The organism is Glycomyces sp. NPDC021274 (assembly GCF_040641195.1).
Lineage (GTDB): Bacteria > Actinomycetota > Actinomycetes > Mycobacteriales > Micromonosporaceae > Glycomyces.
Map to the genome: position 1 here is coordinate 112,733 of NZ_JBFADC010000007.1, position 179,467 is coordinate 292,199.

Sequence of the window (179,467 nt, forward strand, 5' to 3'; positions counted from 1 at the left end):
CGTAGCAGCCGGGGAAGACGCTGGTGAACTGCACGACCCCGTCCGCGTCGGCGACCTGCACGCCGCGCAGGTAGTTCTCGTCCTCCAGGCCCTCCGAGTACATCGAGTACCCGCCCTCACGGGTGCAGTGCCAGAGGTAGACCGCCGCGCCCTCGAAGCGGGCGTTGCCGTTCGCCATGTCGTAGATCGTGAGCTCGATGTCCATCTGCACGCCCTCGGCCGTACCGTCGGCGGTGCCGATGCTGGTGCGGATGTCGCTGCGCACGACGCCGGTCTCCTCGAGCACGTCCGGGCCGTTCGAGCCGTCCCCCGGGTACGGGCCCGCGGTCTCCTCCGGGATCTCGGTGAGGTCCCCGGAGGCGGCCGAAGTCGAGCCGTCGGTCGCCGTCTCCCCGTTCCCGCAGGCCGCGAGCCCCGCCACCGCGGCGCCCGCCCCCGCGAAGAGCACCCCGCGCCGGCTCAGGAGCGTCCCGATGTCGAATTGCAGGCCCTGGTCGACCAGCTCCTCGTCCTGCTTCGCGTACGGACGGCCCTCATATGTAGGCGTCTCCTGCTTCGTCCTCACCATGTGCCCCTTTCCGGCAGTTCGTCCACCGAATACTGCTGATCGAACCACCGATCGCACTCGGAGCCGTGTCAAAGGAACCTCGGAGCAGCGGGCTATGCGGGCCGGGACGCCTTCAGGGAGTACATCAGCGGCAGCCGCGGCCGCCCTTCCGGCAGCCTGAAGTAGCCGTCGTCGCCTCGCACGAGCTGCGGGAACTGCTGGAACACCGTCACCTCGTGCTCGTGCAGGAACTCGAGCCGGAGCCCGGTCGCGCAGATTGCGGAGACGATGTCGCCGAGCGTGTGCATCCGTGCGTAGCTGAGGTTGTCGATGGTCTCCGCCTCGATCTCGACGTACGAGCCCGGTTCGTCCGTGACCAGCGGTTCGGAGCGGAAGTAGTCCTCCTTGGCCTCGGTGATGCTCTCCCAGCCGAAGACGTTCAGGAACGGGTGGAACTCGGCCAGGTACAGGAAGCCGCCCGGAGCGACCAGTGACGCGGCCGTCTCGGCCCACCGCTCGATGTCCGGCAGCCAGTACAGCGCCCCGATCCCGGTGTAGACGATGTCGTAATCCGTGTCCGGCACCGCCGCGGGAGCCTCGTACACGTCCGAGACCACGAAGGTCGCGCGGTCGTCGAACCCGATGTCGACCGCCAGACCTCGCGCGACCACGATCGCCGGCGCGGAGAAGTCAAGCCCCACCACGCTCGCGGCGCCGCGGCGCGCCCAGGAGAGCGTGTCCTGCCCCATGTGGCACTGCAGGTGCAGGAGGCGCTTGCCGGTCACGTCGCCGACCTCGGCCGCCTCGAAGTCGCGGATCTCGTCGCGCCCGGCGCGAAAGCCGTCCTGGTCGTACAGGGCGCTGGCGGCGTGCAGCGGGACGCGCTCGTCCCACATCGCCCGGTTGGCGGCGATCCATGCCGCGGCGTGATCGGCTGCGCTCGTCATGGGCATCACTGTGGCAGCGGTCCGGGTCCGTGGCAAGCGATTTGCCTATAAGTGCTTGCTGCGCGCGCCCGGGAAGTCGCAGACGAACGACCAGCCGAGGCGCTCGTACAGGGCCCGGCCGTCGTCGCTGCCTACAAGCAGCCCGAACCGCATGCCCTGCGCGTAGGCGCTGCCCGACAGCGCCCGCATCATGAGCGAGCCGAGGCCGCGGCGCTGGTGGGCGGGGGCGGTGACGACCTTGTCGAAGACACCGAACCCGCCGTCGCGGCCGAGGCGCGCCGAAGCGGCCAGGTCGCCGTTGCGGTGGAAGACGCGCGCGACGGTGAGCGGGCCCTCGGTCTCGAGCATGAGCCGGTAGTCCTCGGGGACCGTGTACGCGTCCTGTGCGAATACGGCGGTCATGAGGTGGCCGCGGTCGTCCATCGTCCAGGTCGAGGGCACCGCCGAGGCGAGCAGTGCGGAGGGGCCCGCGATCATGACCTGGTTGCCGGGCGCGTCGAGCCGCGCCGCGGTGGCGGCCAGCGACTCCGGGGTGTACGTGTGGAGGACTTCGCGGACCTCGGTGCTGGGCGGGCCGACCGCGACGCGGAAGCCGCCGTCGATCGGCTCGGGCCTGGCGGTGACCCGGGAGTGGGCGCGGCCGCGGCCCCAGGCCATGACGAGGTCGGGGAGGGTGTGGCCGGTGGGCGTGGTGGACATGGGGCTCCTTCGCTTCGGGGAGGACTGCGCGATTCTGTTGCAAGTATCTTGCAACAAGGGTCTGACGGTCCAGGAGCGCGGCGGCGGGATTTGTCGGTGGCGGCGCGTACGCTCGGGTCGGTTGCACGAAGGACGGGAGTCGACGGTGAGCAATGCAGGCGACGGCCTCACGCGGTGCCCCTGGGGCGTGTCCCCCGAGGTCTACCGGGACTACCACGACCAGGAGTGGGGCCGCCCGGTCCGCGGGGACGACGCCCTGTTCGAGCGGCTGAGCCTGGAGGCCTTCCAGTCCGGCCTGTCCTGGCTGGTGATCCTGCGCAAGCGCGAGGCCTTCCGGAAGGCGTTCGCGGGCTTCGCCATCGCGAAGGTCGCCGCGTTCACCGAGGACGACGCCGCGCGGCTCCTCGGCGACGAGGGCATTGTGCGCAACCGGATGAAGATCGACGCGACCATCGCGAACGCCAGGGCCGCCGCCGAGCTCGCCGGTACCGCGGAAGGCGGGCTGAGCGACCTCGTGTGGTCCTTCGCGCCCGAGCCCCGGGCGCGCCCGAAGCGGATCGCCGACGTGCCCGCCGTGACCGCCGAGTCGACCGCGCTCGCGAAGGCGCTCAAGAAGCGCGGCTTCAAGTTCGTCGGACCCACCACCGCCTACGCGATGATGCAGGCGGTCGGCATGGTCGACGACCACCTCGCCGACTGCCACGTGCCAGGCCGCTAGAGCCTGTCCTGCGCCTCGCCGCTGAGCGCGCCCGATATTGCCGCGGCATTGCCGTTGCGGTTGACGCCCGCGCAACGGGCGGTGCGGTGCACTTGCTGTGCCGGGCCGAATCCCTCCCCGGCCGCAGCGAAAGGACGGGTCCTGATGGACACCTTCAAGAAGACAGCAATGTGGACTGGCATCGTCGTCACCGGACTGTGCGGCATCGTGCTGCTCGGCGGCGGCAAGGTGACTGCAGGAACGCTCCTGGTCGCCACGGCGTTCATCCTGGCGCTGCCGGTCAAGCGGCACCGGCTCCCGCTCTGGGTGCGCATCGCACTCATCTGCGTCGTATTCGCCCTCGTGATATCGAACATCTCCACCACCGAGATTCCCGACCCTTCGCACGGCATGGTGATGGCCTGCGGCGATGAAGTCGCCGACACCTATTCGCCGACCGGCATCAAGTTCCTGGACCAGGTCTCGTACATCTTCGCCGGTTTCCTGGCCCAAGCCGCGCCCTCCTAAAGGGCCGTCCGGGCCTCAGCCGGCGGATGCGGTGGAGCCCCTGACGACGACGCGGCACTGCACGGTGTGGACGCCGCGGCCGTGCTCGGCGTCGATCGCCTCGAACAGCGCCCGCGCGGCGGCCCGGCCGAGCTCCTCGAGATTCATGTCCACACTGGTCAGCTGCGGGCGGGCGCCGGTGGCGAGCACGTCCCAGTTGTCGAAGCCCATGACCGCCACGTCCTCGGGGACGCGCCGACCGCGTTCGCGCAGCGTGTCGAGCACGCCGCGGGCGACCTGGTCCGAGCCGCACAGCACCGCGTCGACCTCCGGCTCCCGGTCGAGGAGCATCCCGGCCGCCGCGCGGCCCCAGCCCTCTTCCCAAGCGCCGTAGGCGACCTCGCCGACGAGGTCCAGGCCGGCCGCGTCGAGGGCCGCCTGCGCGCCCGCGGCGCGGTCGCGCGCGGCGCTGTACTGCCGGTCGCCGCTGATGTGCGCGATCCTGGTGCGGCCGCAGGCGATGAGGTGCTCGACCGCCATCCGGCCGGCGTTCACGTTGTCGGGCACGATCGAGAGGTCCTCGGGCGCTTCGGAAGGCGCGTAGGCGTACACGACCGGCACGTCCACGGCGTCCGCCAGCGGCGGGCGCGGATCGGTGGAGGAGCCCACCACGATGAGGCCGTCCACGCGGCGGCTCAGCAGGGCCTGCACGTGGTGGCGCTCGCGGATCGCGTCGCCGCGCGCGTCGCACAGGAACACCGAGACCTGCCCCGCGCCGAACGCGTCCTCCGCGCCCATGAGGATCGGGAGGCTGAAGCGGCCCACCAGGTCCGAGGTGAGGAGCCCGACGGTGCCGGTCCGCCCGGCGAGGAGCCCCCGCGCGAGTGAGTTGGGGGAGAAGGAGAGCTGCGCGGCTGCCTCCAGGACCCGCTCGCGGGTCTGGGGGTGCACGTGGTTGCGGCCGTTGAGCGCCTTGGAGGCCGTGGCCACCGAGACGCCCGCCAAGCGGGCCACATCGGACAGTGTGACGGCGCGCGTGCCGCGCGGCGCGGGGGTTCGGGCCACTCGTCCTCCTTCAGCCGGAGCCCGGGCCGGCGCCGCCCCGGCGGCGACCGGAGGTCCTCCGGGCTGGCTCGACTGTAGCCGACCGGCCGAAACTTTGCCGAACCGGCTTTCGGTCCACCCATCGGATTGAATTCATGGCGATCAATGCATTGACATCGCCGCGGCACGGCCAATAGCATCGGTGGCGACGCAGTGACCGAAAAGGTTTTCGGACCTTTCGGCCTCTCGGCACACCCCGCATCCTTCCCGGAGGCACGCAATGGTGCATCGCCCCACGTCCACCCGACTCCTCGCCACCGCCGCCTCCCTGGTCCTCGCGTCCGGCCTCGCGGTGGTCGCCGCCGGGCCCGCCGCGGCGCAGCAGACCATCGGGTACCCCGAGTTCACCGGTGGCGACGCCGTCCCGCCCGAACCGGTGCCCTACGACGTCAACGGCATGATGCCCGCCATGTTCGCGGCCGAAGCCGACGGCGCCGACTTCTGGATGGACCGCCTGCTCGCCCGCGAGGGCGCGGACCCCGCCGGCGACCAGTGGCTCATGACCCGCGGCCGGGCCCTCCTCATGCGCGTCCACGACCCCGACGTGATCGGCTTCGGCGGCCAGCTCGCCTACTACGACCCGTTCTTCGACCGCGCCTCGAACACCGACGGCTTCACGATCGACATCGGCGACGCCGCCTTCACCGAGATCCCCGAGCAGCGCCGCCAGACCCCCAGCCATTGGACCAGCGTCCACGAAGGCGGCGACCTCACCGCCGAAGTGCAGAAGTTCATCACGAACGAGAACGTCGCCGTCGCCAACGTCACGGTCCGCAACGACGGCGCCGCCTCCGCGGTGCCCATCCGCGTCGACTCCGACTTCGCCTGGCGCGCATCGGGAGACGAGCTCACCGGCGTCCTCGACGTGCAGAACTCCCGCGGCGAGCGCCTCACCACCGTCTTCCCGCGCCTCTCCGGCACCGGCCTCGCCCCCGAAGCGGGCGCGCTCACCGGTGAACTCGAACTCGCCCAAGGCGAATCGGCCACGTTCAAAGTCCAGCTCGGCATGGTCGCCACCGAACTGCCCGGCTCCACCACCGAGTACGAGGCCTACAAGGCCGCCTCCGCGGACGACGCCTTCGCCACCCACGTGCAGGCCTACAACCAGTGGTGGGCGGACAACCTCCCCTACTTCGACGTCCCCGACGAGGCCCACAAGAAGTTCATCTACTACCGCTGGTGGCTGATGCGCTACAACTACCTCGACGCGGACATCCCGGGCAACGACTTCCAGTTCCCCACCTCGATCGAGGGCGTCACCGGCTACAACAACGCCATCGCCCTCACCGTGCCGATGTTCATCGACGACCTGAAGTACCTGCGCGACCCCGCGTACTCCTACGGCCCCTGGGTCTCCACCGGCGAGTCCTCCGAGGGCGGCCGCTTCATGGACAACCCCGGCGACCCCGAGAACTGGTCGAACTCCTACACGCAGTACATCGCCGAGGCCGCCTGGCGCTCCTACCAGATCCACGGCGGCCCCGAAGCGGTCGTGGAGAACCTCGCCCGCTACGCCGAAGGCGACGTGAAGGGCCAGCTCGAGGCCTTCGACTCGAACGGCAACCACCTCATCGAGTACGACTGGGGCGCGATGACCGGCAACGACGCCGACGCCGTCTCCTTCCACTGGCGGGACGGCGACCTCGACCGGGCCGAATCCGCCTACCAGTACTCCGGCGCGATGGCCGCCGCCGAAGCATACGAGCTCATCGGCGACACCGCGAAGGCCGCCGAGATGCGCGACCTCGCCGAGCGCATCCAGGCCGCGCTCACCGACGTGCTCTGGAACCCCGACACGCAGCTCTTCGAGCACGTCCACGTCGAATCCGGCGACCACGTGCCGTGGAAGGAGATCAACAACTACTACCCGTTCTCCGTGGGCGCCGTCCCGAACGAGGCCCCGTACACCGACGCGCTGCGCCTCTTCGAGGACCCGGCCCAGTACCCGGTCTTCCCCTTCTACACCGCCAACCAGGCCGACAAGGCCGAGGCGGCCGAGCAGGGGAACCCCGGTTCGAACAACTTCTCGCAGATCAACTCGACCGTCCAGTTCCGCCTCTTCTCCGCGGCGATCCGCGACTACGACCAGGACTCGATCACGCCCGAGGACTACAAGCAGCTCCTCTACTGGAACGCCTGGTCCACCTACATCGGCGGCGACACCGCCTGGCCGGACGCGAACGAGTTCTGGGCCGACTGGAACCCCGCGAACGAGTCGATCGACTACCGCTCCTGGATCCACCACACCACCCTCGGCTCCAGCATCTGGACCTATGTGGAGGACGTGGCGGGCCTGCGCCCCCGCACCGACGACAACGTGGAACTCTCCCCGATCGACATCGGCTGGGACCACTTCACCGTGACCGACCTCCGCTACCGCGACGCGGACCTCAGCATCGTCTGGGACGAGCCGGGCGACGGGAAGGTCCACTACCCGGGCATTCCCGAGGGCTACTCCGTGTACATCGACGGCAAGCGCGCCTTCACCCTCGACAGCCTCGTCCCGGCCGTCTGGGACCCCGACACCGGCAAGGTGGCGCTTTCCGATGGCGGCAAGGTCCTCAAGAGCAAGAAGATGAAGGACCTCTCGGCCCCCGAGGAGGTCGAACTCGACGGCCGCGTGGTCGATGTATTCAACAAGGCCGGCGCCGACCTCGACGGCGACGCCGAGAACCTCGCCGAAGGCCGGAACGCGACCGCCTCGCACACCGCGGACGGCAGCAGCGTCGCAGGGGCCGTCGACGGCACCACGATCAACGCGCCGTACTGGTCCAGTGCCGGGTCCGGCAACGACACCGACTGGTACGAAGTGGACCTCGGCGGCACCGTGCACGTCGACGAAGTGCGGCTCTACTTCTACCGCGACCGCACGGTCGACGGCCTCGCCGAACCCGCGGTCTACCAGGTCCAGTACCACGACGGCACCGGCTGGGTGACGATCGAGGACCAGGCCAAGACCCCCGCGGTCCCGCAGGCCAACTACAACCTCGTGCAGTTCCCGCAGGTCGGCACCGACCGCATCCGCATCCTCATGGACCACCAGGACGGCCACGCCACCGGTCTCAAGGAAGTCCAGGTGGTGCACAGCGGCCATGCCGCGGAGCCGCCCGAGAACACCGCGCCCTACGCGCTCGCCAGGCAGGACCTCCAGTTCCGCCAGCCGATGCAGGCCCGCCTCACCGGCACCGTCAAGGACGACGGCCTCCCGCTCGACGGCGCGCTGACCTCCGCGTGGTCCATGGCGGACGGCCCCGGCGCGGTCGTCTTCGAGGACGCCGCCGCCTCGGCCACCATCGCCACGTTCACCGAACCCGGCACCTACACGCTCCAGCTCACCGCGAGCGACGGCACCGCCGAATCAACCTCCACAGTGGATATCATGGTCGCCGAACCCGACGACCGCACCAACGCGGCGCTCTTCGCCACGCCCAGCGCCTCCTACACCTCGCCCTGGGAGAACGTCACCGCCGTCAACGACGGGATCGACCCGCCGCGCTCCAACGACGGCGCCAACCCCCGCTGGGGCACCTGGCCCGAGGAAGGCGAGCAGTGGGTCCAGCTGGACTGGGACCGACCGGTCCGCGTCGACTCCAGCGACATGTACTTCCTCGACGACGGCGGCGGCGTCCGCACCCCGGCCTCCTGGAAGATCCAGTACCTCGATGGCGAGACCTGGACGGACGTCACCACGACCGACGCCTACGGCACCGCCGCCGACCAGTACAACCAGGTGGTCTTCGACCCCGTGACCACCACCGCGCTCAGGGCCGTCCTCCAGAGCGGCGCCGCCAGCGTCGGCGTCCTCGAATGGAAGGCCTTCGCCGAAGCGCCGCAACAGGTCCGCGCGGTGCATCAGCCCACGATCGTCGGCAACGTGCCCGACCTCCCGGCCACGGTCACCTGCGTGTACGCCGACGGCACCCGCCTCGAGCAGCCCGTCGTCTGGCAGCAGCTCACCTCCGAGGACGTCGACGAACCGGCCGCCCATGTCGAGGTCGGCGGCCTCGTCACCGGCCTCGCCCTCCCCGCGCACGCCACCGTCCACGTGCGGCTCCACGACCAGGTGGAGGTCACCGCCCTCGAAGCGGAGGCGGTCACCACCACCGCCGGCTCCCCGCCGCAGCTGCCGCCCACCGTCACCGCCGTCTACAACGACGGCTCCAAGGACAACGTCAGCACCGCCGTGACCTGGGAAGCCGTCGATCCGGCCGACTACGCCCAGCCCGGCACCTTCCACGTCCAAGGCACCATCGCCGGCACCTCCCTCGCCGCCGAAGCCCACGTCACTGTCAGTTGATCTCCCACCGGCACAAGGAGACTCCCATGCAGCCCAACGCACTCAGACGAATGTCCGCCGCCGCGCTCGCCGCGGCCCTGGCCTGGACCCTGCTCCAGATCGCGACCCCCGCGCAGGCGCAGCAGGCCGTGAACGTCGCCCGCTCGGCGACCCCCACGGCCTCCTACACCTCCTCGTGGGAATCCGTAGCCGCGATCAACGACGGGATCGAGCCGCCCGGCTCCAACGACACCCAGAACCCGCGCTGGGGCACCTGGCCCCAGACCGGATCGCAATGGGTGCAGCTGACCTGGTCGACCCCGGTCACCGTCGCCGCCTCGGACCTCTACTTCTTCGACGACTCCTTCAACTCCGGCCCCGGCGGCGTCCGCGTCCCGGCGAGCTGGCGCCTCGAATACCTCAGCAACGGCGCCTGGACGGCCGTGAGCGGCGCCAGCGCCTACGGCACCGCCGCGAACGCCTACAACCGCACGAACTTCAACGCCGTCACCACCACCGCGCTCCGCGCGGTCCTCCAGAGCGGGACCGCCTCCGTGGGCGTCCTCGAGTGGAAGGTCTGGGGCCAGGGCTCGGCGACGCAGGCGGGCAACCCGATCGTCCGGAACATCTACACCGCCGACCCGGCGACCCTGGTCGTCGGCGACACGATGTACCTCTACTCGGGCCGCGACGAGGCCGCCGCGAACCAGCAGGCCTTCGTGATGGACGAGTGGCACGTCTTCTCCTCCAAGGCGCCCGACAACGAGCCGGGGGCGTGGACGGCGCACGGCGCCCGGCTCTCCTTGTCCACCTTCGCCTGGGCGGGGGCGAACGCCTGGGCGTCCGAAGTGGTCCAAGGCCCTGACGGGCGCTACTACTGGTTCGTCTCCGTCGACGGGAACACCGACAGCGGCTGGATGAACATCGGCGTCGCGGTCGCGGACAGCCCGCTCGGCCCGTTCCGGGACGCCATCGGCGGCCCGCTGATCTCGGACGCGACCCCGAACTCCTCGGCGCTCAACATCGACCCGACGGTGTTCATCGACGACGACGGCCAGATCTACCTGTACTGGGGCTCGTACTGGCAGCCGCGCATGGCGAAGCTCAACCAGAACATGACCTCCCTCGCGGGGCCGGTCACGACCCCCCAGGGCCTCACCGAGTTCTGGGAGGCCCCGTGGATGTTCGAGCGCAACGGCACCTACTACATGGCCTACGCCTCCAACGGCGGCTCGGGCTGCGTGACCAGCTCCGCGTACGCCTGCATCCGCTACGCGACCGCCGCGGACCCGGCCGGGCCGTGGACGCACCGGGGCGTGGTCCTCGGCCAGGTCACCTCGACCACCAACCACCCGGCGATCGAGCAGTTCAACGGCCAGTGGTGGATGGTCTACCACACCGCGGACGCGCCCGGCGGCGGGAACTTCCGCAGGTCGGTCGCGATCGACCCGCTGTATTTCAACGCCGACGGGACGATCCAGCAGGTCGTCCAGACCAGGGGAGTTTGATGCGTCTGCACCGCCGCAACGCACTCCTCTCGGGCGCCTCGGCGCCAGCGGCTCCCGCCGGGCTCATCGCGAGCCCGGCGGGCGCCGCCCGCGCGGCCGGGAACCGCGAGCCGCACCACCTCCACCGGCGGCGGTGTCAGCCCTCGCCGGAACCCCTTTGATCCCTTACACAGAGGAGACCGGAAATGCGAATGGACAAGCGCCCCTCACGGGCCGTGCGCGCGGGGGCGGCGGTCGCCGCCGCGGCCCTGCTGGCCGCCGGGTGCGGCGACGGACGCCCGAACGGCGGGGGCGGCGGCGAGGTCGTCCTCGAAGGCGTCGACGACGGCACCACCCTCACCATGTGGACGCGCGCCGCCACCGAAGCCCAGTCCCAGGCCCTCGTGGACGCCTACAACGCGAGCCACGAGAACCAGATCGAGCTCACCGTGATCCCCACGGACGACTACCAGACCCGCGTCGGCACGGCTGCGGGCAACCAGGAGCTGCCCGACCTGTTCGCGCTCGACGTCGTGTTCGCCCCGAACTTCACCACCGCCGGGGCCTACCTCGACATCACCGACCGGATCGACTCGCTCGAGTTCAAGGACGCCCTCGCGCCCTCGCACCTCGACGTCGGCACTGTGGACGACCGCCGGTACCTGGTGCCGCACACGCTCGACCTCTCGGTCCTGTTCTACAACAAGGACCTCTACGCGCAGGCCGGGCTCGACCCCGAGCAGCCGCCGACCACTTTGGCGGAGTTCGCCGAGCACGCCCGCGCCGTGGACGCCCTCGGCGGGGACGTGAGCGGCACGTTCTTCGGCGGCAACTGCGGCGGCTGCTTCGTCTTCACCTGGTGGCCCACGCTCTGGGCCGAAGGCGTGGAGGTCATGAACGAGGAGGGCACCGCCTCGCTCCTGGACTCCCCTGAGGCGCAGGAGCTCTACGCGACCTACCGCGGCCTCGTCGAGGACGAGGTCGTCGCCCCCGGCCACGCCGAGGAGACCGGCGCGACCTGGGTCTCGCTCTTCCCCGAAGGGAACATCGGCGTCATGCCGATGCCCTCCACGATGCTCGGGCTCATGCCCGAGGACATGAACATCGGCGTCGCCCCCATCCCGGGCCTCACCGGCGGCCGGTCCACGTTCGTGGGCGGCGACTCGATCGGCATCAGCGCCAACTCCGAGCACCCGAACCAGGCGTGGGACTTCCTGCGCTGGAGCCTCGAGGAGGAGCAGCAGGTCGAACTCCTCGCCGCCAACGGGGACGTCATGGCCCGCACCGACCTCGGCGACAACGAGCACTACGCGGACAACCCGAACGCCGTCGTCATGAACGACCTCGTCCAGGTCGGGCGCACGCCCTACTCGCTCAACTTCGGCCAGACCTTCAACGACCCGCAGGGCCCCTGGCTGCCCCTGGTCCGCGAGGCGGTCTACGGCGAGGCGGGCGCGGACCTCGGCGCGCTCAACGACGACGTCACGGCTTCACTCTCCAGTTAGGCAGGGACAAGCGCATATGCGTCACTCGCGCAAGCTGGCCGGCGCCCTCTACGCCGCCCCCGTGGCGGTCTTCGTGCTGGTCTTCTTCGTCGCGCCGCTGCTGCTGGTCGGACGCATGTCCGCGTCCGACTGGCCGCTGCTGGCCGGCGACCTCGGCCTCAACCTGCCCGACAACTACGCCGGGATCGCCGACAACCCGCTGTTCTGGCCGGCGGTGGGCTTCACGCTCAAGTACACCGGGATCGTGGTCGTCCTCCTCATCGGACTCTCGCTGCTCCTGGCGCTCATCGTCGCCGACCGCCGCAAGGGCACCGGGTTCTTCCGCACCGCGTACTTCCTGCCGACCACGCTCGGGCTCGCGTCCGCCTCGCTGCTGTTCTTCGGGTTCTACAGCCCCGCGATCGGCCCGCTCGACCCGCTCCTGGAGGCGCTCGGGACGGAGCCGGTCTCCTGGCTCGGGACCCCCACGGCCGCCCTGTGGTCCACAGTGGTGCTCATCGTCTGGAAGTTCGCCGGGTTCTTCATGATCATCCTGCTCGTCGGCCTCCAGTCGATCCCGCCGGACGTCTACGAGGCCGCCCGCCTCGACGGCGCCAGCCGCTGGCAGTCCTTCCGGCACGTCACCGTCCCGCTCCTGCGGCCCGCGCTCGGACTCGTCCTCATCCTGTCCGTCACCGGCTCGCTCCTGGCGTTCGACCAGTTCTTCATCCTCACCAAGGGCGGGCCCGACAACAGCACGGTCACCGTGGTGCAGCTCATCTACCGGGAGGCCTTCCAGCGCTTCGACCTCGGCGCCGCCGCCGCGATCTCCGTGGTCGTGCTCGCCGCGCTCGTCGTGATCAACATCGGGCAGCTCCGCGCCCTCAGAAAGGACCACTAGTGGGCACCACTGAGCACAGCAAACCACTCTGGAGCACCTCGTACTACGTGCTCGCCGGGAGTCTGTCGGTCCTGTTCATGTTCCCGCTCATCTGGACCGGCTACGCCTCCGTCGCCCCCGCCGGGGCCACGAACCAGCAGGACGGCTACGGCTTCGGGAACTACGCGAGCCTCCTCGACTACGACGCCGGACTCGGCCGCTACCTGTGGAACAGCACGTACGTCTCGATCCTCACCGTCGCGTTCACCCTCGCGCTCTCCATCGCCGGCGGGTACGCGTTCGCGCGCTTCACCTTCCGCGGCCGCGACACCCTGTTCCTGCTCACCCTCGCGATCCTCATGGTCCCGTACTCGACCCTGCTCATCCCGCTGTACACGATGCTGGGCGACCTCGGCCTGCGCAACAGCCTCACCGGGCTCGCGCTGGTCCTCACCCTCTACCAGCTGCCGTTCGCGGTGTTCATGATGCGCATCTCGTTCGAGGCCGTGCCCAAGGAGATCGAGGAGTCCGCGATGTGCGACGGCGCCGGCACCTTCGGCGTCCTCACCCGGATCATGCTGTTCGCCGTGTGGCCCGGGCTCATCACGGTCGGGCTGTTCTCGTTCCTCGCCGCCTGGAACGACTTCATCGCCCCGCTCATTCTCGTCAGCGAGGCCGACAAGGCCGTGCTGCCGGTGGCCATCGCCAACCTGCGCCAGCAGTCGATGGGCGCCGTCGACTTCGGGGCCACGCAGGCCGGCGTGGTCGTCATGGCGCTGCCGTGCCTGGTGCTCTTCGCCCTGCTCCAGCGCCACTACGTCAGAGGATTCATGTCAGGAGCCATCAAGGGATGACCACACCCGTCGTACCGGGGCGCGGAACCCTGCGCCCGCTCGGCCTCAACGAAGTCCGCCTCACCGGCGGGCACTGGGGCGAACGCCAGGCCGTCAACGCCGCCAACACCATCGCGCACTGCCTGCACTGGCAGGAGCGGCAGGGCTGGATCGAGAACTTCAGGAGGGCCGCCACGGGCGCGCCGTTCGAGCGGGCCGGACGCGAGTTCTCCGACTCCGAGATCTACAAGCTCGCCGAGGCCATGGCCTGGGAGATCGGCCGCACCGGCGACCCCGGGCTCGAAGCCCGGTTCACCGAACTCACCGCCACGGTCGCGGCCGCCCAGGAGGAGGACGGCTACCTCAACACCATGTTCGGCCACCCCGGCCAGGCCCCGCGCTACTCCGCACTGGAATGGGGGCACGAGCTCTACTGCTACGGCCACCTCCTCCAAGCCGGAGTCGCGCGCCTGCGCTGCCACGGCGAGGACGAGTTCACGCAACTGTGCCGCCGGGCCGCCGACCACGTGTGCGAGGTGTTCGGGCCCGGCGGCATCGAGCGGGTCTGCGGGCACGCGGTGATCGAAGCGGGACTCGCCGAGTTCGCCCGCGCCACCGGCGAACCGCGGTACCTGGAGCAGGCGCGCCTGTTCGTGGAGCGCCGCGGCACGCACACCCTCGACGACGGCGGTTTCGGCCGCGCCTACTACCAGGACGACATGCCGGTGCGCGAGGCCGAGGTGCTGCGCGGCCACGCCGTCAGAGCGCTCTACCTCTCGGCCGGGGCGGTGGACGTCGCGGTCGACACCGGCGACGACGAGCTGCTGGAAGCCGTTCGGCGCCAATGGCGACGCACCGTGTCCCGCCGCACCCACCTCACCGGCGGCATGGGCTCGCGCTACATCGACGAGGCCTTCGGGCCGGACTTCGCGCTGCCACCCGACCGCGCCTACTCGGAGTCCTGCGCCGGAGTCGCGGCCGTGATGACCGCGTGGCGGCTGCTGCTCGCCACCGGCGACACGGGATACGGCGACTTCATCGAGCGGGTCGCGTGGAACGTCCTCTCCGGGGCCGCCGCGCCGGACGGGACGACGTTCTTCTACGCCAACCCGCTCCACGTGCGCACCGCCGACGAGGAACCGCCCCGCGACAGCGCCCTCCCGCACCAGTCGGTGAGCGGCCGGCGCGCGCCCTGGTACGACGTGTCGTGCTGCCCGCCGAACCTGGCCCGCACGTTCGCACAGTTCGCGGTCTATTTCGCGACCGCCGACGAGTCGGGGGTGCAGCTCCACCAGTACGCCCCGGCGTCGATCGACACGGTCGTCGCCGGCTCGCGGTTCGCGCTCACCGTCGCGACCGCCTACCCGGACGACGGCACTGTGGTGGTCCGGGTGGAGGCCAACCAGGGCGGTGAACGCACCGTCTCGCTCAGGGTGCCGGTGTGGGCCGAGGGCGCCCAGGTCACCGGGCCTGACGGCACGGTCCGCGCGGTCGAGGCCGGTGCCGCCGCCACCGTCACCGCGGCCTTCGAACCGGGCGACGAGATCCGCCTGCATCTTCCGGTGGCCGCGCGGTGGACGGTGCCGGACCCGCGCATCGACGCCGTGCGCGGCTGCGCCGCGGTCGAGCGCGGCCCGGTCGTGCTGTGCGCGGAGTCGTGGGACCTGCCCGGAGGCGCGGACGTGGCGGAACTCACGGTCGACGCCTCGGTGGCGCCGGTCGAGCGTGACGGCCGGGTCTACGTCGCCGCACAGGTGCACGACCGCGACGGCGACTGGCCCTACGGACCGGCCACACCGGACGAAGAGGGGAAGTCCGCCGAGGTCCCGCTGATCCCGTTCCACCGCAGGGCGACCAGGGGTCCGGCGTCCATGCGGGTGTGGCTGCCGATCGGCTGACCGGCACCGGCCGGTGCGACCCCCGCCCCGGGTCGCACCGGCCGTTGCGCGCGCACGCGCCGGAAACATCGGGCGAAACGTCGCACTGGGAGTCCAAGTGCCGCATGGTCTTGCACCTTTAGGATGAAATCCGTCGGGTGGGTCGAGCAAAGGCGGGAACTGCATAATGAGCGAGCTGCTGGAATTCCTGGGGACGGCGGAGCAGGCGGCCGAGACTGCGGTGGCGGCGATCCGGGAGGGCGTCGGGCGCGAGCGCTCCATCAGCGGCAAGGGCGACCGCGACTTCGCCACGGACCTCGATTACGCCGCCGAAGACGCGGTCCGCGCCTTCCTCGGGCAGGAGACGCCGGAGATCCCGCTGCTGGGGGAGGAGCGGGGCCGCTCCGGCGACAGGGAGTCGCACTACGAATGGGTGCTCGATCCGATCGACGGCACCATCAACTTCGCGCACGGCTCGCCGATGTACTGCGTCTCGCTCGCGTTGATGCGCAACGGGATGCCGGTGGTCGGCGTCGTCCACGCCCCGATGTCCGAAGAGCACTTCAGCGCCGCGCTCGGCCATGGTGCGGCCCTGAACAAGCAGGCGCTGCACTCGACCGGCCCGGCGGAACTCGCCGAGACCGTGGTCGCCATGGGGGACTTCTCGGTCGGCCCTGACGCCGACAAGCGCAACCTCCGCCGCCTCGCCACCCTCCAGCGGATCGTGCCGAAGGTGCAGCGCATCCGGATGCTCGGCACCGCCGCCCTCGACATGTGCTGGCTCGCGGCCGGCCGGGTCGACGCGGTCGTCCACGAGCGCATCAACCTGTGGGACGTGGCGGCCGGGACGGTGATCTGCCGCGAGGCGGGCCTGCTCGTCACCGACCTCGACGGCGTCGACTACGGCGACGGCGCCCTCTCGGTGCTCGCCGCCGGCCCCGCCATCCACCGCGCGCTCCTCGCCGAACTCGCCTGACCCTCGACACGCCGACGCTCGCCGTCTGAACTTCAGGCGGCGAGCGTCGTTTCGTTGTGCGACAGGCGCTTTCGACCAGCGGCTCTTACGTGGCGAGCGCCCGCTCGCCTGTGCCTCAAGCGGCGAGCACCCGCTCGCCTGTGCCTTAAGCGGCGAGCGCCTGCTCGTCGTAGGCCTTCCGGGCCTCGATGATGTCGGGCCGGTGGCGCTCGGCCCATTCGAGCAGGCCCGTCAGGTGCCCGTACAGCTCCCGCGCACTCGGGGTCGCGGTGTACTCGACCTTCGGCGGCACGGTCGCGTAGACCGTGCGCTCCAGCAGGCCGTCGCGTTCGAGGTTCCGCAGGGTCAGGGTGAGCATCCGGCGGCTGACGCCGGGGATCGAACGCTCGAGCTCGGTGTAGCGCACCGGCTTCCGGATGGCCGCGACCAGGATCGAGACCGACCACTTGCCCGCGACCCGGTCGATGATCTGGACGATCGGGCAGGCCTCGGCCTGCACGTCGGACTTCGGCAGCACGCAGTCGTCGTCGGTCATCGGTCCACTCCTCTGCAGCGGTGCCGTCCCGGAGACCCAGGGCACCTATGTCGCACGTCACCTCCAGGGAAAAGGCCGGCCGACCTGGACAGGAACATCCCTGTACCCCCTGGCACATGAAAGTGCCTTCTTACGGATCGCTCCATTGGAACACATGATTACCCCAGGAACAAAACGTTCCCCGAGCTGCGCTTTCGAGCCGCCCTTCCAACAGGAGAACCCGATGTCACCCATTGCAGCGCAGAGCCTTCGCACCCGTTGGCTCGCGGTGACCGCACTCGCGGCCGCCCAGGTCATGATCGTTCTCGACCAGAACATCGTCAGCATCGCCCTCCCGGCCATCCGCGAGGACCTCGCGTTCAGCCAGGCGAACCTCGTGTGGACCGTCAACGCCTACGTGATCCCGTTCGGCGGCCTGCTGCTCCTCGCCGGCAGGCTCGGCGACCTCGTCGGCCGCAAGCAGGTGTTCCTCGCCGGGCTGGCCCTCTTCACCCTCGCCTCCGTCGCCGCGGCGCTGGCCGACACGCAGGGCTTCCTCCTGGCCGCCCGCTTCGTGCAGGGCATCGGCGGCGCCATCACCGCCGCCGGGCTCCTGGGCATGATCGTGACGATCTTCCCCGAACCGCAGCACCAGGTGAAGGCCATCGGCGTGTACGGGTTCGCCTCCGCCGGCGGCGGTGCCGCGGGCAGTGTGGTGGGCGGCGTGCTCACCGAGACCCTCGGCTGGGAATCGGTCTTCTACGTGAACCTCCCGCTCGGCCTCATCGTGGCCGCGATGGCCTGGAAGCTCCTGCCCGCCGATCGCGGCGTCGGCCTGAAGGCGGGGGCGGACGTGATCGGCGCGGCCCTGGTGACCTCCGGTCTGATGCTCGCCGTCTACACGCTGATCGAGACCGAGCGGTACGGCTTCACCTCGGCCCGCACGCTGGGACTCGGCGCGCTCGCGATCGCCCTCCTCGCCGGGTTCGCCGTCCGCCAGGCGACGGCCGCGTCGCCGCTGATCCCGCCGCGCATCCTCCGCTCCCGCAACATCACCGGGGCGAACCTCGCCCAGGCGCTCATGGTGGGCTCGGCGTTCGGGTTCATGTTCTTCACCGTCCTCTACCTGCAGCAGGTCCTCGAGTTCGCGCCGCTGGAGGCGGGCCTGGCGTTCCTGCCCGCCCCGATCGTGATCGCGGTGGTCTCGATGGCGCTCGCCCCGCGGCTCCTGACCCGCTTCGGGGCCCGGCCGATGGTCCTGGCCGGGCTGGCGCTCATGGTCGTCGGCTTCGTCCTCTTCGCCCAGATGCGGGCCGACGGCAACTACCTCGCCGACGTCCTGCCCAGCATGATCACCGCGCCGCTCGGCTTCGGGCTGGCGATGCCCGCCCTGATGACCCTCGGCATGGCCGACTCCCGGCCCGAGGACGCCGGGGTCACCTCGGGCCTGTTCAACACCGCCCAGCAGGTCGGCGGCGCGGTGGGCCTCGCGGTCATCAGCACCGCGGTCTCGGCCCGCACCGGCACGCTGCTGGAGGGCGGCGCGGTGCAGGCCGAGGCCCTCACCGGCGGCTTCCGCCTCGGGTACGGCATCGCCGCCGGGCTCGCGGCGGCGGCCCTGCTCATCGCCGTGACGGTCATCAAGGCCCGCAAGGCCCAGGACAGTGCCGCCGAGCCGGTCCCGGTGGCCGTCGGCTAGGAACGCGAACGCCCGGGGCCGCCTCCTCGCGGGAGGCGGCCCCGGGCGTTCGTCCGTTCAGCCGGGGAACATGATGGCCCAGGGCGGGACGTGTTCGGTGAGCCAGACGCCGTTCTCGGACTTGTAGAACGTGTGGCCCTCGCCGGCCATCCGCTTGGCGTCGATCACCAGGATCACGGGCTTGCCGCGCCGCGACCCCACCTTGACCGCGGTCTCGCGGTCGGGGGAGAGGTGCACGTGGTGGCGGTCCATGGGCTTGATGCCCTCTTCGCGGATCGTCGCGACGAATCCGCCGGCGGTCCCGTGGTAGAGCACGGGCGGGGGCACGACCGGGGTGAGATCGAGGTCGACGTCCACGGTGTGGCCCTGGTTCGCCCGGATCTTCCCGTCCCGCAACGCGAACCGCTGCTTGTCGTTGCGGGCGACGACCTCTTCCAGCTCCTCGCGGGTGACGTGGAAGTTCCGGTCATCGAGGGCCTTGAGCAGCACGTCGACCTCGACCCAGCCGTGCTCGTCGAGCTCGATCCCGATCCGGTCCGGCTCGTGGCGCAGGTGTCGGGTCAGGTACTTGGAGACCTTCACCATTCGCCGTTCGTCCACTTCGCTCTCCGTTCTCGCCGAGGGGAACGCCAGGTTATCGCGGCGCCCTACAGCAGCGCCAGGGAAGACAGCAAGGCGAGCGCCGGGAACAGGCCCTGCTTCAGCGCCGCCGAGGCCATCGACCGGTCCCGCAGCACCAGCACGAGCGCCGCGCCGAGCATCGAGCCGCACGCGAAGACGATGAGCGTCATGCCCACGGCCGCCTCGGACCGGACCACCGCGACGCCGACGAGGGCCCCGATCGCGAGGAACAGGTTGTACCAGCCCTGGTTGAACGCCCATGACCGGACGGTCTCCAGGTTCGCCGCGGGTACCCGGAAGACGCCGGTGTGCACCTTCGGGTCGGCGAAGCGCAGGCACTCCATGACCCAGATGTAGACGTGTACGAGGCCGGCGAGCGCGGCGAGGATCTGGACTGCGATGAGCATGGACAGCATTCTCCACGACGCGGGGCCGCGATGTCGCCGGTAGGACCCGATCCGGGTTCAGGTCTCGTCGAGCACGGACAGGTCGGGCGGGACGAGGGTGCGCGTGCGCAGCAGTTCGGTGACGAGGTTGTGGTTGAGCATGTTGCCCACCGGCTCGCCGACCTCTTCGCGGGTCAGGCCGGGCACGCCGGCCGCCGACAGCCGCTTGCGCACGCCGGTGACGAGGTGCTCGGCCTTCTTCGGCCGCCAGCCGCCCTTGGGCCGCAGTTCCGCGAGCTCGGCGGCGACCTGCTTCCACGACACGGGCTGCGGGTAGGCGTCGTGCAGAAGGTACCGCTGGGCCAGGCACACGAGCGCGAGCCGTTCGTCCGCGTCGAGCTTCCAGGGCTTGTCCTTGAGCGTGGACGCCTCGGGCGCGGGCGTCGGGAGGCGCCCGTCGTCGCCCGCCACGTACAGCTCCACGAGGTGCCGCCGCCGCGCCGTGCCGCTGATGAACACCGGCGTGTACCCGATGCCGAGCGGGTACGCCTCGTCCTCGGGGAAGAGCATCCGCGCGCCCGGCAGCTGGAGCGGCAGGTGCCCGGTGTTGGCGAGCCACCAGTGGTCCCCGCGCCGGGCAAGGCGGCCGTGGCTGCGGCTGACGCGGCGGTCGTCCTCGCCGACGCACACGTGCACCTCGGGCCGGTTGCGTCCGAAGAGGACCACCCGCTCCTCCTTGGGCCGGAACCGGACCCCGCCGGAGACGGAGAGGGCGTAGATCGTGCCCGGCTCGGACTCGGGGACACCGAACGCGAGGCTCGCGTGGTTCGCCGCCAGCGGTTCGAGCCCCTCGACCTGGGGGATGTCGGTCATGTCGACCTCCTTTCCTGCGCCCAGCCTGGCACGTCGCCCCGGGACCCGTCCCGAGCCGTGCTGCCTGCAATGGACGCAGGTCCGATGCCCGAGCGCCGCAAGGCGTTCAGGCGTCAGGAAGCGCCTCGGCCGCGGAGCCGGCCATGGCGACGGCGAGGCCGCACAGCTCCTCCTGCGAGTCCTCGGCGGTGCCGAGCACCCAGATCCTGACGTTCTCGGCGGTGATGGTGCCGTCGCCTTCGGCGCTGTGGAACTGGCGGTAGATGACGCTCACCAGGCACGAGTCGTCTTCGCTCCAGTGGTCGCCCTCGTTGTACGCGGGCAGGCCGGCGAGTTCGAGGCGCTCGCCGTCGTCGGCCTCCGGGGGGTCGTCGCGGTCGAAGAGGATGCGCACCGTCGTCCTGCTGGTGGTGCTGACCCACTTGCAGGTCCAGCCGCCGAAGCCCTCGAGCGGGTCGTCGGCGGCGACGCCGGGGAAGTGTTCGAGCGCTTGGTCGTCCAGCAGCTCGCAGGCGTCCAGGTGGAACAGCGACTCCGGGTCCTCCTCGCGCTCGCGCCGGGGCAGCGGGCCCTCGGCGAGCACGGCGAGGGCCGCGTTCGCGGCGGTGTCGATGACGGAGCAGATGTCGGTGTCCTCGCCGGGGTCCTGCCTGGCGTACATCTCGACGAAGTGCTCGCCGTCGGGGAAGATCAGCGTGCGCGTGCACCGGTCGTGCGCGCCCTCGTCGCTGATGATGCCGAAGTCCCCGACCATCGCGACCTCGCCGTCCTGGTGGGGGTCGCCGTTCGTCTCGTAGATGTAGAGGTTGAGGTCCACGCCGCCGGTGTCGTTCTCGATGCGCAGGTCGCAGCTTTCGAAGGCGCCGTTGTCGGCGTCGATCTCGGTCGGCCCGTAGACGCCGAGCGCCGTCTCGTCCCAGAGCGAGCACGGGTCGGCGGTGGTCTGGTCGCCGACGAAGTCCCACGGGTCGAGTTCCGGCGGTTCGTCTTGGGCCGCTTCCGAACCGGTGTCGCGCATGCCGTTCCATACGGCCGCGGTGAGCACGATGAGCGCCGCGGCGGCGGCCCCGGCCCACACCCACGAGCGCCGCGGGCGCGCACCGGCACCGATCGCCGCCTCGCCGCCGAGCCTGCCGAGTTCGACGCGGGCCTCGGCGACCTTGATGCGCCGCTTGGGGTCGGTCTGGAGCAGCCGGTCGAGCAGCGGCGCGAGCGCCCCGGCCCGCTTCGGCTCGACGCGGTCGCCCTGCGCGGTCCGCCACAGCAGCGAGTGCGCGTTGCCCTCGCCGAACGGCGAGGTGCCCTCCACGAGGTGGAAGAGGGTGGCCCCCAGGGAGAAGACGTCGGCGGCGGGGGTGAACTTCCCGCCCCGCACCACCTCCGGCGCCACGTACCCGGGCGTGCCGGTGACCGTGCCGGTGCCGGTGAGGGTCGGCTCGGCGTGGACCTGCCGCGCGATGCCGAAGTCGGCGAGTTTCGCGTGCCCCTGGGCGGTGACCATGACGTTCGCGGGTTTGATGTCGCGGTGCAGGATGCCCTTGGCGTGCACCGCCTCCAGGCCTCCCGCGAGCTGCGCGCCGTACCGCGCGGCCTGCTCGGCGGGCACCGTCCCCGTGTCGGCGAGGGTCCGGCCGTCCACGTACTCCATGACGATCCACCAGTCGCCGTCCGCTTCGGCGGTGTCGTCGAAGACCACGTCGTAGACCGTGACGACGTTGGGGTGGTTCACGCTCGCGAGGACCTCGGCCTCGCGCCGGACCTTCGCCGCCGCGGCCGCGTCACCGCCGGTGAGGGCCCGCTTCAGCGCCACCGACCGCTCGCGGAGCCGCAGATCGGCCGCGCGCCAGACCTGCCCCTGGCTGCCCGCGCCGAGCCGCTCTTCCAACCTGTATCGATCGCCCACAACCTGCCCAGCGCGCAACCGTCTCTCCGCTCGCTTAAAACCCGAATCGCCCCCATGTGTCGCGCTCCACATTAACGCACCGAAGTGACATGAATCCGTCCTGGAAGCCGCGCTCCGGTATCGGTCCGCGCTGTGGCCGGAACCACGGCCCAAGTATTTGCACTCCGTGCTTCGTTGCACTTAGTGTAATCACTATGCCCGCGACACCCGCGCCCATCGACCGCCGCGCCGCCCTGAAAGCGAAGAGCCGCAAGGCGATCCTCGACGCCGCCGCAGCCCTGATGCGCGAGCGCCGCTCCACCGAGTTCTCCGTCGACGAGCTGGCCGCCGCCGCCGACGTCTCCCGCCGCACCGTCTTCAACCACTTCGACTCCCTCGAAGCCGCGGTCACCGCCGCCGCCGGAGGCCTGCTCGTCGACATCGTGGACGCCATGGAGGCCGAAGCCGCCAGCGCCTCCGGCGACGACGCGACCGTCCTCGGCGACCTCGCCGCCGCCGCCTCGGCCGAGCACCTCGTGCCCACCGTCGCCTACCTCATCGAAGTCCTCGGCGGCACCGTCGAGCAACCGTCCGAACGCGGGGCCGTGCTCATGCAGCGGGCCGTCGCCCTCTTCACCGAACGGATGTCGGCCGCGATCGCCCGGCGGCACCCCCGGGCCGACTCGCTCCAGGTCGCCCTCCTCGTCTCCGCCTTCAGCGGCGGCCTCCTCGGGCTCGTCGAGCACTGGACGGCCGCCACCGGCGGCGCCGACACCGCCGCCTCCCGCCGCATCTGGAACGACCTGCTCGAACATCTGGTCGCGGTCCTCCGCGAACCCGAATCCTGACCGATCCTCAGCAACGCGAAAGGCCGACATGGCTGAATTCCTGTACCGCGTGGGCCGCTGGTGCGCCCGCCGCGCCAAGACGGTCATCGCCGCCTGGGCCCTGCTCCTGGCAGCCGCCGCGGGCGCGTTCGTCCTCTTCGGGGGCACGCTCACCACCGCGTTCACCATCCCGGACACGCCCACCGATGCCGTGACCGAGCAGCTCCAGGACGCCATCCCCGCCGCCGCGGGCGGCACCGGCAGCATCGTCCTCGGCACCACCGACGGCGAGCCGTTCACCGCCGAGCAGCAGGCGCAGATCAGCGACCTCGTCGCCCGCGCCGCCGACCTCGACGGCATCGAGACCGCCGTCGACCCCTTCGCCACCGAGGCCGAACGCGCCGCCCAGGCGCAGCAGATCGCCGACGGGCGCACCCAGATCGAAACGAGCCGAGCCGAACTCACCGCCGCGCAGGCCCAGCTCGACCTGGCCCGCCAGCAGGCCGGCGACTCCGCCGAGCTCGACGCCCAGCAGGCCCAGCTCGACGCCGGCCTCGCCGAACTCGAGGCCCAGTCCGCCGCGCTCGAGCAGGGCGCGACCCTGCTCGACCTCGCCTCGGGCATCACCCTGGTCGCCGAAGACGGCAGCGCCGCCGTCGTCTCCATCGGCTTCACCGAACCGCAGATGGAGGTCGCCCCCGAGACCAAGGCCGCCGCCACCGACCTCTTCGACGACAACCCGATCGACGGCGTCGAGGCCGACTACTCCTCCGACATGCTCGAATCCGTGCCGAGCGTCTTCGGCGCCGGCGAGGTCGTCGGCCTCGTCGTCGCCGCCATCGCCCTCATCGTCATGCTCGGCACCCTCATCGGCGCGGCCCTGCCGCTGCTCACCGCCCTCGTCGGCGTCGGCGTCGGCGCCATGACCACGATGTCGCTCTCCGGCGTGATCGACATGGCCTCGGTGACCCCGGTCCTCGGCCTCATGCTCGGCCTCGCCGTCGGCATCGACTACGCGCTGTTCATCGTCAACCGCCACCGCCGCCAGCTCAAGGAGGGCTACGACCTCGACGAATCGATCGCCCTCGCCACCGGCACCTCCGGCAACGCCGTCGTCTTCGCCGGGGCCACCGTCCTCATCGCGCTGGCGGCACTGAACGTCACCGGCATCCCGTTCCTCGGCCTCATGGGCTCGGTCGGCGCGCTGTGCGTCGCCGTCGCGGTGCTCGTCGCCGTCACCTTCATCCCGGCCCTGCTCGCCTTGGCGGGCATGAGGATCCTGCGCCGCTCCGAGCGCGCCGCACTCGACGCCGAGCACCCGACGCCCGAGACCGCCGCGGAAGGGCCCGCGGTGAAGGCCATGCGCACCCCGAGCGCGCTCCTGCGCGTCCTCGTCGGCATCGGCGCGCTGCTGGTCGTCGCGATTCCCGCGATGGACATGCGCCTCAACCTGCCCGACGGCTCCTCGGAAGCGCACGACACCACCCAGTACCAGGCGTACGCCACGGTCGCCGAACGCTTCGGCGAGGGCCAGAACGGGCCGCTGCTCGTCGTCGCGACCCTTCCCGGCAGCCCTGACGAGGCCGCCGCGCAGACCGCGCAGGTCCACATTGCGCAGGCCGTCGCCGACCAGGACGGCGTCGTCGCCGTCGCGCCGATCGGCACCTCCGAGGACCGCACCGTCGTCGCCTTCCAGGTCCTGCCCGAATCGGGCCCGACCAGCGAGGACACCGAGGCGCTCGTGCACACCCTGCGCGGCCTCGACATCGACGGCGTCGACTCGATCGGCGTGGCGGGCAACGCGAGCGGCAACATCGACATCTCCGAGAAGCTCTCGGACGCGCTCCCGGTCTACCTCGGCGTCGTCGTCGGCCTCTCGCTGCTCATCCTCATCCTGGTGTTCCGCTCGATCTTCGTGCCCGTGGTCGCCACCCTCGGGTTCGTCCTCAGCTACTTCGCGGCCCTCGGCGGCGTGGTGGCGATCTACCAGTGGGGCTGGCTCGCCGACGTCTTCGGTGTCGACAGCCCCGGGCCGATCCTGAACTTCCTGCCGACGCTCCTCGTCGGCATCCTGTTCGGACTCGCCATGGACTACATGCTGTTCCTCGGCTCAGGGATGCGCGAGGCGTACGCCCACGGCGTGCCCGCGCGCCTCGCCGTCGTCCACGGCCTGCGCGCCGGGCGCTCGGTCGTGACCGCCGCCGCGATCATCATGATCGCCGTCTTCGGCGGGTTCGTGTTCGCGCACTCGGCGATGATCCGGCCCATCGGGTTCGCGCTCGCCTTCGGTGTGCTGGTCGACGCGTTCCTGGTGCGGATGCTCATCATCCCGGCGCTCATGCACCTCTTCGGCGACAAGGTCTGGTGGCTCCCGAAGTGGCTCGACCGCCTGCTGCCCGATGTGGACGTCGAGGGCGCGGCCCTCGAACGCCGCCACCCGCACACCGACCGGGAAACCGTCACGACTCCGTAAGCCGCGCGCCAGGGCCGGCCCCGGGAGCGACTGCGTTCCCAGGGCCGGCCTGCTTCGTGCCTCAGTCCTGTCCGAGGACCGCGGTCACCCGGATCTCGACGCGCATCTTCGGAGCGCCGAGCGCGGCCACCCCGAGCTGGGTCCAGATCGGCGCACGGTCGCCCATGCGCTTGCGGAACTGCTCGGCCATGACGCGGGTCGGCACCTCCCCGATCTGGTCCGGGGCCTGGGGGAGGTGGTAGGAGTTGACGTGCACGACGTCCCGCCAGGTGGCCCCGGCCGTATTGAGCGCCTTCTCGACGTTGTCGAACGCGCGCACGATCTCCTCCTCGAGGTCCTCCGGAAAAACGAGGTCGTCGTCCCATCCGCCCTGCCCCGAGATCTCGACGCGGTCGCCGATCCGCAGCGCCTGCCGGTAGTGCAGCATCGCCTGCAGCCGCTCGCCCGCGCCCGCCGTGACGAAGAATTCCGGCTTGCCCATGGTGATCTCCCCTCATTGACTTCAACCTTGAAGTAAACCTAGCAGGTTGACTTCAAGGTTGAAGTCCGCCCTCGTGGGTATATTGCTGCCATGACCGAACCCGCCGAGAAGCTGTGGCTCGACGCCGACGAGAAGGCGGCCTGGACCGGCGCCGCCTCACTCGCCTGGATCCTCCCGGGGCGGCTCGAGGCGCCGCTCCAGAAGGAGTTCGGCCTGACCCTCTTCGACTACCTGACCCTCAGCCACATCTCCGAGGCCCCCGGCCGCCGCCTGCGCATGAGCGAGCTCGCCTACCTCGCCAACGGCTCCCTCTCTCGCCTGTCCAACGTGGTCAAACGCTTCGAGCAGCGCGGCTGGGTCGAGCGCTCGCCCGACCCCGGCGACGGCCGCTACACGATCGCCGCGCTCACCGACGCGGGCTTCGCAGTCGTGGCCGCCGCGGCCCCCGTCCATGTCCGCGCGGTCCGGAAGTACGTCCTCGACCCCCTCGACGACGAGGACCGGCACGCCCTCGCGCGCATCGCCGCGAAGCTCGACATCCGCCCCGAAGACCTCGCCTGAGACAGCGCGAGAGCCGCCGACCGGCAATGCCGGTCGGCGGCTCTCGGGTGTCGCCGACTAGATGTTCTGGACGTTCTCGTAGACGCCGTCGCTGTTGTTGTCCTCGGCGGCCACGTCGTAGACGCCGTCCCCGTCCGTGTCGGACTGGACGGTGTTGACGAAGCCGTCGCCGTCGGTGTCCGTGCCGGTCGTGTCGAGGAAGTCGTCGCCGTCGGTGTCGACCAGGATCGTCTCGGCGTACCCGTCCGCGTCCGCGTCGGTGGTCACGGTGTCGACCCAGCCGTTGCCGTCCATGTCGGACTCGATGGTCTCCTCGAAGCCGTCGCCGTCGAGGTCGTAGGCGGTCGACTCGTTGATGCCGTCACCGTCGACATCGGTGTCCGCGATCGAGGTGTAGACGTCGTCCGAGGAGGTGTCGTCGGCGTACGCGTCCTCGGTGAACGAGTCGTCCGAGTAGCTCGTCGCATCCTCAGTGGAGTAATCGTCGACCGAGTCGGCTCCGTAACCGTCCGTGGTGTAGTCGTCTTCGACGGTGTCGAATTCGCTCATCGCTCTCCCTGCCTCGGGTGTGAGATGTGTGCAGTGCTTTCGAAGAGAACCATAGAACCTGCACGCAAGCCCCGTACTCCCCGGATCGTGCCACTACCGAGAGCCATTCGATCGCGACGGACTCCCACTCGCGCGAGGGCCGCCCGCGCGCCGGTGGCGGGAGCGGGCCATCCTGGAGCGGACCGCAACGACCAGCCCTGGAGCCGCGCATGGCCGCAACCGAGCAAGGCGAGCCCGTGAAGCCGCACCCCGCGGTGACCGCGCTGCTCCTCCTGCTCGTCACGGGTGTGCTGTCGCTGTTCCCGATCGCGCTGCACGCCAACGCGATGGAGATGATCGACGGCTACCGCGCCTCGCACGGCGAGGCCGGCGCCCCGGGCACCGCCACGGTCGACAGCGCGGTCGACGCCAAGGGCGGGCAGGTCTGCCGCGGCACGTTCACGCCCGACGACGGCGCGGCGACCGAGGTCCGCATCGAGGTCGACGGCCGCTGCGACGAAGGCCAGGAGGTCGAGGCGCGCCTCATGGAGGGCCGGGCCTCGATGTTCACCGGGTACGGCGAGCCCAGGGCCTGGGCGGCCGGGGCGGACGACTGGGCCGCGTACGTTCCACTGGTGATCCTCTTCGGCCTGCTCAGCCTGCCGCTGGTCCTGCTGGTGGTCATGGTCCTCGTCAGGCTCGCCCAGCTGGTCTTCCTGCCGCGGGAGGCGCCGAAGGTGTAACGGCCCCGATTCGGGCTTGACATTCGGCCGCGAGTCCCTAGGCTCTTTATCGATAAATCTTGTCGCCGACTGAAAGAAGTTCGCCTCGTGAGCCGGAAGATCATCCGACACGCGCCCATCGCCAAGGGCGTCCCCCACCTGCTGCACGGCGGGGACTACAACCCCGACCAGTGGCTCGCGTCCAAGGACACCACCTGGAAGGAGGACATGCGCCTCGCCCGGCTGGCCGGGGTGAACACGCTCTCGGTGGGCATCTTCGCCTGGGCCGCACTCGAACCCGAAGAAGGCCGCTACGAGTTCGGGTGGCTCGACGAGATCATGGACCTCATGGCAGAGAACGGCATCACCGCCGTGCTCGCCACCCCCTCCGGCGCGCGCCCCGGCTGGATGAGCCACCGCTACCCCGAGGTCCTGCGCGTGAACGGCGACCGCACCCGCAACCGCCACGGCGGGCGCCACAACCACTGCCTCACCTCCCCGGTGTACCGCGAGAAGACGCTCGCGATCAACACGGCCCTGGCCGAGCGCTACGGCGAGCACCCCGCGCTCGGCGTCTGGCACCTCTCGAACGAGTACGGCGGCGAATGCCACTGCGACCTGTGCCAGGAGCGGTTCCGCACGTACCTCCAGGCCAAGTACGCCTCGCTCGACGAGCTCAACCAGGCGTGGTGGACCGCGTTCTGGGCCAAGACCTACACCGACTGGTCCCACATCGAATCGCCCAGCACCCACTGGCGCGGCGAGCAGGACATCCACGGCCTGCACCTGGACTGGATGCGGTTCACCACCGAGCAGTTCGTCGACTTCTACCTCCACGAGGCCGCGCCGCTCAAGGCGCTCACCCCCGAGATCCCCTGCACGACCAACCTCATGGGCACCTACCCGGGCATCGACTACTACCGGCTCGCCCAGGTGCTCGACGTGGTCTCGTGGGACTCCTACCCGCAGTGGAGCGGCACCGACCGCGACGTGCGGACCGGTGTGGAGGCCGGGTTCCACCACGACCTCACGCGGAGCCTCAAAGGCAAGCCGTTCATGCTCATGGAGTCCTCCCCGTCGGCCACCAACTGGCGGCCCGTCGCCAAGCTCCACCGGCCCGGCGTCCACATGCTCCAGTCGATGCAGGCCGTCGCCCACGGCGCGGACACCGTGCAGTACTTCCAGTTCCGCAAGGGCCGCGGCGGCTCGGAGAAGTTCCACGGCGCGATCGTCGACCACGAGGGCACCGAGCGCACGCGCGTCTTCCGCGACGTCGCCGAGGTCGGCGAGCGCCTCGCCGGGCTCGACGCGGTCGTCGGCACCACCACGCCGGCCGACGTCGCCCTCGTCTACGACTGGCCGACCCGGTGGGCCATGGACGACATGAAGGGCATGCTGCAGGACAAGACCGGCTACGCCCGCACCGTGATCGACCACTACCAGGCCTTCTGGCAGCAGGGCGTGCCCGTGGACGTCATCGACGGCTCGCTCATCGCCGCGCCCGGCGAACTCGACCAGTACCGGGTGCTCGTCGCGCCGATGATGCACATGCTCCGCCCCGGCGTCGCCGAGGCGGTGGACGCCTTCGTCGCGCGAGGCGGCACCTTCGTCGCCACCTACGCCACCGGCTATGTGGACGAGAACGACCGCACGTTCCTGGGCGGGTTCCCCGGCCCGCTGCGGGGCACGCTCGGCGTCTGGGCCGAGGAGATCGACGCGCTCAACCCGGACGACCGGAACGCGATCGCCTGGAACGGCAAGGAGTACGAGGCCTTCGACCTGTGCGAGCTGATCCACGCCGAAGGGGCCGAGGTCCTGGGCGCGTACGGATCGGACTTCTACGCGGGCCGCCCGGCGCTCACCGTCAACCGCCGCGGCGAGGGCCGGGCGTACTTCATCGCCGCCCGCACCGGCGCGGACTTCCTCGACGACTTCTACCGCACGGTGATCGAGGAGACCGGCGTCGAGCGGGCGCTCGACGCGGAGCTCCCCCCGGGCGTGACCGCCCAGGTCCGCAGCGACGGCGAGACCGACCACGTGTTCGTGCTCAACTGCAACCCCCGCGCCGCCGTCGTCGACCTCGAAGACGGCCCGCTGGAGCTCGCCCCGCATGCGGTCGCGATCTTCGAGCGGCCCCGCAAGGGCGCCAACGCCTCCTAAGCTGCGAACCTGCGACAGAGCGGGGCCCGGGCTGATGCTCGGGCCCCGCTCGCCGTTGTCAGGTGCTAGACGCGGGTCCACTTCTGGTTGGCGCCGGTCCAGCAGGAGTAGAGCTGGACGGGGGCGCCGTTCGCGCTGCTGTAGACGTCGAGGCAGCGGCCGGTCCCGGTGTTGCGGACCGTGCCGTCCGACCCGAAGGTCCACTTCTGGCCGCTCGCGCCGGAGCAGGTGCCGAGCTGCGCCAGCGCCCCGTTCGCGCTCCCGGAGGGCTCCAGGCACTTGCCGAGGACGCGCAGCTCCTGCGCCGCCGTGTAGGTGAACTGCTGGTTCGCGCCGTCGTAGCAGGTGTAGAGCTGGACGCGGATGCCGTTGGCGGTGTTGCCGCCCGGCACGTCGATGCACTTGCCGGCCGATTCGGAGCGGAGCAGATCGGTGCCGCCACCGCCGCCGCCTCCTCCGCCATTGCCCGTGGGGGCGACGGCCTGGCCGGTGGACGGGGAGATCATCCCCGCGCACAGGCCTCGGGCCCGCAGGTTCGAGGCGATCTGCGGGATCGCGTTGACGGTGTTCTGGTAGGCGTCGTGCATGAGCATGACGCCGCCGTTCTGGAGGTTGTTCGCCGCCGACACGATCTGGGCCGTGCTGGCGCCGTTCCAGTCCTGTGAGTCGACGGACCACAGGACCTCGGTCAGGCCGTACTGGGCCTCGACGGACCGCAGGGTCGCGTTGGTCTCGCCGTAAGGCGGCCGGAACAGCACCGGGGTGCCGCCGCCGGCCTGCTGGATCGCCTGCTGGGTGCTGGAGATCTCCTGCGCCATCTGGGAAGCGGAGAGCTGCGTCATGTGCGGATGCGAATAGGAGTGGTTGCCCACCCACATGCCGGCGTTGACCTGGGCGGCGACCAGCGACGGGTTGCTCGCCGCGCGCTGGCCGGTGTTGAACATGGTGGCGCGCAGGCCGTTCGAGGTGAGCGCGTTGAGGAGGCTGCCGGTGGTGCCGGAGTTGGGGCCGTCGTCGAAGGTGAGCGCGACGTACCCGTTGCAGGTCTGGGCCTGCGCGGGGCTGGCGGTGAGGAGCACCGCGGCGGTCGCGGTGGCGAAGACGAGTGCGGACATGGTGGCGATGAGCGGTCGGATGCGGCGGCGGATGCCGTGCATGCTGCCCTCCTTGGGATGCGATGCGGCGCATCAGTCCGCGTCGACGGTTCCCGGGGTGAGGGCCGTGATCGTCATGAGGGGGACGATGGAGCGATGCAGTAGACATTGAAAATTATCAATGTATTTGGAGCCTCCGGACAAGGCGCCTGCGCCGGACGGCGGCCGCGCTGCGCCGAACGTGCTGCAAACGGTCGCCCTGCGGTCACTCCGCGATCGCCGCCGCCTTCCTGAGGAGGTAGCGCTGCTCCGGCGTGCTGGTGGCGAGCCGGGCCGCCTCACCGAAGGCGTTGCGGGCCTCCGCGAACCGGCCGGCCTGCTCGAGGAGGTGGGCCCTGATCGCGTGGAGGCGGTGGACCCGGACGAGGGCGGGTTCGCGCAGGAGCGGATCGAGCATCGCCAGGGCGGCGTCGGGGCCCTCGGACATCGCGACCGCCACCGCGCGATTCATGGTGACGACCGGACCGGGCGCGGCGGCCTCCAGCATCCGGTAGAGCTCGGCGATCTGGGGCCAGTCGGTGTCGGCGTAGGCCGCGGCCTCGCCGTGGACGGCGGCGATCGCCGCCTGGAGCTGGAAGGGCCCCACCGGACCCGACGGCAGGGCCGCCTCGACCAGCCGCACGCCCTCGGCGATGAGCGACCGGTCCCAGCGGGACCGGTCCTGGTCGGCGAGCGGGACCAGGTCGCCGCGCGCATCCGTGCGGGCCGCCCGGCGGGCCTCGGTCAGCAGCATGAGGGCGAGGAGCCCCGCGGTCTCGGAATCGCTGGGAAGGCGGCGGTGCAGCTCGCGGGCGAGGCGGATCGCCTCGGTGGTGAGGGAGACGTCGAGGAGGTCCGCGCCCCCGGTGGCGGCGTAACCCTCGTTGAAGATCAGGTACAGGGCCTGGCGGGCCGACTCGACCCGCGACGGGAGGTCGGCCCGGGTGACGTCGCCGAGCCGCGCGCCCGCCGCCGCGAGCCGGGCCTTGGCACGGCTGATGCGCTGGCCCGTCGTGGCGACGGGCACGAGGAACGCCGCGGCGATCTGCTCGGTGGTGAGGCCGCCGACGGCCCGGAGCGTCAGGGCCACTTGCGAAGCGGGCGTGAGGGACGGGTGGCAGCACAAGAGGAGCACCTGCAGCGAGTCGTCACCGCCGAGGACCGGCGCCTGCTCCGGGTCGAGCAGGCTCGCGGCGGTCTCGCGGTCGCTGCGGGCGCGGTCCGAGCGCAGGGCGTCGACCAGTCGGCGTGAGGCGGCGCGGATCAGCCAGCCGCGGGGATTGGCGGGCAGGCCCTCACTGGGCCAGTGGACCGCCGCGGAGAGCAGGGCCTCCTGGACGGCGTCCTCGCAGGCGTCGAAGTGGCCGTAGCGGCGCACCAGCGCCCCGAGGACGTGCGGCGACTCGCGCCGCCACACGTCCTCGAGCTCGCGGTCCATCAGTGCTCCTCGCCGCCGGGCCACATCGCCGGGCGCAGCTCGACGGTCTCGCCAGGGCCCGAGAAGGCGTGCGCGATCTCTTGGGCGCGTTCGGGTCCGGCGACGTCGATGAGGAAGAACCCCGCAAGGTGCTCCTTCGACTCGGAGTACGGGCCGTCCGTGGCGAGCGGCTCGCCGCCGCTCCACCGGTAGAGGGTCGAAGTGCTCGGGTCGGCGAGGGCCTCGCCGTGGACGAGTTCGCCGTTCTCGCTCATCTCGGTGAGCAGCCGCTCGAACTCCGCGTTCAGCCGCTCGCGCTGCTCGGCCGGAAGCGCTTGGTTCTCGGCGATGTACTCCCCGGTGGGGTGGCCCCACGGCTGCGGGTTGGAGTGGATGAGGATGACGTACTTCATGATGACCTCCTGGTCGCGGATCCGGCGCTTCCGAATCTTCGTCTGGGACGACGGGGCCGGCTCCCGGTTTTCGACATCCCGACCGGACTCGTTTCGATTGTTATACGGGGAACGCAGGGGAGTAGCGGGCAGGACGGTTCCAGGCGACTCCTGCCCGTGCCCGCCCGGTTCGATTCCGGGCCGCATCGAGCCTGCCGCTCCTGGGATAAGAGCGCTGGCGGGGCGGCCGGCTTGGCAGAATCGGGGGAGAGACGAGGAGGGCTGACGATGCACGTCAACGTGGACCGATCGAGCGTCGCCATGGGCGACGACACGTACCCGCACGCCGAGACGATCGACCTGCCGGAGTCGAGCACGATCGCCGAGGCGGTCGCCTACCTGCGGCAGAAGCGGTTCCTGGCCACCATCGCCGGCGGGCGCGCGACCTGGCTCCTCGAAGTGAACGGCAGCCCCGCGGCCGTGATCGCACAGCAGTGGGCGGAGCCGAAGTTCGTCACCGACCCCTCGGACACGCTGGGCTCCTTCGGCAGCGAAGTCTCGCTCATGTTCCGCTACCGCGCGCAGATCGAACCCGACGACCTCTACGACACCCTCGAAGAAGGAGAGCCCCCGCACACGGCGTGAATTCCCTGCAATCCACGGCCGTTTCCACGAACGGGCGTGGTCGAGGTGCCCCGGTCCGGGGCGTGGTGCCGGTGCAGTAACTTCGCGGTGTCCCACACGCCCCCACTCGAAGGACTGATCGTGCGCCCCGTTACTACCGCACTGACCGCCAGGAAGCTCCTCGCCGTCGCCGGGATCGGTCTCGTGGGGCTCACCGGCCTCACCGCAGTGGTTCCTCGATGACGTACCTGGCCATCGTGCGGCACGGTCAGACCGAGTGGAACCGCATCGGTGTCTTCACTGGTTGGGCCGATGAAGGACTCACCGAGCAGGGGCGGCTCGACGCCAAGGCCGCCGGGGTGGCCCTGGCCGATACCGGCGTGCAGTGGGACCACGTCTACGTGTCCACGCTGCGCCGGTCGTCGGAGACGGCGACCGTGGCTTTGACCGAATTGAGCCACCATCCCGCGACGCACACCGTCGACTGGCGCATCAACGAACGCCATGTCGGCAATCTGGAGGGCGCGCGGCGCGCAGATCTCGCTGCGACTCACGGTGCGGACCGAGTGGACCAGTGGCGTTGGGGCGATGAGCGTCCTCCGCTCATCGCAGTCGACGACCCCCGTCAGGCCGTGCATCGGTCACGCCACCCCGAGCTCGGCATGTCGGTGCCCCGCGGAGAGTCGCTCTCCGATGTCATGGCGCGAGTGCGCCCATGGCTCACCGAAGTGCAGGAAGCCGTCGCGGCCTCGGTCAACGTTGTGGCCTTCACCCACGGCACCACGTTTCGTGCCATCCGGGCGCTCATCGAAGGTGTCGCCCCGGCAGACGCGCACCAGATGCGACCGGCCAACGGAAGCCTCGAAATCTACCGACTTCAGCAACCGCCGACTCATCCCAGCGAAAGAAAACCGCCGCCGACCGGTGTTTTAGCTGGTCTGCGGCGGTCTTCTGGGGTTGTGCAAGGCACGGTTGGCCTCCCTGTCGGCTGCTGACGTCGAGTTCAATGTGGAACATGAATCGAACGCCCAGCACCGCTCCGATGTCCCGGTACCGTGCTCGCATCTCAACGTCGGCACCGCTTCGGATCATGGCTGCCTGGGTCCTGGCTTTCGCCGGGACCTCGCTTGCATCGAGGCTGCGGGGCGGGTCCCCTCACAGGCCGGTGGGCCGCAGCGTGAGGGTGAGGAGGTATTCACCTGACTCGGACTGGGAAGCCAAGAGGATCAATCCGACCGGTCCGAACGCCTCGTTCTCGTGCACGTACGTGGAATCGGTGATGTCGCTCGCGCGGTCGTCCAGCCACCCGCCCGCGGCCACAGGGTCGAAGCCTTCCACCGCCACGCTCGTGTAGCAGATCTCCACAGTCGCCAGGGCCTCCTCGATGGATTGCGCCGAGGCACTGCAGATGACCTCGGTCAGCTGCCCGTCGCCGTTCCACGAGGTCGAGACCGTGGCACCGTCCGGAGCGGTGCCGACCCACGCTGCTTCGTCCGCGGATCCGGCCAGTGCGGTAACGCCGTGAACCTCCATCAGCGCCGCCCATGCTTCGACCGTGATGTCGGCGAGCGGGGTCTCAGGGTTCGGCCCGTCGAGTGCCCACGGGTCGGCCTCGGCGGGTGTCAGCTCGGCGGTGGTCTCCGGGCCCTGGGCTCGGTCTTCGCCGGTGAAGGCGCAACCGGCGCAGGTGAACACGGTGATCGAAGCGGCGATCAGGAGGCGTTGCAAGCGGTCCGTCCAGCGGTCAGTGTGAGGGTAAGCGGGTTCGGGCATGTCCGGAGCCTAGTGGGCGCGTGCCCGGCTGTTTCTCCTGTGGACGGAGAACGATTGCCGTTCGGTGGCACCGTCGTACGTTCGGTGGATTGCCCAATGTGGTCGGACTGCTACACACTCTGGAGGTCATCGCATCGATGATGTTCGATCACGTAGATCCAAGGAGCACCATGCGAACGAACTTCCTGCGGCGGGCCCTCGTGGCCTTCGCCGCCGTCCTCGCCTTGACCGCCGGTGCGGTCATGACCTCCTCGCCGGCGCAGGCGGCCTGGGGCAGCCAGATCCCGGTCACCATCCAGGTCACCGGGAACGGGCATTCGCTCGGGTACGCCAACGGCTGGGTCCAGTTCGACACGGGCGGGACCACCTTCCAGTACTCGATCACCGTGTGCCGCCAGTCGAGCTACACCACGCCGACGCTGACCGTGGCCGTCAACAACCAGAGCAACAACCAGGTGGGCACGGTCGTCGCCACGCATTACATGAGCTCGTGGACCCCCGGAGGCACGGCCCCCTGCTACGGCGGCAGCCAGACCTTCACCGGCGTGCACTCCTACTCGCCCCTGTCGAACACCTACTTCCTCCTGGCGGGCAACACCTTCGTCAACGGGAACAACTTCACGGTCTTCACCCAGGACCGCCTGGTCTACAAGCAGTACACCTACTAGCGTCCGACCCGCTTCCCCACGCGCCTCGGTCCGTTGGGAGGGCGACCGGGACCCGAACCTCGGGATCCGCAGCCCTGACCAGGCGCGGCCCGCACCCTGCTCCAACGCGGCCAGCCGGTCCCCCCGGCCTATGCGGCGGCGAGTTTCGCGCTGAGCCTTTCCGCCTCGGAGTCGCCGAGCGCGCGGTATATCGCCTCGGCGTCGCGCCAGGCTTCGCAGGGGTCAACTGCTTGCCTCCCCCCGCAGAGTGGTCTTGGCGGCGCACACTGAAGCCCACGGGCGGCTCGGTTGCAGTGAGGTGTGCGGTGGGCGAGACGGATGCGGTGCAACGGGGTGGTGCGCCGGTCGCATTCACGGTTCTGCACGTCGAGGGGTTGGTCAAAAGTTCTCGGGACGAGGGGGCGCCCGATTTGAAGCCGGTCGGCACGCGGTCAGTAGTGACGTTGCGGCGTCCGTCGGACGAGGTGGAGTCGACTACGGTCGAGTTCGCTTGTCCCACTTGTGGACGCACGGTGGCGGCGCGAATGCGCAGCCGTGCGGAATGGTCGCGGTTGCGGCGCCGGCGGCTGACGCAGGGCCTGGTGGCCCTCTCGGCCGTCGTCTGGGGCATATGGCTGTTCATCGACACCGTGAACGCCGGACCCGAAGACGCGGAGATCCTGCTCTGCGCGGTCGTTGCGATGGGCTCGCCGCTTGCGGCCTTCTACGGCATCGTCTCGACCGTCTTGGCACTCGCGAGCAAAGGGATCGCCATCGAGGGCGAGGCAGACCCCCCGCTCCTCGCGGGCCCGATCGCCCCCGAAGACCAATTCCACGTCGACGGCGCCCGCCTCATAAAACACGCCGTGTGACTCCTCCAAGGCGAGTCCGAGACCCGGTCGAGGCGGCCCGCGTCTTCTCGTCGACCACCTCCGCACTCGCTCGCGGACACGAGCCGCTGCAACGGCGTCCTTCGAGTCGTACGCGGCCGAACTCTGGGCCTTCGCCGATCGCGTCGCATCGCCCGACCCGGCCTTTGCCGGGATCCGCATCCACCGTGCATCCACGGGAGGCCGCATATGGCCGCTTGCAGCCGCGCACAGCGGCACAACGGAAAACCGCCGCACCTCAGCGTATTCGCTGGTGAACGGCGGTTTTGTGCCCCTGAGCCGGGACTATGACCGGTAGCCCGGGTGGGATTCGAACCCACACTGTACGGGTTTTGAATCCGTCTTCTCTGCCAGTTGGAATACCGGGCCGGGGCGCCGGGCAGTGCCGGAGCCGGTGCAAATGATACCCGGTGCGGGGCGGGCGCCCGCGAACCGGTCCGGGCCGGCAGCGTTCCGGCTCAGGGCTCCAGGTCGGCTCCCGGCGCGGTTGCCCCGCTCACGTTTCGGTTCCAACGTCCGAAACGCTCGGCATAGGAACGTGCGGGCCTGAGGCGCGGCGGCTAAGCTAGCGTCCTGGTGTGCCTGAAACGACGCACGCCCCTACGTCCATTCGCGCACGAAAGGTACGGACCCGCATGACGAGCAAGGCCGCCGAGGAGCCGCGCAAGCGCGTGCTCATCGCCGAAGACGAGGGGCTCATCCGCCTCGACCTGGCCGAGATGCTCACCGAGGAAGGCTATGAGGTCGTAGCCGAGGCAGCCGACGGTGAAGCCGCCGTCCGCCTCGCCGAGGAGCACCAGCCCGACCTGGTCATCTGCGACATCCAGATGCCGATCATGGACGGCCTCCAAGCCGCGGAGAAGATCGTCTCCGCGCGCATCGCGCCGGTCGTGATCCTCACCGCCTTCTCCCAGCGCGACCTCATCAGCCGGGCCACCTCCGCCGGCGCCATGGCCTATCTCGTGAAGCCCTTCCAGAAGTCCGACCTGGTTCCGGCCATCGAGCTCTCCCTCACCCGCTTCGCCGAGATGACCGCCCTTGAGAAGGAGGTCGCGAACCTCACCGAGCGCCTCGAGGTCCGCAAGCTCGTCGACCGCGCGAAGGGTCTGCTCATGACCCAGTACGGCATGCCCGAGCCCGACGCTTTCCGCTGGATCCAGCGCGCCGCGATGGACCACCGCCTCTCGATGCGCGCCGTCGCCGAGCGCGTCATCGCCGAAGCCGAGCAGAAGGAAGCCCAGGAAGCCGAGTAGGCCTCCCGACACTCCACGGCCCGCGGACCCCACCGTCCGCGGGCCGTTTTCGCCTTCCCGGGCCACGCGGCCCCCGCTTGCCGCCGACTTGTCGGAGGCACTCGATAGGCTCGTGGGGTGACTTCTTCGCAATCGCGCCTGCTCCTGATCGACGGCCACTCGATGGCATACCGCGCGTTCTTCGCGCTCCCCGCCGAGAAGTTCGCCACCGACGACGGCCAGGTGACCAACGCCGTCTACGGTTTCGCGTCGATGCTGATCAACCTGCTCAAGGCCGAGGAGCCCACCCACATCGCGGTCGCCTTCGACCTCTCGCGCCACTCGTTCCGCACCGACGAGTACGCCGCCTACAAGGACGGGCGCGGCGAGACCCCCTCGGAGTTCAAGAGCCAGATCCCGATCATCCAGCAGCTCCTGGACGCCTTCGGCATCACCTGGCTCACCAAGACCAACTACGAGGCCGACGACATCATCGCGACCCTCGCCACCCGCGCCGGGGAGGCCGGGTTCGCCACGCTCATCTCCTCGGGCGACCGGGACGCGATCCAGCTGGTCGGCGCGGACACGACCCTGCTCTACCCGGTCAAGGGCGTCACCGATCTCGCCCGCTACACGCCCGAGGCCGTCGAGGCCAAGTACGGCGTCACCCCCGACCGCTACCGCGACCTCGCCGCCCTGGTGGGGGAGAAGTCCGACAACCTCCCCGGCATCCCCGGCGTCGGCCCCAAGACCGCCGCGAAGTGGATCGTCAAGTACGGCTCGCTCGACGGCCTGGTCGCCAAGGCCGACGAGATCACCGGCAAGGCCGGCGAGAACCTGCGCGCCCACCTCGACGACGTGCTGCGCAACCACCGCCTCAACGGCCTCGTGTGCGACCTCGAGCTCGAGTCGGGCCTCGACGACCTGAAATGGGCCGGCTGGTCGGTCACCGAGACCAACAGCCTGTTCGACGCCCTCCAGTTCCGCGCCCTCGGCGAGCGGCTCAACGCCAACCTCGCCTCGAAAGCCGTTGGGGCCGTTGCCGTTCCGGCCGCCGAGGTCGACCACACCGAGGCCGCCGCGCTGGTGCCCGGCGGACTCGCCGCCTGGCTCGGCGCCCGCGAGGGGAACGTCGCGATCGCCTTCACCGGGACCTTCGCCTCAGGTGCGGGCTCGTTCGACACGATCGCGCTGGCCGAAGGCGGCCAGGCGCTCTGGTTCGAGCCCTCGCAGCTCGACGCCGAAGACGAGACGACCTGGGCCGGCTGGCTCGCCGATCCCGCCAAGGGCAAGGTCGTGCACGACGCGAAGGCGTTCCTGTGGGGCGCCGACGCCGCGGGCTGGCCCGAGGTACACGGGATCAAGGCCGACACCGTGCTCGGCGCGTACCTGCTCAAGCCCGAGCAGCGCTCGTACGCGCTCGGCGACCTCGCCATGCAGTTCCTCGGCCGCGAGCTGGAGACCCCTGAGACGCCGACAGCCGACGGCGCGCTCGTGGGCCTCGACGCGGCCATGAACGACGATTCGGCGAAGCTCGAGGCCGACTGCGCCGCCGCCGCGGTCATCGCCGACCTCGCCGCCGAGCAGACCGCCCGGCTGGCCGACCGCCACCAGGCGCGGCTCGCCGAGGAGATGGAGTACCCGCTCGCGAGCGTCCTGGCGCGCATGGAGATCCTCGGGATCGCCGCGGACGAGGGCCACTTCGCCGACATCGAGGCCGGGTTCGCGATGCAGTCGAAGGAGGCCACCGACCGCGCCCACGAGATCGTGGGCCGCCCCTTCAACGTCGGCTCGCCCAAGCAGCTCCAGGAGATCCTCTTCGAGGAGCTGAAGATGCCGAAGACCAAGCGCACCAAGACCGGCTACACCACCAATGCCGAAGCGCTGCAGCAGCTCTACGTGAAGAACCAGCACCCGCTCCTGGAGCAGCTGCTGCGGTTCCGCGACGTCGAGAAGCTCAAGCAGATCGTCGCCACCCTGCGCGCGACCATCCAGACCGACGGGCGCATCCACACCACGTTCCACCAGACCGTGGCCGCGACCGGTCGACTCTCCTCGGCCGACCCGAACCTGCAGAACATCCCGGTCCGCTCCGAGGCCGGGCGCAACATCCGGGCCGGGTTCGTGGTCTCCGAAGGGTTCGAGTCGCTCATGACGATCGACTACAGCCAGATCGAGATGCGGATCATGGCGAGCCTCACCGGCGACGAGGGCCTGATCGACGCGTTCGTGTCGGGCGAGGACATCCACAGCGCCGTCGCCTCGAAGGTCTTCTCCGTCGCGCCCGAGGCCGTCACCGCCGAGCACCGCCGCAAGATCAAGGCCATGTCCTACGGGCTCGCCTACGGCCTGTCCACGTACGGCCTGAGCCAGCAGCTCGCGGTCTCCACCGAGGAGGCCCAGCAGCTCTCGAACGACTACTTCGCGCGCTTCGGGAAGGTCCGCGACTACCTGCACCGGGTGGTCGAGGAGGCCCGCAAGACCGGGTACACCGAGACGATCATGGGCCGGCGCCGCTACTTCCCGGACCTCACCTCGGACAACCGCCAGCGCCGCGAGATGGCCGAGCGGGCCGCGCTCAACGCCCCGATCCAGGGCAGCGCCGCCGACATCATGAAGACCGCGATGCTCGGGGTCGACCGCGAGCTGCGGGCCTCCGGGCTGGCCTCGCGGGTGCTGCTCCAGGTGCACGACGAGCTGGTGTGCGAGGTCGCGCCGGGCGAGGCGAAGGCCCTCGAAGCGCTCGTGAGCGAGCAGATGTCGAACGCGGCGGAGCTCGCGGTGCCGCTCACGGTGCAGGCCGGATTCGGCGAGTCGTGGGAAGCCGCTGCCCATTAGCGGGTCGAGGCGCCCGGTTGCCGGCCTTAGGTGTGCGTGGCTGTCGACACGAGCCCCCGGCCCGGACTGGCGCGGCGTTATCGCACACGGTAACCTGGGATGGCCTGGGCATGTCCGCGTCCTCAGAATGGAGTAGGACGCGTTGCCAGCGGCAAGGGCGGCCCGGGAACGAACTGCGAGCATTCGCGTCTAGCGAGGGCGCGGGCGCGAGCCCACGATTCTTACGTATCCGGAGCACCAGCCCACATGACGAGCAGCATCGAGGCCACCTCGAGCAACGCTGAGAACAGCACGGTCGAAGAAGTCTTTTCCGACGAGGAACTCCTCGCGGCGATCGACGCGACCATCAAATACTTCAATGACGGCGATATCGTCGAAGGTACCGTCGTCAAGGTCGACCGGGATGAAGTCCTGCTCGACATCGGCTACAAGACCGAGGGCGTCATCCCCTCGCGCGAGTTGTCGATCAAGCACGACGTGGACCCCGAAGACGTCGTCTCTGTGGGCGATCACGTTGAGGCCCTCGTCCTCCAGAAGGAGGACAAGGAAGGCCGTCTGATCCTCTCGAAGAAGCGCGCGCAGTACGAGCGTGCGTGGGGCACCATCGAGAAGATCAAGGAAGAGGACGGCGTCGTTCGCGGCTCGGTCATCGAAGTGGTCAAGGGCGGTCTCATCCTCGACATCGGCCTGCGCGGCTTCCTGCCCGCGTCCCTGGTCGAGATGCGTCGTGTGCGCGACCTGCAGCCGTACGTCGGCCGTGAGCTCGAAGCCAAGATCATCGAACTCGACAAGAACCGCAACAACGTGGTCCTGTCGCGTCGCGCCTGGCTCGAGCAGACCCAGTCCGAGGTCCGCACCGAGTTCCTGCACCAGCTTGCGAAGGGCCAGGTCCGCAAGGGCACGGTCTCCTCGATCGTCAACTTCGGCGCGTTCGTCGACCTCGGCGGGGTCGACGGCCTGGTGCACGTCTCCGAGCTGTCCTGGAAGCACATCGACCACCCGTCCGAGGTCGTCGAGGTCGGTCAGCCGGTCGAGGTCGAGGTCCTCGAGGTGGACCTGGACCGCGAGCGCGTCTCCCTGTCGCTGAAGGCGACCCAGGAAGACCCGTGGCGCCAGTTCGCCCGCACCCACGCGATCGGTCAGATCGTCCCGGGCAAGGTCACCAAGCTCGTCCCCTTCGGCGCGTTCGTCCGCGTCGAGGACGGCATCGAGGGCCTGGTGCACATCTCCGAGCTGGCCGAGCGCCACGTGGAGGTGCCCGAGCAGGTCGTCAAGGTCGGCTCCGACGCCATGGTCAAGGTCATCGACATCGACCTGGACCGCCGCCGGATCTCGCTCTCGCTCAAGCAGGCCAACGAGGCCTACGTCGAGAACGAGGAGCAGTTCGACCCGACGCTGTACGGCATGGCCGCGCAGTACGACGACCAGGGCAACTACATCTACCCGGACGGCTTCGACTCGGAGACCGGCGAGTGGATGGAGGGCTTCGACGAGGCCCGCGAGGAGTGGGAGCGGCAGTACGCCGAGGCCCGCACCCGCTGGGAGGAGCACGGCAAGCAGATCGCCGAGCGCGTCATCACCGAGGCTCCCGCCAAGCCCGCCGAGGGCGAAGCGGCCCCCAAGGGCGAGAAGAAGGGCGGCAAGGCTCCTGAGAAGAAGTCGGCCCCGGCCGAGCCTCAGGGCACCCTGGCCACCGACGAGGCGCTCGCGGCTCTGCGCGAGAAGCTCGCCGGCAACTAGGCTCACGACGCCCGCTTGCCAGTCGTAAGTTGGTGTTGTCGCTCGTTTAGCTGAAATACACACTGCCCGCCCCAGGCTGTTCGCCTGGGGCGGGTAGTGTTTTATTTGTGCTTAGAGTCGCATTGACAGGTGGCATCGGAGCCGGTAAGAGCACGGTCGCAGCGAAGCTGTCTGAGCTTGGGGCCCGCGTCGTCGACGCGGACGCCCTCTCCCGCGAGGTCGTCGCCCCGAACACCGAGGGGCTCGCCGCGGTGGTCTCCCGTTTCGGTCCCGAAGTGCTCGACGCCGACGGCGCGCTCGACCGCGCCGAACTCGCGAAGATCGTCTTCAGCAGCCCGCCCGCCCGGGCGGAGCTCGAGGCGATCGTGCACCCGCGCGTTCGGGCCCGTGCCCGTCAGCTCACCGATGCCATGCCCGCGGACGCCATCGTCGTCCAAGACATCCCGCTCCTGGCCGAAACAGGTCAGGCGCCCGGCTTCCACCTCAACATCGACGTGGAAGCGCCGCGAGAGCTCAGGCTCGAACGGCTCGCCGAGCGGGGCCTGCCCCGCGCCGACGCCCTCCGCCGCATCGACGCCCAGGCTTCCGACACCGAACGCCGCGAGGTCTGCGACGTCGTCATCCACAACCGGGACGGCCGCGAGGACCTGGAGCGCCGCGTCGCGATGCTCTGGGACGAGCGCATCGTCCCCTTCAACGAGAACCTCCGGGCCGGCCGTGCGGAGCCGCGCCCCGAGAAACTCCAGTTCGTCGAGTCCGACCCGGCCTGGCCGCGGCGGTTCGAGCACCTGGCCGCGCGGCTGCGCCGCGTCCTCGGCCCGAGCGCGGTCCGCATCGACCACGTGGGTTCGACGGCCGTCGCGGGCCTGCCCGCGAAGGACGTCATCGACATCCAGGTCACGGTGGTCGCGCTGCCGATCGTGGACGCCTTCGCCGATGCGCTCGGCGACGCCGGGTTCTACGGCGGGGTGATGCACGATTCGCCCAAACCGGAGTTCCCCGACCCGCTGGACTGGGAGAAGCGCCTCTACGGGTATGCGGATCCGGGCAACATCGCCCATGTCCACTTCCGGCCGATCGACAGCCCCGGCCAGCGGTTCGCGCTGCTGTTCCGCGACTGGATGCGCGCCGACGCGGCCGCCCGGACCGACTACGCCCAGGTGAAGGGCATGCTCGCCGCGAAGGTCGACTCGAGCACCGAGTACGCCGAGGCCAAGGAGCCCTGGTTCGACCGCGAGGGCTGGCCCCGCGCCAACCGCTGGGCCGCCGAGCGCGGCTGGCACGCCCCGGTCTGTTAGCGGAGGTGATGCGGAAAGGGCCCGGTCGAGCGACCGAGCCCTTTCAGCGTCTTCCGGGTCAGCCGATCTGCTCGGCCAGTTCCCAGGGGATCTCGACCATCGGGAAGTCCTCATCGGACAGTTCGGCGCTCGCGACGCCGTAGAACGACATCATCTCGACCTCGCGCAGCCACTCGCCTTCGAGGTGGTAGCGGAACGCCGACCGGCCCGCGGCCGCTTCGGCGTCGCCGGCCACAGGGAACTCGACGACATGCACCTGGGCGCCGTCGACCTCGTCGACCCGGAGCAGGAACGCCTTCTCCGCCATGGCGTCCGCGTCCTCGGCCTCCTCTGCGGCCATCTCCAGGAGCCGGAACACCAGCGATTCGACCGGACCGAAATGCTCGGCCGCGTCCTCGTCGGTGAGGGCGTGCGCCTCCCAGCCTTCCGCGGGCGGCGCCTCGGGCAGCTCCGGGCCCTCGGCGGGGGCGGTCGCATAGCCGCCGGGCCGGGCCAGGAAGAGCCGCTGGCCGCTCGCGTCCGTCAGATGCAGGTACGCGGTCATGGTGCGCCAGTCGATCGAGCCGCGGCCCGTGGTCACCTGGCCGTCGCCGGTCGGCACCGTCAGGTCCACCTCGGCGGTGTCCTCCCAGTTGCCCTGCCGCACCTCGGCGATCGTCGCCGCCAGGTCCTCGTCGACGGCTTCGGGCGTGATCGCCGGGCCGCCCAGCAGATCGATGGCCGCGAACCCGCTCGCGTCGAACTCGACGTCGTGCAGGAAGTCCACGGACGAGAGGTTCGCCTCGCCCGTGTTCACCTGGAAGCGGCGGAGGTTCCCGTCGGCGTCGAGCGAGTACAGGGCCTCCGGGCTCGCGCCCTGCTCGGGGGCCCCCTCGGCGGTCTCGACCATGATCGGCGCGCGGAACGAGTCGACCGGCTCGCCGTCGATGACCCCCTCCTCCCGCCACGTGGCCTGCTTCGCCAGCTCGGCGGGGTCGTCAGCCTCGACTGCGGTCAGCGTGAACAGCGACGACGCGAGGATGTCGACCGTGGTCTCCAGCGGCGTGCCCGCGCCGACCAGCATCTGCCGGGTCGTCCAGCCTTCCTCGGGGACGCGCAGTTCGCTGAAGGCCGCCTCGTCGTCCGCGCGGGTGGCGATGAGGCCCGGGATGGCCTGGACCAGCCGGTGGCCGCCCTCGGCGTCGGGAACGCGCGCGTACAGCATCGGGACCTGCCAGTCGAGGAACCCGTCCGCCGTGACCGTCTCGCCGTCGATCGGCACGCTGATGCGCACCGCGACCGGATCGGAGCCGTGGTTGCGTTCGCGCATCCCGGCCAGCAGCGCGGCCTCCTCCTCGCTCACCGGTCGCTCAGCGTTCGACGCGCCCGGACTGCACGAGACGGCGAACCAGCCGGCGACGGCGATCGCGACGATGATGGCCATGACCCACATCAGGGCCGATTTCCAGGGGACTGCGGTAGTGGAGCTCACGCAGGGACCAACGAGCCGGACCGGGAAAAGTCACGAGTAGGGTGCGGTCGCTGTCGTACCCCGGCGCTACGGTTGGTCCGTGGCATTCGATATTCCCCGCGCCGAAGGGCGCTTCGAGGTGGTAGCCGACTGGGAGCCGTCGGGAGACCAGCCGACCGCGATCGCCCAGCTGACCGAGCGCGTCGAACGGGGCGAGCGGGACGTGGTCCTGCTCGGCGCGACCGGCACCGGCAAGTCGGCCACGTCCGCGTGGCTCATCGAGAAGCTCCAGCGGCCCGCGCTGGTGATGGTCCACAACAAGACCCTCGCCGCGCAGCTGGCGAAGGAGCTGCGCGAGCTCCTGCCGAACAACGCCGTCGAGTACTACGTCTCGTACTACGACTACTACCAGCCCGAGGCGTACGTCGCGCAGTCCGACACCTACATCGAGAAGGACGCCTCGATCAACGAGGAGGTCGAGCGGCTGCGCCACCGCGCCACCTACTCGCTGCTGACCCGCCGCGACGTCGTCGTGGTGGCCACCGTCTCGGCGATCTACGGCCTCGCGACCCCCGCCGAGTACCTGGAGCAGGCCACCGAGGTCGCCGTGGGCCAGGAGTGGGACCGCGACAAGCTGCTGCGGCGTCTCGTGGACGTCCAGTACGGCCGCAACGACGTCGCCTTCACCCGCGGCACCTTCCGGGTGCGCGGCGACACGATCGAGATCATCCCGGCCTACGAGGAGCTGGCGATCCGGATCGAGATGTTCGGCGACGAGGTCGAACGGCTCTACTACCTGCACCCGATCACCGGCGACGTGATCCGCGAGGTCGACCGGGTGCTCATCTTCCCCGGCTCGCACTACGCCACGGGCAACGAGCGCATGGCCCGCGCGATCCGCGACATCGAGGTCGAGCTCGCCGACCGACTCGCCGAGCTGGAGGAGCAGGGCAAGCTCCTGGAGGCCCAGCGGCTGCGGATGCGCACCGTGTTCGACCTGGAGAACATGAAGCAGATCGGCACCTGCAACGGCATCGAGAACTACTCGCGGCACATCGACGGCCGCGCCCCGGGCACCCCGCCGCACACCCTGCTCGACTACTTCCCGTCCGACTTCATCACCATCGTCGACGAGTCGCACCAGACGATCCCCCAGATCGGCGCGATGCACGAGGGCGACGCCTCGCGCAAGCGCAACCTCGTGGACTTCGGCTTCCGGCTGCCCAGCGCGCTGGACAACCGGCCGCTGCGCTTCGACGAGTTCCGCGAGCGCGTGGGCCAGTCCGTGTACCTCTCGGCCACGCCGGGAAAGTGGGAGCTGGAGCAGACCAAGGGCCAGTTCGTTGAGCAGGTGATCCGCCCCACCGGCCTGGTCGACCCGCACGTGGAGGTGCGCCCCACCAAGGGGCAGATCGACGACCTCATGTACGAGATCAACGAGCGCGCCAAGAAGAACGAGCGCGTGCTCGTCACGACCCTCACCAAGAAGATGGCCGAGGACCTCACCGACTACTTCATGGACAACGGCATCCGGGTCCGCTACCTGCACTCCGAGGTCGAGACGCTCCGCCGGGTCGAGCTGCTGGGGGAGCTGCGGCGCGGCGACTACGACGTGCTCGTCGGCATCAACCTCCTCCGGGAGGGCCTCGACCTGCCCGAGGTCTCCCTGGTGGCGATCCTCGACGCGGACAAGGAGGGGTTCCTGCGCTCGGGGACCTCGCTGATCCAGACGATCGGCCGCGCGGCCCGCAACGTCTCGGGCACGGTGCTCATGTACGCCGACAAGCTCACCGACTCGATGAAGGCGGCGCTCGACGAGACCGACCGGCGCCGCGAGAAGCAGGTGGCCTACAACAAGGCGCACGGCGTCGACCCGCAGCCGCTGCGCAAGCGCATCGGCGACATCATGGAGGACCTGTACGAGTCGGCCGCCGAGACCGCGAAGCTGGTCGAGGAGGACCCGTGGGCGACCCTCCCGAAGGGCAAGCGGGAGCAGGGCGCCGGCAAGGTCCGCTCCGAGATCCTCAAGCAGCTCGACGAGCGCAACGAGCAGATGCTCGCGGCCGCAAGGGAACTCAGGTTCGAACTCGCCGCCGCCTACCGCGACGAGATCACCGATCTCAAACGCGAACTCCGCCAGATCGATGAGGCAGGGGCCTAGAACGAAGCGAGCGGACCGCGCCCTCGGGCGCGGTCCGCTCGCTGCAATTTGCCGTTGCTTTGCTGTCTAGTCGACGTCTTCGAAGTGCTCCACGAGCGGGGGCTGGGCGAAGTACGGGCCGATGGCCTCGCGCCACTTCAAATACCGGTCGGTCTCGCGGAAGCCCTGCTCGTGGGCTTCGACGGAGTCCCACTCGATGAGGAGCACGAAGCGGCTCGGCGACTCGATGCCCTGCGTCATGCGCATGGTGCGCAGGCCCGGGGAGACCTTCACGAGTTCGCGGGCGGAGCGGTACGCCTCCTTGAAGGCGTCCTCCTGCCCTGGGGTGACCTTGATTTCAGCGACTTCGAGAACCATGAGCGGAGCCTTCCACAGCTTCCGCCACAATGACACCACCCAGCGCACTGTCGAGAGTGAAGTCACATACCCGACTGATGACAAGTCGGCTTCCGGCAGGCAGAATAGTCCCGTCTGTTCAGAATCAGGTATGTGGGGAGTATCCCGCAGCGGTTCCCGCTGTTAGCGTCGTCGTCAATGCACGGGACCGCGATCGGTCCCCGGTGGCGCTGGTCCGCAAGGACCGGGAGAGACCATGTGACCCTCCAAAGGCATCAGGAAGGCAACACATTGGACCTCCCCGCGTGGGCATGGGCCCTCACGATGGTGGTGCTGGCCTCCGTGGTCGTGCTCGACCTCGCAATGGCCATCCGCAACCCCCACAAGCTCTCCACCAAAGAAGCGGCCTCCTGGGCCGGCGTTTACATCGGTGCCGCACTGCTCTTCGGCGTCATCATGCTGGTCACCCAGGGCGCGCAGTTCGGCGGCGAGTTCTACGCCGGCTACCTGACCGAGCTGGCGCTCTCGGTCGACAACCTCTTCGTCTTCCTGCTCATCATCCAGGGCTTCCGGGTCCCGGCGGTGCTCCAGTCGCGGGTGCTGCTCGTCGGCATCGTCCTCTCGATCGTCCTCCGCGGCGGCTTCATCGCGGTGGGCTCCGTGCTCATCGCGAAGTTCAGCTGGGTCTTCCTCATCTTCGGCGCGATCCTCATCTGGACCGCGATCGGGCAGCTCCGCGAGAACGCCCACGAAGGCGACGAGGAAGAGGAGCACTACGAGAAGTCGCGCTTCATGAAGTTCGCCGAGTCGAAGCTGCGCGTCAGCGCCGACTACCACGGCAGCAAGCTCTTCACCCGCATCGACGGCGTCAAGTTCGTGACGCCCTTGCTGCTGGCGATGATCGCGATCGGCTCGACGGACATCCTGTTCGCCCTCGACTCGATCCCGGCGATCTTCGGCCTCACCCAGGAGCCGTACCTGGTCTTCACCGCCACGATCTTCGCGCTGATGGGCCTGCGCCAGCTGTACTTCCTGCTGGCCGCGATGCTCAAGTCGCTGAAGTACCTGCACCTGGGCCTGGCCGCGATCCTCGGCTGGATCGGCGTCAAGCTCGTCATGAACGGCCTGGCCGAGAACCAGCTGCCGTTCATCAACGGCGGCCACCACATCGAGTGGATGCCGCACATCCCGACCGCGATCTCGCTCGGCATCATCGCCGGCGTGCTGGCCGCGGTCGTGCTGGCCAACTGGATCCTGCTGCGCCGCCAGGGCAAGACCTTCAAGGAGCTCTTCGCGGAGTCCGAGGCCGAAATGGAAGCCGCCGCTCCCGAAGCCGTGGCCGCCGCAGAGAAGTAGCGCTGCCGAGCAGTGAGCACAGCAAGCGGAACGGCCCGCCTCCCCGAAAGGGAAGGCGGGCCGTTCCGCTTGTGACGTTTCAGGCCTGCACGGGCAGGCGGCGGCAGGCGGTGATGCCCGCCAGCTCGGAGTCCTTGAGCGATTCGACGACGACCTTGCCGTAGACCGAGGACGAGAAGATGACCTCGGGCAGGTCCGACTGGCTGCGCTCGGCCATGATCGCCGGGGTCCTCGGGTCGCCGCCGTGCTCGATGAACACCAGGTCGCCGGGGTGGAGGTCCTCGAACTCGACCGCTTCGCCGGCCTCGATGAGCGCGTCGTTGAAGCGCGGCACGTCGATCCCGAGCTGGCGGTAGACGATCCACACCAGGCCGGGGGCGTCGATGCCGTAGGCGCTGACGCCGCCGTGGAGGTACGGGATCTCCAGGAGCTGCTGGGCGAGTTTCACCGCGTCGAGTCCGGCCGCGATGAGCGAGGTCGAGGGCGAATCCGCTTTCGACAGCGCCGCGACGGGCTCGTTGGCGAGGTCGCGCTGGGGGACCCAGCCGGGCTGCCGCGGCCCGGGCAGGCCCACGGGGACCCAGCCGCGGTAGGCGGCGCCGACGACCCGCAGGCGGGTGCCGAGGGTGACGCCCGGGATGGCGACGTCGCCGCCAGGTTCGTCCCGCACGGCGGTCGCGGTGGCGCTCACGAAGTGCTCGACGCCCTCGGTGTCGCCTTCGGCGGGGTGCACGAGCTGGTCGAGCGGGACCCAGCCGGTGGTGTCCTGCTGCAGGCAGGAGACTTCGGCCCAGCCGTCGGCGATCTGGCGGACCTCGACGCGGGTGCCGAGGAGGCACTGGGTGCGCACGCGCCCTTTGAGGCCGTTGGCGCGGATGTCGTTGGTGAGCCGGGCGACCCATTCGCGGATTGCGGACGGCACGCCGAGTGCGAGGCGGTCCTCCGGCCCTGGGGCCGAGGGCTGGGCCCAGAGGGTCGCGACTGCGACGGCGATCAACGCCGGTTGTCCAGGTGCGATCGGCACGGTTGGTTCTCTCCGGATGGCTCGAGCGGTTCGTCGTGTGAAACGCGAGCAGGGGGGACCTCCACCAGCCCGCCGCGTTCTTCGCAGCACCGACCACCCACTGTAGCAAGTGTATCCAGATGGCGACGCTGCGGTCTGAGTGTGATGCCCGATGCGTATTGCACGCAATGGGCGTGAACCATGCGAAACGTTCCCGGCTCTTCGCTGTGGCAAGATTTTTGCCATGACCGCAGTGCACGAAGCCCTCAGCCGCCTGTCCGCCGCCGCCGACGCGGGGGAGGCCCCCGCCGCCGCCGATCTCGAAGCGGTCCTGGCGAGCGCGGACGCCGAGCTCATGGACGTGGTCGCGGCGGCCGCGCGGCTTCGCTTCCGCCACTTCGGGAACACGGTCAAGCTCAACTACCTGGTGAACCTCAAGAGCGGGCTGTGCCCCGAGGACTGCAACTACTGCTCGCAGCGGCTCGGATCGAAGGCCGACGTCCTCAAGTACACGTGGCTGAGCCCCGAGCAGGCTGCCGAGCAGGCCGCGGCGGGCGTCGCGGGCGGGGCCTCGCGCGTGTGCCTGGTCGCGAGCGGGCGCGGTCCGACCGATATGGACGTCGAGCGCGTGGGCAAGACCATCGCCGCGGTGAAGAACGCCGCCCCGGGCGTCGAGGTGTGCGCGTGCCTGGGCCTGCTCAAGGACGGCCAGGCCGAGCGCCTCGCCGATCTCGGCGCGGACGCGTACAACCACAACCTCAACACCTCCGAGGACTCGTACGCCGAGATCTGCTCGACCCACACCTTCAACGACCGGGTGGACACGGTGAACGCCGCCCACGGCGCGGGCCTGTCCCCGTGCTCGGGCCTCATCGCGGGCATGGGCGAGTCGGACGCGGACCTCGTCTCGGTCGCCTTGGGGCTCAGGGGACTCGACGTGGACTCGATTCCGGTGAACTTCCTGCTGCCGTTCGACGGCACGCCGCTCGAGGACACGTGGGAGCTCGACCCGCGCCGGTGCCTGCGCATCCTCGCGATGGTCCGCCTGGCGAACCCGGCCGCTGAGGTGCGGCTCGCGGCGGGCAGGGAGGTCCACTTGCGGCAGATGCAGGGCGTGGCCCTCCAGGTCGTCAACTCGATCTTCCTGGGGGACTACCTCACCAGCGAGGGCCAGGCCGCGAAGGACGACCTCGCGCTCATCGCCGACGCGGGTCTCGTGCCGCTCGGCCTGGAGTCCGCCCCTGAGGCGGTCCGCGAGGCGGTCAAGCCCCGCAAGCGCGGCGCGGGCACCGACGTGGCCCCCAACGCCTGAACCGGGGACGGTGTCGGGCCCCGTCCGTACGATCGGGACGGGGCGCTGTGCATCACCGTCGGCGCCGGACAGGAGGCGTTGACATGATTCGATACCTGATCTCGTTCGACGACGGCGCGATGGACGCGCTCACCGAGGAGGAGCTGGCCGCGGCGAGCCGGGATTCGCACGCGGTGGTGGAGGCGGCGAAGAAAGCCGGCGTCTGGATCTTCGGCGCAGGGCTGGAACGCCGGCCTGCCGCCATCGTGGACACCGACGGCACGGTCAGCGAGGGGCCGTTCCCGGAGGCCAAGGCGGTCCTCGGCGGCTTCTCGGTCATCGAGGTGAAAGCGCACGAAGACGCCCTGTCGTGGGCCGCGAAGATCGCCGCCGCCTGCCGCTGCGCGCAGGAGGTCCGCGTCCTCTACTACGACCCGGAGTCCTGACGGACTCAGGTCAGGGGCGCGGTCGATTCGCGGACCACGAGCTCGGTGGCGAGTTCGAGGCGGGGCGAGTCGATCTCGTTGCCGGCCGCCATCTCCAGGACCGTGCGGGCGGCGAGCGCGCCCATCTCGGCGAGGGGCTGGCGCACGGTGGTGAGCGGCGGGCTGGTCCAGCGCGACTCGGGGAGGTCGTCGAAGCCGATGACGCTCACGTGCTCGGGGATGCGCAGGCCGGCCTGGCGGATCGCCTCGTAGGCGCCGAAGGCCATCTGGTCCGAGGAGGCGAAGATCGCGGTGGGCGGCTCGGGCAGGCGCAGGAGCGAGGACGCGGCGTCGAAGCCGGACTGGTGGTAGAAGTCGCCGTCGTAGATCAGGGTCGGGTCGTAGGTGAGGCCGGCCGCGTCGAGGGCGGCGCGGTAGCCGTCGAAGCGCGCCCGGGAGCAGAGCACCTGCTTGGGGCCGTGGATGAAGCCGATGCGGGTGTGGCCCAAGGAGATCAGGTGCTCGGTCGCGGCCAGGCCGCCGGCCCAGTTGGTGGCGCCGATCGCCGGGGCGTCCATCGTCGGGCCGCCGGAGGGGTCGAGCACGACCATCGGGACGCCGAGGTGCCGCAGCTGCTCCAGGATCGGGGACGCGAGCTGTGAGACCACGAGGATGACGCCGTCGGAGGCGCGGGTGCGGAGGTTGTCCAGCCACTGCTCGGTCGAGGCGCGGCGGCGGTGCACCGCCGAGACGACGGTGCCGACGCCCGCGGCGTGGGCCGCGTCCTCGACGCCGCGGATGATCTCCACGGCCCAGGGGCTGTCCAGTTCGTTGAAGACCAGGTCGACCAGGCGCGCGCGGCTGGGGGCGCGGGTGGAGCGGCGGCGCTGGTAGCCGCGCTCGTTCAGCAGTTCCTCGACGCGTTTGCGCGTCTCGGGGGCGACGTCCGAGCGGCCGTTGATGACGCGCGAGACCGTCGGCACGCTGACGCCGGCCTCGTCGGCGATCGCGCGGATCGTGATGCGCCCGTGTTCGTCTTCGCTCAAGGGTCCTCCTGGTCGTTCCTGCCCAACCGTAGTGCCGACATCTTATAGCGGTGCCCCTGGGCTCCCGGATTCCACCCGAAACTTTCGAGAACTTTGCTCGATAAAACGTCCTGGGCAAACGCATCCCACGCCGAAATCAAGCCTAGAAGTAGCCCGTCATCAATGTTATGGTGTGCAAACCTGTATCGAAAACGATCAGAAAAGTTTCAGAAACTATCGGCCCGGAACCAGCAGTTCCCATGCTCCGGGCCGCTTGAGTGGAGCAGCATGGACACCGACACCCCCGCGGACGCGGCCGAACGCGCCGCCGGTCTCGTCAAGCGGATGACGCTCGAAGAGAAATGCGCGCAGCTGTACAGCCTGTGGCGCGGCGTCGACGCGGACGCCGCCGACATGGCCCCGCACCAGAGCGAGCAGAGCAGCGGGGTCTCCGAGGACGAGGCCATCGCGCACGGGTTGGGCCAGCTGACCCGCCCCTTCGGCTCCGCCCCCGTGGCGGCCGCCGAAGGCGCGGCCAACCTCGCCGCCCTGCAGCGCCGCATCCAGGCCTCCAGCCGCTTCGGCATCGCCGCCCTGGCCCACGAGGAATGCCTCACCGGCTTCATGGCCCACGGCGCGACCATCTTCCCGACCGCCCTCGCCTGGGGCGCGACCTTCGACCCCGAGCTCATCGGCGCGATGGCCCAGCAGATCGGCGTCACCATGCGCAGCGTGGGCGTCCACCAGGGCCTCGCCCCGGTACTGGACGTCGTCGCCGACTCGCGCTGGGGCAGGACCGAGGAGACGATGGGCGAGGACCCGTACCTGACGGGCACGCTCGCCACCGCGTACGTCGCGGGCCTTCAGGACTCCGGGATCATCGCCACGCTGAAGCACTTCGCCGGCTACTCCGCCTCGCACGCGGCCCGCAACTTCGGTCCGGTCTACGTGGGCCCCCGGCAGTTCGCCGAGACCTATCTGACCCCGTTCGAGATGGCCGTGCGCATCGGCCGCGCCGGCTCCGTGATGCCCTCCTACGCCGCCAACGACGGCGTCGCCTCCCACGCCAACCCTGAACTGCTGCAGGGCGTCCTGCGCGACGAATGGGGCTTCGAGGGCACGGTGGTCTCCGACTACTTCGGCGTCAACTTCCTCAACTCCCTCCACAGCGTCGCCGCCGACCGCGCCGAAGCGGCCGTCCTCGGCCTCGCGGGCGGCGTGGACGTCGAACTGCCGAGCGTCGACTGCTACGGCGAGCCCCTGCAGTCCGCCGTCGCCGCCGGCCGCATCGACGAAGGCGTGATCGACCGCGCCGTGGAGCGCGTGCTCACCCAGAAGATCCGGCTCGGCCTGCTCGAGGAGCTCCCCGAGCCCGCCGCGGCGATCGACCTCGACCCGCCGCACGCCCGCGCGCTGGCCGCCGAGGTGGCCCGCAAGTCGATCGTGCTCCTCGCCAACGACGGCACGCTGCCGCTCGGGTCCGAGCCCGGGCGGATCGCGCTCGTCGGGCCCGTCGCGGACGACAAGGCCGTCATGCTCGGCTGCTATGCGTTCCCGAACCACCACGGCCGCAACGACGCCGCGTCCATCGACTCGGACGACCCGTACCCGCACGTGGACATGGGCGTCGCGATCGCGACGCTCGCCGAACGGCTTGCCGCGGACCTCCCGGCCGCGTTCATCGAGCACCTCGCGGCGGGTTCGGTCCTCGACGCCTCTGACGCCGAGATCGCCGCGGCGGCCAACGCCGCCGCCGCTGCCGACCTCGCGATCGTCGCCGTCGGCGACCGCTCCGGGCTCTTCGGCCGGGGCACCTCAGGGGAAGGCTGCGACGCCGCGACGCACGCGCTGCCGGGCCGCCAGGCGGAGCTGCTCGAAGCGGTGCTCGACTCCGGCACGCCCACGGTGGTCGTCGTCATCTCCGGCCGCCCGTACGCGCTCGGCACGGCCCCCGACCGGGCCGCCGCGATCGTGCAGGCGTTCCTGCCCGGCCAGGAGGGCGCCAGCGCCATCAGCGCAGTGCTCACCGGCGCGGCCGAGCCCGAGGGCCGCCTGCCCGCGGGCGTCCCGGCGCGCCCGGACTCCCCGCCCGCCACCTACCTCGCCCCGGAGCTGGCCCGGCGCTCCTCGGTCTCGTCGGTGGACCCGACGGCCCGCTACGTCTTCGGCCACGGCCTCTCGTACACCGAGTTCACCTGGGAGGAGGCGGCGCTCGTCTCCGGCGCCGAGGTCGCTCCGGACGGGACCGTCGAGCTCGCGGTGTGTGTGCGCAACTCCGGCGAGCGCCGCGGCACCGAGGTCGTGCAGCTCTACCTCCACGACCCGGTGGCCTCCGCGGTCCGGCCCGTGCAGCGCCTGGTCGGCTTCGCGCGGCTCGACCTGGATCCCGGAGAGGTCCGCGAGGCCCGCTTCGCCATGCCCGTCGACCTGGCCGCGTTCGTGGGCGTCGACGGCGAGTGGACCGTCGAGGCGGGGGCGCTCGAACTGCGCCTCGCGCGCTCGGCCGCGGACACCGTGGCCGCGCTGCGCGTCGAGGTGACCGGCACCCGCCGCCTGGAGCCGGGCACCCGGGCCTTGGCGACCCAAATCACTGCCGCAACCGTTGTCGGCTAGTATTCAACCAGACGCTGGAAAGCGTTTACAGACCCTGTGACGAAGGAGTCCACTGTGTCCTCCCCTTACCGCCTCGCCGTAGTCGGCACCGGCGGCATCGCCCACCTGCACGCCGAGCAGCTGCGCGATCACTGTCAAGGCCGGATCGAGCTGGTCGCGGCCGTCGACCCCGACACCGATCGCCTCAACGCGTTCAAGGAGAAGTTCGGGGTCGAGCGCGGGTACGCCTCCATCGAGGAGCTGCTCGCCGCCGAGCCCCTCGACCTGGTCGACCTCTGCACCCCGCCCGTGGCCCACGCGCCCGGGGCCATCGCCGCCCTCGAAGCCGGCGTCGGCGTGATCTGCGAGAAGCCTCCGGCACTGAGCCTCGCCGAGTTCGACCGGATCGCGGCCGCGGCGTCCGCCTCGAAGGGCGACTTCGCGCTCATCTCCCAGCACCGCTTCGGCTCCGCCGCCGAGCGCGTGCGCGACATGACCGCCTCGGGCGTCCTCGGCCGCCTCGCCGTCGCCAAATGCGACACCCTCTGGTACCGGCCCGAGGAGTACTTCGCGGTCGAATGGCGCGGACGCTGGGAGACCGAGGGCGGCGGTCCCACCATGGGCCACGGCATCCACCAGGTCGACACGCTGCTCTCCCTCGTCGGGCCCTGGTCCGAAGTGGTCGCCACCGCGCACCGCCACCGCCGCATCACCAACACCGAGGACGTCTCGCACGCGATCGTCACCCTCGAGTCCGGCGCGTCCGTGGTCATCACCAACTCGCTGCTCAGCCCGCGCGAGGTCTCGCAGATCCGGCTCGACTTCGACAACGCCACCGTCGAGCTCGACCACCTCTACGGCTACGGCGACGACAACTGGAGCATCCACCCGATCGAAGCGGCCGCAGAGGAAGTGAACCTCGCCTGGGCCGGCGAGCCCCGCGGCAAGTCCTCGGGCCACTACGCCCAGTTCCTGCGCATCGCCGACGCCCTCGACGGCAACGCCGCCCCGCCGGTCACCGTCGAGGACGCCCGCCGCACCCTCGAACTCCTCGCCGCGATCTTCGCCTCCGCCTTCACCGGCAAGCGCGTCCGCGCCGGCGAGATCGACCCGACCTCGCCGTTCTACCAGCGCATGGACGGCTCCGGCGCCCCCTGGCCCGACCGCAAATGACCGCCCTCGAATACAGAGCCGCCGAACCGAGCCACGACTGGAGAGCACACCGATGACGCTGCAACTCGACGACAACGGCACCGCCGTCTCGATCACCAAGGGCGACTTGACGATCCTGCGGTACGTCTACCGCCCCGACAACGCCCAGTTCGAATCCCCGCGGCCCTACTTCGAGCCGCTCTACGACCTCGCCGGCAACCAGGTGAGCCTCTACCGCCCGCACGACCACGTGTGGCACAAGGGCATCGCGCTCTCCCTGCCGAACGCGGGCCCGGAGAACTTCTGGGGCGGCGCGACCTTCCGCCGCGGCAAGGGCTACGTCGACGAGAAGAACGACGGCGCCATGGTCCACCAGGAGTTCACCGAGCTGACCTCGGACGAGAACGGCGTCAAAGCCGTCGAGCGCCTCGACTGGATCACCCAGGACGGCCGCCACTTCTTCTCCGAGACCCGCACCTTCGCCGTCACCGTCCTCTCCGACGACACCTGGGTGCTCTCGTTCACGACCGCGTTCACCAACGACACCGAGAACACGGTCGTCATGGGCAGCCCCACCACCGAAGGGCGCGACAACGCGGGCTACGGCGGCTTCTTCTGGCGCGGCCCGCGCTCCTTCACCGAAGGCACCGTCTACACCGCCGAAGGCGAAGGCGGCGACGAGAAGATGGGCGAACGCGGCGACTGGCTCGCCTACCGCGGCAAGCACGACTCGGTCGACGCCGTCTCGACGCTGGTCTTCACCGACCACCCCGAGAACCCGACCGCGCCCGTCAAGTGGTTCGTCCGCACGACCCCGTTCGCCGCGGTCTGCCCGGCGCCGTTCTTCGACACCGAGCTGCCGATGGAGCCCGGCGACACCGTGACACTGCGCCACGCCGTCGCCGTCTGCAACGGCGACACCGGGATCGAGGGCGCAGCCAAGACCGCCGCGCTCGCCGCCGCCGAACTCGAACGGCTGGGGTAGCGATGAGCGGCTTCCCGGGCGGCACGGCCGTCTCCCTCGTCAGCGTCTACGACTGGCCCGCGGCCGACGGCCAGGCGGGCGGCAGCCCGCACCTGCACACCGCCTCCACCGAGGGGTACGTCGTCGTCAGCGGCACCGGTGCGGTCGAGACCCTCTCGGGCAACGGCTACGAGCGGCACGAGCTCAAGCGCGGTACCGTCCTGTGGTTCACCCCCGGGACGGTCCACCGCGCGGTCAACGGCTCCGGGGACCTCCAGGTCGTCGTGGTCATGCAGAACGCCGGCATCCCCGAGGCCGGGGACGCCGTGTTCACCTTTCCCGAAGCGACCCTTGCCGACACGGAGGCGTACGTCGCCGCCGCGACGGCACCGGCCGCCCCGGGACTCACGGAGGCGGAACGCGGCGAAGCCACCCGGGCCCGCCGGGACCTCGCGATCGAGGGCTACCTCGCCCTGCGCGAACGCGTCGAGACCGAAGGCCCCGCGGCCATGAAGCCCTTGTGGGACAAGGCGGCCCAGCTCGTCTCGTCCCGGGCCGAGACCTGGCGGCGGATCTGGGCCGCCGGGCCCAAGGCCCAGGCCGACGCCACGGGCGCCCACCTGGACGCCCTCGCCAAGGCCGACGCGACCCACCTCTGCGACGCCCACGCCGCCAATGCCGGTGACGCCGCAGGCAAGTGGGGCATGTGCGGACGCCTGGAGACCTGGGACCTGCGCCCCTGAACGACCGGACGGAGGGGTCGAGTGCAGCGCACTCGATCCCTCCGCCGTCGTCTCGCGGTCCCCGTGACGCTTCCCGGGACGGCAACCGCCACGGGTCGAGCGGCGATTGCGGCGTTCACCTGCACGGTGCCGTAGCGTGGTATCGCTTCCTGCGAGGGGAAGCGATACGAGCGTGTGTGAGGTGCCCGCTACGATATGGCGCGGGACGAACGAGGAGCGCAGTTGGTCGAGCACAATCCAGCCGAGACCGGGATCATGATCGACGCCGCGACCACGGTCGATCGCGACGACGCCATCTGGATCGAGCCCGACGGCGACGGCTTCGACGTCTGGATCCACATCGCCCGGGTCGCCGACCACGTCATCACGGGCGGCCGCGCCGACACCGAGGCCCACCGCCGCGTCCACACCCGCTACCGGCCCGAGTACACCAAGCACATGCTCCCCGCACCCGTGGTCGAGGCCGCCTCCCTCGAACCCGGCCGCGAGAACGACACCTTCGCCGTCCACCTCAGACTCGACGCCGCCGGCCACGTGCTCACCGCCGAACTCGGCCCCGGCCGCCTCACCAAGGCCTGGATCATGACCCACGGCGAAGCCGCCGGCGCCGCAGGCGATCCCGCCCACCCGCTCCACGGCACGCTCGCGCTCGCCCTGCGCTTCGCCCAGACCATGCTCGCCGCCCGCCGCAACGCCGGCGCGCTCGCGTTCTACGACCTCCTCTCCGGCTTCGTCACCAACGAGGAGGGCCAGCTCGTCCGGCTCGACCAGTCGATGCGCAACTCCGGCTACATCATCGTGCAGGAGTTCATGATCGCCGCCAACGCGCAGATCGCCGCCTGGGCCGTGCGCGAGGACCTGCCGATCCTCTTCCGCAACCACCGCCTCGCCGCCGTCGCCGGCGACCCCGCCGAACTGCGCGCCGAACTCGACTCGATCGCCGCCTCCGGCGACGGCGCCGCCTTCGAGATGCTCCGCACCCGCATGCGCATGGTCGCCCGCGCCGCCACCTACGGCCCCACCGTGCACGGCCACCACGGCCTCCAACTGCCCGCGTACACGCACGCGACCAGCCCCATCCGCCGCTACCCCGACCTCGTCGTGCAGCGCATCCTCCTCGCCGCCGCCCTCGGCCGGCCGAGCCCTTACCCCATCGAGGAACTGAATGCCGTCGCCGCGCACGTGAACGAACGCGTCGAAGAAGAGCGCCGCGCCAAGGCCGAGTACTTCAAGCAGAAGGCCCACGAGCAGACCGCGAAGCACGCCGAAGCCGCCGACTTCACCGCCCTGCCCTACAAGCAGTACGCCCGCGTCCTCCAGTTCGCCGTCGAACGCGGCGAGACCCCCACCGGGCTCGCCGAGGACACCGCCCGCCGCCTCGACGCCCGCGAGCTCCAGCTCCGCGAGTTCGCCTCCGTCTACCTCTACGGCCGCGGCGAGTTCGAACCGCTGCGCGAGCGCATGAACCGGATGCTCGCCGACGAGCCGCAGCAGGCCCAGTCGATCGTCAACGTCTACCTCCAGGACCGCCTCGGCGGCCCCGTCAGCAACGAGACGAACGTGCTCTGGACCGTCGAGGACGCGCCCGGCTTCGAGGGCCCGCTGTTCGCCGCGCAGGTCTCCATCCGCTACGGCGACGAACAGGTCGACTCACCGAAGCGCTTGCAGCGCAACAAGAAGGAAGCCCGCAATCAAGCCGCCCTGGCGCTCGTGGCCGCGCTGGCGGGCCTGCCCGACCCGTCCTCCGACGCGGTGGCCAAACCGCGCGCGGAGGAGCCGAAGAAGCTCCTCGTGGACGCCGCGGTCAACCCGGCCGAAGCGGTCCAGATCTATGCCGCACGCGGCCTGATCAAACCGCTCACCTGGGCGTTCTCGGTCGACGGTCCCTCGCACGAGCGGACCTTCACGTGCCGGGCGGAGGGCCGGCTGCCGGGCTCCGGCGAGCAGGTCGCCGCCGAGGGCAAGGGCCCGACCAAGCAGGTCGCGAAGACCAACGCGGCCCTTGAGCTGCGCGTCCACATCGAGGTCGCCCTCGCGCTCGGCGATGCGGGGCGGCGCGCGGAGGCCTGACGGCCCGGGTCACGACCGGCCTCGGAGCGCGAAAAGCGTTACGCCCGCTAGGGCACAATGGGGGCGTGCATATTCTCGACGACTTCGCATGGCGCGGCCTCATCCAGGACTCCACCGGCACCGACGCTCTCCGCGAACACATCGACGCGGGCCCGGTGACCTTCTATGTGGGCTTCGACCCGACCGCGGTCAGCCTGCACGTCGGCCACCTCATGCAGGTCATCACCGCCAGCCGCCTGCAGCGGGCGGGCCTGCGGCCGCTGCTGCTCGTGGGCGGCGCGACGGGCCAGATCGGCGACCCGAAGGAGGCGGGGGAGCGCAGCATCAACCCGCCCGAGGTCGTGGCCGGCTGGGTCGAGAAGATCCGGGCGCAGCTCGCGCCGTTCGTCACCTACGACGGCGACAACGGCGCGGTCCCGGTCAACAACCTCGACTGGACCAGCGAGATGGGCGTCGTGGAGTTCCTGCGCGACGTCGGCAAGCACTTCCCGATCTCGAAGATGCTCGCCCGCGACGTGGTGAAGAGCCGCCTCGAGTCCGGCATCTCCTTCACCGAGTTCTCCTACCAGCTGCTGCAGTCGAACGACTTCTACGAGCTGCACCGCCGCCACGGCTGCACCCTCCAGTTCGGAGGGTCGGACCAGTGGGGCAACATCACCGCGGGCGTCGACTTCGTGCGCCGCAAGGCCTCCGAGCACGTGCACGCCTTCGTGACCCCGCTGGTCCTCAAGGCCGACGGCACGAAGTTCGGCAAGACCGACGGCGGCGCGGTCTGGCTCGACCCCGAGCTGACCAGCCCGTACGCGTTCTACCAGTTCTGGGTGAACGCGGCCGACGCCGACGTGGCGGGCTACCTCAAGTACTTCTCGTTCAAGTCCCACGAGGAGATCGAGGAGCTCGAGCGGGCGACCGCCGAGAAGCCCGCCGCGCGCCTCGCGCAGAAGGCGCTCGCGGAGGAGATGACCACGCTGCTGCACGGCGCCGAGGAGACCGCGCATGTGGTGGCCGCCTCGCAGGCGCTGTTCGGCCGCGGCGAGCTCGCCGAGCTGCCCGAGTCGACGCTGCGCGCCGCGCTCGTCGAGGCCGGCCTGGCCGAGTTCACCAAGCCCGGGGTGACCGTCGCGGAGGCGATGAAGGAATCCGGCGTGGTCGCGAGCCTGGGCGAGGCCCGGCGCGCCGCGAAGGAGGGCGGGGCGTACCTGAACAACGTCCGTGTGAGTGATCCTGCGGCCGTTATCGACCCTTCTGACCTGCTTCACGGACGGTACGGAGTGATCCGGCGCGGCAAGAAGACCGTCGCCGGGTTCGAGGTAGTCGGCTGAGGCATACACTTGGCTGGTTTTGTCGCGGTGAATAGAGGGGGAGAATCGAGTGGCTGAAGACGGCCGCGCCCGCAAGGGTGAAGATGACCGACGAGGCGGCTACGGCCGTCGCGAGGGCGGCGGCTACGGCGACCGTTCGGGCCGAAGCGGCGGGTACAACCGCCAGGACGGCCGAGGGGACAGCCGGGGCGGCTACGGCCGCAGTGAAGGCCGCGATGACCGCCCGCGGCGCTATGAGGACCGGGACGACCGCCCGCGCCGTGACGGCGACGGTGGCCGCAGTGGCGGCTACAACCGTGACGACCGGGGCGGCCCGCGCCGCTTCGAGGGCAACCGCGATGACCGGCCGCGCCGCGACGGCGACAGCCGAGGCGGCGGCTTCAACCGCGACAGCCGCAGCGGTGGCTACAACCGCGATGATCGCGGCCCGCGCCGTGACAGCGACGGCGGCCGCAGTGGCGGCTACAACCGCGACGACCGCGGTGGCCGCAGTGGCGGTTACAACCGTGATGACCGCCCGCGCCGCGACGGCGACAGCCGTGGTGGCGGCTTTAACCGCGACAGCCGCAGCGGTGGCTACAGCCGTGATGACCGCGGTGGCCGCAGTGGTGGGTACAACCGTGACGACCGGCCGCGCAGCGGCGGGTTCAACCGCGATGACCGCGGCCCGCGCCGCGACGGCGACGGTGGCCGCAGCGGTGGCTACAGCCGTGACGACCGCGGTGGCCGCAGTGGCGGGTACAACCGCGATGACCGACCGCGCCGCGATGGCGACAGCCGCGGCGGATACAACCGCGATGACCGCGGCCCGCGCCGTGACGGCGACGGTGGCCGCAGTGGCGGCTACAGCCGTGACGACCGCGGTGGCCGCAGTGGTGGCTACAACCGCGATGATCGTCCGCGCAGCGGCGGGTTCAACCGCGACGACCGGCCCCGCCGTGACGGCGACGACCGCCCCCGTCGTTTCGACCGCGACGACCGCGGCCCGCGCCGCTTCGAAGGCAACCGCGACGACCGCCCGCGTCGGGACGGCGACAACCGCAGTGGCGGCTTCAACCGCGATGACCGCGGTCCTCGTCGTTTCGAGGGCAGCCGGGACGACCGGCCCCGCCGCGACGACGACCGTCCGCGCCGCTTCGAGGACCGTGCCGACCGCGGCCCGGCCCGCGATGACGACCGCCCGCGCAAGTTCGAGAACCGCGAGGGCCAGGGCCCGCGCAGGTTCGAGGGTCGCGAGGACCGGCCGCGCCGCGACGGCGACGACCGTCCGCGCCGCTTCGACAGGGACGACCGCCCCCGCCGGGACGACGACCGCCCGCGCAAGTTCGAGAACCGCGAAGGCCAGGGCCCGCGCAAGTTCGACCGCGACGACCGTCCGCGCCGCGACGACCGGGGCGACGACCGCTTCGGCCGCGACGGCAAGGAGCGCCGCGGCAAGGACAACCTGCGTCCGCTCGAGGAGCGCGAGGCCGGGCACGAAGGCCCGATCCGCATGGGCGAGTCCGACGAGGCGCCCGACCTTCCCGAGGGCGTCGAGTACGGCTTCGACCAGCTCGACAAGGAGACCAAGGCCGGGCTGCGCAGCTTGAACAAGCAGCTCGCCGAGGCCGTCGGCAACCGGCTCCTCGCCGCTGCCGCCCTCCTCGCCGAGGACGACATCGAAGGCGCGCTCGAGCAGGCCCGCTACGCCCGCCGCAAGGCGTCCCGCGTGGCAGTGGTCCGCGAGGTCACCGGTGTGGCCGCGTACGGCGCCGAAGAGTGGCAGCTGGCCGTCAACGAGCTGCGCGCCGCGCAGCGCCTGGGCGGCACGCACGACCACGTCGCCCTGATCGCCGACTGCGAACGCGCCCTTGGCCACCCCGAGCGCGCGATCGACCTCTACCGCGAGTTCGGCAGCGACGAGAGCGTCGACCCCGAAGTGCGGGTCGAGCTGCTCATCGTCGCCTCCGGCGCCCGCCGCGACATGGGCATGGGCGAGGCCGCGACCGCGATGCTCAAGGTCGGCGGGCTCAACTCGCCGAAGACCGAGCCGTGGGTCGCCCGCCTCCGCTACGCCTACGCCGAGGGCCTGCTGGCCGACGGCCGCGAAGACGAAGCCCGCGAATGGCTCTCGAAGGCGGTCGCCGCCGACGAGACCGGTGAGACCGGCGCCGCCGAGCGCCTGCTCCAGCTCGAGGGCATCGTCGTCGAGGAGTACGACGAGGACGACGAGTTCGAAGACGACGAGGAACTCGACGACGAAGACGACCGCGACGAGGACGACGACCTCGATGACGACGAGGACGACGACGACCTCGACGACGAAGACGAGGACGACGACTACGACGACGATGAAGACGACGACGATGAAGACGACGACGAGGACGACTTCGACGACGAAGAAGAAGACGACTTCGAGGACGACGAGGAGTCCGAGGCCGACGTCAAGGACGACGTGAGGACTGAGACGACGCCCGCGCCGCCTTCGACCACTCCGTTCGCGACGCCGGCGTCCTCCAGCGCCGGGTCGACCCCTGACGCTGAGGAATCAGATGACCCGACTGAAAGGCGCGCCTAAGGCACTGGGCGGCGCTTACGACCAAGCGCTGCTCGACCTCGACGGTGTCGTCTACCTGCTCAGTCAGCCGATCCCGGAAGCGGCCGCGACCCTCGCGGCCCTTCCGGGGCTCGACTGCGACCCGGTGTTCGTCACCAACAACGCCTCCCGCAGCCCGGAAGTCGTCGCCGAAGCCTTGCGCGGCATGGACATCCCGGCCGAGGAGTCCCAGGTGCTCACCTCCGCCCAGGTGGTGGCCGAGATCCTGCGCGAGCGCCTCGGCGAAGGCGCCCTGATCCTCGTGACCGGCTCTGAAGCCCTGCGCAACGCCGTGGAGTCCCAGGGCCTGGTCACGACCACGGATCCGAAAGCGGCCCAAGGCATCGGCTACGGCATGATCCCGTCGCTCACGTGGCGGGACCTCGCCGACCTCACCATCGCCGCCCGCAACGGCGCGCTCTGGGTGTCGACGAACCTCGACGCCACCCTGCCCACACCGGACGGTCCGCTGCCCGGTACGGGCGCCCTGGCGGGCGCGATCGCCACGGCCCTGGGCCGCGGCCCCGACGTCGTCGCCGGAAAGCCCGAGCCGGGGATCTACCGGTCCGCGCTGGCGCGCAAGCCCGGTGCCCGCGCGGTCATGGTCGGCGACCGGCCGGATTCCGACATCGAGGGCGCCAACCGGGCGGGCATCGACTCGCTGCTGGTGTTCACCGGTGTCGCCACGCCGCGCCTGGCGCTGGCGCTGCCGCCCGAGCAGCGGCCGACCTACCTCGGCTGGAGCCTGGCGGCCCTGACCGAGCCGCACCCCGAGCCCGACTGGAACGACGCGGTCGACCGCATCGAGTGCGGCGGGTGGACGGCGACCTTGGAGGGCAAGGTGATCCGTCTCAGGGGCGAGGGCGCCGACCTCGACGCGTGGCGGGCGCTCTGCGAGTTGAGCTGGGCCGCAGCCGATATGGCCGGATACGACCCGAACGCGACGCCGGTCCCGGAGGGCGCGGCCGCGGAGAAGCTCCTGTCGGTCTAGCAAGTGGCAAGCATGAAGCCCGGACTGCCGCAGTCCGGGCTTCGTTTTCGCTAGTGGGGCGCTGTGCCGGTGGGGCGCTGTGCCGGTGGGGCGCAGCGCCTCAGGTCTCGGCGGGTGCTTAGTCGACCTTGAGGGCCTTGCGCAGCTTGGCGAGGTCCTTGACGGAGGCCTTGATCTTGATCTTGCCGGTCAGGAGGGCCTTGGCGGGCTTGAGCTCCTTCTTCGACAGGGCGATCAGGTCGTCAGAGCCGATCAGGATGCGCACCTCGGCGTCGGCGGCGTCGCCGTCGAGCAGGTCGGTCAGCTTGTTGCCGGAGAGCTTGGCGCTGAAGGTCTGGCCCAGGTCGGTGATCTCAACGGCCAGCGTGCGCTCGAAGCCCTCTTCGAGCTCGAGCTCGTCGGACTTCCTGGCGACCTTGCCCGCCATCTTCTCCAGCACATTGCGGCATTCGTCAACAGTGGCCATACGGTCCTCCCGGGTGAGTTCTTGAGCTCGAAGTGCTCGACTGCCGAGAGATTACAACGTGGGCCGAATGCCGTTGCGTCCGACCGGGACGCATTGGACCATCCGGACTCTGCTGTGCCGGCTTACGACTCGCAGACTCGGGCATGACCGCGCGGGGCGGGCCTCACGGCCCGCGCCCGCGCACCCTACGTGCAAGCGGCCCAAGGTGAACCGGAAGCGGTCGGCTACAGCACGCCGCGGAGCTTCATGAGGTCCATCATGTTCGCCTTGATCTTGACCTGGCCCCCGGTGAAGGCCTTCATGAAGTCGAGCTCGCCGGCGACGAGCTTGAGCAGGTTGTCCGAGGAGACGATCATGCGGATCTCCGCGTCGGGGTTGTCGCCGTCGGTGATGCCGGTCAGCTTGCCCTGGTCGAACTTGCCGTTGAACGACACCGAGAGGTCGGTGATGTCGGCGGCGAGCGAGCGCTGGAATCCCTGGAGCTTGCGCACCGACTTCGGGTTCGAAGAGAGGTTCTCAGCGAACTGCTCGAGTGCGGTCCGGCATTCGTCGATGGTGGCCATGGGCCCTCCTGTTTCGATCGGCGCGGGCGCGTCGGTGCGCCCCGTCAGAATGTTACCGGCCAGTACGACCGTGCGGGCACGGCCGTGGACCGGTAGCTTGGCAGTACCGTTGACGCCAGAGCCAGACTACGGCTCGTGAGCCTCACCGAGGCGGGGACGCCAACCCGCGGACTCGGCAGACCCTGAAGGGAGTGGGACCGCCATGACGGACTCCGCCCGCGCCTACTTCGACTCGTTCCTCGGCATGGCCGGCGAACCCGCCCGCCGCGCCCGCGTGTTCGCCGACAAGGTCCGCGAGGACCTGCGCTCGGGCTCCGAGCAGGTGCGCGAGCACGGCACGCGCACCGCCGCCGACGTCGGCCGCCTCATCCGCGCCGAGGTCGACGCGGGGCTCACCCGCCTCGGCGTCGCCACCCAGGCCGACCTCGACGACCTCAACCTGCGCCTCGAGCACTCCGAGGAGCAGATCCGCGACCTCCGCATCCGCCTCGCCGAAGCCGAGGCCCGCGCGACCGCCGCCGAGCGCGCCGCCGACCGCCCGGCCCCCGCCGAAGCCCCCTCGTCCCACGCCGCCGCGACCATGGAGCCGATCGACGACGACGACGAGGACGCATGACCGACACGCCGAGCCCGGGGGCCCTGGCCGACCGCCTGAAGCCCTCCGCCGACACCGACACGGACGACGTCGAGATGGAGGTCGAGGAGGCCCTCGGCCGCCTCGAGACCCTGCCGGACCTGCCCGTCACCGAGCACGTCCAGGTCTTCGAAGGTGTGCAGATGCGCCTCTCCGAGATCCTCAGCAACGTCGACGACGCCTAGCCTCCAGCCACTAGAAAGCACCGATCCCGCGCCATGCCGACGCGCTACCGACTCGACGCCGAACTCGTGCGCCGCAAGATCGCCCGCTCCCGCGAGCACGCCCGCGAACTCATCGCGGCCGGCCGCATCCACCTGCGCGGCATCCCCGCCACGAAGGCCGCCACGAGCGTCACCGGCGACGACTCCATCCGCCTCGTCGGCGACGTGGACGACTACGTCTCCCGCGGCGCCCACAAGCTCATCGGCGCCCTCGACGCGTTCGAGGCGGACCCGAAGGGCCTGCGCGTGCTCGACGCCGGCGCCTCCACCGGCGGCTTCACCGACGTCCTGCTGCGCCGCGGCGCAGCCGAGGTGCTGGCGGTCGACGTCGGCTACGGCCAGCTCGCCTGGAAGCTCCAGACCGATGAGCGCGTCGTCGTCCACGACCGCACGAACGTCCGCCACCTGACCCCCGAACTCCTCGGCGGGCAGGTCGACCTGACGGTGGGGGACCTGTCCTTCATCTCGCTCGAACTCGTGCTGCCCGCGCTCGCCGCGTGCACGAAACCGGACGGCATGATGCTGCCGATGGTCAAGCCGCAGTTCGAGGTCGGCAAGGGCCAGGTCGGCGCGGGCGGGGTCGTGGCCGACCCGGCGCAGCGCGCCGCCGCCGTCTGGGGCGTCATCGAGAAGGCCGGACAGCTCGGCTGGACCACCACCGCGGTGGCCGCGAGCCCGCTGCCCGGCCCGAAGGGGAACGTGGAGTTCTTCTGCCGCATGGTCACTGAAGGCGAGCCGATCGACCGCGCCGGCGTGGACGCGGCCTGCGGCGTTCCCGCCTAAGCGAAGTCGGCGGCGAGGATCGCCTCCAGGTTCCGCTCCGCCAGCGCCGTGATCGTCACCAGCGGGTTCACGCCGATCGACCCGGGGATGAGCGAGGAGTCGGTCGCGTACAGGCGCTCGTACCCGTTGAGACGCCCGTACTCGTCGGTGGCCTGGCCGAGGACGCACCCGCCCAGCGGGTGGTAGCAGAAGTCGTCCGCGAAGGCCCGGCCGTCGCCGAACAGGTCGTAGCGGTACGAGGTGCCGTGCTTGTGGTTGATGCGGTCGAACATCGACTTCGCGGCTGCGACGCCCGGCTGCGCCTGCTCGAGGCTCCAGTTGAGCACGACCCTGTCGGCGGCGGCGTCGTACGTGAAGTGGCCGCGCTCGGGGTTGTCGGTGATCGCGAGGTAGAGGCTGATCCAGGTCTCGATGCCGGCCGGGAGGGGCGCGAGCTCGGCGAACACGCGGGCCTCGGGGTTGTCCCAGTCGTCGATGCCCATGACCGGGATCGTGGACTGCTTGAGGCCCGTGCAGTTCCAGAGGTGGTTGGCGCGGGCGGTCATCACATTCCCGTTGGGACCCCAGCCGGCGCCGACGGCCTCGTCGAGGTCGGGGAGCGCACCGGTGTCGCGGGCGCGCAGGAGCAGTTCGGTGGTGCCGAGGCTGCCCGCGCCGAGGAACAGGTGGCGGCAGGTGAGCCGCTTGGCCTCGATGAGCTCGTTCGCGTCGTCGCGGTGCTCGACAGTGAGGGCGTAGTTCCCGTCGGCGTCGAGTTCGATGGCGGTCACCTGGTGCCGGGCGGCGATGGTGACGTTGCCGGTCGCCAGGGCGGAGGCGAGGTAGGTCTTGTCGAGGCTCATCTTGCCGTGGTTGTTGCCGTAGATGACCTCGCCGCCGAGGGCGGACTTCTCGGCGGTGCCGGCGGCCTCGCGCTCCATGTAGTCGAAGTCGTAGACGTCGGGGACGAAGACCGTGGTCAGCCCGGCCGCCTCGGCCTGGGCGGCGGCCACGCGGCTGAACCGGTAGTACTCGGTGGTCCGGTAGAACTCGGGGTCGATGGTGTTGACCTGCAGTTCGGCCTGCGCGAGCGGGAAGTAGCGGTCGTACATCGCGGTCGCGTCGACGCCGGGGAGGACCTCCTCGAAGTAGTCGCGGCGGGGGACGACGGCCATGCCGCCGTTGACGAGTGAGCCGCCGCCGACGCCGCGTCCGACGTAGACGGACATGTCCGCGTAGTTGACGCGGTCGAGCACGCCGGGGTAGGGGTCGATGTTCCGGTTGACGACGTCGAGCCACAGGAGGGTCGACAGGGGCGCCTCGGTGCGGCGCTTGAACCACATGCTGCGCTCGTCCGGGGCGGTCATGGTGCAGAAGACCTTGCCGTCCTCGCCCGGCTCGTTCCAGAGCCGGCCCATCTCCAGGACGGTGGTGGCGATGCCGGCCTCGCCCAGGCGCAGCGCCGAGACGGCCGCGCCGTAGCCGGAGCCGATGACGATGGCGGGGACGTGGGCGCCGTTCGCGGCGGCGGCCCTTGGCCCGACGGTGGCGAGCCCGGCCGCTGCTGCGGCCGTGAGTGCCGAGTAGCCGAGGAGTTGTCTGCGTGTGGCCATAGTGGCTCCCTTTGGTCCGGTGGGTGTGAGGACACATTGTGCCGCAATGGATCACACCGGGCCAGACCTCAGAGCGGCTTGCCGCCCAAGGGAAGCCGGGCGCTGGCCTTTCGTGCCGAACCGCTCTGTGCAAGCGCTATCCTGGGTATGCTCTCCGATACTCCCGGTGAACCCGCCTGGAGTACAGTTCGAGGCCCTGTAACCGTCTGAGTAGGAGCGCGAGTGGAGCCGCAGCAGAAGCCGAGTCGTGTCCTCGTGGTCACGCACCCGCTCCGCCAGGACGTGGCCGAGCTCGCGGGTAAGCTCGCCGCCGCCCTGGAGGCGGAAGGCGTCGCGGTGAAGATCTGCTCCGGCGCGACCCGCTCGCTCCTGCGCCCCGACGCGCTCGTGGTCGGCGACGACGTCACCGGCGAGAACGCCGACCTGGTGCTCGCCCTCGGCGGCGACGGCACCGTGCTGCGCGCCGCGAAGGTCGCGGCCGAGGCCGACGTGCCCCTGCTCGGCGTCAACTTCGGCAAGGTCGGCTTCCTCGCCGAGGCCGAGACCGGCGAACTCGAGACCGTCGTCTCCCGCCTGCTCGCCGGCGAGTACACCGTCGAGGAGCGCACCGCGCTGGCGGTCGAGGCCATGGGCACCGACGGCGAGCAGCACCACTCGTGGGCCTTCAACGACATCGCGGTGGAGAAGGCCGAGCCCGCGCGGATGCTCGAGCTGTACATCGAGATCGACGGCACCCGCATCTCCCGCTACGGCTCCGACGGCGTCGTGGTCGCCTCGCCGACCGGCTCGACCGCGCACGCGATGTCGGCCGGGGGCCCGGTGGTCTGGCCCGATGTGGACGCCCTCGTGGTGGTCCCCATGAACGCGCACGCCCTGTTCGCCAAGCCGATGGTGGTCCACTCCTCCTCGGTGATCCGCATCGGCGTGGAGTCGGTCGGCACCGAGGGCGCGCTCATCGCCGACGGCAAGGAGCTCACGCGGCTGACGTGCGGCTCCACCGTCACGATCCGCCGCTCGGCCCGCCCGGTGCGCCTGGTGCGCATGTCCGGGCAGCCCTTCGCCTCCCGACTGGTGTCGAAACTCTCTCTGCCCGTTGACGGTTGGCGTCACGGCCGCATCTGAGGCCGCTCGGCCGCCGATTGTCAGACGGACCGGCTAGGCTTCGAAGCGTGTTGGAGGAGCTTCGCATCCAGAACCTGGGCGTGATCGCTGACGCCACCTTGCCGCTCGATTCCGGCCTGACCTGCATCACCGGTGAAACCGGCGCCGGTAAGACCATGGTCGTCGCCGGTCTTGGTCTGCTGTTCGGCGGTCGTGCCTCCCGTGCCCCCCTCGGCGCGGACCGAGCCCTTGTGGAGGGTCGATTCGCCGTAGGCGAGAACGCCCTCGAGCTGCGGGAGCGCGCCATCGAAGCCGGGGCCGACCTCGAGGACGGCGAGCTGCTGCTGGCCCGCTCAGTGTCCTCTGAAGGCCGCTCGAAGGCCTGGGTCGGCGGCCGCTCCGCGCCCGTCGGCGTGCTGGCCGAACTGGGCGAGCTGGCGATCTCGGTGCACGGCCAGTCGGACCAGATGCGGCTGCTGCAGCCCGCGGAGCAGCGGGCCGCGCTCGACCGCTTCGCCGGGGCCGACCACGGCAAGGTCCTCGACGCCTACCGCGCCGTATTCCATGAACTCGGCTCCTGCGCCGCCGAGCTCTCGCGCCTGCGCACCAGCGCCCGCGAGATGGCCCGCGAGGCCGACATGCTGCGCCTCGGCCTCGACGAGATCTCCGCCGTCGATCCGCAGGAAGGCGAGGACGCCGAACTCGCCGAAGAGGCCCGCCGCCTCGAGAACGCCGAGGCCCTGCGCCTCGCCGCCGCCACCGCGCACGGTGCGATCAGCGGCGACCCGGCCACGGGCGAAGGCGGCGCGACCGACACCGTCGGCGCGGCCGCGCGGGCCCTGGAGCACGACGCCCACTCCGATCCCAAACTTGCCGAGTTCGCCGAGCGCCTCGCCGAGGCCGGCGCGCTCCTCGCCGAAGCCGCCGTGGACCTCTCCGCGTACCTCGACGACCTCTCGGCCGACCCGCAGCGCCTGGAGGAGATCTACCAGCGCCAGGCCGCCATGAAGACCCTCTACCGCAAGTACGCCGAGGACCTCCCCGGCGTGCTGGCCTGGGCCGAGAACGCCCGCAAGCGCCTCGCGGAGCTCGACGTCTCCGACGAGCGCGTGGCCGAGCTCGAATCCCAGCACGCGGAGCTCACCGCGCGGGCCGCCGAACTCGCCGGGCAGCTGCGCGCCTCCCGCCGCGCCGCGGCCGAGCGCTTCTCCGCGTCCGTCTCGGCCGAGCTCAAGGGACTCGCGATGCCGCACGCCGAAGTGACGGCCGCGGTCGAACCGCGCCCGGCCGGACGCGGCGGCGTCGACCTCGCCGTCACCGGCGGCGACGAGATGACCGTCTCCGGCGCCACCGAGGACGGCGCCGACGAGGTCGAACTCCTGCTGCGCCCGCACCCGGGCTCGCTCCCCGCCGCCCTCCACAAGGGCGCTTCAGGCGGCGAGCTCTCCCGCGTCATGCTCGCGATCGAAGTGGTCTTCGCCGAGATCGGCGGCCCGCCCGTCCTCGTGTTCGACGAGGTCGACGCCGGGGTCGGCGGCGGCGCGGCGATCGAGATCGGCCGCTGCCTCGCCAAGCTCGCCCGCCGCCACCAGGTGCTCGTCGTCACGCACCTGCCGCAGGTCGCGGCCTTCGCAGACCGCCACCTGGTGGTCTCCAAGGACACGTCAGGGGCCGTCACGGTCTCGGGCGTGCGCGTGGTCGACGACGCGGCGCGGGCGCGTGAGCTTGCTCGCATGCTCGCCGGGATGCCCGATTCGCACCTGGGCGTGGCCCACGCCGAGGAACTGCTGGCAGAAGCGGCGAAGATGAAGTCCTAGGGAAGCCCCATTCGCGGCGCCCGCCCCGGCGAGCCGTCGCAGCGGGGCGTGCGATCGGATGGCATGATGATGCACGATGCGTGTACCTAGCTTGCGTTTGCCCGGGCGGAACCCGGAGGGCGACCCCTCCGATGATCGGCTGGTCGGCACCGCCCGCCTCGACCGCCGTACGAAGCGGCTGTGCGGCCGGCTCGAACCCGGCGACATCGCCATCATCGACCACGTCGACCTCGACCGGGTCGCCGCCGACACTCTGGTCGGCACCGGCGTCCCGGTGGTCGTCAACGCCGCGAAGTCGATCTCCGGCCGCTACCCGAACCTCGGCCCCGAGGTGCTCGTCAAAGCCGGGATCGTCCTCATCGACGGCGTCGGCGACGAGATCTTCGACCGGGTCCGCGAGGGCCGGTCCGTCTCGGTCGACATCGAGGCCGGGCAGATCTTCTCCGGCGGCGACCTCATCGCCGAAGGCGCGGTCCAGACCGAAGCGTCCGTGAGCGCCGACATGGAGGCCGCCAAGGAAGGGCTCTCGATCCAGCTCGAGGCCTTCGCGGCAAACACCATGGAGTACCTCAAGCGCGAGCGGGACCTCCTGCTCGACGGCGTGGGCGTGCCCGACGTGAAGACCTCCTTCAACGGCCGCCACGCGCTCATCGTCATCCGCGGCTACAACTACAAAGAGGACATCGACGTCCTGCGCCCGTACATCCGCGAGTTCAAGCCCGTGCTCGTGGGCGTCGACGGCGGCGCCGACGCGCTCCTCGAAGCCGGCTACACGCCCGACATGATCGTCGGCGACATGGACTCGGTCTCCGACGACGCCCTGCGCTGCGGCGCCGAGATCGTCGTCCACGCCTACGCCGACGGGCGCGCCCCCGGCATGGAGCGGATGGACAAGCTCGGGGTTCCCGCGATCCCGTTCCCGGCCGCGGCCACCTCCGAGGACATCGCGATGCTCATGGCCGACGAGAAGGGCGCCGAGCTCATCTGCGCCGTCGGCACCCACGTCACCATGGTCGAATTCCTCGACAAGGGACGCGGCGGCATGGCCTCCACGTTCCTCACCCGACTGCGCGTGGGCGGCAAGCTCGTCGACGCCAAGGGCGTCTCGCGCCTCTACCGCCAGGACATGTCGATCTCCGCCCTGCTCCTGCTCATCGTCTCCGGGCTCGCCGCGATGGCCACCGCCGTGGCCATCTCCACCGTCGGGCGCTCCTTCGTCGACGTCATCGCCGACTGGTGGGACGGACTGCTCTTCCAAATCCAAAGGCTGTTCTCGTGATCAACTTCCGCTACCACCTGGTGAGCCTCACCGCGGTCTTCCTCGCCCTCACCGTGGGCCTCATCCTCGGCACGGCCGCCCTCAACGGCCCCGCCATCGAGGCCTTCGAGAGCAACATCCAGAGCCTGCGCGACAGCAACGCGCAGCTGCGGGACCAGGCCGAGCAGATGGCGGAAGACCTGGAGGACGAGCAGGCCTTCGCGAACGCGGTCGCGCCGTCCTACCTCGCCGGACAGCTCACCGCGAAGAACGTCCTCGTCGTCGCCCTGCCCGGCGTCGAAAGCGCAACGGTGGACAGCACCGTCGAGATGCTCGGCTACGCCGGCGCCACCGTCTCCGGCCGGATCTCGATCCTCGACGACTTCTTCGACCCGGCCAACACCGGCGAACTCGGCGACCTCGCCGAGACCACCACCCCCGACACCATGACCACCCCCGTCACCTACGACGGCGTGACCGCGATGAGCTACGTGCTCGCCGCCGTCACCACCGGCGAGGCCGCCGGAGCGACCGTCACGGTCACCCCCGCCGACATCACCACCGTCATCACCGGCCTGGGCGACCTGGAGATGCTCACCGTCGAGACCACGCCCACGGGCGTCGCCGACGGCGTCATCATCCTCGCCGGGTCCGGTTTCGTCGACGCCGACGCCGCCGAGCGCAACGCCGGCATGGTCGCCTTCGCCAACGAGTACGCCGCCGACGACCCCACGGTCTACGCGGCCACGACCGACACCGGCGACGGCAACCCCATCAAGATCCTTCTCGCTGAGAACGCCGACACCGTCGCCACCGTCGACAACGTCGCCATCACCCAGGGGCAGATCGCCGCGGTCGCCGGGCTCGCCGACTTCATCAACACCGGCACCGTCAACCACCTCGGCACCGGGGAGGGCGCTTCAGACCTGCTTCCCGGCGCGGCCTAGTATCGCGCCCATGAGCCAGCTAACGCGCACGGTAGGGCGGGCGTTCATCGGAGGCCTCGCCGCGGGCGGCACGATCGCCGCGATCAGCGCCGTACGACGCTCCAAGTGGGCGGCCGAACTGGAACGCGTCAACCACAAGGGCGACACCGTGTCCCTGGCAGAAGGCCCGGGGATCACCGTGGGCGCCACCGCAGGCGCGGTGCTCGGGGCGAACTCCCCGGCGTACGCCGCCGCCGCGGCCACCGCCGGGCTCACCGCCGGAGCGGTCGGCCTCTACGACGACATCGCCGACGCCAAAGGCGAGAAGGCCAAAGGCTTCAAAGGCCACGTCGGCGCGCTCCTCAAGGGCCGCTTGAGCGCCGGGTTCATCAAGATCCTCGGCATCTCCACCGCCGGCATCGCCTCCGCCGCCCTCATCGACCTGCAGAACGGCGAACTCACCGACGAGGACCGGCCCCTGCTGCGCCGCCTCTGGAACGTCGGCGTCGGCGGCGGCGTCATCGCCGGCGCCGCCAATGTGGTCAACCTCTTCGACCTCCGGCCCGGACGCGCCCTCAAGGTCGTCACCCTCATCTCCGCGCCCCTGTCGCGCCCGGCGGGCGAGAAGTCGCGCCGCCGCACCGCCGCGGGCGGCGCCAACACCGCGCTCGCGGTCTCCGCGGCCGCGGGGGCCGCGATGGCCGAAGACCTCGACGGCAAGACCATGCTCGGCGACGGCGGCGCCAACGCCCTCGGCGCGCTCCTGGGCCTCGCCTACATCGCACGCACCGGCATGATCGGCCGCCACGTCGCCCTCGCGGGCGTCGCCGCCCTCATCGCCGCCTCCGAAAAAGTGAGCTTCACGAAAGTGATCGCCGAGACGCCCGTGCTGCGGGAGTTGGACGAGCTGGGTCGGACGAAGTCTTGACCGAGACCCGACGCGAAGTCGGTCGTGCCGCCTCGGTCATCGGTGCGATCACCGTCGCCTCCCGCCTGGCCGGATTCGGCCGGACGATGGTGTTCACGTGGGCCATCGGCCTCGGAACCCTCGGCACCGCTTACCAGACCGCCAACTCCATCCCCAACATCATCTTCGAGCTCGTCGCCGGCGGCGCGCTCGCCGCCCTGGTGATCCCGCTCCTCGCCGCACCGCTCGCCAGGAACGACCCCAAGCAGGTCAGCCACATCGCCTCAGCGCTGATGACCTGGGCGCTGACCATCCTCATCCCCGCCGGTCTGCTCGTGGCGGCCTTCGCGCGCCCGATCATCGTCCTGCTCATGCCGTACAACGAAGCAGTCGACGACCCGATCGCCAGAGAAGCGACGATCGACGCCGCCACCGAGATGCTCGTCCTCTTCGCCCCCCAGATCCCGCTGTACGGCGTCGCGGTCGTCCTCACCGGCATCCTGCAGTCGCACCGCCGCTTCGCCTGGCCCGCCCTCGCACCGCTCCTCTCGAGCGTCGTGATGGCCGGGGTCTACGTCGTCTACGGCATCATCTCCGGCCGCCAGGCCAATGTCGAGAACCTGGGCCAGAACGGCATCGTGTTCCTCGCCCTGGGCACCACCTGCGGCGTGGCCGTCCTCGCCGGGTGCCTCATCTTTCCGCTGCGCGGCATCGGCCTGCGACTGCGCCCGGCATGGCGGCTCGACACCCACGTCGCCGCCGGCCTCAAGTCCCTCGCCATCGCCGGAGCCATCACCGTCGGCGCCCAGCAGCTGTGCCAGGCCCTGCTGCTGCGGCTCGCCAACGACGCCGGGACCGGGCCGGCCGCGATCTTCACCGTCTCGCAGACCTTCTTCCTCCTGCCCTGGGCCGTGCTCGCAGTCCCGCTCGCCACCGCCGCCTACCCCGTACTGGCCGAAGCGTTCTCACTCGGCGAGCACGACCGCTACCAGCGCCGACTCTCCCAGACCGGCCGCGCCGTGCTGCTCCTCTCCGGCCTCGGCGTCGCCGCGCTCGCGGGCCTGGCCGAACCCATCGGCACCGTCCTCTCCTCCGTCTCGGCCGACAGCGGACTGAGCACCCAGCCGCAGCTCCAGGCGACCCTCACCGGCCTCGCCTTCGGCCTCTTCGGCTACTCCGTCTTCGCGATCTACTCGCGCGGCCTCTACGCCATCGGCCGCAACAAGTACGCCGCCGGAGCGACCTCGGTCGGCTGGGCCGCAGGCGCAGTCGCCGCAGTCGTCCTCTCCCAGGCCATGCCCATCGCGGACCGCACCCTCGCGCTGGCCATCGCCTGGTCGATCGGCATGACCGTCATCGGCCTCGCCCTCACCGCCGCCATCGCCCGCCACACCGGCGCCGCGAGCCTCAGAGGCATCCCGCGGGCGGCGCTGGCCACGATCCTCTCCGCGGTCGCGGCCGTCCTCGCCGCGCGCGAGATCATCGCGTTGTGGGGCCACGCCGACACGTTCTATTCGGCCCTCTTGCAGGGCATCGTCGTCGGCGCGGCCACCGCCGTCGTCTACCTCGGACTCGCCGCGCTCATCGGCGGTTCCGGTGTGGTGCGCCCCGTCCTGCGACGCGCTGGCATAATCCGAGCGTCTGAAGAACCCGACGACAGCGCACTCGACGACAGCGCACCTGACGACCCAGTGCACGACGAGACCAGTGGAGCAGACAAGTGAGCCATCGCCGAATCGCCTTGGTGCTCGGCCCCTCGACAGGCGGCATCGGGACGCACGTCGCGTCGCTCGCGGCGGGCCTCGTCGCACGCGGCGACGCCGTCCTGGTCGTCGGCCCGCCCGAGACCGAGGAGCGGTTCGGCTTCCGCGCCAAGGGCGCCCGCTTCGCATCCGCGCCGATCACCGCCAAGCCCTCGCCCGAACTCCCGCTCGCCTGGTGGTCGGCCCGGAACGCCTTGCGCGGCATCACTGGTCGCGGCGTCGACCTCGTGCACGCCCACGGCCTCACCGCCGGGCTCACGGCGCTCGCGGCCCGGCCCACGGGCGCGGCCCTCGTCACCACGTGGCACAACCAGCTCATCACCACCGGGATCAAGCGGCGCGTCTCCGACCAGATCGAGAAGCGCCTCGCCCGCGGCGTCGACGTGGCCCTCGCGGCCTCCTCGGACCTCCACGAGCACCTTGTCGACCTCGGCGCGCGCGACGCCCGCCTCGCGCCCGTGGCCGCCCCGCCGCGCGTCGCCGTGAGCGCCGCCGGCGCGGTCCGCGCCGAGCTCGGGATCGGCGACCGCCCGCTGCTGCTCTCCGTCGGCCGCCTGCACCCGCAGAAGGACTACGACACGCTCATCAGTGCCGCGCAGCGCTGGACCGCGCTCGACCGGCAGCCGGTCGTCGTGATCGCCGGGGACGGCCCCGAGCGAGTGCGCCTGCAAGCGCTCATCGACGCCTCCGGGGCGGACGTGCGCCTGCTCGGCCACCGCACCGATGTCGCCGAGCTCCTCGCCGACGCCGACCTCGCCGTCATCTCCAGCCAGTGGGAGGCCCGCCAGCTCTTCGCGCAGGAGGTCATGCAGGCCGGCGTGCCGCTGCTGACCACCCGCACCGGCGGCATTCCCGAGCTCGTGGGCGACGCCGCCCTGTACTTCGAGGTCGGCGACGTGGACGGCCTCGACCGGACCGTGAGCGACCTGCTCGAGGACCCCGCCCGCCTCGCCGCCCTCGGGGAGAAGAGCCTCGCCCGCGCGGCCACCTGGCCCGACGAGGCCCAGATGCTCGACTCGCTCGACGCGCTGTACCTGGAACTGACGGGAAGATAGCGCCGCCGTGTCGCGAAAACTCGATGCCGGGCGCCTGACCCGCAAAGCCCGCAAGGCGGTCGCCCGCGGCATCACCGAGAACCTGGGCCCGATCGGGGCCTGGTTCGCCGTCGCGGTCCTCGCCTGCGTGGCGGTCTTCCAACTGCTCCCCGACGACGGCGAGGAGGCGCTGCCCACCACGGTCGACTCGGTGGTGCTCCTCGGCGTCAGCGGCCTCACCTGGACCGACATCGACTCCGAGACGACCCCGCACCTCGCCGAACTGGCGAAGGACGGCTCGCTCGCCGAGCTGAACACGAACTCGGGACGCAACTTCACCTGCGCCCTCGACGGCTGGCTCACCCTCTCGGCGGGCGCTCCCGCCGTGAGCGACGCGTACGGGCAGGGCGCGCATTGCGACCCGGTCTCCTCCGACCAGATCAGCACCGACGACGGCACGGCGACCGTGGGGGACATGACCGACCTGGTCACCCTCAACAGCGACCTCGACCAGGGCACCCAGCTCGGCACGCTCGCCGCCGGCACCACCTGCGCGACCGCGATCGGCCCCGGCGCGGCGTACGCGACGGCGAACTCGGTCGGGCGCGTCGGCGAGTACTGGCCCGGCCTCCCCAGCGGCGACGACCTCGCCGACGCGCTGGCCGAATGCCCGCTCACCGTGGTGGACGGCGGCATCCTGCCGGTCGAGACCGGCTCCCGGACCGCGGCGCTCGCGAACCTCGACGAGACCGTCGGCGAACTCCGGGCCGCCCGCGGCGAGGACTCGGCGCTCATCATCTCCGGCCTGAGCCAGGTGGCCGAGCCGGACCGGCTGCTCGCCACCGTCGCGAACTTCGGCACCGAGGACGGCCACAACCTCCTCGACCTGCCCGCCGAACGGCCCGGCTACCTCCGGCTCACCGACCTGACCGCGACCATCCTGACGCTCCTGGACTCGCCGCCGCCGGAAACCGTGACCGGCAAGGCCGCCGGCGCCGCCGCCGACTCGAAGACCTATGCGGACCGGCAGGCGGTGTTCGACGACACCGACGCGCGGCTCATGGCCGCCGCCGTCGCCGCCCCGGCCACCCAGTGGCTCCAAGTGCTCCTGTTCCTCGCCCTGACCTTCGTGGCCTGGCCGCTGCTGCAGCTGCTGCGCCGCGCAGGGCAGCCCGGCGTCAAGCCGCCGCCGCTGTGGCTCATGCGGCTCAACATCGTCTCGGCGCTGGTGTGCGCGCTGTTCGTGGCCGCCGCGATCCTCGCGGACTTCTTCGGCTGGTGGTCGGCCGCGCACCCCGGCGTCGTCGGGCCGCTCACCGCCCTCGGCATCGCCGTCGTGTGCGCGTGCCTCGCGATCGCCCTGCCGGGCCGCCACGGCCCCGCGAGCCTCATGATCTCGGTGTCCGCCTTCGGCATCCTCGTGACCGTCCTCGCGATGCTCCTGCGCACCGAGGACCCGCTCGGGACCCTCCTGGGCGACTACACGGTGGCCGACTCGGCCTCGAACGAGCTCGGACCGGTCGCCACGGGCATGTTCATCGCCTCGCTGTGGCTGCTCGCCGCCACCGTGTCGTGGCGGCTCCCGCGCCGCTTCCAGTCCCCGGCGATGGCCGGGATCGGCTGCGTCGGCGTCCTCATCGTCTCGGCCGGGGCGCTGGGCGACTCCGTCCCGGCGGCCGTCGCCATCATCGTCGGCACCTGCCTCGCGGCGGCGCTCGCCACCGGCGGCTGGGTCACCTTCCCGCGCTTCGTGTGGTCGGGCCTCGCCGGCGTCGCCGTGCTCGTGGGCCTCTCCTGGATCGACTACCAGCGTCCCGAGGCCGAGCGCGGCGAGCTCGGCTCGTTCCTCGGCGACATGATGGGCGACACCAACGGCGTCATCGCCTCCGGCATCGGCTCGAACATCGTGGCGGTCTTCACCTCGCCGCTGAGCGTGCTCACGGTCATGGCCGGGGCCTACTGCTGGCTGATCCTCCTGCGTCCGGGCGGCGGCCTGCGCCGCGCCTGGGGCCTGTACCCGCCGCTGCGCGCCGCGTTCTCCGCCGCCGTGGCCGGATCGGCCATGGCGGGCCTCCTCCTCGGCAAGGGCCTCATGAGCCTCGGCGCGGCCCTGGCCGTCATGGTTCCCTTGGCGGTCATCATGAGTCACCGCGTGCTGGCCCGCGCGCACGTCAAGGACGGCCAGTACTCGGACATGATCGTCGACGCACCGTCGTGGGTCGATGAGGAAAACGACGGTGAAAGTGTTAGTGTGGAATCCCGTGGATGATGCGATCCACCGGCTGCGTTCGACGAAGCTTGCGACTCGAACACTGGGCACAGCCTTAGCAGCTCGTTCGCCACGAACATCACGGGAGTCCGCCTTGGCCAGCGCCGCTAATGGTCAGATCCGTTCCACGAAGCACCTCTTCGTCACCGGTGGGGTCACCTCCGCACTCGGCAAGGGCATGACCGCCGCCAGTCTCGGCAACCTGCTGACCGCGCGCGGCCTCTACGTCGTGATGCAGAAGATCGACCCGTACCTCAACGTCGATCCCGGCACGATGAACCCGTACGAGCACGGCGAGGTCTTCGTCACCGACGACGGCGGTGAGACCGACCTCGACATCGGCAACTACGAGCGGTTCCTCGACCGGAACCTCTCCAAGCACGCCAACGTGACCACCGGCCAGGTGTACTCCGACGTCATCGCCAAGGAGCGCCGCGGTGACTACCTCGGCGCGACCGTGCAGGTCATCCCGCACATCACCAACGAGATCAAGTCCCGCCTGGCCGCGATGGCCGACCCGGACCCCGAGACCGGCCGCGTCCCCGACGTGGTGATCACCGAGGTCGGCGGCACCGTCGGCGACATCGAGTCGCTGCCGTTCCTCGAGGCGATCCGCCAGTACCGGCACGACATCGGCCGCGACAACTGCTTCTTCCTCCATGTCTCGCTCGTGCCGTACCTGGCCGCGTCCTCGGAGATGAAGACCAAGCCCACGCAGCACTCGGTGGCGCAGCTGCGCAGCATCGGCATCCAGCCCGACGCGATCGTGTGCCGCTCCGACCGGCCGCTGCCGGACGGCCTCAAGTCCAAGATCGCCGGGTTCTGCGACGTGGACGACGCGGCGGTGGTCTCCGCGCCCGACTCGAAGTCGATCTACGAGATCCCCAAGAAGCTCCACTCGGAGGGCCTGGACGCGTACGTGGTCCGCAAGCTCGACCTGCCGTTCCGCGACGTCGACTGGACCCGCTGGGACGACCTGCTCGACCGCGTCCACAATCCCGTTGCGACCGTCGAGGTCGCGATCGTCGGCAAGTACGTCGAACTGCCGGACGCGTACAAGTCCGTGGTCGAGGCCCTGAGCGCGGCCGGCTTCGCCAACCGCGCGAAGGTCAAGGTCCGCTGGGTCGTCTCCGATGAGTGCGCCACCGCCGAGGGGACCGCGAAGGCCCTCGCCGGGGTCGACGCCGTGGTGATCCCGGGCGGCTTCGGCGACCGGGGCGTGCCCGGCAAGCTGCAGGCGCTCACCTGGTCGCGCACGCGCCTCGTGCCGACCCTGGGCCTGTGTCTGGGCATGCAGTGCATGGCGATCGAGGGCCTGCGCGAGGTCGGCGGTCTCGTGGGCGCGAACTCCGAGGAGTTCGACCGCGAGGCCGAGCACCTGGTCATCTCCACGATGGCCGACCAGACCGACATCGTCGCCGGGCGCGGCGACATGGGCGGCACCATGCGCCTGGGCACGTACCCGGCGCAGCTCGCCGAGGGCTCCATCGCCGCCGAGGTCTACGGCGCCACCGAGGTCAACGAGCGCCACCGCCACCGCTACGAGGTCAACAACGCCTACCGCGACCAGCTGCTGAAGTCCGGCTTCGTGATCTCGGGCCTCTCGCCCGACGGCCGCCTCGTCGAGTTCATCGAGCTCGACCGGGACGTGCACCCGTACTACATCGCGACCCAGGCCCACCCGGAGCTGAAGTCGCGCCCGACCCGCCCGCACCCGCTCTTCGCGGGCCTGGTCGAGGCGGCCCTGAAGCGCCAGGCCGCCGAGCGCCTCGATCTCGAAGCGGCGTAAGCGAACACGACGAAGGGGCCGGGCTCAGATGAGCCCGGCCCCTTTTCGTCTGCGCCGGTTCAGTACTGCGGCGGCTGCGGCTGACCGTAGGGCTGCGGTGCCTGAGGCTGCTGGTACGCCTGCTGAGGCGGGCCGTACGCCTGCGGCGGCTGCCCGTGACCGGGCTGGCTGAATCCGGGCTGGCCGTACGGCTGCTGGCCGTACCCCGGCTGGCCGTAGGGCTGCTGGAAGGGCGGCTGGCCGTATCCCTGGTCCGGGCCGTGGGGGCTGGGCCCGAAGCGGTTGGGGCCGGGAGTGCTTTCGAGGCACATGAAGACCAGCAGGATGATGCCGCCGACCGATGGGATGAGGCCGAGGAGCATGAACCAGCCCGATTTGTTCTGGTCGTGCAAGCGCCGCGCGGTGACCGCGATCGTCGGCACCATCACCGCGAGAAGATAGAGGAGCGGGACGGCGAAGCCCAAAGCCGGGATCCCCGCCTCGGTCGAGGTCGCGCTCGGGGACGAGCTCGAGAACGCGATCGAGAGCAGGATCATGATGCCGGCCCCGACAACGCTGAGGGCCAGGTACGCGAGCAGGTTGAACAGCTGGAACATCCAGTATTCCCTGCGCCGCGCGCGGCCGTTGAAGTCCGCGTATCGCTTGAGGACGCCGATGTACCAACTCATTTGAGGGTTTCCTTTCCGTACCTCTGGGCGAAGCACGGTGACGGGTGGACACTACGATCGCTGAGCATATCGCGGCGGTATCCGGCAAATCAGGCAGCCGAATCGGGCAGCGGCACTGCGGTGTGCGCATCGATGGCGCCCACGGAGCCGCCGGCGGCCGCGCGGGATGCTCCCTTCGCGGCTGCCGACGGCACTCGTTCAGGCCTTGGACGGCTGGGTGCGCAGGGCCCGACCGACCGCGATGGTCGCGATGAGCACCAGTACCGCGGCGATGACCGCCACGGTCCGCAGTCCGTCGGTGAACGCGTTCCTGGCGGCCTCCATGAGCGCATCGCCCGTGGCGGTAGGCAGCGTCGCGGCCAGGTGCGCGGCCTCGCCGAGGGTCTCGGCCCGGACCGGTGCGTCCGCCATCTCGGTGCGGTAGATCCCCGTGGCGAGCGAGCCCAGGAGCGCGACGCCCATCGCGCCGCCGAGCTCGTACGCGGTCTCGGAGATCGCCGAGGCCGCGCCCGCCCGGTCGGCCGGGGCCGCGGCGAGGATCGCGTCGTTGGTCACCGTCTGCGCGAGGCCGGCCCCGATGCCGATGAAGATCGACGCCGCCACGACCACCAGCGCGCCCTCGTCGACGCGGACGAGCGACATCCCGGCGAACCCGGCGATCACGAAGGCCAGACCGCCGATGATGGTGCGCACCATCCCGATCCGCTCGGAGAGCCGCACGGCGAACAGGCCCGCGACCACGGAGATCGCCATCTCGGGCAGGAGCAGCAGCCCCGCCTCCATGGGGGAGAAGCCGAGCACGAGCTGCAGGTACTGCGTGAGCAGGAACAGCGACGAGATCATCGCGAACACGATCGTGAAGTTCGTGGCCAGCGAGGCGCTGAAGCGGCGCAGCCGGAACAGGCCCACGTCGATCAGCGGGTGCTCCAGGCGCAGCTGCCGCGCGATGAAGGCCGCGCCGAACGCGATGCCCGCCGTGAGGGACACGACGGCCGTCCACGACAGGCCGTGCTCGGCGATCGTCTTGACGCCGTACACGAACGGGAACATCGCCAGGAACGACAGGGCCACGCTCGGCAGGTCGATCCGGCCCGGGTTCGGGTCCTTCGACTCCGGCACCAGCAGCGGCGCGACGACCACGACCGCGAGCGACACCGGTGCGGCCATGAGGAACACCGAGCCCCACCAGAAGTGCTCCAGCAGCCAGCCGCCGATGATCGGCCCGGCGGCCGCGCCCGCGGAGAAGCCCGAGGCCCAGATCGCGATGGCGAACTTGCGCTGGCGGTCGTCGTGGAACAGGTTCCGCATGAGCGCCAGGGTGGTCGGCATGAGGGTCGCCCCGGCGAGGCCGAGCAGTGCCCGCGCGGCGATGAGCGTTTCGGCGGTCGGCGCGTAGGCGGCGAGGACGCTCGCGGCGGCGAACGCGGCCGAGCCGATGACGAGCAGTCTGCGGCGGCCCACGCGGTCGCCGAGAGTGCCCATGGTGACCAGGAGCCCGGCGAGCATGAAGCCGTAGACGTCGACTATCCACAGCAGCTGGGAGCTGGTGGGGGCGAGGTCCTCGGACAGGAACGGCACGGCGAAGCCGAGCACGGTCATGTCGATGGAGATGAGCAGGACGGGCAGCACCAGCACAGCGAGCGCCGATCCCTGCTTGGCGGTGATGCGGGCGCGGGGCTCCTGCGGTGCGCGAAGCGTAGCGGCCATGGGTTTCACTCTTTCTTGACGTGAGCCGAGGCAGGGCTCGCGAGGCGGCATCCCGGACACCGGGCGTGCCGGAGGCCGACACGCCCCTCGACTGTACCGTCCGGACGGTACAGTTGGCACCTGGAGGAAACATGAAAGAGCCGGAGATCACCACCCGGGACCGCATCCTCAACGCGCTCCAGCGCATCCTCGTGGACGAGGGCTCCTCGGGCGTGACCTTGGAGAAGGTCGCCGCCGAAGCCGGCGTCTCCAAGGGCGGGCTGCTGTACCACTTCAAGTCCAAGTCCGAGCTCTACGACGGCCTGGCCCGCCGCCACCGCGCGGTGGAGGAGGCCAACATCGCCCAGGCCCGCGAGCGCGGCGTCGTCGAGATGTTCCTGGAGGTCTCCTGGGTCGAGTCCGAGGAGTCGGCGGCCGGGCTCTGGGCGCTGCTCACGGCATTGCGCGGCACGGGCGAGCTCTCGGATGAGGCCCGGGCCGACGTGCTGTTCATCTTCAACGGCTGGCGCGACCTCATCCACGAGCAGGTCGCCGACCCCGTGACCGCCGAGATCGTGCGCCTGGTCGGCGACGGCCTGTTCCTGTCGGCCCTCGCCGGCGCCCCGCTGCCCGAGCGCGAAGTGGTCGAGCAGATCCTCCGGCGCCTCAGCGGCGAGGCCGCGGAGTCCTGATCCCGAAACCTGAGCCGACTAGTGTGGCCCTCGTGCATGAGTACCGAGTCCTCGACAGCGAAATCATCCACCGCGGCTGGGCCTTCGACCTGACCGCCGAGACCATCGCGATGCCCGGAGGCGGCACCGCCAAGCGCGAATACCTCCGCCATGTCGGCGCGGTCGTCACCGTCCCGCTCGACGAGCAGGGCCGGGTCGGCCTGATCCGCCAGTTCCGGGTCCCGGCGAAGGAACTCCTGTGGGAGCTCCCGGCGGGCCTGCGCGACGTCGAAGGGGAGGACCCGGCCCTGGCCGCCCGCCGCGAGCTCGCCGAGGAGGCCGACCTCCTCGCCGCCGACCTCGTGAAGCTCGGCGAGTTCTACTCCACCCCAGGGGTCTCGAGCGAGATGATCCACTACTTCCTCGCCACGGGCCTGACCCCCGTGCCCGAGGTGGACCTGCACGAGCGCACCGACGAGGAGACCCATATCGAGCTCCACTGGTGGGACCTCGACAAGGCCCTCGCCGCCGTCGCGGACGGGGAGATCCGCAACGGCGTCTGCGCGCTGGCCCTCACCCTTACGAAACTGCACCTGGACCGCAACTAGCCCTTAACAACGAAGGCGCACGCTCACATGGCCCGTCGCATCATGGTGCGGCGGGCCGCCTTACGATCACGGCGACGACGCCGTCCGAACCGCTGAACCCACAAGGAATGCGGGCTCCAGGACAACCGGCGTCCTAGACTGCCCGTGCGGGATGCCGACCGGCCCCGAACTGGCACAACGCTTCGGAAGGAACCCGCACGTGAAAGTCGCCGTCCCCCGCGAGATCAAGAACAACGAGTACCGCGTCGCCCTCACCCCCGCCGGTGTCCACGAGCTCGTCGCCGCCGGCCACGACGTCGCTATCGAGACCGGGGCCGGCCTCGGCTCCGCGATCACCGACGCCGACTACATGGAAGCCGGCGCCCGCATCTGCCCCGACGCCGACACCACTTGGGCCTCAGGCGATCTCGTCCTCAAAGTCAAGGAGCCGATCCACGCCGAGTTCCACCGGATGCGGCCCGGCCAGACCCTCTTCACCTACCTCCACCTCGCCGCGAGCGCCGAGTGCACCGACGCGCTGCTCGAGCACCACGTCACCGGCATCGCCTACGAGACCGTGCAGACCGCCGACGGCCGCCTGCCGCTCCTGGCGCCCATGAGCGAGGTCGCCGGGCGGCTCGCCGTCCAGGCCGGCGCCTACCACCTGCAGCGCCCCGAAGGCGGCCGCGGCACCCTCATGGGCGGCGTCCCCGGGACCGCCCCCGCGCGCGTGGTCATCATCGGCGCGGGCGTCTCCGGCATGAACGCCGCCGCCATCAGTGTCGGGATGCGCGCCGACGTCGAGCTCCTCGACCTCAACGTCGACAAGCTCCACACCGCCGACGACCTCTACCAGGGCCGCCTGCGCACCATCGTCTCCAACCGCTTCGAGGTCAAGCGCGCCTGCCGCGAGGCCGACCTCGTCATCGGCGCCGTCCTCGTCCCGGGAGCCAAGGCCCCCACCGTGGTCGACGACGAAGTGCTCGCCGAGATGAAGGACGGCGCGGTCCTCGTCGACATCGCGATCGACCAGGGCGGCTGCTTCGCGCACTCCAAGGCCACCACCCACGACGACCCCACGTTCACCCACGCGGGCAAGCTCTTCTACTGCGTCGCCAACATGCCCGGGGCCGTGCCGAACACGTCGACGTACGCGCTGACGAACGCCACCCTCCCGTACGTCATGAAGCTCGCCAACCTCGGCTGGGCCGCGGCGCTCAAATCCGACCCCGCCCTCGCGCGAGGCCTCAACACGTACGGCGGGCAGGTCGTCAACGAACCCGTCGCGATCACGCACCACCTGCCGCTCAAGTCGATCGCGCAGGTGCTCGCGGAGAACTGACGTCCCAACAGGATTCGGGCCGCGCTCCGCACAGCGGGCGAACTCACGCCGGGTGCCTCGGAGTCTCCCAAGCCGTCGACAGCCTCGATACACTGACGTACAGTCGCTAAGACAGGCAATGGTGAGACGCCCGGCACCCGGTGTCGACCTCGCACCCGGAGGCGCGAAGAAATGAGCAGTGTGGACAGCAACGACAAATGGGCGGCCCTGCGAGGCGCCGCGCAGATGCCTCCCGCTGACGGCACGGAGGATCTGACCTCGCCCGACCCCGAGTCGTACACCAACAAGCGTGAGATCCCCCAGCCCCAACCGCTGGAACGCCACGGCCCGGCCCGCGTCATCGCCATGGCCAACCAGAAGGGCGGGGTCGGCAAGACCACCACGACCATCAACCTCGGTGCGGCCCTTGCAGAGTACGGCCGCAAGGTCCTCATGGTCGACTTCGACCCGCAGGGCGCGCTCTCGGTCGGCTTCGGCACCAACCCCCACACGCTCGACCTCACCGTCTACAACCTCCTCATGCAGGACGACGTCGACATCGACGACGTCATGGTCAAGACGAACGTCGCCGGCCTGCGCCTCCTCCCGGCCAACATCGACCTCTCGGCCGCCGAGATCCAGCTCGTCAACGAAGTCGCCCGCGAGCAGACCCTCGCCCGCGTCCTGCGGCCGGTCATCCCCGACTTCGACTACATCCTCATCGACTGCCAGCCGTCCCTGGGGCTCTTGACGATCAACGCGCTCACCGCCGCGCACTCCGTGCTCGTCCCGCTCGAGTGCGAGTTCTTCTCGCTGCGCGGCGTCGCCCTCCTCCTCGACACCGTCGACAAGGTCCGCGAACGCCTCAACTACGACCTCGAACTCGACGGCATCCTCGCGACCATGTACGACTCGCGCACCACCCACTCGCGCCAAGTGCTCCAGCGCGTCGTGGAGGCCTTCGGCGACAAGGTGTTCTCCACCGTCATCACCCGCACCGTCCGCTTCCCCGAGACCACCGTCGCCGGCGAACCCATCACCACCTGGGCCCCCGCCTCCTCCGGCGCCCGCGCCTACCGCCAACTCGCCCGAGAGCTCATTGCCGCCACGGACAAATTATGGGGCCATCGCCCGCACTCAGGAACAATCTGAGCTGCGGCTCCCTCGTCGCAAGTACTGCTCCGCTGCGCTCCGCTTTCGTACCAGCTCCTCACGAGCCTTGTCAGATTGCCCCTGAGCACGACCGCTGACCCCAAATTCCTTTCCACATCGATGTATCGATCGTGGTGCCCCAAACGCCCGTCTAAGCTTGCCTGCGTGACCGACCAGCAGCCGCCCCAGCTCCCGACCCAGCGGGAGGGCGAACCGGAGGAGGCCGAGACCGGCTTCCACGTCCGGCTCGCCAATTTCGAGGGCCCGTTCGACCTGCTGCTCCAGCTCATCGGCAAACACAAGCTCGACGTCACCGAACTCGCCCTCCACCAGGTCGCCTCCGAGTTCATCACCTACGTCACCGGCCTCGACGACGCCTGGAACCTCGAAGAGACCTCCGAGTTCCTCCTCATCGCCGCCACCCTCCTCGACCTCAAGACCGCCCGCCTCCTGCCCGGCACCGTCGTCGACGACGAAGAGGACCTCGCGCTCCTCGAAGCCCGCGACCTCCTCTTCGCCCGGCTCCTGCAGTACAAGGCCTACAAGGAAGCCGCCGGCGCCCTCGCGATGTTCGTGGAGACCGCCGCGACCCGCATCCCCCGCAACGTCGGCCTCGAAGAGCGCTACAAGGGCCTGCTCCCCGAACTCGTCCTCGACCTCACCCCCGAGGAGTTCGCCGCCCTGGCAGCCAAAGCCATGCGGCCCAAAGCGATCCCCACCGTCGGCACCGGCCACATCCACATGCAGCGCGTCTCCGTGCGCGAGCATGCCGTCATCATCTCCCGCCGCCTCCAGCGCGTCCAGACCGCGACCTTCCGGGCCCTCACCTCCGACTGCGAATCCCATCTCGAAGTCGTCGCCCGCTTCCTCGCCCTCCTGGAGCTCTACCGGGAGGCCCTCGTCGGCTTCGAGCAGATGCAGGCACTCGGCGAACTCACCGTCCGCTGGCTCGGCGGGAACGTCACCGAGATCGACGTCGACGAATACGCGGGAGCACCCGCTGAACCGCAAGCACCACCGGGGGAGGAATCGAGCGAATGAGACCCGAGCACCTGGGGGAGTCCCTCGAACACGACCTGGCGACGTGGAAGATGCCCGGCGCGCGCCAGGAGGCCGCGCCGCTGCGCCCCGACACGCCCGCCGACGAGCCGCTGACCGAAGACGACGAGTACGCCGCCGCGCTGGCCGCCGCGCCCGCCCAGCCGGAACCGGACGAGGAACCCGAGGTCACGGACACCAGGCCCGTCCCCGACGACGTCGACCTCGGCGCCGTCCTGGAGGCGATCCTCATGATCGCCGAAGAACCGCTGAGCGAGGAGTTCCTCTCCTCGGTATTGGAGCGGCCACGTTCACAGGTGCGCGAGGAACTGGGCCGACTCAGCGCCGAATACACTGGTGACGGACGCGGATTCGATCTGCGTCGCCAAGCCGGCGGCTGGCGCTTCTACACCCGGGCGGACTACGCCCAGTACGTGGAGCGTTTCGTCACCGACGGCGCCTCCGCCCGCCTCACCAAGGCGGCGCTGGAGACGCTCGCCGTGGTGGCCTACAGGCAGCCGGTCACCCGCGGCCGCATCTCGGCCATCCGGGGCGTGAACTGCGACGGCGTCATGCGCACGCTCGTCGCGCGCGGCCTGGTCGAGGAGTGCGGGACCGACCCGGACTCGACGGCGACGCTCTACCGCACCACCACCCTGTTCTTGGAGAAGATCGGACTGGACACGGTCGCACAGCTCCCCGAGCTGGCCCCGTTCCTACCGGACGACGTGACGGATATCGAGGAAGATGAACAACGCTGACGAAGAGGGCATCCGCCTGCAGAAAGTCCTGTCGCAGGCCGGGATCGCCTCCCGCCGTGCCGCAGAGGACCTGATCACCCGCGGCAAGGTGAAGGTCAACGGCGAGCGCGCCCACCTGGGCCAGCGCGTGGACACGTCGAAGGACATCATCCACGTCTCCGGCAAGCGCGTCATGACCGACGTCGACAAGGTGTACTTCGCGATCAACAAGCCGCGCGGCATCGTCTCGACCATGGAGGACGACGAGGGCCGCCGCTGCCTCGCCGAGTTCGCCAAAGGCATCGACCAGCGCGTCTTCCACGTGGGCCGGCTCGACACCGACTCCGAGGGCCTCCTGCTGCTCACCAACGACGGGGAGCTCGCCAACCGCATCATGCACCCCTCGCACGGCCTGCCGAAGGTCTACCGGGCGCAGGTCGCGGGGATCATGGACCGGCCCACCTGGAACAAGCTGCTCAAAGGCGTCGAACTCGACGACGGCATCGCCAAGGCCGACAAGCTCAAGATCATCGACGAGCACGCCGGGCAGTCCTTGATCGAGATCACCATCCACGAGGGCCGCAAGCACATTGTGAGGCGGCTCATGGACGAGGTCGGCCACCACGTCTCGCGCCTCGTGCGCACCGAGATGGGCCCGGTCAAGCTGCGCAACCTCAAGCCGGGGACGCTGCGCAGGCTCACCCCGAACGAGGTGGGGGAGCTGTACCGCGAGGTCGGACTCTAGCTGGCTGTAGTGACGGAAGGGCATGGCCCGGTTAGGGTTCGGGCATGTCAACGATTCTGAACGTGATCTGGTTCGTGCTGGCCGGGCTCTGGCTCGCGATCGGCTACTTCTTCACGGGTCTGCTCTTCTGCATCTTCATCGTGACCATCCCGTTCGGCATCGCGAACATGCGCCTGGCCGGGTACGTGCTGTGGCCGTTCGGGCGCACGGTCGTCTACGACCGGGACGCCGGCTGCTTCTCGCTCCTGGGCAACGTCCTGTGGCTGATCCTGTTCGGCTGGGAACTCGCGCTGGCGCACCTCGTCACCGGGTTCCTCCAGGCGATCACGATCATCGGCATCCCGCTGGCGGTGGCGAACTGGAAGATGATCCCGATGGCGCTGTGGCCGATGGGCGCGCGGGTGGTCGAGCGGCGCTGACCGGGCGGGTCTGATAGTGAGGTCAATCCACACCTCACCAGGTAGAACCGGGCATGATGTAGGTTTGCTTGGTTTGCAGTTGAAGAACGGAGCGCGACAGTGCCTGAGCAGAAGAGCGGACCGGTCGTCGCTATCGACGGCCCGTCCGGGGCCGGGAAGTCGACCGTGGCCAAGACTTTGGCGACCGCGATCGACGCCGCGTACCTCGACACCGGCGCCATGTACCGCGCCGCGACACTGGCGGTCCTCAACGCCGGCGTCGACCCCTCGCAGACCGCGCAGGTCACCAAGACCGTGAAGCACGCGAAGCTCGAGTTCGGGACCACCCCAGAGGACCCGTTCACCCGCGTCGACGGCGAGGATGCCGACCTGGCGATCCGCAGCGACGACGTGACGAAGGCGGTCTCGGCGGTGGCCGGGAACAAGTCGGTGCGGAAGTTCCTCATCGACGAGCAGCGGCGGATCATCGCCGATGCCAAGGCGGGCATCGTGGTCGAAGGCCGCGACATCGTCTCGGTCGTCGCGCCCGACGCCGACGTGAAGGTCTACCTGACCGCCGACCCGGTCGAGCGCGCCAAGCGGCGCGCCGCCGAGAACGGCGCCGACGCGAACACCACCGCGAAGGACATCGAACGGCGGGACACCGCCGACTCGAAGACGACCCGACCCCTGGAGGCCCCGGAGGGGGCCGTGGTGATCGACTCCACGACGCTGCCGATCGTGGAGGTAGTGGCCAAGATTCTGGCCTTGCTGAGCAACAGGGAAATTGATGACTGACGAAGTGACCTGGACCGGCGACGACGGTTGGAGCGAGAGCGACGACGTCGACGAACGCGGTCCGGTCCCGACGGTGGCCGTGGTCGGCCGCCCCAACGTGGGCAAGTCGACACTGGTGAACCGCATCCTGGGCCGCCGCGCCGCGGTGGTGCAGGACGAGCCCGGCGTGACCCGCGACCGCGTGGCCTACGACGCCGAATGGGCCGGGCGCGAGTTCAGCCTGGTCGACACCGGCGGCTGGGACCCGGACGCCGAGGGCATGGCGAAGTCCATCGCCCTGCAGGCCGAGCTGGCGATGCGCACTGCGGACGTGATCGTGTTCGTGGTCGACTCGCGCGTGGGCCCCACGGACGCCGACGAGGCGGCCGTGCGCATCCTGCGCTCGACCCGCAAGCCGGTGATCCTGGTGGCCAACAAGGCCGACTCGGAACGCCAGGAGGCCGAGGTCCACGAGCTGTGGAGCCTGGGCCTGGGCGAGCCGTTCCCGATCTCGGCCCTGCACGGCCGCAACTCGGGCGACCTGCTCGACAAGATCATCTGGGCGTTCCCCGAGGAGCCCACGGGCCAGCTCAAGGAGCGCGGCCCCCGCAAGGTGGCCCTCGTCGGCCGCCCGAACGTCGGCAAGTCGAGCCTGCTCAACCGCATCGCGGGCGAAGAGCGCGCGGTCGTCGACAACGTCGCGGGCACCACGGTCGACCCCGTCGACTCCCTGGTGGAGATCGACGGCGAGGACTGGGTCCTGGTCGACACGGCGGGCCTGCGCAAGCGCGTCAAGTTCGCCTCCGGCACCGAGTACTACGCCTCCCTGCGCACTGAGGCCGCCGTCGAGGCCGCCGAGGTCGCCTTGGTCCTCCTGGACGCCTCCGAGCCCATCAGCGAGCAGGACCAGCGGGTCCTGACCCAGGTCACCGAGTCCGGGCGCGCGATGGTGCTGGCGTTCAACAAGTGGGACCTCGTGGACGAGGACCGGCGCTACTACCTCGAGAAGGAGATCGACCGCGAACTCGGCCAGGTCTCCTGGGCCCCGCGTGTCAACGTCTCGGCCACGACCGGCCGCGCCGTGGAGAAGATCGCCCGCGCCCTGCGTGAAGCCCTGGAAGGCTGGGGACAGCGCGTCAGCACCGGCGAGCTGAACAAGTGGATCAGCGACCTCCAGGCCGCCACCCCGCACCCGGTCCGCGCCAACAAGGCCCCGAAGGTCATCTACGCGACCCAGGCCGCCGCCGAACCGCCGCGCTTCCTCCTCTTCACGAACGCGCCGTTCGACAAGCAGTACCTGAAGTTCATCACCCGCAAGCTCCGCGAGGACTTCGGCTTCGTCGGAACGCCCATCGACCTGGTGGTCAAACCCCGCGAATCCCGCAAGAAGGACAAGCGCAAATAGCCATTCTCACACCGGGGACCTCGCCTCCGAGGCCCCCGGGACCATAGGCTAAAGTTGTGTCCGCCGCGGACAACGCGGCGGAAAACGGGCTGTGGCGCAGCTTGGTAGCGCACTTGACTGGGGGTCAAGGGGTCGCAGGTTCAAGTCCTGTCAGCCCGACGTTTTCGCAGGTCAGAGGCTTAGCCTCTGACCTGTTTTTCTTTCCCGGCGCATTTTGTCCGTTTCAAGCTCACTGGCAAGCGGCTCAAACCGAAGCCAATTTCTGCCTGGCATCGGTCTAAAACCGCAGGTCAAGTCCCAAATCGTCGATCAATCTGGGGCTTCGACCTGGCCCTGGATCCGCGCATGCAGGGGTCGAAGGCGCTCACGACGATGAATGAATCCGCAGGTAGACTGGGTCGTTCTCGCGGCTCCTTGACGCGGCTGATCGCCTGTCCATGGGTTTGTCCATGGTCATGATGGGAGTATGACTCACAAACGTTCCCAATCCTCACGTCCGCGGGGGAGTATCCGCTCTCGCGGGAACGCCTTCCAAGTCCGTGTCTACAACGGCGTCGATCTCGCGACTGGCAGGCAGCTCTACCTCACCGAGTCCTGTAAGGACCGCGATGAAGCCGAGGCCACTCGCGTGCGGCTGGTCGCACTGGCCGATGGCGGCAAGGCGGCAGCAGGCACGTGGAGCTTCGGCGACGCAGTCCGGCAATGGCTCCTCACCCGCGACGAGTACGTCGCAGCAGGAGAACTCGCAGCGGTAAGCCAGCGCCAATCCCGATACCTGGCCGAGACGCACGTCATTCCGGCACTGGGGGCGATCGCCCTCAGCTCGCTTGGACGCGACTTTGTACAGGCTGCAGAGGGCCTCTACCGCGACATCGGCAAGTGCCGTATCCGCTGCGGAGGCCGCATGCGCATGGAACATCATCCGCCGGGCAGGCGCAACGCTCGCCTGGTGCGCGATCTGACCGGTCATCGGTGCGGTCGGCGCTGCAAGTCCCATGTCTGCACGCGGGCGTCGGCGTCGATGCTGCGAAAGGTCCACAGTGTTATCACTGGTACGTGCGGCATGCTGTTCCGGTGGGGCTGGCTCGCCACTGATCCGTCCAAGCGCATCAGGGGACCGAAGGCGCCGCTGGTGACCCCGAAGGCGCCGACGACCGCTCAGGTGAACGCGCTGATCGAGGCCGCGTTCACCCAGAACGCGGACTGGGGAACGATCGTGCTGCTGTTGTCGGTCACCGGCGCCCGCCGATCCGAGATGACCCGGTACCAACTCAAGCACGTCGACTTCGATCGGAACTTGATCTTCCTCGACCGCACCAAGGTCAAGGGCACCGCTCGATGGCTTGCGCTCGATCCGGCGACCATGGCACTGTTGGAGGCGTTGCGCGACCGCATCGTCGAACGCCGCGGTGCCCTGGGCCTGGCACCGACCGGGGAGGAGTACCTGTACTCCTACAAGGCCGACCACGCTAAGCCCGGTTCAGGAGGCTACCTCAGCAAGCGCTTCAAGGACATGGGCAAGTCGATCGGCATCGACACCCACCCCCACGCTTTGCGCCACTACGCCGCGACCGAACTCATCGTCGGCGGTATCGGCATCGTCGACGTCGCCCACCGGCTCGGCCACAAATCCCCGTCGACCACCACCGACATCTACGCCGCCTGGCGGCCCGAGGTCGATCAGCGCGCCGCCGCCCTGCTCGCCGGCAGCCTGACACTCCCCGCCGACCTGTTCCCCGCCCCGTCCGTCCGCGACCGCTCCGCCGAACAGACCCGCCGCACCAGTCCCGAAGTCGAGCAGCGCATCTGCGACCTGCGGCGGCGCATCGGCTGGGGACCCAAACTCATCAAAGACCACCTCGCCGCCGAGCACATCGCCATCGACAAGTCCACCGTCTGGAAAGTGCTGCACCGCCACGAACTCAACACCAGCAGCCCGAGTTCCGAAAAGCCATGAGGCAGTCGAAGAGCTGGAGGTCGAAAACGCAGTTCGGAGTGCCTGGCGCGAATACCCTGCCGGGATTGCCGCGCATGGCATGCAGGCTGCGGCTTTACGGAGAGGAGGCTCGCAGTTCCGGCTCGATGTGAAACCAACCCCGGAACGAGAGTGGAAGGTTAGGGGTGACCCGAAAAGAAGTCCATATTGTCTGAGGTGCCCGGGATGTGCTGTGCCGGGCTCATAACCTGGAGGTCGGTGGTTCAAATCCGCCTCCCGCTACGATAGAAATACCAGGTGAAACCCGGTTTCCTCGAAAGAGGGAGCCGGGTTTTTCCATGCCTGTTGCTCGTTCGTTGCTCGGATGAACCATGATTCCTCGGCACCCCATGAAAACGCTAGATATTGGCCTAGTGTTTCAGGTCACTATTGTGGCTTGTCTCGTGGCAGGCTTTTCAACAGTCCCCAACCTTGCTGCTGAGTTGTTTCATGAGCGGCGCATGTTGACCTTGAGCACCGAATCCTTGGCGTTAACGGTGCTCACGGGTCCGAGTGCCTGCAAGCGGTGCGCAAGTTCGATGGCGGCGTGTGTGAGTGGCAGCTTGAGGCGTCGCCCGTTGGTGGTGGTCATCTGGTCGTATTCGCCTTTAAGGGCGGCGAGGATCGGCTTGAGGTCCGATAGCGAGCACTGATCCAGTTGAGGCTCGAGCAAGGGAAGGACCAGGGCTGCGGAGCCGGTAGCGAGGGCGATGCGGTGGATTTCCTCGAGTGGGAGGAGGATGTTGTGCTTTCGTGCGTATCGGGCAGCGGCTTCAAGTGCGTCGCGTCGATCCGTGGGAGTGAACGAGCGTAGCTCCGTGATGATGTCGGCTTTGATGCTCCCAGCGATTTGCTCGCTTTCCAGCAGTGTGGCGATGTCGGTCTCGGGGAGCTCGTTTGGAGAGCAGTAGTCCGCAAATGCGCTGGAGGCGGTGATCGCGAATTCCCTAGTCGCCCAGTCGGTGTCGCGCGTCAGAGCGAAGGTGGCGGCGTTGTCTTCGACGATGCGGCGTTTGATGAGCAAGCCGACGAGTCTTCCGGGTTCTGGTTCGATCTGGTCGGGTACGAGGCGGTGTTGGAGGCTGAGGCTGACTACGAGGCGGACCCTCACCTGGGGATCGGTGATCGCTGACCGAGCGGCGAGGATCACATACGCGAGCGCAGCTCGTTCCTCCTCGGGTTCGCCGTCTGTGCTGATTTGCTTCTCCGCGGTCAGGAGGCTACCGAGTCCGGCATCGATTCCACCGATGGACTCCACATAGGCGGTGATGTTGGCAAAGGTGGCGGGGAAGCGCTGTGCGGCTGCCAAGAATGGCCAGGCGGGCTCGGGGAACGCTGTCACAAAGTGGTTTTGACAGCTGGGTGCGGACCGTTCGATGACGGCGGCCAGGTGGGGTGAATTGCGCTCGGCGAGGTCTTCGAGCACGGTGATGTAGGAAGGCGTGCTACTGAGTGCGAGACGGTACTCGTCCTGGTCGAGGACGTTGTTGAGGTAGGCCTCTAGGTGGTCGAGCACATGCGCGTAGACGTTCCGGTTGCTGACGTGAATTTCGTCGAGCGTCAGGTGCTGTGGCTTCCAGAGCGCTGTGATCAGGTTCTGCCGGGTGACGGGAAAACGTTGGAGGGTGACGACGATCTTTCGTGCTGGTTCTGACAGCGGCGCGAGCGAGGGGAAGGAAGCGTCGACGTTGCTGATGAACTCAGCGAGCGCTTCGCTGGACTCGGCGGTGAGGTCGTGGGTGGTCAGGGTTGAAAACTCGGGATAGTGCTGTTCCAGGTACTCGCGGACTGCGGTGTCGGTGCGGTAGCGGACCCCGGGGGCAAGTGATCCCAGGGCCGAATCGAAGTACGCCTGTCGGGTCGGTTCGTCGGCGTTGAGGTCGGTGACGAGGAACGAGAAGATATTGGTCCAGGTCGCCGTGAGCTTGCGTATCAGTTCGGTTTGGTGCTTGCCGCCGGCAAGGTAGGCGGTGAGGAAGCGATGCCGTGCCTCGCCGGAGTCGAGCAACCAGGTGACGAACTTGCCGATGCGGGGGTGTTCGTTGGCAAGAAGGTAGTCCCAGACAGCGATGTTGAGCATTGCGAGGTTCGCGATGCTGCTGCCGCGTTCGCGAAGCACGGCCTCGACATCTTCGGAATCCAGGTCGAACTGCTCGTCCATCACGTTCGGGTCGACGTGGTGCATGATGAAGTTCGCGGCCTTGGGACCGACGCGTTCGGTCTGGTAGGTCGCGGTGTAGAGGGTGAAGTCGCGGTTGAGGTACCCGTGCTGCATGAGTTCGACGGCGAGTTCGGACTGCAGAAGAACCTTGGCGATGTCCAGGAAGGTCATCTGGTCGCTGTTGTAGGTGATGGTGAGGTCGGTCATCGCCGCGAGTTCACGCATGTCAGCATGGAGCAGGCGGTCACGGCTCTGCTTGATGTCCATGAGGCGCACCGTAAATGCTTCGCGAGCATCATCGTCCCAGTCAGTCAGGGCGACAGGGCCATGGAGAACCTCCGCGGCGTCTTCGGGTGCGACCTGGAGCTGGGCACCGCGGTTGGTTATTGCTATCAGCGGATTGGTTCCGGTGAGGAACCGATCCCAGAACTCCGGGGTACGAAGCTTGTCCTCGGCGACAACCGCGCCTTCGAACTGATAGCTACTGATCGTTCCCCGGAATCGGCGAGTGGTGCGATTCAGGTCGGCGATGAGCTTGCCGCCGAGGTCGGTTGCCCGCTCGGTCGCGGTGTCGAGGCGTTGGAGCTGCTGGCGGACGGCAGTCGCTTCGGAGTCGAGGCGGGCTACGTGTTGGCGCACCAGGTTCCGTCCGATGCGGTAGAGCTGATCGAGCAGGCTGGTGCCGAACCGGATCGCCTCAAAGTCGGACAGGTGTGTGTTCTTGTACAGGACCATCGCGAAGAGCTGATCGTCCTGGAGGTCGAGTCCCCCGCCGTCGGTGCCGATGAGTTTCGCGCGGAACACGGCGAACTCGTTGCGGAGGTTCTTGAGCAGTCGCATCTCGGCGACGTGACGCGCGGTGCGGTCGAACAACTCCAGGGACACCTGATGGTCGAGGTCTTTCATGATGCGGAACATGTGGTCGCGCGTGTTTCGGTGGGTGATGAACGGGACCATGGGAATAACGAGGTCGAAGAACTTGGTGCGGTTGGCGCGGGCAACTTCTCCGGCGGCGGCGTCGACCCGGTCCGCGGCCACGCCGGGCTCAGATTGATCGGCTCCAATGTTCGGGGCGAAGCCGAGCTGGTCGAAGATGCTGTCCTTGATCGCGTAAATGAAGCGGATCGTGCGGCCACGTAGTTGTTTGGCGCCGTTGAGCGTCGTGTTGAGTGCCCGGAGCGTCTCGAAGATATGGGGGTCCTCGAACCGGTCGAGGTCTTCGAAGATGACCAGGTCGAGCTTGGTGACCTCGAAGAAGTACACGATCTCGTCGAGGTACTCGTCGAAGTAGGTCGAGGTCGGAGCGGAGAGCGAGATAATCGTTGATCCGGCGCCGATCTGGTCGATGTGGATCTGGTTGTGAAACAGCAGCCGGAGGCCGAAGACGAAGCCGACCGAGCCCAGCGCGACGAAGAGATGATCCCATCGGCCCAGATCCGGTTGCGCAAAGGCAAAGAGTTTGTCCGTCCAGCCGGCGAGGACGAACAGGAGGAAAATCGGCAGGCCGAGGGCGAGGGCGATTCCGACCTCGCGCCAGGGTCGGAGGCCACTGATTCGACGGTACCGTGACCCGGGCAGCCGCACGGGATCCTCGCGATAAAGCAGCTGCTTAACGATCTCCTTCTGGATTAGGTTGGTGATTGTGTCGGCTGGCGATGGCTCGACGCCTGGAGCGGGATGGGTCTTGGCGATGCCGAGGGAGGCGAAGGAAATCTGGATGGCCTTCTTGCCCTTGTAGTCCACGGCAACCTGGTCGAGGACACTGCTCTTGCCGGTCCCGTAGCTGCCGGTCAAGGCGATGTTTCGGACCGCTTTGTCCTGGAGCTTGGCGGCGATGGCATCGGTGTAAAGCCGGTGATCGGCCTCGGAAAATGAGGGCGTGAGCGTCAGAAGCGACAGCGTCGCACCCTGTTCCGTGTTCGAGCCTTTGCTGTGGCGGCTCATGAGCGAACTCCTTCAGCCAGTCCGGAATCGGGCGACCGGTGCGGCCTGGCCGATTCAGTGCCACATCTTAACGCCGCACGGACTCCGTTGTGGACCTGCATCGTTCTGAGGAGAGTGCTGGTGCCAGAGGCTGGCGCCCGCCCCGTCGCACCCCGCCACCACTGCCCCGCCGGAGCGGACCTGTTCGGCCCGCCCGCCTCGAACACACGTGGTCACCGAGCACCACTGGGTCTTCGCCGACGACGACGGCGTGGTCTTCCTCCACGCCTCTCACACCGATGTCGTCCGCACCCTGGACCTGGAGATCGAACTCACCGAACGGCTCCAGTCGCAGCGGATCGCGGACGGCACTACTCTGCGCGAGCAGTTCGACTTCACCACCTTTCTCAACCGGCGTGGCACCGACCCGACCTGCGCTCTCGCCTAACGCCTCGCCGCATAAGGCAAGGCCCTCGAAAGCCCCCGAGCCAGCCCCCGGACGGAGCGCGCACCGTCAGACATATTGGTGCGTAGGCATGGTGCCGAGGCGCGTGAACTGTGTTTGTCGGAGCGTTGCGTTAGCGTGGTGCTTAACCGGTAGCCGCCGACTAGCGGCTCCTCCCGCACCTCTCGAGGACGACCCCGTGGCGAACCCAGAACAACTCGCTCAGTTCATTCGTTTCAGATTGCACGATCTGGGCAGTCAGAACGCTCATCATGAGTTCGAGCATCTGTGCCGGTATGTGACTAAGGCACGCTTCGTCAGCAATGTCATCCCGGCAACAGGACCAGTCTCAGCGAAGGGCGATCAGGGCAGGGACCTTGAGACTTTCAGGACCTACCTGAAAGACGAGCTTCCGTTCTCGGTCGGGTTCCTCGCGTTGGCAACTGAAGACACCGTTGCATGTGCCTGCACCCTCCAGTCAAAGGATCTTCGCACCAAGATCAAGAGCGATCTGGAATCGATCTGCTCCCAGGGCACCCCAGTCGACCGGGTCTACTTCTTCGCCACCGAGGGGCTTGCCTCAGGCATTCGCCATGAGATTCAGGACGAGGTTCGTGCCGAACACGGAGTTGAACTGGAGATCGTGGACGGCGCAGCCCTGTCTGAGCTGCTCGCGAACCACGAGCTTTACTGGATCGCAGAGGAATACCTCCACTTGCCTGCGGAACTGCAGCCTGCACCTCCGGAGCCCGATCCGTCGGTGCCTGCGTGGTATGTGAAATTGCGAGACGATTGGCAAGCCCGGACCGAGCCGCCGAACGCATTTGGCGACCTTCTCGAACTCTCCCGTTGTCTGCGATACGCCACCTTCCACGATGATGCCAGTCGCGATCTCGGTGGCTGGATGCAACTGACTGAGCGGATTCTTAACAGTCACCCTGACCTTGAGATGCGTCAGCGTGTCCGATACGAACTGGCCGTCGCTCATCTTCGCGGCACCGGCACTCTGGTTCCGGCCGAGCAGCACGTTCTCGACTTCTTCGCGGAGCTGGACTCGGTGACCAGCCCGACGTTGCTTTCGGATGCGAGTCGATTGCTGCAATACTGCAGCGCCTCCTCGGTCAGTGGCACTTCCAACTTGACGTGGGCCCAAGTCGCTGCCTGGATCGACCAGACGCGCGAGCGCACCCGGATCTGTTTGGAGGCGAGCCCGCATGACCATGCTCGATCTATCCTGCTTGAAGTCACCGTGACGCTGGCACTGCAGATCGACAACACCCTGATTGCTGAGTACCCGCTTCCTCCAGGGGAGCAGATCGAGATTCCAGTCGGAGAATTCGATTACGGAGACCTGCCCCCAGTCCATCCGCAAATGCCACTCCTCGACCTCGATGGCGGCATGGCTGCGCTGGTCGAACTCGTCGACGCACTGCCCGACGCACGTATGCTCCCGATCGAAGCCCTCACTGAGCGCTTCAGCCTCCTGACACCGATCCTCATCGGTCACGCCCAGTACTCCACAGTCCGGGACGGTCTTGACGCTGTCCTGGCTGCTCAAGGCGCTCACGATAAGGTCGCGCACCAGTGTCTGCAACGTGCAATGCAGCTAGCTCGGACCGGTCAGCTCTTGCATGCGCTCCGTGAATTCCACGAAGCCAAGATCAACTGGTGGCACGGTGACACCCTGCACGAATCCCTCCATGCCATGAACATCATCGCCGACATCTACGGCCACCTCCACATGCCCCTGGCTGCAAAGAAGTACGCTCTCGCCGTCGCGGCAATCGCTATGCAGTCGACCGACGACCACGATCGCTATTACATTCCTCGCGCCCTCTTCCAAGCCGCCAGCTACGACCACCAGGCCGGTGCCTGGATCACCTCGGCCGAGACCACTGCCGTCGCACTCCTCGCACAACTGCAATTCACCGCAGATCCGGTCAACTTCGGCCGCTTCCCCTACCTCAAAGACGCGATCACCCAACAACAAGTCACCTTCATTGCCGCACAACAGCACCGGCCCGCACTAGTAAATCCGCTTCGACAGATCCTTGACGTCGCCGGATTCGGCCAGCATCTTTACGAGAGCATCACCCAATCCGACGAAACCACCTCCTGGGACGAGCAACAGTGGATCGAGTCCGCCGACGACATGACCGCCGCCCCATTTGCTGATGCCGACCGTCAATGGCAGACCCGTTTCTCCGCCCTCGGACTGCGATGGCGAGTCGTGTCCGACAACCACCGCACCTCCGTCCTCGCAGCAGAAGAGTTCACCGCGTCAATGCAAGTACTTCTCGTCGAGCTCGCCTCACTCGACCCGCTCTTCCTTCCTGCCGATCTCGAGATCGAGATCCGAACACCATCCCGCTCCGGGGCCGGAGCTTCCGACCTCGACGCCCAAAGCAGTCAGGAACACCCCGACCGCTGGATCGTCTACGCACCAACAGGGCCAGTCGATGTCGACCGGTGGCCACGGCAGCTGCTGAAAGTCGCGGTGAAAATCCTGATCGCGCACTCCATGCTGCCCGCGCGCGAGTTCCTCGGGCTCCTGAACCAGGCATTCGCGTCCGGCCTCGCCCACAAACTCGAATTCGGACGCCCTTACCGCGAACTCGCCGACCTCAACGGAGCCGACTACCGCAGTCCCGCCGCCGCCGTTCACGTACCATCGCTCGGCGACCCCGACGACTTCCCCGATCGGTGCGCCCCACACCTCAAACCACCCACCACACCAGGGCCCGGCTACTCAACCGAAACTGCTATGGCGGAGGTTCGGGCCCGATACGAGAACCTGCCTCCAGTCTTGCGGTACAGCCTGGCGCGGCTCCAGGCCGATCCCAGCACCTTCGCTGTCTTCTCCGAGCTCAGAACCGACGGCTGGAAGGACTGGCATCTACTCAACGCCCTTGCCAACCTCGTGATAAACGCGAGAATCACCGCGCGCTACGGCACTCACACTGCCGAGGCCATTGAGAGCTACGAGCGGCACCTCCGCGAAGAACAACACCGACCTGAAGCACCAGACGATCCTTCTATCGAACCCAGCGACGTCACACGGGTCTCACTCGAATTCGCCCTAGGTATGTCGGCAACCGCCACAGCGCTCGGATGGGGTCTACAGTTCAACCGGAACCCCATCGACTCCGCATCGGTGTTGACCATCCTCGGCAACCGGTACGGCTACTGGACCGATGACCTCCCGCACAGCGACTTTTTCGGCTGGAGCACCCAACACGATCCAGCCGAGCCCGACCGTGGGTCGTCCAACGACTAGCCTTGGGCCCCGCTCAAAGTCGGGGAGAAGTCATCGAGTTTGACTGGCTGTGTGTGGGCTGGAGGCGCCCAGACTGTCCCCACTCTGTTGAAGCGGTAGAACGGTGTGTCCGGTCTCTTCGTGCCGCTCGTTTTTGAGGTGTGGAGCGGTGATCCGGAGACCAGCAGCAAGTTCGGGCGTGAGCAATTCGAGATCGGACAGTGCGTGGACAAGGTCGGCGGCCAGGATGGTTTGGCTCGCGGCCACCGACGGATCTCGGGCGATAAGCTGCCAGGTCGATCCCCAGGTAGATGCGATCTGCTCGTGAACGGCTTCGCGTTCAGTGACGGGAAGCGCATCGTAGATGTCGTGCGTGATGGCAATGGAGAGCTGTTGTTCTGCAGTCGCGGCCAGGCCGGTGGCGCTTGCGGGAACGTCCGGGCTGTCGATGGTGAGGGCGGCGCTTGCTGCGGCCCACCATGAGTGGTGCCCGGCGCGGCCTACTTCGGGGTAAGGGCCGAAAGGGTGGTCAGGGTCGTCAGTGTTGACGCGGAGTTGGTCGCGGTGGGCGGCGACGAGGGCGATGGCTGTGCGCCAGCGTTCGAAGATGGCTTCGTCAGTGGGGGCTTCGCCGAAGGCCTCGGTCCAGGCGGGTCGTTCGGTGACGGCGTGCTCGGTGAGGTGGTTGACGCGGGCGCCGATGGCGTTCGCGACGTGGCCAAGGTAGTCGCGTAGGTCGGCAGGGACGGCGTCACTGTGGTGGAGTGGGGCGGGTGCGGCAGCCCAGGGGAGCGGGTGGGGAGCGGCCTCAATGGCTTCGAGGCGTTGGTGCCAGGTGAGTTCGTGGCCGGCTTCGAGCGCGAGGCCGGTGAGAGTGCGGCCCTCGGCGAGTTCGTCAATGAGTTCGGTTCCGTCGCCTCCTGCGTTTTCCCAGGCCTTGATGGCCCAGGCGAGGGCGGGCCAGGCTTGCCCGGTGTGGGTGGGGTCGAGTTCGATGAGGCGGGTTTGGCGTTCGATGCGCCATGCGAGGTTGGGTGCGATGGTGTCGAGGCGGTCGAAGTCGCGTTGTGCGGCAGCACGCTGGAGTGCTTCGGAGGAGTACTGGCCGGCTTCCTCGGCGCGGCGCAGGGACTCGATAACGGCGGGCCAGGCCCGCTCCGCGGTGACGCGGTCGGCGAGTTCCGCCCCGAGGACTTCGGTGAGTTCGGTGCGGTAGCGGTCGGTAGCCTGGATCGGTTCGGCCTCGTGAGCGGCGTTGGTGGGGAACCGGACGGGCTTGGGGTGGAGCGCGGTCGCGGTGTCGAGATTCGCTTCGGGGTAATGGGGCCGGAGGAGTTCCCGGTAGCGGGCGAGGTCGGCCGGTGTGGGTTGGGCGCCTGCTGGGGGTGGGGTGTGGCCTTCCATGTGGCCGTTGATGCGCCCGATCAGCACGGCGCTGACTGAACCCGCGTCGTCCACGGGTCCCCGGGCGATGGCGAGCGTGAGGATCTGCTCGGGGTTCCACCCGGCGGCTTCGGCTTTGGCGAGGGTTCCGGCGAGGGCGCCGTGGCCGTTGGCCTCGATGTCGGCCAGGTGCTCGGCGGCGAGGGCGGGTGTGAGAACGCGGGTGATGAGCTCGTTGTAGTGGTGGTCGGCAGCCATGTCGGCGGCGGTGCGGTAGCGGGCGACGAGTTCGTGAAGGTCGCCGGATCGGGCGGTGAGGCGCTGGTCGGTCTCGGTAGCGGAGAGGTTGTCGGGTTCGCGGGCGAGGATCTGTTCGGCGATTTCGCGGGCGGCGGTGGCGTTGGGGTCCCACTTCGGTTTGTCGCCGCGGTGGTCGGGGTCGGCGGGGATCTCGGAGTGGGTGACGGCGTACAGGGTGGTGGTTTCGGCGGCGCGGGTGGCGGCGACGTAGAGGGCGTCGCGGGTCATCTGGTCGGTGAGGATGGGGTGGGCGGTGTCGACGGTCATGCCCTGGCAGCGGTGGATGGTGGCGGCGTAAGCGAGTTCGACATGCTCGGCGACGTACGCCGCGGGGAGCGTGAGGGTCCCGCTGGATTCACGGGATTTGACCTTGAGGGAGCCGTCCGGGTTGGTGGCGGCGACGGTCCAGGTGGCGCCGTTGCGGACGAAGTCCTTGCCTCCGCAGTACTTCAGGTCGTACTGGTTGTGGCGGGTGACGACCCAATCCCCGCGCCCGGCCGTCTGTCCGTTCCCCAGGGCCACGCCGTGCTCGGCGACTTCGCTGGCAGCGATCCGGTCGGCCCTAGCCCACGTGGCAAGAGTGCTGGTATCGGTGTTGGTAAAGGCCATCATCAAGCTGGTCTTCCCGGCCGCGACATCGGCCTTCCAACCGGCATAGGCGGACTGGAGCATGGCGTCCCGCGAGCCGCCGCGCAGGCTACCGCGGTCCTGGAAGTAGTCGAGCCCGGCCGCGTCGCCTTCCCGGAGTCGGAGTGAGGCGGCCGCGAAGACGGGGCCTTGGAAGCGGTGAAGATCGCGCAGTTCGGTTGCGCCGACCTCGGCGGCGATCAAGCGGAGGACGCCGCCGGAGGCGACCGCGCCGAGCTGGCAGTCATCACCAAGCAGCCGCACTTGCGCGCCTGCGTACTCGGCAAGCGCGGTGATGCGGTCGAGGTTGAACGTCCCGGCCATCGACGCCTCGTCGACCAAGAGGACGTCTCCGGGCCGGAGATCGTGAACGGGGGTCATGAGCACGTCGGTGTCGACCCCGGTGCGCTGCTCGGCTTGCGCGGCTTCGACCCTGCGGATTGAATCGACGAGGTCGGGGCCGTTGAGGAGGTTGCCCGGGTTGATCTGCCACAGGAACTTGTCGACGGTCGAGCAGGTGATGCCGAGGTCGGCGGCGAGGACTGCCGCGGCCTGCGCAGAGGGCGCGAGTCCGACCAGGCGTCGGCCTTCGGCGGCCAGGGTCTCCTTGTAGGCGCGCATCGCTGTGGTCTTGCCCGAGCCCGCGGGCCCGATCCCGACTGCCAGCAACCGGTCGTTGGTGGCGAACGCGGTCACGAGCTGCCGCTGTCCCTCGTCCAAGGTCTGGTCGCGTCGGGACTCGAAAGCGGCGATACGTCCGGCGATGGCCTCAGCCCCTGCTGACCACACTGTCGGCGTCTGGGCCGCCTTGACGAGGCGCTGTTCGGCGTCGAGGACGGCTTGGGAGGTGTACCGGTCGGCCTCGTGACGCTTGAACACGGAGGTGCCGTCGCTGCGCTGCAACAGCTCCGGCTCGCTCACCGGCGCGGTCCCACCGAGCCGGATCGATCGCCCCTCGCCGAGCGCCGATTCGACGACCTGGCCGATGGCCTCGCGCTGCGCATTGGGGCCGAGGGCGCCGTGCTCGGCGCGGACCACTCGGGCGGCTTCCGCATGAAGGTTCCACCGGCTCCACGTCGCCCGCTCCTCACCGACGCGTACAACGACCGCATCAGCGAGCCGCGCGACCTCGCGGCCGTCGAGCGCAGTGCTCATCTCGGCCAGCGCGGCGCCGGGGGCTGCACGCTCGATCTCGCCGATGACCGCCGGTCCGAAACGGGCAATGGCTTGACCTGTCCACGCCCTGCGCATCTCCTCGAGCCGACGCGGCGCGTCCTTGCCCTCGCGGGTCTCCAGCGTCGCCTGCTGGGCAAGTTCGCGGGCGGCCTGGGGACTCGGGTCGCGGCCGTGACGGGAGCGGTAGTCGGCGCGCAGGTCGCTGTATCGCGCCTCGATTGCGGTGCGGCGGGCCGAGAAGTGCTTCAGGACGGCGGGGTCGATGCCGTTGATCTCGCGGACGGGTCGGTTCGACTTCGCCGGCCCCGGCCGGTCGGTGAACGCGATGCCGAGCCGCTGGGTCAGTTCGGCTTCGATGGCGGCGTTGTAGGTTTCCGAGGCCGCGACCCCGACCGCAAAGAGCGCGGTGCCGTCGAGCGAGCGCCACTTCCCGTCGCGGCCTTGGATCTTGTTCGCCACGGCGAGGTGGGTGTGGAGGTCGGGGTCGCCCGAGCGGGAATCGTGGTGGTCGAACGCGGTCGCCACCAGCCCATGAGTTTCGATCTGCGCCGCCCCGCCCGCGCCCGAGCGCGTGAACGCTGCGTGCTCTTCGAGCAGCGCGACCGCTCGGCCGGCCGCGGCGTCGTGTGCTGCCTTCACCTCCATCCGTACCCGCTCGTCGGGGTGCAGCGCCCACAGCACCGACACCGACTTGACCGGTGTGAACACCAGGTCGTAACCGGCGACACCGGCCCGCTGCCGGTGCGACTCCTCCCGCTTGACCTTCGCAACCTCCGCTGCGGTCGGCTGCCGTCCGGTCTCGGAGGCGATGTCGCCCAAGCGCTTCGCCACCCGGTCATGGAACGGGTCGAGGGTCTTGTAGGCGGGGAACTTCTGCCCGAGTTTCCCAGCACGCTCAGCAGCGGCATGGACGCGGCCCCGCTCGGTCTTCGACAAGCCCGGGACAAGATGCGCTTCGAGGTAGGCGTCTTGGCGTGCTTCGGCATCGGGGTGGAGCCCTTCGCCGAAGAGGTTCCGCATCTGGGCCTCTTGGACCTGTTGGCCGGGCTCCAGGCTGAGTGCGGCGATGCCCGAACCGGTCCACCGGCCCGGCGGGTTCCCGCCCTGCGTGTAGTAGTCCGCCGCCGACTGCCCGGCCTGGCGCTGGACGTCGCCGCCGGCGGTCTGGCGGGTGAGGTAGGTGTAGCCGTCACCGACCGAGAGCTTGTGTACGGTCATCACCGCGCACCACCCCCGCCCCGCCTATCCGACAATTCCCGAGGATCAAAATTAGCCATTCATGGAGCGGGTTCCAATACCGAATGGTCCTGATTCACGAAACGTGCAAGAGGTGTGTCCTTCATTTCGGCCGGGCGCGTCCTGGTCGACGTCAGTCCTGGTAGAGGCGCTCTAGTGCCGATCGGTGCCTAAATTCGTCCTGGCCGGTCGTTAAGAAATACGGGTAATGCCGAGGGGTCATGGAATTGCGAGAATCGGCGGTTGCGGGATCGGCTGGATCGCGTTTATTGTCGCTATCATGAACGATTTCGAGAGAACACCGCAACCGAGTAAACGCACATTGGCGACGCGTCGCGCTGGCGAGATTCGCCGGCGGCGCATCGCTCAAGTCCGCGAGCGTGAGACACGGATCGAGGGGACCGTGATCGACGTCCTCACCGCGAAGCTCGCTGTCGAGGAGGGGCGTCTCGCCATAGCGGCGGGCGTCCAGGAGCTGCAGCAGCTGGGCGAGACGCAGGAGAGCATCGGCAAGCTGTGCGATCTGACCATCGGCGAGGTCCGCGCCTTCCTCGCCGCCGCTCGCGATCAGGAGAGCGCGACAGCGTAGGCCGGTTCAGCGCTCGACATCGTCGTCCAGGTCGGGTAGTTCGGGCTGGATGTACCGGGTGTCGCCAGTGGCATGGCGGCGAACCGCGGCACGCAGGGACGTGGCGGTGATGGTGACCGGGAGCGCTGCGCGCAGTTCCGCCATGTCCTCAGCGGCGGTGAGGGTTCGCCAGATCGAGCGGTAGCGTTCAGTTTCGGCCTGCCGGAGATGCTCACGGGCAGACTGGAAGGCCGCCTCGGCGGCTTGCAGCGTCGCGAGGACGTCGGTAGAGGTGTCGGGCTCGGACACGGGGAACCTCCCATCAGGATGAAGAAACCCCGCCCGCTGTGAAGCGGGCGGGGCTGGTCGATGTCTGTCTACGCGTTGGCGTGCTTAGCAGTCAGGGCTGAGAGGGCCTGCGGGGAATGCCGGCCTGCAGCGCCTGGAGAAGCATCAACGCGAGCCGGTACTGCGGGCTGGCGTTGAGGGCCTGTTCGAAGGCTTCCAGCGCGAGGACGCCGTTGCCGGATCGGTAGGCGCACCAGCCGGCCGCGGTGAGCGCCGGCACGGCCAGATCGTCCTCGAGATGGCGTGCGACCCATATCCACAGATCGGCGTTCTTGCTCGGGTCAATGTCGCTGGCGACGAGCGCGTGGTCGCGGACGTCCAAGTCCCCGAGCGCGAGCCCGAGCATGGCGATGTCGGCCGCTTCGTTAGGTAGCTCGGCGGCGCTGAGCCACTGGTCCACGGCGGCGAGATCGATCTGGCGCTGGTCGGCCCACGAGAGCTCGGCCTCCGCGGTGACGGCCTCATCAACGGCAGTCGCCACCGCAGCCCGGCGAGCCGGGTCAGCCGGGCACAGGAGTGCTGTGATCGCGGCGCGATCCGGGTGGCGCACCACGCCGGAGGCGGCCAAGGCGGTGCCGATTGCGGAGTGTTCGGGGGCGGGAAGTCCCTCGGTCGGGCAGCAGGAGTCGGCGCAGTTCGGGTTGTAGAAGCGACCGTCGGTGACGCGGATCGTATCGATGACCTTGATCTGGCTGTCACGGAAGTCGAGTGCGGCGCGGTCGAGACAGGCGGTGGCGAGCTCGGTCTCGCCGTACGCGATCAGGACCGCGCCTTCGCAGTCGTTGACCGCGGCCTGCGCGGTGAGCGATGGGAGGCGGTCGAGGTGATCGAAGCTGCCGGGCAGGTCGACCCGGAAGGTGCAGGCGAGCTGACCGTCTTTGAGGCAGACGACGACGAGACTGTGCTCGGGTTCGAACCCGAGCAGGTACGGGACGGCGCTGATGAGGTCGGCCGGTCCATTGAGAGCGAGCTTGGTCTGGATGGTCATGTCGGTACTCCAAGAGGTCGTGAAAGGTAAGCGGTGAATGAAGAAAGCGGGGCGGCCCCCAAGACCGCCCCGCTTCCGGCTAGGCCGCGACCGGCTCGGGCGCGGGCTTCGCGTTGGTGCCTGCCCACGGGTCCTCGACGGTGACCGGGCGGGTCTCCCCGTCGGCGGTGCGGACCTCGGCGTTCGCCACACGCTCCTTGCGGGCGGGGACGACGGTCCCGAAGCGCAAGCTCGCGGCGACGTTCTCGGCGGTGACCTTGAGATGCGCGAACCCGTTGCTCTCCTGAGCGAAGAGGGACCGTGCGGTGACGACCACGGTGTCGTAGCGCTTGAAGCTGGCGAGGACGTTGTCGGCCAGGGCGCCCCAGCAGGTGATGTCGAAGAACTGGGTCTTCCCCTCGGCCCACTTGCCGGAGGAGTCGCGGTAGGTGGGCTTGTGGGCGAGCTCGAAGCGGACGCCCTGGTTGCCGTTCGGGGTCGCGAAGGCCTCGGGGTCGCGGCGGACGATCTGGCCTTCGACGGCGAAGTGGAACTCCATGATGTGACTCCTTGTTGGGGTTGGTGCTGGCGCGGCGGCCGGGGCGTTCCCCGGGTGTTGTGCCGCTGTGGTGAGGCCGCGTCCACGCGGCGAAGACGCCAGGCACGTCAAGGGGGTCCAGCACTTTGTTCGCAGCGACGAAGGAGCGCCTCGGCGAAGAAAGTGCGCAGGCGCCCTTGCGAGCGACGAAGGAGCGGTGACTGGCGGCCGTCGCGTAGCGTCCTCACACCACAGCCGGCACACCCGGGCAGACGTACCCGACTGCGTCAGATGAGTCCGACGAGGACAGCGAGAGGGTGCCCTCGCTTTGAAGGCGTTAGGGAACGCCCCGCAGTGTGGCCGCGCAACACGCGGTGACCGCCGCGAAGAACTCGTCCGAACCGAAGGGCGGCTTCCGAAGTGGGGCACGCGAGTTCCCTGCGCGCCGACATTCTCGGGGATGATGGGCGGGTGACGACTTCATCGACCTCACGCGGCCAGGAGTGCTCTGAGCTGCTCTGCACGAACCCCACTGCGTTCCGGACCCGTTCGCGCCCCGCCTGGTGCGACGCGCACATCACCCAGATCCTCCGCCGAGGAGGCGTTGAACCGCTGGAGCCGTTCGCAACACCGAAGGCTTACCGCTTGACGAAGTGCTTGACCTGCGGGTGCGAGGCGCACTACCGGTTCGAGTACACCCTGGAGAAGAACGCGGTGGACGAGGCGACTTGCAGGGCCTGTTATTGGCGGCAGTGGGGTGAGGAGGCGCGCCAGCGCCAAGGCTTCCATCCGGACGACCTTCCGATCCCGGCGAGCGAGGTCAAGGCCAAGGCCGAAGCGAGCGGATTCGAATACCTCGGTGCGTTGACCGATCCCTCCATGCGCGAGGACCCGCATCTGGTCCGCTGCCGCGGATGCGGTCGACAGAGCGCCGAGCGCCTTGGCGATATCGGCTGGGGCTGCAGCTGCCAAAACAACCGCAAGTCCTCAAGCACGCCCACAGCACCTAAAGGCTCCGCAGCAGGTACCGCGAAGGCGACACGAGCGAAGACCCTCTTCAAAGACTCCGGGCTCTCGGCGGTTGCGTGGTGGGACCACGAAGTCAATGACCCTGCGTGGTGGGCGACGGCAACGCCCAAGGCACGCCGCGAAGTGGCATGGTGCTGTCCTGAATGCGGATTGCGTTTCACCGCGAAGGTGCTGGACATGACCTTCAAGGCGACATGTCCGGACTGCGAGGAGAAGCGGCGGGCGGCATTCCGTGTCGAGTACGAGCAGTTCAAGACCACGCCGGTCTTTGACGTCCCCGAGCTCCTAGCCGCATGGGCGGATGAGGCCGACCCGCGCACCGTCATGGTGACCGGAACTCATGGACTGTTCCGATTCCGCTGTTCCAGTGGCCATCACCCCCGAGTCGACCCATACCGCTACCTCGGCTCCGGTTGCCCCACCTGCAAAGGCCAGGCCACACGCGCGACGAATCGGGCCGCAGCCGACGCCGATCCGGCGTCGATTCGGATCAATCCTGAAATCGCCTCCCAGTGGCACCCGAGTAAGAACGGTCGCCTCCGCCTTGCCGAGATCTCGCCGGACTCCCGCAGAAAGGTGTGGTGGAGGGACCCCAACTGCGGCCACGAGTGGCAGGACACTACGGCGAACCGCGACAAGTACGCGCGACTTCGATGCCCTCAGTGCCGCACAATCCTCGACTCACTCGCCTACCACTACCCCGAGCTCGCCGCAGAATGGGCGCCAGAGAACCCCCTCACCGCCTGGCATGTGCGTCCGTTCGCCTCGACCAACTTCGTGCCCGCATGGGTGTGCTCGACTGACCCGGGCCACCGCTGGCAGGCAGCGCTCGCCTCCCGATCCAACGGCGCAGGCTGCCCCGAATGCCGTGAGCATGGGAAATCGCAGGTCGAGCTCGAGTACTGTGCCGCCGTCGAGCGGGCTTTCGGTACCGCCCGCTCGGGCGAACTGATCCGTCACAATGCGTTCCAGCGGCGATCCTCCTGGACGGTCGACATCTCCGTTGAACTCGCTGACGGGCGCCGACTCGCCATCGAATATGACGGCGCCTACTGGCATGCGGACAAGGCAGACATCGACCGCGACAAATCCATTGACCTGCTCGCCGCCGGCTTTGTCGTCGTCCGTTTGCGCGAGCATCCGCTCGGGCCGCTTCCGGTTCAGGACCGCAGGTATATCGAGTTCACGGTGTACGCGACTGCTCCTGAACCTGAAGGTGTCATCGCCCAGGTACGGCAATGGGCGCTCGATCAGCTTCCGCAGAGCTAACACGACCGTTCTTGGAGACAATGGCGGCTGACGCAACCAGCCAGTTTGACCAGGGCCCCTGGACAGTTCCGGGTCGGCATCACCTTTCGGCGATGCCGACCCGGCTTGCTACGCACCGACCAGATTTGCTTCCGCGGCAATGGCATCGTCGGCAACATCCGGCACGGCGCCATGAGCGCCTGAACTGGCGGAGTCGGAATCGCTATCAACGGCTACATCGGCATCGTGGTCTTCGTCCGCCTCCGTTTTCTTCTCTTTGAGCGCCTCGATGATCGACTCGTGAAGCTGTGCCTCAATCTCGGCGAGCTCGTAGCCCTCGGCCACGATCAGATCGAGGAAGGCCAAGGCGTGCTCGAAGTCGCCCCAGCGGCTGACGGCGCAGCTCTTCAGGTTGTCCTCGCATCGGGCGAGCCAGCGGGCGACGGCTGCGCGAGTGAGTCGGTCGAGGCCGGCGTTCTCGGGGAGCTGGTCGATCGGGCAACCGCAGAGGGTGCCGGCGAACTCGCGGAGCTCGTTATAGGGCATGTTCATGCGCGTGCCGGCAAGTTCGCGAAGCGCGGGACGGAGGAGGCGCTTCGCTCCCTTGGCGTTGCCGAACCGGGCGAGCAGGAATTCGCGCCGGACGGTAGTGGCGGCCTCCCACACGGAACGGCGGGCCGCCTCCTCCGCCTGGAGTGCTTCCCGGTCGGCGTTGAGCGCCGCCCACGTGTCGGGTGCGGGTTGGAGCCCGACCGCTGTCGGGTCGGGGCAGTAGAAGACGGGCTTGGGTGCGTAGTCGCGGTTGATGTAGGCCGCGAAACCCGGCTCGCTCTTTACCTCTTCGACTTCGACCGCGTTGCCATCGGCGTCGACGAGGTGTTCGATGAGGATCGCGGTGCCGCCTTCCGAGGCGAACTTTGGCCGCGGAGTGACTTTGACACCGGCGAGGACGAGTTCGGCTTTGAGCCGGTCGAGTTCGTTCTTGGCGACCTGGCGGGCACGCTCCTCGGCAATGGCGTGCTGGTAGCCCCAGTAGCCGGCGCCCTTCTTCATGATCCGCTCGATCGCCTTGGGGTCGTGGGCGAACTCGGTGAGCGTGGCGGCTGAGACCAGGTCAACCTCACCGGAGTTCGCGGCCTGCTGTATCTGCTCGGGGAGGCCGCGAAGTGTCAGTGACTGCTGGACGCGCTCGAGGTCGCGGCCGGTCGCTTGAGCGATCCGCTCAGGCTGCCAATCGAGGAGGGTGAGCTGCTGGTAGGTCGAGGCTTCTTCGAGGAGGGTGAGGTCGTCGCGGTGGAGGTTCTCCACCAGCATGGTGACGAGCTGGTCGCCGGCGCCGGGGTCGTCGACGACCACGCATGGCACGCTCTCGAGCCCAACTTGGATGGCGGCGGCGTGGCGGCGGTGCCCGGCCACGATGGTGTGGCGGCCTTCGTCATCGGCGGGGAGAACGACGAGGGGTTCGATGATGCCGAGGTATTCCACGGTCTGCGCGAGGGCGTCGATGTTCCGCAGCTCGGCGTGCGCATTGTTCTCGTGCGGGACGAGCAGCGCAGGCGGGATCTGAGTGAGCTCCACGGGAGTCTCCAATCGAGTCGGCCGCCTTCCCGATCGGGACGGCGGCGCTTGCTGAGGGCCCGGTCCCTCAGCCGCGAAGCGGCTACCCTTGGGCCGGCCCGGCAAGTGCCGCCATCTCAGCGTTCGTGGTCGAGTCGGATCGAAGCCCAGCTCGGCGGCCTACCTCCCTTGGCCCCATCTGCGATGTATCCCTGGATCTTGGCCGCAAGACAAGTGCAGTTCCCCCTGGAACACGTGATGGATGCCCTTAGCTGTGACCGTCCATTTCGCGGTGATCTCTTCAACGTGGTCGTCCGTCGCCACCGCGAAGACTTCACTGCACAGATCAGTGGACTCGCCGGGCAACTCACCAACCTGCCAGGCGATCACTGCTCCATCGGACGATTCCTCGATGTCGATCGAAGATGTGGCACTTCCGAAATTGGGAAGGACCGGATTGATCCGATGCAGCATTCCATATCTGATATCCCCGTACCGGTAGGGAACATCGGGAAGCAGTTTGAATGCATCGAAGGATCCGCCGTGATCGCAGTATGCGGTATCCGATTCCATCAGCACGATGACCCTGGGCGGGAAGGCCACCCGGACCCGGACTCCTTCGAGATACTGCAGTGATTCGTTGCGGACGAGCAGCCGTCCGCGCGCTAGTTCATATCTGAGGAACTCGTCAGTCACCTCGTCGACAAGTGCTTTCGATGCGTTTCGCCATGCCTCGACCTCGGCGCGGAACTCCTTCATACTCCTGGAGTCTGACCTCCAGGACGCCGCTTGCAGCGCGAGGGCGTGGATTCCAGGGCCGAGAGGATGGTTTTGCGCGGGACTTGGCCCCAGATCGGAAAGCAGGGAATCAGCTCGGCGGTCGATTTTGACTCCCAGAAGCTCGCGAAGGCCTTCTGTGTCGACACGATCGAAGGTCGCGTCGTACTCGACATCGATCTTCGCCCCGGTGTGCGGTGCGCGTGATCGGCGAAGGTCCAGCTGATCCAGGTCTTTGCCCGTTGCGGGCCGGGTCCTGCCCGGGACGCGTACGAAGATGTCTCCATCGCGGACGTTCAGCGTGGATGCATTGTCCTGAAATTCCTTGCGGCACGGGAAGGACCGGTCGCCCCATTGCGGCGGGTTGACCACGAAGGCGAGCACGAGGCCGTCTTCGTGGTTGATGAACTGATAGTCCCAATGGGGGCCGTCAGCACCCAAGTAAGGCTCGATCAGCTGCGCAAGGACCGCGCCGTCGACCGCTTCGGTTCCGACCACCGTGGCGTTGTCGATGCCGACCAGAATGATGCCGCTGCCGCCGAGGTGCTTTTGAGCGATGTCCGGCATCCGGTTGGACATACCCAGGATCGCTCGAGAGACGATCACGGCCGACCGCTTCCGAGCCGACTTTTCGGCGAAGGACAGCGCGCCCTTGAGCTCGAACCAGTCGACCTCGGCTAGGTCGCCCAAGGAGGTCGCGTACGCGACGAGGGCGAGCCATCCAGAGGTTCCGGTAGGCAATCGCGAGAGGTCAGCTTCCATGCATTGATTCTTCACTATGGGCCCGACACCTTCGGCATGCTCGAGGTGTAGGAGTCATTCAGGCCAGCGGCAAGTGCCCTGGGGAGTAGACGAACGTCGCGTCCGCTGAGAGCCTCGAGATGGTCCTGGTAGAAGGTTTGTGCCTTAGCGATCGTGAGTCGCTCTAATCTCGAGTTGTGCAGGATGGCGTGTCGCTTTGGCTGCGCGAAGCTGTTGAGGGTGTCCACACGGTTGTCCATCGGCTCGGCTAGCCCGAGGTCCGAGAGGCAGGCGAGGGCGACCTGCTCCAGGAGCGTCAAACCTGATGGAGTGAGGATCGCGGTATAGCGCGGGTCGAACGAGGTCGAGCGCGGGTCGCAGACTGGCGCGGACTTGTGAGGCCGGTGGATCAGGTGGCGAGTGTGGGGTCCGGTGACGTAGGCGCCGTGGCAGAACGCGAGATGGACGTCGTCTCGGATCTCCTTGACTGCGTGAAGGTGTTGCTGGGGGAACAGCAGGAAGTCTCCGCGCTCGAGGTCGCTCGCGGGTAGGAGCCGGAGTTGTCCAGGGAAGCGGTGGGAGTGGAGATTGCGGCTGGTGTGCTTGGCTCGGTTGGCGCCGAGGCCGTCGATATCTGCTTGGAGCTGCTCGATGAGGGCGCGCGGGTCGCGTAGGGACTCGTTGGGATCGCAAGTGCCGCAGGCGCAGTCGAGGGCATGTAGTTCCTTCATCGAGAAGCCCTGCTTGCGGTTCCAGGGAGTGGTGACCTGGTCCCAGGCGTCGGGGGTGGTCTGGTGTTCGAGGAATTCGACGAGTACGCCGTCGTCGCCGAACAGGCTGGTGATGCGGGCGGGGTAGTAGAACGGCCAGGCGAACGGTCTGGAGTCGGTCGGGGTGCGAGGTGCGAGGAAGTTCGGGCGGGCCTTGACGATCTCGCCTTCGGCGAAGCGATGGGCTGACATGGCAATGGACTCCGTTCGTGATTCGGGGAGGAAACGGGCCGACCAGCATGGTGCTGATCGGCCCGGAATCCGGGTGCGGATGTGGGAGGCGGGGCATCAGCCTTCGGGCCGGTCGACATTGCTGGTGGTGAGGTGCTTGCCGATCAGGGCCGCGATATCGCCGGCCAGATCGGTTGGTACCTGGTCGAGCTCTATGTCGATCTCATCGGCACGGGAGAGGACGCGGAAGGAACCGCCCCAGGAGCCGGGCATGCTGAATCGGGTATAGCCCTCGCCGTCGTGCTTGTAGGGGCCGGCACCGGGTATGAGCGCTTCAATCCCAGCGAGGACGACCGCGATCGCGGCCTTGCGATCGCGCTCGGCAGCGAGCGCTGTATGGACCTCGGCAATGGCCATGTCGTAGGCAGGTGTGAGCAGCCGACGCTCGACTTGACCGGCGATCTGGGAGGCGGGACGGTCGGCGGCGACCGTCGTCTCCTGAAGCTCAAGGCGGGTACGGGCGCTGTAGCCCTCGGGCAGGTGCGCCGTGATCACCACCCGCCAGACAGACGCCTTCTGCTCAGGCCGGACCGTCAGGCGGCGATCGCCAGCGCGGATCGCGACGACATGCTCGTGCGGGTCGCAGCGGACCCAGTCTCCGGCAAGATGCTCGACGAGCCCAGTGGCGCACCGCTCGGCGATCTGACTGCGCTGGCGTTGCTCCTCGTGCCAGGTGAGGTGCTTGGACATGGGAACCTCCAATGGATCGTCAGTGCTCGGCCTGAGGTTTGTCGGACGCCGGCTGAACCGGGAGTTCCCAGGCGGCATGGCGGATCTGGGTGACCAAATGGTCGGTGGCGGACTCGATCTGCTCTCGGCGAAGAGGGTTATCGAGCCGGTTCGAGGCGATGCGGGAGAGGATGAGGACGTTCAAAGCGGTCTCGCGCAGGAGCTTCGAAATCTGAATCTGCCTGCGGACGTTGGCAAGCGCGGTGATGGCGTCGGCGAGTCGGTCCAGGGCGTCGTCAGGTGTGGTCACTGGTCGGCTCCGTTCTTGAGTTCACGGCCGATGAGCTCCGCGATGGATTCGATGAGGCCGACGGGTGCGTTGCGCACATGGAGATCGGCGGTCTCGGCGTCGAAGCCGACCCGCAGGCTCGTGCTGAAGAGGCCGGGGCCGCGGCAGCCCGCGGCTCCGGTCGGCTCGTGTGAGTCCCGCACGCTGCCGGGCAGGTGAGCTAGGAAGTGATCGACGACCCTGCCGCGTGCGAGATCCCTTTCGGCTTCCCGGTCGAGCTCGGCCTTCACGAGAGCGCATTCGGTCTCCAAGGCCGGCAGCAGGCGCCGTGCAACCTCGGCGGCGACGGCCTTGACGTTGCGGTCAGCGGCGAGGGTGATTTCCGGGTGCGTCCCGGCATCGACCTTGGTCCAGCCTTCGGGCAGCTGTCCTTGGATGCTGACCCGGGCTCGGCCGGCCCGCTCGTACCCCCACAGGTAGAGCTCGTGGCCACCCGCGGTGATGCTCGCCTGGGCGTGTATCGACTCGGTACGTCGCCACTCGCCGTCCAAGTGCTCGCACAAGCCGTCGGCGAAGCGAACGGCGGCGGACTCGAGCACGGCCAACGGGATGGTGTTCGACATGATCGGCTCCTTCCGGATCTGGGCCACGACCGGTGATGGTCGCGGCCGGATTGACCCGACCGCCCACCCGGCGGCGAAGAGGGAAGGGGCACAACACGACGGAGATGAAGTGGCCAGTGATTCGGACGCAACGGCCCCTGACCGCCGCCGGGTATCCTGGCGGCGGCAATCCGAGCCCGCGAATCGTGCAGAGCCAGGCAGCCACGTCGATTTGAGTGCCACTCGCAGGACCTGCAGATGGTGGGCGATGATCGAGCAGGCGCCCTCTGACCGAATGCCGTGCTCTTGGCAGATGGGGCTAGGGGAGTATCCCGTCTGCGATCAGCTGCATCCACTGCTCCAGCACGGTGATGAACGCGTCGAGGTCCGGCGTGGCGTACGAGGCGCGCTCGTGCTCCCAGTCCGGGTCGAGGATGACGACGCGGAAACCGGAGCCGCCGTACCAGCCGGCGTCGATGTTGACCTCACGGGACTGGAGGCCGCCCTTCGCCGCCACTTCCCGCGCGGTCAGCCACGGTGGAGGTGTCGTACGTGCCCAGTACAGGTCCTCGGAGTCGTTGGCCTCCACCCTGCCGTCCGACAGGCGGCGGGCCGAGAGCTGGTTGTAGACCACGGTCCAGCCGGCCGGAACCCGCAGCGGGAGGAGGCTCCAGTCCTCGGAAACGGCTGCTGCCAAGGGGGAATCGAGGGGGAGCCGGAAGATCGGGTCCATGGACCGCAGCGTAGTGGAGGGGTGGCGAGCGCCGGATTCGCAGACGGGTCATCGAGTCCGCGCTGCACGCATCAGGGTTGGCACGAACCGGAGAGCTCGAGCACGCCGGCGCTGTTGCGGTAGAGGCCATCGCAGCGAGCGGAGCGCTCCAGTCGTTTCGAGCCTCGCACGCGCTGGCGGGAATGATGGCGGAGCTACTCCCGCATCGGAACCTCGGCGCTGTCAGGGACGTCTTCGAGTTTGCTCGATCCGCTGCTCCGGTCATTCCGTCGTTGTCGGAGAAGTCCCAGAGCGGTTAAGCGCCGCGCGAAACGCGTCGACCTCCGCTTCGAGGACGCTGGTCTTCACCTTTGCGCTTGAGAGGTAGTGCCCTCCGTCCGGGAATCGGAGGAGTTCGACCTGCTTCCCGTTGTCGCGTAGGCCGTCTGCTAGCTCAAGCACGTCATCGACGGGCACGACCTTGTCGTCGTCGCCGTGGATGAGCAGCACTGGGATGTTGACACGGTCAGCCTCGATCGGTGTGCCTCCGAGCGCTCGTGCGTTGGGTCGATGGAACCGCGGTGTCGCTTCAGCCCATTGCGCCGGATCGACGATGGCGGATCGGGCGACGGCCAGGGTGAACGGATTGTCGGAGAGGCAGGCGGCGTTCAGTGCGGTGAATCCTCCGGCGCTCGCTCCGATCAGGAACACCTCGCCGGACGTGGTGCGGCCTGTAGCGAGAGCCCATCGCGCTGCGTTCGCGCAGTCGACGGCGTCGAAGTCTCCCCAATGGCCGTAGAGCGAGTGGCGGAAGGCGCGGCCGTACCCGGTGCTGCCGCGGTAGTCGACATCGATGACGGCGAAGCCCTGCTCGGTGTAGTACCAGAGGTCGGCGTCGAGGCGCATTTCAACGTGATGGGTGGGGCCGGGATGCGCGCGGATGATCGTCGGGACCGGGCCCTGCATGTAGCCGCTGGGCGGATGCCAGACCAGGGTAATGGGGGTGCCTCCGGATTCGAAGGTGTGGATCTCGGATTCGGCGCTAGGAGGCTGAATCTGGGACTCGGAGGAGCGTACGAGGGCCGGGTCTTGGGAGTGTTCAGGATCGATGAGGGCGATCTGAGCGGGGGAGCTCGGTGAGGATCCGATGATCGCTACCCGATCGCCGAGCGCGGCCAAGTAGGGCTTGATCGAGGTGAAGGGGATTGGGATCTCACGAGGTACCGCATCCGGCGCACCGATGAGGAGCCTGGCGGGCGGGCCTTTGCGGGCGAGCATCGCGACTCGTCCTGTCTCGAGGAACGCATAGCTGGAGTAGCCGAGCTCCCATGGGGCCGCGGCGCAGTCGGCCTCGACCGGAGCCACTGGTTCGACCTTGCCAGAGTGCCATCGGTACAGGTTCCACCAGCCAGTCCTGTCGCTGAGGAAGTACAGGTGACCGTCGGGTCCCCATTTCGGTTCTACTGCGGATTCCTCTGGACCGCCGGCGAGGAGCGTGGGGGAGGAGAGCCCCTCTCCAGGGACGTAATCGGCGCTCCAAATCTCGCAGTGATTCCAGGGGGCAGCGTCTTCAGGCCACTGGGCCCACGCGATTCGCGTGCCGTTGACGACTGGCGAGGCCAGGAATGGTGCCCGGTGGATCGTCCTGGTCGCACCTGAAGCCGGATCGATCTCGAGCAGCTCGTCGCTGGTGCCGTTGTCGCAGACGGCGAGAATTCCGTCCTCGGAGAGAGCGAGCGCTCCGAGCTGCCCTGGTCGGTCAGTGACCTGGGTATTCGACGTGACGTTCCAGATCTGCCCTGTGTCGCTCGCGACCGCCAGGAGCCCCAGCGCGGTCACCGCAAAGGACCCACCGCCGTAGGAGTGGGCAGCGCTACCGACATCAAAGGGATCTCTGGTGACCTTGGCGTCCTGCGGCGACCAGCTGGCAATCGAGGCTCCCTCGCGATCTGACTCGATCCAGTAGAGCCGACCGTTGAAAGTCTGCAGCTCGTCGACGGCAAGGACCTTCGATGCGATGTCGCCCGAGATCTCGCTGGAGTCCGTGTCACCCACGTACCCACCGTACGTCAGCAACGGCGAGGTGATTCTCCGAGACCGCAACTGCCAGAGAGCTGAAGGGAGCTGGGGTTCGACATTCGCTCCCAGGATCCAGTTCATATCGGAGTCGGAAGCGTCGATGCGGACAACTGGCTTGTCCGCATCTGAACCATTGGCTCGCGCATTGACCGGTGGGTTAATGGAGTCAGCGGCGAGACCAGCAGGTCCTGCTGCCAATGGCGGGCCGTCGCCCGAGCTTCTTCCGCACACGTTCGACGGGCCGCTTCACCTGCACAACCGAAAGGCGATCCGGTGACACACGAAACGATACTGGCCGACCTTCCGGCCGAGGTCGATCGACCTGACGGCGGAGCCGAGCTGCTCGGTGACGCGTTGCCTTTGGAGATCGTCAACATCGACGGGCGCCAGTTCACGATGATCTGGTACTACCTCAGCGGCGTCGATCGCCTCTCGCTTGCATCGAGAGACGGCACGGCCGGCGTGATCGAAGGCCTCGAGGGGCGGAGGCCGCGGCTCCTGCCCGATTGCGACTGGTCGGCGTGGTTCGAGGAGCACGGCCGGGCCGAACGCGTCATCGCTGCCGCCGGACGCCAATGGCAGCACCGCGGTGAGATCGTCGCGGACCGGGCACTGGCTGAAGGCGGTCAATCGTGAAACTCCGGCTGCGTCGAAGCGGCAAAGCAGGGGCATCCGGAACCGAGACTGAGATCGACGGGGAGCAGTTCGTCCATCTCGCCGTCGGAACCTCGCTCGGGAGCTTCATCGAAGCGGGTTTGCGGGTCGAGGTGTTCTTGTCAGGAGAGCAGCGCCTGTGGCTTCGGTGTCGCCCATCCAGAGCCGATGGTGATTTCGAAGCAGTGGACATCGGTTCGATCAGGTGGAGCGACTGCCGGACTCCGTGTCTCGATCCGGTCCCGGATTGGCTCGAAGCCAACTCGTGGACGTCGACCGTCCTCGTCCTCAAGTCGGCCGTGCTTCACCGGGCCGTAGTACGTGGTGAAGCGCTCGACCCGACATTGGGGATCGAGATCAACGCCGCCCTCGGAGACTTGGTCTACCAGGCCGAGGCGGTCCACCAAGGCCGCTGAACAGCGGCCGGGTCGCCGCGAGGTGGGTCGCGGCGACCCATTCCCGTCTTCCATGCGAATCCCTACCCCTCCACCCCCGAGAGGATCGTTCCGTTGACGCTCAGAGCTGCTGTCGTCGGCCTTGGCTCCCAGGCGAGAGAAGACCACTTGCCCGGCCTGGCCGCATCCGACGCCGTCGAACTCGTCGCGGTCTGCGACGACAACCCCGAACTTGTCCGCGAGCTGCAGTACCAACTGCATGTCAAGGGCTACACCGACTACCGCGAGATGTTCGCCGGCGAGGCACTCGACCTGGTCGTCGTGTGCGTCCCGCACCATGTCGGGCGCGAGGTCATCGAGACCGCTGCCGAGCACGGCGTGCATGTGCTCAAGGAGAAGCCGTTCGCCACCAGCCTTGACGACGCCCGCGAGCTCTCCGCGATCTGCGATGAAGCTGGCATCAAGGTGATGGTGACGCTCCAACGCCGCTTCAACCCGATTTACTCGAGCTTCACCCAGCTCTCCGATCAGATCGGCACCCCGATCGTCGTCGACGCCCAGTACACGTTGCACATCGACGATCCCTCGGAAGGCTGGCGGGGCCGCGTCGCCCAAGCTGGCGGCGGGTGCGTCATCGACATGGGCTATCACCTGGTCGACATGATCCTGTGGTACTTCGGCCTTCCCGACCGGATCCTGGCCGACACCTCCGCCACCGCGCGCCCCGACCGGTCGTACGACGCCGAGGACACCGCCCTCGTCCACTTCTCCTACGAGACAGGGCTGTACGGGTCGTTGCTGCTGTCGCGCTTCATCGGACCCAAGACCGAACAGATCCGCCTCGTCGGTTCAAAGGGCATCGTCGCGCTCGAGCGCGGACGCATCCGCCGCCTCGACAATCACGGCGAAGTCATCGAATCCCTCGCCCGCGAACAAGCCTGGCCCGCAGCCGCGACCGCGCAGATCGATCACTTCGCCCGCGTCATCGACGGCACGCGACCCAACCCGAGCGCTCCGGCCGATCACCTCGCACACCTGGCATTCATCACCGCCTGCTACGAATCGGCGCGCCAGCGCGCCTCCGTCAACCCGAAGGAGCTGCTGTGACTCCGTCTCCGCTCGCCCTGCTCGGCGGCAAACCCGCCATCGAGCAACCCGGCCCGCACTTCGCCTGGCCCCCAATCACCGACACCACACACAAAGCGTTGACCATCCAACTCTCCCAGAGCATCTCGATCTACGACCGCTCCGGTGTCATTGCCGAACTCGAGGACGCGCTGGCCGATTACTTCGGCGTGCAGCACGCGTTGCTGACCAGCTCGGGCACGGCCGCGCTGTACTCGATGTACGCGGCGGCAGGGATCGGTCCGGGCATGGAGGTCATCGTCCCGGCCTACACGTTCTTCGCCACCGTCACCCCGCTCCTGCACCTGGGCGCGACCCCGGTTCTGGCCGAATGCGATGAGCGCGGCAACCTCGATCCCGCCGACGTCGTCGCCCGCCTCAGCCACCGCACCAGAGGCATCGCGGTCACGCACATGTGGGGCACGCCGGCGGAGGTGACCGAGCTCAGAAGGATCGCCGAGCTGCATCGGTTGCGGTTGTTCGAGGACGGCTCGCACGCTCACGGCGCCACCGTCAACGGCCGCAAGGTCGGGACGTTCGGTGACGCGGCAGCCTTCAGCATGAACGGCCCTAAGCCGCTCTCGGCCGGCGAAGGCGGGTTCCTGCTCACCGACGATCCCGAGATCTACCAGCGGGCATTGCTGCACGGCCAGTACAACAAGCGGTGTCGTTCGGAGATCCCTGAGACGAGCACGCTCTACCCCTATGCGGTGACCGGCATGGGTCTCAAGCACCGCATCCACCCACTCGCGGCTGCGATCGGCCTGGAACAACTCGGCCAACTCGATGAGTTCCTGGAGGGCCGCGAATGGTTCGCGGCCCGTCTGCGGGACGGAATTCGGGAAGTGCCCGGGATCGAACCGATCGAGCCCGCTCCTAGCGACACCTCATCCTGGTACGGCCTGATCCTGCGGTACGACCCTGATGAGCTCGGCGGGCTCGGCATCGACCAGTACTTCGCCGCCGTCCAAGCGGAAGGAGCCATTGAGGCCGACCGGCCAGGCTCGACCTGCCCGCTCAACCTCCTCCCACTGTTCCAGAAGCCAGGACCGCTGTTCCCCAACCTCAGGGGTCGCTTCGCCTATGCTCCAGGCCAGTTCCCTCGAGCCGAGGCGTTCCACCGCAACACGATCAAACTCCCCGTCTGGCACCGAGCGAACGACTTGGAGCTGGCCGAGGCCTACATCGCCGCATTCAAGAAGGCCAGCGACCATCACAACGATTTGCTCGAAACAGGAGAACAACATGGATGACCAGATGATCGACAAGTTCACCGCACAGGCACAGCGCGACGGTATCGTCCAACTCGTCGTCGGCGCCGTGATCGCCGACGGCGAGAAGATCTTGTTCCTCAAACGACCCGCCGACGACTTCATGGGCGGCATCTGGGAACTGCCCAGCGGCAAGGTCGACCAAGGCGAACGCCTCGACCTCGCGCTCGCTCGCGAGGTCAAAGAGGAGACCGGGCTCGACGTCGCCGAGATCTCCGCGTACCTCGGGCACTTCGACTACACCAGTGGCAGCGGCAAACCCAGCAGGCAGTTCAACTTCGCCGTCAAGGCAACGACCATCAGCCCCGTTCTCCTCACGGAGCATGACGACTTCCAGTGGGCTGCAGTCGATGAGGAGGTCCCGGTGACCGATGCCGTGAAGTTGGTACTCGCGGAATACATCGCTTGACTTAGATTCCCTCGACAGCTGAGCGCAGTTCATGGGGGGAGAACACCTCGAAGTTTCTGCTTCCATCGTCGGACGGCGAGATCCACCATGTCGAGGCCCGCGAGTTCGACCTGGCCACGGTGACCGAGGCCGAGCACGCGAAGGACGACCGCGCGCAGGTCGTTCGCCACAACCAGACCCAGTCACTGCGTCGCGGTCCGCGACGCGATCACCGAGTCTCGACGGCCCGGAAGGTCATCGCGGCCCCGTCTTAGCGCTGACACTGACTCGGGTGCGGCGGCGGGCTCTCCTTCGACCGATTGCGCCGGAGAGGACTCGACGCGCCCGCCGCACCCGACCCACACCATCCAAACAAGACGGAGTAACCACCACCATGCAAGATCTGACCCCTCCGCAGCGCCGCACCGGCCTAACCCACGCACCCGAGGGCGGTGCCATGCAAACCACTACTGACCGATCCCTCGGCATCCTCGACGCGCTTGGGTACGACCTGCGCATCAGTCTCCGTGAGCCCCCCGGCGGCACCCGGCGCTTCGCCGTCACCGCGCTCGGCGCGGCCCTGTCCGACACTCCGCTGGGCGAAGTCGGCCTCACCCGCGCCGGCCTGCTCTACCCCGCACTCACCCCCGACGCTGAACGGCTCGGATTCGACTCGGCTGCACCGGGCGGTGCGCTACTCATGCGGGTCCTGGTCGCCCTCGCCGCCGCCCTCGATACCGACCCCGACCTGACCGGGGACCCGCTGGACACAATCCCAGCCCACGAGCGAATGGGCGCGGCATGGGTGCGCTGATCCTCGCTTGCCTCCTGCGGGCCGCCCCTTACCTCGCCAGGCTGTTCTGGCCCGTCCTCGCCAGCGCGGTCCTCGCCGGGCTCAGCATCGTGGTCTATCGGGATGCCTCGAACGGTGTGCTCGGCTGGCAGAACGCCCTGGTCGCCTTCGCCGGCATCGCAGTGGGCATCACCGCTTGCATGACGTGGGCGTTCGACAGCATTCGCGAGTACCGCCGCGCTGAACCCCCGCAACCCCACCTGTAGACCCCGACTCTGATTGTTCCAATATGGACCAGAACGACGCCACCCAGCTCATGCGCGACCTCGAAGGCTCGCCCGGCATCATCGTCGGCATCGTGATGCTGGTGATCGCCATCGCCATCTTCAGTCCGGCCGCGCGAGCGATGATCGACTACCGACTATCCAAGCTCTTGGGCGCCTTCGCCATCGTCGGCACCGTGCTCCTGTGCGGGTTCGGCTACCTCTCTCAGTACCTCTCCTAGTTCCGGAAGGCACCCCAAATGCACCGCCGCACCACCCGCGCACTCCCGGCGATCAACGCCGGACTCAGACCCTTCACGCCCCGGCGCGATGCCGACAGGCTCATGCGCCGGATGCTGAGCCGCAACGGCATCCGCGAAGAGAGCGACGCGGAGTTCATCGACGACTTGCGCTTCCTCCTCCGCGAGGTAACCCGCGTCGACCGCCTCTCGGCCCTGGGTTGGTACTCCTTCTATGCCGACATCGAAGGCAGGCTGCGTAACCGGGCCCGCGTCCGCCGCATCATCGCCGACAACCCCACGATCACACAAGAGCGGATCGTCCGGCCGATCGTGGTCGTCGGCCTCCCTCGCACAGCCACCACCCTCGCTCACCGCATCCTTTCGGCCGCACCCGGCGCCCGCGGCCCCAAACTCTGGGAGCTGATGCACACCAGCACCCAACTCTCTGACCGCGAGGCGCGCAAGGTCATCCGCGGGGTCGACAACGCCATGCGCATGGTCACCGCGCTCGCGCCGGCTATGCGCGACATCCACCCCCAACGCGCCGAGCAGTCCGACGAATGCGCGTTCCTGCTGCCTCACGGCGAGCAGCACCTTGCGCGTGCCCCCATGCCTCGGTATGAGACGTGGCTGAAGACCCGCGACCACTACGAGTCCGACTACCAGTACCTCAAGCAAGCCCTTCAGGTTCTCCAGTACGGCCGCGAGCCGGCTCGCTGGGTCCTCAAATGCCCGACTCATTTGGGCCACCTCAGCCTGATCCTGAAGCTGTTCCCTGATGTGATGATCGTGTGGACCCACCGCAACCCGGTCGACGTCGTCGGCTCCATCTGCTCACTGGTCGAGACCAGCCGCGCGATGCACCTGCGCCACCTCGGTGAAGACGACCTCCACGACATCGGCCGCATGGCGATAGCCACCATGTCCAGCCTCGTCGAACGCGGCAGGAACGCTCGCACCAGCATCCCACGCGGCCGCATCATCGACCTGCGATACCCCGCCTTGACCGCCGACCCTCCCGGTGTCATCGAAAACCTCTACGGCTCGCTTGATCTCGAATGGACTCCAGCCGACCGGGATCGAGTCCTGGCAGCCACCGAACGCCGCCCCGGCCGACCCCACGAGTACACGCTCTACCGCTACGGACTGGATGAGGCGAGCGTCCAAGCCGCCTTCGGTGACTACGGGAACCTGGCCGACCCGCCGATCTTCGGCAGCTCCATCTGAGCGCACCGCCTCCGGGTCGGCATTTGTCGGAATGTTCAACGCGACAAGCCCTCCGAGTAGTGACGACAACGCTTGAGCTGTAACCAATGCATGAAATGTCAGGCGTCGTCTTCGTGCGCGCTGAGCTTCGATAGATCGATGCCCAAGCGCCTCGAAAGCGCCTCGGCTGACCGGACCAGGTCCTCTGAGGGCTCACCCTCAAGAAGGCTGGCCGCATAGGCGTGTGCCTGGTCTCGGAGTGTCTCTGCTGCCGCAGCGGCTTCGTCAGCGTGCGTGGCGAGGCGGAGGGCTAGCGCTTGGGCTCGTTGGTCGATATCGCCTCTGAAACGGCCGAGCTGAGCTCCGTACGGATGATGTTCCGCGTATGCGGATTTGCTCGCTCCTGGAAGCGGGCTGGTGCCGGTCATCCACGCGTTGAACCGAGTTGAGGAGACTCGCACGCCAGGAGCCGGCTCGACCTCCACCTCTTCATCGCCATCAGTCGGCGTGGTCTGGAGCGCGAGTGGAGAGACTCCGAGCGCGGTGGCGATGGCGAAGAGCGTGTCGACATGGAGTTTGGTGCGGCCGGACATTAGGTTCCACAGCCGGTTGTCGCTGATCACGAAGCCATGTTCGAGCAGGCGAGAGGCGAGCGCGGAGATCGTCAGGCCCTGGCTCTCGCAGATATCTCGGATGCGATAGAGGACAAGTTCCGCCGGTGTGAGGGCTACTGGGGCCGCGGGCGTTGGTCTCGGGCGAGTCATCACTGTCCCTGTCGTTTTTGCGAAAGCTCTTTTGATCATCGTAGCTGGTGGCGCATCATCAATGCAGTTAAGCGAACAGGTCGAACCATGATCCTGTCGAAACTGCGAGATAGGAGGAGTCATGCCGAACCGGACCCTGACGAGGAAGCCGCCGCGTTTCAGTGCGAACCGCATGTGGCGGCGCGAGGAGATCGAGGCCTTGGGCACCACGTGCCCGCTGATGACGGCGGCGGACATCCTCAGCATCAGCCGGAACACCGCGTACGAGCATGCGAGTGCGGGGACGTTCCCGGTGAAGGTCCTCAAGCTCGGCGGCCGGTGCCGGGTAGTCGTCGAGGAACTGCTCGTCCTGCTCTACGGCGACGACAAGCTGCGGACGGAGGTCGAGCGGTGAGCTGTCGACGGGAGATCTGGGAAGGCCTGGAGCCTGAAACGCCTTATGAGGTGCCCGAGGAGATCGCGCTGGAGGAGGCGGTGGGTGATCCCGAGGAGTTCATGGCGGTCTGGGAAGAGCTCGGCGAGCTTGGAGGCCGCGTCTCCTTGGCCGAGTTCACAGGCCGCTGGATGCAGCTCGGCGAGCACGCCGCGCAGCTCAGGGCCTCGTGCCTGACCGCCGGTCTCGGCGAGCGCCTCACCGAGCGGATGATCTCGGGATTCCTCGAAGAGCTAGCGCCTCGTTGGGGGGATCTGGAATGCCGGTGAACCATCTGAAAATCCCGTACGACAGATGTACCGCAGCCAGGTCAGGAGGAGAAGCTGATCCCGCGGTCGCCGAAGTACGAAAGGGGGTCTGTCGCATCGGCGCTGGAGGCGTCGTGGGTGGTGTGCGCTTCGAGGTGGAGGTGGGGGCCGGAACTGTTGCCGGAGCTGCCGACATAGCCGATGACGTCGCCGGCCTCGACGGTGTCGCCCACTTTGAAGAGCGGTTCGCTCACCATGTGGCAGTAGCGGGTGAGGGTGCCGTCAGGGTGGGCGATCTGCATGTACCACCCGCACCCCCTGACCTCGGGGGAGCCGTCCGTGTCGCACGAGTAGTCGGCACCGTAGAGGGTTGCGTTGCAGCGGACCCGGTTGACCGAGCCGTCGCTAGCGGCGTAGATCGGAGTGCCCTTGTCGGCCCAGAGGTCCAGCCCGTCATGGTCGGGCCGTTCGCCGGTGCGATATCCGGAGACGACCGGGGCGCCGGGGAGCGGGTTGGTCCAGGCGCCTTCGGGGAGGTCGGCGGTCTCGCAGTTGACGATGGACGCGAGGAGGTCGACGGCGATCCTCGCGAGCGGCTCCCATTTGGCGTAGGCATCGGGGAAGGCGCTGATCTGCACTGCCTGCGCGGCCTCGGTGACCGGCATGGATTCCCAGCCGGTAATGGTCTCCAGCTTGTCGTAGAACTTGGTGGAGGCGTAGACGGGATCCTGGATCTGCTCAGGCGTTCCCCACCCGGACGAGGGGCGTTGCTGGAACAGCCCAAGGGAGTCGTGGTCGTTGGCCTCGCCCAGGTGGCCGAGGTTCCGGAGATTGGATTCCTGCATCGCGGTCGAGAGCGCGACGATCATCGCCTGTTCGGGCAGGCCGCGCTCGGCGCCAACGGTGTAGATCGTGACGGCGTTCTGGATCTGCTCATCGGAAAGCTCGGTCGCCTCGATCAATGCCGTCGATCCCTCGGCCTCGGTCCTACAGGTGAAGAACATGCCCTTGGAGAATTCGGGGGCGCTCGCCGCTGCGGCGAGTACGGCGATGCCGAGGACGGCAACGAAGGGCAGCGCCAGCAAGGTGGCGATCGGGGCGCGAGCGTTCATGTGGGGTACCGGGATCGTCGGGGACGGGGAGGCGCACCGCGCGGAACCTGATCGGGGATTGCGCGCTACGGCGCTCCAATATAGGCGCCGCTCTGCATTGATCGTCAATACCGACGAGTGCCTATTTGCAAATCTGTTACTCGAAACTGCATAGGCGTCGCAATACGAACCCAGGAGTTACCGACTGGTACTCGGAACGTCCAGAGTGCGCTCGAAGTCGTATTTATGACTTCAAAGGTCGAGTGGATGATAGCCGTGACAAGCGGGCACAATCGGACATTTCAAGTCGTGTTCAGGCACGAGCAGAACGTAACGTGTCTATTGTGCCTAGGGATTGACCTGGTCTTTTCGCATGGTCTCAAAAATATAACGAAAGTCTTCATGGAGTTGTCGAGGCCCTGTGACGGCCGATACGTTAGTCCGGCCACAGGGGCTTGCGGGAGAATCGCAGGCACTCATGCGGCTCCGAGTCAGGCGCTTACGTCGTACTCTGCAATTCAAATCGCCCCAATCAGGAGTGCCCCCAATGGACTTCAATGCCGCAATATCGGCTGTCAGTGGAAGCGCTGACATTCTCGCTCTCGTTCCGAATCCCGCGCCTGTCGACCCGACCGGGGGTTCACAAGGCGTCAGCTTCCTGATCTCGTCGGCGAAGTACATCGTGCTCATCATCTGCGGCATCGTCGGAGTGGTCGCCGGCGCGCTGATCGCGATCGGCGGCGCGAGCAAACGCCCCGACACGGCCGACCTCGGCAAGAAGGCGCTCTTGTGTTCCTTCGTCGGCATCGTCGTGGCGGGTGTATGGATCGTCGTCACGAACACGACCTGGACCTTCGTCGCGTAAGCGGGGAGACCGATGGGACGCAACCACTTCCTTGCACGCTCACGATGGGGCCGCCTCGTCGTGCCGCTCGTAGTGCTCCTGGCGCTGGGGCTCGGCGGCGTCATCGCCTTGGCCGCGCTCCAATCCGGAGACGACGGCGCCCCTACAGCCGAGACCGAGTCCTCGACATTGACTGAGCCCAGTGCCGAAACAAGTCCGGTCGTACCTGACGAGGACGTGCCCGAGGTGCTCGTGCTGGATACGGTCGGCACCGAGCTGGTCTCGGGCATGTGGACCGGCTTCGACCACGACCTCACCGGCGCGGTCTCCGCGGCCGTGGAGTACTGGTCTGCCTATTCGGCGAACCTCGACCCGGGACGGGGCGAAGAACTCGGCGCGGCGATTTACTCCGAGTCGATGCTCGCCGACCTCGACGCCGAGGAACTGCGAGCTATGGCCCTCGACTCGCGTGAATCGATCGGCGTTCCCGCCGAGGGCGAAGTGCCCGAAGGTACCGACCTCATCGTGGCCTTCTCGAACTACCAGACCTACGGGTATGCGGCCGACCGCGTGAACGTCCTGCTGCTGGGCGAGGCCACCATCTACACCGACGATGGCGTCCCGCAGGCCTCTCCGATGGTCTACCCGCTGGTCATGGTCTGGGAATCCGGCGACTGGAAGATCGACGGCTTCCCTTTCGGTGACCTCGACTACCAGGCGCTCGTGGCCGACCCCGGCTCGCTCGAAGCCACTGAACTCGGCTGGTACCGCCTCACCCGCTGATCCCTTCTCGACCCCGAACCTGAGCCCCATCTCCAGGAGCCCTTCCATGTGCGATGACTTCGACCCAACTTCCGTCTCTGACTACGTCGTGTGCAGCCCAGTCAATGAGTGGGCGATCGACCAACTTGCCGCAGACGCCGCCGACGAGGCCGGCGATGCAGTCGGAGGATCGATCGGCGGCACCGTGATGGAGGACCTCGCGCTCGACGCCGCGGCAGGGATGATGCAGATGATGGAGTGGTTCGCCGACGCCTTCGTCGCGTTCCCGAACATCGACCTCGCCGGCGGCGGCATCTCCAAGGTCTACGCCATCAGCATGGGGATCGCAGCGATCGTCTCGGTCTTCATCATGTTCGTCCAGATCACCCGGACGGTCGTTACCGCAGAAGGCCGTCCCGTGGCCGAGGCAGTTGTAGGACTGGCCAAAGCACTGCTGGCCGTCATGACGACGCTGACCATCGGCTCCATGGCGCTCGTCGCCTCGGACGAACTCGCCAGCGGCATCATCGATCTGACCTTTGAGGACGGCGAAGCCGAACTTCGCGACAAGCTCGCCGCGCTATTCGCCTTCGGTGCCAGCCCTGAACTAGCTGCCACGCTGATCCTCTTGATCTCCCTGGCCGGCATCGCGCTGCTCTTCGTGCTCTGGGGCGAGCTGATCCTCCGCAACGCCGCCATCGCCGTGCTGATCGCCACCAGCCCCATCGCCGCAGTCGGCCAGATGTCCCACACGACCAAGCAGTGGTGGAACAAGCTGGTCAGCGCCACGATCCAGCTCATCATCATGAAGCCGCTGATCGCGATCATCTTCGCAGTGGGGTTCTCACTCATCGGCGAGACCGAAACCGAGGACGGCACCGGAGCGACCGACATCGCCACCCTCCTGAGCGGCATGCTCATCATCCTGCTCGCCGCGTTGGCATGGCCCGCGCTGGCGCGCTTCATGACCTTCACTTCCACCCACGTCGGCGGCGGCTCGGGACTCGCGGCGGTCGCCGGCGCCGGCGCCGGATTCCTCAGCGCGCAGTCGGCCCCCGCGATGGGTGGGAGCGCTAGCTCCCTCCAGTTCGGGCAGGCCACCGAAGCCCGCACCATGGCAGCCGTTGGTGGCCGCATGACGATGGCCGGCAATAAGAGCGGTGCGATCGGCGGCGGGGGCACCACGAAGACCGCAGGAGCGGCAGGTCCGTGGGTAGCCGGTGCCGCGATGGCGCTGCAAGCCGTCCAGCGAGGCGCGAACTCCCTCACGCAGCGAATGGAGCAGACCGCGGCGCGCGCCGGCGTCGAAGGCGCCAACCCGTATGCGCTCCCCGGCGGCTACCCCGGGTACCACCAGCCTGTTCCTCGTCCACCGGGACCGGATACCAACGGCGAGCCGCGCCCCGGCCACGGTGCGCCGCAGGCGGCCCCGCCGCCCCCGGACCACGGCAACCCGAACGGCCCGACGCCGCCACCAGCGATCCAGCCCCCGCCCCCCGGCAGCACTGACCCAGGAGGTAACCGATGAGCAACCCGACGAAGCCTGATGCGCGTACCTACTTCGGCTGGCAGGTCGAGCGGGTGGCGTTCATGTTCGGCATGTCCGGCCCGCGCGTGCTCATGCTCGCCGCCGCTTCACTCCTCGCCGTGTGGCCTTTCACCGTCGCCGATCTTCTGTTCGGGGTCATCGTCTGGCCGATCGCCGCGATCACGATTGGATTGGCGTTCTTCCGGGTCCGCGGGCGAACCGCGGATGAATGGGTCAGCGGGTGGGTTTCCTACCACCTGGGGAAGCGGCGCGATTTTCACAAGTTCGCCTCTGGAGCGCTTGCTCCTGACGCCAGCCCGGTCATCGACACCGCCGACCTTGAACCCGATGCGGTAGAAGAGGAGTCGGAGGCAGCCAGCGCACAGCACGGTCACGGTCGAGGCCGGAAGCAAAAGCGCGCCGATCTTCCCGGCGTCCTGGCCCCAATCGAAATCCTCGAAGACGAGTTCCCGGACGGGACGCCGATCGCGATCGTCCACCACCGCATCGACAAGACCTTCACGGCCGTCGCCCGCATCACCTACCCCGGCCTCGGCCTGGTCGACACCGATCGGCGCGAACAGCGCGTCGCCGGCTGGGGCGGCCTGCTCGCCGGACTCTGCACCGAAGGCAACCCGATCATCCGCGTCCAGGCATTCCAGCGGCTGCTCCCCGAATCGGGTGCGGCACTGCGCCGTTGGCACCTCGACCATGCCGACCCGCAGGCTCCCGAGGTCACCCAGGCCATCACCGAGGGATTGCTATCGACGGCGACGCTGGCGACCTCGACCCGAGAATCGTTCCTGGCCTTCACGATGGATGCGCGGCGCGCGGCCTCGGCAATCCGGTCCGCAGGCGGAGGCTCACGCGCCGCTTCCGCAGTACTCGCTCGCCACGTCATCTCGCTAACTGCGTCCATCGGCGGTGCCGACCTGGCCGTGCAGTCCTGGCTTCAGCCGCGCGAGCTCGCCGAAGTCGTACGCAGCGCCTTCACTCCGACCATGGCTCGGTCGCTCGCCGAACGCCGCGAAGCGGCCGACAGGGGTGGCCTCCCCCCAGGGATCGATCCAGTCCTCGCACGGCCGGCCTCGACGGAAGCCCGTCCGGGCTACTACCTGCATGACGGGGCCGCTTCCATCACGTACTGGGTGTACGACTGGCCGCGTTCCCGCACGTACTCCACGGTGCTCGCGCCGCTTCTCGGCGAGGGGCAGCATCGGCGGACCTTCTCCATGCACCACGAACCACTCGGCCCGCGGAGGGCGGAGAAAGAGGTCATGAGGGAGCGCACCGCCCGTTCGGTCGCGGTCCGCATGCGCCAGCGCACCGGCCAGATCGTTCCCGAGCACGAGCAGGCCGCCCTCGACCGTGCCGCTCAGCAGGACGTCGAGCGCGCCAACGGCCACGGACTCGTTCGGTTCACCGGCCTGGTCACCATCACGGTCACCGACTTCGATGACAACAGTGAAGCCTCACACCGCGAGCTTGAGGACGCCGCCGCAGCGCTCGAGGCCGATGCCGCCGCGGCTCGCATCGAAGTCGACCGGATGTGGAACACCCAGGACATCGGCTTCGCCATGTCGGCCCTGCCGTTGGGCTACGGCCTCCCGAAAGCACGGTGGGCGCAATGATGAAACACGTTCTGGAGCGCCGACGCGAGGCGAAGGCCGCGCAGTACCTCCCGCATGCCGACCTCGCCGACCTGCTCGCGCCCTCCGCTGCGCCAGAAGCACCTACACGGGAGAAGGAACGTCGCGAGCGCCCCGAGCCGGTTCCGTCTCGGCGTGGCGTCGCCAAGCCGTTCAGCGGCCGTGCGCCCCGCATCCCGAACCTCCCTGCGTTTCGGTCCTCGACAGGGCAGGTTCAGGGCCTCTACCCGTGGTTGTACGGGAAGGCGCTGCCCCCGGTCGGGGCGTACATGGGCGTGGACTGCTTGACCGGCGGCAGCTTTTCGTGCCATCCCATCGAGTGGTTGCACCGGGGGCTCATCACCAACCCGAACCTGCTCATCACTGGAATACCGGGATCGGGGAAGTCGGCGACCATCAAGGGTCTGGCGCTGCGCCTCCTGACGTACGGCGTCAAGACATTCGTGCTGGGCGACATCAAGAACGAGTACGCCAAGGTCGCTCGAGCTCTCGGCGTCGAACCCGTCGAGCTCGGGCCTGGACTCCCGACTCGTCTCAACCCACTCGACTCCGGTCCGCTCGGCCAGCATCTGCCGACCGACCCGATCGAGCTCCGGGACCGGCTCGCCGAGATCCACCGCCGCCGCATCACCCTGCTCTCCTCACTCCTCGAAGTCCGGCTCGACCGCAAGCTCGACCCGACTGAGGAAGCCGCACTCGCTTACGCCATCAAGGACATCTCCGGCGAGCACGACGGCAATTCCCACCTCGTCGATCCCACCATCCCGGACGTGTGGGCGGTGCTCCGCGACCCCCACCCGGTGATGGTTGAGGAGCTCCGTGCCGATTCCGTCAAGGAACTGCGCGAGCGCATCCGGCCCGCCGCCGACGCGCTCGGCAACATGGTCCAGGGCAGTCTCTCGGGCTTGTTCGACGGCCCGACCACGGTGCGGCTGGATTTCGACGCTCCGATCCAGACTGTGAACCTCGAACGCATGAAGGGTCGCGGTGACGAGACCGTCGCCATGACCCTCGCCTGCGCGTCTAGCTGGGGACAGACCGCCGTCGACGACCCGAACGGTCCGGTCCGCCTGATCATCCGCGATGAATTGTGGCGCGCGATGCGCATCCCCGCGATGGTCCGCAAGCTCGACGCCGACCTGCGGCTCTCCCGCTCCAACGGCACCATCGAAGTCCTCAGCACGCACCGACTGTCGGACTTCGAGGCCGTCGGCGCTGCCGGCAGCGAAGAGGTCGCCATCGCCAAAGGCCTCATCAGCTCCTGCGACGTCCGCATCTGCCTTGCCCAGGACACCGCGCCGCTCGCGATGACCCGCGACGCAATCGGCCTCACCGACACCGAGTGCCAGCACATCGCCTCATGGACCGGCCAACACAAAGGGCGCGCCATCTGGAAGATCGGCCGCTCCTCCTCCCACGTCGTCCAGACGATGCTCACACCCATCGAGCAAGAACTCACCTGGACCAACGAACGTATGTCCCTGTAAGGCAGGTGCAGCCTGATGAGCACCAGTTCAGGAAGCAGTAGTTTCGGCAGCGACACCATTTTCCTCGCATGCGCGCACATTGTCATCGGTCTTCTGGCGGGAGTGTGGTTGACCGGCCAGCTCGCTGCCCTGCTCTTCTCGTGGACCTGGATCGATGTCGGGATCGAGGCGACAGTCCAGGTCGCGTTCGCACTGCCCGGCACCATCACCGACCCTGCAGATGCCTGGCCTGCTTCGTCCCGTTCCCACCTGCCCGGCCCGGTCGGGTTCCTGGTGGCTGCTGTACTCGCCTTCGCTGTGATCCTCGTCCTCGGCTTCGGCCTGGTCAAGATGTTCGCCGGCCTCGGCAGCACCAAGGGCTTCGCGACCAGCGCCGAACTCGACCGCGCTCTCACCTACCGCGCCGTGCTGAAGAAGGCGAAGCGCCTGCGCCCCGGATTGAGCGGACGCATCGACATCAGCGAAGTCGCCGTCGATCTCGGACGGGCGGTCGGCTTGGGCGCCAAGCACCTCGCAGCGAGCATCGAGAACTCGATCCTCGTTCTTGCCGCACCCCGGCAAGGCAAGACCTCTCAGGTCATCATCCCTTGGCTGCGGCGCTGGCCCGGACCGGCGCTGACCACCTCGATCCGCCGCGACGTCGTCCTCGCCACCCACGAGATCCGCCGCAAGCTCGGCCCGGTCGCCGTTCTCGACGTCTCCGACACTGAGTGGCCCTACCCGCTGCGCTGGAGTCCCGTAGTCGGGTGTGAGGACTACGACCGTGCCCGGCGCCGCGCGAACGTCATGGTCACGGTCGGCGGCGACGGCGCCGGCGACTCCAAGAACTCGGGCTACTTCCGCAACAACGCGGTCAACCTGCTTGCCGCGTGGTTGCACATCGCGGCCCTCGAAGGCCGCACGATGGACGACGTCGTCCGCTGGGCGCTCGACCTCGGAGACGATGAGCCGATCAACCTTCTCCGCGCCCATCCCGGTGCCGTGACCGGGGTGGCGGGCAACCTCTTCTCGCTCTACACGGGCGACTCCGACTCCAAAGGCGACCTGTTCAACACCGTCCAGACCGCGATCACTCCGCTCCTTTCCGCCAAAGCCCGGCGCCTCTTCTCCTGTCGTCCTGCGGAGTCGATCGACATCGAGCGGTTCCTGCGCGACTGCGGCACCATGTACCTCCTCGCCCCTGCCATGCAGACCAGCGAACTCGCCCCGATCATCAACGCCCTCATCGACGAGATCACCGAGGTCGCCCTCCGCTTGTCCGACAAATCGCCCTCCGAACGCCTCGACCCGCCGCTTGGGGAGTTCCTCGACGAGGTCGGCAACGTCGTTGCGCTCGAGAACCTCCCCGCGCTGATGAGCTACTCGGCCGGCTCGGGGATCTTCGTTGTCGCAGTTCTTCAGGAGATCGCCGCCGCCCGCAAACGCTGGGGCAGGGATGGCGCCGACATGCTTTGGGGCGCTTCCACACTCAAGATCGCGCTCGCCGGGCTCGCGGGGGAGGAGTCGAAGTGGTTCGCCGACCTCGCCGGGACCTGGCGCGAACAGGTCGTCAACGAGCAGCACGGCCCGAACGGCACCTCGAAATCACCGACCGAACGCGAACGCTCCACGATCACCGCTGCCGAAGTCCGCACCCTCGACGCAGAACGCGGCGAAGCCCTCATCGTCCACGCCTCCACCCCGGCGGTGAAGACCTACATGCGCCGCCACTACCAGTCGCGCGAGGCAAAGGACTACGAGCGATCCGCGGAGGAGACGAAGCAGCTGCTCGGCCGCAGCGCAGCCGTCGGCGAACCGAACAGCGTCGCCGTCGGGGAGCACCCCGACCAAGCAACCGAACGAAAGGAATGGCGATGACCGAATCCTCACGGCCGCAACCCATGCCGCCGAGCGTCCGCCGCGGCCGCGGCTCATCGAACGGAGATGGCGGCAGCTCGCAAGGCGGCGGAGCAGGCGTCCTCGCGATTAAAGGCCGCTTGGTCGAATGGCACGCCATGACCGACAAACAGCGCACTGCGGCTTGGGAGGGGCTGGTCGAATGGGTCGCCTGGCTCCACGACCGCTATGAGCTCTCTATCCAGTCCCGGCTCCCCGAGTGCTGGCCCCAGCACCCCGGCATCATCGAAGAGCTCTGGGCACTGAAGATGTGGCGCGAAGCCCTCTACACCAACGACCCGGAGGCTGGAGTCCTCACAGGACACGAAGCAGGAGGACTCGCTCAGCATGCCCGGTATTGGCAGACTGACCTGCGCAACCTGTTCAGCCAATTGACCTTCTACGCCGAACGGTGCGCCGCCGAGCACGGTGGCGGCCGGCGCCTTGTCGATCGCTCCAAGACTGATCTCAAAGCCCAGTGGCTCACTGCAGATCCCACTTGCGGCATCACCGCACCGGTCGGAAGCGAAGCCGCCGTGGCCACAAGCCGGGCGCCGCGCCTTGCCGCGCCGGACATGCACCGGCGCTTGGAATTGGGTTCCGCGCGAGGGCTCGGCGGCTCCGACAGCGACCACGTCCACTCCTTCGGCGACTGGTGGACCCGCGACCCAGAAGCCGGCGATTGGGTCAAGATCACCGACCCCGAGATGCACCGCCGCCTCGACAACCTCGCCGCCGCCGGGCCCGACGAGTAAGGAACACCACCGATGTCCACACTCATCACCGAGGCCGAGCGGCGCTACCTTGCCGCCGTGCTTGAACGGCCCGAACTCGCGGTCGACGCCATCGAAGCGCGCGACCTTGCTCATCCGGGATACGCCGCGGTCTACCAGGCCGTCCAAGACCTTCACCGCGAACAACCCGAACTCCGCGGCGTCGAGCTCACCCGCGCCGCCGCCGAGCGCGCCGACGCTCCCGGACTCGACACCGAACGACTTGAACGCCTCCGCGCTGACGCTCCCGCTGATGCTGAGGTCCCCTTTTACGCCAGCATGGTCCTCGACGGCAGCGCCCAACGTGACCTTGCCGCCTATGCAGCAACCGCACTCGCCTCAGGTGATTCCGTGAACCCCGAGACGCCGCGCCTCAACGCCCGCCACGCCGAGCAGTATCAAACGCTCTTCGATATCCCTTGGCCCGACCAGGCTGTCGCCGCCATCGCTCCTGAGGCCGCGACCCGCGCCGGCCACGAAGAACTTCTCGTCGCCGCCCTCATGGCCTACCCCGAACAGTCCCAAACCCTCGTCGGCATCGTCCCGCCTGAAGCCGTTCAGGACTTCCGCTGCCGCGTGGCCTACGAAGCCGTCGCCTCCGCCGGCTGGGACGGCGACCACACCACTGATATCAGCCTGGTCTGGCAGATCGCCAAAGCCCGAGAGATCGCCATCGGCCTCGGCGACAACCCGCCCAGCTACACCGAACCCGACGCCGCGTTCGTCGCCCGCCTCGCGCGCACTGAAACCGACCAGAAGACCGGCATCGACACCGCCAAGCACCTCCTCACCCAAGACATAAAGGCCAGCGTTGCCGCCGAGCAGCGCGTTCCCCAACCGGTCGACCGATCCATCAGCCAGGCCTCGGTCTTCCACCACGCCAACCAAATCGACTCCCACGCCCCGCCCGAACCTCACGAGCAGCTAGGTCCTGCACACCGTCAACGCCCGACGGGGGGACACGCATGAACCGCCGCCCCGTCCAGACCGAGATTCCGGCCCACCGACTGCCTAAGGTCATGACCGCCACTGAAATGCGCAAGCACTGGCTCGACCGGGAAGTCACGCCGCTCTCCCCGATCCTCGACATGACCGTCAAGTACGCCGGTCACTGGTGGAACCTCGACGGCACCGACGCCTGGGTCCGCGCCACCGACCCTAACGCCATCGCCATCTACGAAGCCACACAGAAACGGTCGGCCGAAGCGCTCAGGGAAATTCAGCAGAAGCTGCGAGTACAGAAGTGAGGGTGGAGGTCCTAGCGGTCTCCGACCTGGAATGACACTCCAGAGCCGTGGTTCGATCAGCGCGCTGGGCGCAAACCTGCCAGTGTCATGTCCACCAGCCGACGCACGGCCGCCTCGGAGTCCAGGTCGCCCGCGGCTGCGAGGGCGTGGAGGCAGTAAGCGGCGAGTTCGCCAGGTGTTGCGTCCTCCCGCAGTTTCGCGGAAGGGACGGACTCGGCGAGCAGTTCGGTGAAGAGTTCGGTGAGTCGCTGCTCGGCAGGCGCGACATGTTCGGGCCGGTGGACCAGCGCCGAGAAGTCCGTGCCGTGCCGGGAGCGCCAGAAGCAGATTTGCGCATAGGCGTCGAGGACTGCCTTGAGGCCCTCCTCAGGAGTGGCGGCCTGCTCACGGAGCTTTTCGAGCTGGCCGAGGTGGGCGGCCACATGGTCCTGGTGCCGCGCAATGAGGATCGACTCGACATCGGCGAAGTACTTGTACAGCGTGGCCCGGCCGATCCCTGCCCGTTCGGCGATGGCGGACATTGTCACCCCTGTGAGGCCTCGTTCGTCGACCAGGGCGGCGGCGGCATCCAGGACTGCCGAGCGCACCGTGCGGCGATGCTCATCGATCGTCTCGCTCCAGAGCTTCGGCATCAATCCACGATACACCTCGACGTGTAATGGACACTCTGACTTGACAGAGACACTCTGTATCGATAATTTGGAATTGCCACGTCAAACCCGCCAGGAGGAAGCTGCGATGTCATCGACAGAACGTGAACCCGCGGAGACCACGGGTCGGCCGCGCTGGGTCAAGCTCGCCGCGGTCATCGCGGGTTTGGCCATCCTGGTCTTGCTCGCCGTCCTTGTCTTCGGTGGCGAGGAGCATGGTCCGATGCGGCACGGGCTCGGGTCCGTCGCACTCCTCTCGGGCGTCTACCGATGACAATGGCGCCGCCGCTGCGTAAGACGATCCTGGTCTTCCATGTGGCAAGCACGGTCGGGTGGATGGGCGCGGTCGCGGTGTTCGTCGCCCTTGATCTCGTTGCACGCGCCGACCCGGAGGTCAACCGCGTCGTCTGGCTCGCGCTGGATGCCACCGGCTGGACGCTCCTCGTGCCCTTGGCAATCGCGTCGCTGGCCACCGGCGTGATCGCGGCGCTCGGCACCTCCTGGGGCCTGCTGCGCCACTACTGGGTGCTGTTCAAACTCCTCATCACCGCGTTCGCGACCCTGATCCTCATCTTGCAGACGCCGAGCTTCTCGGCTCGGGCTGAACTCGCCGCTGATCCTGCCGTCGACGCCGGCTCGCTCGGCAGCGAGCTGTTCCACACAGGCGGCGGTTTCGTGGTGCTTTCACTTGCCCTCATTTTGTCGATCTTCAAGCCACGGGGGTTGACTCGTTACGGACAGCGCAAGCGGCTCCGCGAGTCCCATGAGCGGATAGTCGGTGGCCGGGTTCGCCAGTTCCGTTCTGGCGAGGGGATTCCGGCGTCGAACGGGCAGACGTGATCAGCGCTGTTGAACATAAATTTCAGTATCGGTACGGCGGGGTGATGGAGATCGATCACGTCGTACTCGCCGCCCGCTCTAAGGCCGAGGCGGTGCGGCGAGAAGCCCGAAGGGCTCCGGATCGTGCCGGGAACGTCAGGTCCCTTGCGGGTCGAAATCGGGTTCGCCGACGGCGGACCGGTCACCTTGGGTATCGCTGAGACCTCTGGAGTCCCCGCGAAACCGGCAAAGGCCACAGACCATCTTAGTCTGCGGCCCCTGCCGATGTTAGGACTCCGGCGTGAGTTTCACTCGGCGCAGGAGCTGGGCGTTGAGGGCGACCACGATGGTGGAGGCCGACATGAGCACCGCCCCGACCGCCGGGCTCAACGTGATCCCGACGCCCGCCAGGACGCCGGCCGCGAGCGGGATCGCCACGATGTTGTACCCCGCGGCCCAGCCCAGGTTCTCGATCATCTTGCGGTAGCTCGCCTTCGAGAGCCGCCGGACGCCGCCGACGCCGCGCGGGCCCGACGATGCCAGGACCACCCCGGCGGACTCGATCGCCACGTCGGTGCCCGCGCCGATCGCGATGCCGACGTCGGCGCGCGCCAGTGCGGGGGCGTCGTTGACGCCGTCCCCGACCATCGCCACCCGCAGCCCGCGGGCCTGGAGGTCCGCGACGGCCTGGTCTTTGTCGGCGGGCAGGACTTCGGCGAAGACCTCGTCGTCTTCGGTGAACCCGAGGTCGGCGGCGACCGCCTCGGCCACGGCCTTGGCGTCGCCGGTGATCATCGCGATCGTCTTCACACCTTGGGCGCGCAGGTCGGCGATGGCCTGCTTGGCCTCGGGCCGGATCTCGTCCTCGAGGGCGATCACGCCGAGCACCTCCGGCTCGTCGTCGAGCGAGATGAGGTAGAGCACCGTGGCGCCGCGGCCTGACCAGGTGTCGATGTCGCCCCGCAGCTCGCCGGGCGCCTCGGCGCCGAGCTCGCGCAGCAGCGCCGGTCCGCCGACCGCGTACCGCTTCCCGTCCACCGTGGCTTCCACGCCTTTGCCGGTGCGCGAACGGAAGTCGGAGGCGCGGGCGCCTTCGCCGTGCTCGTGCCCGTGGTGGGCGACGATCGCGCGGGCGAGCGGGTGCTCGGAGTCGGACTCGACGGCCGCGGCCAGGTGCAGCACCTCGTCCCGGTCGGCCCCTTCGGTTCCGGCGATGCCGGCGACGGTGTGCTCGCCCTTGGTCAGCGTCCCGGTCTTGTCGAACAGGACGGCGTCCACGGTGCGCATGCGCTCGATCGCGAGCCGGTCCTTCACCAGGATGCCGGCCTTGGCGGAGACGGCCGTGGTGATGGAGATGACCAGCGGGATCGCCAGGCCGAGCGCGTGGGGGCAGGCGATGACCAGGACCGTGACGGTGCGGACGACCGCCGAGGTGGTCTCGCCGAGCAGCGACCAGACCGCGAACGTGGCCACGCCGGCGCCCATCGCGATGTAGAACAGTAGGGCCGCGAACCGGTCCGCGAGGACTTGGCCACGTCCGCGCGACTCCTGCGCCTGCGAGACCAGCCGTTGGATGCCCGCGAGGGCGGTGTCGTCGCCGACCGCGTTGATACGCACGCGGATCGCCGAGTCGGTGGCGACGGTGCCGGCCACGACCCGGTCGCCCGGCTGCCTCGGCACGGGCCGGGACTCGCCGGTGATCATGGACTCGTCCATCTCGGCTTCGCCGTCGACGATCTCGCCGTCGGCGGGGACGCGGGCGCCGGAGCGGACCAGGACCACGTCGCCGACCCCGAGCTCGCTCGCGGGGACGGTCTCGGTTGATCCGTCCTCGGCGACGCGTTCGGCTTCGTCGGGCAGCAGCGCCGCGAGCGCGGCGAGCGCGCCCTGGGCTTGGCCGATGGCCTTCATCTCCTGCCAGTGGCCCAGCAGCATGATCGACACCAGTGCACCGAGCTCCCACCAGAACTCGAGGTCGAACAGGCCGAGGCTGGTCGCGAGCGAGGCGGCGTAGGCAACGGTGATCGCGGTGGCGATCAGCAGCATCATGCCGGGCGCCCGGTCGCGGATTTCGCGGACGCCTCCCGCGAGGAATGGCCAGCCGCCGTAGAAGAACACGAACGTGCCGAGCACGGGCCCGACGAGGTCCATGCCGGGGAACTCGAGCGTGTACCCGAACCAGTCCATGATCATGTGACTGGTGACGACCAGCGGGATCGTCAGGACCAGGCTGAGCCAGAACTTGCGCCGGAACACCTCAGGGTCGTGCCCGGCGTGTTTGTCGTGCCCTCCGTGCCCTCCGTGACCACCATGGCCGCCATGCGCTCCGTGTCCCTGGGGCGCGACGGACCCCCCGTGGGCGTCGTGATCCTCAGCCGTGACGGCGGCTCCGTGTGCCGGGTGCTCGCCGTGTCCGGCGTGGTCGTCGTGGCCGGTGTGGCCCGTCTCGCGGTCGTGGTGCCTCTCATCGTCGTCATGGGCGTGGTGACTGCTCACTGGAGGCTCCTTCCGTATGGTTGTTTCTCGGTCAGAGAATATACCCCATGGGGGTATCTGACAAGCCGATTCAACCATCACACTCCCGGTCGTATTCCCGGGGAGTGCTGCCGGAAACGATGACCCGGCTCTCGGTCTCGAGATACGCGCACCGCAACTCTACTAACATGAATAGTAGTACGGTATCCGGGTTCCCCACGAATTCAGGAGGAGCGCATGCCCGCCAGACGTCCTCAATTCGGCCCGGATGCGTGACCGATCGGATTCCGGTCGGCCTGGGGCGAGCTGGTTGCTCGGGGCCGAGGGCTCGAGCCGGTTTTCACCGACTCGAGCCCTCGGTCCATGCGGTTACAGCCGCGCCTGGATCTCTTGCAGGGTCGCGATCTCGGCGGTCTGCGTTTCGATGACCGCGTCGGCGATCGCAGCGGCGTCAGCGTTCTGGCCCTCGGCGTGGTGCTCTTCGGCCATGGTGACGGCGCCCTCGTGGTGGGCGATCATCAGCTCGACGAACAGCCGATCGAAGTCGGCGCCTTGCGCGGCCTGGAGTTCTGCCATCTGTTCCTCGGTGGCCATGCCGCCCATGGACATGCCCTCGTGGCCCTCCATCTCGGTCGGCTCGCCCCACTCCTCGAGCAGTCCGGTCATCTCGTCGATCTCCGGCTGCTGGGCCGCGGCGATCTGACCGGCGAGCTCGATGACTTCGGCGTCGGCAGCCTGGCTCTGGGCGAGGTCCGCCATCTCGATGGCCTGCTCGTGGTGAGGGATCATCATCTGGAGGAAGGTGATGTCGGCATCGTTGAATTCGGCCTCGGTGGACTCGGACTCCGAGTTCATGGAGTCCATGTCGTGGCCGCCCTCGTCGCCGCTGTCGGAGCAGGCGGCGATGGACAGTGCGGCGAACGCGGCGATGCCGGCGGACAGTGCGCGGCGCACGGTGAAGGTCTTGCTCATGGTCTGGAAACTCTCCTGTCGAAACGGTGTTGTCGCATGGAAGGGTCGAAGCGGTCCGGGGACCAGCGGTTCGGCCTAAATGCGGAACACCGAGAGTTCCATGTAGGACAGTCTGCCTCCGGGGGGAAGCGAGACCGGCACATCCCATGCGACGCGACCAAGGCGCAGCACGAGGTGGCTGTCGGAGGCCATCCGGGCGAGCCGCCAGATCGCCCACAGCGACACCGCCAAAGCGAGCCCGGTGAGGATCGCCATGCACACCTGCATGGGGTTCATGCCGGCGCCCATCGGGTGGTCGTGGTGGTCTTCGCTTTCGGCGGGTGCGGCGTGCGGATCGGATACCGCTGCGGCCGAGGACGTCCCCGAGTGGCAGACATTGTCGGTGCAGGCGTGCCCGGTCGTGTGCATGAGCGCGACCCCGACGGCCACCACGATGAGCGTGGCCTTCCAGAGCGCTCGCAACCAGGTCAAGACGCCAGCCTTCCTGAAGCCCGTGGAAGGGCTACATGGTCCCTGCGGGAGTCACGGCTCGGCAGGGGAGGACGCGCTCATGGTAATTCACCGGCTGAGGGTGCCGTGCGGGACCTGAGGCCGCCACGGATCATGGCCGATGCAGTTTCGTGCTCCAGCCATGGATCTGGCGAGCAGCATTCACGCCGACTACGCCGGTCGACGTGCCCTCCGCGGTTTCGAAGACGGTGATCAGGGGTTCTTCCGAGGCGGTGCGCTCGACCGCATCGGGCACGGCAATGCCCGCGCCCGCGATGGTGGTGCCGTGGGTGCGGATCGAGAAGCGGCTGCTCGGCCCATACGGGCCTGGGTCGCCGATCCGACCCAGATCGTGGAGCAGTGATCGGGCCGCATGGGCGCCTTGTGCCGCGGCGTCATCCCAATGGTCGATTCGAAGACGTCGACCGTCGCTGAAGGGAAGCACGGCCACTCCGCCCGCGGCATAGACCGATGCCTCGCCCTCGAGGCGGAGCCGATCGTCGACGACGAGACCTCGGCCCGCAAGCGGGGCGGGTGCTGATGGAACCGTTCCGTGGGCCACGATCACCAGGTCCGACTCGATGGCCTCACCATCGTCAAGCAGCATGTCGACTCGGTCCGAGCGGGGTTTGAAGGCGGCGGCGGTGCGCCCGAAGCGGGTCGTGACGTGCCTGCGGTGGAGGTCGGCGACGTGCTCGGCGATCGCGCGTCCGAGCACCGGCACGAGCGGGGTCCGGGCCCGGGCGATGAGGGTGATCTGGTGGCCTGCTTCGCGGAGCAGGCTCGCCGCCTCTGAGCCGACGAGTCCCGCGCCGAGGATCGAGACGCGGTGGGGCCCGGAACTGAGGCTGTCGCGGATGGCCTCGGCGTCCCGTGCGGAGTGGAGCGTGGTCACTCGCCCTGCCGCGACGGCGTGGGCGAGCCCTGGAATCGCCGTGTCGAGCAACCTGGGTCGGCTGCCGGTAGCAACGATCGCAGCATCGAAGTGCACTTCGACGCCAGAAGCCAGGCGGACCGACGAACCGGAGGCATCGAAGCCGAGGGCCGTGTCGAGCAAGCGCTCGGCGCCTTCGGCCGGCGGCAGCGCCGTCTGCTCGGCAGTCAGAAGGCCGGTCATCAGACCCTTGTCGACAAGCGTGCGGTTGTACGGTGCGACCCCTGTCTCGCCGATGATCAGGACCCGGCCTTCGAATCCGTGGCCGACGAGGGTCCGGGCGGCGGCATTCCCGGCCGCACCGCCGCCGACGATCGCGATCGTGCGCTCGCGCATCGCGGACTCCTTCCGAGGAGGATTTACAAGAGATACCCCCGTAGGGTATACATGACAATCGAACATACCCCGAGGGGGTATGTCGAGTGAATGGAGTTCCGATGTCTGAGCACGACCACCACCACGGTCACGACGAGCCCGAGCAGGCTGCGGACCACTGCCACGGGCACGGTGCCTCGGCAGAGCAGGTCGCCGACGCAGGGGCTGACGCGATCGCTGAATGTCCCGTCATGATCGGCAGCACTGTCGTGAAGGCCGACGCTGAAGCGGCGGGCCTGTTCCGCGATTACGAAGGTCAGCGGTACTGGCTGTGCTGCGACGCCTGCGGCCCGCTCTTCGACGCCGACCCGGCCAAGTACGCGACCGCCGCTGCCTGAGCGGAACCCGAGGGCCCGTAGTGCATTGCGCTACGGGCTCTTCCTACGGCCGGTAGAGGGATCGCAGGCTGGCGACGAGGGTGTCCGGCGCCTGCTCGGGGGTGAGGTGACCGGCGGTGATCTCGTCGGCGGCGGCGTGGACCAGGCTGTATAGCGCCGTGATCAGCCACGACAGCGGCAGGTCGGTGCGGAAGGCGCCTTCGTCCTGGCCGCGGATGATGAGCGCTTCGATGCGCTCCAGGATCGGGTCGTGGCGAGAGCGAAGCCATTGCGGGGACACGTCGCCGATGATGTTGTCGCGTAGGTTCCGGTTGCGCTCCATGAGGTACCACTGCTGGCGCAGGATCCGTTCGAGCGCGTCCTCCGCGGGACCGTCGGTGTCGACGGCCTCCCAAGCCGCATTGGTCTCTTCGAATGCCCGCTCCATGAGGGCTTTGGCGAGTTCGGTCCGTGAGGGGAAGTGACCGTAGAGGGTCACGCGCCCGACCCCTGCGGCTTCGGCGACCTCCGCGACGCTCACTCCCGGTCGGGAGCTGTAGAGCTTGAGCCCCGAGTCGAGGATCTTGTCGATGTTGCGCTGGGCGTCGGCACGGCGACCGCTGGGCCGCCGTGCCGACGCGGTGGTCTTGCCGTCGGCCATGCCTGAAGGGTAGCTAGTGGCCGTGGGGGCCGCCGCTGGTCTCGACCTTCCCTGCGGGTACAAGGACCAGCGCGACGAGTGCGGCAACGCCGGAGGCGACCGCACAGACCAGGAACGCGTCGGTGAACCCCGAGAGGGTGGGGATGCTCGCGCCGATGCTCGCGGCCGCAACGGTCGACATCACCGCGACGCCCACGGATCCGCCGAGTTCGTGGAAGGTGGTGACCATCCCCGAAGCGACACCGGCCTCATGGGGGTCCACACGCGACAATGCCGTGGCGTTGGCGGTGATGAACAGCGTGCCGAGCGCGAACGCCCCCAACGCAAGGCCTGCGACTACCGAGGCAGATCGGCTGTGGTCCTCCAGCATCGCCAGCCAACCGGACGCGGCAGCGGCGAGCACCATCCCGGCCACGGCGATCGGCCGGGGCCCGGTCTTCCCGATGAGATGCGCGGCCAGCTGCGCGCCGATCGTGGTTGCGACGGCGACTGGCAGGAACAGCAGACCGGTGCGCAGCGCGGAGTACTCGGCGAAGTCCTGGAGGTACAGCGAGCCGAGGAAGAAGAACGAGATGAGCAGCGCGGTCGCCATGAGCATCAGGAACGCGCCGGTGACGACGGTGCGGCGGGCCAGCAGCGCCACACGCATGAGCGGCGCGGCGGTGCGCCGCTCGACGAGGGCGAAGACGGCGTAGAGCACGACCGCGGCGGCAAGCGACGTGAGCGTCACGGCCGAGGTCCACCCGTCGTCGCCGGCCCGGACCAGGCCGAAGATGAGCGCGGCGGTGGCGGCGGTGACGAGCAGTGCGCCGGGCACGTCGACGCGCTCGCGTTGCGACGCGGGGGTGTCGACGGGGAGTATGCCCGGCAGCAGCGCCAGGATCACCGCCCCGATGGGGACGTTGATGTAGAAGATCCACTGCCAGCCGGGCCCGGCCGTGAGCACGCCGCCGATGAGGACGCCGAGGGCCGCGCCGCCTCCGGCGATCGCCGACAGCAGTCCCAGCGCGCGGTGGCGTTCGGCGCCATGGAAGGCGGTGGTGACGGTGGAGAGGATCGCGGGCGCCATGAGGGCCGCACCGAGGCCTTGGGCGAGCCGGCCGCCGAGCAGGACCGGTCCGGTCTGCGCGAGGCCCGCAGCCAGCGAAGCCGCGGTGAACAGGGCCAGGCCGGTGAGGAGCAGGCGGCGGCGCCCGAAGAGGTCGGCCAGACGCCCGCCGAGGAGCATGAGGCCGCCGAAGACCAGTGTGTAGCCGGTGACGATCCAGGTCAGGGCCTCCCGGTCGAGGCCGAGTTCGGCGCCGATCGTCGGCAGCGCGATGTTGACGACGGTGATGTCGATGATGAGCATCGCCTGCGCGGTGCACAGCAGGGCGAGCATGAGCCAGCGCCGTGGTAGCGGCGGCGCCTCGCTGGAGGTTTCGGGGTGGTGGATCGCGGACACGATCACTCCTTAACTCGAACATTGATGTACGAGTTCGAGCGTACCCGGATTTCGAAGGAACTCAAACATGCGTGTTCAAGTTAGCGGTGTCGGTGTCAGCGAGCGCCCGTCGGCCTACGCCCACCGGGGCATGCCTCGCCGCCGGTGCGACCACGGTCGTAGCCGCGAATGCCGTCCTCGGCTCGATGTGTGCCGCGCCGCAACGCGACAGGCTTGCGATGCATCGAAAGATCAAGCGACGGAAGCGAGAACGACATGATCCTCATAACGGGTGCCACGGGCACCGTCGGCCGACCGCTGGTGGCGGCGCTGGCCGCGCGCGGGGTACCGGTGCGGGCCCTCACTCGCGACCCTTCGCGGGCGAGGTTTCCTTCCGGAGTCGAGGTCGTCGCGGGCGATCCGTCGCAGCCCGAGTCGATCGCCGCGCATCTGGCGGGCGTGCGGGCGGTGTTCCTCAACTCCACCGCGATCCGGGACGCCTCCAGCGAGTTCGCGGACCTCGCGAAGCGGCGCGGCGTGAACCGGCTGGTCGCGCTGGCGGCCTACAACGTCGAGCAAGACCTCGCGCTCCAGCCCTCGCGGTACATCGGCGACCGCAACCGCGAATGCGAGGCGGCGGTCGAGGCCAGCGGGCTGGAATGGGTCAGCCTGCGCCCCCAGGTCTACGCCAGCATGGCGGTCCCGCTGTGGGCCGGCCAGCTGCGACTCGGGGACACCGTCGAATGGCCCTACGCCGACTTCGCCGAGGCCGTCGTAGATCCGCGCGATGTCGCGGAAGTCGCCGCACACGCGATCACCGCCGACGACCTGCTCGGGCGCAGGCCGGTCCTGACAGGACCCGAATCGCTCACGCACACCGAGATGGTGCGGGTCATTGCTAACGTGACCGGGAGGACGCTCCACTACCGGGAGTTGACCGTGGTCGATTTCGTCGGCCGCGTTGCGGCGATGGGCCTGCCGCCCGAGCTGGCGGCATCTTTCGTCGCGCGCTTCGCCGCGTTCGACGGCCAGGCTCCGGAACTCACCGACGAGATCCCGCGAATTCTGGGTCGCCCAGCCCGCTCCTACCGCGACTGGATCACCGACCACGCCGCCGCCTTCGAGGCGTCAACGTGATGACCGGTTCCGATGTCAGTCTTCAGGACTCTGGCTCTTCACGTCGAGAATGCGCATCAGGCTGACTCGGAGTGCTTCCTGCGATTGCGTCGAGGTCAAGCGGCCTGTGGCGGCTTCCCGCCCTGCCGCGTGGCCGAGCGCAATGACAGCTGCTGCCAGCCATTCGGGCGGGGCCTGCGGGTCGAACTCGCCGGTGGCTTGTCCTCGGCGGATGACTTGCATGATGCGGTCGACGACCGGCGAGTGCCGGGCAAGATCCGTTTCGGTGTCGGCAAGGGGGGCAGCCAGTCCCACGAGCCCGGGATAGCGCTGGGCCACTTCGTCTCCAGCCTCGATTAGCCGGACGAGCGCTGCCGCGGCGGGCCCTCGGTCGAGATCGGCGGCGTCCATGGCTGCCACAGCCTCGTCGGTGATCCGGTCGAGCGCTGCAGCGAGCAGTTCTTCGCGGGAGGCGAAGTGGGCGTACACGGTCTGACGGGTGACACCGGCGGTGCTGGCGAGCGCCTCCATGCTGATGCCAGGGTCCCGGTCGAGCAAGCGGGTCGCCGCGTCAAGGACTGCTTCGCGATTGCGGGCGGCGTCGGCCCTGCTCCGTCGGTTGCGCGCGGAATCTTTCAAGTTTGACACCTTGTCAAGATTACCATCGAAGTTATATCTTACAAAGTGTCAAACTTAGGCGCTTCGACGTGATGGGAATCGACATGACCGCAATGCAGGAAACCGACCCGAAGCAGTTCATCGGCGATTTCTTCACCGACTTCACCGACGAGGTCGTGCACGGCGAGGGGGATCCCGGTCCTGCCATGGACCGCTTCTACACGCCTGACATCGTCCAGTACGCCGACGGCATCCGACTCGACTACGAGAAGCTTCTCGCGCACATCAAGCCGGTCCGAAAGAACCTGGTCGAGGGCCGCTTCGAGGTCCATGAGGCGGTCGCCGACGGTGAGCGGCTCGCCGCCCGGTTCACCATTCACGCCCAGATGCGCAAAGGCTCGGCCATCGCCACCGAGGTTCACTTCTTCGGGCGGTTCACTCCAGACGGCCGACTGGCGGAAGCACGTCAGCTGACGCGGGCGCTGCCGGACCTGAAGAAGGCCGGAAGCGACGACTGAAACCGAGCGCGCAGTGGTGAACCTGGCTGCACTCGACCACCTGCGATTCGGACCTAACGCCCGCCCGGCCGACCCGTAGCTCTCGACTCAGCGCCTTTGGGATTGCGTCGAAGACCGGTGATCCTGTGGCCGGCGGCGAGATAGACCGCGACGGCGGCGAGCGCCAGGGCGCCGACGCCGAGGTACATGACCGTGCCGTCCCACTCGGCGAGAAGCAGGCCGCCGAGGAAGGGCCCTGCGAAGCCGCCGAACTGGGTGAAGGACTGCGCGCCGAAGTAGGCGCCGCGGGCTGCGGGCGGGGCGATGCGGTCGATGAGGGCGAACTCGGAGGGCACGATGAAGACCTCGCCGAGGCTGAACACCACCATCGCAGCCACGAAGTGCCACAGGGTGGTCGAGAACGCGAAGCCGGCCATGCCCGCGAACAGCAGCAGGCCCCCGACGGTGATGGCGGTGACCGCCTCAAGCCGCAGCACGAACCGGGCGGCGAGCAACTGGAAGGCGACCACCGTGACTGCGTTGGCGGTCATGACCGCGGCGAGGATCTGCGCGCCGTTGTCGAAGCTGATGTCGAGGTCTTGGGCGAGCAGCGCGGAGATGCGCAGCTGCACCGACTCCAGGAGCAATCCCGCGACCAGGAGGATCAGTAGGCGGCGGTCGGTGGCGACGGCTCGGAGGCTCCCGAGTAGTCGCCCGGCCGCTGGCAGGTCGTCGACCGTGGCGGGAGCGGCCGGGGCGCGGTGGGCGGCGAGGGCGAGTGCCGCGAGGTAGAGGCCATAGGTGACTGCAGCAGTGGCGAACGCGATGCGGGCGCCGGAGAGTCCGAGGGCGACGCCCAAGAGTGGGCCGACGGCGTAGCCGGCGTTGGTGGCTAGGTACTGGTGGGAGAACCATCGCACCCGGGTGCCTTCGGTGAGCAGGTCGCCCAAGAGCGCCTTGCTCACCGGGGCGAAGACGCTGCTGGAGAACGCCAGCGCCGCATTGCAGGCTATGACGGTCGCCAAGTGCTCTGCGGCGGCGAACCCGGCGAACGAGACGACTACGCCGACGAGCCCGGTGAGCAGCACTGGGACGCGGCCGAAGCGGTCGGACAGGGCCCCACCGAAGAACCCAGCGGCGATGGAGAAGCACACCGAGGACCCGATGACCAGGCCGACGGCCGGCGGTTCGAGGCCGAGTTCGCGGCGCAGGAAGATCGCGAGGAACGGGATCGTCACCGAGTTGGCGAGGCTCATGATCCCTGCGCCGGCGACGAGGAGTTTGGCGAGGACTGGGGTGCGGGAAGTGTGCATGGCGGTGCCTTCGGAATCTGGAGGTGCGTCTGCGGGGGAGGCCCGGCAGGCCGAAGCCTGCCGGGCCTGGCGCCTCGCTAGGCGAGGTATCCGAGGGCGGCCATCATGCCGACTTCGCCGTGGTAGAGGTTGTGGCAGTGGAGCATCCACATCCCGGGGTTGACCGCGTCGAAGTCGACTTCGAGGGTCTGTCCGGGAAGGACGATCGCGGTGTCCTTTCGCAGGCCGGTGTCGGCGAGGGCGAAGGTGTGGCCGTGCAGGTGCATGGGGTGCCACATGACGTCGCCGTTGATGAACCGCAGCCGGACCCGTTCGCCCTCCTCGACCGGGTACGGGTTGGCGAGGTCGTGCGGGCGGCCGTTGATCGCCCAGTCGAACGCCTCCATCGAGCCGGTCAGCTCCAGGTCGATGATGCGGTCGGGTGCCTTGGCAGGCAGCACGACCGGGTCCGCCGGAGCGAGTTCGGTGTAGGAGAGGACGTGCCCGGTCAGCTCCGTCGGCGCGAAGTCGGCCGCCGGGGCCTCGCCGGTGCCGGTGCGGACGAGGGCCCTGCCGCGGGCGTTCTTGCCTTCGGCCTCGGCCACCAGGGCGAAAACCCCGTCGTCGAGGGTGACGATGACGTCGTACCGCTCGCCCATGCCGATCAGGATCGCGTCGGCATCGACCGGCTCGCAGGGGAACCCGTCAGTGTGCGTGACGGTGAGCCGGTGCCCGGCGAGCGCCACCCGGTAGGCGGTGTCGGCTCCGGCGTTGATGATCCGGATGCGCACGCGCGCACCGGGTTCGGCCGCGAATACCTCGGGGTCGGCCGGGACGCGGCCGTTGACGAGGTGGTGCGGGTAGCGGACGTCCCCGGCGTCGGCGCCCAGCAGGTCCGACTCGGCGCCGTGCAGGAGGAACGAGTCGCTGGTGGGGGCTTGGCCGTGGCCGTCGTGGCCGCCGCCGGAGCCGACCTCGTCCATGTCCATGCCTTGGGCGAGTTCGGCGAGGACGTCGTCGGGGGTGCCGGTGACGCCGTCCATCCAGTCGTCGAGGACGACGGTCCACTCCAGGTCCCAGGTGACGGCCTCGTCGGGGTCGTCGACGATCATCGGGGCGTAGAGCCCGCGGTCGAGCTGGGTGCCCATGTGCGGGTGGAACCAGTACGTGCCCGCATCAGGCGCGGTGAACTGGTAGGTGTACGTCGCGCCGGGCTCGATTGGCGCCTGGGTGAGGTCGGGGACGCCGTCGGCGTCGCAGCGCATCTGGAGGCCGTGCCAGTGCACGGTGGTGGCTTCGGGCAGGCCGTTGGCCACGACCGCCTTGACCTGTTCGCCCTTGGACACCCGGATCGGCGTGCCGGGGATCCGGCCGCCGTAGGACCAGGTGGGGACGATGAGGCCGCCGAGATCGACTTCGGTGGCGACGGGGCCCAGCTGGAACTCCCGGACGGGGCCGGGGTTGCGGGCGGCCTCGGCCGCGGCGACCCGTTCGGAGTCGGGGGCGACGAATGACGGGGTGGCCGGCTCGCTGTCGGTGCAGGCGGCGAGAGCGGCGGCGGGGAGCGCGGCGGCTCCGCCGCGCAGCACGGATCGACGTGTCAGTGCACGCATGATGGATTGCCTTTCGGATGGCGTTGCTATGGATGCTGATTCGGCGACTTATCCCCAGGCGGGGGCCGAATCTAGATCCGCAGCACCGCGATCCGATTGAGCAGCAGCGAAGTCGGCCTGAGCCTGGAAGGTATTGGGCGCCATCGGCTTCGAACGGGATCGGCCACGATCGCAGCAGCAGACACCACAAAGGCAGCGAGCACCCGGAAGAGCAGCGGGCGCAGGAATTCCACGACGATCCTGATTAGCATTCCGCCGCACAGGACCATGACGCCCAACAAGGACAGCATCCCGCCTCGGCTCTCATCGCCTTCCGGGTCGGATTCTTCCTGGCCGTGGTGGGGCATGCCCGCGTGGTGGTGCGCCATCGCCGAGACCGAGTCCGCCTGGGCCTCGATGTCGTCGGAATGCCCGCGGTGGCCCCACGAGAACATGGCCAGCAGGCACACCAAGAGCACCGCGATCAGCGCGGTACGCGCGATCGTGCGAGCCATGGCATCACCCTGGTATTCAAGCGAGGTAAGCGGAGTTCCACCCAGGAGGCGTCTGCTGGAATGCTGTGAGCATGGGACACCTTCACTTCGGTCACTATACCGGGCGGGGGTATATGTTCGCAACGCTGACGGGTATCGCTCAGTCGAGCCATCCGAGGCGGGCGGCCTGGACGCCGGCCTGGAAGCGGCTGGTGGCCCCGAGCTGCGCCGTCAGGTCGGCCACGATTCTGGTCACCGTCCTGACCGACACGCCCAGGCTGCGGGCGATCGCCTCGTCCTTTGCGCCGGACGCGAGCATCCGCACCACGGCCCGCTGCTGGTCGCTCAGGCCGGTGTCATCGCTGCCGCGCAGCACGTCGTCCATGCCGGACGCCGTCGTCCAGCAATAGTCGAAGAACGCCGCGAGCGGCGCGGCCAGCATCGGATCGCGCACCACGATCGCACCGATGCCCGGGTCTGGCGGGAAGTCGATGATGGCCTGCTCCCGGTCGTAGACGACCATCCGGACGGGCACCAGCGGGGCGGCCTTGACCTGGCCGCCGAGTTCGACTTTCCGCTCGATGAGCGGCTGGATCACCTTGCCGCGCAGGGTTAGCTGGGAGTAGATCGACCGGAAGCCGATTCCGCGGCCGGCCAGGACCTTGTCGCGCCGCAGGGAGGCTTCGAAATCAGCGGGAGACCAGACCACGTGCGGGTGCATCTGCGCGTGCTCGCGGCGGCAGCCACCCGCGAGCTCGTCGAGCACCGCCTCGATGCGGGGGCGGAAGCGCTCGTCCCGCCGCAGGATCTCGATGTCGGGCCTAGGCTTCGCATCGTCGGCGAGGCGGAGGTAGTGCTCAGCCAAGTCGAGTGCGGCGCCTTGGCGTTCGGCGACCGCCTGCAGCGCTTCGGCGAGCCGGTCGCGGCCCTCGCCGAGCATGCGGCTCAGCGCGGAAGCCGCATCCATGGCGACCTCGGCGGTGCCGTCGAGCAGCCCCAGGCCGATGAGGTGGCCTCGCACGAGGGGCAGATCGGTGCCGGGCAGCCCGGCTTGCGCGACCGCCTGCTCAAGGGTCGCGCAATTGGTCCTCATGAGTCGGTACACCTCTTGGGCGGCCTTAGCCTCGGGCTGGTCGAGCTTCTGTGAATCCATTGGACTCCTTCGTATCGCTGTCCGGTTCCAGCCATGGCGGGGACCGGACAGGCAGATACGTGGATGCGAGCTCCGGTGGCGGCCAACATTGGCGCAGGAGTTCCCAACGATACCCATGGTGGGTATGTGTACACGTGGGTCTTCCCATTGGAGGAGATGGACATGATCGTGGTCGACTACAGCCTGGTGGCCTTCCGGCTCACCTCGCTCAGTGCAGGCACGTGCGCGCACTGCGTTGCGCGCCTTCAGTCGCGCCTGCGGGGCGTGGTCGGGGTGATGAACGTCGACGTCACGCCCGATAGCGGGCAGGTGCATGTGCTGGTGGACGCGCTGCACGTGGCCGAGTCAGTGGCCGACGAACTGTGGGAGGCCGGCTGGGAGCGGGAACCGGAGTGCGCAGGGTCACCGTCGATGATGGCTTGATATACCCCCCGGGGGTATGTTAGAAATAGCGCGCGGCCCACCCGGGCCGCCACCGCTCCGGGCCCCCGGAACGGTTTGCCTCGAACGGGTACAGCGCGTCCGCGCTATACCCCCCACCGGTATAGGAGCAAGTGATATGTCAACGACCCCACCGGCATCACGACGCTGGCTCGCCCTCTGGCTCATCGCCCTCGCCCAGTTCATGGTCATCATGGACACCTCGATCATCGGCGTCGCCCTGCCGAAGATGCAGGCCGACCTCGGCTTCACCCCCGAGAACCTCTCGTGGGTCTTCAACGCCTACGTCGTCGTCTTCGGCGGGCTGCTGCTCCTCGGCGGCCGCCTTTCCGACCTCCTCGGCGCCCGCCGGGTCTTCAGCCTCGGCTGGATCATCCTCGGCATCGGATCACTCGCGGCGGGCCTCGCCGGCAACGTGGCCGTCGAACTGGCCGGACGCGCCGCGCAAGGCGTTGGCGCGGCGCTCATCGCACCCTCGGCCCTCACCCTGCTCATGATGCTATTCGGCGCCAACCCGAAAGAGCTCATGAAGGCCTTCGCGGTCTACGGCGCGGCCGCCCCGGCCGGCGGCACCGCCGGGGTCTTCCTCGGCGGTGTCATCACCGAGTACGCCTCCTGGCCCTGGGTGTTCTACATCAACCTCCCCATCGCGGTCCTGGCCGTGGCCGCCGCACCGGCGCTCCTGCCCGGCAGCGCGGGCACGCGCGGATCGATCGACTGGCTCGGCGCGGCCACCGCCACGCTCGGCCTCGGCGGCCTCGTCTTCGCGATCGTGCGGGCACCCGAAGTCGGCTGGGCCTCGGCCCAGACCTGGGGTGTCCTCATCGCAGCCGCGGCGCTGCTCGCGGTCTTCTTCACCGTGCAGGCCAAGCGCCGCGAACCGCTCATGCCGCTCGCGATCTTCCGCGCCGCGAACCTGGGCGCGGCCAACCTCGCCCAGGCGCTGCTCGGCGCGGCGTGGATCCCGATGTGGTTCTTCCTGAACCTGTACCTGCAGCAGGTCCTCGGTTACTCGGCCTTCCCCTCTGGGGCGGCGCTGCTGCCGATGACCGCGCTCATCATGATCGGCATGGTCGTCATCTCACCGCGCCTGACGGCGAAGTTCGGACCCAAGGCGATGATCGTCACCGGCCTGGTCCTCCTCGCGGCGGGTCTGGGCTGGCTCTCGCTCATCCGTCCTGACGGGACGTTCGCGGCGGACGTGCTCCCGGCCTCGCTCGTCGCCGCACTCGGCATGTCGCTCGCGTTCATCCCGTCGCTGCAGATGGCCATCTCCAGCGCCGCCCCCGAACAGGGCGGCCTCGCCTCGGGGATCGTGAACACGAGCTACCAGATCGGCTCCGCGCTCGGCCTCGCCGCCGTCACCGCCATCGCGGTCCCGCTCGGCGCCAACGAACTCGGCGACCCGGTCGCCTTGACCGACGGATACTCGGCGGCCTTCATCGCCGCCGCGGCGGTGGCTCTCGCGGCGGCTGTCGTGGCCGTGGCGACGGTGCGCCGGAGCAGGGTGGAGGTGGCCACTGCCGCTTGAACCTGAATCAGGAAACAGGCGGGGCCGGGCGGCATCGATGCCGCCCGGCCCCGCCTCGTCGTCAGTCCCGGTATCCGATGACGGCCATCATCCCGGCCTCGCCGTGGTACAGGTTGTGGCAGTGGACCATCCACCTGCCGGGGTTGACCACGTCGAAGTCGACTGCCAGGGTCCATCTCGTTAGGACGGTCGCGGTGTCCATGCGCAGGCCGGTGTCGGCGAGCGCGAAGGTATGGCCGTGCAGGTGCATCGGGTGCCACATGCGCCCGTCGTTGACGAAGCGCAGCCGCACCCGATCCGCAGCACCGCGATCCGATTGATCAGTGGAGCCGCAGCGTCAATTACTACTATCATAAATAGTAGATGGCAACCGCCATCGGGGGATAGGGTTCATGCCGAGAGGGAGGTCCCCATGCCCAGACTCGGCGAGCTGGAAGCCGCGATCATGACGGTCCTGTGGTCGGCGTCCGACCCTGCCACCGTCCGCGACGTGCTCGGCGCGCTCCACCGCGATCCGGAGCCGGCCTACACCACCGTCATGACAGTCCTGGACAACCTCCACCGCAAGGGGATCGTCACTCGCGAACGCGCCGGCCGGGCGTGGGCCTACCGGCCCGCACAGTCGCGCGAGGAGTTCGACGCCGATGCCATGGCCGCTGTCCTCGAATCCTCCTCCGACCGCAGCGCCACCTTGCTGCGTTTCATCGGCAAGATCAGCCCTGACGAACTGGCGCGCCTGCGCGAGCTCCTCGACGCCGAGGAGCGGCAGTGACCGCGGCGCTGATCCTCCTCGCGTATGCGGCGCTGCTCGTCATTGTCGGTCCGCGGCTGATGGACCGGGCTGTTTGGCCGGTGGCCTTGCCGCGCTTGGCGATCACCACCTGGTTCGCTCTCGCCGTCTCGTTCGTCCTCGCACTCGTGCTCGCGGGAGCGGCGATCATGCGACCGACCGAGGTGTTCGCTGCCGAAGCGGTCCAGCACTGCATCTCCGCCCTTCGGGAGTTGCATGGTCCCATCGCCGGTCCGGTCATCGCGGTTGCCGCCGCAGCGCTGACCTGCGTTGTGCCGCTTTGGATTCTGGCGGCCGGCGCTTTGGTGGCGCGTGCAACGACCGCCGAGCGGTCCCGCCTGCGTCGCGCACTGGCGAGCGCGCCCCGAGACAGCCACCTCGGTGCGATCGTGGTCGAATCCGAGCGCCCCGCCGCCTACTGCATCCCCGGGAAGGGCGGCTTGATCGCCGTCACCTCCGGCGCACTCGCGCTACTCGACCGGCCCGAGCTGAACGCCGTGCTCGCGCATGAACGCGCCCACCTCGCCGGCCGCCATCACCTGCTCGTGGCGCTCGCCCAGATCGGGCGGCGCGCCTTCGGGCGACTGCCGCTGTTCGCGCACCTGCCCGAACGCATCGGGCATCTCGTCGAACTCGCTGCCGACGACGCCGCCGCGCGCAGTGCCTCTCGCGGCACCCTCGCCCGCAGTCTCCTGAGCGTCGCCACCGCCCAGGCCCCGGTCGAGGCGCTGGCCGCCAGCGGCGGCGACACGGTCGCACGCATCGAACGCCTGCTCGACGCTCCCGCCGCGCCCGGGCCGGCGGGAGTGGGCACGATTCTCGGCGGCAACGCCGCCGCGGTGGCCGCGCCGGTGCTGGTCCTCGCCGCCCCGATCCTCACCGCAGTCGGGTTCGCCTGTTGCTAGAAACGAGCTCGTCCCCCTATGGGGGTGGCGGCCCTCGCGTTTAACTACTATCCTGCCTAGTAGTGAATGGCTGGATGGAGAGAGCTGCGATGGTCGAACCGCCGCGGACGATGCAGGCGCCGAACGGGACCGGCCGATGACCGAGATGACCCTCGTCACCGAGCCGCGTAGCGACTCCTGCGACCGGGCCAAAGAGGTGCTCCACTACCTGTCGGCCGAGTTCGAGCTCACCGTCACCGAGATCGCCCTCGCAAGCGACGAGGGCCGAAGGCTCGCAGCCGAACACGCGATCCTGACCACCCCAGGTCTGCTCCTCGATGGCGTGCTGTTCAGCTGCGGTGAGGTGGACGAAGGCCGGCTCCGCATGACCCTGGCGTCGATCCGGCCGATCGGCCATGCAGTACCTGCGCTGCCTCCCGTCGATCAGCGGCGCTAGGCCCATGACGAGCCCTTCGGCTCCCGTCCGCCGTGTGCCTGCGTTGCACCCCGACATCCTCGAAGGAGCACTCCGCTCATGAAGTCGTCGTCGATACCTCGCAAATGGACTTCTGTCGCCGTAATCGGCGGCCTCCTTGTCTCCGCAGTCAGCTCGGCCCCCGCCTGGGCCCAACGGGATACCTCGGAGATCAACGACGAGATCGAGGAGACCGAGGCGAACCTGACCGCGGCCGTCGAGGAGTACAACCAACTGGCGCAGGAAGCGCAGGACAACCGCGACATGATCGCACTGACCCAGGAGTCCCTGGACGCGGCCGAGTCCGACCTCGACTCGCTGCGCGAACAGCTCGCCGACTACATCACCGCGACCTACGTCGATCAGGGGATCGGCGACGCCGCGCTGCTGCTGGAATCGGGTTCCCCTGACGCGTTCGTCGAGCGCCTCGATCGGCTCAACTCGGCGAACCTCTACAACTTCGACCTCATGGACGAACTGCGGACCGCCTCCGAGGAGTACACGGCCCAGCTCGACCTTCTCAACGACCTCCAAGTCGACCTGGACGAGCAGGAGGGCGAGCTGGAGCAGCAGCAGGACGAGCTCAACGCGCGGATGGCCGACCTCGAAGAGGAGTGGCAGGCCGCCGCGGGCGACGCGATCACCGACTACGACCTGCCGTACATGACCGACGACGAGTACGCGGTCGTCTCGTTCGCGCTCGACCAAGTCGACAAGCCGTACGTGTGGGGGACCGCCGGACCGGACACCTACGACTGCTCGGGCCTCATCTTGCGCGCCTACGCGCAGATCGGGATCGAACTGCCGCACAACGCCGCCGCCCAGTACGGCGAGACCGCGAGCATCAGCCGCGACGAGCTGCGACCGGGCGACCTGGTGTTCTACAACGACCTCTCCCACATGGGGATGTACATCGGCAACGGCCTGATCGTGCACGCCCCGAACTCCCGCACGGTTGTCAAGGTCGTCGAACTCGACCACGGCAACGTCTGGTACGGCGCGACCACCATCCTCCACTAGCATTCCTCGAGCCGCCGCTAGACCGTGGTGCGTGTTACAGTCGCGGGTGCCGTCGGCACAATCGGCGCTGGCGGCCGGGTTTCCGTCAGCGATGCGAGGTGTCCACTGGGCCGCAAGCGATTCGCGCTCTGGCTGGTGGGAATCGCCGCACTCCTCACGCTCGGTCACCTGCTCGGTCCGCAAAGCGACCTGCACGCGATCTCCTCACACGACCACGAGGTCGACCAAGAACACACGGACTCGCCCTCCCACGACCACGGGGCCCATTCATGCGGCCTTGCGACGCTCCCTGACGCCGCGACCGACGCACCCGCTGATGGTGCAGCTGACCCGCTCTTCGCGGACTGCACGGATCAGGTCGCACCGGTTGCGGACGCCGTGGACACCAGGGATCGATCTCCCACCGATCTCGTATCCGAGCTTCAGGTCAACAGGGTCTAGAAGCGGTCGCCTCCTCGGGCGTCCGCATCTCCTCCGACCCTCCGGCAGTGCTGCGCGCTGCCGACTGACCTGAAGCGAGGGACCACCCATGACCTATCCCCAAGACGGCCGACCCCGCGTGACGACGAATCGGCAGGCGCCGGACGGGCGGACCTACCGTTCCGAGCCGCCCGTTGAGACCGACGACCGCTACCCGCCCCGGCGTCCTTCCCGACGCTTCGGCGGTGAAGGCATCGAACGCCGATCCGGGTTCGACCGACCCGAACCGGCAATGGAAAGTGCCCCGACGGCCGGGTACTACTCGGCTGCAACACCTCAGCGACCCGTGCCGCGTGCAGGTCGAGGCCCGGCCTCCGATGGGCGACCGAGTGCGAACCCGGCCGGTCTGTGGGCCGAACCGTACCCCGACCGCCGGCACAGTCAGGCTCCCGTGCCCGATCGCGGATGGTCCGAGAGCGAGGCGGACGACGACTGGGATACGCAGGTCTTTTCACTGCTTCCCAACCGAGCCGCTCCCACTGCTGACGATCGCGGTGGCCGGACCCCGCCCTCCTCGCGGAAGCCCCTTCTCGACGATGCCAGAGAAGCCGAGAAGACGCGCGACACCGCCCGGGCGCGAACCGACGCCAAACTCGCTCGCCAGGTCGCCGCCATAGCCAGCTTGGCCGCAGGTGTCGTTCACGTCTTCGCGACCCCTGTTCACTGGGGGGAGTGGCCCCTGGCCGGGGCCTTCTTCGCCGCCACCGCAGGCTTCCAACTGCTGTGGGGCCTGCTGGCCTTCCCGATCGGGAACGTCTTCCTCCGAGTGGCGGGGATTCTAGCCAACATCGGGTTCCTCGGGCTCTGGGGAGTCAGCCGCGTGTGGGGCGTGCCGTTCGGCCCCCACGCCGGCGTCCCCGAAGCATTCGGCGCGGCCGACCTGATCACCGCCGCACTAGAAGTCGCCATCGTGGTCGGACTGCTCTGGTCGCTGCTGCCGCGCGAGAGTCACGGCGTGCTGTCCGTCGGCGGCTATCGAGCGGTGGTCGTGCTGGCCTTCGTCGTGCTCGGAGCGATGGCGGTCCCGGGATCGACTGCCGCACTCGAGCACAGTCACTCGCACGACCCTGGGACCGCCGACCATGAGGACGACGGCCACGACCACGAGCACGGCACCGACGAGAACATGGACATGGACTCCCCAACAAACCCGGAGGCGAGCACCGACCCCGACCAGGAGGGAACCCCGCCCGCTGAAGAAGAGGATCACACCCATGCCCCCGGCGAGGAGCACGACTAACCCCGCGCCGCCGCATCCGTTGAAGAGCACTGGGTTCTGCACATGTGCGGTCGGCCTGGCATGGAGGGACGTCAGCTCTGTTCCACGTCAATCGGCCCGAACATCCTGTCCCCATCGAGGTATCGACTGGGTGTGGTGCCGACCGTTCGGCGGAACGCCGCGAGGAACGCACTGGGAGTCGCGTATCCCACGGCGCGCGCGACACGCACCACGGGCTGACCTTCGGCGAGGAGGGACAGCGCAGCGCGCAAGCGCACTTGAGTGCGCCAGCGATCGAAGCTCATGCCAGTGTCCTGGGTGAACAGTCGGGTCATCGTGCGTCGGCTGGCGCCGACCGCGCGTGCATGGGCGTCGAGGCTCCGCTGGTCCGCGGGGTCGGCAAGGAGCGCGTCGGCTACGGCCCGGGCACGTTCGTCAACAGGGAGAGGGACATCGATTGGCAGGGACGGCAACGGCCGCAGCAGATCCAGTACGACCGCCTCGGCCCGCAGCCGCGGCGCTTCATCGAGGTCGCTCCGCTTGAGGTACGCGATCAAATGGGCGAGCAGCCCATCGACGCCGACCGGCGTGGGCTCGGACCAGTCCAGGCTGCACTGTTCGGGCTCGATGTAGAGGCTGCACAGCACCGCCTCGCGTGTGGCACCGGTCCGGTGGACGACTCCGGCGGGGATCCACAGCGCCCGGGTGGGCGGGAGCACCCAGTACGTGTCGTCCACCGCGATGCTGAGAACGCCGGTGCGAGTCCAAGCCAGTTGATGCTGTGGATGGTGGTGCGGAAGAATCCATTCGCCCGACGCCAGAGGAAAGTCACCGACGACGATTGCGCCGACTCCGGGCGGGACGGTTCCTTCAAACGGCACGGCCATGTAGGCATCCTATGGCCTCAACGCGACATCATCAGGCCTCGTAGCGCATTGTGGTCACCATGGCCGACGAATACCGTCGGCATATGTCGATCACCTGTCTACTCCGCAACTCCGCCCATGCCGCAGAACCGCAGGTCGATAGCCAGAGGCGTCAGCCATGAGCGCAGCATCGACGTTGACCGCTCGCCGCGGTCCGGCGCTGGCGGTCCTGTGCTTCGTCCAGTTCATGCTCATCCTCGACGACAACGTCGTGAGCATCGCACTGCCGACCATCCGTGGCGACCTCGGATTCAGTGCCACGGGCCTGTCATGGGTCGTCAATGCTTACTTCCTCGCCTTCGGCGGCCTCCTGCTGCTGTTCGGGCGCGCGGGCGACTTCTTCGGCCGCCGGCGCGTGTTCCTCACCGGCGTCGCGCTCTTCGGTGCGGCAAGCCTCCTCTGCGGCGTCGCCCAAGAACCATGGCAGCTCGTCACCGGCCGATTCTTCCAAGGCGGGGGTGCCGCCATGGCGAGTCCCGCCGCGCTGTCGCTGATCACGCTTCTGTTTCCCGGCAAGGAGGAACGCACCAAAGCGATCGGTATCTGGGGTGGCATCGCCGCTCTCGGCGGCACGATGGGTTTGGTGATCTCAGGGGTCCTGACCGACCTGACCTCGTGGCGCTGGATCTTCCTGATCAATCTGCCCGTCGCCGTGGTGGCACTGATCCTGCTTCCCCGCCTGGTTCCCGAGAGCCGCGCGACGGTTCGCACTCGTTTGGACGTGCCCGGTGCGGTGCTGGGCACCGGTGCCGCCGTGAGCCTGGTCTGGGGCCTCCTCCGTGTCGGGGAGTCGAGTTGGACGGACAGCGCTGCGGTCGGGTCCTTGCTCCTGTCCGCCATCATGACCGTCGCGTTCCTCGCGGTGGAATCGTGCTCGAGTGCGCCGCTGGTGCCGTTGTCCTTCTTCGCGTTGCGCACCCGCGCCGTCGCCAACGCCGCGACACTGCTGTTCTCCGCCTCGTTCTATGCGATGGCGTTCCTGCTCATGATCCATCTGCAGAGCGTGCTTGACTACGGGCCGCTCGAAGCCGGCATCGCCTACCTGCCCTATTGCGCGGGCATCTTCGCAGGCATGTGGCTGTCGACGCGCATGGCGACCAAGCTCGGAGCGCGCTGGACGCTTGTGGCGGCGTTCTTGATCAGCGCCGTTGGACTCGTGATGCTCTCCGGTGTCGCGCGAGGTGACGACTACGCCTCCGCGGTGCTCCCCGGCATGCTCGTCACGAGCCTCGGGTGCGGTCTGACCTTGCCCACACTGTCGGTGGCGGCACTCGCGGGCACCAACGAGGAGGACGCCGGTCTCGGCTCGGCGATCTTCAGCTCGGTGCAACAAATCGGCGGGGCGGTCGGCGTGGCAGTCTTGATCTCCTTGGCCACGTGGCGCAGCGAGGGATTGACCGGCTCTGTTGAGCTCTTGTCGGCTAGAACCTCGGGATTCTCGTTCGCGCTTGCGGTGGCTGCGGTCATCCTGGTCTTCGGCGCCGCCTTGATCGCGGTGCTTCTTCGCGGCCCCCGAACTTCCGACGCAAAGTCTGCTGAAACACCAGGGCGCCCAATGGCCCGAAGCACTGCGGAGTAACCATTTCTGAGGGCGCCTGGGGTGGTGCGGATCAGCTCCACCCCAGGCGTTCGAGTTATTCCTGATGGAAGGAGTTCCCGAGTCGAATTCGCTCCGAGGCTGGGACGACAAGGCTCGGGTAGCGAGGCACGTGGATGTTCTCCGCCAGGAGTGTGAGATCCAAGCCCCAGCTGAACCGCCGCCTCCATCGGTATCTTTCTTCGGCGTTGTGGAGCGCCTGACGAACCTCGGATTGGTTCCAGGCGTTGACCGCTCGCAGTTGGCTGACGACCATGGACAGCTCACCCCGAACCGACGCCCTGCCCGCGTGCTGGACGCGATGGCAGTCCGGACACAGCGCGACAAGCCGAGCGAGTCGCTGAACTGCCGAGGTTGAGGTGACCTCGAAGTGCCAGAGCTCGTGGCAGTCGGGGCGCCGTGGCCTGTTGGTGTCAGGGTCGTATCCGGGCTGGCCGCAGACTTCGCAGCGGTTGAAGGCCGCTTCGCATACGGGGATGCGCAGGCGGTCCCAATCGGCCTTGGAGAGTATGCCGCGGAGGTTCGAGCCCCACACGCTCTCCGGCAGCATGTCCGGGTAGATCAGGCCGGGGCCGATGGGGAGCGCGTCGAGGTAGACGGGTTTGGGCGCGGGAGCGGCACTCTTCCTGCACTGGTGGCGGTTCCTGCGACCGAAGCTTGGCAGTTTCATGCTGCGGTTCCTGCCTCTCCGCCGCTAAGTCGTTTGGTCAGCTCGGCTTGCAGGGCCGCCATCTGGGTAAGCAGCTCCTCGTTTGAGAGAGGTTGACGCTGGGTCGGGATGCTTCGAAGATCCCGGTCATCATGCTGGTGCTTGCGCACCTTGTCGAGGGCGGCGAGGGCGGTTTCGTCTGCGTTGTGGACCGTGTGGAGATAGCGCTCGGTGGTGGTGATGCTGCCGTGGCCGAGCCGTTCCTTGACGACCATGAGGTCGGCGCCTCCGTTGAGGAGCCAGGACGCGTGCGCGTGGCGCAGCAAGTGCATCCGGATGTCGACCTTGATCGCGGCCTTCTTCAACGCGGGCTTGATGATCTGCTCGCGGAACCAGCGGTTGGGGATGTGACCGTCGGTGTCCCAGCGGCGGCCCGGACGCGGATCGTCCTTTCCCTTGGCGCGGCGGGAACGCCGGTAGGACGCCATTGCCCTTCTGCAGTGAGCGCACCGGCATTTCCCGGCGGTGTAGGCGCTCATCGTGCCGTGGGCGTAGGTTCGGCCTCTCGCGTTCGGCTTCGTCCTGCCCGACGGGGGAGTGAGACAGTGTGCCGAGTTCGGGACGCTCGACCCATGGCGTAGCGGTGCGTACCAGAAGAGGAGGTCGTCCTCCTCCAGTGAATGCGCCGTGATGTGGGCGTCGATCCTCGTAGCGAGATGGAGTGCCACCTTGACGATGCGGTAGCCGCCTTCTTTGGGATAGTCCTTGACGAAGAACCGCTTACCCTCCGGGTGGAACTCCGGGCGCACCTGGACCACCGCGCGGCTGATCGTGAATGCGCGCTGATCGGTATCCCAGTCCTTGACTCTGAATTCGGTCAGCTCGCCCCAGCGTGCTCCGGTTTCGATGCCGGTCTCGACGAGCAGCTTCGACATCTCGTCCGGCAGGGCCTCGTAGAAGGTACTGAACTGGTCGGGGGTGATGATCTTGAGCGGCTTCTGTGCGACCGGGTCGGTCTTGACCAGCAGGCACGGGTTCTCGGCGATGTACTTGTCGTCGACCGCGCTGCTGAGGATTGAGCTGAGGAGCTGCTTGAGACGCTTCCTGGTGGTGGCCTTGACGCCCAGCTGCTTTAGCTCGGTCAGCCACTCCTTGATGTCGGTGGAGTAGATGTCGAGCATCGGCAGGTCGCCGAAGAAGTCCATGATGTGCGCGTAGAGCTGGTAGGTGTAGACCTCGCGGGTCTTGACCTCCACCGTGACGTTGGGAAGCCAGGTCTCCTCGACGTAGGTTCGGAAGGCGATCTGACCGCGGACGAGGTGGTCGCCGCGCCGCGCGTTGACTTTGGCCTCGGCGTCCTTCCAGGCCTTGTCGGCTTCCTTCTTGGTGGCGAATGTGCCGGCGGATCGGCGGTCGCCGCGGCGGTCGAAGTACACGGCGGTCCAGCGCCGCTCGCCCTTGGAGTTGAGTCGCTTCAGGGAGCATCCCATGGGGGTTCCATCCTGTTCTCGTTGCTGGTTCGTTGCTCAGATGAACCGCGATCGAGCGGTGCCCGCGGGGACTCCTCGGTACGTTTTCGAGGTGTGTATCCGCAGGTCAGGATGGAAGTTATTCTGGAATCTCGCTGGCGCCCAGGGCCTTCGCAAATACGACAGGGCCGGGCTCATAACCTGGAGGTCGGTGGTTCAAATCCGCCTCCCGCTACAAAGAAAGTCCAGCTGAGAGCCGGTTTCCTCGAAAGAGGGGACCGGCTCTTCTGGTTCTCGCTTGTCGTTCGCTTGCTGTGACTCCCCAGGATGCCTCGGTACTCTCGGGCATGGAATACTTAGCTTCTATGACTTGGGTCACTGTCGATTTCACGTGGCGCGGCGAGCGTGTCCGCGGGCAGCTGCTGCAGCGCACCACTTCGATTGATCTCGGGCCCTGTCGACATCGACGCGCGCAGCAGACGATCATCGCTTCTCACATCAATTTTCTAGAGTTGCTATGGATTGCTAGTTGAAGTTGGATGGTGGGCATGGCAAGCAGGTCTTCATCGGGGGGAGCCGCAGCGGCAGGTGGTGTGGGTTTCGAAGCTCAATGCTTGGCTTGGATTGCCGCCCATCTCCTCGCTGAGCAGCGGCTTCCGGAGTGGGCTACTGGTGCACGTGTGGCCGGGGTCGGAGGTCAGACAGCGCGGCCGGTAGATGACATTGGTGCTCTCACCGAAGACGGCGGCTGGGTTCAGGTTCAGGCGAAGAAGGGTATGTCTCTCGGAACGACATCAGATAGTCCCCTGGGCGAGGCCCTGGCCCAAGTGGTGGAGGCGGCACACAAGGGTGTGCCGCAACGGCCGCCGTCTGAGGGAGCACGTCCGCTCGATCCTGAAATCGACTGTCTACTGATCCTAGGAGATCACAAGTCGCCACAGACAGTGGCGACCGCGCTCAGTAACGTCGTACGACGTCTCCGCCGTTGGCCTAGCAGCACTCCTCTCACTGAAGCTGCGACGAATGAGAATGAACGTACGGCACAGGAGGTGCTGTTTCAGCATCTGCGGCGGTGCTGGCTGGAGCAGCAAGATGACACGCTTACAGATCCTGATCTGCGGCTCCTCCTTCGCTCGCTCGGCGTCTTCTGCCTGGAACTGCATGAGGGCGGTAGCGACAGTCGCGCCGCGCAAGTGATGCTCACAGAGCTGGTTTCCGATCATGAAAAGGCGGAAGCCCTCTGGCGCGCATTGGTTGCGATAGGGGTACAGCTGGCCACCGATCGGACCTGGGTCGACCGAGCAGAGCTGGTAGCGAAACTTGAGATACAAGGGATCGTGCTTCGGCCTGTCGCCCGCTTGCGCCCTGACATCGAACAACTTCGACGTATCACAGCCGCTAATCTCGATCCGATCTCGAACGAAATAGCTCTCGCCACGCCTGAAGGGCACCTGGTAGTTCCAAGAATCCTTGAACCTGTGCTGGCAGAAGCCACCGGCAACTTGGCAGTCTCTGGTGAACCGGGTACCGGCAAGACCGGCCTGCTGTGCACCCTCGCCGCCGACCTACTCTCGCGCAATCAAGATGTCGTACTCCTCAGCGCCGACCAGTTGCGCCCCACCGCTGGGCAATCGAGGGAGGAACTCAACCTCAATCACGACATCGATGCAGTCCTGCAAGGCTGGACAGGCACCCACCCCGCAGTCCTCATCCTCGACGGTCTTGATCAGACCCGCGGAGGAGACCCGTCAAGCTGGCTGTTCAAGCTGGCACGCACTCTCAAAGACAGTCGCTGGAGAATCGTTGCAAGTATCCGCAGCTTCGACCTTGCCCACAGTGACCGATGGAGGGCCACGTTTCATGGCGAACCGATCGATCCTGCACACATTGACCCTGCCCTCAGCAACGTCCGACATCTCCGTGCAAGCGACTTCTCCGTTGAGGAGCTGCGCTCAATCAGCGACACTAGCCCCGGTCTCGCCCGGCTGCTCGACGTCGCCGAGGGCGGGTACCGTCAGATCCTCGCCAATCCGTTCAACCTCAATATCGCTGGCCAGCTCCTCTCCGAAGGGGCGCTTACTGAGACAGACCGGTTCGACAGCCGCCTGGATTTGCTGGACCGATACTGGCAGAGGCGGGTAGTCGGCGATGACGCTTCGGGTTACGACCGCTCGAACACGCTCAGACTGGTCGCCGAACGAATGCTGGCGAAACGCAGGCAGCACCTCAACCTCCCTGCAGAGCTCCCCTCCGCAGTTTCAGGGAGCGTGGTGTCGGGGCTCGTCAGTGACAATGTGCTGCGTGAGTTGCCACGAGTGCTCGGTCAGTCGCACGCTCCGATCACCTTTGCGCACCCAGTTTTGTTCGACTACGCTGTCGCTGTCCTGGCGCTTGGTGACGTTACGGATTCGCAGAGTCTCGCAGATCGACTCGACGCCGACCCAGATCTCGCTCTAGTGGCTCGCCCCAGTTTGGACTACCGGCTCGCACTCGAGTGGCGCAGAGACTCGTCCCGCCACGGATTCTGGCGGCTGGCATTGCGATTGGCAGCCTCAGACCCCGGGCACCAAATTGCAGCTGCTGCCGCCGCCGCAGTCTGTAGCCGAGAAGTGCGAACACTTCGAGACCTTGCTGACCTCGTGAGCGCCTGTAAGAGCAGGCCAGGAAGTGCTGTACGACAGGGATGGACTGTCGCTGACGCGCGAAAACTTGGCTTCTTGATTGCTGCCGCGATCGGTGCCGCAGAACACAATCCGCCGCAGCTGGAGGCATACAGCGCCTTCACCGCAGAGTTGGCCGACCTCGCTCACACCAACGATGATGTCGACCTCGCCCTGTTCACCTCCCAATTGCTCACCCGCGCTGCTGGCAGGCGCAAACTCGATCCGGATTCACCAACAGCCCGAAATCTGGTCCAAACGGCAATCGCATGCATGGATGTCGCGCTGGCAGACCCCTCGGCTGACGGGCGACCGCGGCTCAGCGCAGGCGCGGCCAACGTGTTCGCGACAGCGGCAGTCCTCGACCCGGACAGAACCAGGCCTGCACTCATGGCGGCGATCTCGAGCGTGACCATGAGCGTCTGGGACTACGACGTAGTGCGACGCCTCATCGACCAACTCCCAGCGATCACTGTCAAGGACCCCACCGCTGCCGTCGAGATCGGTGCGAGCGTCTGGGAGTTCGAAGAAACCCGAGACGAACCCACGTCGATGATGCATAGCCAGATCTTTGATCTGAGGAGCAACCGGAAGCAGGATCTTGAGAGCCTCCGCCACACCGTAGGCGATGTCTTCCCACAAATGGCAGCGAACAACCTGACGGCTGCGGCGCAGCTTCTGCTGCGCATTATCGAACAGCCCCAGATGTTCCAAGGCTGGCATACAGCTACCACTGTGGGATCGCCACCGCACATCCGCTACGGCGACAACCTGTCCTACACAGGCGGCCACGGCGCCGCCGCCTCCATCGCCGACGCACTAGTCGACCAACTCCATATGGCTTCGGATCGTGTCCTGGACCAGGGCTTGCAGACCGGCTCCAATGAAGTGCAGTCACCTGGCACGGACTTGGACCAAGTCGTTGACCTGCTGGCCGAGAAGCTCACGCACAGCGGAGTCTGGGAGCGGCTCCTCTACCGCGCAGCGTCCGACCCGTCGCCGACGATGGCCCGGCGCCTGGCACCTCTGCTCAGTCGCAGCATGTTCATGTGCGACGACACATGGCTCGCGGCGGGCCATGTGTTTCAGCGAACATCCCCAGCGCTCGAGGCGGAAGAACACCACACAATTGAGGCAGCAATCCTGTCCGCCACCGAGCCCTCCCGCGGTCCCGACCAGGAACGATGGCTCTTGCGCCGACGCGACACGCTTCTGCGCGCTGCTGACCCGAAACGTATCAGACATCCCGCCGCCCAGGACCACCTGCAAAACCTGAAGACCAGTGGAAGGGAGAGCAGGCCACTGCCGCTCCTCGTCTCGCCCGAAGAACGACACGACGCAGAGTGGATGGTCGAAGACGACGAGGCCCCCCAGGCATCGGGCGCCGACTCCGGGCTCAATCGGGCCTTGCGTGAAGTCGCCGGCGCCGTTGAACAGGTCCAGTCCAACCACGACGAGCAACGTGCTGCAGGCTGGAGGCGCCTGGCTGATAGCTGGCTAGACCTCAGCCAAGCACTGGAATCTCAGATCGACCGTGACCCCTCGAACGACCACGAATCGCAACTGGTACTCATGCGCGGTGCCAGAAGCCTGGCACACCACTCTAAAACCCTGCCAGACTCTGAATTGGGCTCCCGCGTCTTCGCTACCCTGCGGGCGGAACTGCCGCCCGTCGCTGAACAGCAACCAGGTGACCCCCTGCCCACAGGCTGGAATGGTTCGTGGGGCGTGACCGTCAGTACGGAAGCGCTGCAAGGCATCGCCACCCTAATCTGCTGGTCGACCTGGCGAACCGCACACGGTGAAGAGCTCTCGAGCCTCCTGCACCCTTACCTGGACTCGCCAAGCCCTATCTATCGACTGATCAGCGGTCAGGTACTTGCCTCGATATTTAGCAGTTCAGCAGAAGTGCTGCAACAACTTGAAATCCGGCTCGCCCGTGAGCGCCACAACCCCGTTCTCGTGGCCCTGATGCAGGTGCTGCGAAGGCAGGTCTCCCAGAGTCCTCTTGAAGTAGATAGCATCCTTGATCGGCTTGCGGCAAAGCCGTATTGGGCGATACTTGCCGCTGAACCAGAAGCAGACGAGACCTTGAAGAGTCAGGATCACCTCGATATACCTCTTCACGCGATTGCTGGCCTGGCGGCAGTACATGACAGTCCCTATGCGAGACGAACTGTCGAAGCATGGCTGTCGCAGCCGCTCGCAAATCCCAATCGGACTATCAGAGTGATTTCCTACCTGCGTGACTACCTCAATCCGCACGAACCCTCGCTGCTGGAAGCGCAAGAGTGCGCCTTCAAACTCCTAGAACTCCCAGTCGATCCAATATGCTCCGCCTGGCGCGAACTAGCAGGGATGGCCACACGTTCACCCGACCAGGACAAGATTCTTGGTGACGCCGTGGGCATTGCCGAGGGAGCAACCTCGCAAATCTATTACGCAAGTGGTGCCACCTCGCGGAAGAAGGAAGAGTCACCGCAAGAGCCAGATGAGAGAGATCTTGATAGGTTTTCGGAGTTTGCGCTACCGATGCTCGAAAAGTATGCGGCCGTTCACTATCCTGCGGTGGTGCACCATGTAGTCGAGAGTATTGACTACATCGCGGACCTTGATCCGAAATACGCCCTACTCATCGCAACACAGGCAGCAACAGCAAATGAGTCGTATGCGTATGAGTCACTTGCCGTTGACGCAGTATTGAAACTGATCAGACGCTACATGGGCAATCACCGCGACCTCATCCTCGACGACGCTGAATGCACTTCGGCAGTTCGGAAATTGATCGAATCGCTAGTGCAGGCGGGTTGGGAAAAGGCCATCCGGTTCGCGGAAGAAATGGATAGGTACTTTCGCTGAGAACCGGTTTCCAGACGGCCTGTAGATGCACTGGTCGGGGAGCGATGAGGAATTCTGGCTCCTCGTTTCGGCTTTCGAACCCGCTCGATCATCGCGTGCCGTTCTAACGAGACTGGCAACTGGGGAGAGGATCTGCGCCCGTGGCTGCGCTCCTTGACCTCGGATCGCTACTGTGGTGCATCCCTGGCCACTTCGCTTCTTTGTGCCTGTGGTGCCCTTCTTGCCTGCTCGTAGGTGTTGTTCCTGAGCAAGCTAGTTCAAATCCGCCGTGCTGCATAAGTCCTGTTCCTCTCCATGAGCGGAGCGTCGAGTCGTTGATGCAACCGAACCCGCGAGTAGAGCGTGTCGCCTTGGTAGATAACCGTAGTTTCTCAGCGTCACAAGGCGGCTAGGTCGATTTGGGTAAGAACGAGGAGAATTGATGGGAACCGAGACTGCAAGACGTGGGATGTACCTGCGACGGCTCGCACTGAAGAACTTCAGGTCAGCCTATGACGTATCCATTGATTTTCAATCCGGGATCACACTGATCGTCGGAGAGAACAACTCGGGCAAGTCAAATGTCATCGAAGCTCTCCGGCTCGCGACCGCTCCGCTGAGTCGGCGGGCCACGCGGTGGTTCGCCGTGTCCGATCTGGCCCATGGGAGGGAAGGCCAGGAAGCCGAGGTCCGCGTCGAGTTCTCAGATCTGACGGATTTCCAACGGGCGCATTACGTCACTGCCTTGGACGTCAAGGCCGATCAGGCGATCTACACCGGCAGATTCCGATCAGACTCGACCCGTCGGTACCGAGTGGGGTCCCGCTTCACGGCCGGTCCCGCCGACAGTGCAGAAGCGGAGCCGGAGAAGCGCGAGCAGATCGCGCATGTCTACCTCGCTCCGTTGCGTGATGCGCAGAAAGAATTGGACTCAGCCGAAGGCAATCGGCTCGCCCGGATCATCCAGCACCTCACGACCGAGGAGCAGCAAGACGAGTTCCTGAAGCACGCGAATGACGCATTTGAGGGCATCAAGCAGCATGGCGTGCTCGAAACGACCACCAAGGCCATCCAAGGGCACCTGAGCAAACTGACGAATGCCGTCCGCGCGCAGGATGTCAAAGTCACCTTCACCGAGCATGAGCTGAATCGCCTGACGCGGAGTATGCGGGTCAAGATGGCCGAGCATGGCGTCGAACCGACTGACCTGATCGAATCCGGGCTCGGGTACGCCAACCTGCTGTACATGGCGACCGTGATCCTCGAATTGCAGAAGGCGCGGGACGCCGAGCTCACTCTGTTCCTGGTGGAGGAGCCTGAGGCGCATCTTCACCCCCAACTCCAGGCCGTCCTTCTTGAGTACCTCCGTGAGCAGGTCGAGGCGTCTCCGGAGGACGATGCGCACGGGCCGGCCGGACGTATCCAGGTTATCGCCACGACGCACTCACCGAACCTGGCCAGCAGCGTCGGTATCCAGAACATCGTGGCCCTGCGAACCGTGGTTCAACGAGAATCCATCGCCTCCGAGGACGGGACATCCACGGAGGTCGCGCTTCGGAAGACCAAGGCGCTCGCCCTGGCGAGTCTCGATCTGACGGAGTCGGAGCGGCGCAAGATCGATCAGTATCTCGATGCCACCAGGGCAGGGCTGCTCTTTGCACGACGGGTGATCCTTGTGGAAGGGATCGCCGAGGCGGTGCTGCTCCCCGTGATGGCACGCCACAGCGTGTTCAAGGATGCTGAGGATCTGAAGCGCGCATTCCGGGGCGTCACCATTGGCAACGTCGGAAGCGTCGATTTCAAGCCTTACATCACCTTGCTGCTCTCGGAGGTGAACGGCTGCCGGCTGCTCGATCAGCTCGTCGTGGTCACAGATGCCGACCCCCAACTTCCTGAAGAGGAGAAACCTAAGAAATCCCGTGCTCAGGAAGCGTCCGAGGACGCTAAGAAACCTGATTCGGCATCTGCGACAGCGGATCAAGGATCCACACCAACTGATGCGGAGGGAGATGACGGCAAGAAGATCTACAACCGCAAGATCGATCTTGAAGCGCACGCCAGCAGCATTGGAGCGGCTGGGCGGCTGATCGTCGCCGAAGCCCCGCACACGCTCGAAGCCGATCTTCTTGAGCCCGATGGGAATCGCCCGATCCTGGAGAAGGCGTACCTCAAGCAGCATCCTCGAAGCCAGGAGAAATGGGACACAACACTTTCCCACCGCCTGGGGCCGGAGTTCGGACTGTACAAGGCGCTCCGGCTCGACGACAAGTTCATCAGCAAGGGCGAATTCGCCCAGGACATCGCCGTATTGATCGCCAGCGATGAGCCGTTCACCACTCCGGACTATCTCACCACCGCCCTCAGGGCATCGGTCAACGACCACAAGGGCCGCCAGTGAGCGACGTGAGCCTCACCGATGACCAGAAGATCCTCGTCAACGCCGACGTAGACCTGTTCGTCGCAGCATGCCCCGGCGCAGGAAAGACCCGTGCCATGGTGGCACGCTTCCTCAAGCGTGCCTCTGAGGAAGACCGGCGAGGTATCGCTCTCGTATCGTTCACCAACACGGCAATCGACGAGGTCCGCACGAGGTGCGGGTATCGAACCGACGTACTCAGCGCGCCCAACTTCGTAGGGACCTTCGACGCTTTCCTGCACCGCTTCATCGTCACGCCGCTGTATGTCGCCTTCTTCAAGGTTCACCCACGGTACGTGCAGTCGTGGAGCGAGGTGCAAGGCACGAAGTTCCGCATGGCAACCGGCAAATCTGCAGATGTCGACCTTGAGTGGTTCGACTTCGACGACCAACTGCGGGCCACAATCGACATGGGCAGGGTCGACCGGAACTTCGGCAACGCGGAAGCCAGGAAGAAGCTGAGGGGGCTCCGCTTGGAGGCAGAGCAACGTGCTGCCCAGGTCCTCCGGAGCCTGCTCCGAGCGGGAACGGTCAGCTGCGACACTGCACGATTCCTCGCAGAGATATGGATCTCGAATGACAAGTACCGCCCGATCCTCGGCGGACTGCTTCGATTTCGGTTTGCCGAGATCATCGTCGATGAGGTCCAGGACTGCGGCCGCGAAGAACTGCTGATCCTGGAGTTCCTTCGGGACCTGGGCATCCGGATGGTGACAGTAGGCGATCTCGACCAGGCCATATACGAGTTCCGAAGCGCAACGCCGACCAAAGTTCACGAGTTCGGAACCACACTGACCTTGCAACCAACGCTTGTTGAGAACTGGCGGAGCAGCCCTGCGATCTGCGCCTTCAACAACTCGCTACGGTCGCAGACCATGATCGAGAAGCCTGTCGGCGATACCGCGGCGGTCGGAACTCCTATCTACCTCGTCACGTACGCCCAACTCGATCAAATCCTTCCTGCCGCGCTCTCCATATCCAAGCAACACGAAGTGCATACGGATGAGCTCGTCCTTCTCGCTCACAAGCGGAAGGATGCACTGCGCGCGGCTGGCATGGCAGCGTCAGGAGAGCTCGGGAGCAACCGGGTGGCCGCGATCGCCGACGCCGGTCTCAAACTCCGCTCCGCGGAGACCGACGCCGTTGCCCGCCGTGATGCCGTCCGAAGGGTCGAGAAGGCAGTTCTCGCGGTATTGGACGATGGGGGAGATCTCCGCTTCAAGAGCATCGAGGGAGCTTGTGCTGAGCTCGGAATCGACGAGCGCCGGCTCCGAGAAGCCTCCGTTCGCATGGCGGTCAGTTTGTCAGCGCAGGGGAAAACCCGCGGCCAGTTCGCGCGTGAGGTGAGGGATTATTTTCGAGACGTGCAGTGGACGGAGCTCAAACCCGTTGCACCTGAACTCGATGGACTCGGGAACTTGATTCAGGCGCCGACCGAAGAGGTTTGGAACGGCATGTCGAACCGTGGTCAGCTGCTCGTTCAATGTTCGACGGTGCACGGAGTCAAAGGCCGCGAGTTCAAGGGGGTTGGGATCGTGATTCCTAGCTCGCTCAGGCCGAACGAAGGATCTGGCCGTACGCTGCTTGACGACTGGGAACACGGTAAAGATTCGGAAAGTCGCCGAGTGCTATACGTCGGTGGGTCAAGGGCGAAGGAACTGCTGATGGTCTTTGTTCATCAGAAGCATCGTGATCAGGTGGCAAGGATCCTAGATACCTCAGCCGTCCCGATTGTGCAGATCAAAGCTTGATTCCTACCCAGGTCAGATCTGATCTACTGTACGAGACATCTGAAGCTTCAGATCTCTTTTTCGGGACGAGGGGGTCGCAGGTTCAAATCCTGTCAACCCGACAACGGACATTAGGTCGGTTACACCTTATGTCACTTTGTACAGGCAGTGCTCGCCAGTTGGCGGCACTATCGTGCGGCTCCCCCAAAGGGAGCCGCACGTCGCAGTATCGGGGTGAAGACACCTCGGCATGGAGGATTCGCCCCAACTGGTTGAATCGCCCTGGTTTGCGTGAGAGACCTATCCGTCGAACACCTCATGCGTGAGGCGGGGCGTTTCAATGACGTGACCCGCGCAGCCATCACTTTCTCTCGCAGTCACTTTCCGGAGCGGCTGTGGATGCGGGGTGGATGGTCCTGGCGCGTACCAGTTGAACGCCCTGGCCCCGGCCGATTTTCGAAACCAGAGGTTCTCGGTTCGAGTCCGAGGCGGCCCACCATCATCTCTGCCGCGACCAGCGTTACTGCTAATCGCGGCGGTTTCCTTTTGACCGCCTGATGGTGGTCGGCAACCGTTCGCTTCGGTCATCTGTGGATGGGCCGGGTCTGCGGTCCTTATGGACAGTGGGGTTCGCGGCGGAGCGACTTTCAGCGCGAACAGATCATGTGCCGTAACTGGTTTGGTGCCACCTGGTGAGGACTTCGCCTAGGGTCCGGCTGCGGAGGTAGTTGGTGATCTTGTGGAAGTCGAAGGGTGCGATGGTGCCGTGGAGGTCTTCGTCGACGCCGGTGAAGGCTTTCGCTATCCCGCCGGGTGGGATCGCGATGAAGTCGCCGCGGTCGGCGAGGTTGCTCCACTGCCGTACGCCGGGAGGTCGGGCGCCGAGGCCGTCTACTGGCGTGGGTGTCAGGCGTGGGTGGAGCTGCGGGACCGCTAGCGGTGAGCCGATGGTGATCAGCAGCGGGATTTCGAGCTGGTGGGCCCAGAGGGTTTCGTAGGCGACGATCGAGCCCAGTGAATGCGCGATGACGATATCGGCGCCTTCCATGGCTTCGGCGACCGTCTCGATGACGTCTGCTTTCGGGGTGAAGCCGGCCCCTGTTCGTAGGAATGCGGCGACTTCGGAGACGAAGCGTTCCAGGAATCGGGTGACCTGTTGTTCCGGTAGCTTCCAGCGGTTCGCGAGTGCGGCGATCGCGGCGCGGGCCGGCCAGGTGAGTGGGCCTTGGGCGCCGGTGGTGTCCGGGTTGTACGAGGCGTCGAGGAACGCGGCGAGGAGTTCCTGGGCGTCGGGGGTCAGGCCGTTGCCTTGCGCGCCGGGCTCGATCAGCAGGTGCGAGTAGTAGGCCGGATGTAGGTCGATTTGGTCGCCTGCGTGCCATGGAAGTGTCTGGCACTCGCTCAGTGCCGACAGCCATTGATCGGTGTAGTAGGGCACCGCTTCGGCGGGGGCTCCTCGATATCGGCGGATGCCGTGGACGACAGCGACTCTCACAGGTGACTCCAGGGTTTCTGCGGTGGTTCGAGGAGCATGAGTTCCTGTCCGTAGGCCACCAGCAGTTGTGTCGGTGGAGCCAAGGCCAGGGCCGTGACACTTGCGGGAAGGTTCAGACGGTCCACTTCGGTCTCAGTGTCGAGATCCCACACCCGTACCGTCCGATCCTGGCTGCCGGTGATGGCGACCGGGTGACCCACGACTTGGCCGAACGCCACGGCCGTTACCGGGCTAGTGTGGCTGGTTATGACTGACCGTTCCGAACCGGTGTCCAGGTCCCACATCCGTACCGTCCGATCCTGGCTGCCGGTGATGGCGACCGGGTGACCCGCGGCCTGGCCGAACGCCACCGCATGTACCGGGCGGGTGTGGCCGGTCATGACTGACCGCTGTTCACCGGTGTCCAGGTCCCACACCCGTACCGTCCGATCCCCGCTGCCGGTGATGGCGACCGGGTGACCCGCGGCCTGGCCGAACGCCACCGCATGTACCGGGCGGGTGTGGCCGGTCATGACTGACCGCTGTTCACC

152 protein-coding genes, 3 tRNA genes and 3 pseudogenes (1 of these 158 only partly in view) are annotated in these 179,467 nt (G+C 68.1%); 100 read left to right on the forward strand and 58 right to left on the reverse strand.

Annotation, left to right across the window (positions count from 1 at the left end; translation table 11 throughout):
• The 3 genes from AB0I03_RS16970 to AB0I03_RS16980 form a co-directional block, all read right to left on the reverse strand.
• Window positions 1-568: the 5' portion of an intradiol ring-cleavage dioxygenase gene (locus AB0I03_RS16970; protein WP_360413390.1), read on the reverse strand. It extends 386 nt beyond the left edge of the window; only the first 568 of its 954 coding nucleotides appear in the window; it begins with the start codon at window positions 566-568; its stop codon lies off the left edge, out of view.
• A 92-nt stretch (window positions 569-660) separates the two neighbouring features.
• Entirely contained in the window at window positions 661-1,494 is an 834-nt protein-coding gene (locus AB0I03_RS16975; RefSeq protein ID WP_360413392.1) for a class I SAM-dependent methyltransferase, read from the reverse strand.
• 45 nt (window positions 1,495-1,539) lie between these two features.
• Window positions 1,540-2,193, reverse strand: coding sequence for a GNAT family N-acetyltransferase (locus tag AB0I03_RS16980; RefSeq protein WP_360413394.1), 654 nt, complete (start codon window positions 2,191-2,193; stop codon window positions 1,540-1,542).
• A gap of 145 nt (window positions 2,194-2,338) precedes the next feature.
• Here AB0I03_RS16980 and AB0I03_RS16985 point away from each other — a divergent pair, with 145 nt between their 5' ends.
• Both AB0I03_RS16985 and AB0I03_RS16990 read left to right on the forward strand, forming a co-directional pair.
• A complete protein-coding gene (locus tag AB0I03_RS16985; protein ID WP_360413397.1) occupies window positions 2,339-2,911 on the forward strand; it encodes a DNA-3-methyladenine glycosylase I in 573 nt (190 codons plus the stop codon).
• A 144-nt stretch (window positions 2,912-3,055) separates the two neighbouring features.
• Entirely contained in the window at window positions 3,056-3,418 is a 363-nt protein-coding gene (locus AB0I03_RS16990; protein ID WP_360413400.1) for a hypothetical protein, read from the forward strand.
• Between the two features lie 15 nt (window positions 3,419-3,433).
• Here the strand turns inward: AB0I03_RS16990 and AB0I03_RS16995 are convergent, their stop codons facing one another.
• The gene (locus tag AB0I03_RS16995; RefSeq protein ID WP_360413403.1) at window positions 3,434-4,462 is read right to left on the reverse strand and encodes a LacI family DNA-binding transcriptional regulator; all 1,029 of its coding nucleotides are present in this window, start codon (window positions 4,460-4,462) and stop codon (window positions 3,434-3,436) included.
• 259 nt (window positions 4,463-4,721) lie between these two features.
• Here AB0I03_RS16995 and AB0I03_RS17000 point away from each other — a divergent pair, with 259 nt between their 5' ends.
• From AB0I03_RS17000 to AB0I03_RS17030, 7 genes are all read left to right on the forward strand, one after another.
• Window positions 4,722-8,798 (forward strand): discoidin domain-containing protein, encoded by a 4,077-nt coding sequence (locus AB0I03_RS17000; RefSeq protein WP_360413406.1) that lies wholly within the window; start codon window positions 4,722-4,724, stop codon window positions 8,796-8,798.
• A 26-nt stretch (window positions 8,799-8,824) separates the two neighbouring features.
• A complete protein-coding gene (locus AB0I03_RS17005) occupies window positions 8,825-10,285 on the forward strand; it encodes a glycoside hydrolase family 43 protein (RefSeq protein ID WP_360413409.1) in 1,461 nt (486 codons plus the stop codon).
• A gap of 185 nt (window positions 10,286-10,470) precedes the next feature.
• Entirely contained in the window at window positions 10,471-11,769 is a 1,299-nt protein-coding gene (locus AB0I03_RS17010; RefSeq protein ID WP_360413412.1) for a sugar ABC transporter substrate-binding protein, read from the forward strand.
• 16 nt (window positions 11,770-11,785) lie between these two features.
• Window positions 11,786-12,649 carry a sugar ABC transporter permease gene (locus AB0I03_RS17015; protein ID WP_360413415.1) on the forward strand — a complete coding sequence of 288 codons (864 nt, stop codon included), beginning with the start codon at window positions 11,786-11,788 and terminating at the stop codon, window positions 12,647-12,649.
• 77 nt (window positions 12,650-12,726) lie between these two features.
• The gene (locus tag AB0I03_RS17020) at window positions 12,727-13,482 is read left to right on the forward strand and encodes a carbohydrate ABC transporter permease (RefSeq protein ID WP_360413901.1); all 756 of its coding nucleotides are present in this window, start codon (window positions 12,727-12,729) and stop codon (window positions 13,480-13,482) included.
• Window positions 13,479-15,359, forward strand: coding sequence for a beta-L-arabinofuranosidase domain-containing protein (locus AB0I03_RS17025; RefSeq protein WP_360413418.1), 1,881 nt, complete (start codon window positions 13,479-13,481; stop codon window positions 15,357-15,359). The genes AB0I03_RS17020 and AB0I03_RS17025 overlap by 4 nt, the downstream gene beginning before the upstream one ends.
• 166 nt (window positions 15,360-15,525) lie before the next feature.
• Complete coding sequence (locus AB0I03_RS17030) at window positions 15,526-16,314, forward strand: inositol monophosphatase family protein (protein ID WP_360413421.1); 789 nt, start codon at window positions 15,526-15,528, stop codon at window positions 16,312-16,314.
• Window positions 16,315-16,459: 145 nt separating this feature from the next.
• Here AB0I03_RS17030 and AB0I03_RS17035 read toward each other — a convergent pair whose 3' ends face one another.
• Window positions 16,460-16,849 carry a helix-turn-helix domain-containing protein gene (locus AB0I03_RS17035; protein WP_360413424.1) on the reverse strand — a complete coding sequence of 130 codons (390 nt, stop codon included), beginning with the start codon at window positions 16,847-16,849 and terminating at the stop codon, window positions 16,460-16,462.
• 223 nt (window positions 16,850-17,072) lie between these two features.
• Between AB0I03_RS17035 and AB0I03_RS17040 the strand changes: the two genes are divergently transcribed.
• On the forward strand, window positions 17,073-18,527 hold the full coding sequence (locus tag AB0I03_RS17040; RefSeq protein WP_360413427.1) for an MFS transporter: 1,455 nt from the start codon (window positions 17,073-17,075) through the stop codon (window positions 18,525-18,527).
• Between the two features lie 57 nt (window positions 18,528-18,584).
• On the opposite strand, the gene AB0I03_RS17045 is transcribed toward AB0I03_RS17040, so the two are convergent.
• The 4 genes from AB0I03_RS17045 to AB0I03_RS17060 all read right to left on the reverse strand — a co-directional run bounded on the left by AB0I03_RS17045 (window position 18,585) and on the right by AB0I03_RS17060 (window position 22,292).
• Window positions 18,585-19,127 (reverse strand): RNA 2'-phosphotransferase, encoded by a 543-nt coding sequence (locus AB0I03_RS17045; RefSeq protein ID WP_360413430.1) that lies wholly within the window; start codon window positions 19,125-19,127, stop codon window positions 18,585-18,587.
• 47 nt (window positions 19,128-19,174) lie between these two features.
• The gene (locus AB0I03_RS17050; RefSeq protein WP_360413433.1) at window positions 19,175-19,555 is read right to left on the reverse strand and encodes a DUF1304 domain-containing protein; all 381 of its coding nucleotides are present in this window, start codon (window positions 19,553-19,555) and stop codon (window positions 19,175-19,177) included.
• Between the two features lie 57 nt (window positions 19,556-19,612).
• Window positions 19,613-20,407, reverse strand: a complete 795-nt coding sequence (locus tag AB0I03_RS17055) for an FHA domain-containing protein (protein WP_360413436.1) — start codon at window positions 20,405-20,407, stop codon at window positions 19,613-19,615.
• A 106-nt stretch (window positions 20,408-20,513) separates the two neighbouring features.
• On the reverse strand, window positions 20,514-22,292 hold the full coding sequence (locus tag AB0I03_RS17060; protein ID WP_360413439.1) for a serine/threonine-protein kinase: 1,779 nt from the start codon (window positions 22,290-22,292) through the stop codon (window positions 20,514-20,516).
• 212 nt (window positions 22,293-22,504) lie between these two features.
• Between AB0I03_RS17060 and AB0I03_RS17065 the strand changes: the two genes are divergently transcribed.
• Together AB0I03_RS17065 and AB0I03_RS17070 are read left to right on the forward strand one after the other, a co-directional pair.
• Window positions 22,505-23,137: a TetR/AcrR family transcriptional regulator gene (locus AB0I03_RS17065; protein WP_360413442.1), complete on the forward strand. Its 633-nt coding sequence runs from the start codon at window positions 22,505-22,507 to the stop codon at window positions 23,135-23,137.
• Window positions 23,138-23,165: 28 nt separating this feature from the next.
• Window positions 23,166-25,589, forward strand: a complete 2,424-nt coding sequence (locus AB0I03_RS17070) for an MMPL family transporter (protein ID WP_360413445.1) — start codon at window positions 23,166-23,168, stop codon at window positions 25,587-25,589.
• 61 nt (window positions 25,590-25,650) lie between these two features.
• On the opposite strand, the gene AB0I03_RS17075 is transcribed toward AB0I03_RS17070, so the two are convergent.
• Window positions 25,651-26,070 carry a RidA family protein gene (locus AB0I03_RS17075; RefSeq protein WP_360413449.1) on the reverse strand — a complete coding sequence of 140 codons (420 nt, stop codon included), beginning with the start codon at window positions 26,068-26,070 and terminating at the stop codon, window positions 25,651-25,653.
• Window positions 26,071-26,160: 90 nt separating this feature from the next.
• Between AB0I03_RS17075 and AB0I03_RS17080 the strand changes: the two genes are divergently transcribed.
• Window positions 26,161-26,631 (forward strand): MarR family transcriptional regulator, encoded by a 471-nt coding sequence (locus AB0I03_RS17080; RefSeq protein WP_360413452.1) that lies wholly within the window; start codon window positions 26,161-26,163, stop codon window positions 26,629-26,631.
• Between the two features lie 57 nt (window positions 26,632-26,688).
• On the opposite strand, the gene AB0I03_RS17085 is transcribed toward AB0I03_RS17080, so the two are convergent.
• The gene (locus AB0I03_RS17085; RefSeq protein ID WP_360413455.1) at window positions 26,689-27,180 is read right to left on the reverse strand and encodes a hypothetical protein; all 492 of its coding nucleotides are present in this window, start codon (window positions 27,178-27,180) and stop codon (window positions 26,689-26,691) included.
• Between the two features lie 209 nt (window positions 27,181-27,389).
• Here AB0I03_RS17085 and AB0I03_RS17090 point away from each other — a divergent pair, with 209 nt between their 5' ends.
• Entirely contained in the window at window positions 27,390-27,902 is a 513-nt protein-coding gene (locus AB0I03_RS17090; RefSeq protein ID WP_360413458.1) for a hypothetical protein, read from the forward strand.
• A gap of 87 nt (window positions 27,903-27,989) precedes the next feature.
• Entirely contained in the window at window positions 27,990-30,041 is a 2,052-nt protein-coding gene (locus tag AB0I03_RS17095) for a beta-galactosidase (RefSeq protein WP_360413461.1), read from the forward strand.
• Window positions 30,042-30,106: 65 nt separating this feature from the next.
• Here the strand turns inward: AB0I03_RS17095 and AB0I03_RS17100 are convergent, their stop codons facing one another.
• The 3 genes from AB0I03_RS17100 to AB0I03_RS17110 all read right to left on the reverse strand — a co-directional run bounded on the left by AB0I03_RS17100 (window position 30,107) and on the right by AB0I03_RS17110 (window position 33,004).
• Window positions 30,107-31,198 (reverse strand): polysaccharide deacetylase family protein, encoded by a 1,092-nt coding sequence (locus tag AB0I03_RS17100; RefSeq protein ID WP_360413464.1) that lies wholly within the window; start codon window positions 31,196-31,198, stop codon window positions 30,107-30,109.
• A 202-nt stretch (window positions 31,199-31,400) separates the two neighbouring features.
• On the reverse strand, window positions 31,401-32,612 hold the full coding sequence (locus AB0I03_RS17105) for a DUF6596 domain-containing protein (protein WP_360413467.1): 1,212 nt from the start codon (window positions 32,610-32,612) through the stop codon (window positions 31,401-31,403).
• Complete coding sequence (locus tag AB0I03_RS17110) at window positions 32,612-33,004, reverse strand: YciI family protein (RefSeq protein WP_360413470.1); 393 nt, start codon at window positions 33,002-33,004, stop codon at window positions 32,612-32,614. The genes AB0I03_RS17105 and AB0I03_RS17110 overlap by 1 nt, the downstream gene beginning before the upstream one ends.
• A gap of 267 nt (window positions 33,005-33,271) precedes the next feature.
• Here AB0I03_RS17110 and AB0I03_RS17115 point away from each other — a divergent pair, with 267 nt between their 5' ends.
• Window positions 33,272-33,628 carry a hypothetical protein gene (locus AB0I03_RS17115; RefSeq protein WP_360413473.1) on the forward strand — a complete coding sequence of 119 codons (357 nt, stop codon included), beginning with the start codon at window positions 33,272-33,274 and terminating at the stop codon, window positions 33,626-33,628.
• A 218-nt stretch (window positions 33,629-33,846) separates the two neighbouring features.
• The gene (locus AB0I03_RS17120) at window positions 33,847-34,602 is read left to right on the forward strand and encodes a 2,3-bisphosphoglycerate-dependent phosphoglycerate mutase (RefSeq protein WP_360413476.1); all 756 of its coding nucleotides are present in this window, start codon (window positions 33,847-33,849) and stop codon (window positions 34,600-34,602) included.
• A gap of 160 nt (window positions 34,603-34,762) precedes the next feature.
• Here AB0I03_RS17120 and AB0I03_RS17125 read toward each other — a convergent pair whose 3' ends face one another.
• Window positions 34,763-35,380, reverse strand: a complete 618-nt coding sequence (locus AB0I03_RS17125; RefSeq protein ID WP_360413479.1) for a hypothetical protein — start codon at window positions 35,378-35,380, stop codon at window positions 34,763-34,765.
• A gap of 170 nt (window positions 35,381-35,550) precedes the next feature.
• Between AB0I03_RS17125 and AB0I03_RS17130 the strand changes: the two genes are divergently transcribed.
• Window positions 35,551-36,048 (forward strand): hypothetical protein, encoded by a 498-nt coding sequence (locus AB0I03_RS17130; protein ID WP_360413482.1) that lies wholly within the window; start codon window positions 35,551-35,553, stop codon window positions 36,046-36,048.
• Window positions 36,049-36,572: 524 nt separating this feature from the next.
• Complete coding sequence (locus AB0I03_RS17135) at window positions 36,573-36,899, forward strand: hypothetical protein (protein WP_360413485.1); 327 nt, start codon at window positions 36,573-36,575, stop codon at window positions 36,897-36,899.
• Between the two features lie 313 nt (window positions 36,900-37,212).
• On the opposite strand, the gene AB0I03_RS17140 is transcribed toward AB0I03_RS17135, so the two are convergent.
• Window positions 37,213-37,286 (reverse strand) — tRNA-Leu (locus AB0I03_RS17140).
• A gap of 266 nt (window positions 37,287-37,552) precedes the next feature.
• Here AB0I03_RS17140 and AB0I03_RS17145 point away from each other — a divergent pair.
• From AB0I03_RS17145 to coaE, 4 genes are all read left to right on the forward strand, one after another.
• Entirely contained in the window at window positions 37,553-38,170 is a 618-nt protein-coding gene (locus AB0I03_RS17145; protein WP_270113239.1) for a response regulator, read from the forward strand.
• Between the two features lie 117 nt (window positions 38,171-38,287).
• Window positions 38,288-40,987 carry a DNA polymerase I gene (gene polA, locus AB0I03_RS17150; protein ID WP_360413488.1) on the forward strand — a complete coding sequence of 900 codons (2,700 nt, stop codon included), beginning with the start codon at window positions 38,288-38,290 and terminating at the stop codon, window positions 40,985-40,987.
• Between the two features lie 246 nt (window positions 40,988-41,233).
• Window positions 41,234-42,727, forward strand: coding sequence for a 30S ribosomal protein S1 (gene rpsA, locus AB0I03_RS17155; protein ID WP_360413491.1), 1,494 nt, complete (start codon window positions 41,234-41,236; stop codon window positions 42,725-42,727).
• Window positions 42,728-42,834: 107 nt separating this feature from the next.
• On the forward strand, window positions 42,835-44,025 hold the full coding sequence (coaE, locus tag AB0I03_RS17160) for a dephospho-CoA kinase (protein ID WP_360413494.1): 1,191 nt from the start codon (window positions 42,835-42,837) through the stop codon (window positions 44,023-44,025).
• Window positions 44,026-44,083: 58 nt separating this feature from the next.
• Here the strand turns inward: coaE and AB0I03_RS17165 are convergent, their stop codons facing one another.
• Window positions 44,084-45,496: a hypothetical protein gene (locus tag AB0I03_RS17165; protein ID WP_360413497.1), complete on the reverse strand. Its 1,413-nt coding sequence runs from the start codon at window positions 45,494-45,496 to the stop codon at window positions 44,084-44,086.
• Between the two features lie 79 nt (window positions 45,497-45,575).
• Here AB0I03_RS17165 and uvrB point away from each other — a divergent pair, with 79 nt between their 5' ends.
• Complete coding sequence (gene uvrB / locus AB0I03_RS17170) at window positions 45,576-47,636, forward strand: excinuclease ABC subunit UvrB (protein WP_360413500.1); 2,061 nt, start codon at window positions 45,576-45,578, stop codon at window positions 47,634-47,636.
• A gap of 66 nt (window positions 47,637-47,702) precedes the next feature.
• Here uvrB and AB0I03_RS17175 read toward each other — a convergent pair whose 3' ends face one another.
• Window positions 47,703-47,993, reverse strand: coding sequence for an antibiotic biosynthesis monooxygenase (locus AB0I03_RS17175; RefSeq protein ID WP_360413503.1), 291 nt, complete (start codon window positions 47,991-47,993; stop codon window positions 47,703-47,705).
• 270 nt (window positions 47,994-48,263) lie between these two features.
• Here AB0I03_RS17175 and AB0I03_RS17180 point away from each other — a divergent pair, with 270 nt between their 5' ends.
• Complete coding sequence (locus tag AB0I03_RS17180) at window positions 48,264-49,328, forward strand: TerC/Alx family metal homeostasis membrane protein (RefSeq protein ID WP_360413506.1); 1,065 nt, start codon at window positions 48,264-48,266, stop codon at window positions 49,326-49,328.
• A gap of 79 nt (window positions 49,329-49,407) precedes the next feature.
• Here AB0I03_RS17180 and AB0I03_RS17185 read toward each other — a convergent pair whose 3' ends face one another.
• Window positions 49,408-50,352 carry an NlpC/P60 family protein gene (locus AB0I03_RS17185; protein WP_360413509.1) on the reverse strand — a complete coding sequence of 315 codons (945 nt, stop codon included), beginning with the start codon at window positions 50,350-50,352 and terminating at the stop codon, window positions 49,408-49,410.
• Window positions 50,353-50,575: 223 nt separating this feature from the next.
• Between AB0I03_RS17185 and bioB the strand changes: the two genes are divergently transcribed.
• Complete coding sequence (gene bioB / locus AB0I03_RS17190) at window positions 50,576-51,643, forward strand: biotin synthase BioB (protein ID WP_360413512.1); 1,068 nt, start codon at window positions 50,576-50,578, stop codon at window positions 51,641-51,643.
• Between the two features lie 83 nt (window positions 51,644-51,726).
• Complete coding sequence (locus tag AB0I03_RS17195; RefSeq protein WP_360413515.1) at window positions 51,727-52,068, forward strand: YciI family protein; 342 nt, start codon at window positions 51,727-51,729, stop codon at window positions 52,066-52,068.
• A gap of 5 nt (window positions 52,069-52,073) precedes the next feature.
• Here AB0I03_RS17195 and AB0I03_RS17200 read toward each other — a convergent pair whose 3' ends face one another.
• Window positions 52,074-53,093 carry a LacI family DNA-binding transcriptional regulator gene (locus AB0I03_RS17200; RefSeq protein ID WP_360413518.1) on the reverse strand — a complete coding sequence of 340 codons (1,020 nt, stop codon included), beginning with the start codon at window positions 53,091-53,093 and terminating at the stop codon, window positions 52,074-52,076.
• 267 nt (window positions 53,094-53,360) lie between these two features.
• On the opposite strand from AB0I03_RS17200, the gene AB0I03_RS17205 reads away from it, so the two are divergent.
• The 8 genes from AB0I03_RS17205 to AB0I03_RS17240 all read left to right on the forward strand — a co-directional run bounded on the left by AB0I03_RS17205 (window position 53,361) and on the right by AB0I03_RS17240 (window position 65,481).
• Window positions 53,361-55,685, forward strand: coding sequence for a glycoside hydrolase family 3 N-terminal domain-containing protein (locus tag AB0I03_RS17205; protein ID WP_360413521.1), 2,325 nt, complete (start codon window positions 53,361-53,363; stop codon window positions 55,683-55,685).
• A 54-nt stretch (window positions 55,686-55,739) separates the two neighbouring features.
• Window positions 55,740-56,837, forward strand: coding sequence for a Gfo/Idh/MocA family oxidoreductase (locus tag AB0I03_RS17210; RefSeq protein ID WP_360413524.1), 1,098 nt, complete (start codon window positions 55,740-55,742; stop codon window positions 56,835-56,837).
• 52 nt (window positions 56,838-56,889) lie between these two features.
• The gene (locus AB0I03_RS17215; RefSeq protein WP_360413527.1) at window positions 56,890-57,801 is read left to right on the forward strand and encodes a PmoA family protein; all 912 of its coding nucleotides are present in this window, start codon (window positions 56,890-56,892) and stop codon (window positions 57,799-57,801) included.
• Window positions 57,802-57,803: 2 nt separating this feature from the next.
• Window positions 57,804-58,523: a cupin domain-containing protein gene (locus AB0I03_RS17220; RefSeq protein ID WP_360413530.1), complete on the forward strand. Its 720-nt coding sequence runs from the start codon at window positions 57,804-57,806 to the stop codon at window positions 58,521-58,523.
• Window positions 58,524-58,745: 222 nt separating this feature from the next.
• Window positions 58,746-60,593: an RNB domain-containing ribonuclease gene (locus AB0I03_RS17225; protein WP_360413533.1), complete on the forward strand. Its 1,848-nt coding sequence runs from the start codon at window positions 58,746-58,748 to the stop codon at window positions 60,591-60,593.
• 65 nt (window positions 60,594-60,658) lie between these two features.
• Window positions 60,659-61,915: a tyrosine--tRNA ligase gene (gene tyrS, locus AB0I03_RS17230; protein ID WP_360413536.1), complete on the forward strand. Its 1,257-nt coding sequence runs from the start codon at window positions 60,659-60,661 to the stop codon at window positions 61,913-61,915.
• A 49-nt stretch (window positions 61,916-61,964) separates the two neighbouring features.
• Window positions 61,965-64,472 carry a hypothetical protein gene (locus AB0I03_RS17235; RefSeq protein ID WP_360413539.1) on the forward strand — a complete coding sequence of 836 codons (2,508 nt, stop codon included), beginning with the start codon at window positions 61,965-61,967 and terminating at the stop codon, window positions 64,470-64,472.
• Window positions 64,447-65,481, forward strand: a complete 1,035-nt coding sequence (locus tag AB0I03_RS17240; protein WP_360413542.1) for an HAD-IIA family hydrolase — start codon at window positions 64,447-64,449, stop codon at window positions 65,479-65,481. The genes AB0I03_RS17235 and AB0I03_RS17240 overlap by 26 nt, the downstream gene beginning before the upstream one ends.
• Window positions 65,482-65,599: 118 nt before the next feature.
• Here the strand turns inward: AB0I03_RS17240 and AB0I03_RS17245 are convergent, their stop codons facing one another.
• Window positions 65,600-65,947, reverse strand: a complete 348-nt coding sequence (locus AB0I03_RS17245; RefSeq protein ID WP_360413545.1) for an SCP2 sterol-binding domain-containing protein — start codon at window positions 65,945-65,947, stop codon at window positions 65,600-65,602.
• Window positions 65,948-66,171: 224 nt separating this feature from the next.
• On the reverse strand, window positions 66,172-66,510 hold the full coding sequence (locus AB0I03_RS17250) for an SCP2 sterol-binding domain-containing protein (protein ID WP_360413548.1): 339 nt from the start codon (window positions 66,508-66,510) through the stop codon (window positions 66,172-66,174).
• A 202-nt stretch (window positions 66,511-66,712) separates the two neighbouring features.
• On the opposite strand from AB0I03_RS17250, the gene AB0I03_RS17255 reads away from it, so the two are divergent.
• From AB0I03_RS17255 to AB0I03_RS17265, 3 genes are read left to right on the forward strand one after another with little or no spacing between them, the layout of a single operon-like run.
• Entirely contained in the window at window positions 66,713-67,126 is a 414-nt protein-coding gene (locus tag AB0I03_RS17255; RefSeq protein WP_360413551.1) for a phasin family protein, read from the forward strand.
• Window positions 67,123-67,329, forward strand: a complete 207-nt coding sequence (locus tag AB0I03_RS17260; protein ID WP_360413554.1) for a hypothetical protein — start codon at window positions 67,123-67,125, stop codon at window positions 67,327-67,329. Before AB0I03_RS17255 ends, AB0I03_RS17260 begins: the two co-directional genes overlap by 4 nt.
• 33 nt (window positions 67,330-67,362) lie before the next feature.
• Window positions 67,363-68,151 carry a TlyA family RNA methyltransferase gene (locus tag AB0I03_RS17265; RefSeq protein ID WP_360413557.1) on the forward strand — a complete coding sequence of 263 codons (789 nt, stop codon included), beginning with the start codon at window positions 67,363-67,365 and terminating at the stop codon, window positions 68,149-68,151.
• Here AB0I03_RS17265 and AB0I03_RS17270 read toward each other — a convergent pair.
• Window positions 68,148-69,743 (reverse strand): GMC oxidoreductase, encoded by a 1,596-nt coding sequence (locus AB0I03_RS17270; RefSeq protein WP_360413560.1) that lies wholly within the window; start codon window positions 69,741-69,743, stop codon window positions 68,148-68,150. The genes AB0I03_RS17265 and AB0I03_RS17270 overlap by 4 nt on opposite strands.
• Window positions 69,744-69,965: 222 nt before the next feature.
• Here AB0I03_RS17270 and AB0I03_RS17275 point away from each other — a divergent pair, with 222 nt between their 5' ends.
• From AB0I03_RS17275 to AB0I03_RS17315, 9 genes are all read left to right on the forward strand, one after another.
• Window positions 69,966-70,865, forward strand: a complete 900-nt coding sequence (locus tag AB0I03_RS17275) for an NAD kinase (protein WP_360413563.1) — start codon at window positions 69,966-69,968, stop codon at window positions 70,863-70,865.
• A 47-nt stretch (window positions 70,866-70,912) separates the two neighbouring features.
• Window positions 70,913-72,661 (forward strand): DNA repair protein RecN, encoded by a 1,749-nt coding sequence (gene recN / locus AB0I03_RS17280; RefSeq protein WP_360413566.1) that lies wholly within the window; start codon window positions 70,913-70,915, stop codon window positions 72,659-72,661.
• A gap of 76 nt (window positions 72,662-72,737) precedes the next feature.
• Window positions 72,738-73,940 (forward strand): putative cytokinetic ring protein SteA, encoded by a 1,203-nt coding sequence (steA, locus tag AB0I03_RS17285; RefSeq protein WP_360413569.1) that lies wholly within the window; start codon window positions 72,738-72,740, stop codon window positions 73,938-73,940.
• Complete coding sequence (locus AB0I03_RS17290; RefSeq protein WP_360413572.1) at window positions 73,937-74,866, forward strand: copper transporter; 930 nt, start codon at window positions 73,937-73,939, stop codon at window positions 74,864-74,866. Before steA ends, AB0I03_RS17290 begins: the two co-directional genes overlap by 4 nt.
• A 10-nt stretch (window positions 74,867-74,876) precedes the next feature.
• Window positions 74,877-75,773, forward strand: coding sequence for a hypothetical protein (locus AB0I03_RS17295; RefSeq protein WP_360413575.1), 897 nt, complete (start codon window positions 74,877-74,879; stop codon window positions 75,771-75,773).
• On the forward strand, window positions 75,770-77,476 hold the full coding sequence (locus tag AB0I03_RS17300; protein WP_360413578.1) for a lipid II flippase MurJ: 1,707 nt from the start codon (window positions 75,770-75,772) through the stop codon (window positions 77,474-77,476). The genes AB0I03_RS17295 and AB0I03_RS17300 overlap by 4 nt, the downstream gene beginning before the upstream one ends.
• Window positions 77,473-78,570, forward strand: coding sequence for a glycosyltransferase family 4 protein (locus AB0I03_RS17305; protein ID WP_360413581.1), 1,098 nt, complete (start codon window positions 77,473-77,475; stop codon window positions 78,568-78,570). Before AB0I03_RS17300 ends, AB0I03_RS17305 begins: the two co-directional genes overlap by 4 nt.
• Before the next feature lie 7 nt (window positions 78,571-78,577).
• Window positions 78,578-80,818, forward strand: a complete 2,241-nt coding sequence (locus AB0I03_RS17310; protein WP_360413584.1) for a hypothetical protein — start codon at window positions 78,578-78,580, stop codon at window positions 80,816-80,818.
• Between the two features lie 94 nt (window positions 80,819-80,912).
• The gene (locus AB0I03_RS17315; protein ID WP_360413587.1) at window positions 80,913-82,607 is read left to right on the forward strand and encodes a CTP synthase; all 1,695 of its coding nucleotides are present in this window, start codon (window positions 80,913-80,915) and stop codon (window positions 82,605-82,607) included.
• A gap of 263 nt (window positions 82,608-82,870) precedes the next feature.
• Here AB0I03_RS17315 and AB0I03_RS17320 read toward each other — a convergent pair.
• Both AB0I03_RS17320 and AB0I03_RS17325 read right to left on the reverse strand, forming a co-directional pair.
• Window positions 82,871-83,275 (reverse strand): annotated as a pseudogene (locus tag AB0I03_RS17320) (DUF805 domain-containing protein); the annotation flags it as partial.
• Between the two features lie 198 nt (window positions 83,276-83,473).
• Window positions 83,474-84,982, reverse strand: coding sequence for an MFS transporter (locus AB0I03_RS17325; RefSeq protein ID WP_360413590.1), 1,509 nt, complete (start codon window positions 84,980-84,982; stop codon window positions 83,474-83,476).
• A 131-nt stretch (window positions 84,983-85,113) separates the two neighbouring features.
• Here AB0I03_RS17325 and AB0I03_RS17330 point away from each other — a divergent pair, with 131 nt between their 5' ends.
• From AB0I03_RS17330 to AB0I03_RS17385, 12 genes are all read left to right on the forward strand, one after another.
• Window positions 85,114-85,653, forward strand: coding sequence for a TetR/AcrR family transcriptional regulator (locus AB0I03_RS17330; protein ID WP_360413593.1), 540 nt, complete (start codon window positions 85,114-85,116; stop codon window positions 85,651-85,653).
• 32 nt (window positions 85,654-85,685) lie between these two features.
• A complete protein-coding gene (locus AB0I03_RS17335) occupies window positions 85,686-86,240 on the forward strand; it encodes an NUDIX hydrolase (protein WP_360413596.1) in 555 nt (184 codons plus the stop codon).
• A 199-nt stretch (window positions 86,241-86,439) separates the two neighbouring features.
• Window positions 86,440-87,561 (forward strand): alanine dehydrogenase, encoded by a 1,122-nt coding sequence (gene ald / locus AB0I03_RS17340; protein WP_360413599.1) that lies wholly within the window; start codon window positions 86,440-86,442, stop codon window positions 87,559-87,561.
• 225 nt (window positions 87,562-87,786) lie between these two features.
• Complete coding sequence (locus tag AB0I03_RS17345; RefSeq protein WP_360413904.1) at window positions 87,787-88,692, forward strand: ParA family protein; 906 nt, start codon at window positions 87,787-87,789, stop codon at window positions 88,690-88,692.
• Between the two features lie 165 nt (window positions 88,693-88,857).
• On the forward strand, window positions 88,858-89,733 hold the full coding sequence (locus tag AB0I03_RS17350; protein WP_360413602.1) for a ScpA family protein: 876 nt from the start codon (window positions 88,858-88,860) through the stop codon (window positions 89,731-89,733).
• On the forward strand, window positions 89,730-90,491 hold the full coding sequence (gene scpB / locus AB0I03_RS17355) for an SMC-Scp complex subunit ScpB (RefSeq protein WP_360413605.1): 762 nt from the start codon (window positions 89,730-89,732) through the stop codon (window positions 90,489-90,491). The genes AB0I03_RS17350 and scpB overlap by 4 nt, the downstream gene beginning before the upstream one ends.
• Window positions 90,478-91,215: a pseudouridine synthase gene (locus tag AB0I03_RS17360; RefSeq protein WP_360413608.1), complete on the forward strand. Its 738-nt coding sequence runs from the start codon at window positions 90,478-90,480 to the stop codon at window positions 91,213-91,215. The genes scpB and AB0I03_RS17360 overlap by 14 nt, the downstream gene beginning before the upstream one ends.
• A gap of 44 nt (window positions 91,216-91,259) precedes the next feature.
• Entirely contained in the window at window positions 91,260-91,634 is a 375-nt protein-coding gene (locus tag AB0I03_RS17365) for a YccF domain-containing protein (protein WP_360413611.1), read from the forward strand.
• Window positions 91,635-91,733: 99 nt separating this feature from the next.
• Window positions 91,734-92,411, forward strand: coding sequence for a (d)CMP kinase (gene cmk / locus AB0I03_RS17370; protein ID WP_360413614.1), 678 nt, complete (start codon window positions 91,734-91,736; stop codon window positions 92,409-92,411).
• Entirely contained in the window at window positions 92,404-93,795 is a 1,392-nt protein-coding gene (der, locus tag AB0I03_RS17375) for a ribosome biogenesis GTPase Der (RefSeq protein WP_360413617.1), read from the forward strand. The genes cmk and der overlap by 8 nt, the downstream gene beginning before the upstream one ends.
• An 85-nt stretch (window positions 93,796-93,880) precedes the next feature.
• A tRNA-Pro gene (locus tag AB0I03_RS17380) sits at window positions 93,881-93,954 on the forward strand.
• 469 nt (window positions 93,955-94,423) lie between these two features.
• Window positions 94,424-95,752 (forward strand): tyrosine-type recombinase/integrase, encoded by a 1,329-nt coding sequence (locus tag AB0I03_RS17385; RefSeq protein WP_360413620.1) that lies wholly within the window; start codon window positions 94,424-94,426, stop codon window positions 95,750-95,752.
• 466 nt (window positions 95,753-96,218) lie between these two features.
• Here the strand turns inward: AB0I03_RS17385 and AB0I03_RS17390 are convergent, their stop codons facing one another.
• Window positions 96,219-99,875 (reverse strand): hypothetical protein, encoded by a 3,657-nt coding sequence (locus AB0I03_RS17390; protein WP_360413623.1) that lies wholly within the window; start codon window positions 99,873-99,875, stop codon window positions 96,219-96,221.
• Between the two features lie 208 nt (window positions 99,876-100,083).
• On the opposite strand from AB0I03_RS17390, the gene AB0I03_RS17395 reads away from it, so the two are divergent.
• Together AB0I03_RS17395 and AB0I03_RS17400 are read left to right on the forward strand one after the other, a co-directional pair.
• Window positions 100,084-100,302: a hypothetical protein gene (locus tag AB0I03_RS17395; protein ID WP_360413626.1), complete on the forward strand. Its 219-nt coding sequence runs from the start codon at window positions 100,084-100,086 to the stop codon at window positions 100,300-100,302.
• Window positions 100,303-100,498: 196 nt separating this feature from the next.
• A complete protein-coding gene (locus tag AB0I03_RS17400; RefSeq protein WP_360413629.1) occupies window positions 100,499-103,576 on the forward strand; it encodes a hypothetical protein in 3,078 nt (1,025 codons plus the stop codon).
• 30 nt (window positions 103,577-103,606) lie between these two features.
• Here the strand turns inward: AB0I03_RS17400 and mobF are convergent, their stop codons facing one another.
• A complete protein-coding gene (gene mobF / locus AB0I03_RS17405; RefSeq protein ID WP_360413631.1) occupies window positions 103,607-108,259 on the reverse strand; it encodes a MobF family relaxase in 4,653 nt (1,550 codons plus the stop codon).
• Window positions 108,260-108,557: 298 nt separating this feature from the next.
• Here mobF and AB0I03_RS17410 point away from each other — a divergent pair, with 298 nt between their 5' ends.
• Window positions 108,558-108,866 carry a hypothetical protein gene (locus AB0I03_RS17410; RefSeq protein WP_360413634.1) on the forward strand — a complete coding sequence of 103 codons (309 nt, stop codon included), beginning with the start codon at window positions 108,558-108,560 and terminating at the stop codon, window positions 108,864-108,866.
• 6 nt (window positions 108,867-108,872) lie between these two features.
• On the opposite strand, the gene AB0I03_RS17415 is transcribed toward AB0I03_RS17410, so the two are convergent.
• From AB0I03_RS17415 to AB0I03_RS17425, 3 genes are all read right to left on the reverse strand, one after another.
• Window positions 108,873-109,154, reverse strand: a complete 282-nt coding sequence (locus tag AB0I03_RS17415) for a hypothetical protein (protein WP_360413637.1) — start codon at window positions 109,152-109,154, stop codon at window positions 108,873-108,875.
• A gap of 91 nt (window positions 109,155-109,245) precedes the next feature.
• Window positions 109,246-110,181 carry a DUF4192 domain-containing protein gene (locus tag AB0I03_RS17420; protein ID WP_360413640.1) on the reverse strand — a complete coding sequence of 312 codons (936 nt, stop codon included), beginning with the start codon at window positions 110,179-110,181 and terminating at the stop codon, window positions 109,246-109,248.
• A 79-nt stretch (window positions 110,182-110,260) separates the two neighbouring features.
• Window positions 110,261-110,719 (reverse strand): single-stranded DNA-binding protein, encoded by a 459-nt coding sequence (locus AB0I03_RS17425; RefSeq protein WP_360413643.1) that lies wholly within the window; start codon window positions 110,717-110,719, stop codon window positions 110,261-110,263.
• A gap of 450 nt (window positions 110,720-111,169) precedes the next feature.
• Between AB0I03_RS17425 and AB0I03_RS17430 the strand changes: the two genes are divergently transcribed.
• Entirely contained in the window at window positions 111,170-112,996 is a 1,827-nt protein-coding gene (locus AB0I03_RS17430) for a zinc-ribbon domain-containing protein (protein ID WP_360413646.1), read from the forward strand.
• Window positions 112,997-113,104: 108 nt separating this feature from the next.
• Here the strand turns inward: AB0I03_RS17430 and AB0I03_RS17435 are convergent, their stop codons facing one another.
• The 8 genes from AB0I03_RS17435 to AB0I03_RS17470 form a co-directional block, all read right to left on the reverse strand.
• On the reverse strand, window positions 113,105-114,553 hold the full coding sequence (locus tag AB0I03_RS17435; protein ID WP_360413649.1) for a ParB/RepB/Spo0J family partition protein: 1,449 nt from the start codon (window positions 114,551-114,553) through the stop codon (window positions 113,105-113,107).
• 159 nt (window positions 114,554-114,712) lie between these two features.
• Entirely contained in the window at window positions 114,713-116,071 is a 1,359-nt protein-coding gene (locus AB0I03_RS17440; RefSeq protein ID WP_360413651.1) for a hypothetical protein, read from the reverse strand.
• Window positions 116,072-116,085: 14 nt separating this feature from the next.
• On the reverse strand, window positions 116,086-117,012 hold the full coding sequence (locus tag AB0I03_RS17445) for a hypothetical protein (RefSeq protein ID WP_360413654.1): 927 nt from the start codon (window positions 117,010-117,012) through the stop codon (window positions 116,086-116,088).
• 96 nt (window positions 117,013-117,108) lie between these two features.
• Window positions 117,109-117,741, reverse strand: a complete 633-nt coding sequence (locus tag AB0I03_RS17450) for a hypothetical protein (RefSeq protein ID WP_360413657.1) — start codon at window positions 117,739-117,741, stop codon at window positions 117,109-117,111.
• Window positions 117,742-117,760: 19 nt separating this feature from the next.
• The gene (locus tag AB0I03_RS17455; RefSeq protein WP_360413660.1) at window positions 117,761-118,030 is read right to left on the reverse strand and encodes a hypothetical protein; all 270 of its coding nucleotides are present in this window, start codon (window positions 118,028-118,030) and stop codon (window positions 117,761-117,763) included.
• On the reverse strand, window positions 118,027-118,632 hold the full coding sequence (locus AB0I03_RS17460) for a hypothetical protein (RefSeq protein ID WP_360413663.1): 606 nt from the start codon (window positions 118,630-118,632) through the stop codon (window positions 118,027-118,029). Before AB0I03_RS17460 ends, AB0I03_RS17455 begins: the two co-directional genes overlap by 4 nt.
• A gap of 298 nt (window positions 118,633-118,930) precedes the next feature.
• On the reverse strand, window positions 118,931-119,344 hold the full coding sequence (locus tag AB0I03_RS17465) for a hypothetical protein (RefSeq protein WP_360413666.1): 414 nt from the start codon (window positions 119,342-119,344) through the stop codon (window positions 118,931-118,933).
• A 261-nt stretch (window positions 119,345-119,605) separates the two neighbouring features.
• Complete coding sequence (locus AB0I03_RS17470; protein WP_360413669.1) at window positions 119,606-121,378, reverse strand: prolyl oligopeptidase family serine peptidase; 1,773 nt, start codon at window positions 121,376-121,378, stop codon at window positions 119,606-119,608.
• Window positions 121,379-121,675: 297 nt separating this feature from the next.
• Between AB0I03_RS17470 and AB0I03_RS17475 the strand changes: the two genes are divergently transcribed.
• The 9 genes from AB0I03_RS17475 to AB0I03_RS17515 all read left to right on the forward strand — a co-directional run bounded on the left by AB0I03_RS17475 (window position 121,676) and on the right by AB0I03_RS17515 (window position 127,760).
• On the forward strand, window positions 121,676-122,038 hold the full coding sequence (locus AB0I03_RS17475; RefSeq protein WP_360413672.1) for a hypothetical protein: 363 nt from the start codon (window positions 121,676-121,678) through the stop codon (window positions 122,036-122,038).
• Window positions 122,035-122,472, forward strand: a complete 438-nt coding sequence (locus AB0I03_RS17480) for a hypothetical protein (RefSeq protein ID WP_360413675.1) — start codon at window positions 122,035-122,037, stop codon at window positions 122,470-122,472. Before AB0I03_RS17475 ends, AB0I03_RS17480 begins: the two co-directional genes overlap by 4 nt.
• A 93-nt stretch (window positions 122,473-122,565) precedes the next feature.
• The gene (locus AB0I03_RS17485; protein ID WP_360413678.1) at window positions 122,566-123,558 is read left to right on the forward strand and encodes a Gfo/Idh/MocA family oxidoreductase; all 993 of its coding nucleotides are present in this window, start codon (window positions 122,566-122,568) and stop codon (window positions 123,556-123,558) included.
• Window positions 123,555-124,829 (forward strand): DegT/DnrJ/EryC1/StrS family aminotransferase, encoded by a 1,275-nt coding sequence (locus AB0I03_RS17490; RefSeq protein ID WP_360413681.1) that lies wholly within the window; start codon window positions 123,555-123,557, stop codon window positions 124,827-124,829. Before AB0I03_RS17485 ends, AB0I03_RS17490 begins: the two co-directional genes overlap by 4 nt.
• On the forward strand, window positions 124,822-125,256 hold the full coding sequence (locus AB0I03_RS17495; RefSeq protein ID WP_360413684.1) for an NUDIX hydrolase: 435 nt from the start codon (window positions 124,822-124,824) through the stop codon (window positions 125,254-125,256). The genes AB0I03_RS17490 and AB0I03_RS17495 overlap by 8 nt, the downstream gene beginning before the upstream one ends.
• Window positions 125,257-125,692: 436 nt before the next feature.
• Window positions 125,693-126,049: a hypothetical protein gene (locus AB0I03_RS17500; RefSeq protein WP_360413687.1), complete on the forward strand. Its 357-nt coding sequence runs from the start codon at window positions 125,693-125,695 to the stop codon at window positions 126,047-126,049.
• Window positions 126,037-126,294: a hypothetical protein gene (locus tag AB0I03_RS17505; protein ID WP_360413690.1), complete on the forward strand. Its 258-nt coding sequence runs from the start codon at window positions 126,037-126,039 to the stop codon at window positions 126,292-126,294. The genes AB0I03_RS17500 and AB0I03_RS17505 overlap by 13 nt, the downstream gene beginning before the upstream one ends.
• Window positions 126,295-126,317: 23 nt before the next feature.
• Window positions 126,318-126,533 carry a hypothetical protein gene (locus AB0I03_RS17510; RefSeq protein WP_360413693.1) on the forward strand — a complete coding sequence of 72 codons (216 nt, stop codon included), beginning with the start codon at window positions 126,318-126,320 and terminating at the stop codon, window positions 126,531-126,533.
• 18 nt (window positions 126,534-126,551) lie between these two features.
• Window positions 126,552-127,760: a sulfotransferase gene (locus AB0I03_RS17515; protein ID WP_360413696.1), complete on the forward strand. Its 1,209-nt coding sequence runs from the start codon at window positions 126,552-126,554 to the stop codon at window positions 127,758-127,760.
• A 98-nt stretch (window positions 127,761-127,858) separates the two neighbouring features.
• Here the strand turns inward: AB0I03_RS17515 and AB0I03_RS17520 are convergent, their stop codons facing one another.
• Window positions 127,859-128,362 (reverse strand): hypothetical protein, encoded by a 504-nt coding sequence (locus AB0I03_RS17520; protein ID WP_360413699.1) that lies wholly within the window; start codon window positions 128,360-128,362, stop codon window positions 127,859-127,861.
• A gap of 262 nt (window positions 128,363-128,624) precedes the next feature.
• Here AB0I03_RS17520 and AB0I03_RS17525 point away from each other — a divergent pair, with 262 nt between their 5' ends.
• Together AB0I03_RS17525 and AB0I03_RS17530 are read left to right on the forward strand one after the other, a co-directional pair.
• Window positions 128,625-128,897 (forward strand): DNA-binding protein, encoded by a 273-nt coding sequence (locus tag AB0I03_RS17525; RefSeq protein ID WP_360413702.1) that lies wholly within the window; start codon window positions 128,625-128,627, stop codon window positions 128,895-128,897.
• Window positions 128,894-129,205, forward strand: a complete 312-nt coding sequence (locus AB0I03_RS17530; protein ID WP_360413705.1) for a hypothetical protein — start codon at window positions 128,894-128,896, stop codon at window positions 129,203-129,205. The genes AB0I03_RS17525 and AB0I03_RS17530 overlap by 4 nt, the downstream gene beginning before the upstream one ends.
• 41 nt (window positions 129,206-129,246) lie before the next feature.
• Here AB0I03_RS17530 and AB0I03_RS17535 read toward each other — a convergent pair whose 3' ends face one another.
• Complete coding sequence (locus AB0I03_RS17535) at window positions 129,247-130,296, reverse strand: M23 family metallopeptidase (RefSeq protein ID WP_360413708.1); 1,050 nt, start codon at window positions 130,294-130,296, stop codon at window positions 129,247-129,249.
• A 526-nt stretch (window positions 130,297-130,822) separates the two neighbouring features.
• Between AB0I03_RS17535 and AB0I03_RS17540 the strand changes: the two genes are divergently transcribed.
• The 9 genes from AB0I03_RS17540 to AB0I03_RS17580 all read left to right on the forward strand — a co-directional run bounded on the left by AB0I03_RS17540 (window position 130,823) and on the right by AB0I03_RS17580 (window position 140,440).
• Window positions 130,823-131,140, forward strand: a complete 318-nt coding sequence (locus tag AB0I03_RS17540) for a hypothetical protein (protein ID WP_360413711.1) — start codon at window positions 130,823-130,825, stop codon at window positions 131,138-131,140.
• 12 nt (window positions 131,141-131,152) lie between these two features.
• Complete coding sequence (locus AB0I03_RS17545; RefSeq protein ID WP_360413714.1) at window positions 131,153-131,902, forward strand: hypothetical protein; 750 nt, start codon at window positions 131,153-131,155, stop codon at window positions 131,900-131,902.
• 46 nt (window positions 131,903-131,948) lie between these two features.
• On the forward strand, window positions 131,949-133,409 hold the full coding sequence (locus AB0I03_RS17550) for a hypothetical protein (protein ID WP_360413717.1): 1,461 nt from the start codon (window positions 131,949-131,951) through the stop codon (window positions 133,407-133,409).
• Window positions 133,406-135,040, forward strand: a complete 1,635-nt coding sequence (locus AB0I03_RS17555; RefSeq protein WP_360413720.1) for an SCO6880 family protein — start codon at window positions 133,406-133,408, stop codon at window positions 135,038-135,040. Before AB0I03_RS17550 ends, AB0I03_RS17555 begins: the two co-directional genes overlap by 4 nt.
• Before the next feature lie 341 nt (window positions 135,041-135,381).
• Window positions 135,382-136,545: a type VI secretion protein gene (locus tag AB0I03_RS17560; RefSeq protein WP_360413723.1), complete on the forward strand. Its 1,164-nt coding sequence runs from the start codon at window positions 135,382-135,384 to the stop codon at window positions 136,543-136,545.
• Window positions 136,546-136,653: 108 nt separating this feature from the next.
• Window positions 136,654-138,402 carry a TraM recognition domain-containing protein gene (locus AB0I03_RS17565; protein WP_360413726.1) on the forward strand — a complete coding sequence of 583 codons (1,749 nt, stop codon included), beginning with the start codon at window positions 136,654-136,656 and terminating at the stop codon, window positions 138,400-138,402.
• Complete coding sequence (locus AB0I03_RS17570) at window positions 138,399-139,175, forward strand: hypothetical protein (protein WP_360413729.1); 777 nt, start codon at window positions 138,399-138,401, stop codon at window positions 139,173-139,175. The genes AB0I03_RS17565 and AB0I03_RS17570 overlap by 4 nt, the downstream gene beginning before the upstream one ends.
• Before the next feature lie 12 nt (window positions 139,176-139,187).
• Window positions 139,188-140,162, forward strand: a complete 975-nt coding sequence (locus AB0I03_RS17575) for a hypothetical protein (protein WP_360413732.1) — start codon at window positions 139,188-139,190, stop codon at window positions 140,160-140,162.
• Complete coding sequence (locus tag AB0I03_RS17580) at window positions 140,159-140,440, forward strand: hypothetical protein (RefSeq protein WP_360413735.1); 282 nt, start codon at window positions 140,159-140,161, stop codon at window positions 140,438-140,440. Before AB0I03_RS17575 ends, AB0I03_RS17580 begins: the two co-directional genes overlap by 4 nt.
• A 56-nt stretch (window positions 140,441-140,496) precedes the next feature.
• Here AB0I03_RS17580 and AB0I03_RS17585 read toward each other — a convergent pair whose 3' ends face one another.
• Complete coding sequence (locus AB0I03_RS17585; RefSeq protein WP_360413738.1) at window positions 140,497-141,072, reverse strand: helix-turn-helix domain-containing protein; 576 nt, start codon at window positions 141,070-141,072, stop codon at window positions 140,497-140,499.
• Window positions 141,073-141,178: 106 nt separating this feature from the next.
• Here AB0I03_RS17585 and AB0I03_RS17590 point away from each other — a divergent pair, with 106 nt between their 5' ends.
• On the forward strand, window positions 141,179-141,364 hold the full coding sequence (locus tag AB0I03_RS17590) for a hypothetical protein (RefSeq protein WP_360413741.1): 186 nt from the start codon (window positions 141,179-141,181) through the stop codon (window positions 141,362-141,364).
• Window positions 141,365-141,366: 2 nt separating this feature from the next.
• Entirely contained in the window at window positions 141,367-141,930 is a 564-nt protein-coding gene (locus tag AB0I03_RS17595; RefSeq protein WP_360413744.1) for a DUF2269 domain-containing protein, read from the forward strand.
• 267 nt (window positions 141,931-142,197) lie between these two features.
• On the opposite strand, the gene AB0I03_RS17600 is transcribed toward AB0I03_RS17595, so the two are convergent.
• The 4 genes from AB0I03_RS17600 to AB0I03_RS17615 form a co-directional block, all read right to left on the reverse strand.
• The gene (locus tag AB0I03_RS17600; protein ID WP_360413747.1) at window positions 142,198-144,405 is read right to left on the reverse strand and encodes a heavy metal translocating P-type ATPase; all 2,208 of its coding nucleotides are present in this window, start codon (window positions 144,403-144,405) and stop codon (window positions 142,198-142,200) included.
• Window positions 144,406-144,753: 348 nt separating this feature from the next.
• The gene (locus tag AB0I03_RS17605) at window positions 144,754-145,356 is read right to left on the reverse strand and encodes a DUF305 domain-containing protein (protein ID WP_360413750.1); all 603 of its coding nucleotides are present in this window, start codon (window positions 145,354-145,356) and stop codon (window positions 144,754-144,756) included.
• Window positions 145,357-145,431: 75 nt separating this feature from the next.
• A complete protein-coding gene (locus tag AB0I03_RS17610) occupies window positions 145,432-145,827 on the reverse strand; it encodes a hypothetical protein (RefSeq protein WP_360413753.1) in 396 nt (131 codons plus the stop codon).
• A gap of 130 nt (window positions 145,828-145,957) precedes the next feature.
• On the reverse strand, window positions 145,958-147,115 hold the full coding sequence (locus tag AB0I03_RS17615; RefSeq protein ID WP_360413756.1) for an NAD(P)/FAD-dependent oxidoreductase: 1,158 nt from the start codon (window positions 147,113-147,115) through the stop codon (window positions 145,958-145,960).
• Window positions 147,116-147,216: 101 nt separating this feature from the next.
• Here AB0I03_RS17615 and AB0I03_RS17620 point away from each other — a divergent pair, with 101 nt between their 5' ends.
• Window positions 147,217-147,492 (forward strand): YHS domain-containing protein, encoded by a 276-nt coding sequence (locus AB0I03_RS17620; protein ID WP_360413759.1) that lies wholly within the window; start codon window positions 147,217-147,219, stop codon window positions 147,490-147,492.
• Window positions 147,493-147,535: 43 nt separating this feature from the next.
• Here the strand turns inward: AB0I03_RS17620 and AB0I03_RS17625 are convergent, their stop codons facing one another.
• Entirely contained in the window at window positions 147,536-148,132 is a 597-nt protein-coding gene (locus AB0I03_RS17625) for a TetR/AcrR family transcriptional regulator (protein ID WP_360413763.1), read from the reverse strand.
• Window positions 148,133-148,145: 13 nt separating this feature from the next.
• A complete protein-coding gene (locus tag AB0I03_RS17630; RefSeq protein ID WP_360413766.1) occupies window positions 148,146-149,576 on the reverse strand; it encodes an MFS transporter in 1,431 nt (476 codons plus the stop codon).
• A gap of 255 nt (window positions 149,577-149,831) precedes the next feature.
• Between AB0I03_RS17630 and AB0I03_RS17635 the strand changes: the two genes are divergently transcribed.
• Entirely contained in the window at window positions 149,832-150,692 is an 861-nt protein-coding gene (locus AB0I03_RS17635; protein WP_360413769.1) for an NAD(P)H-binding protein, read from the forward strand.
• A gap of 15 nt (window positions 150,693-150,707) precedes the next feature.
• On the opposite strand, the gene AB0I03_RS17640 is transcribed toward AB0I03_RS17635, so the two are convergent.
• The gene (locus AB0I03_RS17640; RefSeq protein ID WP_360413772.1) at window positions 150,708-151,310 is read right to left on the reverse strand and encodes a TetR/AcrR family transcriptional regulator; all 603 of its coding nucleotides are present in this window, start codon (window positions 151,308-151,310) and stop codon (window positions 150,708-150,710) included.
• Window positions 151,311-151,393: 83 nt separating this feature from the next.
• On the opposite strand from AB0I03_RS17640, the gene AB0I03_RS17645 reads away from it, so the two are divergent.
• Window positions 151,394-151,807 carry a nuclear transport factor 2 family protein gene (locus tag AB0I03_RS17645; RefSeq protein WP_360413775.1) on the forward strand — a complete coding sequence of 138 codons (414 nt, stop codon included), beginning with the start codon at window positions 151,394-151,396 and terminating at the stop codon, window positions 151,805-151,807.
• Window positions 151,808-151,860: 53 nt separating this feature from the next.
• On the opposite strand, the gene AB0I03_RS17650 is transcribed toward AB0I03_RS17645, so the two are convergent.
• The 4 genes from AB0I03_RS17650 to AB0I03_RS17665 form a co-directional block, all read right to left on the reverse strand.
• A complete protein-coding gene (locus AB0I03_RS17650; protein WP_360413778.1) occupies window positions 151,861-153,099 on the reverse strand; it encodes an MFS transporter in 1,239 nt (412 codons plus the stop codon).
• A 77-nt stretch (window positions 153,100-153,176) separates the two neighbouring features.
• Window positions 153,177-154,691: a multicopper oxidase family protein gene (locus tag AB0I03_RS17655; RefSeq protein WP_360413781.1), complete on the reverse strand. Its 1,515-nt coding sequence runs from the start codon at window positions 154,689-154,691 to the stop codon at window positions 153,177-153,179.
• 71 nt (window positions 154,692-154,762) lie between these two features.
• Window positions 154,763-155,185 carry a hypothetical protein gene (locus AB0I03_RS17660; protein ID WP_360413784.1) on the reverse strand — a complete coding sequence of 141 codons (423 nt, stop codon included), beginning with the start codon at window positions 155,183-155,185 and terminating at the stop codon, window positions 154,763-154,765.
• A gap of 139 nt (window positions 155,186-155,324) precedes the next feature.
• The gene (locus AB0I03_RS17665; RefSeq protein WP_360413787.1) at window positions 155,325-156,317 is read right to left on the reverse strand and encodes a helix-turn-helix transcriptional regulator; all 993 of its coding nucleotides are present in this window, start codon (window positions 156,315-156,317) and stop codon (window positions 155,325-155,327) included.
• Between the two features lie 162 nt (window positions 156,318-156,479).
• Between AB0I03_RS17665 and AB0I03_RS17670 the strand changes: the two genes are divergently transcribed.
• On the forward strand, window positions 156,480-156,740 hold the full coding sequence (locus AB0I03_RS17670; protein ID WP_360413790.1) for a heavy-metal-associated domain-containing protein: 261 nt from the start codon (window positions 156,480-156,482) through the stop codon (window positions 156,738-156,740).
• A gap of 136 nt (window positions 156,741-156,876) precedes the next feature.
• On the forward strand, window positions 156,877-158,289 hold the full coding sequence (locus AB0I03_RS17675) for an MFS transporter (RefSeq protein WP_360413793.1): 1,413 nt from the start codon (window positions 156,877-156,879) through the stop codon (window positions 158,287-158,289).
• A gap of 61 nt (window positions 158,290-158,350) precedes the next feature.
• Here AB0I03_RS17675 and AB0I03_RS17680 read toward each other — a convergent pair.
• Window positions 158,351-158,593 (reverse strand): annotated as a pseudogene (locus AB0I03_RS17680) (multicopper oxidase domain-containing protein); the annotation flags it as partial.
• Window positions 158,594-158,701: 108 nt separating this feature from the next.
• Here AB0I03_RS17680 and AB0I03_RS17685 point away from each other — a divergent pair.
• The 5 genes from AB0I03_RS17685 (at window position 158,702) to AB0I03_RS17705 (ending at window position 163,178) form a co-directional block, all read left to right on the forward strand.
• A complete protein-coding gene (locus AB0I03_RS17685) occupies window positions 158,702-159,061 on the forward strand; it encodes a BlaI/MecI/CopY family transcriptional regulator (protein WP_360413796.1) in 360 nt (119 codons plus the stop codon).
• Window positions 159,058-159,984, forward strand: coding sequence for a M56 family metallopeptidase (locus AB0I03_RS17690; RefSeq protein ID WP_360413799.1), 927 nt, complete (start codon window positions 159,058-159,060; stop codon window positions 159,982-159,984). The genes AB0I03_RS17685 and AB0I03_RS17690 overlap by 4 nt, the downstream gene beginning before the upstream one ends.
• Window positions 159,985-160,120: 136 nt before the next feature.
• Window positions 160,121-160,420, forward strand: coding sequence for a thioredoxin family protein (locus AB0I03_RS17695; RefSeq protein WP_360413802.1), 300 nt, complete (start codon window positions 160,121-160,123; stop codon window positions 160,418-160,420).
• Between the two features lie 78 nt (window positions 160,421-160,498).
• Window positions 160,499-161,458: an NlpC/P60 family protein gene (locus AB0I03_RS17700; RefSeq protein WP_360413805.1), complete on the forward strand. Its 960-nt coding sequence runs from the start codon at window positions 160,499-160,501 to the stop codon at window positions 161,456-161,458.
• Window positions 161,459-162,560: 1,102 nt separating this feature from the next.
• Entirely contained in the window at window positions 162,561-163,178 is a 618-nt protein-coding gene (locus AB0I03_RS17705) for a hypothetical protein (protein WP_360413808.1), read from the forward strand.
• 71 nt (window positions 163,179-163,249) lie between these two features.
• Here the strand turns inward: AB0I03_RS17705 and AB0I03_RS17710 are convergent, their stop codons facing one another.
• Window positions 163,250-164,044 (reverse strand): helix-turn-helix transcriptional regulator, encoded by a 795-nt coding sequence (locus AB0I03_RS17710; protein WP_360413811.1) that lies wholly within the window; start codon window positions 164,042-164,044, stop codon window positions 163,250-163,252.
• Between the two features lie 157 nt (window positions 164,045-164,201).
• Between AB0I03_RS17710 and AB0I03_RS17715 the strand changes: the two genes are divergently transcribed.
• Window positions 164,202-165,662 carry an MFS transporter gene (locus AB0I03_RS17715; protein WP_360413814.1) on the forward strand — a complete coding sequence of 487 codons (1,461 nt, stop codon included), beginning with the start codon at window positions 164,202-164,204 and terminating at the stop codon, window positions 165,660-165,662.
• Between the two features lie 55 nt (window positions 165,663-165,717).
• On the opposite strand, the gene AB0I03_RS17720 is transcribed toward AB0I03_RS17715, so the two are convergent.
• Both AB0I03_RS17720 and AB0I03_RS17725 read right to left on the reverse strand, forming a co-directional pair.
• Window positions 165,718-166,350, reverse strand: a complete 633-nt coding sequence (locus AB0I03_RS17720; RefSeq protein ID WP_360413817.1) for a hypothetical protein — start codon at window positions 166,348-166,350, stop codon at window positions 165,718-165,720.
• Complete coding sequence (locus AB0I03_RS17725) at window positions 166,347-167,819, reverse strand: tyrosine-type recombinase/integrase (protein WP_360413820.1); 1,473 nt, start codon at window positions 167,817-167,819, stop codon at window positions 166,347-166,349. Before AB0I03_RS17725 ends, AB0I03_RS17720 begins: the two co-directional genes overlap by 4 nt.
• Window positions 167,820-168,847: 1,028 nt before the next feature.
• On the opposite strand from AB0I03_RS17725, the gene AB0I03_RS17730 reads away from it, so the two are divergent.
• The 4 genes from AB0I03_RS17730 to AB0I03_RS17745 all read left to right on the forward strand — a co-directional run bounded on the left by AB0I03_RS17730 (window position 168,848) and on the right by AB0I03_RS17745 (window position 177,941).
• Complete coding sequence (locus AB0I03_RS17730; protein ID WP_360413823.1) at window positions 168,848-173,317, forward strand: hypothetical protein; 4,470 nt, start codon at window positions 168,848-168,850, stop codon at window positions 173,315-173,317.
• 421 nt (window positions 173,318-173,738) lie between these two features.
• Window positions 173,739-175,694 carry an AAA family ATPase gene (locus AB0I03_RS17735; protein ID WP_360413826.1) on the forward strand — a complete coding sequence of 652 codons (1,956 nt, stop codon included), beginning with the start codon at window positions 173,739-173,741 and terminating at the stop codon, window positions 175,692-175,694.
• Window positions 175,691-177,463: a UvrD-helicase domain-containing protein gene (locus AB0I03_RS17740; protein ID WP_360413829.1), complete on the forward strand. Its 1,773-nt coding sequence runs from the start codon at window positions 175,691-175,693 to the stop codon at window positions 177,461-177,463. Before AB0I03_RS17735 ends, AB0I03_RS17740 begins: the two co-directional genes overlap by 4 nt.
• 397 nt (window positions 177,464-177,860) lie before the next feature.
• Window positions 177,861-177,941, forward strand: a tRNA-OTHER gene (locus AB0I03_RS17745).
• A 162-nt stretch (window positions 177,942-178,103) separates the two neighbouring features.
• Here AB0I03_RS17745 and AB0I03_RS17750 read toward each other — a convergent pair.
• Together AB0I03_RS17750 and AB0I03_RS17755 are read right to left on the reverse strand one after the other, a co-directional pair.
• Complete coding sequence (locus AB0I03_RS17750; protein WP_360413832.1) at window positions 178,104-178,937, reverse strand: hypothetical protein; 834 nt, start codon at window positions 178,935-178,937, stop codon at window positions 178,104-178,106.
• Window positions 178,934-179,467 (reverse strand): annotated as a pseudogene (locus tag AB0I03_RS17755) (hypothetical protein); the annotation flags it as partial. The gene AB0I03_RS17750 and the pseudogene AB0I03_RS17755, both read right to left, overlap by 4 nt.

Excerpts from the sequence above, each read along its gene's own strand:
- AB0I03_RS17425 (WP_360413643.1), bottom strand. The coding sequence starts at position 110,719 with ATGGAGTTCCACTTCGCCGTCGAAGGCCAGATCGTCCGCCGCGACCCC.
- AB0I03_RS17465 (WP_360413666.1), bottom strand. The coding sequence starts at position 119,344 with ATGGACCCGATCTTCCGGCTCCCCCTCGATTCCCCCTTGGCAGCAGCC.
- AB0I03_RS17100 (WP_360413464.1), bottom strand. The coding sequence starts at position 31,198 with ATGCACGGCATCCGCCGCCGCATCCGACCGCTCATCGCCACCATGTCC.
- AB0I03_RS17065 (WP_360413442.1), top strand. The coding sequence starts at position 22,505 with ATGCCCGCGACACCCGCGCCCATCGACCGCCGCGCCGCCCTGAAAGCG.
- AB0I03_RS16975 (WP_360413392.1), bottom strand. The coding sequence starts at position 1,494 with ATGACGAGCGCAGCCGATCACGCCGCGGCATGGATCGCCGCCAACCGG.
- AB0I03_RS17580 (WP_360413735.1), top strand. The coding sequence starts at position 140,159 with ATGAACCGCCGCCCCGTCCAGACCGAGATTCCGGCCCACCGACTGCCT.
- der (WP_360413617.1), top strand. The coding sequence starts at position 92,404 with ATGACTGACGAAGTGACCTGGACCGGCGACGACGGTTGGAGCGAGAGC.
- AB0I03_RS17440 (WP_360413651.1), bottom strand. The coding sequence starts at position 116,071 with ATGGAAGCTGACCTCTCGCGATTGCCTACCGGAACCTCTGGATGGCTC.
- AB0I03_RS17120 (WP_360413476.1), top strand. The coding sequence starts at position 33,847 with ATGACGTACCTGGCCATCGTGCGGCACGGTCAGACCGAGTGGAACCGC.
- AB0I03_RS17450 (WP_360413657.1), bottom strand. The coding sequence starts at position 117,741 with ATGTCCAAGCACCTCACCTGGCACGAGGAGCAACGCCAGCGCAGTCAG.
- AB0I03_RS17330 (WP_360413593.1), top strand. The coding sequence starts at position 85,114 with ATGAAAGAGCCGGAGATCACCACCCGGGACCGCATCCTCAACGCGCTC.
- AB0I03_RS17090 (WP_360413458.1), top strand. The coding sequence starts at position 27,390 with ATGGCCGCAACCGAGCAAGGCGAGCCCGTGAAGCCGCACCCCGCGGTG.
- AB0I03_RS17085 (WP_360413455.1), bottom strand. The coding sequence starts at position 27,180 with ATGAGCGAATTCGACACCGTCGAAGACGACTACACCACGGACGGTTAC.
- AB0I03_RS17205 (WP_360413521.1), top strand. The coding sequence starts at position 53,361 with ATGGACACCGACACCCCCGCGGACGCGGCCGAACGCGCCGCCGGTCTC.
- AB0I03_RS17500 (WP_360413687.1), top strand. The coding sequence starts at position 125,693 with ATGCAAACCACTACTGACCGATCCCTCGGCATCCTCGACGCGCTTGGG.
- AB0I03_RS17325 (WP_360413590.1), bottom strand. The coding sequence starts at position 84,982 with ATGGCCGCTACGCTTCGCGCACCGCAGGAGCCCCGCGCCCGCATCACC.
- AB0I03_RS17265 (WP_360413557.1), top strand. The coding sequence starts at position 67,363 with ATGCCGACGCGCTACCGACTCGACGCCGAACTCGTGCGCCGCAAGATC.
- AB0I03_RS17110 (WP_360413470.1), bottom strand. The coding sequence starts at position 33,004 with ATGAAGTACGTCATCCTCATCCACTCCAACCCGCAGCCGTGGGGCCAC.
- AB0I03_RS17080 (WP_360413452.1), top strand. The coding sequence starts at position 26,161 with ATGACCGAACCCGCCGAGAAGCTGTGGCTCGACGCCGACGAGAAGGCG.
- AB0I03_RS17605 (WP_360413750.1), bottom strand. The coding sequence starts at position 145,356 with ATGAGCAAGACCTTCACCGTGCGCCGCGCACTGTCCGCCGGCATCGCC.
- AB0I03_RS17040 (WP_360413427.1), top strand. The coding sequence starts at position 17,073 with ATGTCACCCATTGCAGCGCAGAGCCTTCGCACCCGTTGGCTCGCGGTG.
- AB0I03_RS17615 (WP_360413756.1), bottom strand. The coding sequence starts at position 147,115 with ATGCGCGAGCGCACGATCGCGATCGTCGGCGGCGGTGCGGCCGGGAAT.
- AB0I03_RS17575 (WP_360413732.1), top strand. The coding sequence starts at position 139,188 with ATGTCCACACTCATCACCGAGGCCGAGCGGCGCTACCTTGCCGCCGTG.
- AB0I03_RS17215 (WP_360413527.1), top strand. The coding sequence starts at position 56,890 with ATGACGCTGCAACTCGACGACAACGGCACCGCCGTCTCGATCACCAAG.
- AB0I03_RS17525 (WP_360413702.1), top strand. The coding sequence starts at position 128,625 with ATGCCGAACCGGACCCTGACGAGGAAGCCGCCGCGTTTCAGTGCGAAC.
- AB0I03_RS17670 (WP_360413790.1), top strand. The coding sequence starts at position 156,480 with ATGATCGTGGTCGACTACAGCCTGGTGGCCTTCCGGCTCACCTCGCTC.
- AB0I03_RS17025 (WP_360413418.1), top strand. The coding sequence starts at position 13,479 with ATGACCACACCCGTCGTACCGGGGCGCGGAACCCTGCGCCCGCTCGGC.
- AB0I03_RS17050 (WP_360413433.1), bottom strand. The coding sequence starts at position 19,555 with ATGCTCATCGCAGTCCAGATCCTCGCCGCGCTCGCCGGCCTCGTACAC.
- AB0I03_RS17620 (WP_360413759.1), top strand. The coding sequence starts at position 147,217 with ATGTCTGAGCACGACCACCACCACGGTCACGACGAGCCCGAGCAGGCT.
- AB0I03_RS17510 (WP_360413693.1), top strand. The coding sequence starts at position 126,318 with ATGGACCAGAACGACGCCACCCAGCTCATGCGCGACCTCGAAGGCTCG.
- AB0I03_RS17250 (WP_360413548.1), bottom strand. The coding sequence starts at position 66,510 with ATGGCCACCATCGACGAATGCCGGACCGCACTCGAGCAGTTCGCTGAG.
- AB0I03_RS17635 (WP_360413769.1), top strand. The coding sequence starts at position 149,832 with ATGATCCTCATAACGGGTGCCACGGGCACCGTCGGCCGACCGCTGGTG.
- AB0I03_RS17260 (WP_360413554.1), top strand. The coding sequence starts at position 67,123 with ATGACCGACACGCCGAGCCCGGGGGCCCTGGCCGACCGCCTGAAGCCC.
- AB0I03_RS17365 (WP_360413611.1), top strand. The coding sequence starts at position 91,260 with ATGTCAACGATTCTGAACGTGATCTGGTTCGTGCTGGCCGGGCTCTGG.
- AB0I03_RS17550 (WP_360413717.1), top strand. The coding sequence starts at position 131,949 with ATGTGCGATGACTTCGACCCAACTTCCGTCTCTGACTACGTCGTGTGC.
- steA (WP_360413569.1), top strand. The coding sequence starts at position 72,738 with ATGCGTGTACCTAGCTTGCGTTTGCCCGGGCGGAACCCGGAGGGCGAC.
- AB0I03_RS17665 (WP_360413787.1), bottom strand. The coding sequence starts at position 156,317 with ATGGATTCACAGAAGCTCGACCAGCCCGAGGCTAAGGCCGCCCAAGAG.
- AB0I03_RS17715 (WP_360413814.1), top strand. The coding sequence starts at position 164,202 with ATGAGCGCAGCATCGACGTTGACCGCTCGCCGCGGTCCGGCGCTGGCG.
- AB0I03_RS17685 (WP_360413796.1), top strand. The coding sequence starts at position 158,702 with ATGCCCAGACTCGGCGAGCTGGAAGCCGCGATCATGACGGTCCTGTGG.
- AB0I03_RS17270 (WP_360413560.1), bottom strand. The coding sequence starts at position 69,743 with ATGGCCACACGCAGACAACTCCTCGGCTACTCGGCACTCACGGCCGCA.
- AB0I03_RS17535 (WP_360413708.1), bottom strand. The coding sequence starts at position 130,296 with ATGAACGCTCGCGCCCCGATCGCCACCTTGCTGGCGCTGCCCTTCGTT.
- AB0I03_RS17240 (WP_360413542.1), top strand. The coding sequence starts at position 64,447 with ATGACCCGACTGAAAGGCGCGCCTAAGGCACTGGGCGGCGCTTACGAC.
- rpsA (WP_360413491.1), top strand. The coding sequence starts at position 41,234 with ATGACGAGCAGCATCGAGGCCACCTCGAGCAACGCTGAGAACAGCACG.
- AB0I03_RS17675 (WP_360413793.1), top strand. The coding sequence starts at position 156,877 with ATGTCAACGACCCCACCGGCATCACGACGCTGGCTCGCCCTCTGGCTC.
- AB0I03_RS17175 (WP_360413503.1), bottom strand. The coding sequence starts at position 47,993 with ATGGTTCTCGAAGTCGCTGAAATCAAGGTCACCCCAGGGCAGGAGGAC.
- AB0I03_RS17075 (WP_360413449.1), bottom strand. The coding sequence starts at position 26,070 with ATGGGCAAGCCGGAATTCTTCGTCACGGCGGGCGCGGGCGAGCGGCTG.
- AB0I03_RS17420 (WP_360413640.1), bottom strand. The coding sequence starts at position 110,181 with ATGACCATCCAGACCAAGCTCGCTCTCAATGGACCGGCCGACCTCATC.
- AB0I03_RS17010 (WP_360413412.1), top strand. The coding sequence starts at position 10,471 with ATGCGAATGGACAAGCGCCCCTCACGGGCCGTGCGCGCGGGGGCGGCG.
- AB0I03_RS17220 (WP_360413530.1), top strand. The coding sequence starts at position 57,804 with ATGAGCGGCTTCCCGGGCGGCACGGCCGTCTCCCTCGTCAGCGTCTAC.
- AB0I03_RS17445 (WP_360413654.1), bottom strand. The coding sequence starts at position 117,012 with ATGTCAGCCCATCGCTTCGCCGAAGGCGAGATCGTCAAGGCCCGCCCG.
- AB0I03_RS17030 (WP_360413421.1), top strand. The coding sequence starts at position 15,526 with ATGAGCGAGCTGCTGGAATTCCTGGGGACGGCGGAGCAGGCGGCCGAG.
- AB0I03_RS17135 (WP_360413485.1), top strand. The coding sequence starts at position 36,573 with ATGCGCAGCCGTGCGGAATGGTCGCGGTTGCGGCGCCGGCGGCTGACG.
- AB0I03_RS17585 (WP_360413738.1), bottom strand. The coding sequence starts at position 141,072 with ATGCCGAAGCTCTGGAGCGAGACGATCGATGAGCATCGCCGCACGGTG.
- AB0I03_RS17345 (WP_360413904.1), top strand. The coding sequence starts at position 87,787 with ATGCCTCCCGCTGACGGCACGGAGGATCTGACCTCGCCCGACCCCGAG.
- AB0I03_RS17735 (WP_360413826.1), top strand. The coding sequence starts at position 173,739 with ATGGGAACCGAGACTGCAAGACGTGGGATGTACCTGCGACGGCTCGCA.
- AB0I03_RS17390 (WP_360413623.1), bottom strand. The coding sequence starts at position 99,875 with ATGAGCCGCCACAGCAAAGGCTCGAACACGGAACAGGGTGCGACGCTG.
- AB0I03_RS17720 (WP_360413817.1), bottom strand. The coding sequence starts at position 166,350 with ATGAAACTGCCAAGCTTCGGTCGCAGGAACCGCCACCAGTGCAGGAAG.
- AB0I03_RS17515 (WP_360413696.1), top strand. The coding sequence starts at position 126,552 with ATGCACCGCCGCACCACCCGCGCACTCCCGGCGATCAACGCCGGACTC.
- AB0I03_RS17000 (WP_360413406.1), top strand. The coding sequence starts at position 4,722 with ATGGTGCATCGCCCCACGTCCACCCGACTCCTCGCCACCGCCGCCTCC.
- AB0I03_RS17540 (WP_360413711.1), top strand. The coding sequence starts at position 130,823 with ATGGACTTCAATGCCGCAATATCGGCTGTCAGTGGAAGCGCTGACATT.
- AB0I03_RS17695 (WP_360413802.1), top strand. The coding sequence starts at position 160,121 with ATGACCGAGATGACCCTCGTCACCGAGCCGCGTAGCGACTCCTGCGAC.
- AB0I03_RS17645 (WP_360413775.1), top strand. The coding sequence starts at position 151,394 with ATGACCGCAATGCAGGAAACCGACCCGAAGCAGTTCATCGGCGATTTC.
- AB0I03_RS17115 (WP_360413473.1), top strand. The coding sequence starts at position 33,272 with ATGCACGTCAACGTGGACCGATCGAGCGTCGCCATGGGCGACGACACG.
- AB0I03_RS17360 (WP_360413608.1), top strand. The coding sequence starts at position 90,478 with ATGAACAACGCTGACGAAGAGGGCATCCGCCTGCAGAAAGTCCTGTCG.
- AB0I03_RS17410 (WP_360413634.1), top strand. The coding sequence starts at position 108,558 with ATGAACGATTTCGAGAGAACACCGCAACCGAGTAAACGCACATTGGCG.
- AB0I03_RS17125 (WP_360413479.1), bottom strand. The coding sequence starts at position 35,380 with ATGCCCGAACCCGCTTACCCTCACACTGACCGCTGGACGGACCGCTTG.
- AB0I03_RS17245 (WP_360413545.1), bottom strand. The coding sequence starts at position 65,947 with ATGGCCACTGTTGACGAATGCCGCAATGTGCTGGAGAAGATGGCGGGC.
- mobF (WP_360413631.1), bottom strand. The coding sequence starts at position 108,259 with ATGACCGTACACAAGCTCTCGGTCGGTGACGGCTACACCTACCTCACC.
- AB0I03_RS16990 (WP_360413400.1), top strand. The coding sequence starts at position 3,056 with ATGGACACCTTCAAGAAGACAGCAATGTGGACTGGCATCGTCGTCACC.
- AB0I03_RS17590 (WP_360413741.1), top strand. The coding sequence starts at position 141,179 with ATGTCATCGACAGAACGTGAACCCGCGGAGACCACGGGTCGGCCGCGC.
- AB0I03_RS17660 (WP_360413784.1), bottom strand. The coding sequence starts at position 155,185 with ATGGCTCGCACGATCGCGCGTACCGCGCTGATCGCGGTGCTCTTGGTG.
- AB0I03_RS17545 (WP_360413714.1), top strand. The coding sequence starts at position 131,153 with ATGGGACGCAACCACTTCCTTGCACGCTCACGATGGGGCCGCCTCGTC.
- AB0I03_RS17015 (WP_360413415.1), top strand. The coding sequence starts at position 11,786 with ATGCGTCACTCGCGCAAGCTGGCCGGCGCCCTCTACGCCGCCCCCGTG.
- AB0I03_RS17495 (WP_360413684.1), top strand. The coding sequence starts at position 124,822 with ATGGATGACCAGATGATCGACAAGTTCACCGCACAGGCACAGCGCGAC.
- AB0I03_RS17255 (WP_360413551.1), top strand. The coding sequence starts at position 66,713 with ATGACGGACTCCGCCCGCGCCTACTTCGACTCGTTCCTCGGCATGGCC.
- AB0I03_RS17195 (WP_360413515.1), top strand. The coding sequence starts at position 51,727 with ATGATTCGATACCTGATCTCGTTCGACGACGGCGCGATGGACGCGCTC.
- AB0I03_RS17595 (WP_360413744.1), top strand. The coding sequence starts at position 141,367 with ATGGCGCCGCCGCTGCGTAAGACGATCCTGGTCTTCCATGTGGCAAGC.
- scpB (WP_360413605.1), top strand. The coding sequence starts at position 89,730 with ATGAGACCCGAGCACCTGGGGGAGTCCCTCGAACACGACCTGGCGACG.
- AB0I03_RS17105 (WP_360413467.1), bottom strand. The coding sequence starts at position 32,612 with ATGGACCGCGAGCTCGAGGACGTGTGGCGGCGCGAGTCGCCGCACGTC.
- AB0I03_RS17570 (WP_360413729.1), top strand. The coding sequence starts at position 138,399 with ATGACCGAATCCTCACGGCCGCAACCCATGCCGCCGAGCGTCCGCCGC.
- AB0I03_RS17625 (WP_360413763.1), bottom strand. The coding sequence starts at position 148,132 with ATGGCCGACGGCAAGACCACCGCGTCGGCACGGCGGCCCAGCGGTCGC.
- AB0I03_RS16980 (WP_360413394.1), bottom strand. The coding sequence starts at position 2,193 with ATGTCCACCACGCCCACCGGCCACACCCTCCCCGACCTCGTCATGGCC.
- AB0I03_RS17020 (WP_360413901.1), top strand. The coding sequence starts at position 12,727 with ATGTTCCCGCTCATCTGGACCGGCTACGCCTCCGTCGCCCCCGCCGGG.
- AB0I03_RS17655 (WP_360413781.1), bottom strand. The coding sequence starts at position 154,691 with ATGCGTGCACTGACACGTCGATCCGTGCTGCGCGGCGGAGCCGCCGCG.
- AB0I03_RS17460 (WP_360413663.1), bottom strand. The coding sequence starts at position 118,632 with ATGTCGAACACCATCCCGTTGGCCGTGCTCGAGTCCGCCGCCGTTCGC.
- AB0I03_RS17650 (WP_360413778.1), bottom strand. The coding sequence starts at position 153,099 with ATGCACACTTCCCGCACCCCAGTCCTCGCCAAACTCCTCGTCGCCGGC.
- AB0I03_RS17035 (WP_360413424.1), bottom strand. The coding sequence starts at position 16,849 with ATGACCGACGACGACTGCGTGCTGCCGAAGTCCGACGTGCAGGCCGAG.
- AB0I03_RS17710 (WP_360413811.1), bottom strand. The coding sequence starts at position 164,044 with ATGGCCGTGCCGTTTGAAGGAACCGTCCCGCCCGGAGTCGGCGCAATC.
- AB0I03_RS17555 (WP_360413720.1), top strand. The coding sequence starts at position 133,406 with ATGAGCAACCCGACGAAGCCTGATGCGCGTACCTACTTCGGCTGGCAG.
- AB0I03_RS17145 (WP_270113239.1), top strand. The coding sequence starts at position 37,553 with ATGACGAGCAAGGCCGCCGAGGAGCCGCGCAAGCGCGTGCTCATCGCC.
- AB0I03_RS17725 (WP_360413820.1), bottom strand. The coding sequence starts at position 167,819 with ATGGGATGCTCCCTGAAGCGACTCAACTCCAAGGGCGAGCGGCGCTGG.
- bioB (WP_360413512.1), top strand. The coding sequence starts at position 50,576 with ATGACCGCAGTGCACGAAGCCCTCAGCCGCCTGTCCGCCGCCGCCGAC.
- AB0I03_RS17505 (WP_360413690.1), top strand. The coding sequence starts at position 126,037 with ATGGGTGCGCTGATCCTCGCTTGCCTCCTGCGGGCCGCCCCTTACCTC.
- AB0I03_RS17005 (WP_360413409.1), top strand. The coding sequence starts at position 8,825 with ATGCAGCCCAACGCACTCAGACGAATGTCCGCCGCCGCGCTCGCCGCG.
- AB0I03_RS17055 (WP_360413436.1), bottom strand. The coding sequence starts at position 20,407 with ATGACCGACATCCCCCAGGTCGAGGGGCTCGAACCGCTGGCGGCGAAC.
- AB0I03_RS17700 (WP_360413805.1), top strand. The coding sequence starts at position 160,499 with ATGAAGTCGTCGTCGATACCTCGCAAATGGACTTCTGTCGCCGTAATC.
- AB0I03_RS17130 (WP_360413482.1), top strand. The coding sequence starts at position 35,551 with ATGCGAACGAACTTCCTGCGGCGGGCCCTCGTGGCCTTCGCCGCCGTC.
- AB0I03_RS17295 (WP_360413575.1), top strand. The coding sequence starts at position 74,877 with ATGAGCCAGCTAACGCGCACGGTAGGGCGGGCGTTCATCGGAGGCCTC.
- AB0I03_RS17070 (WP_360413445.1), top strand. The coding sequence starts at position 23,166 with ATGGCTGAATTCCTGTACCGCGTGGGCCGCTGGTGCGCCCGCCGCGCC.